This window comes from Mesorhizobium sp. M1273, from assembly GCF_040318195.1.
Classification (GTDB): Bacteria; Pseudomonadota; Alphaproteobacteria; order Rhizobiales; family Rhizobiaceae; genus Mesorhizobium.
Window position 1 is genome coordinate 171,045 of record NZ_JAMYLV010000002.1, and the last position, 179,066, is coordinate 350,110.

Annotated in this window: 193 protein-coding genes and 3 tRNA genes (1 of these 196 only partly in view); 104 read left to right on the forward strand and 92 right to left on the reverse strand. The window is 62.5% G+C overall.

Going from position 1 to position 179,066, the window contains the following annotated elements; translation table 11 throughout:
• From NKH30_RS03275 to NKH30_RS03330, 12 genes are all read right to left on the reverse strand, one after another.
• Positions 1 to 941 carry the 5' end (the start) of an acetyl/propionyl/methylcrotonyl-CoA carboxylase subunit alpha gene (locus NKH30_RS03275; RefSeq protein ID WP_352471027.1) on the reverse strand. The gene continues 1,048 nt to the left of window position 1, outside the view, so only the first 941 of its 1,989 coding nucleotides appear in the window; it begins with the start codon at positions 939 to 941; the stop codon falls past the left edge of the window.
• 111 nt (positions 942 to 1,052) lie between these two features.
• Positions 1,053 to 1,427: a hypothetical protein gene (locus NKH30_RS03280; protein WP_023677798.1), complete on the reverse strand. Its 375-nt coding sequence runs from the start codon at positions 1,425 to 1,427 to the stop codon at positions 1,053 to 1,055.
• A 43-nt stretch (positions 1,428 to 1,470) separates the two neighbouring features.
• The gene (locus tag NKH30_RS03285) at positions 1,471 to 1,851 is read right to left on the reverse strand and encodes a hypothetical protein (RefSeq protein ID WP_245274740.1); all 381 of its coding nucleotides are present in this window, start codon (positions 1,849 to 1,851) and stop codon (positions 1,471 to 1,473) included.
• A gap of 29 nt (positions 1,852 to 1,880) precedes the next feature.
• Positions 1,881 to 2,255, reverse strand: a complete 375-nt coding sequence (locus tag NKH30_RS03290; RefSeq protein WP_352994348.1) for a hypothetical protein — start codon at positions 2,253 to 2,255, stop codon at positions 1,881 to 1,883.
• A 115-nt stretch (positions 2,256 to 2,370) separates the two neighbouring features.
• The gene (locus NKH30_RS03295; RefSeq protein WP_352994202.1) at positions 2,371 to 2,901 is read right to left on the reverse strand and encodes an O-acetyl-ADP-ribose deacetylase; all 531 of its coding nucleotides are present in this window, start codon (positions 2,899 to 2,901) and stop codon (positions 2,371 to 2,373) included.
• A 1-nt stretch (position 2,902) separates the two neighbouring features.
• The gene (locus tag NKH30_RS03300) at positions 2,903 to 4,510 is read right to left on the reverse strand and encodes a carboxyl transferase domain-containing protein (RefSeq protein WP_352471029.1); all 1,608 of its coding nucleotides are present in this window, start codon (positions 4,508 to 4,510) and stop codon (positions 2,903 to 2,905) included.
• 4 nt (positions 4,511 to 4,514) lie between these two features.
• Positions 4,515 to 4,898, reverse strand: a complete 384-nt coding sequence (locus NKH30_RS03305; protein ID WP_352471030.1) for a type II toxin-antitoxin system VapC family toxin — start codon at positions 4,896 to 4,898, stop codon at positions 4,515 to 4,517.
• Positions 4,895 to 5,287, reverse strand: coding sequence for an AbrB/MazE/SpoVT family DNA-binding domain-containing protein (locus tag NKH30_RS03310; RefSeq protein WP_352471031.1), 393 nt, complete (start codon positions 5,285 to 5,287; stop codon positions 4,895 to 4,897). Before NKH30_RS03310 ends, NKH30_RS03305 begins: the two co-directional genes overlap by 4 nt.
• A gap of 82 nt (positions 5,288 to 5,369) precedes the next feature.
• Positions 5,370 to 6,533: an isovaleryl-CoA dehydrogenase gene (locus NKH30_RS03315; protein ID WP_352471032.1), complete on the reverse strand. Its 1,164-nt coding sequence runs from the start codon at positions 6,531 to 6,533 to the stop codon at positions 5,370 to 5,372.
• A gap of 47 nt (positions 6,534 to 6,580) precedes the next feature.
• The gene (locus NKH30_RS03320; RefSeq protein WP_352540763.1) at positions 6,581 to 7,243 is read right to left on the reverse strand and encodes a TetR/AcrR family transcriptional regulator; all 663 of its coding nucleotides are present in this window, start codon (positions 7,241 to 7,243) and stop codon (positions 6,581 to 6,583) included.
• A gap of 145 nt (positions 7,244 to 7,388) precedes the next feature.
• On the reverse strand, positions 7,389 to 7,667 hold the full coding sequence (locus tag NKH30_RS03325) for an acylphosphatase (protein ID WP_352471034.1): 279 nt from the start codon (positions 7,665 to 7,667) through the stop codon (positions 7,389 to 7,391).
• 90 nt (positions 7,668 to 7,757) lie between these two features.
• On the reverse strand, positions 7,758 to 8,870 hold the full coding sequence (locus tag NKH30_RS03330) for a pyridoxal phosphate-dependent aminotransferase (RefSeq protein ID WP_352471035.1): 1,113 nt from the start codon (positions 8,868 to 8,870) through the stop codon (positions 7,758 to 7,760).
• A 119-nt stretch (positions 8,871 to 8,989) separates the two neighbouring features.
• Between NKH30_RS03330 and NKH30_RS03335 the strand changes: the two genes are divergently transcribed.
• On the forward strand, positions 8,990 to 10,642 hold the full coding sequence (locus NKH30_RS03335) for a tetratricopeptide repeat-containing sulfotransferase family protein (protein ID WP_352471036.1): 1,653 nt from the start codon (positions 8,990 to 8,992) through the stop codon (positions 10,640 to 10,642).
• A 263-nt stretch (positions 10,643 to 10,905) separates the two neighbouring features.
• Here the strand turns inward: NKH30_RS03335 and NKH30_RS03340 are convergent, their stop codons facing one another.
• The 3 genes from NKH30_RS03340 to NKH30_RS03350 form a co-directional block, all read right to left on the reverse strand.
• Entirely contained in the window at positions 10,906 to 12,057 is a 1,152-nt protein-coding gene (locus NKH30_RS03340) for a porin (protein WP_352471037.1), read from the reverse strand.
• A gap of 97 nt (positions 12,058 to 12,154) precedes the next feature.
• Positions 12,155 to 12,406: a GIY-YIG nuclease family protein gene (locus NKH30_RS03345; RefSeq protein WP_352471038.1), complete on the reverse strand. Its 252-nt coding sequence runs from the start codon at positions 12,404 to 12,406 to the stop codon at positions 12,155 to 12,157.
• Positions 12,407 to 12,467: 61 nt separating this feature from the next.
• Positions 12,468 to 12,558: transfer RNA gene (locus NKH30_RS03350), tRNA-Ser, on the reverse strand.
• 449 nt (positions 12,559 to 13,007) lie between these two features.
• Between NKH30_RS03350 and NKH30_RS03355 the strand changes: the two genes are divergently transcribed.
• Together NKH30_RS03355 and NKH30_RS03360 are read left to right on the forward strand one after the other, a co-directional pair.
• Complete coding sequence (locus NKH30_RS03355) at positions 13,008 to 14,198, forward strand: porin (protein ID WP_352471039.1); 1,191 nt, start codon at positions 13,008 to 13,010, stop codon at positions 14,196 to 14,198.
• Between the two features lie 238 nt (positions 14,199 to 14,436).
• Positions 14,437 to 15,495, forward strand: a complete 1,059-nt coding sequence (locus tag NKH30_RS03360; RefSeq protein ID WP_353021512.1) for a tyrosine-type recombinase/integrase — start codon at positions 14,437 to 14,439, stop codon at positions 15,493 to 15,495.
• Between the two features lie 313 nt (positions 15,496 to 15,808).
• Here the strand turns inward: NKH30_RS03360 and NKH30_RS03365 are convergent, their stop codons facing one another.
• Together NKH30_RS03365 and NKH30_RS03370 are read right to left on the reverse strand one after the other, a co-directional pair.
• Positions 15,809 to 16,696 carry an alpha/beta fold hydrolase gene (locus NKH30_RS03365; RefSeq protein ID WP_352979788.1) on the reverse strand — a complete coding sequence of 296 codons (888 nt, stop codon included), beginning with the start codon at positions 16,694 to 16,696 and terminating at the stop codon, positions 15,809 to 15,811.
• Between the two features lie 664 nt (positions 16,697 to 17,360).
• A complete protein-coding gene (locus NKH30_RS03370) occupies positions 17,361 to 19,400 on the reverse strand; it encodes a lytic transglycosylase domain-containing protein (protein ID WP_352994350.1) in 2,040 nt (679 codons plus the stop codon).
• A 327-nt stretch (positions 19,401 to 19,727) separates the two neighbouring features.
• Here NKH30_RS03370 and dapA point away from each other — a divergent pair, with 327 nt between their 5' ends.
• The 4 genes from dapA (at position 19,728) to NKH30_RS03390 (ending at position 22,574) form a co-directional block, all read left to right on the forward strand.
• On the forward strand, positions 19,728 to 20,609 hold the full coding sequence (gene dapA / locus NKH30_RS03375) for a 4-hydroxy-tetrahydrodipicolinate synthase (protein WP_352994206.1): 882 nt from the start codon (positions 19,728 to 19,730) through the stop codon (positions 20,607 to 20,609).
• Positions 20,610 to 20,634: 25 nt separating this feature from the next.
• Positions 20,635 to 21,114, forward strand: coding sequence for an SsrA-binding protein SmpB (gene smpB / locus NKH30_RS03380; protein ID WP_023768487.1), 480 nt, complete (start codon positions 20,635 to 20,637; stop codon positions 21,112 to 21,114).
• Between the two features lie 126 nt (positions 21,115 to 21,240).
• Positions 21,241 to 21,945: a GH25 family lysozyme gene (locus tag NKH30_RS03385; RefSeq protein WP_502911451.1), complete on the forward strand. Its 705-nt coding sequence runs from the start codon at positions 21,241 to 21,243 to the stop codon at positions 21,943 to 21,945.
• 107 nt (positions 21,946 to 22,052) lie between these two features.
• Positions 22,053 to 22,574 (forward strand): hypothetical protein, encoded by a 522-nt coding sequence (locus NKH30_RS03390; protein ID WP_352615918.1) that lies wholly within the window; start codon positions 22,053 to 22,055, stop codon positions 22,572 to 22,574.
• Between the two features lie 30 nt (positions 22,575 to 22,604).
• On the opposite strand, the gene NKH30_RS03395 is transcribed toward NKH30_RS03390, so the two are convergent.
• Entirely contained in the window at positions 22,605 to 23,282 is a 678-nt protein-coding gene (locus NKH30_RS03395; RefSeq protein ID WP_352979792.1) for a uracil-DNA glycosylase, read from the reverse strand.
• Positions 23,279 to 23,860: a LabA-like NYN domain-containing protein gene (locus tag NKH30_RS03400; protein ID WP_023677774.1), complete on the reverse strand. Its 582-nt coding sequence runs from the start codon at positions 23,858 to 23,860 to the stop codon at positions 23,279 to 23,281. Before NKH30_RS03400 ends, NKH30_RS03395 begins: the two co-directional genes overlap by 4 nt.
• Positions 23,861 to 24,138: 278 nt before the next feature.
• Here NKH30_RS03400 and rpoZ point away from each other — a divergent pair, with 278 nt between their 5' ends.
• From rpoZ to NKH30_RS03495, 19 genes are all read left to right on the forward strand, one after another.
• A complete protein-coding gene (gene rpoZ / locus NKH30_RS03405; RefSeq protein WP_023677773.1) occupies positions 24,139 to 24,540 on the forward strand; it encodes a DNA-directed RNA polymerase subunit omega in 402 nt (133 codons plus the stop codon).
• 111 nt (positions 24,541 to 24,651) lie between these two features.
• On the forward strand, positions 24,652 to 26,880 hold the full coding sequence (locus tag NKH30_RS03410) for a RelA/SpoT family protein (RefSeq protein WP_352979794.1): 2,229 nt from the start codon (positions 24,652 to 24,654) through the stop codon (positions 26,878 to 26,880).
• A 93-nt stretch (positions 26,881 to 26,973) separates the two neighbouring features.
• Entirely contained in the window at positions 26,974 to 27,552 is a 579-nt protein-coding gene (pyrE, locus tag NKH30_RS03415) for an orotate phosphoribosyltransferase (RefSeq protein WP_352979796.1), read from the forward strand.
• Between the two features lie 42 nt (positions 27,553 to 27,594).
• A complete protein-coding gene (locus NKH30_RS03420; RefSeq protein ID WP_352979798.1) occupies positions 27,595 to 28,005 on the forward strand; it encodes a VOC family protein in 411 nt (136 codons plus the stop codon).
• Positions 28,006 to 28,235: 230 nt separating this feature from the next.
• Entirely contained in the window at positions 28,236 to 28,817 is a 582-nt protein-coding gene (locus NKH30_RS03425; protein ID WP_352994209.1) for a DUF2062 domain-containing protein, read from the forward strand.
• On the forward strand, positions 28,814 to 29,227 hold the full coding sequence (gene acpS, locus NKH30_RS03430; protein ID WP_352467214.1) for a holo-ACP synthase: 414 nt from the start codon (positions 28,814 to 28,816) through the stop codon (positions 29,225 to 29,227). The genes NKH30_RS03425 and acpS overlap by 4 nt, the downstream gene beginning before the upstream one ends.
• Before the next feature lie 77 nt (positions 29,228 to 29,304).
• Positions 29,305 to 30,054: a signal peptidase I gene (gene lepB / locus NKH30_RS03435; protein ID WP_352471047.1), complete on the forward strand. Its 750-nt coding sequence runs from the start codon at positions 29,305 to 29,307 to the stop codon at positions 30,052 to 30,054.
• 4 nt (positions 30,055 to 30,058) lie between these two features.
• Entirely contained in the window at positions 30,059 to 30,784 is a 726-nt protein-coding gene (gene rnc, locus NKH30_RS03440) for a ribonuclease III (RefSeq protein ID WP_352833209.1), read from the forward strand.
• Positions 30,781 to 31,707 (forward strand): GTPase Era, encoded by a 927-nt coding sequence (gene era / locus NKH30_RS03445; protein WP_352501817.1) that lies wholly within the window; start codon positions 30,781 to 30,783, stop codon positions 31,705 to 31,707. Before rnc ends, era begins: the two co-directional genes overlap by 4 nt.
• A gap of 369 nt (positions 31,708 to 32,076) precedes the next feature.
• On the forward strand, positions 32,077 to 32,781 hold the full coding sequence (locus tag NKH30_RS03450; RefSeq protein ID WP_502911452.1) for an antitoxin Xre/MbcA/ParS-like domain-containing protein: 705 nt from the start codon (positions 32,077 to 32,079) through the stop codon (positions 32,779 to 32,781).
• Between the two features lie 363 nt (positions 32,782 to 33,144).
• On the forward strand, positions 33,145 to 34,233 hold the full coding sequence (locus tag NKH30_RS03455) for a porin (RefSeq protein WP_352540773.1): 1,089 nt from the start codon (positions 33,145 to 33,147) through the stop codon (positions 34,231 to 34,233).
• A 117-nt stretch (positions 34,234 to 34,350) separates the two neighbouring features.
• On the forward strand, positions 34,351 to 35,139 hold the full coding sequence (recO, locus tag NKH30_RS03460; protein ID WP_352994213.1) for a DNA repair protein RecO: 789 nt from the start codon (positions 34,351 to 34,353) through the stop codon (positions 35,137 to 35,139).
• Positions 35,140 to 35,236: 97 nt separating this feature from the next.
• Positions 35,237 to 35,410 (forward strand): hotdog fold domain-containing protein, encoded by a 174-nt coding sequence (locus NKH30_RS03465; RefSeq protein WP_352994216.1) that lies wholly within the window; start codon positions 35,237 to 35,239, stop codon positions 35,408 to 35,410.
• Between the two features lie 84 nt (positions 35,411 to 35,494).
• On the forward strand, positions 35,495 to 38,212 hold the full coding sequence (locus NKH30_RS03470) for a DUF2339 domain-containing protein (protein WP_352994219.1): 2,718 nt from the start codon (positions 35,495 to 35,497) through the stop codon (positions 38,210 to 38,212).
• Positions 38,213 to 38,367: 155 nt separating this feature from the next.
• Positions 38,368 to 38,886 carry a sigma-70 family RNA polymerase sigma factor gene (locus tag NKH30_RS03475; protein ID WP_023719875.1) on the forward strand — a complete coding sequence of 173 codons (519 nt, stop codon included), beginning with the start codon at positions 38,368 to 38,370 and terminating at the stop codon, positions 38,884 to 38,886.
• On the forward strand, positions 38,883 to 39,674 hold the full coding sequence (locus NKH30_RS03480; RefSeq protein ID WP_352471054.1) for an anti-sigma factor family protein: 792 nt from the start codon (positions 38,883 to 38,885) through the stop codon (positions 39,672 to 39,674). Before NKH30_RS03475 ends, NKH30_RS03480 begins: the two co-directional genes overlap by 4 nt.
• Positions 39,675 to 39,883: 209 nt before the next feature.
• A complete protein-coding gene (locus NKH30_RS03485) occupies positions 39,884 to 40,990 on the forward strand; it encodes a peptidase C39 family protein (protein ID WP_352994222.1) in 1,107 nt (368 codons plus the stop codon).
• A complete protein-coding gene (locus tag NKH30_RS03490) occupies positions 40,987 to 42,450 on the forward strand; it encodes a RimK family ATP-grasp domain-containing protein (protein WP_352979810.1) in 1,464 nt (487 codons plus the stop codon). The genes NKH30_RS03485 and NKH30_RS03490 overlap by 4 nt, the downstream gene beginning before the upstream one ends.
• Before the next feature lie 22 nt (positions 42,451 to 42,472).
• Positions 42,473 to 42,745: a DUF3303 domain-containing protein gene (locus NKH30_RS03495; protein WP_352994225.1), complete on the forward strand. Its 273-nt coding sequence runs from the start codon at positions 42,473 to 42,475 to the stop codon at positions 42,743 to 42,745.
• A gap of 114 nt (positions 42,746 to 42,859) precedes the next feature.
• On the opposite strand, the gene NKH30_RS03500 is transcribed toward NKH30_RS03495, so the two are convergent.
• From NKH30_RS03500 to ygfZ, 3 genes are all read right to left on the reverse strand, one after another.
• Positions 42,860 to 44,998, reverse strand: a complete 2,139-nt coding sequence (locus NKH30_RS03500) for a putative bifunctional diguanylate cyclase/phosphodiesterase (RefSeq protein ID WP_352471057.1) — start codon at positions 44,996 to 44,998, stop codon at positions 42,860 to 42,862.
• Between the two features lie 64 nt (positions 44,999 to 45,062).
• Positions 45,063 to 45,695, reverse strand: coding sequence for a YfbR-like 5'-deoxynucleotidase (locus NKH30_RS03505; protein WP_352471058.1), 633 nt, complete (start codon positions 45,693 to 45,695; stop codon positions 45,063 to 45,065).
• Positions 45,695 to 46,555 (reverse strand): CAF17-like 4Fe-4S cluster assembly/insertion protein YgfZ, encoded by an 861-nt coding sequence (gene ygfZ / locus NKH30_RS03510; RefSeq protein WP_352471059.1) that lies wholly within the window; start codon positions 46,553 to 46,555, stop codon positions 45,695 to 45,697. Before ygfZ ends, NKH30_RS03505 begins: the two co-directional genes overlap by 1 nt.
• An 83-nt stretch (positions 46,556 to 46,638) precedes the next feature.
• Between ygfZ and NKH30_RS03515 the strand changes: the two genes are divergently transcribed.
• Complete coding sequence (locus NKH30_RS03515; RefSeq protein ID WP_352471060.1) at positions 46,639 to 47,970, forward strand: dihydroorotase; 1,332 nt, start codon at positions 46,639 to 46,641, stop codon at positions 47,968 to 47,970.
• Here the strand turns inward: NKH30_RS03515 and NKH30_RS03520 are convergent.
• From NKH30_RS03520 to NKH30_RS03535, 4 genes are all read right to left on the reverse strand, one after another.
• On the reverse strand, positions 47,967 to 48,770 hold the full coding sequence (locus tag NKH30_RS03520; RefSeq protein WP_352979813.1) for a hypothetical protein: 804 nt from the start codon (positions 48,768 to 48,770) through the stop codon (positions 47,967 to 47,969). The two genes, NKH30_RS03515 and NKH30_RS03520, sit on opposite strands and share 4 nt — an antisense overlap.
• An 80-nt stretch (positions 48,771 to 48,850) precedes the next feature.
• Positions 48,851 to 49,108, reverse strand: coding sequence for a hypothetical protein (locus tag NKH30_RS03525; RefSeq protein WP_023677749.1), 258 nt, complete (start codon positions 49,106 to 49,108; stop codon positions 48,851 to 48,853).
• 375 nt (positions 49,109 to 49,483) lie between these two features.
• Entirely contained in the window at positions 49,484 to 49,861 is a 378-nt protein-coding gene (locus NKH30_RS03530; protein ID WP_352979815.1) for a TIGR02301 family protein, read from the reverse strand.
• Positions 49,862 to 49,909: 48 nt separating this feature from the next.
• On the reverse strand, positions 49,910 to 50,335 hold the full coding sequence (locus NKH30_RS03535) for an NUDIX hydrolase (RefSeq protein ID WP_352979817.1): 426 nt from the start codon (positions 50,333 to 50,335) through the stop codon (positions 49,910 to 49,912).
• Positions 50,336 to 50,457: 122 nt separating this feature from the next.
• Between NKH30_RS03535 and NKH30_RS03540 the strand changes: the two genes are divergently transcribed.
• Positions 50,458 to 51,219 carry an SOS response-associated peptidase gene (locus tag NKH30_RS03540; protein ID WP_352979819.1) on the forward strand — a complete coding sequence of 254 codons (762 nt, stop codon included), beginning with the start codon at positions 50,458 to 50,460 and terminating at the stop codon, positions 51,217 to 51,219.
• A 56-nt stretch (positions 51,220 to 51,275) separates the two neighbouring features.
• Here the strand turns inward: NKH30_RS03540 and NKH30_RS03545 are convergent, their stop codons facing one another.
• The gene (locus tag NKH30_RS03545; protein WP_023677745.1) at positions 51,276 to 51,425 is read right to left on the reverse strand and encodes a hypothetical protein; all 150 of its coding nucleotides are present in this window, start codon (positions 51,423 to 51,425) and stop codon (positions 51,276 to 51,278) included.
• 413 nt (positions 51,426 to 51,838) lie between these two features.
• On the opposite strand from NKH30_RS03545, the gene cysS reads away from it, so the two are divergent.
• The 8 genes from cysS to rarD all read left to right on the forward strand — a co-directional run bounded on the left by cysS (position 51,839) and on the right by rarD (position 58,860).
• Positions 51,839 to 53,308 (forward strand): cysteine--tRNA ligase, encoded by a 1,470-nt coding sequence (gene cysS, locus NKH30_RS03550; protein ID WP_352471064.1) that lies wholly within the window; start codon positions 51,839 to 51,841, stop codon positions 53,306 to 53,308.
• Positions 53,305 to 53,691: a VOC family protein gene (locus NKH30_RS03555; RefSeq protein WP_352471065.1), complete on the forward strand. Its 387-nt coding sequence runs from the start codon at positions 53,305 to 53,307 to the stop codon at positions 53,689 to 53,691. The genes cysS and NKH30_RS03555 overlap by 4 nt, the downstream gene beginning before the upstream one ends.
• A 6-nt stretch (positions 53,692 to 53,697) precedes the next feature.
• The gene (locus NKH30_RS03560; RefSeq protein WP_023677742.1) at positions 53,698 to 54,189 is read left to right on the forward strand and encodes a GFA family protein; all 492 of its coding nucleotides are present in this window, start codon (positions 53,698 to 53,700) and stop codon (positions 54,187 to 54,189) included.
• A complete protein-coding gene (locus NKH30_RS03565; RefSeq protein ID WP_352448982.1) occupies positions 54,186 to 54,662 on the forward strand; it encodes a GFA family protein in 477 nt (158 codons plus the stop codon). The genes NKH30_RS03560 and NKH30_RS03565 overlap by 4 nt, the downstream gene beginning before the upstream one ends.
• The gene (pip, locus tag NKH30_RS03570) at positions 54,659 to 55,615 is read left to right on the forward strand and encodes a prolyl aminopeptidase (RefSeq protein ID WP_352818256.1); all 957 of its coding nucleotides are present in this window, start codon (positions 54,659 to 54,661) and stop codon (positions 55,613 to 55,615) included. Before NKH30_RS03565 ends, pip begins: the two co-directional genes overlap by 4 nt.
• Positions 55,612 to 57,234 carry a citramalate synthase gene (gene cimA / locus NKH30_RS03575; RefSeq protein ID WP_352979821.1) on the forward strand — a complete coding sequence of 541 codons (1,623 nt, stop codon included), beginning with the start codon at positions 55,612 to 55,614 and terminating at the stop codon, positions 57,232 to 57,234. Before pip ends, cimA begins: the two co-directional genes overlap by 4 nt.
• A gap of 3 nt (positions 57,235 to 57,237) precedes the next feature.
• Positions 57,238 to 57,777: a hypothetical protein gene (locus NKH30_RS03580; protein WP_352471069.1), complete on the forward strand. Its 540-nt coding sequence runs from the start codon at positions 57,238 to 57,240 to the stop codon at positions 57,775 to 57,777.
• Positions 57,778 to 57,927: 150 nt separating this feature from the next.
• Positions 57,928 to 58,860 carry an EamA family transporter RarD gene (gene rarD, locus NKH30_RS03585; RefSeq protein WP_352471070.1) on the forward strand — a complete coding sequence of 311 codons (933 nt, stop codon included), beginning with the start codon at positions 57,928 to 57,930 and terminating at the stop codon, positions 58,858 to 58,860.
• A 55-nt stretch (positions 58,861 to 58,915) separates the two neighbouring features.
• On the opposite strand, the gene NKH30_RS03590 is transcribed toward rarD, so the two are convergent.
• Positions 58,916 to 59,206, reverse strand: a complete 291-nt coding sequence (locus tag NKH30_RS03590) for a hypothetical protein (protein ID WP_352471071.1) — start codon at positions 59,204 to 59,206, stop codon at positions 58,916 to 58,918.
• Between the two features lie 100 nt (positions 59,207 to 59,306).
• Between NKH30_RS03590 and NKH30_RS03595 the strand changes: the two genes are divergently transcribed.
• Entirely contained in the window at positions 59,307 to 60,212 is a 906-nt protein-coding gene (locus tag NKH30_RS03595) for a LysR substrate-binding domain-containing protein (RefSeq protein WP_352471072.1), read from the forward strand.
• A gap of 129 nt (positions 60,213 to 60,341) precedes the next feature.
• Here NKH30_RS03595 and NKH30_RS03600 read toward each other — a convergent pair whose 3' ends face one another.
• Positions 60,342 to 60,953 carry an LOG family protein gene (locus NKH30_RS03600; RefSeq protein ID WP_352471073.1) on the reverse strand — a complete coding sequence of 204 codons (612 nt, stop codon included), beginning with the start codon at positions 60,951 to 60,953 and terminating at the stop codon, positions 60,342 to 60,344.
• Positions 60,954 to 61,067: 114 nt separating this feature from the next.
• On the opposite strand from NKH30_RS03600, the gene NKH30_RS03605 reads away from it, so the two are divergent.
• The 4 genes from NKH30_RS03605 (at position 61,068) to NKH30_RS03620 (ending at position 65,351) form a co-directional block, all read left to right on the forward strand.
• The gene (locus NKH30_RS03605; protein WP_352979824.1) at positions 61,068 to 62,573 is read left to right on the forward strand and encodes a LysM peptidoglycan-binding domain-containing protein; all 1,506 of its coding nucleotides are present in this window, start codon (positions 61,068 to 61,070) and stop codon (positions 62,571 to 62,573) included.
• 60 nt (positions 62,574 to 62,633) lie between these two features.
• Positions 62,634 to 63,008 carry an ArsR/SmtB family transcription factor gene (locus NKH30_RS03610; protein WP_352979826.1) on the forward strand — a complete coding sequence of 125 codons (375 nt, stop codon included), beginning with the start codon at positions 62,634 to 62,636 and terminating at the stop codon, positions 63,006 to 63,008.
• Between the two features lie 19 nt (positions 63,009 to 63,027).
• On the forward strand, positions 63,028 to 64,914 hold the full coding sequence (locus tag NKH30_RS03615) for an ABCB family ABC transporter ATP-binding protein/permease (protein WP_352994228.1): 1,887 nt from the start codon (positions 63,028 to 63,030) through the stop codon (positions 64,912 to 64,914).
• Between the two features lie 89 nt (positions 64,915 to 65,003).
• Entirely contained in the window at positions 65,004 to 65,351 is a 348-nt protein-coding gene (locus tag NKH30_RS03620; protein WP_352979830.1) for an antibiotic biosynthesis monooxygenase, read from the forward strand.
• Between the two features lie 6 nt (positions 65,352 to 65,357).
• On the opposite strand, the gene NKH30_RS03625 is transcribed toward NKH30_RS03620, so the two are convergent.
• Entirely contained in the window at positions 65,358 to 66,224 is an 867-nt protein-coding gene (locus tag NKH30_RS03625; protein ID WP_352979832.1) for an SMP-30/gluconolactonase/LRE family protein, read from the reverse strand.
• Between the two features lie 263 nt (positions 66,225 to 66,487).
• Here NKH30_RS03625 and NKH30_RS03630 point away from each other — a divergent pair, with 263 nt between their 5' ends.
• From NKH30_RS03630 to NKH30_RS03640, 3 genes are all read left to right on the forward strand, one after another.
• On the forward strand, positions 66,488 to 67,186 hold the full coding sequence (locus NKH30_RS03630) for a phosphatidylserine decarboxylase (RefSeq protein ID WP_352471078.1): 699 nt from the start codon (positions 66,488 to 66,490) through the stop codon (positions 67,184 to 67,186).
• A 3-nt stretch (positions 67,187 to 67,189) separates the two neighbouring features.
• On the forward strand, positions 67,190 to 68,005 hold the full coding sequence (locus tag NKH30_RS03635; RefSeq protein WP_023677728.1) for a CDP-alcohol phosphatidyltransferase family protein: 816 nt from the start codon (positions 67,190 to 67,192) through the stop codon (positions 68,003 to 68,005).
• Between the two features lie 224 nt (positions 68,006 to 68,229).
• On the forward strand, positions 68,230 to 68,493 hold the full coding sequence (locus tag NKH30_RS03640; RefSeq protein WP_352471079.1) for a hypothetical protein: 264 nt from the start codon (positions 68,230 to 68,232) through the stop codon (positions 68,491 to 68,493).
• Positions 68,494 to 68,614: 121 nt separating this feature from the next.
• Here NKH30_RS03640 and NKH30_RS03645 read toward each other — a convergent pair whose 3' ends face one another.
• Together NKH30_RS03645 and NKH30_RS03650 are read right to left on the reverse strand one after the other, a co-directional pair.
• Positions 68,615 to 70,837: an AMP-binding protein gene (locus tag NKH30_RS03645; protein WP_352979834.1), complete on the reverse strand. Its 2,223-nt coding sequence runs from the start codon at positions 70,835 to 70,837 to the stop codon at positions 68,615 to 68,617.
• A gap of 155 nt (positions 70,838 to 70,992) precedes the next feature.
• Positions 70,993 to 71,400, reverse strand: coding sequence for a tautomerase family protein (locus tag NKH30_RS03650; RefSeq protein WP_352540794.1), 408 nt, complete (start codon positions 71,398 to 71,400; stop codon positions 70,993 to 70,995).
• 113 nt (positions 71,401 to 71,513) lie between these two features.
• Between NKH30_RS03650 and NKH30_RS03655 the strand changes: the two genes are divergently transcribed.
• Complete coding sequence (locus NKH30_RS03655; protein WP_352501842.1) at positions 71,514 to 72,368, forward strand: LysR substrate-binding domain-containing protein; 855 nt, start codon at positions 71,514 to 71,516, stop codon at positions 72,366 to 72,368.
• A gap of 196 nt (positions 72,369 to 72,564) precedes the next feature.
• On the opposite strand, the gene NKH30_RS03660 is transcribed toward NKH30_RS03655, so the two are convergent.
• Positions 72,565 to 73,473, reverse strand: a complete 909-nt coding sequence (locus NKH30_RS03660; protein ID WP_502899634.1) for a DMT family transporter — start codon at positions 73,471 to 73,473, stop codon at positions 72,565 to 72,567.
• Between the two features lie 320 nt (positions 73,474 to 73,793).
• Between NKH30_RS03660 and NKH30_RS03665 the strand changes: the two genes are divergently transcribed.
• Positions 73,794 to 74,300, forward strand: a complete 507-nt coding sequence (locus NKH30_RS03665; protein WP_352471081.1) for an OsmC family protein — start codon at positions 73,794 to 73,796, stop codon at positions 74,298 to 74,300.
• Between the two features lie 34 nt (positions 74,301 to 74,334).
• Here the strand turns inward: NKH30_RS03665 and NKH30_RS03670 are convergent, their stop codons facing one another.
• The 14 genes from NKH30_RS03670 to rpsF form a co-directional block, all read right to left on the reverse strand.
• Positions 74,335 to 74,556 carry a hypothetical protein gene (locus NKH30_RS03670; protein ID WP_023677720.1) on the reverse strand — a complete coding sequence of 74 codons (222 nt, stop codon included), beginning with the start codon at positions 74,554 to 74,556 and terminating at the stop codon, positions 74,335 to 74,337.
• 130 nt (positions 74,557 to 74,686) lie between these two features.
• Positions 74,687 to 75,316 (reverse strand): hypothetical protein, encoded by a 630-nt coding sequence (locus tag NKH30_RS03675; RefSeq protein WP_352871477.1) that lies wholly within the window; start codon positions 75,314 to 75,316, stop codon positions 74,687 to 74,689.
• 80 nt (positions 75,317 to 75,396) lie between these two features.
• On the reverse strand, positions 75,397 to 76,143 hold the full coding sequence (locus tag NKH30_RS03680; protein ID WP_352994231.1) for an SDR family NAD(P)-dependent oxidoreductase: 747 nt from the start codon (positions 76,141 to 76,143) through the stop codon (positions 75,397 to 75,399).
• Positions 76,140 to 76,430, reverse strand: a complete 291-nt coding sequence (locus NKH30_RS03685; RefSeq protein WP_352994234.1) for a hypothetical protein — start codon at positions 76,428 to 76,430, stop codon at positions 76,140 to 76,142. The genes NKH30_RS03680 and NKH30_RS03685 overlap by 4 nt, the downstream gene beginning before the upstream one ends.
• A gap of 26 nt (positions 76,431 to 76,456) precedes the next feature.
• Complete coding sequence (gene purF, locus NKH30_RS03690) at positions 76,457 to 77,926, reverse strand: amidophosphoribosyltransferase (protein ID WP_023677717.1); 1,470 nt, start codon at positions 77,924 to 77,926, stop codon at positions 76,457 to 76,459.
• A 125-nt stretch (positions 77,927 to 78,051) separates the two neighbouring features.
• Positions 78,052 to 78,723, reverse strand: a complete 672-nt coding sequence (locus NKH30_RS03695; RefSeq protein ID WP_023677716.1) for a CvpA family protein — start codon at positions 78,721 to 78,723, stop codon at positions 78,052 to 78,054.
• A 47-nt stretch (positions 78,724 to 78,770) separates the two neighbouring features.
• The gene (gene radA / locus NKH30_RS03700; protein WP_352471084.1) at positions 78,771 to 80,189 is read right to left on the reverse strand and encodes a DNA repair protein RadA; all 1,419 of its coding nucleotides are present in this window, start codon (positions 80,187 to 80,189) and stop codon (positions 78,771 to 78,773) included.
• A 168-nt stretch (positions 80,190 to 80,357) separates the two neighbouring features.
• Positions 80,358 to 81,848, reverse strand: a complete 1,491-nt coding sequence (locus NKH30_RS03705) for a replicative DNA helicase (protein WP_352471085.1) — start codon at positions 81,846 to 81,848, stop codon at positions 80,358 to 80,360.
• Positions 81,849 to 82,054: 206 nt separating this feature from the next.
• Complete coding sequence (locus tag NKH30_RS03710) at positions 82,055 to 83,023, reverse strand: small ribosomal subunit Rsm22 family protein (protein ID WP_352979840.1); 969 nt, start codon at positions 83,021 to 83,023, stop codon at positions 82,055 to 82,057.
• A gap of 3 nt (positions 83,024 to 83,026) precedes the next feature.
• A complete protein-coding gene (locus tag NKH30_RS03715) occupies positions 83,027 to 83,350 on the reverse strand; it encodes a YnfA family protein (RefSeq protein ID WP_352979841.1) in 324 nt (107 codons plus the stop codon).
• Between the two features lie 82 nt (positions 83,351 to 83,432).
• Positions 83,433 to 84,722, reverse strand: a complete 1,290-nt coding sequence (locus tag NKH30_RS03720; protein WP_352471088.1) for a cyclopropane fatty acid synthase — start codon at positions 84,720 to 84,722, stop codon at positions 83,433 to 83,435.
• Positions 84,723 to 84,875: 153 nt separating this feature from the next.
• Positions 84,876 to 85,460: a 50S ribosomal protein L9 gene (gene rplI, locus NKH30_RS03725; protein ID WP_352542730.1), complete on the reverse strand. Its 585-nt coding sequence runs from the start codon at positions 85,458 to 85,460 to the stop codon at positions 84,876 to 84,878.
• A 272-nt stretch (positions 85,461 to 85,732) separates the two neighbouring features.
• Complete coding sequence (gene rpsR / locus NKH30_RS03730; RefSeq protein WP_006203718.1) at positions 85,733 to 85,981, reverse strand: 30S ribosomal protein S18; 249 nt, start codon at positions 85,979 to 85,981, stop codon at positions 85,733 to 85,735.
• On the reverse strand, positions 85,981 to 86,481 hold the full coding sequence (rpsF, locus tag NKH30_RS03735) for a 30S ribosomal protein S6 (protein WP_292663863.1): 501 nt from the start codon (positions 86,479 to 86,481) through the stop codon (positions 85,981 to 85,983). The genes rpsR and rpsF overlap by 1 nt, the downstream gene beginning before the upstream one ends.
• Positions 86,482 to 86,932: 451 nt before the next feature.
• On the opposite strand from rpsF, the gene NKH30_RS03740 reads away from it, so the two are divergent.
• Complete coding sequence (locus NKH30_RS03740) at positions 86,933 to 88,477, forward strand: pilus assembly protein TadG-related protein (protein ID WP_352994237.1); 1,545 nt, start codon at positions 86,933 to 86,935, stop codon at positions 88,475 to 88,477.
• A 31-nt stretch (positions 88,478 to 88,508) separates the two neighbouring features.
• On the opposite strand, the gene NKH30_RS03745 is transcribed toward NKH30_RS03740, so the two are convergent.
• Positions 88,509 to 90,434, reverse strand: a complete 1,926-nt coding sequence (locus tag NKH30_RS03745; protein ID WP_352994240.1) for an LTA synthase family protein — start codon at positions 90,432 to 90,434, stop codon at positions 88,509 to 88,511.
• A 247-nt stretch (positions 90,435 to 90,681) separates the two neighbouring features.
• Here NKH30_RS03745 and fabD point away from each other — a divergent pair, with 247 nt between their 5' ends.
• The 9 genes from fabD to gmk all read left to right on the forward strand — a co-directional run bounded on the left by fabD (position 90,682) and on the right by gmk (position 97,735).
• Positions 90,682 to 91,659 (forward strand): ACP S-malonyltransferase, encoded by a 978-nt coding sequence (fabD, locus tag NKH30_RS03750; protein ID WP_352471091.1) that lies wholly within the window; start codon positions 90,682 to 90,684, stop codon positions 91,657 to 91,659.
• A 52-nt stretch (positions 91,660 to 91,711) separates the two neighbouring features.
• Entirely contained in the window at positions 91,712 to 91,933 is a 222-nt protein-coding gene (gene relB / locus NKH30_RS03755) for a type II toxin-antitoxin system RelB family antitoxin (protein ID WP_352467166.1), read from the forward strand.
• The gene (locus NKH30_RS03760) at positions 91,917 to 92,183 is read left to right on the forward strand and encodes a type II toxin-antitoxin system RelE family toxin (protein ID WP_352471092.1); all 267 of its coding nucleotides are present in this window, start codon (positions 91,917 to 91,919) and stop codon (positions 92,181 to 92,183) included. The genes relB and NKH30_RS03760 overlap by 17 nt, the downstream gene beginning before the upstream one ends.
• A 54-nt stretch (positions 92,184 to 92,237) precedes the next feature.
• On the forward strand, positions 92,238 to 92,975 hold the full coding sequence (fabG, locus tag NKH30_RS03765) for a 3-oxoacyl-[acyl-carrier-protein] reductase (RefSeq protein ID WP_352471093.1): 738 nt from the start codon (positions 92,238 to 92,240) through the stop codon (positions 92,973 to 92,975).
• Positions 92,976 to 93,162: 187 nt separating this feature from the next.
• On the forward strand, positions 93,163 to 93,399 hold the full coding sequence (locus NKH30_RS03770) for an acyl carrier protein (protein WP_006203723.1): 237 nt from the start codon (positions 93,163 to 93,165) through the stop codon (positions 93,397 to 93,399).
• A gap of 34 nt (positions 93,400 to 93,433) precedes the next feature.
• A complete protein-coding gene (fabF, locus tag NKH30_RS03775) occupies positions 93,434 to 94,696 on the forward strand; it encodes a beta-ketoacyl-ACP synthase II (protein WP_352454402.1) in 1,263 nt (420 codons plus the stop codon).
• Positions 94,697 to 94,789: 93 nt separating this feature from the next.
• Entirely contained in the window at positions 94,790 to 96,016 is a 1,227-nt protein-coding gene (gene mltG, locus NKH30_RS03780) for an endolytic transglycosylase MltG (protein ID WP_352471094.1), read from the forward strand.
• Positions 96,017 to 96,154: 138 nt separating this feature from the next.
• Positions 96,155 to 97,045 (forward strand): YicC/YloC family endoribonuclease, encoded by an 891-nt coding sequence (locus NKH30_RS03785; protein WP_352471095.1) that lies wholly within the window; start codon positions 96,155 to 96,157, stop codon positions 97,043 to 97,045.
• Between the two features lie 33 nt (positions 97,046 to 97,078).
• Positions 97,079 to 97,735, forward strand: coding sequence for a guanylate kinase (gmk, locus tag NKH30_RS03790; RefSeq protein ID WP_023677701.1), 657 nt, complete (start codon positions 97,079 to 97,081; stop codon positions 97,733 to 97,735).
• On the opposite strand, the gene NKH30_RS03795 is transcribed toward gmk, so the two are convergent.
• From NKH30_RS03795 to lptF, 7 genes are all read right to left on the reverse strand, one after another.
• Positions 97,736 to 98,029 carry a DUF1330 domain-containing protein gene (locus NKH30_RS03795; protein ID WP_352471096.1) on the reverse strand — a complete coding sequence of 98 codons (294 nt, stop codon included), beginning with the start codon at positions 98,027 to 98,029 and terminating at the stop codon, positions 97,736 to 97,738.
• 74 nt (positions 98,030 to 98,103) lie between these two features.
• Positions 98,104 to 98,937, reverse strand: coding sequence for a 16S rRNA (adenine(1518)-N(6)/adenine(1519)-N(6))-dimethyltransferase RsmA (gene rsmA, locus NKH30_RS03800; RefSeq protein WP_352994243.1), 834 nt, complete (start codon positions 98,935 to 98,937; stop codon positions 98,104 to 98,106).
• Between the two features lie 67 nt (positions 98,938 to 99,004).
• On the reverse strand, positions 99,005 to 100,024 hold the full coding sequence (pdxA, locus tag NKH30_RS03805) for a 4-hydroxythreonine-4-phosphate dehydrogenase PdxA (protein ID WP_352972736.1): 1,020 nt from the start codon (positions 100,022 to 100,024) through the stop codon (positions 99,005 to 99,007).
• A 12-nt stretch (positions 100,025 to 100,036) separates the two neighbouring features.
• A complete protein-coding gene (locus NKH30_RS03810) occupies positions 100,037 to 100,963 on the reverse strand; it encodes a peptidylprolyl isomerase (RefSeq protein ID WP_352453231.1) in 927 nt (308 codons plus the stop codon).
• 117 nt (positions 100,964 to 101,080) lie between these two features.
• Positions 101,081 to 103,498, reverse strand: coding sequence for an LPS-assembly protein LptD (locus NKH30_RS03815; protein ID WP_352972730.1), 2,418 nt, complete (start codon positions 103,496 to 103,498; stop codon positions 101,081 to 101,083).
• Positions 103,498 to 104,583, reverse strand: coding sequence for an LPS export ABC transporter permease LptG (gene lptG / locus NKH30_RS03820; protein ID WP_023677695.1), 1,086 nt, complete (start codon positions 104,581 to 104,583; stop codon positions 103,498 to 103,500). Before lptG ends, NKH30_RS03815 begins: the two co-directional genes overlap by 1 nt.
• The gene (lptF, locus tag NKH30_RS03825) at positions 104,580 to 105,782 is read right to left on the reverse strand and encodes an LPS export ABC transporter permease LptF (RefSeq protein ID WP_352453233.1); all 1,203 of its coding nucleotides are present in this window, start codon (positions 105,780 to 105,782) and stop codon (positions 104,580 to 104,582) included. Before lptF ends, lptG begins: the two co-directional genes overlap by 4 nt.
• A 354-nt stretch (positions 105,783 to 106,136) precedes the next feature.
• Here lptF and NKH30_RS03830 point away from each other — a divergent pair, with 354 nt between their 5' ends.
• The 5 genes from NKH30_RS03830 to NKH30_RS03850 all read left to right on the forward strand — a co-directional run bounded on the left by NKH30_RS03830 (position 106,137) and on the right by NKH30_RS03850 (position 110,813).
• The gene (locus NKH30_RS03830; RefSeq protein ID WP_352972720.1) at positions 106,137 to 107,303 is read left to right on the forward strand and encodes a flavin-containing monooxygenase; all 1,167 of its coding nucleotides are present in this window, start codon (positions 106,137 to 106,139) and stop codon (positions 107,301 to 107,303) included.
• A gap of 73 nt (positions 107,304 to 107,376) precedes the next feature.
• The gene (locus tag NKH30_RS03835; RefSeq protein WP_352471101.1) at positions 107,377 to 107,760 is read left to right on the forward strand and encodes a VOC family protein; all 384 of its coding nucleotides are present in this window, start codon (positions 107,377 to 107,379) and stop codon (positions 107,758 to 107,760) included.
• A 49-nt stretch (positions 107,761 to 107,809) separates the two neighbouring features.
• Positions 107,810 to 109,306: a leucyl aminopeptidase gene (locus NKH30_RS03840; protein ID WP_352501914.1), complete on the forward strand. Its 1,497-nt coding sequence runs from the start codon at positions 107,810 to 107,812 to the stop codon at positions 109,304 to 109,306.
• A gap of 38 nt (positions 109,307 to 109,344) precedes the next feature.
• Positions 109,345 to 109,794, forward strand: coding sequence for a DNA polymerase III subunit chi (locus tag NKH30_RS03845; RefSeq protein WP_023719810.1), 450 nt, complete (start codon positions 109,345 to 109,347; stop codon positions 109,792 to 109,794).
• A gap of 119 nt (positions 109,795 to 109,913) precedes the next feature.
• Positions 109,914 to 110,813: an aminoglycoside phosphotransferase family protein gene (locus NKH30_RS03850; protein ID WP_352994247.1), complete on the forward strand. Its 900-nt coding sequence runs from the start codon at positions 109,914 to 109,916 to the stop codon at positions 110,811 to 110,813.
• 27 nt (positions 110,814 to 110,840) lie between these two features.
• Here NKH30_RS03850 and NKH30_RS03855 read toward each other — a convergent pair whose 3' ends face one another.
• On the reverse strand, positions 110,841 to 111,308 hold the full coding sequence (locus NKH30_RS03855) for a carboxymuconolactone decarboxylase family protein (protein ID WP_352685017.1): 468 nt from the start codon (positions 111,306 to 111,308) through the stop codon (positions 110,841 to 110,843).
• 85 nt (positions 111,309 to 111,393) lie between these two features.
• Here NKH30_RS03855 and NKH30_RS03860 point away from each other — a divergent pair, with 85 nt between their 5' ends.
• The 4 genes from NKH30_RS03860 (at position 111,394) to NKH30_RS03875 (ending at position 114,104) form a co-directional block, all read left to right on the forward strand.
• Positions 111,394 to 112,065, forward strand: a complete 672-nt coding sequence (locus NKH30_RS03860) for a TetR/AcrR family transcriptional regulator (protein ID WP_352994250.1) — start codon at positions 111,394 to 111,396, stop codon at positions 112,063 to 112,065.
• Between the two features lie 4 nt (positions 112,066 to 112,069).
• Positions 112,070 to 112,681 (forward strand): hypothetical protein, encoded by a 612-nt coding sequence (locus NKH30_RS03865; RefSeq protein WP_352472592.1) that lies wholly within the window; start codon positions 112,070 to 112,072, stop codon positions 112,679 to 112,681.
• Positions 112,678 to 113,526 (forward strand): 23S rRNA (adenine(2030)-N(6))-methyltransferase RlmJ, encoded by an 849-nt coding sequence (locus NKH30_RS03870; protein ID WP_352501859.1) that lies wholly within the window; start codon positions 112,678 to 112,680, stop codon positions 113,524 to 113,526. The genes NKH30_RS03865 and NKH30_RS03870 overlap by 4 nt, the downstream gene beginning before the upstream one ends.
• A 125-nt stretch (positions 113,527 to 113,651) precedes the next feature.
• A complete protein-coding gene (locus tag NKH30_RS03875) occupies positions 113,652 to 114,104 on the forward strand; it encodes a hypothetical protein (protein ID WP_023677684.1) in 453 nt (150 codons plus the stop codon).
• A 36-nt stretch (positions 114,105 to 114,140) separates the two neighbouring features.
• Here the strand turns inward: NKH30_RS03875 and NKH30_RS03880 are convergent, their stop codons facing one another.
• A complete protein-coding gene (locus NKH30_RS03880; protein ID WP_352472594.1) occupies positions 114,141 to 114,500 on the reverse strand; it encodes a VOC family protein in 360 nt (119 codons plus the stop codon).
• A gap of 117 nt (positions 114,501 to 114,617) precedes the next feature.
• On the opposite strand from NKH30_RS03880, the gene NKH30_RS03885 reads away from it, so the two are divergent.
• Complete coding sequence (locus NKH30_RS03885; protein ID WP_352994253.1) at positions 114,618 to 115,370, forward strand: sulfite exporter TauE/SafE family protein; 753 nt, start codon at positions 114,618 to 114,620, stop codon at positions 115,368 to 115,370.
• A gap of 38 nt (positions 115,371 to 115,408) precedes the next feature.
• Here NKH30_RS03885 and NKH30_RS03890 read toward each other — a convergent pair whose 3' ends face one another.
• Positions 115,409 to 116,044, reverse strand: a complete 636-nt coding sequence (locus tag NKH30_RS03890) for a TetR/AcrR family transcriptional regulator (RefSeq protein WP_502911453.1) — start codon at positions 116,042 to 116,044, stop codon at positions 115,409 to 115,411.
• Between the two features lie 62 nt (positions 116,045 to 116,106).
• On the opposite strand from NKH30_RS03890, the gene NKH30_RS03895 reads away from it, so the two are divergent.
• The 3 genes from NKH30_RS03895 to NKH30_RS03905 all read left to right on the forward strand — a co-directional run bounded on the left by NKH30_RS03895 (position 116,107) and on the right by NKH30_RS03905 (position 118,634).
• Positions 116,107 to 116,637, forward strand: coding sequence for a DinB family protein (locus NKH30_RS03895; protein WP_352994256.1), 531 nt, complete (start codon positions 116,107 to 116,109; stop codon positions 116,635 to 116,637).
• 494 nt (positions 116,638 to 117,131) lie between these two features.
• Positions 117,132 to 117,551 carry a hypothetical protein gene (locus NKH30_RS03900; protein WP_352493235.1) on the forward strand — a complete coding sequence of 140 codons (420 nt, stop codon included), beginning with the start codon at positions 117,132 to 117,134 and terminating at the stop codon, positions 117,549 to 117,551.
• Between the two features lie 486 nt (positions 117,552 to 118,037).
• On the forward strand, positions 118,038 to 118,634 hold the full coding sequence (locus NKH30_RS03905; protein WP_352472598.1) for a glutathione S-transferase family protein: 597 nt from the start codon (positions 118,038 to 118,040) through the stop codon (positions 118,632 to 118,634).
• A gap of 77 nt (positions 118,635 to 118,711) precedes the next feature.
• Here the strand turns inward: NKH30_RS03905 and NKH30_RS03910 are convergent, their stop codons facing one another.
• Complete coding sequence (locus NKH30_RS03910) at positions 118,712 to 119,362, reverse strand: outer membrane protein (RefSeq protein WP_292662341.1); 651 nt, start codon at positions 119,360 to 119,362, stop codon at positions 118,712 to 118,714.
• 419 nt (positions 119,363 to 119,781) lie between these two features.
• Here NKH30_RS03910 and NKH30_RS03915 point away from each other — a divergent pair, with 419 nt between their 5' ends.
• The 7 genes from NKH30_RS03915 (at position 119,782) to NKH30_RS03945 (ending at position 125,389) form a co-directional block, all read left to right on the forward strand.
• Positions 119,782 to 120,558 (forward strand): SDR family oxidoreductase, encoded by a 777-nt coding sequence (locus NKH30_RS03915; protein ID WP_352994259.1) that lies wholly within the window; start codon positions 119,782 to 119,784, stop codon positions 120,556 to 120,558.
• The gene (uvrC, locus tag NKH30_RS03920) at positions 120,555 to 122,633 is read left to right on the forward strand and encodes an excinuclease ABC subunit UvrC (protein WP_352472600.1); all 2,079 of its coding nucleotides are present in this window, start codon (positions 120,555 to 120,557) and stop codon (positions 122,631 to 122,633) included. The genes NKH30_RS03915 and uvrC overlap by 4 nt, the downstream gene beginning before the upstream one ends.
• A gap of 100 nt (positions 122,634 to 122,733) precedes the next feature.
• Positions 122,734 to 123,330, forward strand: a complete 597-nt coding sequence (gene pgsA / locus NKH30_RS03925) for a CDP-diacylglycerol--glycerol-3-phosphate 3-phosphatidyltransferase (protein WP_023719790.1) — start codon at positions 122,734 to 122,736, stop codon at positions 123,328 to 123,330.
• Between the two features lies 1 nt (position 123,331).
• Entirely contained in the window at positions 123,332 to 123,589 is a 258-nt protein-coding gene (gene moaD, locus NKH30_RS03930; protein ID WP_023677674.1) for a molybdopterin converting factor subunit 1, read from the forward strand.
• Positions 123,590 to 123,592: 3 nt separating this feature from the next.
• Positions 123,593 to 124,072 carry a molybdenum cofactor biosynthesis protein MoaE gene (locus tag NKH30_RS03935; RefSeq protein WP_352994263.1) on the forward strand — a complete coding sequence of 160 codons (480 nt, stop codon included), beginning with the start codon at positions 123,593 to 123,595 and terminating at the stop codon, positions 124,070 to 124,072.
• Between the two features lie 86 nt (positions 124,073 to 124,158).
• Positions 124,159 to 124,926: a YbaY family lipoprotein gene (locus NKH30_RS03940; RefSeq protein ID WP_352994265.1), complete on the forward strand. Its 768-nt coding sequence runs from the start codon at positions 124,159 to 124,161 to the stop codon at positions 124,924 to 124,926.
• 193 nt (positions 124,927 to 125,119) lie between these two features.
• Positions 125,120 to 125,389: a hypothetical protein gene (locus tag NKH30_RS03945; RefSeq protein WP_023677671.1), complete on the forward strand. Its 270-nt coding sequence runs from the start codon at positions 125,120 to 125,122 to the stop codon at positions 125,387 to 125,389.
• 75 nt (positions 125,390 to 125,464) lie between these two features.
• Here the strand turns inward: NKH30_RS03945 and NKH30_RS03950 are convergent, their stop codons facing one another.
• From NKH30_RS03950 to NKH30_RS03970, 5 genes are all read right to left on the reverse strand, one after another.
• Positions 125,465 to 126,073: a class I SAM-dependent methyltransferase gene (locus tag NKH30_RS03950; protein ID WP_352684997.1), complete on the reverse strand. Its 609-nt coding sequence runs from the start codon at positions 126,071 to 126,073 to the stop codon at positions 125,465 to 125,467.
• Positions 126,074 to 126,331: 258 nt separating this feature from the next.
• Positions 126,332 to 126,754 (reverse strand): nucleoside-diphosphate kinase, encoded by a 423-nt coding sequence (ndk, locus tag NKH30_RS03955; protein WP_023677669.1) that lies wholly within the window; start codon positions 126,752 to 126,754, stop codon positions 126,332 to 126,334.
• 240 nt (positions 126,755 to 126,994) lie between these two features.
• A complete protein-coding gene (locus tag NKH30_RS03960) occupies positions 126,995 to 127,291 on the reverse strand; it encodes a DUF1905 domain-containing protein (protein ID WP_352994268.1) in 297 nt (98 codons plus the stop codon).
• 137 nt (positions 127,292 to 127,428) lie between these two features.
• Positions 127,429 to 128,064, reverse strand: a complete 636-nt coding sequence (bluB, locus tag NKH30_RS03965) for a 5,6-dimethylbenzimidazole synthase (RefSeq protein WP_352820226.1) — start codon at positions 128,062 to 128,064, stop codon at positions 127,429 to 127,431.
• 313 nt (positions 128,065 to 128,377) lie between these two features.
• Entirely contained in the window at positions 128,378 to 129,088 is a 711-nt protein-coding gene (locus NKH30_RS03970) for a glutathione S-transferase family protein (RefSeq protein WP_352994270.1), read from the reverse strand.
• A gap of 74 nt (positions 129,089 to 129,162) precedes the next feature.
• Here NKH30_RS03970 and NKH30_RS03975 point away from each other — a divergent pair, with 74 nt between their 5' ends.
• From NKH30_RS03975 to NKH30_RS03985, 3 genes are all read left to right on the forward strand, one after another.
• Positions 129,163 to 129,675, forward strand: coding sequence for a DinB family protein (locus NKH30_RS03975; RefSeq protein ID WP_352994273.1), 513 nt, complete (start codon positions 129,163 to 129,165; stop codon positions 129,673 to 129,675).
• A 14-nt stretch (positions 129,676 to 129,689) separates the two neighbouring features.
• On the forward strand, positions 129,690 to 129,989 hold the full coding sequence (locus tag NKH30_RS03980) for a hypothetical protein (protein WP_352771129.1): 300 nt from the start codon (positions 129,690 to 129,692) through the stop codon (positions 129,987 to 129,989).
• Positions 129,990 to 130,119: 130 nt separating this feature from the next.
• Entirely contained in the window at positions 130,120 to 130,908 is a 789-nt protein-coding gene (locus NKH30_RS03985; RefSeq protein WP_352994275.1) for a GGDEF domain-containing protein, read from the forward strand.
• A gap of 12 nt (positions 130,909 to 130,920) precedes the next feature.
• Here the strand turns inward: NKH30_RS03985 and NKH30_RS03990 are convergent, their stop codons facing one another.
• From NKH30_RS03990 to NKH30_RS04000, 3 genes are all read right to left on the reverse strand, one after another.
• A complete protein-coding gene (locus NKH30_RS03990) occupies positions 130,921 to 131,223 on the reverse strand; it encodes a DUF982 domain-containing protein (protein ID WP_352472610.1) in 303 nt (100 codons plus the stop codon).
• A 164-nt stretch (positions 131,224 to 131,387) separates the two neighbouring features.
• Positions 131,388 to 133,469 carry an ATP-dependent helicase gene (locus tag NKH30_RS03995; protein ID WP_352994277.1) on the reverse strand — a complete coding sequence of 694 codons (2,082 nt, stop codon included), beginning with the start codon at positions 133,467 to 133,469 and terminating at the stop codon, positions 131,388 to 131,390.
• A 94-nt stretch (positions 133,470 to 133,563) separates the two neighbouring features.
• Entirely contained in the window at positions 133,564 to 133,737 is a 174-nt protein-coding gene (locus NKH30_RS04000; protein WP_023677660.1) for a hypothetical protein, read from the reverse strand.
• A 132-nt stretch (positions 133,738 to 133,869) separates the two neighbouring features.
• Here NKH30_RS04000 and NKH30_RS04005 point away from each other — a divergent pair, with 132 nt between their 5' ends.
• The 8 genes from NKH30_RS04005 to NKH30_RS04040 all read left to right on the forward strand — a co-directional run bounded on the left by NKH30_RS04005 (position 133,870) and on the right by NKH30_RS04040 (position 143,041).
• Positions 133,870 to 134,049, forward strand: coding sequence for a hypothetical protein (locus NKH30_RS04005; RefSeq protein WP_023677659.1), 180 nt, complete (start codon positions 133,870 to 133,872; stop codon positions 134,047 to 134,049).
• 454 nt (positions 134,050 to 134,503) lie between these two features.
• Entirely contained in the window at positions 134,504 to 136,381 is a 1,878-nt protein-coding gene (locus NKH30_RS04010) for an ABC-F family ATP-binding cassette domain-containing protein (protein WP_352994279.1), read from the forward strand.
• Positions 136,382 to 136,385: 4 nt separating this feature from the next.
• Entirely contained in the window at positions 136,386 to 136,583 is a 198-nt protein-coding gene (locus NKH30_RS04015) for a hypothetical protein (RefSeq protein WP_352541645.1), read from the forward strand.
• A 42-nt stretch (positions 136,584 to 136,625) separates the two neighbouring features.
• Positions 136,626 to 138,734: a molybdopterin-containing oxidoreductase family protein gene (locus NKH30_RS04020; protein ID WP_352994281.1), complete on the forward strand. Its 2,109-nt coding sequence runs from the start codon at positions 136,626 to 136,628 to the stop codon at positions 138,732 to 138,734.
• 56 nt (positions 138,735 to 138,790) lie between these two features.
• Positions 138,791 to 139,489 (forward strand): DUF2270 domain-containing protein, encoded by a 699-nt coding sequence (locus tag NKH30_RS04025; protein WP_352616706.1) that lies wholly within the window; start codon positions 138,791 to 138,793, stop codon positions 139,487 to 139,489.
• Positions 139,490 to 139,659: 170 nt separating this feature from the next.
• The gene (locus tag NKH30_RS04030) at positions 139,660 to 141,882 is read left to right on the forward strand and encodes a cation:proton antiporter domain-containing protein (RefSeq protein ID WP_502911454.1); all 2,223 of its coding nucleotides are present in this window, start codon (positions 139,660 to 139,662) and stop codon (positions 141,880 to 141,882) included.
• 376 nt (positions 141,883 to 142,258) lie between these two features.
• Positions 142,259 to 142,492 carry a DUF680 domain-containing protein gene (locus NKH30_RS04035; RefSeq protein ID WP_352747338.1) on the forward strand — a complete coding sequence of 78 codons (234 nt, stop codon included), beginning with the start codon at positions 142,259 to 142,261 and terminating at the stop codon, positions 142,490 to 142,492.
• 276 nt (positions 142,493 to 142,768) lie between these two features.
• Positions 142,769 to 143,041, forward strand: a complete 273-nt coding sequence (locus NKH30_RS04040; RefSeq protein ID WP_352994286.1) for a DUF680 domain-containing protein — start codon at positions 142,769 to 142,771, stop codon at positions 143,039 to 143,041.
• A gap of 110 nt (positions 143,042 to 143,151) precedes the next feature.
• Here the strand turns inward: NKH30_RS04040 and NKH30_RS04045 are convergent, their stop codons facing one another.
• From NKH30_RS04045 to NKH30_RS04085, 9 genes are all read right to left on the reverse strand, one after another.
• Positions 143,152 to 143,667 carry a SixA phosphatase family protein gene (locus tag NKH30_RS04045; protein ID WP_352994289.1) on the reverse strand — a complete coding sequence of 172 codons (516 nt, stop codon included), beginning with the start codon at positions 143,665 to 143,667 and terminating at the stop codon, positions 143,152 to 143,154.
• Positions 143,668 to 143,676: 9 nt separating this feature from the next.
• Positions 143,677 to 144,009 (reverse strand): hypothetical protein, encoded by a 333-nt coding sequence (locus NKH30_RS04050; RefSeq protein WP_352920967.1) that lies wholly within the window; start codon positions 144,007 to 144,009, stop codon positions 143,677 to 143,679.
• Positions 144,010 to 144,027: 18 nt separating this feature from the next.
• The gene (locus tag NKH30_RS04055) at positions 144,028 to 144,321 is read right to left on the reverse strand and encodes a type II toxin-antitoxin system RelE/ParE family toxin (protein ID WP_352994292.1); all 294 of its coding nucleotides are present in this window, start codon (positions 144,319 to 144,321) and stop codon (positions 144,028 to 144,030) included.
• Positions 144,314 to 144,601 (reverse strand): type II toxin-antitoxin system ParD family antitoxin, encoded by a 288-nt coding sequence (locus NKH30_RS04060; protein ID WP_352457662.1) that lies wholly within the window; start codon positions 144,599 to 144,601, stop codon positions 144,314 to 144,316. The genes NKH30_RS04055 and NKH30_RS04060 overlap by 8 nt, the downstream gene beginning before the upstream one ends.
• A 59-nt stretch (positions 144,602 to 144,660) precedes the next feature.
• Positions 144,661 to 145,365: a phosphoribosylglycinamide formyltransferase gene (gene purN, locus NKH30_RS04065; RefSeq protein ID WP_352501881.1), complete on the reverse strand. Its 705-nt coding sequence runs from the start codon at positions 145,363 to 145,365 to the stop codon at positions 144,661 to 144,663.
• Positions 145,362 to 146,426: a phosphoribosylformylglycinamidine cyclo-ligase gene (gene purM, locus NKH30_RS04070; RefSeq protein ID WP_352472623.1), complete on the reverse strand. Its 1,065-nt coding sequence runs from the start codon at positions 146,424 to 146,426 to the stop codon at positions 145,362 to 145,364. The genes purN and purM overlap by 4 nt, the downstream gene beginning before the upstream one ends.
• A gap of 111 nt (positions 146,427 to 146,537) precedes the next feature.
• Entirely contained in the window at positions 146,538 to 146,951 is a 414-nt protein-coding gene (locus tag NKH30_RS04075) for a hypothetical protein (RefSeq protein ID WP_352994295.1), read from the reverse strand.
• A gap of 87 nt (positions 146,952 to 147,038) precedes the next feature.
• Positions 147,039 to 147,803 carry an Imm52 family immunity protein gene (locus NKH30_RS04080; protein WP_352771189.1) on the reverse strand — a complete coding sequence of 255 codons (765 nt, stop codon included), beginning with the start codon at positions 147,801 to 147,803 and terminating at the stop codon, positions 147,039 to 147,041.
• 12 nt (positions 147,804 to 147,815) lie between these two features.
• Positions 147,816 to 148,460, reverse strand: coding sequence for a glutathione S-transferase family protein (locus tag NKH30_RS04085; RefSeq protein ID WP_352541636.1), 645 nt, complete (start codon positions 148,458 to 148,460; stop codon positions 147,816 to 147,818).
• Between the two features lie 201 nt (positions 148,461 to 148,661).
• On the opposite strand from NKH30_RS04085, the gene NKH30_RS04090 reads away from it, so the two are divergent.
• From NKH30_RS04090 to NKH30_RS04105, 4 genes are read left to right on the forward strand one after another with little or no spacing between them, the layout of a single operon-like run.
• Positions 148,662 to 149,219 carry a CDP-alcohol phosphatidyltransferase family protein gene (locus NKH30_RS04090; RefSeq protein WP_352469229.1) on the forward strand — a complete coding sequence of 186 codons (558 nt, stop codon included), beginning with the start codon at positions 148,662 to 148,664 and terminating at the stop codon, positions 149,217 to 149,219.
• A complete protein-coding gene (locus tag NKH30_RS04095) occupies positions 149,191 to 150,387 on the forward strand; it encodes an AI-2E family transporter (RefSeq protein WP_352994298.1) in 1,197 nt (398 codons plus the stop codon). The genes NKH30_RS04090 and NKH30_RS04095 overlap by 29 nt, the downstream gene beginning before the upstream one ends.
• A gap of 5 nt (positions 150,388 to 150,392) precedes the next feature.
• Positions 150,393 to 151,094, forward strand: coding sequence for a DnaA regulatory inactivator HdaA (hdaA, locus tag NKH30_RS04100; protein WP_352472673.1), 702 nt, complete (start codon positions 150,393 to 150,395; stop codon positions 151,092 to 151,094).
• Between the two features lie 10 nt (positions 151,095 to 151,104).
• Complete coding sequence (locus NKH30_RS04105) at positions 151,105 to 151,440, forward strand: hypothetical protein (RefSeq protein WP_352994301.1); 336 nt, start codon at positions 151,105 to 151,107, stop codon at positions 151,438 to 151,440.
• Between the two features lie 199 nt (positions 151,441 to 151,639).
• On the opposite strand, the gene NKH30_RS04110 is transcribed toward NKH30_RS04105, so the two are convergent.
• Positions 151,640 to 152,641, reverse strand: a complete 1,002-nt coding sequence (locus tag NKH30_RS04110) for a GlxA family transcriptional regulator (protein WP_352994304.1) — start codon at positions 152,639 to 152,641, stop codon at positions 151,640 to 151,642.
• Between the two features lie 130 nt (positions 152,642 to 152,771).
• On the opposite strand from NKH30_RS04110, the gene NKH30_RS04115 reads away from it, so the two are divergent.
• Positions 152,772 to 153,599 carry an alpha/beta fold hydrolase gene (locus tag NKH30_RS04115; protein ID WP_352994307.1) on the forward strand — a complete coding sequence of 276 codons (828 nt, stop codon included), beginning with the start codon at positions 152,772 to 152,774 and terminating at the stop codon, positions 153,597 to 153,599.
• 124 nt (positions 153,600 to 153,723) lie between these two features.
• Here the strand turns inward: NKH30_RS04115 and NKH30_RS04120 are convergent.
• Positions 153,724 to 153,800 (reverse strand) — tRNA-Pro (locus tag NKH30_RS04120).
• 160 nt (positions 153,801 to 153,960) lie between these two features.
• Between NKH30_RS04120 and NKH30_RS04125 the strand changes: the two genes are divergently transcribed.
• From NKH30_RS04125 to NKH30_RS04135, 3 genes are all read left to right on the forward strand, one after another.
• On the forward strand, positions 153,961 to 154,266 hold the full coding sequence (locus tag NKH30_RS04125; protein ID WP_023677641.1) for an ETC complex I subunit: 306 nt from the start codon (positions 153,961 to 153,963) through the stop codon (positions 154,264 to 154,266).
• Positions 154,267 to 154,316: 50 nt separating this feature from the next.
• A tRNA-Arg gene (locus NKH30_RS04130) sits at positions 154,317 to 154,393 on the forward strand.
• A gap of 59 nt (positions 154,394 to 154,452) precedes the next feature.
• On the forward strand, positions 154,453 to 155,673 hold the full coding sequence (locus NKH30_RS04135) for an anion transporter (protein ID WP_352994310.1): 1,221 nt from the start codon (positions 154,453 to 154,455) through the stop codon (positions 155,671 to 155,673).
• A gap of 107 nt (positions 155,674 to 155,780) precedes the next feature.
• Here NKH30_RS04135 and NKH30_RS04140 read toward each other — a convergent pair whose 3' ends face one another.
• The 4 genes from NKH30_RS04140 to NKH30_RS04155 form a co-directional block, all read right to left on the reverse strand.
• Complete coding sequence (locus NKH30_RS04140; RefSeq protein WP_352994313.1) at positions 155,781 to 156,095, reverse strand: cupredoxin domain-containing protein; 315 nt, start codon at positions 156,093 to 156,095, stop codon at positions 155,781 to 155,783.
• Between the two features lie 11 nt (positions 156,096 to 156,106).
• Positions 156,107 to 156,631, reverse strand: coding sequence for a DUF4142 domain-containing protein (locus NKH30_RS04145; RefSeq protein WP_352472633.1), 525 nt, complete (start codon positions 156,629 to 156,631; stop codon positions 156,107 to 156,109).
• 104 nt (positions 156,632 to 156,735) lie between these two features.
• On the reverse strand, positions 156,736 to 157,407 hold the full coding sequence (locus tag NKH30_RS04150; protein ID WP_352820251.1) for an RNA polymerase sigma factor: 672 nt from the start codon (positions 157,405 to 157,407) through the stop codon (positions 156,736 to 156,738).
• Positions 157,408 to 157,660: 253 nt separating this feature from the next.
• The gene (locus NKH30_RS04155; RefSeq protein WP_352994316.1) at positions 157,661 to 158,830 is read right to left on the reverse strand and encodes a cystathionine beta-lyase; all 1,170 of its coding nucleotides are present in this window, start codon (positions 158,828 to 158,830) and stop codon (positions 157,661 to 157,663) included.
• Positions 158,831 to 159,258: 428 nt separating this feature from the next.
• Between NKH30_RS04155 and NKH30_RS04160 the strand changes: the two genes are divergently transcribed.
• From NKH30_RS04160 to NKH30_RS04180, 5 genes are all read left to right on the forward strand, one after another.
• Positions 159,259 to 160,287 carry an amino acid ABC transporter substrate-binding protein gene (locus NKH30_RS04160; protein ID WP_254820740.1) on the forward strand — a complete coding sequence of 343 codons (1,029 nt, stop codon included), beginning with the start codon at positions 159,259 to 159,261 and terminating at the stop codon, positions 160,285 to 160,287.
• A gap of 63 nt (positions 160,288 to 160,350) precedes the next feature.
• Positions 160,351 to 161,538, forward strand: coding sequence for an amino acid ABC transporter permease (locus tag NKH30_RS04165; protein ID WP_352472636.1), 1,188 nt, complete (start codon positions 160,351 to 160,353; stop codon positions 161,536 to 161,538).
• 4 nt (positions 161,539 to 161,542) lie between these two features.
• Complete coding sequence (locus tag NKH30_RS04170) at positions 161,543 to 162,700, forward strand: amino acid ABC transporter permease (protein WP_352541629.1); 1,158 nt, start codon at positions 161,543 to 161,545, stop codon at positions 162,698 to 162,700.
• A 69-nt stretch (positions 162,701 to 162,769) separates the two neighbouring features.
• Complete coding sequence (locus NKH30_RS04175) at positions 162,770 to 163,519, forward strand: amino acid ABC transporter ATP-binding protein (RefSeq protein ID WP_031212005.1); 750 nt, start codon at positions 162,770 to 162,772, stop codon at positions 163,517 to 163,519.
• Positions 163,520 to 163,775: 256 nt separating this feature from the next.
• Positions 163,776 to 165,692 (forward strand): multicopper oxidase domain-containing protein, encoded by a 1,917-nt coding sequence (locus NKH30_RS04180; RefSeq protein WP_352994319.1) that lies wholly within the window; start codon positions 163,776 to 163,778, stop codon positions 165,690 to 165,692.
• A gap of 74 nt (positions 165,693 to 165,766) precedes the next feature.
• On the opposite strand, the gene NKH30_RS04185 is transcribed toward NKH30_RS04180, so the two are convergent.
• Genes NKH30_RS04185 through NKH30_RS04195 form a run of 3 tightly spaced genes read right to left on the reverse strand, consistent with a single transcriptional unit; the run spans position 165,767 to position 167,793 of the window.
• Entirely contained in the window at positions 165,767 to 166,480 is a 714-nt protein-coding gene (locus tag NKH30_RS04185) for a HoxN/HupN/NixA family nickel/cobalt transporter (protein WP_352771164.1), read from the reverse strand.
• Between the two features lie 30 nt (positions 166,481 to 166,510).
• On the reverse strand, positions 166,511 to 167,533 hold the full coding sequence (locus NKH30_RS04190) for a cation diffusion facilitator family transporter (protein WP_352541627.1): 1,023 nt from the start codon (positions 167,531 to 167,533) through the stop codon (positions 166,511 to 166,513).
• Complete coding sequence (locus NKH30_RS04195) at positions 167,530 to 167,793, reverse strand: metal-sensing transcriptional repressor (protein WP_023719742.1); 264 nt, start codon at positions 167,791 to 167,793, stop codon at positions 167,530 to 167,532. The genes NKH30_RS04190 and NKH30_RS04195 overlap by 4 nt, the downstream gene beginning before the upstream one ends.
• A 104-nt stretch (positions 167,794 to 167,897) precedes the next feature.
• On the opposite strand from NKH30_RS04195, the gene NKH30_RS04200 reads away from it, so the two are divergent.
• Positions 167,898 to 168,569: a TIGR02117 family protein gene (locus NKH30_RS04200; RefSeq protein WP_352994322.1), complete on the forward strand. Its 672-nt coding sequence runs from the start codon at positions 167,898 to 167,900 to the stop codon at positions 168,567 to 168,569.
• Positions 168,570 to 168,596: 27 nt separating this feature from the next.
• Here NKH30_RS04200 and NKH30_RS04205 read toward each other — a convergent pair whose 3' ends face one another.
• Positions 168,597 to 169,814, reverse strand: a complete 1,218-nt coding sequence (locus tag NKH30_RS04205; protein WP_352994324.1) for an FAD-dependent monooxygenase — start codon at positions 169,812 to 169,814, stop codon at positions 168,597 to 168,599.
• Positions 169,815 to 169,833: 19 nt separating this feature from the next.
• Complete coding sequence (locus NKH30_RS04210; protein ID WP_254820632.1) at positions 169,834 to 170,079, reverse strand: zinc-finger domain-containing protein; 246 nt, start codon at positions 170,077 to 170,079, stop codon at positions 169,834 to 169,836.
• Positions 170,080 to 170,228: 149 nt separating this feature from the next.
• Here NKH30_RS04210 and NKH30_RS04215 point away from each other — a divergent pair, with 149 nt between their 5' ends.
• The 3 genes from NKH30_RS04215 (at position 170,229) to NKH30_RS04225 (ending at position 174,253) form a co-directional block, all read left to right on the forward strand.
• Positions 170,229 to 172,430, forward strand: a complete 2,202-nt coding sequence (locus NKH30_RS04215; RefSeq protein ID WP_352541624.1) for an RNA degradosome polyphosphate kinase — start codon at positions 170,229 to 170,231, stop codon at positions 172,428 to 172,430.
• The gene (ppx, locus tag NKH30_RS04220) at positions 172,430 to 173,962 is read left to right on the forward strand and encodes an exopolyphosphatase (RefSeq protein WP_352994326.1); all 1,533 of its coding nucleotides are present in this window, start codon (positions 172,430 to 172,432) and stop codon (positions 173,960 to 173,962) included. The genes NKH30_RS04215 and ppx overlap by 1 nt, the downstream gene beginning before the upstream one ends.
• Positions 173,963 to 174,025: 63 nt before the next feature.
• Positions 174,026 to 174,253, forward strand: coding sequence for a hypothetical protein (locus NKH30_RS04225; RefSeq protein WP_352994328.1), 228 nt, complete (start codon positions 174,026 to 174,028; stop codon positions 174,251 to 174,253).
• Positions 174,254 to 174,674: 421 nt separating this feature from the next.
• Here NKH30_RS04225 and NKH30_RS04230 read toward each other — a convergent pair whose 3' ends face one another.
• The 5 genes from NKH30_RS04230 to betI form a co-directional block, all read right to left on the reverse strand.
• Positions 174,675 to 175,088 (reverse strand): DoxX family protein, encoded by a 414-nt coding sequence (locus NKH30_RS04230; protein WP_352588583.1) that lies wholly within the window; start codon positions 175,086 to 175,088, stop codon positions 174,675 to 174,677.
• A gap of 139 nt (positions 175,089 to 175,227) precedes the next feature.
• On the reverse strand, positions 175,228 to 175,662 hold the full coding sequence (locus tag NKH30_RS04235) for a DoxX family protein (RefSeq protein WP_352501902.1): 435 nt from the start codon (positions 175,660 to 175,662) through the stop codon (positions 175,228 to 175,230).
• A gap of 159 nt (positions 175,663 to 175,821) precedes the next feature.
• A complete protein-coding gene (gene fumC, locus NKH30_RS04240; RefSeq protein ID WP_352994330.1) occupies positions 175,822 to 177,219 on the reverse strand; it encodes a class II fumarate hydratase in 1,398 nt (465 codons plus the stop codon).
• A gap of 264 nt (positions 177,220 to 177,483) precedes the next feature.
• Positions 177,484 to 178,242 (reverse strand): SDR family NAD(P)-dependent oxidoreductase, encoded by a 759-nt coding sequence (locus tag NKH30_RS04245; protein WP_352874701.1) that lies wholly within the window; start codon positions 178,240 to 178,242, stop codon positions 177,484 to 177,486.
• Between the two features lie 112 nt (positions 178,243 to 178,354).
• Entirely contained in the window at positions 178,355 to 178,957 is a 603-nt protein-coding gene (gene betI, locus NKH30_RS04250) for a choline-binding transcriptional repressor BetI (protein ID WP_352501904.1), read from the reverse strand.
• Between the last annotated feature and the right edge of the window lie 109 nt (positions 178,958 to 179,066).

Here is a 179,066-nt window from a genome sequence, read left to right on the forward strand (position 1 = left end):
ACCAGGTCGATGCCGGTGACCATTTCGGTGACGGGGTGCTCGACCTGCAGGCGGGTGTTCATTTCCATGAACCAGAAACGGTCGGCCTTCAGACCTTGCGAGGCATCGACGATGAACTCGATGGTACCGGCGCCGGAATAGTGGATTGCCTTGGCGGCTTTCACCGCCGCCTCGGTCATCGCCTTGCGCAGTGCCGGCGTCATGCCCGGGGCAGGCGCCTCCTCGATCACCTTCTGGTGGCGGCGCTGTGCCGAGCAGTCACGTTCGTGAAGATGCACGGCGTTGCCGAAATTGTCACCAAACACCTGCACTTCGATGTGGCGAGGCTTGTCGACATATTTTTCCACCAAGACGCGGTCGTCACCGAACGCGGCTTTCGCCTCGCGCCGCGCGCCCGACAGTGCTTCCGAAAACTCATCGGGATGCTCGACGCGCCGCATGCCTTTGCCGCCGCCGCCGGCGCGCGCCTTGATCAGTACGGGGTAGCCTATCTCGCGCGCCTTGGAGGCGAGCAACACGATCTCCTGCGCTTCGCCGTGATAGCCCGGAACGACAGGCACGCCGGCGTTTTCCATCAGCCGCTTGGCCGCGTCCTTCAGTCCCATGGCACGGATCGAGGCCGCCGACGGGCCAATGAAGATCAGCCCCGCCGCGACCACCTGGTCGACGAAATCGGGGTTTTCCGAAAGAAAGCCGTAGCCCGGATGGATGGCCGCGGCACCTGTGGCCAAGGCCGCCGCGATGATCTTGTCGCCGCGCAGATAGCTTTCGTTGGCGGGAGAGGCGCCGATATGCACCGCTTCGTCGGCCATTTCGACATGCAGGGCGTGAGCGTCGGCGTCGGAATAGACGGCGATGCTGCGCACACCCATCCTGCGTGCCGAGCGGATCACCCGGCAGGCGATCTCGCCACGGTTGGCGATCAGGATCTTGGCGAACATCGGGCCTCCACAGGCAGAGCTGCCGCCAACGGCGCGAATTCTCGTCACGCGAACTGCGGCAATGCCCTGCTTTGTAGTCTGGCGGTCAAAGGGTAGGCAAGCGAGGCCTGCCTACTTTGAGGCCGCGATTTCGCAAGCTCCCCCGGTCGTGACCCTGTAACGGTCGCGGGTGACCTGGCAGGATTTCATCGCCATATCCTCGGCAGCCTTTTGCGAGGGCGCATTCAAGCGCGAGCCGCACAGGATGTACAACGAACGCACCCGGGAATACGGAGTGGTCGCATAAGCTGAATGGCCGCTGGCCGCCACATAGGCCTTATATGCCTTGGTGCATGGCCGATCCGCGGTCGCCGGAAAATACGGGTAGAAGCGGACGTCGCCCTTGCTTCCAGCCAGCGATTCCGCCGCGCCGACATTGGGGCTCGAGATTAGAAGCAACCCGGTTATCAGCGAGAAGACTGCTTGTTTGACGCTTATAGATTTCATTTTTCCCACCCATTGAATACGTCGAAGGCCGACGGGTGTCGGTCTATTTGGAGGCAGCTATGGCGCAGGCCCCTGCAGTCGTGACCTTGTACTTGCTGCGCGCGGACTGGCAGGATTTCAACGCCAGCGCCTCCGCAGCCTTCTGGGATGTTGCATTCAGATAAGCACCGCAAATAGTGAATTCGGTTGCCCAGTTGAATGGCGTCATCGCATAGGCCGAGTGACCGCCAGCCGCCACATAGTCCTTGTAATTCTTGCCGCAGCCTCCGATTGTACCCGGTGCAAAATAGACCGGAAAGCGGCTGTCGCCCTTGCTTCCCGCCAGCGATTCGGCGGCGCCGACATTCGGTGCAGAGGCCACAAGCAGTGCAAGTACCGACATGGTTGCTCGCTTGATTGATAAAGATTTCATTGCCAAACCCATTTGAACCCCAAACACTGAAATATATTCGCCTACTTGGAGGCAGCGATTTCGCAGCCGCCGCCTGTTGTAACTCTGTAACTGTTGCGGGCGGCCTGACAGGATTTCAACGCCAATTCTTCGGCAGCTTGCTGTGACGGTGCATTCAAGCGCGAGCCGCAGATGATGTACAGAAAACGCACCCGGGAATACGGAGTGGTTGCATAGGCTGAATGGCCGCCGGCCGCTACATAGGCCTTGTAGGCCCTGGTACACGGATCCTTCGGGCTCTGCGGCAAATAGGGATAGAAACGGGTCTCGCCCTTGCTTCCCGCCAGCGACTCCGCTGCATTGATGCCAGGCGTCGCTAATATAAGCAACGCCGCAAGTATATGCGCAGTTGTTCTCTGAAAAACCCGCCGCCTCATCTTCGCCCAATCCCCATTGGTATTTGCGATGATCAATAGCCGTGATTCTTTCGTCTGGCCAGATCGAGAAGCAAAAAATAGTCTGGAGATGTGGTGGGTTGTCTCCCGCGCAGGGTCACACCCTGCCGAGTGCAGCGACGACCCGCTGATACAATTCGGCCGTCGGCTCGTCGAAGCAGCAGAAAATGACGGTTTCCGGAGCGATGTTCTGGCCGATGAAGGCGCTCACGGTCCCGACAGCAATTTGCGTCGCCTGATCCTTCGGATAGCGGTAGGCCCCGGTCGAGATCGCAGGAAACGCCACCGTCCGGCAGTCCTTTGCGGCGGCGATTTCGAGCGACCGGCGATAGCAGGAGGCGAGCAGTTCGGCTTCTCCTTTGCTGCCACCTTGCCAGACCGGCCCGACCGTATGAATGACGTAGCGCGCGGGCAGCCTGTAGCCCTTGGTGATTTTTGCGTCTCCGACCTTGCAGCCATGCAAGGTCCGGCATTCTGCCACAAGCTCGGGGCCGGCCGCGCGGTGGATAGCGCCATCGACGCCGCCGCCTCCGAGAGGAGAGGTATTGGCGGCGTTGACGATGGCATCGACCGCCAGCTTCGTGATGTCGCCGGTTTGAATGCGAATCCTCTGGCCGATTTCGCTCATCTCACATCCTGAACACGCCGAATTTTGTCTCCTCGATCTCGGCGTTGAGCGCGGCCGAAAGGCTGAGCGCCAGCACCTCGCGGGTCTTGGCCGGGTCGATGATGCCGTCGTCCCAGAGCCTTGCCGACGAATAGAGCGGGTGTCCCTCGTGCTCGTACTTCATCAGGATCGGCTTCTTGAATTTCGCTTCCTCCTCAGCGCTCCATTCCCCGCCCTTGCGCTCGATGCCTTCGCGCTTGACCACGGCCAGCACCGTTGCCGCCTGCTCGCCGCCCATCACCGAAATGCGGGCATTCGGCCACATCCACAGGAAGCGTGGCGAATAGGCGCGTCCGCACATGCCGTAATTGCCGGCACCGAACGAGCCGCCGATGATCACGGTCACCTTCGGCACCTTGGCCGTTGCGACCGCCATGACCAGCTTGGCGCCGTCCTTGGCGATGCCGCCGGCCTCGTATTTTCGCCCGACCATGAAGCCGGTGATGTTCTGCAGGAAAATCAGCGGGATCTTGCGCTGGCAGCACAGCTCGATGAAGTGCGCGCCCTTCAGCGCGCTTTCCGAAAACAGCACGCCATTGTTGGCGACGATGCCGACCGGCATGCCGCTGAGATGGGCGAAACCGGTGACCAGCGTGGTGCCATAATTCTGCTTGAACTCATCGAACTCGGAGCCGTCGACGGTGCGGGCGATTACCTCGCGCACGTCGTAGGGCTGGCGCAGATCCGTCGGCACGATGCCGTAGAGTTCATGTGGATCGTGAAGCGGCGGAATCGATTTCTGTAAGGCAAGGCTTACAGTCTTGTTCCGATTCAGGTTTTTGACGATACGCCGGCATATGGCCAGCGCATGCTCGTCGTCGAGCGCATAGTGGTCGGCAACGCCGGAAAGCCTTGTGTGCACGTCGGCGCCACCGAGGTCCTCGGCGGTGACGTCCTCGCCGGTGGCCGCCTTCACCAGCGGCGGCCCGCCGAGAAAGATGGTCGCCTGGTTGCGCACCATGATTGTCTCGTCCGACATCGCAGGCACATAGGCGCCGCCGGCCGTGCACGAACCCATGACGCAGGCGATCTGCGGAATGCCGGCGGCCGACATGTTGGCCTGGTTGTAGAAGATGCGGCCGAAATGATCGCGGTCGGGAAACACCTCGTCCTGGTTGGGCAGATTGGCGCCGCCGCTGTCGACCAGATAGACGCAAGGCAGATTGTTCTGCAATGCGATCTCCTGTGCACGCAGATGCTTCTTCACCGTCAGTGGATAATAGGTACCGCCCTTCACCGTGGCGTCATTGACGACGACCATCACTTCGGTGCCTTCGACGCGGCCGATGCCGGCGATGAGGCCGGCCGAAGGGATGTCCTCGCCATACATCGACCATGCCGCGAACTGGCCGATTTCGAGGAAGGGCGAACCTGTATCGAGCAATTGGGCTAGGCGTTGCCGCGGCAGGAGCTTGCCGCGGGAGACGTGCCGCTCACGCGCCTCTTCCGAGCCACCGCGCTCGATGGCGGCGGCTTTTTCAGCAATATCGGCGACCAGCGCCCGCATGCGCTCGGCATTGGCGCGGAAAATATCGGAGGCGGGCGACATCTGCGAGGTGAGGGGGGCCATGGCGCTACCGGATCAGCTCGATCTTGCAGCCGACATCGAGGTCGCCCCAATCGCGATCAGCGGTGACGGCAATGGCATTCTCGCGAATTGCCAGCGCCAGGCAAGCCCGATCGCCCAGCGACAAGCGGCGATGCCGCGTCAATTGGCGAAGCTGCCCGGCGGCGATGCCCATCGCGTCGTCGAAAACGGCGATCGGCATGCCGAGACTGGCGAGGTCGTCCGCGGCCTGTTCCATGCTGCGTCCCTTGTCGATCAGCTTGGCGATGATTTCGGCCGCATTGACTGAACTGCATTGTGCGTCCGGCGCGAACCCCAAAGCATTGTCGGTGCCTTTCTCGTTGAGCAGGATTGCGAGCGCCGCCGAACTGTCCATGACGTAGGGCTTCATTTCGTCCGCTTTCCCGTTGTCCCTTCGGCGTGAAGCCGGTCGAGACGCTTGTCGCTTCGACGCTGCTCTTCCCGTCGCTCTTTCAGAAATTCGTCGACGACGCTTTCACCGGGCTGTTTCAACGCTGACAATTCGGCCTGGACGCGTCGCAGATTCTGCAGCCACGATCTTACCCGCAGCTCGCCGTTTTCGACATGAAGGATCATGTCCTCGCCCGGCTTCACGCCCATCTCTTCGCGCATCGCGGCAGGAATGACGAAGCGCCCGCCCTCGCCAAGCTTGACACGCTCGCGTTTCGCCGGAGCACGAAGCTGTGGTTGGCGAGCGCCGGCATCGAACCGTGCTTGCGGATCTTCGTCAAAGCCGGACTTTCCCGTTCTGCCCGCCATGGTCCGCCTCGCCTGCATTGTGGCACATTGCCCGAAGTATGCCACATCGTGCGGCTTCTGGCAAAAGCGCAAAAGAATGCCATCAGGCGCTCTCCGACATGATTTCTCGTCCGATCAGCCAGCGACGGATTTCGCTGGTGCCGGCGCCGATCTCATAAAGCTTGGCGTCGCGCAAAAGCCGGCCGGTCGGGTAGTCATTGATGTAGCCGTTGCCGCCCAAAAGCTGGATGGCGTCGAGCGCCATCAGCGTTGCCTTTTCGGCGGCGAAGAGAATACAGCCGGCAGCATCCTTGCGGGCCGTCTCACCGCGATCGCAAGAGGCGGCCACGGCATAGACGTAGGCGCGCGCCGCGTTCATCGTCGCATACATGTCGGCGAGCTTGCCTTGCACCAGCTGGAATTCGCCGATCGGCTGACCGAACTGCCTGCGTTCATGCACGTAAGGGATCGCCACGTCGAGGCAGGCCGCCATCAGCCCGACCGGCCCGCCGGCCAGCACGGCGCGTTCGTAGTCGAGGCCCGACATCAGCACCTCGACGCCGCGCCCTTCCTCGTGCAGCACATTGTCGAACGGCACTTCGACATCCTCGAACACCAGCTCGCCGGTGTTCGAGCCGCGCATGCCGAGCTTGTCGAGCTTTTGCGCCACCGAAAAACCGGCAAAGGCTTTTTCGACGATGAAGGCGGTGATGCCGCGCGAATTGAGTTCCGGATCGGTCTTGGCGTAGACGACCAGCGTCTCGGCATCCGGCCCGTTGGTGATCCACATCTTGGTGCCGTTGAGCACATAGCGGTCGTTGCGCTTTTCGGCGCGCAGGCGCAGCGACACGACATCGGAGCCGGCACCCGATTCCGACATCGCCAGTGCGCCGACCTTTTCGCCGCTGCAGAGCGATGGCAGATACTTTTCCTTCTGCGCCTGCGTCGCCCAGCGGTTGATCTGGTTGACGCAGAGGTTGGAATGGGCGCCGTAGGAGAGGCCGACCGAGGCCGAGGCGCGCGAAATCTCCTCCATCGCCACGACATGGGCAAGGTAGCCCATGCCGGTGCCGCCGAAATCGGGATCGGCGGTGATGCCGAGCAGGCCGAGCCCGCCGAGTTCGGCCCACAGATGTGCCGGGAATTCGTTCGAGCGGTCGATTTCGGCGGCGATCGGTGCGATCTTTTCCTGGGCGAAGCGCCGCACCAGGTCGCGCAGCGCCTCGATGTCTTCGTCAAGCCCGAAGTTGAGCGTATGCATGTACATGCCGTTCCTCCCGGCGCACGATCCCGAAATCGGGATCATGCGCGAAATCAAGTTGCTAGAGCGTCCTTTGCGCGCCCGAATAGAGGCGCGGCGTCGTAGCTCGTTGACGCGCCATCGCTCTTTGCTCCAACAAGGCGCATTGTCATTGCCAGATATGTAGCGGTGACTTCGGCGATCGACAGCCGCTCGCCCGGCCGGAACCAGACGATGACGCCGGTCATCATCTGGATCAGCGCCATGGCGGTGAGCCCGGTGTCTTCGATGCTGAATAACCCCGCTTCGACGCCGTCGCGCAGGATGGCGCGCAGCTCCTTCTCGTAGGCCGTGCGCATGCGCAGGATCTGCGTGAGTTTTTCATGCGACAGGCTGCGCAGCTCCATGTTCGAGACATGGGTGGAGTGGCGGCGTTCGATATGGAAAGCGATGTGGTTTTCGACATAAGCGGCAAGCCGCGCTGCCGGATCAGCGCCGACAGGGCGTGTTGCGCGCCACGCCTCGATCAAGCCTTCCATATGCTCACGCATCAGCATGAACAGAAGGTCCTGCTTGGTCGGGAAGTAGCGGTACAGCGCCGCTGCCTGGACGCCGACCTCGGCCGCCAACTGGCGCATCGACATCGCCTCGTAGCCGAGACGCGCAATCAGGCTGACTGCCGCCTCGCGGACCGCAGCTTCGGTCTTCTCTCCGTCGGAACCGGTCGTACGCGCCATGACAAGCCGCCTTTTCGCGGAAAATAAAACAAACGTTCAATTAATTCAAGAGGCGCGTCCGGGCAGGGCAATGGCTTCAGATTTGCTCTATCTGCACCCTCGAGAACTTTGTGCGATGGAAGCGAATGAGCAGGACCATGCCTTGCTAGGCAACAATCCTGAAATCGGCCGACATGTCGCGAGCCTCGATCTCCTCGACATCGACCTTCGAAACCGCTGCCTCTGGGGGCCCTTGCCGAAGCCGTTCGATCATTGTCGAGACCGCCGCATCGGTCCCTGCAATCAAGGCTGTCACCGAGCCGTCAACTTCGTTGCGCACCCACCCGGCAAGGCCAAGCGCCGACGCCTCGCGCCGCGCCCAGACCCGGTAGCTGACGCCTTGCACCTTGCCGTAAATGCGTACCTGCACAGTCCGGTCGGTCATCACGCTCTCCATCCTCTGAGTCGAGTCTGGCGCATCGCCGTGCAAATTCAACCGCGTTGCCGCCGGTCAGCCACATAGGGCGAAGGCTCTTCAGTTCCCCCGCGCTGCCGCCAGCGCGCCAGGCAGTTCCTCGGCAAAGATGTCGAGTTCGTGGTCGAGGCCGACACTGACCCGGATGCAGCGGTCGAGAACCGGCACCATCGGCTTGCGGATGAAGACGTCGCGTGACAACAGCGCCTGCAGCACTTTCAGTGCGAAAGCGCCGTCGCGGCCGCAGTCGATGGTGACGAAATTTGTGGCCGAAGCCAGCGACTTCAGCCCGTTCGCTTCGGCTATTGCGGCAATGCGTCGACGGCCGGCGGCGACCCGCGCCACCACGCTCTCCAGCCAGGCCTGATCGGCAAGCGCCTCGACACCGGCGATCTGCGCCATGCGGCTGACGCCATAGTGGTTGCGGATCTTCTCGAAGTCCCGAATCACCTGGGCCTCGGCCACCGCATAGCCGCAGCGTATGCCGGCCAGCCCATAGGCCTTGGAGAAGGTGCGCATGCGGATGACGTTCGGGCGCGCCATATCGATCGGCGGCAGCGCTGAGGCTGGCCCTAATTCGCCATAGGCTTCGTCGAGTACCAGCATCGTGGTCTCCGGCAAGGCTTCGATGAAGCGGCTGAGCTCGGCGGCTTCCCACCAACTGCCCATCGGATTGTCCGGATTGGACAGGTAGACCAGTGGCGCCTTTTCCTTGGCCACTGCCGCCAGCAGGCCGTCGAGGTTTTCCCGATCGTTCTCGTAGGGCACTGCGACCAGCCGGCCGCCGACGCCGGCAACATGAAAGTTGAAGGTCGGATAGGCGCCGCGCGAGGTCACCACCGCGTCGCCGGGCGCCACATACATGCGCGCCACCAGGCTGAGCAGCCCGTCTATGCCTTCGCCGATGACGACGTTTTCGGCGCCGACGCCGAGATGCCCGGCGGCAGCTACCTTCAAATCGTGATTGTCAGGGTCGCAATACATCCACATGTCGCCGGCAATCTCAGCCATGCGGGCAATGACGCGCGGGGAAGGGCCAAAACTGCTCTCATTGGCGCCGATGCGGGCGCGAAAGGCGCGGCCGCGATCACGCTCCTGCGCCTCCGGGCCGACAAACGGCACCGTGGAGGGAAGCGCGTCGATGAGCGGCGTAAGGGGAGGGCGCAGGCGCATGATAGGGCTCGTTCGAAAGGGGGCCTTCTTGCTAGCCTGCCGGCTTGGCCTGCGCAAGTTCCGCGGCAGGCGGGAACGTCAGGCTGGATTCTCCCGGATCATTTTGCTAGCGAGACATGATGAGCAACCGACTGCCACCCGCTTGGTCCAAGCACATAAAGTCCCGTTCGGCGCCGAACGTGCAACCGCCGAAAGTGAAACCGCCGTCGCGCGCGCAAGCTGACGACATGCTGCTGCGACAGGCGCTCGAACTTCAGCAAGCCAAGCGGCTCCCGGAGGCGGAGGAATTATGCCATCGCGTTCTCGCCCGCACGCCCAACCACCCGCTTTCGCTCTATATACTCGGCACGTTGGGGCTCGGTGTCGACGATGAGTTGGCTCTCCAATATTTTGCGCGGGCAGCAAGCCAGGCGCCTCAAAATCCTTATTTCCACCTCAGCCTGGGAGAGATCGGTCTAAAGCTCGGCGACAGCTTGCTTGCTATCAAACACCTGCAGCGCGCCTGTGAATTGAAGCCCGATCTGGTGGAAGCGCTTTGCGGACTGGCGCGTGCCTACGTCAACTTCGACAAGGCCGAGATGGCTTTGCCCCTTTACGAGAAGGCGCTAAAGATCAACAGCGATCATCCCATGGTCCGGACAGGTCTGGCTGGTGCACTCACCAGCGTCGGTCGCATGGACGAAGCCGGAGCGTATCTGAAGCAGGCAATCGAACGTCGCGTCGATGTTGGAGAGGCCTACAATAGCCTGGTCGACACGCGCAAGTTCACCGAAAAACCTGCCGAGCTCGACTTTATCCTGAGCGAACTCTCCAATCCCAAGCTTGACCCGGATGTTGCATCGCAGCTCCATCACGCCGCAGGCAAAGTGCTGAACGATCTTCAGCGTTATGAAGAGGCGATGGATCACTTCCAGAAGGCAAAAAAGGCCGCTGGCCATGGTTTCGATCTGGAGTCCTTCCGGCGCAGCATCGATTCCATGATCGAGATATTCAGCCCGTCACTGTTGGAAGCCAAGGCTGGCCACGGCAGTCCGTCCGAAGTGCCTGTGTTTGTGCTGGGCATGCCCCGGTCGGGGACGACGCTGACGGAGCAAATCTGCGCGAGCCATCCGGATGTCCATGGCGCCGGGGAGCTTTCTAAACTACGGCGAATGGCGGGCTTGATGGGTTTCGGAACGCAGTCGGATGAGGCCTTGCGCAGTTCGATCATGTCAATGACGAGGGACCAGTCTAGGGCGCTGGCCGAAGAATACCTGTCCTATCTGCGTCAACACGCGCCTGGCGCGTTACGCATCGTCGACAAGATGCCTCATAATTTCGAGGTTATCGGCTTGATCGGAATTCTCTTTCCCAACGCACGCATCATTCATTGCCGGCGCGATGCCATCGACAATTGCGTCTCCTGCTTCGTCTTGAGGTTCAACAAGGAGCATGGCTACAACGCCGATCTTAAGACTCTCGGGCTGTACTACCGTGAATATGATCGCCTGATGCGACATTGGAATAAGATTTTTCCGCGACGTATCTTCGAAAGTCGCTACGAGACGCTGGTTGTCGATCAAGAAGCACAATCCCGCCGTCTCATCGATCATCTTGGATTGACCTGGGACGATGCCTGCTTGCGCTTTTTCGAGACGAGCGGGTCGGTCAATACCCCCAGCCGCTGGCAGGTGCGGCAGCCGATCTATGCATCATCGGTCAAGCGCTGGAAAAAGTATGAGAGCGCAATTCAGCCGCTGATTGACGCCTTGGGCGATCTGGCTGAAATTTGAACAAGTAGGATGCGCCCGATCGGCCGAGGTCGATCGTGACTTGCTGTCGAGATACATTGATCCGGTAGGCCAGCTCTTCAGATCGGCCCAAGTTTTTCTTTTGCACGAACAAGCGTGCGGAGCGAGCATTGCATTCGACCAGCCCTGCGATCGGCTGCTCAGCAGCAGCCTGCATTATGCATCGAGAGTTGACAGCTGCCTCGCGCCGATATGAAAAACCCGGCGGTTGCCCGCCGGGTTCAATCTCAAACTAGCTCGGACTGCTAGAATGAGCGCTGGAAGCGGAGCATCCCGCCGACGCTGTCCTTGTCGTCGGCATTGGTCCAGTTGCGATCGTAGGCTTTGTCAAACTGGCCGTCGCGGGCCCAATCGACTTCGGCAGTGATCGTGAGACCGGGAACGATATCGTAGGCAATGTTCGCGGCGACGCCGTAGTTTTTGTCATCGTCAGCCGAGGCCTGGAGATTGAACGAGGTCTTCTCGTTGATGGTGTAGGTGCCACCACCCCAGACTGCCCAGTTGCCGCCCCACTGCTTGTAGAAGTTGCGGTCGATGTTGTCGTCAGAGCCGTAGCCGGCCATGATGAACAGTGTCAGGTTCTGTATCGGCGTAACGTCGACGCGAACCTTGCCGGCCCACTCTTCCCAGGTGCTGTCATAGGCGGCGACACCGGTGATCGAGCCCCAGCCCTGCGTGTATTTGATGCCGCCGACGACATACGGGACATAGCTGTCGATGGAATCATTGCCGCTGTTGCTGTCTTGGAAAATGCCAGGATCCGCAGCGGCACTGCCCGAACCGGTTTCCAACGAAGCCACGGCCGAGAAGCCGTTTCCGGCATCGAAGTAATACTGGACGACGTTGGTGTCGAAGCCGCCGTAGGGGACCAGCGTATCCTGGATGACGTTGCCGGCGTAGCCGATGAAGGTGTCGAAGGCCGATTCGTCCTTACCGACGCGCAAACCACCGAGCTGGACCCAGGCAAAGTTCAGCGAAACGCTCGTACCGCCATTGAAGTTGTCATCAAGATAATCGTTGTGGTTACCCCAGTTGAAGCGGGTCTCGGTGTAGGTCTTCAAGGTACCGAGCTCGGTTTCCTGACCGGTCCAGGTCTTCAGCGTGAAGCGGGCGTGCTTGTAGTAGGTATCCTGAGAGTCGCCGTCCTGCTGATCGGTAGTCTTTGCACCGTCGAATGAGCCGACGTCACCGATGCCGATGTCATAGCGAACATAGCCGCCGATACGCAGACAGGTTTCGGTGCCGGGGATGTAGAAGTAACCAGCGCCGTAGACGTCACAGATCTTGACGTATTCAGCGGGTTCCGGCTCGGCGACGACGACGGCATCGGCGGCGCGCGCACCGGAAACTGCGATCAGTGCCGCAGCGGAGCCGAGAAGAAGGCTCTTGATGTTCATTTTCTGACCTCCAGTCAGAATCGGGACGGAGGTCGGCGAAAAGCAGCTCGTTGGGTTTGTTTTTATTTATATTTCAAATAGATAGGTCCTAAGGCCGTCAATGAGGCCGTGTCGGCCAAAAACGTTTACTCGCAAAGGCCTTGCCAGAACCGGTCTTGAAATATCGCTCGAGTTGCCGTGCGTTGGCCTCGGTTTCAACCCCGACGTAGGACTTCAAAGTTACAGGCAGATAGGCCTTGGTCGAAGTCACATAGCCTGATCGGTGCGAATCAAAACGGCGTCGAAGATCGTTGGTCGATCCGACATAGACATCGCCGTTACCGAGTTGCAGAAAATAGACGTACCACATGGTCCCCCTGCGCTACTTCGTAGCTTCGGGCGACACCCTACGCCCAAAATGCGCCTTCGGGTGGCGGAGAGGATGGGATTCGAACCCACGAGAAGCTTTTGACCTCTACTCCCTTAGCAGGGGAGCGCCTTCGACCACTCGGCCACCTCTCCGTTGCGCCGGTGGATAAAGAAAAGCGCCGGCACAATCAACAAGCTGACGCTATTATCCTTGAAAAATCGACCCTTCGCCAAAGCGCCGCGCGGCGATGTGGCGATTCTACGGCAATTCCCTGGTTCGCGACTCGGGCCATGGTCACATTTCGGGCCGACCATCGCCGGAATCCGCGGTTTGCAACGGCTTGCGAAGGGCCGTTGGTTAACGGGAGCTTTCGGAGTGAGGCCAAATCGTGTCATTTGTGCAACAACGCCGGGGTATAGCGCCAACACAAACCTTTTGCCGGTACGATCGTGGTTGAACGCCGCCGTCTCATGGGTAATGTCGGGTTTGAAGGAGCGGCGCGGTGCGCATCTTTTTCGGTAGTGGGGATGGGGCAGGGAACGCTGTCCTTCAGCAAAGAATACCCAGACCCGTTTTTTAACTTTTGACTGGAGGTCAGAAAATGAACATCAAGAGCCTTCTTCTCGGCTCCGCTGCGGCACTGATCGCAGTTTCCGGTGCGCGCGCCGCCGACGCCGTCGTCGTCGCCGAGCCGGAACCCGCTGAATACGTCAAGATCTGCGACGTCTACGGCGCTGGCTACTACTACATCCCCGGCACCGAAATCTGCCTGCGCATCGGCGGCTATGTCCGCTATGACATCTCCGTGGGCCAGGCTGGCTCGTTCGACGGCGCCAGGTACCAGGACCTGTCGGATGCCTTGGATGGTGAAGACAACGTCAACGACGGCTATTACAAGCAGGCTCGCTTCACGTTGAGGACCTACACCGGCCAGGAAACCGAGATGGGCACCTTGAAGACCTACACCGAGACCCGCTTCAACTGGGGAACGGGTCACTATGACGACACCGCCTTTTCCAACTTTGGCAGCAGAGGCGTTTCGCTGAACTTCGCCTGGATCCAGCTTGGTGGTCTCCGCGTTGGTAAGGACGAAACAGCCTTCAATACGTTCACCGGCTACGCCGGCAACGTCATCCAGGATACGATCGTTCCCTACGGCGGCTTCGACACCAACGTCGTCCAGTATTACTTCGATGCCGGAAACGGCTTCTCGGCGGTGGTTTCGTTGGAAACCGGTGAAGGCTTTGTCGTTGCTGACGTTGGGCCTCCACTTGTCCTCAATCTCGGTCACGACTCGATCGACAGCTACGTCCCGTATGTCGTCGGCGGCGTGAAGTACACGCAGGGCTGGGGATCCATCAGCGGTGTTGTTGCCTATGACAGCAGCCTGGAAGAATGGGCCGGCAAGGTTCGCCTCGACGTGACGCCGATGCAGAACCTGTCGCTGTTCTTGATGGCCGGCTACGGCTCTGACGACAATCTCCCGCGCAACTTCTACAAGCAGTGGGGCGGTAACTGGGCAGTCTGGGGTGGTGGCACCTACACCATCAACGAGAAGACCTCGTTCAATCTCCAGGCGTCGTATGACGAAGCCAAGGAAGCTGGCGTCGCGGCCAATATCGCCTACGACATCGTTCCCGGCATGACGATCACGGCCGAAGTGGACTGGGCTCATAACAGCCACCACATCGATAGCGACTCGCTGCCCGGTTATGAATACAACTGGACCGGCATCCCGGGCGACAAGAAAAACGCCGTTGGCGGCTTCCTCCGCTTCCAGCGCTCGTTCTAAGGGCTGGACTTAAGGCAAGTGAAATCCAGCCCGGGCGCCTTAACGCCCGGGCTGTTTTTGTTTTCGCGACTGGTGGCAAACAGAAGGAAAAGGGGGTTCGGTAGCTGAACAGGGTTGTGGAACGATGTCGTTGGGATCCGCCGCTGGTGGATGAAATCGGCCGCAACGCTTAAAACTCTTGAAAGGGCACCGCCAAGCAGGTAGGTCTAGGCCTATCCACTCGGGGGTGTGGCGAATAATGACGAACGATGCGATTCAAGAGGGAGGAACCTCTGATCATTTTTCGATGTTTTCTTCTCAAACTGCAAAGATAAAATACAGTTACAACAAGATACGAGAAGTAAAGTCGCATAGGATCGGAGAACTTTTTTCAGCATACCGGGATATACTTTGGGATGACGGGCGGCATAAATACAATGTCAGCTCCTTCATCGGCGAAATAGACGAGATCCTCCTTGGGGAGCGTTTCAGCGCCTTTGACCAAAGCACCCTCGACAATCTTATCGGCACCTTGCGCCAGCGCGGCAACAGCAACGCAACCATCAACCGGAAGATGGCTGCCCTCAGCAAACTGCTGCGCAAGGCTCACAAGATGGGAGATATCCACAGCCTGCCCGAGTTCCGCCGCCAGAAGGAGCGGGCGGGACGGATTCGTTTCCTCGAAAGGGACGAGGAGGCCCGGCTGTTCGCTGCCATCAAGAGCCGCAGCGAGGACGCTTATCGGCTTTCCGTCTTTCTCGTCGACACCGGTTGCCGCCTCGGCGAAGCGCTGGGTTTGATCTGGAACGATATCCAGGAGCACCGCGTCAGTTTCTGGATCACCAAATCCGGCCGCAGCCGCACCATTCCGATGACCGAGCGGGTAAAAGAGGTGATCAAGCTGCCGGCCACCGAGGGCCGCCGGCCCAAAGGCCCGTTCACCAAGCTCAGCCAGGCGCAGTTTCGCGCCATCTGGAACGATGCCAAGGCCGAAGTCGGGCTTGGCGCCGACGATCAGGTCGTGCCGCATATATTGCGCCATACTTGCGCCTCGCGTCTCGTCCAGGGCGGCATCGACATCAGGCGCGTGCAGATGTGGCTCGGTCACCAGACGCTGTCGATGACCATGCGCTACGCCCATCTGGCCACCAACGACCTCGATGGCTGCGTCACTGTGCTGGAGACGCCGCGGTGCAGTGGCGCGGACAGTGGCGGCGCAAGCGCTTTGTCTGCTCCACCTCCGGCAAGGCGAGGGCCAAAAGGCGAGCCGGCCGCAAGCAAGGCCCCAAAGCCAGCAAAGAGAAGCGCCAAATCCTGACGGATCTGACGTGAGACATCAGCCCGCTCAGGGTTGCGCTGCCCCTCATTGCCCTGCGGGGCATTTCTCCCCGTATGGCGACGGGGAGAAAGGCGCTCTTGCGAAAGATTTCGCTAATCCCCAGCGTTGCAGATACCTCCCTTCTCCCCGTCGCCATACGGGGAGAAGGTGCCGGCAGGCGGATGAGGGGCAGCGCCGACATCGATAAAATTATTTCACCGCTAATTCCAACGGAACTGTCAATGGCCGCCGGAAATGCTTTGACCGACGCAAAACTTGCGCGTGAATTACTTCGCTCGGTCGAGCTTTACTTCTAACCACCCCGCTGCTCCGCCCGGTCAAGAAAACCAGCGATCCTGCTCGGCAGGATCCCGGAGTCCAAAAACGGTGCATGCCCCTGGCCGTCGGCGGTGATCGTCTCGATATCGGTATGGCGCGTCCGCATCTGCTCGAGCGTTTCAGCGGACAGCAACTTCGAATTGGCGCCGCGTATGACGAGCATCGGGATGGCCGCCAGTGCGTCGAACTGTGGCCACAGATCTGGCAGCGGCCGGCTGGGATCGAGCCCCGCCAGTGTCTCGACCAGTTTCGGATCGAAATCGGGCAGAAATCCCTCCTCGGTCTCGCGGTAGAGGGCTGATACCATCCGCTCCCAATCCGCATCGGTCAGCGCCGCAAAATCCGCGCCATGGGTGCTGCGCAGGCCGCAGACCACCTCCGCGTACGTCTTCGGCCTTGGCGCGGGGTCGAGGTAGGAGCGGATATGGGCGAGACCTTGCGAGTCGATCACCGGGCCGATGTCGTTGAGGACGATGGCCTTCAGCACGGCCGGCCGCATCGCCCCGAGCACATGGATGATCAGTCCACCGCGCGAGGTGCCGATGAAGGCAGCCTCGTCGACGCCAAGTGCAGCCAGCCCGGCGAGAATATCCCCCGCTTCGATGCCGATATTGTAATGGCCGATATCGGCATCGTAGGCGGACTGCCCGCGCCCGCGATAATCGAAGGCGACAACCCTACGCTTCGCCTGCGTCGACAGATAAAGCGCCAGCTCGTGAAAATCACGGCAATTGCGGGTCAGGCCAGGCAGACAAACGACTGGCCAACCGCCGGAATTCGCTTCGCCGTAGATGCGGGCGTGCAGGCACAGCCCGTCCGGCGCGGCGTAGAAGAAATCGGAAAAACCCTGCTCGATTGGCATGTAGACTCCGTTCCTCTCACCGCCGGATCGCATCGACTGCTACAGGCGAGGGGCAGGTAAGGTCAAAATAGGGAAGGCGCCGGCGTTGGAGGTCCCTCAACGGGAAGATTGGCTGCCATCGTCGCTTTCGCCAGGTTTCGTAGGATGCAGAAAGGCACTGTCCCCGAAGCTGCCGATCTCCCACTTGGGGGCAGGGCTATTGCAGATGGAAAGTCGAGGCTTTCGCTCTACGACGGACCCCCACCCCTAACCCCTCCCCACAAGGGGGAGGGAGACTTCCGTTGGCACTGACCTCGGCAAATTGCCTGCCTTTCGGCGCCAAAAAGGGAAGTAAGGGCATGCGGCAGCGTTCCCTCCCCCTTGTGGGGAGGGTTAGGGTGGGGGTCCATCTTCGTAAGAATCCAAATGCGATTGCCCTGCGCTTGGGGGGATGTCTGGTGATTGGCAAGGAGGGCAGGACAGAGCGGACCGCTGTCCCGCCAACTCCACGTCCGGAACCTTCATAGCCAGAAACAAAAAAACCGCCTCGGTGGGCGGGTCGTTGGAGCCAATTAGCACCATACCGAAATTAGTAGCATAGCTGCCGGCACAAAGCAAGAACAAAATACGCCGTGACCGACAAATTCGCGAAGGATCGCAGCTGACTTGGTTTGAAGCCCGGTCGTCACCCCCGGCCGTTCACCAGATCTCCGACAATATCGTACTTGCCGGAGATACGCATCTTGTAGACCTCATAATTCTCCATCACGCGCTGAACGTAACTTCTTGTTTCCGTATAGGGAATCCGCTCGATCCAGTCGACGACTGCATCGACGTCCTCGCCGCGCGGGTCGCCGTATTTCGCCACCCACTGGGCGGCGCGGGCGGGGCCGGCATTGTAGCCGGCGAAGGTCAGCACGTAGGAGCCGTCGAAACGGCCGAGCTGCTCGCCCAGAAAGGCGGCGCCCAGCGTTGCATTGTAGCCGGCATCGGTGGTCAGCCGCGCCTGCGAGAAAGTCATGCCGGCCTTCTTCGCCAATTGCTTGGCCGTGCCTGGCATCAGCTGCAGCAATCCGCGCGCGCCGGCGCTGGAGACGGCGCCGATGTTGAACTCGCTTTCCTGCCGGGCAATCGCATAGGCCAGCGCCTTGCCCGAGCCGGAGACGTTGGCGGTGTCGGGAATGACGCCGAGCGGATGCGACAGCGCGCCTACGTCGATGCCGCGGGCGCCGGCGATCTTGCCGACCTTCAGCGCCATGAAATGGTTGCCTTGTCTTTCCGCCAACACCGCAAGCAGCGCCAGTTCGCCGGGGCTGTTCAGCTGCCCGGCAAGGTCGCGGTAGAGGGTTTCGGCATAGCGGTCGTAGCCTGCCTGCTGCAGCCGCTCGATGGCGCTGACCGCCTCGCGGGTGGCAAAATTCCGGCGGTCGGCGGCACTTGGCTGGGGGTAGACGATGTTGAGGGTCTGCCGGCCGACGCGCTCGCCGGCGAGCTGGCCGTAAAAGGTCGTGCCGTAGCTGGCGGCGCGGCTGAAATAATCCTTGGCACTGCCGGGACCGCCGACCTCGGCGGCACGGCCGAGCCAGTAATAGGCGCGCGACAGCGACATCGGCCCTTGGGCGAGCTCCGCGATTTGCGCAAAATGCTTGGCGGCGGTGCTCGGGTCGTTGAGGCCGCGCAGCGCGTACCAGCCTGCATGGAATTCCGCCTCGGCAGCATTGGCGGGACTTTCGGCGGCATGCGCGGCGACTATTCTGTAGGCGGTCTTCATGTCGCCCTGGTCGACCAGCTCGCGCGACAGCACCCGGCGTTCGACCCACCAGGCGTCCGGATCGACCTGAGCGTCGCGGTCGCCCGGCGCCTTCAGCACCAGCGCGGCGGCATCGGAAAATTTCTGTTGCTTGCGCAGATATTCGGCTTCGGCAAACAGATAGCCGGCCGCCCGCTGCGCTGCCGGCACCGCCTTCAGCAGCTTGGCCGCGTTCTTGTCGCCTTTGGTGACTGCCGCCCAGGCATCGGCCAATTGCTGGGCGCCGGCGAGACCGGCGACGCGCAGCGCCGAAGCGACCCGATCGGCATAAAACATGCGCTCCATGCGGAAGCGATGGTCGGCGGCCGGGATCAGCGCGCCGAACTCGCGGATGACCGCCGCCTCGTCCCCGGCTTCGAGCTTTTCGGTGCGCCAGAATGGCGACAGCACCGAGCGCGCCGCCTTGGTATTGCCTAGCGCTACATAGGAGCGCGCAAGGATCACCACGCCCTCGAAGGTCAGCGGCTGGCTGCCGTCGAACGCCCGCACCACGACCTGTGGCGCGGGGTTCTCGCGATAGAGCGCGCGCTCGCTGTTCTTGCGCAAGGCGATCGTGCCCGGCCAGTTCGGCAGCATCTTCGCGGCATCGGCGATTTCGCCGCTCGGCACCTGGTCGCCGCCATAGAGCGCAATCGCCCAGGCAAGGATGTGCCGATCGAGCGATTTGGCCGGCAGCGCTTCGCGCACCTGGCGCGCGCGCTGAATGTCGTTTGCCGCAAGCGCATCGAGACCGCTCTTCAGCGCCGCGACGCTGGCGGATGGCGAAGGGGACTGCTGCAGTGCATCGTTCTGCCGCTCCGTCATCGGGATCGCCGACGTGACCTGCCCATCGACGCTGCCGCCGATCGCCGCGCCGGGGACAAGCACAACGATCGCGCCGAGAAGCGCGAAAAGATGAGGCCGCCTGGTCGGCATGGATTTGGTCATTTCCTATTCTTCGATGCTACCACTGGCACAGATGAACTGCAGCCTATTCGTCTGTGATGAAGGGCCCGTAAAGAAAACCTTATCGAGGTCGTTCGAATTGCAATTGCTGGCGCAATGCTTGCCGCGCAACAATGTCGAGACTATGGTGCGCCGCTTCGCTTTCGGCTAGAAGGCGCGCACGACAAACACCTACAGCGCCGCGGGTCTTCTCAGACGCGCAAAGGACGCTGTAGCAATTTAAATTTGGCGCATAACCCTTTCCGAAATCGACTGCGATTTTCGGGGTCATGCGCTAGTCCCAAGGAGTTGGACGACATGCTAAGAGGCTCGCTGACCGCGCTCGTCACACCGTTCGAAAAGAGCGGCCGTTTCGACGAGAAAGCCTTTCGCGCGTTCATCGCCTGGCAGATCGCCGAAGGCACGACGGGCGTGGTCCCGGTCGGCACCACCGGCGAGTCGCCGACGCTGTCGCATGACGAGCACCGCCAAGTCGTCAAGGTTTGCATCGAGGTCGCCAAGGGCCGGGTTCCGGTCGTCGCCGGCGCCGGCTCCAACAACACCGAAGAGGCGGTCGGCCTAGTCCAGTATGCCGAGAAGGCGGGCGCCGACGCGGCCCTTGTCGTCACGCCCTATTACAACAGACCGACACAGCGCGGCCTCTATGCGCATTTCGCCGCCGTCGCCAAGGCAACCAGCCTGCCGATCATCATCTACAACATTCCGCCGCGCTCGGTGGTCGACATGAGCCCCGAGACGATGGGCCAGTTGGTGCATGACTTCAAGAACATCGTCGGCGTCAAGGATGCCACCGGCAAGGTCGAGCGGGTTTCGGAGCAGCGCGCCACCTGCGGCAAGGATTTCATCCAGCTCTCCGGCGAAGACGCCTCGGCGCTCGGCTTCAACGCGCATGGCGGCGTCGGCTGTATTTCGGTGACGGCAAATGTCGCCCCCAGGCTTTGCGCTGAATTCCAGGAGGCAACGCTTTCCGGTGATTGCGCTAAGGCGCTCGACCTGCAGGACCGTCTGTTGCCGCTGCACAAGGCGATTTTCATGGAGCCCGGCGTTTCCGGCGCGAAATATGCGCTGTCGAAGCTGGGCAAGGTCGAGAACGTGCTGCGCTCGCCGCTAATGACGGTCGAGCCGTCGACCGCCGAGAAGATCGACGCGGCGATGAAGCACGCCGGCTTGATAAACTAAGGATGAGGCGCCACCTCTCCGCATCATGAATCAAGTCAGAAAAGCCGATCCCAACAACAAGACCGTTGCGGAAAACCGCAAGGCGCGGTTTTCCTATGAGGTGCTCGACACGATCGAGGCCGGCCTGGTGCTGACCGGTACGGAAGTGAAATCGCTGCGCCAGGGCCAGGCCAATATCCAGGACAGCTACGCCTCGGTCGAGGGCGGCGAGATCTGGCTGATCAACTCCTATTTGCCGGAGTATCTGCAGGCCAACCGCTTCAACCATGAGCCGCGCCGCCGCCGCAAACTGCTGCTCAACAAGCGCGAGATGGCCAAGCTGGCGCAAAGCGTCGACCGCGAAGGCATGACGCTGGTGCCGCTGAAGATCTACTTCAACGACCAAGGCCGTGCCAAGCTGCTGCTCGCCGTTGGCCGCGGCAAGAAGCTGCACGACAAGCGCGAGACCGAAAAGCAGCGCGACTGGTCGCGCGAGAAGGGCCGGCTGCTGAAGGAGCGAGGGTGAGGAGCGGTCCGCGAAGCGGAGGAAAAGCCAGCGATTTGGCTTTTCGAGCGACGAACGCCCGGAGCCATAGCGGCGAGCAGGGCGGACCAAAAGGGATAGGTCTCGTTTGAAAAACCGGATCGTCTTGTGGGGCGCGGCCGGTCTGCTCGTGGCGGGCCTCGTTTTGGCGGCTATACCTACTCCCAGACATTTTCTCCGGACCGCGGCAAATATCCGGTCAGGGGCATCGACGTCTCCCATCATCAGCGGCAGATCGACTGGCGGCGTGTTGCCGCCGACGATGTCGCCTTCGCCGTGATCAAGGCGACGGAAGGCGGCGATCATGTCGACGATGCCTTCGCCGCCAATTTGCGCGCGGCCCGCGCCGCCGGTCTTGCCGTCGGTGCCTATCATTTCTTCACCTTCTGCAGACCGGGTGCGGATCAGGCACGCAACTTCATCTCGGTGGTGCCGCACGATCAGCCTTTGCTGCCGCCGGTGGTAGACATCGAGTTCGGCGGCAATTGCCCGCAGCGGCCAACCCCCGAACAGCTGAACTCCGAGCTTTCCGCCTTCCTCGGCCCGGTCGAGGCGGCGTTCGGCAAGACGGCGATCCTCTATGTGACCGACGAGGCGGCACAAGCCTATGCCGGGCAGCTAGCCGGCCGCCCGCGCTGGCTGCGTTCGCTGGCGCTGCGGCCGGGCCATGACGATTGGATCTACTGGCAGTACCACAACCGGGGCCGCGTCGACGGCATCAGCGGCGACGTCGACTTGAATGTTCTCCAGGGCGGACCTGCGACGCTGGCCGCATTGTTTGCCGCAGCGCCTGAAGCGACAGCGTCGGATTGATGCTATTCCTGTCCACCAAAACACCCTCGATGGCACGAAGACAGAGCGACGATGCGTTCCCCTTGTGGCTATTCATATCGCAGGCGGCGCCGTGCTAAGTACATTTGATGCCGGAGCGACCTTCATCAACCAATGACAGCAACGCCCCGCCTGCTGCGATGGACGGCGGCGACCCCCGCCTGGCATTTGTCTATGCGGAGGCGGTGCGTGGCCTCCAGCACCAGCAGGGCGTGGTTGAAAGTCTCAATACGCGCGCCGGCAATCTGATCTTCGCAACCGCGTTCGCGAGTTCTCTCCTCGGAGGCAGGGCGCTCCTGGATGGCGTGGGACCCTGGGACTGGCTGGCGCTGATATTGCTTTTTCTTATCGGGCTGCTGGTCGCGATTATGGTGTGGCCGTATTATAACTATACGTTCCGTTTCGATCCAGAGAAGCTGCTCCAGGACTTCGTCGATCAGCACCCTCCCGCAACCCTGGACGGGATGCACCGAGCGCTTGCGCTGCGCATCAAATCCGACATGGCCAGCAATTGGCGGATCATCCAACGCCTGCGCGTCGCGCTGCAGCTTGCACTGTTTCTGTGGTTGCTGGATCTCCTGGCCTGGTTGTTCGCGATCGCCCGAATCTAGGGCTCGTGCCCTGGCGGGCGTCGTCCGACTCTATGTCTTCAGAAAAGCTTCTATCTGACTGAAGACGTTGACGAACATCGCTTCCGTCAACACGCCGGTATTGGTGTTGTAGCGCGAGCAATGATAGCTGGAAAACAGCGTGATGCCATTGGCCTGCTGCTGCCCACCATGCCGGAACGGATAGGCGGCAACGCGTTGGCCGAGCGCCCGCACGGTCGACTGGTGCGCGATCGAGCCAAGCGCCAGCACAGCGCGCAGATTTGGAAATCGCGCGATCGTCGGCACCAGGAACGTCCGGCAGGTCGCTATCTCGGCGCCAACCGGCTTGTTGTCCGGCGGCACGCAGCGCACCGCATTGGTAATCGCCGTACCGACAAGCTCCAGCCCGTCATCCGGTCGCGCTTTGAATTCGCCGCGCGCAAAGCCGTGCGCGATCAGCGTGTTGTAGAGCAGGTCGCCGGCAAAATCGCCGGTGAAGGGGCGCCCCGTCCGGTTCGCCCCGCGCAGTCCAGGCGCCAGCCCGACGATCAGCAGACGCACTGCTTCCTCGCCTTCCGGCGGCAAAAAGGTCGGCACCGGCGCGTTGAACCAGGACGGCTCGCGCCGCCGCCACTCGGCGATGAAGTCGTGCAACCGCGGGCAGAGCGGGCAATCGCGATCGGGTTCGGGGGAGACGACCAGGGGAGCGGTCAAGGCAACGACCGTCAATAGTCTTCCTCGTCGACTTCGGCCGGTTCGGGCCGGCGCACCGGCCGCTCCGACGGGTCGCGGCCGACTTCATTCTTGAGCGTCATCAAGTCGATGAAATGGTCGGCCTGGCGGCGCAGATCGTCGGAGATCATCGGCGGCTGCGAAGCCATGGTCGAGACGATCGACACCTTGCGCCCGCGCCGCTGCAGCGCCTCGACCAGCGTGCGGAAATCGCCGTCGCCCGAAAAGATGACATAATGGTCGACGACATCGGCAAGTTCGAGCGCATCGACGGTCAGCTCGATATCCATATTGCCCTTGATCTTGCGCCGGCCGGTCGAGTCGGTGAATTCCTTGGCCGGTTTGGTCACCACCTTGAAGCCGTTATAGTCAAGCCAGTCGATCAGCGGCCGTATCGAGGAGTATTCCTGATCCTCGACCAGCGCGGTGTAGTAATAAGCGCGCAGCAGATAGCCGCGTTTCTGGAAACTCGCCAGAAGTTTGCGGTAATCGATGTCAAAGCCCAGCGCGCGCGAGGTGGCGTAGAGATTGGCACCGTCGATAAAGAGAGCGATTTTTTCACGAGGATCGAACATGGAAAATGTCCTTTTTCGAAATAAGCGGTCGTCTAAATGCGTGGCGACTATCGGCCGGTCTGATAATAGACCTGTTGGCCTTCATCGTTCGAGATAACGCCAGTTTTACGGCAATCCAAGGCACCATGGCGCACCGCAAGCAATTGTGATCGGCGCTGTGTCGCCGCAGGCGGCCCGCGTCAGAGCTGCGCACCGCCATAAAAGCTTGTATTTTGGCGGCGTTCGGGTTATGGACCGCGCCTGTTTTCCATCAAATCCAGGCATGAAAGGGGCAACTCATGGCCCGCGTAACCGTTGAAGATTGCATCGACAAGGTCGACAACCGCTTCGAGCTGGTGCTCCTGGCCGGCCATCGCGCCCGTCAGATCAGCCAGGGCGCGCAGATCACCGTACCGCGCGACAACGACAAGAATCCGGTCGTTGCGCTCCGCGAAATCGCCGAAGAGACGCTGTCGCCGGACGACCTCAAGGAAGATCTCATCCATTCGCTGCAGAAGCATGTCGAGGTCGACGAGCCGGAAGCCGATGGCGAGGCGATTGCCGACCAGACCGGCAGCGCCGTTGCGGCCACCGATGCCGACGACGCCGAGGACAACGTCACCTTCGATCGCATGACCGAAGAAGACCTGTTGGCCGGCATCGAAGGCCTGGTGCCGCCGGAAAAAAGCGACGATTATTGATCTTAGCGACAACTGCCGACACTTTCGCGTCGGCAGTTTCGTGGCTATCTATGACATGCGCCGTACGCCAGTGCGGCGCATGATTCATTTCAGCATTGCGAGATCCCGCCCATGATGCGTCAGTATGAGCTTGTCGAGCGCGTCCAGCGCTACAAGCCTGACGTCAACGAGGCGTTGCTCAACAAGGCCTATGTCTACGCCATGCAGAAGCATGGCCACCAGAAACGCGCCTCCGGCGACCCGTATTTCTCGCATCCGCTCGAAGTCGCCGCCATCCTCACCGAAATGCACATGGACGAGGCGACGATCGCCGTTGCCTTGCTGCACGACACGATCGAGGACACCACGGCGACCAGGGCCGAGATCGACGAATTGTTCGGCCCGGAAATGGGCAAGCTGGTCGAGGGCCTGACCAAGCTGAAGAAGCTCGACCTCGTCTCGAAGAAGGCCGAGCAGGCGGAGAACCTGCGCAAGCTGTTGCTGGCGATCTCGGAAGACGTGCGCGTGCTTCTGGTCAAGCTCGCCGACCGCCTGCACAATATGCGCACGCTCGACCACGTGCCGGAAGCCAAGCGCCTGCGCATCGCCGAAGAGACGATGGACATCTACGCGCCGCTGGCCGGCCGCATGGGCATGCAAGGCATGCGCGAGGAGCTGGAGGAGATTGCCTTCCGCTTCATCAATCCGGAAGCCTACCGCGCCGTCACCGCACGGCTGGCCGAAATCTTCGAGCGCAACAAGGGCGTGCTGTCGGAGATCGAGAAGGCGCTCTCCACGCTGTTCGACAAATATTCGATCAAGGCCGAGGTCAAGAGCCGGCAGAAGAAGCCGTGGTCGGTATTCCGCAAGATGGAGGCCAAGGCGCTGTCGTTCGAGCAGCTGTCCGACATTTTTGGCTTCCGCGTCGTTGTCGAGACGGTCGAGGACTGCTACCGCGCGCTCGGCGCCATCCACACCACCTGGTCGATGGTGCCCGGCCGCTTCAAGGATTACATCTCGACGCCGAAGCAGAACGACTACCGCTCGATCCACACCACCATCGTCGGCCCCTCGCGCCAGCGCGTCGAATTGCAGATCCGCACCTACCAGATGAACAAGATCGCCGAATACGGCGTCGCCGCTCATTCGATCTATAAGGATACCGGCGGCAAGATGAATGGTGCCGCCCATGCGATCTCGAAGGAAACCAATGCCTATGCGTGGCTGCGGCGCACCATCGAGCAGCTTGCCGAAGGCGACAATCCCGAGGACTTCCTCGAAAACACCAAGCTGGAGCTGTTCCAGGACCAGGTATTCTGCTTTACGCCGAAGGGCATGCTGATCGCGCTGCCGCGCGGCGCCACGCCGATCGACTTTGCCTATGCCGTCCACACCGATGTCGGCGACACTTGCGTCGGCGCCAAGGTCAATGGCCGCATCATGCCGCTGATGACGGAGCTGAAGAACGGCGACGAGGTCGAGATCATCCGCTCGAAGGCGCAGGTCCCGCCGGCGGCGTGGGAATCGGTGGTCGTTACCGGCAAAGCACGCTCGGCCATCCGCCGCGCCACCAAGAACGCTATTCGCAAGCAATATTCGGGTCTCGGTATCCGCATTCTGGAGCGCGCCTTCGAACGGTCCGGGAAGACCTTCACCAAGGAAAACCTGAAGCCGGTGCTGCACCGGCTGGCGCGCAAGGACATCGAGGATGTGCTGGCCGCGGTCGGCCGTGGCGAACTAGCCTCCACCGATGTCATGAAGGCGGTGTTTCCCGACTACAAGGACGAGCGCGTCACGCTGGTCGCGCCCAAGCAGCGCGAGGAGGGCTGGTCGAAGATCCGCAACGCCGCCGGCATGCTGTTCCAGATTCCGGGCCGCGCCGCGCGCAAGGACAAGAACCAGCCGCGCGACGACGCGGTGCCGATCCGCGGCGTGCGCGGCGATCTGCCGGTGCGCTTCGCGCCGGAGGGGGCAGTGCCAGGCGATCGCATCGTCGGCATCGTGCAGCCGGGAACCGGTATCACCATCTATCCGATCCAGTCGCCGGCGCTGCAGGCCTTTGACGACCAGCCCGAGCGCTGGATCGACGTGCGCTGGGACATTGACGAGCGCACCAAGGAGCGGTTCCCGGCGCGCGTCTCGGTCACCGCCATCAACGCGCCGGGTTCGCTGGCCGATATTGCACAGGTCGTCGCATCCAACGACGCCAACATCCACACTTTGTCGATGGTGCGCACCGCGCCCGATTTCACCGAAATGCTGATCGATCTCGAAGTGTGGGACCTCAAGCACTTGAACCGGCTGCTGTCGCAGCTAAAGGACAATTCGAGCGTCAGTGACGCAAGGCGCGTGAATGGGTGAATAGTGAATAGTGAATAGTGAATAGTGAATAGTGAATAGTGAAGAGGGTGCTCTCACTACCATTCACCATTCACCATGGACATGGAGTGAACGATGAACACCGATGAAGTGCTGGGTATTTTCCGCGAGGCCGGCGCCGTGCTCGAAGGGCATTTCATCCTGACGTCGGGCCTGCGCAGCCCGGTCTTCCTGCAGAAAGCGCGTGTTTTCATGCATGCCGACAAGACCGAGCGCTTGTGCAAGGCGCTCGCCGAAAAGATCCGCACTGACGTGCCCGGCAGGATCGACTACGTCGTCGGCCCGGCGATCGGCGGGCTGATCCCGGCCTATGAGACCTCGCGCCATCTTGGTGCGCCGGCGATCTGGGTCGAGCGGGAAGGGGGTGAATTCAGGCTGCGCCGTTTCGAGATCGCCAAGGGATCGCGCGTCGTCATTGTCGAGGACATCGTCACCACCGGCCTGTCGATCCGCGAGACCATCGACTGTCTGCGCGCACTTGGCGCCGAAGTCGTTGCCGCCGCATGCATCATCGACCGCTCGGCCGGCAAGACCGATGTCGGCGTGCCGCTGATCGCGCTCGCCGAATATGAAGTTCCGGCCTATCCGGCCGACAGGCTGCCGCCCGAGCTCGCCGCCATACCGGCGATCAAGCCGGGCAGCCGCAACATCTAATGCATGTCGCCCAAAAGTGTGCGGCGGTTTTGGGACAACGACATGCATAAAAACAAGTCAAGAGGCGCTGCCGTGATTGCCGGCATCGATCATTTCGTGCTGACAGTTCGTTCGGTGGACGATACCTGCGCCTTCTATCAGCGCGTGCTTGGCTTCAAGCGCCTCGACGAGCCGGACCGACCAACGGCGCTGCTGTTTGGAACGCAGAAGATCAATGTGCATCAGGTCGGGCGTACCTTCGAGCCGAAGGCCAAGGCGCCGACGCCGGGCTCCGGAGATTTCTGCTTGATTGCTGCCCGGCCGCTCGCCGAGATATGTGCCAACCTCGCCGCCAATGGTGTGATGATAGAGGTCGGCCCGGTCGAGCGTGTCGGCGCTCGGGGCGCGATGATGTCGGTCTATTTCCGCGATCCGGACGGCAACCTCGTCGAGGTCAGCGAATATCGATCCTAAGTGACGCTCCTTAAATTCGCCGCGATCATGCCCTGTTCAGAACGGCGATACCCAAGGCTGGCGCGACCGGCCACCGAGCGGATGCCCTCGGCCTCGTTGTTCTTCGGCCAGCGCATCGCTATATCAAAGTCGTAGTTGCTTTTCGGCGACCGGAGAGCGCAGCATAGGCTGTCGCGCCTGGCTGGAAAGGCCGGCGTGAAGCCATCGACGGAACTAGGAACAGGAACAGAGTGCTTTTTCGACGGCGCAAGCCTGATGGTTTTTTCGAGCGGGTGCGTACTTATTTGTGGCCGCGCCGCTCGTTCTCGCGCTCGCTGCGGTATTTCTCCAAACGCATCCTGCGGCTTCGGGCCACGCCGCATGCCGTGGCCGCCGGTGTTGCGGCGGGCGTATTCGCGTCGTTTTTCCCGCTTGGCTTTCACTTCATCATTGCTGCCATCCTGTGCTGGCTGATCGCCGGCAATCTGGTCGCGGCAGCACTCGGCACGGTCTTCGGCAACCCCCTGACCTTTCCGCTGCTATGGGCCGCCTCCTGGGAGGTCGGCAAGCTGATCCTGCATGAACACCTGCCGGCGCATGGCCCGCCCGCGCATCTCGGCGAGATGCTGCATAGTCTTTCCTTTGCGCAATTGTGGGGACCGGTGCTGAAGCCGATGACGATCGGCGCAATACCGCTCGGCCTGGTTTTCGGCCTGCTGTTTTACGGCATCACCCGCTGGGGCATGGTCACTTTCCACGAGCAGCGCCGCAAGCGGCTGGCCGAAAGAGCGGCAAAGGCTGGAAAAACCGGGCCGGAAGTTCCTGCCGAATGATTATCGGTATTGGCAGCGACCTCATCGACATCAGACGCATCGAGAAGTCGCTGGAACGCCATGGCCAACGCTTCATCCAGCGCATCTACACCGAGATCGAACAGGCGCGGTCCGAAAACCGCGCGGCGCGTGCGGCCTCCTACGCCAAGCGTTTCGCTGCCAAGGAAGCTTGCGCCAAGGCATTGGGCACCGGTATGGCGCAGGGTGTGTTCTGGCGCGACATGGGGGTCGTCAACCTGGCCAGCGGCAAGCCGACCATGGCGCTGACCAATGGGGCGGCAGCGCGGCTGGACGAAATTCTGCCTGAAGGGCACCGCGCGGTGATCCACCTCACCATCACCGATGATTTTCCGCTCGCTCAAGCCTTTGTGATCATTGAAGCGTTGCCGGTCGAAGAAGCGCCACATTGATTGCATCTGACCACCGGCATGACGTTGCCCAGCGCGCGCCGAGACTCTATACCATCCAACGCACAATCGAGGACGACATGAGCGTGGCTGAAAAAACCCAGAAGAAATCCGGCGGACTTGGCGAAACCGTCAGCGTCATCGTCCAGGCCCTGCTGCTTGCGCTGGTCATCCGCACGCTCCTGTTCCAGCCGTTCTCGATCCCGTCCGGGTCGATGCGGCCGACTTTGCTCGAAGGCGACTATCTCTTCGTCACCAAGTGGTCCTACGGCTTCTCCCGCTATTCACTGCCGTTCGGGCCGAACATCTTTTCGGGCCGCATCTGGGGCTCAGAGCCGAAGCGCGGCGACGTGGTGGTGTTCAAGTTTCCGCCGGATCCTTCTGTCGATTATATCAAGCGCGTCGTCGGCCTGCCGGGCGACAAGATCCAGGTCAAGGATGGCCAGCTCTTCATCAATGACGTGGGCGTGCCGCGCGTCAAGGTCGGGCAGATCGACAACCGAGACATCACCGAGGAGAACGGGCCGGTCGATGTCTATCGCGAGACGCTGCCGAACGGCGTCAGCTACGACACGCTCGACCTGACGCAGGCTTCGATCGGCGACAATACCAAAGAGTTCAAGGTGCCGCCCGGTCACTATTTCATGATGGGCGACAATCGCGACAACTCGTCGGACAGCCGCTTCACCGTCGGCTTCGTGCCGGACGAGAATTTGGTCGGCCGCGCCAACCTCATTTTCTTCTCGATCGGCGGCAGCGCCAGCCCGCTCGAAATCTGGAAATGGCCGTCACTGATGCGCGCCTCGCGCCTGTTCCATTTCGTCAATTAGGGCCATGGCGGCGACGAAACGGCTGACCGCCGATGGGCTCGCCGAGGCGCTCAGGGAGCGCACCGGCCACAGTTTTGGCGACCATCAGCGCCTGCAGCGGGCGCTGACCCATGCCAGCGCTCGCGGCAGTCACGCCGGCATCGACTACGAACGTTTCGAATTCCTGGGCGACCGCGTTCTCGGCCTTGTCGTTGCCGATATGCTGCTGGCGGCATTTCCCGACGCCGCCGAGGGTGAGCTGTCGCTGAGATTGAACGCTCTGGTCAACGCTGAAGCCCTGGCGGAAATTGCCGAGGAGATCGGCCTGCCGGAACTTGTTCGCGCCGGTTCGGACGTACGCGGCCTCGACGGGCGCAAGCGCGTCAATCTGCGCGCCGATGCATTGGAATCGCTGATCGCCGTGCTCTATCTCGACGGAGGGTTGGAAGCGGCCCGTGCCTTCATCCACAGATACTGGCAGCCGCGCTCGCAAGCCATTGACGCCGCCCGTCGCGATGCGAAAACCGAACTCCAGGAATGGGCGCATCAGGCGGCAGGCGCAGTGCCGGTTTACATAATCGACAGCCGCGAGGGACCGGACCACGATCCGCTGTTCACCGTCAGTGTCAAGGTCGGCGCCTATCCGCCGGCGACCGGCAGCGGGCGCTCCAAGCGCGAGGCGGAGCAGGCTGCAGCCGCGGCACTTCTGCAGCGGGAAGGCGTCTGGCTCGATCAAGGGAGTGCCGCATGACCGCCACCGAAGCTCCGGCAACAGAAGCTCCCGCTACCCGCTCCGGCTTCGTCGCGCTGATCGGCGCGCCCAATGCGGGGAAATCGACGCTGGTCAACCAATTGGTCGGCGCCAAGGTGTCAATTGTGACGCACAAGGTGCAGACCACCCGTGCGATCGTGCGCGGCATTGCCACCCACAACAACGCGCAGATCGTCTTCGTCGACACGCCGGGCATATTCAAGCCGAAGCGCCGGCTGGACACGGCGATGGTGACGACCGCGTGGGGCGGCGCCAAGGACGCCGATATCGTGCTGCTCTTGATCGACGCCGAGCGCGGCATCCGGGGCGATGCCGACGCCATCCTCGAGCGGCTGAAGGATGTTCGGCAGCCGATGGTGTTGATCCTCAACAAAGTCGATCGGGTCAAGCACGAGACGCTGCTGGCATTGTCGGCTGCAGCCAACGAAAGGGTGCCGTTCAAGCGCACCTTCATGGTTTCGGCGCTGACCGGATCCGGCTGCAAGGACCTGCTCGACTATCTCGCCGAGACCCTGCCGGCCGGACCCTGGTACTACCCGGAAGACCAGATCTCCGACCTGCCGATGCGCCAGCTCGCCGCCGAGATCACCCGCGAAAAGCTCTATCTCAGGCTGCATCAGGAACTGCCCTATTCCTCCCATGTCGAGACGGAGAAATGGGAAGAGAAGAAGGACGGCTCGGTGCGCATCGACCAGACCATCTATGTCGAGCGCGACAGCCAGAAGAAGATCGTGCTCGGCCATAAGGGCGAGACGATCCGCGCCATCGGCCAGGCGGCACGCATGGAAATAGCTGGCGTACTCGAACAGAAGGTGCACCTCTTCCTGTTCGTCAAGGTGCGTGAGAACTGGGGTGACGACCCCGAGCGCTACCGCGAAATGGGGCTCGAATTTCCGCACTGAGCCTGTTTGGGCGATCCGCAGAGCGGCCGGTTGGCCGCCTCAGGTTTCTGAGCGGTCGCCGGGCTGCCCGATCGGTCGACTTGCATATTGAACAGCCGACCGAATCATTCCGGGAGACCATGCGCCGGCCATGTCGGGTCGACCCGTTCCTTATTGGTACCGGCGCGACGGGAAATCCTGAGCGGGTTCTGAAAAATTTGCGATATTTCATGCAAAATCGGCCAGTGGATCGAATGGAACTCCTGCCGATACTGCGACCGTGCGTGGTTCCCGTTTGTCGTCTCTCCGTCATACACCCTACCTATAGGCTGTGCGAAAGACCCGCCTCCGAGCAAACCGGAACCGGCAGGCAAACAGCCAGATCAGGACATGACCGGGACTTGGAATCGCATCGACCCCATCCGTCAGATCGAGTTTGCAAACGCCGTCGCTGTTGAGATCGAGCGCGTGCTGGCGCGGCAAGGCAACGTGACGAACAGCGATGCGGTCGTTGCAGCGGGCAGGGTCGCCGGCGCCGTTGCCGCCGCCGTCGCTTTGCTTGCGCCGACTGACATCAGTGCGATCGACACCATGCAGGAAAGATTACCCGGCATGGCGTCGCGTTTCGTGCGGATATTGGCAGCCGAAGCTGCGGAACGCCGTGCCCGGACGCATCTGTCGACGGCGCACGAAGGTCGAGGGGCAGACATCCAACGCCTGGCCGGAACGGGCGACCTCGACGCGATGCGGGTCGAGGACTGGGCCGGTCGGGTCGCCGGGTCGACGTTCCTGCAGCAAAATCTCGGCATATCGCGCTCGACCCTGCATCGCTGGCAGCGGAGCGGCACGGTCGTTGCGTTGCGCACCGGTGGCCGCAAACATGTATTTCCCCTGGCCCAGTTCATCGACGGCAGGCCGGCGCCGGGTATCAAGGAAGTGCTATCCGCGATGCCCGATCCACGGCATGCCTGGTCGTGGCTGATTGGCCCCGCGCCCGGCCTCGCCGGACGTATTCCCATTGAACTGCTCAAACGGGATCTGGTGGCGGAAGTCGTTCTTGCCGCACAGACCGCAGCGATGGCGAAGTCGACTTGATCTCGCTGCCAACGCTAAAAGTCTATTCTAAAAAAAGAACACGCACAAGGAATGTATGTCGGATTCCGATCGATTTGCCGGCTAATGGCATAAGTGTATTTTTGTACAATTGTGACAGTATCTCGTTTGTGCCGGGGGGCAAGTGTGAAGAAAATGTGAAGTGATATTTGTGCAACATGGATTTATTCTGTTATGCAAACATTGATTATTTTTGGAATCGTCATTGAGACTGGAATGCGGATGAGTATGTTCGCCGCCTGAAGAGGGGGTACGGTGCGCGCCTTTTTCGACGTGGGTGAGGCGTTCAGCCGTTCAACCCATGAATCCAAAGCCATTTTTAACTTTGACTGGAGAGGTCAGAAAATGAATATCAAGAGCCTTCTTCTCGGCTCAGCCGCGGCATTCGTCGCGGTCTCCGGTGCGCGCGCCGCCGACGCTGTTGTGGTCGCCGAGCCGGAACCCGCCGAATACGTCAAGATTTGCGACGTCTACGGCGCCGGCTACTTCTACATTCCCGGCACCGAGACCTGCCTGCGCATCGGCGGCTATGTCCGCTATGACGCCAGCTTCGGCGACGCCGGCCGCGTTTTCGATGGCGCGACGACACACGACCTTTTGGACGGTGACGAGCAGCAGACCTGGAACAAGAATGCCCGCTTCAATTTGAAGACGTGGACCGGCCAGGAAACCGAGCTCGGCACGTTGAAGACCTATACCGAGACCCGTTTCAACTTCGGCAATACCAAACGCACCGTGAGCGGTGTTGATTTCAGCGTGCAGGACAACAAGGCGGTTACCCTGAACTTCGCCTGGATCCAGCTTGGAGGTTTCCGCGTCGGTAAGGATGAAACTGTCTATGATTCGTTCATCGGCTACGCCGGCAACGTCGTCCAGGACACTATCATTCCTTACGGCACCAAGGACACCAACCTGATCAGTTACTACTTCGACGGCGGTAATGGCTTTACAGCAGTCGCCTCGGTCGAAACGGGCTCCGGCGCTGACCAGTCGATCGACAGCTACGTTCCGTTTGTCGTCGGCGGCGTGAAATACAAGGGTGACTGGGGTGCGATCACCGCGGTCGGCGCCTATAACAGCACGTCGGAAGAATGGGCCGGCAAAGCTCGCCTCGACGTCAAGCCGATTACTGACCTGACCCTGTTCGTGATGGCGGGCTACGGCAGCGACGACAACGTCGCGAAGAACTTCTACAAGCCGTGGACTGGCAACTTTGCCGTCTGGGGCGGCGGCAGCTATGCCGTCAACAAGAAGACCTCTTTGAACGCCCAGGTCTCCTATACCGACGACCAAGACTTCGCCGTTGCAGCCAACGTCGCCTACACCATCGTTCCTGGTTACACGATCACCGCCGAAGTCGATTATTACGACAATTTCGATGCCGACGATGCCGACGCGATCGGCGGCATCTTCCGCTTCCAGCGCTCGTTCTGATCAAACGACGATCTCGCAAAAAACGGCCCGTAGCGATACGCTACGGGCCGTTTTGGTTTGGCGGCGGATACGTCGCTCATCTTGATTTCGCCATCCAACCGGTGACAAGCTCTCGTCATGGAATGGCGCGACGAGGGAATCATTCTCGGCACCCGCAAGCATGGCGAAACCAGCGCCATTCTCGAGGTGATGACGCGCGCGCATGGCCGCCATCTCGGTCTCGTGCGCGGCGGCCGTTCGCGCAAACAGCAGCCTGTCTTGCAGCCCGGCAATCGCGTCGACCTGTTGTGGCGGGCGCGGCTCGACGAGCATCTCGGCACCTTCCAGGTCGAGGCTATCGAGATGAACGCCGCCCGGCTGATGGACAGCGCCGTTGCCGTCTACGGCTTGCAGACGATGGCCGCGCATTTGCGTCTTTTGCCCGAGCGTGACGCCCATGGCGGCCTTTACGAGACGCTTGCGGTGATGATCGCTCATCTCGACGATGCCGATGCCGCCGGCGAGTTGGTGGCCCGCTTCGAGCTGCTGGTACTCGACGAACTCGGTTTCGGCCTCGATCTCAGCCAGTGTGCGGCGACCGGCACCAGGCAGGACCTTGCCTATGTCTCGCCGAAATCCGGCCGCGCCGTGTCGCGGGCGGCGGGCGCGCCGTGGCGCGACAAGATGCTGGCGCTGCCTGCCTTCCTGCAGCGCGGCTCCGGGCTGCGCGCCGATCCGGCGGCGATCGAGGACGCCTTCCAGCTGACCGGCTTCTTTTTGACCCGCCATGTCTACGAACCGCGCGGCATCGAGCCTCCCGGCGCCCGCGCCGGGTTTCTCGCCGCCTTGCGCAGGCATCATTCACCCGGCCATGAATCCGGCAAGGCAAGCGCCGGGGAAACCGCCACCGGGGAAACCACCAGATGAGCGAAGTTGAACCTGATCCCGAAAACGTTTCGCCGCTCGGCCTTGGCACCATTTCGCAGGTGGGCGAGGCCATGCGACGGCCGAGTTCAAAGCGAATTTGACGCGGCCGATCACGCCAAGGACGGGCGAGGTGGTGTGCGAGGGCAAAGTAGTGCACAAGGGCCGCACGCTGACGGTTTCGGAAGCGGCGCTGAACGACGCCAACGGCAAGCTGCTGGCTTTCGGCACCGAAACATGCTCGATCTTTCCGGCCAATCTGGCGGCACGTTGAATGGACCGGCCGTTTGGCTGCCGCATTTGAATGTCACTGAACATTGAATGTCAGTGACAACTGGCCTGGTTTGGGGGAACCGCCATGTTTGAAGGCCTGATTGGCCTCGTCGCCATCATCGTGCTGTTCGTCATCATTTCACGCCAGCAGAGCCGCATCGGCCTGATCGAGCGCGAGCTTGGCGCCTTGCGCAGCCTTGTGCTTTCGGGCACGCGTGCGCTGCCGCCGCAAGCCAAGGAACCGGCTGCAAACGACAGCAAACCGGCGGATGCCGCAATCCCGCTTGCGGCAGCAGGCGACATGGCCGTATCGCCACGGACCGCAGCGGTCGTGTCAGCTACAGAGGCCGATGCCGATACAACGGCGCCGTCCGCGCCGGAGTCGGCGCAACAGGCGACAGCGGCGAAGGCAGCTCGCCAGTCCGACGTCGAAACGGCGCTCGGTACCCGCTGGGCGGTCTGGGTCGGCGGCATCGCGCTGGCGCTGGGTGGCTTGTTTCTGATCCGCTACACCATCGAGGCCGGCATTTTCGGGCCACGCGTGCGGCTTGTCATGGCGGCGGCACTCGGGCTGGTGCTGGTCGCCGGCGGCGAGTTCATCCGGCGCACCGGCTTCAGGGTGCCGGTGCAAGGTGCCGCCGGTGCCTATATCCCGGCGATCCTGACGGCGGCCGGCGCTTTCATCCTGTTCGGTACCGTCTACGCCGCGTACAGCATTTACGGCTTCATCGGCCCGACGCTCGCTTTCACGCTGCTCGGCGCCATCGGGGTGGCGACGATCGCGGCAAGCCTGGTCCACGGTCAGGCGCTGGCCGGCGTCGGCCTGCTCGGTGCCATGGTGACGCCGCTGCTGGTCGCCTCGCAGGCGCCCAATCCGTGGGCGCTGTTCGGCTATCTGGCGATCGTGCTCGCCGCCACCTGCGTCATTGCGCGCATCCGCGACTGGAGGCTTTTGACGGCCGCAGCCTTCGTCGCCACGGGCATCTGGACCATCTTCTATATGACCGACGCGCCGGGGGCGAACCTTGCCGTCATCCTCTTTATCGACGGAGTGACACTGGCCGTGCTCGCCTTCGTCTGGCTTGGCCGCCGCGACGATGCGGGCGCCGGCAGCGGCTTCGACTGGCCGTCGATCGCGCCGGGCTTCTTCGTCGGCCTTTCGGCGCTGGCCCTGTTTGTCGATCCGGCCTTCGTCGCCATCCGCGGTGCATTGCCGGGGGCCGCCCTTGTCGCAGCCCTGGTGGCGGTGGCGCTCTACCGGCCGCGGGCGCTTGCACTGCTGCACGCCGCCGGGCTGGCGACGGTACTGGTCTATCTCGGCATCATTCCGCCGACCACGATCGCTTCAGATTTTTCGGGTGGCGCTCTCGGCGTCGACGGCATGCCGGTCGTGGCGTCCGATGCCTTGATGTTCAGGGTCGGCATCGCTCTCGGCCTGGTCTTCATCGGCGCCGGCTTTTGGGCGGCGCGCCGTTTTGCGGCCTCTGGCTGGCTGCGCGCCGCCGCATGGGCGGCCTGGAGCGCTGTCGCGCCACTGGTCATCCTGCTGGCGCTCTGGTCTACCTTCGGCAATCTCGACCGAGACCTTGCTTATGCGGCGGTCGCAGCCGTTTTGGCCGGAGTCTTCGTCGCCGGCGGCGAGTGGATAGCGCGCGGCGAAGCGCCGCCGCTGACCGGCGGCGCTGCTGTCTCCTTTGCGCTCGGCGGGGCGGCGATTGCCGGCCTGCTGATGCTGCACATGGCCTTTGGTTCCGGCTGGACAACCATCCTGCTCGGAGCAGCCGCCGCCGTGCCGGCGCTGGCGACGCGCTGGCGTAGCTATCCGGTGCTTGGCTGGATTTCCGTTGGTGCGGTGATTGCAGTGCTTGGTCGCGCTGCCTTCGACCCGACCATCGTCGGTGCCGAGTTCCTGTCGAAGACGCCGGTGTTCAACTGGCTGCTGCTTGGATATGGCGTGCCGGCGCTCGCTTTCGGTTTTGCCGCCTGGCAGCTTGCCCGAACCACCAACGGCCGACCGCGCCTCGCAATGGAGGCCGGCGCCGCGCTGTTTGCCCTGCTCACCGTCGCCATGCTGGTGCGCCATGCCATGCATGGCGGCGTCATCGATACGGCTGCTGCGACGCTTGCCGAACAGGCGATCTACACGCTGATCGCCATCGGTGCCGGTGCCATCCTGGTCGCCATCGACATGCGCTCGCCAAGTTCGGTGCTGCGCTACGGCTCGATTGCAGCGGGCGTGGTCTCGGTCGCGTTCATCGTCCTCCAGCATTTTCTGGCGCTGAACCCGCTGCTGACGGATGAATCGACCGGCAGCATTCCGGTGTTCAATCTTCTGTTCCTCGCCTACCTCTTGCCGGCGGTTGCGGCCGGCGCACTGGCGCTCTATGCCCGCGACAAACGACCGAAATGGTATGCGCAGATGCTGGCGATGGTGGCGGCGGTGCTCGGCTTCGCCTATGCCACGCTGTCGGTCAGGCGCCTGTTCAAGGGCGAGTTCATCGGGCTGTGGAGCGGTCTCGGCCAGCTCGAGACCTATACTTATTCGGCACTGTGGCTGGTCATCGGCGTGGTGCTGCTCACCGCAGGTGTATGGCTGAAGTCGCAGGTGCTGCGCATAGCGTCGGCGGCGCTGATCTCGATCGCCGTACTCAAAGTCTTCATCTTCGACATGTCGGAACTGGAAGGCGTGTTGCGGGCGCTGTCCTTCATCGGCCTCGGCGCGGTGCTCATCGGCATCGGCCTGTTCTATCAGCGGCTGCTGACAAGGGCGGCGAAAGCAAAGCTCGAGACGAGCAATAGCTGACGATTTCAATTTGGCCGGGAATAAACCTGCCACTGGCAGCGTTATTCATTTGCTTGGGTGACCGGGGCGGCGGACCGCTTCGCGCTGGCCGCTTGCGCCGCGCTGCAAAGGCGCGTTCAATCATCACGGACAGGGGCCCTCCAGAACCAGCGGTCATGGACGAAAAGAAGGCAGCAATCCTTGGTGAAATACCGCGTCTGCGCCGCTATGCACGCTCCCTGTTGCGCGACCGCGATTCCGCTGACGATCTCGTCCAGGATTGTCTCGAGCGGGCACTTGTGCGGCTCGACAATTGGCAGACAGGAGAAAGCCCCAGGAGGTGGCTGTTTACGATCATGCATCATTTGTTCATCGACCAGATGCGCAAGGTGAACCGGCGCGGCGAGGCAGCGATGCTGCCGCTCGAGGCGAGCGAGGCGCAGGCAGCACCCGCCGAGCAGGTCGAGAGCATCGCCTCGCGCGAGATCGTCGACGCGCTGCAGGCGATCAGCCCTGACCGGCGCGCGGCACTTGTGATGGTCGCCATCGAAGGGTTTTCCTACGCTGAAGCCGCCAACATCCTTGGGGTTCCCGCCGGCACCTTGATGTCGCGCATCGCGCGCGGGCGCGAGGAACTGCGCGCGCTGCTTGATGATACCGCGCGCCGCCGGTCGATAAGGATCGTCGAGAAATGAGCCGACGCGATTTCTCCGAACGCGACATCCACATGGCTCTCGATGGCGAGTTGCCGGGCGATGAGCGGACGGCCTATGAGGCATGGCTCGAGGCCAATGCCGAGATGAAGGCCAGGAGCGCACGCTACGCCGCCGACCGGGCAGCGTTGCGCGCAGCCTTTAACGGCGTGCTGGACGAGCCCGTCCCGGTGCGGCTGACCAAGGTGGTGCTTGGCGAGGCGCCGGTGGTCAGAGTGTCGCCATCGCGCTCGCGTTGGTGGCTTGCGGCCGCCGCTGCCGCCATCCTGGTGATTGGCGGCGCTGGCGGCTACCTTGCCGGCATCGGCCGCCTCGGCCTGGAAAACACGGCCGAAGACCAGCTTGCCGAAGAGGCGATCGCCGCCCATGTCATCTATGCCGCCGAAAAGCGGCATGCGGTGGAAGTGCCGGCAAGCGACAAGGATCATTTGCAGAGCTGGTTGTCGAACCAGGTGGGTTTGAAGCTCGTCGCACCGGATCTGGCGGCGCAAGGTTTCCAACTGGTCGGTGGCCGGCTGCTGCCTGCCGGCCAGGGCAAGGCCGCGATGCTGCTTTACGAGGACGACAAGGGCGAGCGCATTTCGCTCTTCGTCATCGCCGAATCGGCAGCCAAGGCCAAGGGCACTTATGGGGAAGAAGATGGTCCTGAGGCCGTCTACTGGCTGGACAAGGGTTATGGCTGCGCCGTCGTCGGATCGCTGCCGCGCGAGCAGCTGGCCGCAGTGGCCAAGAGCGCCTATGGCCAGCTTCTGGCGGGCTTGAAAAGCTGAGCAGGATCTCGTTTTTCCGGAGCCGCGCCGATGCCGAAACACGAAGGTCGTTTCAAAGCCTTTGCGCGACCTGCCTGCCTTGAAAACTGTCACAATTCGGCCCTAATCGAGGTGCGATAGCGCTTGCTGAATGCTGGCACTTCGGCTGGTGTGACCGATGTTTAGACTAGGGCAGTTTCCACAACCCAATCGAGGTTTTCTGAGCCCGCATGCCTGCCGAGATTCGCAAGGCCCGCGCGTCCGACGTCGATGACCTCGCCGCCATCGAAAAAGCTGTTTTCTCGAGCGACCGCATTTCTCGCCGCTCTTTTCGCCAACTGATCGAACGCGACACCGCCGAACTGCTGGTTGGCGAGAACGATGGCCACGTCGCCGGCTATGCGGTCGTGCTGTTTCGCAAGGGCAGCGGCGACGCGCGGCTTTATTCGATCGCCGTCGGTCCATTTTTCGGCGGCCGCGGCGTTGGCCGCCTGCTGCTGGAACAGGCTGAAGCCGCCGCTTTCGAGCATGGCCGCATGATGCTTCGTTTGGAAGTCCGCGAGGACAACCCGCGCGCCATCCAGATCTACGAGCAGAGCGGCTACCGCAAGATCGGTCGTGAACCGGGCTACTACGAGGATGGCGCCACTGCGCTGCGCTATGAAAAGACCTTGCGCGGCGACATTCCGGTCGCCACCGAAGTGCCGTTTTATCAGCAGACTTGCGAATTCACCTGCGGACCATGCTGCCTGATGATGGCGATGGCTAACTTCGACCCCGGATTCGTGCCGGATCCGGTTATGGAAATCAGGCTGTGGCGTGAGGCGACGACCGTTTTCATGATGTCGGGGCCGGGCGGCTGCGAACCGTTCGGGCTGGCCGTCGCCGGCTATGAGAGCGGGCTTGCTGCTGAGATCTATGTCTCCTTCTACGGCGCGCTGTTCCTGCAGTCGGTGCGCAGCGAGGACAAGCGCCGGGTGATGGAGCTGGCGCAGGTCGACTTTCGCCGCCGCGCGGAACTTTACGGCATCCCGGTGAATTACCGTTCATTCGGGCTTGACGACATTCGCACCGCGATCGCAGAGGGAAAACTGGTACTGGTCCTGATCAGCGGCTTCCTGATGTTCGGCAAGAAGGTTCCGCACTGGGTCTTGGCCATCGGTGACGACGGCGATCATATCCTGATCCACGACCCTTGGGTCGAGGACGAGCGGCAGGAGACGATCCTCGATGCTGCCAACATTCCCGTGCCTTACGGCATCTTCATGAACATGGCGCAATTCGGCCGCGACGGATTGCGCGCCGCCATCACTCTCGGAAAGCGCGACAGCCAATGACCTGGGTCATCCTTACCGGCCGGCAGAACGATCTCGACCAAGTGGCGACGCCGCACAAGATCATCACCAATCGCGACTACCTTGCCCATCCGGCACTCTTTCGCGGTCAGCGGCCGAAGGTAATCAACCTGTCGAACAATTACGGCTATCAGAGCCGCGGCTACTACGCCTCGCTGCTCGCGGGTTCGCGTGGCCATAAGGTCATCCCGACGGTCGAAACGATGATCGACCTGTCAGAACGCAAGCTCTATGAGCACGCGTTGCCGGAACTCGAACTCGCACTCAACAAGTGCCGCAAGGATCTGGGCGGCGCTTTCCCGCAGAAGGTCTGCATCTTCTTCGGCATCGGACCGTCCAGGATCTGGGACCGCTTCGCAAAACTTCTGTTCGACTGGTTCCGTGCCCCGGCACTCGAGGTCCACATCAGGGACAGCGCCGAATGGGCCTCGATCCGCAAGATCGGCTTCCATCCCCTGGCCAGGATGACCGAGGACGAGGAAACGCACTTTCTCCAGTGCCTGGAGACCTACACCAACCGCGAGTGGCGCGACACCAAGGGCCGCACGCCGGCGCGCTACACTTTCGCCACGCTGGTCGATCCGCATGAGGAACTGCCGCCGTCGGAGATTTCGTCGCTGCGCCACTGGGCCAAGATCGCTGAAAAGATGGGCGTCGAAATCGAGCCGATCACCAAGCGGGATCTGGCCAAGCTCGCCAACTACGATGCGCTGTTCATCCGCGAGACCACCTCGATCTCCAATCATACCTACCGCTTTGCCCGCCGCGCCCAGCAGGAAGGCATGCCGGTCATCGACGATCCGCTGTCGATGATCCGCTGCACCAACAAGGTCTATCTCAACGAGCTGATGACCTACAACAAGGTACCGGTGCCGCCGACGGTGATGATAGCCGGCCCTTCGGACCTGGAAGTTGCGGCACAGACGCTGGGCTTCCCGCTGGTACTGAAGATCCCGGACTCCTCGTTTTCGCGCGGCGTCAAGAAATGCGGCACCTTTGAAGAGTTGAAGACGCTCGCAACCGAATGGCTGGAGGATTCCGACCTCCTGATCGCGCAAAAATTCATTCCGACGGAATATGACTGGCGCGTCGGTGTCCTCGGCGGCCAGCCCTTGTTCGCCGTCCATTATCTGATGGCCAAGAAACATTGGCAGATCGTCAATCATAAGGCCAACGGCAAGCCCGACCAGGGCGGCATCAAGACGTTCACCCTGAAGGAAGCACCGGCCCATGTCGTCGAGACGGCGGTGAGCGCGGCGCGCTGCATTGGCGACGGCCTCTACGGCGTCGACCTCAAGGAAACCAGGGACGGCGTCTTCGTCATCGAGGTCAACGACAACCCCAACCTCGACCACGGCTGGGAAGACTCCGGCGAAAAAGACGAGGTCTGGGTGCGGCTGACGCAGTGGTTCCTGGAGCGGCTGGACCGGCCGGGGCGATAATATCCGAACTGAGGGGAAAAAGATGCTGTTCTTCGTAACCGAGGATTTTCGCGGCTGCGACCGCAAGGAGATCTACCGCCGTTTCCGCGACCAGGGCCGCCTGAAGCCGGACGCGCTTCTCGTGCACCACAGCTGGATCGCAGCGGATATGAGCCGCTGCTTCCTGCTGGTGGAGGCCGATGACGTCACGCTCCTGCAGCGGTGGGTCATCGAATGGGCGGATCTGGTCGAATTCGAGATCGTTCCCGTGGCGACGAACAAGGCTATGGTGGAGGCATTGAGCGGACATCTCTGACCCGTTGGGAACCTCCTGGTTCGCCACACCTGAATGCCGCCTTCTCCTATCAAGGAACGGATCGAGCGTCATCTCAAGGAGCCGGTTGCCCGCGCTTCCGCGAGACTGTCGCACTTAGCCGGACTGCCGGATCGTCGCGCTCGACTTCAGCAGCCGATTAATGTCCGACGCCTTTGACGGCACCCCGATCAAATAGCCTTGGGCCTCAACACAACCCTCCTTTTGCAGGAATTCAAGCTGCGCTTCGGTCTCGACACCTTCGGCGGTGACGGTGATGCCCAGCTGTGCGCCAAGCCCGATGATGGTGCGCACGATCGCCGCGGTATCGCGACTGTCGATGTCACGGGTGAAAGAGCGATCGATCTTGATCTTGTCGACGGGAAAGCGCCTGAGGTAGCCCAGCGACGAATAGCCGGTGCCGAAATCATCCAGCGCGATGCGGACGCCCAGATCGCGTAGCTGCCTGAGTGTCTTGAGCACCAGATCGCTCTCGTCCATCAGCACCGTTTCGGTGATTTCCAGTTCAAGCCGGTTGGCCGGCACGCCCGAGAACGCCAGGGCCGAGATAACGCTGCGGGCAAAGGTACCGCTTTTGATCTGTACGGCGGAGACATTGACGGCGATGCGCCAAGCCGCCCAGCCTGCCGCGGTCGTGCAGGCTTTTCGCAGCGCCCATTCTCCAAGCGGCACGATCAGCCCGGTCTCCTCGGCGGCCGGAATGAAGTCGTCCGGCCGTACCAGGCCGCGCACCGGCGAACGCCAGCGCATCAAGGCTTCGGCACCGACGATTTCGCCGGAGGCGATGTTCATGATCGGCTGGAAATCCAGCTCGAATTCCCGGCGCGACAGCGCTGCCCTGAGATCGATTTCGAGCGCCCGGCGTGCCCGCACCATCGCGTCCATGGCTGGTTCGAAGAAGCGGTACAGGTTGCGCCCTTCGCTCTTTGCCCGATAGAGCGCCATATCGGCATTTTTCAGCAAAGTGTCGGCGTCCTTGCCGTCATTCGGAAACAGCGCAATGCCGAGACTGATGCCGACACGCATGTCGTGTCTTTTGTCGCGAAACGGCTTTCCGATGATCTCGACGATGCGTTTGGCCAGCTTTTCCGCGTCGCCCGGGCTTTTGAGATTGAACTGGATGATGACGAATTCGTCGCCGCCGAAGCGGGCGACAACGTCCGTTTCATTGCGCAGGCACCGTTGCAGCCGTTCGGCCACGCATTTCAGCAGCCAGTCGCCGGCGGGGTGGCCCCAGCTATCGTTGACCGCCTTGAAGTGATCGAGGTCGAGCGAGAATATCGCCAGCGATCCGTCTCTCGTCTCACTCAGGGCTTGGTCGAGCCGTTCGCGAAGCATCGAGCGATTGGGCAGGTTGGTCAGTGTGTCGTGGTGCGCAAGATGGGTCATGCGCTCTTCCACGCGCCTGCGCTCGGTGACGTCGTCGAACGTCGCGACCCAGCCGCCGCCGCTCATTGGCCGGCGCGCAACCAGCAGCGTCCTGCCGTCAGCGAGATGGCGATGCGTTACGTGTGTTTTCCCCGCCCGCAGGCAGGCTTCGATTTGCGAGATTTCGCTGTCGGGGTCGAGCTTTGTATAAATGCCCAGTTCCAGCAGCCGCTTGAACGCATCACGGTGGCTCATACCAAGCGGGAAGTCGGCCGGCCTGACATGATAAAGTTCCAGGAAACGTTCGTTGCGCACGATCAGCTTGCCATCCGCATCGTACATCAAAAGGCCTTGCGACATGTTGGCAAGTGCCGCGTCGAAACGGCGGTGCTGCTCCTTCAACTCCTGCTCGGCGCGCCGTTGCTCGGTGATGTCCTCGTAGATCGATACCCAACCGCCTGACGCCAGCGGCCGGTGCGAAATGTTGACGATACGCCCGTCTGCAAGCGTTTCCTCATAGGTGGAAGGTTTTGCCTGGTCGATATAGGGCTTGCGGATAGCATAGAGTTGCTCAGCGCTTTGCGAGGCGATGCCGATATCCACGCTGTGCTGGAGGATGTCGAAAAACCGGATGCCGGGCCGCACCACTTCGGCGTCGAGGCGAAAGATACTGATGTAGTTCCCGTTGCAGATGATCATCCGTTCATCGGCATCGAACATGCACAGGCCATGCGACATGTTCTCGACCGCTGCCGAAAAACGCTCGTTCTGTTCGCGCAGTTCGTCTTCAATAGGTTGCGGCTGAGCAACGCCTTTGGCCCTCTGTCGGCGGACGGACGAACCAGCCTTGATACCGGCAACGGGCATGAGGCAAGCCTATGGACCATGGTTAACCATGGCACTGTTGTCCCTGCCGGTTAATTTACCGTTTTCAGCCGGCTGGAACGGCAGTCTGGCGTCGCGACTTTTCGATCGCCGCAAAGCGTTTGAGAAAGGCATTCTGCGCCCAAGTCACCGAGCGCGGCGTGACGTCGAAGCGCTCGGCATTGAAGCTGCGCGGCCGGCCGAAGAACTCCGTCGCCTCTGCCGTCGAAAAACCCGCAAGCAGCGTTGCTTCGAAATAAGCGGCGATCTGATCCGCTCGCTTGATCTCCTTGCGCAGTCCCGCGTCGAGTTCGGCCGGCAGTGAAAAGCGCAGATGGATGGCGCGCTGCAGCCTGATCTCGCAATCCCTGTAGCTGCCGCCCATCACGGATTTGAACGGCGAGATCATGTCGCCGATGACATATTCCGGCGCGTCGTGCAGCAGCGCCGCCAACCGCGCGTCGGCGTCGGCATCCGGCATCAGCTCGCCGACAAGCGTTTCGACCAGCAGCGAATGCTGGGCGACAGAAAAGGCGTGCTCGCCTCTGGTCTGGCCGTTCCAGCGTGCGACGCGGGCAAGGCCATGGGCAATATCGGAGATCTCGATGTCGAGCGGCGAGGGATCGAGCAGATCGAGCCGTCGGCCGGACAGCATGCGCTGCCAGGCGCGCGGCGGCGCCCCGGCGCGATCGGCAGCCATCAGGCGTCCTCCGCGCCAATGGCTTCCCGGGGAAAGCTGAATTTCGCCCAGGACGGGATAGCGAGCGACACGGCGACGTCCTCCGCCAGGATCGGCAGGCCGGCGTCGAGCGCTGCCTTGACCCGGTCGATGCGGGCAATGGCAAGGCCTGTCCTGGCCGCGGTCGAGCCAAGCGTGCCGACCGGTCGCCCCTCCACAGTCAACTCTGCGCGCGAAGTGGGCAGGGTGCGTTCGGCCGAGACAATCAACACCCGACGCCTAGCAGTGCCGCGATGCTGCATGCGCGAGACGACCTCCTGGCCGACGTAGCAGCCTTTCTTGAAGCCGACACCGCCGATCTCGTCGAGCAACACGTCATGCGGAAAAGCGTCGCCGAGCTGGTAGTCCGCACCGCTTTCGGCAATGCCATGGGCGATGCGAAAGGCTTGCCATGCGGCAAGGTCGCCGCCATCTGCGGTGTCATCGTAGAAGCGCTTGACGGCAGTATCGACAAACCGCGCATCAGCAAACGGTGCTGATTCAAATTGCGAAGTGGTTGAATCGCTTCCCCATGCGACGGCCACAACCGGCTGATCCAGCTTGGCAATTTCGACTTTGGCGCGCAATTTGTAGAGCGTCAGCCGGCGCATGAAATCATCGGCGGTCTCGGTACGGCATTCAAGTCGGAAAGCATTTTCGCCGGCGCGCGAGATCAGGAAGTCGAAAAGGATCTTGCCTTGCGGCGTTAGCAGCGCGCCGGGCTTTGCTTCGCTGCTGCCGAGCACGTCGAGGTCGGTGGTCAGGATGTTCTGTAAAAAGTGCTCGGCATCCGGCCCGGACACGGAAACGAGTGCGCGATCTCTGAGCGGGGCAAAGGGCATGGTGGGAAAACGAGCCTGATCTTGCAAAACTATCGGCCATTACGTAAGCCGCTGGCACTTCCCCCGCAAGAGACCGGATCCGTATGGCCCCCATCTACGATCTCATCCTGACAGGCGGCACCGTGGTCAATCACGACGGCCAGGGTTTTCGCGACGTCGGTATCAATGGTGGGCGCATCGCTGCCATCGGCGACCTCCGCCAGGCGTCGGCCGGTGAGACGATCGACTGCCGTGGGCTGCACATCCTGCCGGGCGTCGTCGACAGCCAGGTGCATTTCCGCGAGCCGGGCCTGGAGCACAAGGAAGATCTGGAGACGGGCTCGCGGGCAGCGGTGCTCGGCGGCGTCACCGCCGTCTTCGAGATGCCAAACACCAATCCGCTGACCACCAGTGAGACAACCCTTGCCGACAAGGTGCGGCGTGCCACCGGCCGCATGCATTGCGACTTTGCCTTCTGGGTTGGCGGGACCCGCGACAATGCAAAAGACGCTGGCGATCTCGAGCGGCTGCCTGGTGCGGCCGGCATAAAAGTTTTCATGGGCTCGTCCACCGGCGACCTGCTGGTCGAGGACGACGAAGGCGTTGCCTCGATCCTGAGGAACACACGCCGCCGCGCCGCCTTTCACTCCGAGGACGAGTTCCGGCTGCGCGAGCGGCTTGGCGAGCGCATCGCGGGCGATCCGTCCTCACATCCGGTGTGGCGCGACGAGATCGCTGCGTTGCGCTGCACGGAGCGCCTTGTGCGAATCGCGCGCCAGGTCCGCGCCCGGATCCATGTGCTGCACATCTCGACCGCCGAGGAGATAGGCTTCCTCGAACAGCACAAGGATGTCGCGACCTGCGAGGCGACGCCGCATCATCTGACGCTGAGCGCCGATGATTATGCGCAGTTGGGCACCCTGATCCAGATGAACCCGCCGGTGCGCGCCACGCGCCATCGCGACGGGGTCTGGTACGGCGTTGCGCAAGGCATCGTTGATGTGCTCGGCTCCGACCATGCGCCGCACACGCTGGCCGAGAAGGCAAAGCCTTATCCGGCGTCGCCGTCCGGCATGACCGGGGTGCAGACGTTGGTGCCGATCATGTTGGATCATGTCAACGCCGGCCGGCTGACGTTGCAGCGCTTTGTCGACCTGACCAGCCACGGCCCGCAGCGTATTTTCGGCATCGCCAGGAAAGGCCGTATTGCCGCCGGCTACGATGCCGATCTGACCATCGTCGATCTGAAGCGCCGCGACACCATCGCCAACGCCCAGCAAGGCTCCAAGGCCGGCTGGACGCCTTATGACGGTAGGCAGGTGACCGGCTGGCCCGTCGGCACCATCGTGCGCGGCCGGCGCGTGATGTGGGAAGGCGAGATCGTCACGCCAAGCCAGGGCAGGGCGGTGGAATTTTCCGAGGCGCTGGCGCGCTAGTCGCCGGCGACGAAGAACGTCCATTGTCCGGTCGGCGTGATGCCGACGCGGTAGAAAATGTAGGCACCGAACTGCTTCATGTCGTCATAGTCGCTGGCGGTGACGATCTTGAACAGCTCGACCCGTTGTCTGGCGTCGAGCTTGTCCAGTGGCAGGGCGAAGAAATAGGGCCAGACATAGAGATCCTGCGGCGTGCCGGCATCGACATGGACAAAACCGGCACTGAGCACTTCTTCCAGGATGGCGAGAATCTCCTGGCCTTCCGTATCGCCCGAAAGGCCCTTCAGGAAGGCGATCGGGTCGCCCTCGATGTCACCCAGCGACAACTGGGTCATCATGTCGCCCTTGCCGATCAGCGGTCGAAGTTTTTCGATGTCGCCGCTTTTGCAGGCCTCGACTATCAGATCGTGCATGCGCCTGACCGGTTCCGGCAACTTGGCCAGGTCGTAGACGACTTCGGGCACGGGCGCGTCCGGATCGACATGCGGATTGGCCATGCCGCCATCGTTGGCCGGCCCTTTCGGTTCGGTTTGTTCCGGCTCGTCGGATGGCGTCGGCTGGCTGGCCGGTGGTGGCGTCGTGCCGAGCGGGCCGGGCATCGGCACGGTACTTCCGGGCGGCGACATGTCAGCGTCGGGCGGCGGCGTGACCGGTGAGGGAAGGTCTTCGCGCTTGATCTCGCTGAGGGCTTGAGAGGGACTGCTCGCAAGAAACAGTGCAGAAGGAATCATGGCGCAGGAAGTGGTGAACCAAATGCTGAGGACCAGGCCGCGCGGCTTGCCTGATATCGAAAAATTCACCGCCTGCTACTCCCTGGTTCCAGCCCATCCATGTGCCCGGACACGATGTCCGGCGGCGCGCCGTCGTCAAAGAACGGGGGTCAGTGACGCAGTCTTTCGGGCTCGAAGGCCCCGGCAATCACCTTTTCACGCATACGATCGAGCAGGGCAAGCGCCGAGGTCTCGCCATTGGTGCGCAGCATTTCGCCGAATGCCGTTTCGAGGGCTGCCTCGGCGATGATTTCCGGCTCGATCCCGGCCGACAATCCTTCTGCCCAGGCTTCGCTGTGGCTTTCCACGGCGGTCAGGCGCTTTTCTTCCCTGACCAGCGCGTCGATGTCGTTGACGCCATGTTCCATTGCGATGTCCACCCTTTCAAGCGGTGATCCGTTGGACAGGGATCAAGCTTGAGTTGTCCCTTTTACACGCAGGCGCAGTAAGTATTTGTAAATGCGACATTTTTTTGGTCGTCGTCTACAAATTCCGTCGCGTCCAGCAAACCTGCGTCCGATCCGTTTCAAACTTAGCCGATTAGGCAGGCCAAGGGGACGGAAACCTTCAGTTTGAGTTAATTTCACATCTGCGCGCTAACGTTTCGTTAACATAGTTGCAAAAGTGCAACATCAGGTTTGCATCAAGACCTCACTCGAGGCAAGCGGAGAAGCGTCGAGCGCGTCCGCCGCAACGGCGCCGACCCTTGATGCGGCGGCTTTTCCGCAAAGCGGCTGCCGCCGTCAGTTTCCGTAGCGCGAGGCGATGTCGCGAGACAGCGTCTCGCCTTCCTTCATGTAGCGGCTGATGGCTTCCGTCGCCGAGGCGGTGCATTGCGTATAAGTACCGCCGAACGACCGGTAGCCGCGGTTGAAGCTGGCGATGAAGCGGGCGCGCCGCTCCGGGTTCGGATTTTCCGATGCGATCAGTTTTTCCATCTCGGCTCGCCACCGATCGCCCTTCTCGCCACACAGATTACGCAGGAAATGCAGCGAGCCGAGCACTTCCGCCAGCCGCATCAGCCCGGGCTCGAACGGTGCTTCGGCGGTAATCGCCGGGCGCGCACCGACAACCACACTGACGGCGAGGCATGCGGCGAGAAACGAAGACGTGCGGCTCATGGGTCCTTGTGCTGAAACAATTTGTCGCCTGCAAGGCGATTCTTTGGCTCAGATCTCGCCGTCTTTGTCGGGACCGAGTAGATCGTCGGCAATTTCAAACACTGCATCGGCGAGCGGCATCGCTGTCATTTCGGCCAGCGTATAGAAAGCCGCGGTCTCGGCATCGTCGCTGGCCACCGCCTCGCCGCCAGCATACTCGGCCCCAAACACCGTCAGCCAGTAGTCGACCGGATGCCCGTCGCCGCTGCCGTCGATGTGGATTTCCCGCAGCGGCCGGTAGCTGCGCGCCTGCAATCCGGTCTCTTCCAGCAATTCGCGCCGTGCTGCCTGTTCCAGCGTCTCGCCGGCTTCGACCTTGCCGCCGGGAAAGGCAAGGAGGCCTTGCGAGGGCGGCCTGGCCCGCTTGACCAGCAGCACCGTGTTCTCGCGCACGACGCAGACCGAGACTGCCGGAATGATCTTGCGTGCTTCCATGGCTTCGGATCGCTCGATTGGCATAGCCCGTTGTGGACCGGCCGTCGGCGAACAGCTTTAGCGGTTGCGAAAGGCGGGTTCCATGGCCACTTTCACATGCCACCAATTCGAGAGCTGAATTCATGTGCGGACGCTTTGCTTTGACGGCCACTCCGGACCAGACCGCCGCCTTTCTCAGCCTAGCGGAACTTGAGGAGTTTCCGGCCCGCTACAACATCGCGCCGATGCAGCCGGTGCTGATGGCGTTCGCCGGATTGCCACAGGCGCCGGGCTCGAACCTGCCCGACCGCCGCTCGATGCTGGTGCGCTGGGGCCTGATCCCGGCCTGGGTCAAGGATACGCGTAACTTCCCGCTGCTGTTCAACGCGCGTTCTGAGGGGGCTTCGGAAAAGGCGTCGTTTCGCGCTGCCATGCGCCATCGGCGCGCCCTGGTACCGGCTTCGGGATTCTACGAATGGCACCAAACCGGTGGCAGAAGAGGGCAGCCCTATTGGGTGCGGCCAAGGGGTGGCGGGCTTGTCGCCTTCGCCGGGCTGATTGAGACCTATGCCGAGCCGGGCGGCTCGGAAATGGACACCGGCGCCATTCTGACCGCCCACGCCAATGCCGGCACTGCCCATATCCACGACCGCATGCCGGTGGTGATCCATCCCGAAGATTTCGCGCGCTGGCTGGATTGCCGCACGCTCGAGCCGCGCGACGTGGCCGATCTGCTGAGACCCGCCCAGCTCGATTTCTTCGAAGCGATCCCGATTTCCGACCTCGTCAACAAGGTCGCCAATACCGGGCCGGAGATTCAGGAGAAGGGCGTCGTCGAGCTTGAGCCCGACAAGGTCAAGCGCCGGAAGTCCGGCGCGAACGACAGTCAGATGAGTTTATTTTAGCAAAAGCTACTATTACTGGTTCGCCGTGAGCGCCTCAATCTTTCCCGACGGCATTCTCAGGCAGCGCGCGGCGAAACGATTTTTTGCGCCGGCTTCTTCTTCTTCGCGGTGTGCAGAAGAGCTGCGACGATTGCTGCCGGGCCGATCGCCCGGTAATGGCTGGCGAGCGCCGGTTGCTTGGCGCGGTTGGATTCTTGCTTAGGCATTGTTCTCTTCCCTGGTAACGTCTTCTTGTCTGCGTTTGCTGGCCGAATCCGACCAAATCGTGACGCTTGCTGATCTAGCCGGCGAATGTTTCATCACAGTGCCGACCTGTTTAATAAAATGTTTCAGTGGCTCAATTCCTGTGAGCCAACGATATTTTTGGCGAAGGTAGCGACTTGACGGCAACACCGGGCAAGGCGATAAAGCCGGCCATGAGAACGTCTTTCGCCATTTGTGGCATTTGCATTATTGGCTAGCCTCGCGCTGGTCCTGGACGTTTTCGCCTCATCTCCTCCCAGATTGGACAAACGCCCCGGCCAGCAGGCTGGAGCCGATTTGCGCCTCGGCGTAACCGACTCCATCCAGAGCACGATCCCAAAAGGTCATGCCAAAGTAACGCACCGGGAACGCACGTATGTCTGACGCATCGAAGAGCCTGCGCCTCTACAACACGCTAACGCGGAGCAAGGAGGATTTCTTCCCGATCGATCCGCGCAACGTGCGCATGTATGTCTGCGGCCCGACGGTCTATGACTTCGCCCATATCGGCAATGCGCGGCCGGTGATCGTCTTCGACGTGCTGTTCCGCTTGCTGCGCCATCTCTACGGGCAAGCGCACGTCACTTACGTCCGCAACATTACGGACGTCGACGACAAGATCAACGCTCGCGCGCTGCGCGATTTCGGCGGCGAAATTGCATCGGGCAAGCTGTCGCTGAACGAAGCGATCAGGCGGGTCACCGAAAAGACCGCCGGTCAGTTCCACAAGGACGTCGCGGCGCTCGGTTGCCTGGAACCGACGGTCGAGCCGCGCGCCACCGAGTTCGTCGAGCCCAGGCCCGACGGCAAGGTCGACATGATCTTCTTGATTCAACGCTTGATCGAACGCGGCCATGCCTATGTCGCGGCTGGAGAAGTCTTGTTCGACACCGCTTCCATGCCGGATTATGGGCAGTTGTCGAAGCGCAATCTCGATGAGCAGCAGGCCGGCGCCCGCGTCGCCGTCGATGAGCACAAGAAGAACCCGCAGGATTTCGTGCTGTGGAAATTGTCTTCGCCCGAGGAGCCGGGCTGGGACAGCCCGTGGGGCAGGGGTCGGCCGGGCTGGCACATCGAGTGCTCGGCGATGTCGGCCGCCTATCTCGGCGAGGTGTTCGATATCCATGGCGGTGGTCTCGACCTGATCTTTCCGCACCACGAGAACGAGATCGCGCAATCGCGTTGCGCCCACGGCACCGAAACGATGGCCAAGGTTTGGATGCACAACGGTTTCCTGCAGGTCGAGGGCCAGAAGATGTCCAAGAGCCTGGGCAATTTCTATTCGATCACCGAATTGCTGGAGACGGATACCTTTGGCGGCCGCAAATGGCCGGGCGAGGTGCTCAGGCTGGCGATGCTGATGACGCACTATCGCGAGCCGATCGACTTCTCCGTGCGCAAGCTGGAAGAGGCGGAGAATACGCTGCGCAAATGGAAGCGGGCGGCCGATCTGGCGCCGCCGACGGCAAAGCCGGTGCCGGCGGATGTGATCGAAGCGCTGTCGGATGACCTTGCCACCTACGCCGCATTCCAGTTGCTGACGCAGTTGGCTGGTGATGCTGTTGATTTCAACGCAGGTAGCGGCAACGCAGCCGCCGAAGACAACGATGCTGCCGCTTCACTGAAGGCATCGCTTCTGTTCCTCGGCTTCGACATCGCAACAGCCAAGGTGGATGAAGACGCCATTGCCAAGGCGATCGCCAAACGCCTCGCGCTGATCGCCGCAAAGAACTGGGCCGAGGCCGACCGCATCCGCGACGAGTTGCTGACGCAAGGCATCCAGTTGAAGGACGGCAAGGACCCCGTCACCGGCGAACGCATCACCACCTGGGAGGTAAAAAGATGATCGATCATCTCGGCATCACCGTTTCGGATTTCGACGCGTCGAAGGCTTTTTACGACAAGGCGATGGCGCCGCTCGGCGCCGCGCTGCTCTACATGGTGCCGCAGGAATATACCGGCGGCGCCAAGGTCGGCGGCTACGGCCGCGACCGGCCGGTGTTTTGGCTGCATGCCGGCAAGGACAAGCCGAAGGATCATCAGCATGTCGCGTTCACGGCTCGCAGCCGCGCCGAGGTCGATGCCTTTCACGCCGCGGCGATTGCCGCCGGCGGCAAGGACAATGGCCGGCCGGGCCTGCGCCCGCACTACCATCCGAACTATTATGGCGCTTTTGTTTTCGATCCCGACGGCAACAATGTCGAGGCGGTTTGCCATGCCCCGGAGTAGTGCGCGATGAGCCTCGACAACAGACCAGTCTATACAGGCGGCTGCCAGTGCGGCGCGGTGCGCTTCCGCGTCGAAGGAGCTCTCGGCGATGCTTCCGTATGCCATTGCCGCATGTGCCAGAAGGCGAGCGGCAATTTCTACCTGCCGCTGGTCTCGGTGCGCGGCGCAAGGCTGGACTGGACGCGCGGTGAGCCCAAACGCTTCCGCTCGTCCAACGCGGCTTTGCGCGGTTTCTGTGCCGAATGCGGCACGCCGCTGACCTTCGAAGCGCCCGACGGGGTGGCCCTCGCCATCGCCACATTCGACCACCCCGAGGAGATTGCGCCGACCATCCAATGGGGTGTCGAAGCCAAGCTCCCGTACGTGGATCACGTCCACGAATTGCCAGGTGAGGAAACGATGGCCGACGTCTCGTCGGCCTCCTATCTCGCCGATCTCGTCTCCTACCAACATCCCGACCACGACACCGAACAATGGCCGCCGGAGGAAAAATCATGACCGAAACCGTTCGTACCGGCGGCTGCCAGTGCGGCGCCGTGCGCTTTCGCATCCACGGGGCGCTCGGCCGCCCGTCCATTTGTCATTGCCGCATGTGCCAGAAACAGTTCGGGTCGTTTTTCGGCGCGCTGGTGACAGTGCCGAGCGACGGCGTCGAATGGGTGCGCGAGGAGCCGAGTTACTTTCAGTCGTCGGTCAACATCGATCGCGGCTTCTGCGCCCGCTGCGGCACACCGCTGACCTACCGCCAGCCCGGCGCGCTGGAGATCGCCATCGGCGCCTTCGACGACCGTTCCGATCTGGCGCCGCAGATCCAGGTTAACTACGCCGCCAGGCTGCCTTGGGTCGAGACGATCTTCGACGCGCCGATCCATGACGACCCGGATTTCTACGCGCGACAGGAATCCATCATCTCCTTCCAGCATCCCGATCACGAGACGGCCAACTGGCCGCAGCAGGGCCTGAAATTATGAGCAGCGAATTCCGTACCCTCTATCCCGAGATCGAGGCTTTAGAGTCCGGCATGCTCGACGTTGGCGATGGCCATCAGGTCTATTGGGAGCGCTCCGGCACCAGAGGGGCCAAGCCGGCTGTCTTCCTGCATGGCGGGCCGGGCGGCACCATTTCGCCAAAGCACCGGCGGCTGTTCGATCCGAAGCTGTACGATGTCATCCTGTTCGACCAGCGCGGCTGCGGAAAATCGACGCCTAATGCCTCGCTTGAAGCCAACACCACCTGGCACCTGGTCGCCGACATCGAGCGCCTGCGAAAAATGTGCGGCTTCGACAAATGGCTGGTGTTCGGCGGTTCGTGGGGTTCGACGCTGGCGCTGGCCTTTGCCGAGACCCACCCCGAGCGGGTCAGCGAACTGGTCGTGCGCGGCATCTACACGCTGACCCGCGCCGAACTCGAATGGTACTACCAGTTCGGCGTGTCGGAGATGTTCCCCGACAAGTGGGAGCGGTTTCTGGCGCCGATCCCGGAGGCCGAGCGCGGCGACATGATGGCCGCCTACCGCAAACGGCTGGTCGGCAGCGATCCTGTGGCGCAGGTCGAGGCCGCCCGCGCCTGGAGCCTGTGGGAGGGCGAGACGATCACGCTGCTGCCGGAACCGGAAACCAGCGGTCCCTTCGGCCAGGATGATTATGCCTTGGCTTTCGCCCGCATCGAGAACCACTATTTCGTCCATGCCGGCTGGCTGGAAGAGGGACAGCTGCTGCGCGATGCATGGAAGCTTAAGGATATCCCGGGTACCATCGTTCACGGCCGCTACGACATGCCGTGCCCGGCGTGCTACGCCTGGGCGCTGCACAAGGCGTGGCCGAAAGCGGATTTCCATCTGATCGAAGGCGCCGGCCACGCCTATTCGGAGCCGGGCATCCTCGACAGGCTGATCCGCGCAACGGACATGTTTGCCGGGAAATGACCATGGCTCGCGAGCGCCTTTATCTGTTCGACACCACGCTGCGCGATGGTCAGCAGACGCCGGGTATCGACTTCTCCGTCGAGGACAAGATCGCCATCGCCAAGCTGCTCGACGAGTTCGGCATCGACTACGTCGAGGGTGGCTACCCCGGCGCCAATCCAACCGACACCGCCTTCTTTGCCGAGCGTCGCACGGCCGATGCCAAGTTCGTTGCCTTTGGCATGACCAAACGGGCAGGAGTGTCGATCTCGAACGATCCTGGGCTTGCCGCGCTGGTCCAGTCGAAGTCGGACGCCATCTGTTTCGTCGCCAAGAGTTGGGACTACCATGTCCGCGTCGCGCTCGGCTGCACCAATGAGGAGAACCTCGAGGCGATCAAGGCCTCGGTCGAGGCGGCGCTCACTACTGGCAAGGAGGCGATGGTCGACTGCGAGCATTTCTTCGACGGCTTCAAGGCCAACCCCGATTATGCGCTGGCCTGCGCCAGGACGGCCTACGATGCCGGCGCGCGCTGGGTGGTGCTGTGCGACACCAATGGCGGCACGCAGCCCTCCGAGGTGCGCGCCATCGTCGAAAAGGTGATCGCCGCTGGCATACCGGGCGACCATCTCGGCATCCACGCCCATGATGACACCGGCCAGGCGGTGGCGAATTCGCTTGCCGCCGTGGAGGCCGGCGTCCGCCAGATCCAGGGCACGCTGAATGGCATCGGCGAGCGCTGCGGCAACGCCAACCTGATTTCGATCGTGCCGACATTGGCGTTGAAGCCGGCCTTTTCCCACCGTTTTGCTACAGGCATTTCGGCAGAGGCGTTGACCGGTATATCGCGCCTGTCCCGCGCCTTCGACGAGTTGCTGAACCGTGCGCCCGAAGCGCAGGCGCCCTATGTCGGCGCCTCCGCTTTTGCTACCAAGGCCGGCATCCATGCCTCGGCGCTGGCAAAGGAGCCGGCGACCTACGAGCATGTGCCGCCAGAGACCGTCGGCAACCGCCGCCGCGTCATGGTTTCGGACCAGGGCGGCAAGGCCAATTTCCTGGCTGAGCTGAAACGGCGTGGCATCGACATGCCCCGGGACGACCATCGCCTCGACGCGCTGATCGCCGTGGTCAAGGAGCGCGAGGCCGAGGGCTATGCCTACGAAGGTGCCGACGCCAGCTTTGAGCTTTTGGCGCGCAAGATGCTGCACGGCCTGCCGGAATTCTTCCGCGTCACTTCTTTCCGCTGCATGGTCGAGCGCCGGTTCGACGCCAACGGCCAGCTGAAGACGGTCTCGGAGGCGATCGTGAAAGTGCTGGTCGAGGGCGAGGAGAAGATGTCGGTGGCCGAAGGCCACGGCCCGGTCAACGCGCTCGACATTGCGCTGCGCAAGGATCTCGGCAAATTCCAGAGCGAGATCGCCGATCTCGAACTGGCCGACTTCAAGGTGCGTATCCTCAACGGCGGCACCGAGGCGATCACCCGCGTGCTGATTGAATCGCATGACGGCACCGGTGCGCGCTGGTGGACGGTCGGCGTCTCCGAAAACATCATCGACGCTTCCTTCCAGGCGCTGATGGATTCGATCGTCTATAAGCTGATGAAGAACCGCGACATGGCGGGCTTGGCGGCGGCGGAGTAAGAAATGGGCTTTTCGATAAGCTGGCTGGGCTTTCGCGGTTACGGGATAAAGGAAGCTGCGGCGTTGTTCGGGCGCGAGATTGGCGATCCATCGGAGATTTTCGAAGCGCCTGTGAACGCCTATGCCAGCGAAAAGAACTGGGCGATCATCATCCTCGATCCCTGCAGCTTTCCGAACCCGCCTCAGCAATATCTGGCCGCGATTTCGCAAGAGCGGGAAATCGTGATCGCGCACATAGACGAGCATGTAATGTTCGCGCGCGCCGAGCTCTGGCGCGACGGAAGGAACATCTGGAAAGTCTGGCACAGCGGCGACAAGACCGTGCGGGACTTGCATGTCACGGGTGATCTCCCCGCGTCTTTCGAAGCGCTGAAGCAACAGTGTTTTTCAAAGCAGGATGAAGAAGATAGCAAAGGTACAGAGGTCGATCTTGTTTTTGACCTTCCCCTCGATCTTGCGGCGGAACTGACGGGCTTTAGGCACGATGAAGGTTCGCCCGACAACGTCTTTTTCGAACTCAAGGAGAAGCCTGCTCCGCCTTGAGACCGTGTCGTGCCGGGCCTGCAATCACTCTCGCAGACAGCGGCAATTGTTCGACGTTTAGCGGTCGTGTTGAACCATCAGCAAGACTCCATTGATCCATCAGCAATTTGCGATGGTTTTGGGCAAGCCGCTGGCGCATAGCCTTGGGCCATGGCTACCCAAGCACTTCAAATCGATGCCGATACCAAAGCTCGTCGCGGCTTCCTGCTGGCGCTCGGCGCCTACTTGCTTTGGGGGCTGCTGCCCTTCTACATGAAGGCTGTCGCGCATCTGCCGCTGGCCGAAGTTATCGCCCACCGCATCGTCTGGTCGGTGCCGATCGCGGCCGCTGTCCTGGTCTGGGCCGGTCGTACTGCCGATTTCAAAGCGGCAGTTCGTTCGCCGCGCATCATTTCGATGGCGGTGCTGACGGCGGCGCTGATCTCGGTCAACTGGGGCATCTATGTCTGGGCGATCGCGGTCGACCGCACCATCGAGACCGCGCTCGGCTACTACATCAACCCGCTGGTCAGCGTCGTTGTCGGCGCGCTGCTCCTCGGCGAGCGGCTCGACCGCCTGCAGATCGCGGCGGTGGTGCTGGCGGCAATCGCGGTCGCGGTGCTGACCATCGACGCCGGCAAACTGCCCTGGGTGTCGCTGGTGCTGGCCTTTTCCTTTGCCGCCTATGGCTTCTTCCGCAAGACGCTGCCAATCGGCCCGAGCCAGGGCTTCCTGCTTGAAGTGCTGCTGCTGTCGGTGCCGGCACTCGGCTACATCATCTTCCTGATCGCCACAGGACAGGATCATTTCGTCTCCAGCTCGCTGAACGACACCGCCTTGCTGATCGGCTGCGGTCCGGTCACCGCCGTGCCTCTGCTGTTGTTTGCGTTCGGCGCCAGGCTGCTGCGCCTCTCCACCATCGGCATCATGCAATATATCGCGCCGACGATCGTCTTTTTGATCGCGGTGCTGATTTTCGGCGAACCCTTCGGCAGTGTTCAGGCCATAGCCTTCGGGCTGATCTGGGCGGCGCTGGCGATGTACTCCTGGTCGATGTTTTCTTCGGCGCGCAAGACCGTTTCCGCATCAGCTCGCGCCGCGTAACGAAGAAAGGCGGCTGGCCGGTCTTAATGCCGGCAGCCGCGTCTTTCACGAGCGCTCAGCGCTTCGGCCCGAAGCCGGGATATGGCTGCAGCGGCACGACGGCGGCAATATCCATCATGCCGGCCTTGACCAGCGGCAAAGTTGCAAGATGGTGGCGCACGTCGGCATCGCTGCCGGCTTCGAACATCATGCCGCTGCCGGGAATGTCGCCCCGATTCCACACCTGACGCACGGCGCCTTCGGCATAGACCGTGCGGCGCTGCTCGGCCTCGCCAGGCAGCAGCGGCGCGAAATCGGCGTCGGTGAACTTTTCGGTGTTGCGCGCTAGAAGGGCAAAGAACTGCATCGGAATCTCCTGATGTTGGCCGTTGGAATGGCGGAAATATTCGCTTCTGCTGGCCAGACAGTCCAAGACTGATTAGGCTAAATTTGAGACCTCACGGGACTTGAGCATCGAAGCAACAATGTTCGACCTGCGCCAGCTTCGCTATTTCATCACGGTGGCCGAAACCGGCAACGTCGGGCGTGCCGCCGAATTGCTGCACATCTCGCAGTCGCCGCTCAGCCGTCAGATCATTCAGCTGGAGGAGCAGCTGGGCGTCGCACTGTTCGAGAGGGCGAGGCAGCGTGTTCATCTCAATGCCGAGGGCCGCGCTTTTCTTGCCGAGGCGCGTGCGCTGCTGGCCCATGCAAGACGGCTGGAGGAGCTCGGCCGCAATCTCGCCAGCGGTACGGTCGGCCGTCTCGCCATCGGTTATGTGGAAGGTGCGGTCCATGCCGGGCTTGTCGCTCGGATGCTGCGCCAGTTTCGCCGCGACCGGCCCGAATTTCATCTTCAACTGAAGGATCAGCGTTCCGCCGCCCAGATCGAAGCGCTGCGCGAACGATCGCTCGATCTGGGCCTCGTCTACACGCCTCCTCCTGCCGACGATCCCGACATCGCCGCCATGCTCATTATGCGCGAGCCGCTGGTTCTGGCGATGCCGGAAGGCGATCCATTGGCAGAAATCGCGGAGATACTGCCGCAGCAACTGGACGGACGCACCTGGATCACGGTGGTGCGCCAGCCTGACGACACCAACCGCAGCCAATTTCTCGCCGCCTGCGCGAAGGCGGGCTTCCTGCCCGACATTGCCTATGAGACGACCGATCCGTTGACGTCGTTGGGCCTGGTCAGCGCCGGGCTTGGGCTGGCGACGGTGCAGGCCAGCCTGCGGAGTGCCGCGCCGCCTCAGACCGTGTTTCGCGATCTGCCGTGGTTTGAACGCACCGTCTCGATCCATCTCGCCTGGCGGCGTCAGGACAAGCGTGCGGTCATCGGAGACTTGAGGAAGGCAGTAGGCAAGGAGTGAATAGTGAATAGTGAATGGACAGGCGCCGGTTTGGAAAGTCTTCTACTTCACCATTCACCATTCACCATTCACCATTCACCATTCACCATTCACCATTCACCATTCACCATTCACCATTCACCATTCACTCTACATCTTATCAATCACCGACTGCACACCCTCCGTCGGTGCATCGACGGAGGATCCCGCCACCATGATAGCGGCGACGATTGCTTCCGGATCCTCGACCACCAGCGGCTTGACCCGTTGCGCCGTGTGGATGAAGCCCTCCGTTGCCATGTGGTCGAGCAACGCCAGCATCGGATCCCAGAACCCTCCGACGTTGCCGAAGACGATCGGCTTGCGGTGATGGCCGAGCTGCGCCCAAGTCATGATCTCGACGATCTCCTCGACCGTGCCGATGCCGCCGGGCAACGCCACAAAGGCGTCGGATTTCTCAAACATCCTGTGCTTGCGCTCGTGCATGTTGTCGGTGATGACGAGCTCGTCGAGCCGGTTAAGCGCGGTTTCGGTCGCCTCCCGGTTGATCAGAAAGCGTGGAATTATGCCGGTTACCTTGCCACCGGCCTTTAATGCCCCTTCAGCGACGGCACCCATGATCCCTTTAGTGCCGCCGCCATAAATCAGACGCAGGCCGGACTTGCCGATCGAGCGGCCAAGCAGGTGTCCGGCCTTGATATAGGTCTCATCTCGGCCCGGGGACGAGCCGCAATAGACGCAGACAGATCGAATCGTGTTCATGTTATGATTGGTGATAGGGACTATAGGCATGGTCAAGCCCCGGGGCGGGCTTTTTCTTGTCGGCTTTGGCAAAACAGGCTAGACCGAAATTAGGTGGCTAAGGGGCAGGGAAACATGGCAATTAATCCATTGAAGGCGTTTTTGTTCGCGGCTGGCGGCTCTGTCGCAGCAGCGGGAACCGCCTATGTATCGGGCGCACTCGACCCGTATCTCAATTCTACCCGGCCTGCGGAGGTCGCGGCGCTGACGCCGCCGGCTTCGAAACCGGCCGCTCCGGCGACCGAGGACCGGCTGCCGCCTGCGTCTGCCGCGTCCACCGATGCGGCAGCGCCCGCCGCGCCGGCCACAGCAGGTGCAATCGTGCCGACCTTCGACATCGTGCGCGTCGAAAGCAACGGCTCGATCGTCGTCGCCGGCAATGCGGCGCCCAACGCCAAGGTCGAGATTCTCAACGGTTCGGCTGTGCTCGGCTCGACGGTCGCCGGTCCCGACGGCGCCTTTGCCATTATTCTCGACGATCCGCTGAAGCCCGGCGACTACACGATCACACTGCGCTCGACGGCTGGCAATGTCGTGACCGCCTCGGCGCAGACCGCCGTCGTTTCGATCCCCCAGAATTCCACCGGCCAGGTGCTGGCAATGGTCGAGGAGCCGGGCAAGCCGTCCGAACTGCTCACTGTTCCGGCCCCTCAGGCGAAATCTGACGCCTCGCCGCCTGTCGGCGAACAGGCGGCCGTTCAGCCACCCGCCACGGGCATCGAATTGCCGGCTGCCGCAGCGCCGGCGCCAGCCGCCCCGGCGGCTGACGTTCCAGCAGCGTCTGCTCCTGCCGCGCCGGCCGCTGTTGAAGCCGCGCCGGCTCCGGCAGCGCCCGCCACACCGGCAGCGCCCGCTACTTCCGCGGCGGAGCGGAAGATCGTCGTCGAAGCTGTCGAAATCGACGGCAACAAGATTTTCGTTGCCGGCGTCGCCGATCCCGGCCGCAAGGTGCGTGCGTATGCCAACGATATCCTGCTCGGTGACGCGAAGACCTCGCCCGACCGCCACTTCCTGGTCGAAGCGACACGCGACATCCCGGTCGGCACCTACACCATCCACGTCGATGCGCTCGATGCCGACGGCGTGACGGTGGTTGCCCGTGCGGCTGTGCCGTTCGAGCGCGAGCCTGGTGAGGCGGTTGCGGCCGTGGCGCCGGCCGAGCAGAAGCCTGCCGGGATAAAACCAGCCGAGCCGAATGCTCCGGCGACCGAAGGCGCACCGGCAACGGCCACCGAAACGCCCGCAACTGTCCCCACTCCTGCAACCGAGGCCCCGGCCGAAACGGCTGTCGCAACGCCTCCGGGCGAAACGCCCGAGGCCGTGGCGCCAAAGCTCGAACATGCCGATGGCGCAGTCATCATCCGCCGCCATGACACGCTGTGGCGGATTTCGCGGCGGGTCTATGGCCAGGGCATGCGCTACTCGACCATCTATCTCGCCAACCAGGACCAGATCAGCAATCCGAACCGAATCTGGCCGGGGCAGGTGTTCAAGGTGCCGGAGAAATCGAAGGAAGGCGAGCCCGCCGATCTCAAGGCAATGGGCGACCAGATGACGACGGCGCCAGTCAAGGCCGAATAGCCGTTCTGCCCATCAGGATAGCTTGCGGCAGGGCCAGTCATCGTTTATCGCCGATGGACGATGACCGAATCCCCCCTCGTAACGGACCGAAGCCGCGCGGCAGATGAACGCCCGCCGGCCAACTGCACGCCGGCCAACTGCATGCCGGATAGCCGCGCTGTCGCTGTCCGGCTCGCGGCCCTTTCGCATCCAGCGCGGATCGAAATTCTCAAACACCTTTCCGCAACCCGTTCCTGCTGCTGTCGCGAGGTCGTCGAGCATCTCGACCTGGCGCAGTCCACCGTTTCCCAGCATTTGAAGATCCTGGTCGAGGCCGGGCTGATCCGCTTCGAGCCTGACCGCCAGCGCTCCCGCTATGAGCTCGACCGCGCCGCGCTCGCCGATGTTTCGGCATCGCTGGCCGCGCTGGTCGATTCCTGCTGCTCCGGCCGCTAAAATCATAAGGTAAACAAGAATGGCCGAGAAAACCGTTTCCGCAGATTCCGGCTCGACCTTCAGAACGTTGCGCAATCTCTGGCCCTATATGTGGCCGGCCGACCGCGCCGACCTGAGGGCCCGAGTGGTATGGGCCACCGTACTGCTGGTTGTCGCCAAGCTGACCCTGGTGGCCGGACCCTATTTCTTCAAATGGGCGACCGACGCACTGGCCGGCGATAGCAAATCGCCGCCGCCGCTGCCGGCCCTGCTGCTGGCGCCGGTCATGCTGGTCGTCGCCTACAATGCGGTGCGGCTGGTGCAGCTCGGCTTCAACCAGTTACGCGATGCCCTGTTTGCACGGGTCGGCCAGCATGCGGTGCGCCGGCTCGCCTTCCGCACCTTCGTGCACATGCACGAACTGTCGCTGCGCTTCCACCTCGAACGGCGCACCGGCGGACTGTCGCGCGTCATTGAGCGCGGCACCAAGGGCATCGAGACGATCGTCCGCTTCACCATGCTGGCGACGGCGCCGACAATCGTCGAATTCGCGCTCACCGCCGGCATCTTCGCCGTCACCTATGGCTGGCTATACGTCTTGGTGATCGCGGTCACGGTCTGGCTCTATGTCTGGTTCACCGTCAGGGCGAGCGATTGGCGTATTTCGATCCGCCGTGAGATGAACGACAGCGACAATGAAGCCAGCACGAAGGCGATCGACTCGCTGCTCAACTACGAAACAGTCAAATATTTCAATAACGAAACCATGGAGGCCGAGCGGTTCGACCGGTCCACGGCGCGCTACGAGTTGGCGGCGACCAGGACCTGGACCTCGCTTGGCTGGCTGAACTTCGGCCAAGGTGTGATCTTCGGTATCGGCATGACCGTCGTCATGGTGATGTCGGCGCTCGAGGTGAAGGCGGGCACACAGAGCGTCGGCGATTTCGTCTTCGTCAACGCCATGCTCATGCAGCTTTCGGTGCCGCTGAATTTCATCGGCATGATCTACCGCGAAATTCGCCAGGGCCTGACCGACATCGAAAACATGTTCGATCTGCTCGACGTCAAGCGTGAGATCGTCGATCGGCCGGGCGCCAATCCGCTGGTCGTCGATGCCGGCAGGGTCGAGTTCCGCGACGTACATTTTTCCTACGACCCGAACCGCAAGATCCTGAAGGGCATCAGCTTCGAGGTGCCAGCTGGCAAGACGGTGGCCATCGTCGGCCCCTCCGGAGCCGGCAAGTCGACCATTTCGCGGCTCTTGTTTCGCTTCTACGACATCCAGCGCGGCCAGATTCTGATCGACGGCCAGGACATTCGCGACGTGACGCAGGAGAGCTTGCGCGCTGCCATCGGCATGGTGCCGCAGGACACGGTGCTGTTTAACGACACCATCGCCTACAATATCCGCTACGGGCGCGTCGGCGCCAGCGAGGAGGATGTGCGCAAGGCGGCAGAACTGGCCCAGATCGGACCGTTCATCGAGCGGCTGCCCGACGGCTATCGCTCAATGGTCGGCGAGCGCGGATTAAAACTGTCCGGTGGCGAGAAGCAGCGGGTGGCGATTGCCCGCACCATTTTGAAGGCACCGCCGATCCTGATGCTCGACGAGGCGACCTCGGCGCTGGACAGCCACACCGAGCAGGAGATCCAGGCGGCACTCGACCTGGTCAGCCAGGGCCGCACCACCCTCGTCATCGCCCATCGGCTGTCCACAGTGATTTCGGCCGATGAGATCATCGTCCTGCAGGATGGCCAGATCGCCGAGCGCGGCACCCATGTCGCCTTGATAGCCAAGCGCGGCCTTTATGCATCGATGTGGGACCGCCAGCGCGAGGCAAGCGAGGCCGAGGAGCGGCTGCGCATTGCCCGCGAAAGCGACGAGTTCGGCGTCGTCGTCCGCCGCCGCACCTCGGAGGTGAGCTGAAAATTCGTGCTTGACCTCAACTTAAGTTGAGATCGTAGGCCGTTTTGGATCGCAGCAAAATGCGTCGTTCAAAAACGGAGACAATCGATATGAATGGGATAAATCAGGCAGGTACTGGCGGCAGCGTATTCCGGGTGGACAAGTTTGTCGTTCCGGCCAACGCCCGCGAGGAGATTCTTGCCAAGGTCCGGATGACGCATGAATTGCTGCGCCAGCAGCAAGGGTTCGTCCAGGATTTCCTGCTCGAGCAATTCTCGGGGCCGGGCGAGTTCAACCTCGTGACCATTGTCGAATGGGAAGGGCAGGCCGCCGTCGACAAGGTCGTGCCGATCATCAAGGCTGCGCATGAGCGCAGCGGCTTCAATCCTCAGGAGACCATTGCGCGACTTGGCGTCAAGGCCGATATCGCCAACTATCAGCGGATTCCCGGGGTGTAAGCTCTTCTACGGCCAGCCCGCGCCCGGCGCGGCAGCCTCGATGCTGAGCACCTGGCCGGTACGGGCATCGCTAATCATATGTTCGAAGCCGCGCCATTCGGCGGCGACGATGAACAGCGTTTTTCCCTCGCTGCCGCCGAGCATGCAGGCAAAACAGCCGCGATCGACGTCGACGCTTTCGAGCATCGCGCCGCCCTCGCGCACCCGCACGCAATGCCGGTTCGGAACGTCGGCGTACCACGCCGCACCTTCGGCATCGAGGCAGATGCCGTCGGGAAAACCGTTGCCGAGATTGGCCCAGATCCTGCGTTTGGAAAGGCCACCATCGGCAGCGATGTCGAAGGCGGTCAGCCGGTTGGCGTGGGACTCGGCAACGATAAGCGTCTTGTTGTCGGGCGTCACCGCCATGCCATTGGCGAAGGCGAGGTTCTCAGCCACCTGCTGAACCGAGCCGTCAGGCGCGACCAGCACGATGGCGCCGGGGCCGAAATGCTGGCCGGGACCCGGAGCAGGCCCACCACCATTGACATAGATGTTGCCGCGTCCATCGATGACGATCTCGTTCCACGGGCTCTTTGATAGTTGTCTCAGATCGGCATGGGTGACCAATGTCCCGTCTGCCTCCTGCCTGAGGATCAGCCCTTCGCGCCCGGACACGACAAGCAGGCGCCCGTCCGGCAGCCAGTCAATGGAATAGGGCAGGGTGGCCGGCACGGTGAGCGCGATCTCGCTGTTGCCTAGGGCGTCAACTGCGATGATCTGGCCTGTGCCCCAGTTGCAGAACCACAGCCGGCCATCGTGCCAGCGCGGTGACTCGCCGAAGGCCAAGCCGTTCATCACCACTTGCACTTGCCTAAGTCCTGATTTCTGCATGGGCCGAGAACCTCCAGATTTGCGCAAAATCGTCATGGCCGAAAGGCCATGAGAGGCGCTGTCTTGCCAAGGACGGGCGGGAGTGCTGCGTTCCGACAATCGCAATGAACATTTCCGGTTGATCACTTCGGCAGTCCGGATGCTGCTAACGGCATCCTGAAACGGCGGTGACCGCCACCCCCGAGCGCTCTCATTGTCGCGTTGCGACCGCGGGGTGTTTCCGCTATTGAGGCCGGACTTGGAACCAAGGTTGCCCTCATCCCATGAGCCTCGTTGACACGATCAAGAATGCGTTCGTTCCGATCCACCGCGAGGGTTATCCCTTTATCGCTGCGTTCGGCACGGCGACGCTCTTTCTTGGCTATTTCTCCTCGACCCTGTTCTGGATCGGTCTCATCCTGACGGCCTGGTGCGCCTATTTCTTCCGCGATCCCGAGCGCGTCACGCCGATCGACGACCGGCTGGTTGTCAGCCCGGCCGACGGCATCGTCTCGGCGGTTGGCCCGGCCGTGCCGCCGCGCGAGCTTGGCCTCGGCGGCGGCGAAATGACCCGCATCTCGGTATTCATGAACGTCTTTTCCTGCCACGTTAACCGCTCGCCGGTGCGTGGCCGCATTTCCAGGATCGAGCATCGACCAGGAAAATTCCTCAACGCCGAGCTCGACAAGGCAAGCACCGAGAACGAGCGCAACGGGCTGGTCATCGAAAGCCCCAATGGAACGGTCGCCGCGGTGCAGATTGCCGGCCTGGTGGCGCGGCGCATCGTCTGCTGGGCCGAGCCCGGCGGCGCCATCGGCACCGGCCAGCGCTTCGGGCTGATCCGCTTTGGCTCGCGCGTCGATGTATTCCTGCCCTCGACCGCGACGCCGCGTGTCGCCGTCGGCCAGACCGCGGTTGGCGGTGAGACGGTGCTGGCGGAATTCGGCGGCGTTGCCGCAACGCCGCTCGTGCGGGTCTCCTGACCGGTGGCGCCGCCGTTCAAGAAATTCGAGGCGCATGGCGGCGGTGGCCCGCGCATTCGCGAAATCCCGATGCGCATGGTGCTGCCCAATCTGGTCACGGTGCTTGCCATCTGCGCCGGCCTGTCCGGTATTCGCTTCGGCTTCGAGGGCCGCTTCGAGCCAGCGGTGGTGATGGTGCTGCTCGCCGCCTTCCTCGATGGTATCGACGGCCGTCTAGCGCGAATGCTGAAGGCGACTTCCAAATTCGGCGCCCAGATGGATTCGCTGGCCGATATCGTCAATTTCGGCGTGGCACCGGCGCTGGTGCTCTATGCCTTTCTGCTCGACAGGGCAGGTTCGCCGGGCTGGATCGCCGCGCTGCTGTTCACCATCGCCTGTGGGATGAGGCTTGCCCGTTTCAACGTGCTCGACGAAGAGCTCGACCGTCCGCAGTGGCAAACCGAATATTTCGTCGGCGTGCCGGCGCCGGCGGGTGCGGTGCTTGTAATGCTGCCGCTCTATCTGTTCTTCCTCAGGCTTGGGCTTGAACCCAGCCGCCTGGCAGCCTTCATTGCCACCGGCTTTACAATATTGGTGGCGTTCCTGCTGGTCAGCAGACTGCCCGTCTATTCCGGCAAGAGCGTCAGGATACCGGGCGACAGGGTGCTGCCGATCATCCTCGCAGTCGTCCTCTACGTCCTGCTTTTGATGACCTATCCCTGGTATACGCTGACGGCCTCGGTTGCCGGCTATCTGGTCTTCTTGCCGTTCAGCGTGCGGGCCTATTCGAGACGCGCCAAGCGCGAAGGCGAGAAGGTGCCGTCCTCGGATATTGGCTGACGGATTTGGTGCCAGTTCGCGTTGCGCCTGGCAGTGCATGATTCCAAAAAGGCTCGCAGAGCACGCGGCGCTGTGGAACGCACCTCAAAAACCCCGTTTTCGGAACTTGCTGGGCGGCTAGACCGTTTGTGTTGGTAGGTCCGCCTGAGCGGCTGCTCGTGATACGTCGTCAACGTAGCGCAAGCTGCCGCATCGGGCGCAGAACCATCGGAAAACGAGGAGAAATGGCTGTCATCCTCATCGGCGCGTTACTGACTGTCGCCGGCCTCGTGTATATGGCGATTGCGGCCATCATGCGCGGGCGGCTTAGTGAGCCGGCCGCTGTCTCCACCGCGCCGGACAGTCCGACGCCCAATCTCGCAACACCAGGTCCGACTCTGGAGCCGCGACGACGCGGGCTCCGTTTTCTCGGCCTGTCGCAGAACTGGCCGGGCCTGCTGATGATGGCCGTCGGCGTCATTCTGCTGTTGTCGGTGGTAGTCCTCTAATGCATTCGCGCAAAAGTGTGCAGCGGTTTTGCGATAACGACATGCATAAAAACAAGAATCTAAAGCGCGTCGCACAAGGCCGGTCGAACGCGACGCGCTTTAGAATTTTCGACAGCAAGCCTCAGGCGGCTGCGCTCAGTCCCAGCCTCTCGAGCGCCAGCTTTCTAGTCGAGACATAGTCGGTCTTGCCGGAGCCCAGTACCGGGATCTCCTCGACCTTGACGATGTCGTTCGGCACCATCAGTTCGGCCGCCCCGGCTTTTTTGCCGAATTCGCGCAATTCGTCGGGATCGGCATTGTCGGCCGTGGTGACCAGAACGAGGCGCTCGCCGCGCCGCTTGTCCGGCACTGCCACCACGGCGTGATGCTCTTCCGGCCACAGCGACTGCACCAGCATCTCGACCGCGCCAAGCGATACCATCTCGCCGGCTATCTTGGCGAAGCGCTTGGCGCGGCCGCGAATGGTGATGAAGCCTTCGCGATCGACCGAAACGATATCGCCGGTATCGTGCCAGCCTTCGAGCGGCTGCAACTCGCCCGGCCGGTCGCTGGTCATGTAGCCCATCATCAGGTTCGGCCCGTCGAGCCACAGCCGGCCGGCGTCGCTGATGCCTTCGACCGGTTCGAGTTTCATGCGCATGGCCGGCAGCAGCCGCCCGACCGTTCCGTCGCGGCCGTGGATGGCGGTGTTGACGGCAACCACTGGTGCGGCCTCGGTCAAGCCAAAACCTTCGATGATCTCGGCCTGGAAGCGCTCGCGGTAAACCCGGCGCGTCTCCGGCTTCACCGCCTCGGCACCGGCCACGACGAAGCGCAGGCTGGAAAAATCGCCGTCCTTGGCGGTGCGGGCATAGTTGGCGAGGAACGTGTCGGTGCCGAACATCACCGTCGGCCGGACCTTGCGCGCCACCTCCGGAATAAGTTTGTAGTGGAGCGGTGACGGGTAGAGGAACAGCTTTACTCCGGTGACCAGCGGCAGGATGGTGCCGCCGGTCAGCCCGAACGAGTGGAACACCGGCAGCACGTTGAGCAGGATATCGGCCGGCGAGATGGTGATGCGAGCTTCCGCCTGCATCGCATTGGCAAGAAGGTTCCGGTGCGACAGCACCACGGCCTTGGGCGTGCCTTCCGAGCCGGAGGTGAACAGGATCACCGCCGGCTTGGCTGCGTCCTGGCGCTGCAACGGCCAGCGCCACAGCAAGGCGGCTGCGGCCTTGTCCAGCACGGTCACGCTTGCGCGGACATCCTCCAGCCACAGCAGTTTCGCCCCGCCCTTTTCCACCGCCTCGACGATGTCGGCGAGGTTGGCCTTTTCGACAAAGGCGCGTGAGGAGACCACGGTTCGGATCATCGCCGTGCGGACGGCGGCGGTGACGCTGGCCGGGCCGGCGGTATAGTTGATCATTGCTGCCACCCGCGCAGCCGACAAAAGTCCGACGAACGACAGCACGACGCCATTGGCGTTGGGCAGGAGCAGCCCAACCGCTTCGCCCGGCGCTGTTATTGCCTCGAACCGTCGGCCCAAAACCCTGGCGCCGATGAACACTTTCCGGTAGCTCAGGGCACCGCTAATGACGTCCTCGATTATTGGGTGCGAAGCGCCAACACGGTCGGCCGCATCGCGCATGGCGAGGAACAGCCCTCGGTCGAGATCACTGCCGAAAAGCCTGGCCTCGGCGAAGCGATCAAACAGCGCATTGGTGTTGGAGGCCTGATCTGGGTTCCGCGCCACCAGCTCGGCGATGGTCATCGGCTCCAGCGCGCTGATCGACAGCTGCGGAAACCAATGGCGCGGCGCCTTGTCCGCCGGCGTCAGCGAGGCCGGCAGGCTGCGTGCGCCGGCAACGAAGACCGGCACGATACGGGCGTCGGCCTGCATGGCGATACGGGTGATGGCGCGAAACAACCGAAACGACTTGACGTCTGGCTCGACCGCATCCGGCAGGTAAACGGCGAGCCGGCCCTTGCCCTTCAGCACCCGCACCAATCTGCGGCTGACGAAGACATGCTCGGCGTTGAAGGCGATGGTGCGGCCGAGCTCGCGCCACGGCTCCAGCCACGGCGATCTGGCCGAAGCCTGGTCGAGGATGTGCAGCGTATCCTCCGGCAGCAGCGACAGCATCAGCGCCGGCTCGATGCGTGACTGATGCCAGATGACATAGATGACCGGGGCCACCGACCTGCGCGCAATCTTGATGCGGTCGTCGCTGATCCGGTAGGCGAGCTTGAACGGCACGTAGAGCAGCGCCTGGCTCAAACGCAGGCCGAGGCGGAACTTCTCCACCACGCCGATCAGCAGCCAGGCCGCGACAAGACCCGCAAGCAGCGCCAGTGTCAGGATCATCGCCGCATCTCCCAACGATCTCACGTCGCGGCTCTTCACCGGCCGCTTCGGGTGAGAACCTAGCCGAAGTTGGATCAACGTCAATGCGGCTCCATTTTTCCCTCTCTCCTATGTTTGATTCGCCTATGTTGATTCGGCTCGGCTGCTTATCGCAGCTACGCCGCTTTCATCCTTCCGCTGATGAAGCGGAATTCCTGCGTCTTGCCGCCAAAGCCATAGGCGGCCGCAGGCACTTCATGCACGAGGGCGTAGCTTTCCTCATGCACCTTACCCAGCAGCCGGCCGAATGCCGCGAAAATTGCCTGCAGATACGCCTCCAGTTCGAGCTTGGTGTTGGTACCGTCGACAACCTTGATGTCGAGCCAGGCCGTGTTGGTGCCATGCTCGGCCAGCGACTTGCCGCCGGCGAACCAGTGCTCGGGGTCGTGATAGGAAATGGCAACAGCTGTGATCGTCGCGTCCTTGCGCAGATGCGTGGCTGTCAGTTCGGTCACTTCCCTGGCAATGGCGGCGGACAAAGCGGCATCGGGCTTGCCGGTAACGCTGACATTGATGATCGGCATGTTTCTTCTCCTCGGTTTCAAGCGGCGCCTCTTCGCCGTCGAGAAAATCATGCCATCGTCCTTTGATCAAAAAATAGAATTGTTTTTGATAAACACTTTGATAGCATCGAATTATGCAGTTGTTCGATCCCGACCTCCTCAAGACTTTCCTCGCTTTCGTCGATGGCGGTTCCCTGGCGCGGGCCGCGTCGATCGTCGGTCGCTCGCCGTCCGCAGTGACCGCGCAGATGCAGCGGCTGGAGGATGTTGTCGGCGAACCGCTGCTGGTGCCGCAGGGGCGAGGGCGCGGCCTGACGCCGGCAGGCGAGGATCTGATCGTTCACGCGCGTCGCATCCTTGCCGCGCACCGCGAGGCGTGGCTGGCCCTCAAAGGCGCGCACGCCGACGGGCGCGTCGCCATCGGCACCACGCAGGATTTCGCCGACAGCGGCTTGCCGCAGCTTCTCAGGGCTTTTGCTGTCAGCCATCCGCGCGTCAGGATCGAACTGCGCGTCGGCCGTTCCGCCGAACTGGCGCAGGCTTTGCAGGCCGGCACCCTTGATCTGGCCATTGCCATGCGGCAGGTGCCGACACGGGACGAAGTCGGTGTGCTCAAGGAACCAATGATCTGGCTTTGCTCACAGAACGGGCTGGCCACCCGCCACGACGAACTGCCCCTGGCGCTGCTCGATCCCCATTGCGGGTTTCGCGAAGCGGCGACCAGTGCACTCGATGCGGCCGGCCGTCGCTACCGCATTGCTGCCGGCAGTGCCAGCCTTGCCGGCCTGCGTACGGCGGTGCACGCCGGCATCGCCTTGACGTTGAGGACGGCGCGCTTCGCTCATTCCGGCATCGTCGAGGCGCCGAGCGATCTTGATCTGCCGCCGGTGCCGGTCGCCGAATTCGCCGTCCGCTTGCGTGAGGATGCCGACCGGCCGGCGCAGGATCTGGCAGCGTTGTTCAGCGGCAACCTGGCCTTGGCCAATTGAGCCAGCAAAGAAAAAGCCGACCTTGCGGTCGGCTTCTGAGTAGGACGGGCCGAGGGGTTTGGGGGGACTTGGGGTGGCCCGTCGCAGCCATAATGCCTGAGCCCTATGATGGTTCCATGACTTTTCAAATTAATTTTCAGGACCGGATTTCTCGTGATCGGACCACCAACTCGCGCTCGGACGCGGCGAGGATTGGTCATGCATCCGCTGCGCGCTGCCTGGCCATCAGCCAGTCGCGGCCGGCGTGAGCGAACACCGCGCAAAGCACGATGGCGCCACCGACCATGCTGGCTGCCGGCGGGATCTCCGCCAGGAACAGGAAGGCAAACAGGATCGCGAATGGCACTTCAGCTGAACCCAGCAATCCGGACTCGGCCGCCGGAATAAGCCGGGTGCCCTCCGTCCACAGGATCGAAGCCAGCGCGAACGAGGCGCCGAAGGTGGCCAGAAGCACAGCGTCCCTGGCCGAGACAGCCAGCGGATCGGCGACGAACCAGCCGAGCACGAACAAAAGGAATGCCGACACCGCACCCGCCCACACCACCGGCGTGTCGCGGAAGGCGCGCACCATGATCATGTAGAGCGCGCTGCCGATCGTCATCAGCAGCGCCAGCCCGTCGCCGAACAAATGGCCGGTGCCGAAGCCGGACCAGACCATGATTGCCACACCGCATAATGACACAGCGGCGGCGGCAAGCGTCTGCAGCCGGAACGGCTCGCGGACCAACAGGAGGGCCAGCAGCGCGGTGACGAACGGGGCCGTGGCATAGATGATCGCGACATTGGCGACAAAGGTGAACTTGAACGCCGAGATAAAGGCGATGCTTGCGAGCGCGCCCTCGATCGCCAGCAGCCAGCCTCGCCAGCCGAGCCGCAAGCTGTCGCGACCGCCGGAGCGCTGGCGGCGCCATAGGACATAGAGGCTGATCAGGATCGAGCCGACGAAGCCGCGCCAGCAGGTAATGGTCAGGGGGTCGGCATGGATCGATTTGGTCAGCACGCCGGTGAGGCCGAAGACGGCCGCCGATGCCGAGACCAGTATGATGCCGAGGGTACGCTCGCGGGCGCTTTCCACTGTGCATGGCATGTCCAGCGATCCCGTCATCTCACCAGCCTACGCTGCCCTTCCTGACACCATAGTGTCAGCTTGAGGCGTCCTGCATCGAAAACAGCAGGTAGGCAGCCCCGGTGAACAGGATTCCGGCAAGAGCCCGTTCGCGGGTTTTCACGATGGCGATATCGGCCATATGTCCGGCGGCCTTACGAATGTGTTGCGAGAGACGGTGTGATGGCGTTGGATGCTCCCCGTATTGTCAGGCTATACCGGCGAAACCCTGCCAAGCGCTACGCCAGCGGGGACTTGCGTTTGGGCAGGCGGCATCGCCGTTAGGCAGCGAAGCCAGGCAACTATGGGAGAGAAACGAAATGGACGCGATCGCATTGAAGGCCATGCAGGCGCCGCTGAAGGTGGCCTATCGCGACGACGCCTCGCGCGCGCTGATTACTCTCCGCGCCAAAGGCTCGATCGACGACCAATCGATCGCCTGCAAGGTCGAGACAGGCAGGGCGATCGCCATTGCCGGGCTGCATCCGGCGACCGGCGGCACCGGGCTCGAACTCTGCTCCGGCGACATGCTGCTGGAGGCACTGGTGGCTTGCGCCGGCGTCACGCTGAAGGCGGTAGCGACGGCGCTGGAATTCAAGCTTGGGGCCGCCACGGTGGAAGCCGAAGGCGACCTGGACTTTCGCGGCACGCTTGGCGTGGCAAAGGATGCGCCGGTTGGCTTCCGCGCCATCCGGCTGACATTTGGCCTCGACACCGACGAGCCGCAGGAGCGCATCGATGCGCTGCTCAAGCTGACCGAGCGCTACTGCGTCGTGTTGCAGACCATCAGCCAGAAGCCGGAGCTGACGGTAAGCGCGCGACGCTGACGATCTCCCCCTCAAGTGGGGAGATCACGCTGTCCTACTGCGCCGACGGCTCCTCGGCGTCGCCCTCGTCGGCGAAGGGCGAGGCGCTCGGCACGCACTGCACCGACCAGCCGGCCGGCGTCGGTTGCTTCTGGTATTCGGTTATGGCGAAGGCGCACTGTTCGCGGGTGTCGAATGTGCTGGGCAGCACGACCATGCCGCCTTGCGGGCCGGCGATCACCAGATACCAGACTAACGCTACGCTCGGTGTCGCCATGAGTATTTCCTCGCTCTGCTTGTTTTGGGAGTCGCACGATCCTAGCAACTCCGGCCCAGCGGCGAAAGCTGGGCCAAAGCGCGGCGTTAAGCCACGGTATCACAGCCACGTGATGTCGGGTCGTTTTGGTTCAGTTCACCGCAAAACAATAGAACAGGCCGTCGCCGCCGGTGCCCTTCAGCGCTTCCTGGCTGCAGCCACCGCGTGACGCATGCGAGGAATTCCACGATTTGGCGGCTGCCGAATCATCGAGGCCGGTACGATCGTGATGACCCATCATCGCCACACCTTCTGCTCCGCTCAGCGTCCAGTCGCCGCAGGTCTGGTCGGCTATTTTCGTGCCATCCGGCTTGGAGCCGGTCAACACGTCGTGCCGGTTGGGCGCGTCGCCGCGGCCGTTGACCATTTGGCCCTTTTCGTCGAGTGCCGTCTGTTTGGTGATGGCGTTGGCATCGCTATGCAGGGAAGCGACATCATCGGCGATCTTGACGCCCTTGGCGTTGAACCACGGGCCTTTGCCGATACGGTCGCGTGCATCGGTATCGCTGGTCGAGAGATAGGCGCGCCATGTCTTGCCGGTAACGCCCGCGGCTTCGGCCAGTGAACTACAATGGGCGTCGGCGCCGGCGAGACCGCCGAGATCGGCGCCTTTGCCAGAGCCGACGCTGGTGACGAAAAAGCTCATCGTTGCCTCCTGCGACGACGCGGCGCCGATCACTGCAAGCAGCGCGGTGGCAGTCAAGAGAAGCAGTCTCCGCATATGGTCCTCCGTTTCTCGAATTGTGGCACCCGAACAACGTTGGTGCCGGCGCAATTCTTCCGGCAAAATGCGATGTGTGGCTACTCCGGCTGCCGGTAGGCGACAAAGCGATTGTGCTTGGCCTGGAAGATCAGCCCGGTCTCCTTGAGCGTGGGGCTGGCCAGCGGCACGATTCGCTTGGCGATCTCCGAAGGGTGCGGCAGTGTTTCAGGATCCTCGCCGGGTACCGCCTGCGCCCGCATCGCGGTGCGCGTTGCCCCGGGATCGGCGGCATTGACCCTGAGCGGGAGGTTTTCGGTCTCATGCGCCCATGAACGCGTCATGGCCTCGACCGCCGCCTTCGACGCCGCATAAGGCGCCCAGAAGGCGCGTGCGGAGTGGGCAAGGCTGGAGCTCAGCACGATAGCACGGCCGGCATCGGAAAGCCTGAGCAGCGGGTCGACCGAGCGGATCAGCCGCCATGTTGCGGTGACGTTGATGGTCATCACCTTCTCGAAGGTCTTGGCCTCGACATGGCCGATCGGGGCGATGACGCCGAGCACGGCGGCGTTGGCGACCAGTATGTCGAGCTTGCCCCAGCGCTCGTGGATGGCGCCGCCCAGCCGGTCGATCCCCGCCATGTCGGCAAGATCGAGCGGTACCAGCGTCGCCTGTCCGCCACCTGTCTTGATCTGGTCGTCGAGTTCTTCCAACCCGCCGACGGTGCGGGCAACCGCAATCACATGCGCACCGGCGGCGGCAAGCCCCCTGGCGATGAAATAGCCGATGCCGCGCGAGGCGCCGGTGACGACCGCAACGCGGCCGGAAAGGTCAAGGGGAGGGGTCATGAGCTATTCTTGGGTTGCTGGTCTAAGAACGACAGCTGAATGAAGGAAATCAATTGCTTGGCGGAATTCTCATCAAGAGGGACAAAAACCGTTGCATCACCACCGATAGCTTTGACGACGACATACTTGTCTTGGGTTTCTCTCGCCTCTCTAACTTGACAGAAAAGAAATCCATTGCCGAGAGGCGTATCGATATCGACCTCAGATCTAATCTGATCTTTGAGCAAGGATTTTGCAAATGAGAGTGAATCCTTGAGGCCTTGCCATAAGCCTCGTCGAGCGCTCATGTCTTACCTCCGTCCGGATCGGAATTCTACGACCCGCCGGCCGCTAACAGCGACAGCGTGCGCACATTGTCGGAGCCTTCGAAGTCGGCAAGCCGGGTCGGATACTGGCCGGTGAAGCAGGCGTCGCAGAATTGCGGCTGCTCGTTGTCGCGGCCTGCCTCGCCGACGGCGCGGTAGAGCCCGTCGATCGACAGGAAGCCGAGCGAATCGACGCGGATGAACTCGGCCATCTCCTCCACCGACATGCGCGACGCCAGCAGCTTCGACTTTTCCGGTGTGTCGACGCCGTAAAAGCAGGAGGCGCGCGTCGGCGGCGAAGCGATGCGCATATGCACTTCCTTGGCGCCGGCATCGCGCACCATCTGGACGATCTTCTGGCTGGTGGTGCCGCGCACGATCGAATCGTCCACCAACACCACGCGCTTGCCTTCGATCATGCGGCGGTTGGCGTTGTGCTTGAGCTTGACACCCATGTGGCGGATCGAATCGCCGGGCTGGATGAAGGTGCGGCCAACATAGTGATTGCGGATAATGCCGAGCTCGAACGGAATGCCCGCGGCCTGCGAAAAGCCGATCGCCGCCGGCGTGCCCGAATCCGGCACCGGCACGACGATGTCGGCCTCGACCGGACTTTCCTGCGCCAGCTCGGCGCCGATGCGCTTGCGCACTTCATAGACGTTGCGGCCTTCGACCGACGAATCCGGCCGCGCGAAATAGACATATTCGAAGATGCAGAAGCGGGTCTTCTGTGGCTCGAACGGGAACAGGCTTTCGATGCCCTTGCTGGTGACGACGACCATTTCGCCGGGCTTCAGGTCGCGTACGAAACGCGCACCGATAATATCGAGCGCGCAGGTCTCGGAGGCGAGAATCCAGGCGCCGTCGAGATCGCCGAGCACCAGCGGGCGGATGCCGAGCGGGTCGCGGCACCCGATCATCTTCTTGGACGTCATCGCCACCAGCGAGAAGGCGCCTTCGACTTGGCGCACCGCATCGATGAAGCGCGAATTCAGGTCGCGCTCCTTGCTGGTGGCAACCAGGTGCAGGAGCGTTTCGGTGTCGGAGGTGGAAGAGAAGATGGCGCCTTGCTTCTGCAGGGCGCGCTGAACGGTCATGGCGTTGGTGAGATTGCCGTTATGGGCGACGGCAAAGCCGCCATCGGCAAGTTCGGCGAAGAAAGGCTGGATATTGCGCAGACCGGCGCCGCCGGTGGTGGCATAGCGTGTGTGGCCGATGGCACGGTTGCCTTGCAGGCTGTCGATGACACGCTGCTTAGTAAAGGTGTCGCCGATCAGGCCGACATGGCGTTCGACATGGAATTGGGTGCCGTCATAGGAAACGATGCCGGCCGCTTCCTGGCCTCGATGCTGCAACGCATGCAGACCGAGCGTTACGATGGCTGCGGCGTCCTGCCGGCCGAAAATGCCGAACACGCCGCATTCGTCGTGGAAATGGTCGTCGGCTTCGGCGGAAAGCACGTCGTCTGCGTCTGCCACTGAGGCTGCCATTGGGGCTCAAGCTCCGCTAAAGTCGCCATATAAGGTCATAGCGCATCGAAAGCAACGCACGTCGTGCGGCGTTCACATGATCGACAGTCTTGAGCCTCGCAAGTCCGTCGAAATCAGTTTGCCGGCGCCGGGTTTGCAGGTGCCGGCGTCGCGGGCGCATTGTCGGCCGGCGGCGCATCGCTGTCGTCGGGTGCCGGAGCAGTGGCGTCGTCGCCGGCGGCAGGGGCTTCCGCTGCAGGCGCGTCGGGGGCCAGAGGCGTCTCGGTGGCCGGCTGATTCGGATTGAGCTTGTTGAGGATGGCGTTTTCCGGATCCTCGGGCAGCAGGCTTTCGAGCTTGGCGCCGATCGATTCGAGCAATGGCTTTGACTTGGCGTTGGCAATCCAGCCTGGAGCCTTGGCGCCGGCCAGCCAATTGAAGAAAAGCAGCGCGACAGCGACGACCAGGATGCCGCGCGCCGCGCCATAGAGGAAGCCAAGTGTACGATCGAGCGCGCCGATCCTGGAATCGATGATCCAGTCGGCGAGCTTCATGGTGATGACCGATACGACGATCAGCGCGACAATGAAGACGATACCGGCGGCCGCCGCCATGGCGGCCTTTTCGTTGTCGACATAGGGCTGAATGTAAGGCAGCACCGGCTTGTAGAAGAAGAAGGCGGCGGCCGCGGCGGCTGCCCAGGAGATGATCGACAGGATCTCGCGCGAAAAGCCGCGAACCATAGCGAGCATCGCCGAGACCAGGGTGAAGCCGACGAGAATTCCGTCAAGCAGCGTAATCGGCATGTTTTTCGCCCCACTCCGATCTCTTTTTCACGGCCCGACGAGCCGCATCACTCTTGCTCGTCGGCGCGGCTGCGCCGAGAGCCGGCTATTCGCGCCACGAGATCGGCAAGCTCGGTGGGCTGGAAAGCGCTGGCTCCGATCCCCCCGACCGCATTACCACCAACAAGTTCCTCGCTGCCCAAGGGCAGAACCGCGCGTCCGAAACCCAGCTTTTCGGCTTCCTTGAGGCGCTGCTGCGCATGCGCAACCGGCCTCACCGCACCCGACAGGCTGATTTCGCCGAAATAGACGCAATCGGCGGGAAGGGCAAGACCGGTGAGCGAGGAAACCAGTGCCGCCGCCACTGCCAGGTCGGCCGCCGGCTCCGAAATGCGGTAGCCGCCGGCAACGTTGAGATAGACGTCGTGCGTGCCGAAGCGGACGCCGCAATGGGCTTCCAGAACCGCCAGGATCATCGACAGCCGGGCACCGTCCCAGCCGACGACGGCGCGGCGCGGTGTGCCCAGCGTCGATGGCGCCACCAGCGCCTGGATCTCGACCAGCACCGGCCGTGTGCCTTCCATGCCGGCGAAAACCGCGGCACCCGGCGACTTCGCATGGCGCTCACCGAGGAAAAGCTCGGACGGGTTGGCGACTTCCCGCAAGCCCTTGTCCGACATTTCGAAGACACCGATCTCATCGGTCGGCCCGAAGCGATTCTTGACCGTGCGCAGGATGCGGTAGTGGTGGCCGCCTTCGCCCTCGAAATAGAGCACCGCGTCGACCATGTGCTCGACGACGCGCGGTCCGGCGATCTGGCCCTCCTTGGTGACGTGGCCGACCAGAACGATCGCCGCCCCTGTGGATTTTGCGTAGCGGATCATCGCCTGGGCGGCGGCACGCACCTGGGTCACCGTGCCGGGCGCCGAATCGGCCATATCGGTCCACAGCGTCTGGATCGAATCGAGAATGACCAGATCCGGCCGCTTACCATCGGCGATGGTGGCGAGGATGTCCTCGACATTGGTTTCGGCGGCGAGCTCGACCGGGGTGTCGGCGACGCCGAGCCGCTGGGCGCGCAGCCTGATCTGCGCGACCGCCTCTTCGCCCGAGACATAGACGATGCGGTGGCCCTTTGCCGCCAGCGCGGCCGCGGCTTGGGTGAGCAGCGTCGACTTGCCGATGCCGGGATCGCCGCCGACCAGCAGCGCCGAGCCGCGCACGAAGCCGCCGCCGGTGGCGCGGTCGAGTTCGCCGATGCCGGAGACGATGCGCGGCGCGTCCTCGATGTCGCCGGAGAGGCTGGTCAGCACCACCGCGCGGCCCTTGCGGGCGTTGCGCGTATTGGCCGGGCCGGAACCTATGCCGCCTGACGTGCCTTCCTCAACCAGCGTGTTCCACTCGCCGCAGGCATCGCATTTGCCAGCCCAGCGCTGATGCACCGAACCGCAATTCTGGCAGATGAACTGAATGCGGGATTTGGCCATCAGGCGCGGCCTGCGGCAATTGAAAGACAGGTCGGCGGGACAGCGCCCCCCTCTGTCCTGCCGGACATCTCCAATCTCCCCCCTCGTGGGGGAGATGTCTGGCAGGACAGAGGGGGGCGTGAAGGAACGCCGTACTCCCGCATTCTTGTTGCGACATCTGCCAAACGCTTACTCAAACCTCTCCGCAATATGATGCTCTTCCGCAAGGTCCGAGAAGCGGGTGAATTCGCCCTGGAAGGCGAGGCTGACCGATCCCGTTGGGCCGTGGCGCTGTTTGGCGACGATGACCTCGGCCTTACCGCGCATCTCGTTCATCTCGTGTTCCCACTTAATGTATTCGTCGGTGCCCGGCTTCGGCTCACGGTTCTTCAGATAATATTCCTCGCGGTAGACGAACAGCACCACGTCGGCGTCCTGCTCGATGGAACCCGATTCGCGCAGATCCGAAAGCTGCGGGCGCTTGTCGTCGCGGCTCTCGACCTGGCGCGACAGCTGCGACAGCGCGATGATCGGCACCGCCAGCTCCTTGGCTAGTGCCTTGAGGCCGGTGGTGATCTCGGTGATTTCCTGGACGCGGTTTTGCGAGGATTTCGCGCTCGATCCCTGCATCAGCTGGATATAGTCGATAACGATGACGTCGAGGCCGCGCTGGCGCTTCAGGCGACGCGCGCGGGCCGACAGCTGAGCGATGGAAATGCCGCCGGTCTGGTCGATGAACAGCGGGATTTTCTGCATTGTCTGCGAGCAGGCGACCAGCTTTTCGAAATCCATCTCGCTGATCTCGCCGCGCCGGATTTTCGACGACGGGATTTCCGTCTGTTCGGAAATAATGCGGGTGGCCAGCTGTTCGGATGACATTTCGAGCGAAAAGAAGCCGACGACGCCGCCATTGGCCGCCTTGAACGAGCCGTCCGCCTGCTGCGCCGGGACATAGGCTTCGGCGATGTTGAAGGCGATATTGGTGGCGAGCGACGTCTTGCCCATGCCGGGGCGGCCGGCAATGATGATCAGGTCGGACGACTGAAGGCCGCCCATGCGGCGGTCGAGATCGCGCAAGCCGGTAGCAACGCCCGACAAATGCCCGTCGCGCATATAAGCCGCATTGGCCATGTCGACGGCGGTCTTGACGGCATCGGTGAAGCTCTCGAAGCCGCCATCGTAGCGGCCGGTTTCGGCCAATTCGAACAGGCGCCGCTCGGCATCCTCGATCTGGTCGGAGGGCGACATGTCGACCGGCGCGTCATAGGCGATGTTGACCATGTCCTCGCCGACAGTGATTAGCGCGCGCCGCGTCGCCAGATCGTAGATGGCGCGGCCATAGTCGGTGGCGTTGACGACGGTGACGGCCTCGACCGCCAACCGCACGACATATTGCGCCACCGTCATGTCGCCGACCTTCTCGTCGGCCGGCAGGAAGGTCTTCAGCGTGATCGGCGTCGCGATCTTGCCCATGCGGATGAGCTCGGCCGCGACCTCGAAGATCTTTCTATGCAGCGGCTCGTAGAAATGGCCGGGCTTCAGGAAGTCGGAGACGCGGTAGAAGGCATCGTTGTTGACCAGTATGGCGCCGAGCAGCGCCTGCTCGGCCTCGATATTGTTCGGCGCCTCGCGATAGAGCGGTGTTTCCGCCACGCCGAATTTTCGTGCTGCCTCTGCCATGATGTCCCCGGTCCTGATCCCCGTCTCTCGATATCAGAACGAGACAAGTCGGTGATGACTTATCTGCATCAGTCCCTAACCAACCAACTTTGATGCCCGCGATTCACAGCCAGGATCTTTCGGTGGAAAGAATCTCGATTGACTCGAATCAAGATGGCGAGCCTAGCCGTTCTCGGGCGAGAACAAAACAGGAAAATAGCTGCCGGTCATTCCGGCAAGGCATCACCCCAATCCAGTCGCCGCGCGGCCTTGAACGTCTCGCCGTCGCGCTTGGTGAACAGTCGCTCGGCAGCACCCCCATCCTGTTCGCAAAGCTTCAGCAAGACCTTGCCGGACCCCGACTTCGGCGGTGCGATCACTCGCGCTCGAGGCGGAGCGGCCGGATGGCGGGAGGCCGCGACAAAGATGAATTTCTCGTCCTCCCACGGCACCTCGGCATCCTTGGCCAGACGGTGTAGGCGCGAGCGGGCGACGCGGCGGGCGAAATGGCACCAGTCGGGGGCAACGAGCGGGCAGGGCGCCTCATGCGGGCAGGGCGCAAGCACGTGCGCGCCCGCCTCGATCAACTGCCGCCGCACGGCAAGAATACGCTGCCAGCCGGCCGGCGTGCCCGGCTCGACCACCAGCAGCGTGTCTGCGGTCAGCTGCCAGAGCCGGTCGACGAGTTTTGCCAGCGATGCCGGCGCGATCTCATCCAGCACATAGGCTGAAGTCACCAGCTCGGCCGGCTCCAGATCGACCAGGTCGATGGTGATGTCGCCGGTCCGCCAGGCGGTCCTGGCCGTGATCGCATCCGCGGCAAGTGCTTCGCCGACCCTTCGTACCGCGGCGCCGGCCTCGAGTAGCACCGCCTGTTCGAGATCCGGCCAGAGATTGATTGTGGCCCAAAGCACCGTGCCAGGGCCGGCGCCGACATCGAGCAAGGTCTTCGGAGCATAGGCGGGCCGAGACTCGCCCACCGCATCGAGGCTGGCGCGAACGGCCGCATAGGTCGCCGGTAGCCGCGTTGCCAGATAGGCCTTCACCGCCATGTCTTCGGCCATGTGCAGGCGACCGTCGCGCAACTCTGCGCGGTAGCGGTCCGACAGCGTCTTTGCCGCTTGCTTAAGCATCGGCAAAGGCACCTGTTCGAGAAGGCGGTCGACGCCTTGTCTAAGCGGGACGGGCAGTTCCATCGCTTAGGCAGTCCGAGGTGCGAGCAGAATGACCGAGGCGCCAACGATGCAGATCGCGGCACCGGCAAGATCCCAGCGGTCGGGGTGCACGCCTTCCGCCAGCCACAGCCAGGCCAGCGAGGGGGCAATGTAGATGCCGCCATAGGCGGCGTAGGCCCGGCCCGCCGCGCTGGTGTCGACCAGCGCCAGCAGCCACGCGAATAGCACGAGCGAGACGAGACCGGGCGCCAACCACAGCGGCGACTTGTCCAGCCGCCACCACACCCAGAACGAAAAGCAGCCGGCGATCTCGGCAAGTGCGGCGGCGACGTAGAGGAGGTAGGTCATGAAAAAAGGTCCCGCGTTTGACGGGACCCTTTTCAGCGTGCCGGCCGGCAATGGCAAGTGGCGATGGCGTGATGCCGGCAGTCTACTCCGGATCCGCCACCTTGCGGCGGCGAGTGGGCTTGGCAACTGGAGCCTTTTCGCGACGTCCAAGATCGCGCATCTCCAGCGCCTTCTCGCAACTGGCCATGTAGTCGCGCGTCATCGGCAGCGTGTCGTTCTTCTTGGCAATCTGGATCTGGAAGATCACCAGATCCTGCCAGCGGAAGGCAGCTTCCGAGGCGGCAAGATAGAACTCCCACATGCGGCAGAAGCGCTCGTCATAAATCGCCCTGGCCTTGTCGCGGTTGGCCGCGAAGCGCTCGCCCCAATGCTTCAGCGTCTCGGCATAATGCAGCCGCAGAACCTCGATGTCGGTGACGACGAGCCCCGATTTTTCGATGGCCGGCATCACTTCGGATAGCGACGGGATGTAGCCGCCCGGGAAGATGTACTTGCGGATGAAGGCGCTGGTTGCCCACGGCACGCCGGAGCGGCCGATCGTGTGCAGCAGCATGACGCCGTCCGGCTTCAGCAGCGTCGCCGACTTGTCGAAGAAGGTGCGGAAATGATTGACCCCGACATGCTCGAACATGCCGACGGAGACGATGCGGTCGAAACGTTCATTGAGTTCGCGATAGTCCTTGATGTCGAAATGCACCCGGTTTTGCAGGCCTTGCGCATGGGCGCGGTCGGTGGCGACGCCGTGCTGCTCGGTCGACAGCGTCACGCCCTGTACGTCGACGTCGAACGCCTTGGCTAGATAGAGCCCAAGCCCACCCCAGCCGGAGCCGATATCAAGAACCGTCTGGCCGGCCTTCAGCCTGAGCTTGGCGGCGATATGGCGCTTCTTGGCCGCTTGTGCCTCGTCGAGCGTCATGTCCGGCTGCTCGAAATAGGCGCAGGAATATTGCATGTCCTCATCGAGGAAGAGGCGGTAGAGGTCGCCCGACAGATCGTAATGGCGCTGCACGTTGCGGCGCGCCCGCGACGCCGTGTTGATCTGCTGCAGGCGCCGGAAGGCGTGGCGCAGACCTTCGATGGCCTTCGACCAGGTGGCATCGATACCGCCGCTGCCCATGTTCTGGAAGGCAATCCGCATCACCCCCAGCACGCCGCCCTCGAGAATGTCGAGTTCACCGTCCATGTAGGCTTCCGGCACCGCCAGCATCGGATCGAAGGTTATTGCGCGCTCGGCATGCCTTGTCTTGATGTGCATGTGCACCGGCTCGCCGCTGCCGTCACCGAAAGTCACCATCGAGCCTTGCGGCCCTGTCACCTTGAGATTGCCTGTGCGGACCAGGCGGTCGAGAACGCGTTTCAGCAGAATATTCATGACCAATTGTCCCCTCTCGGCCAGACATGCTGTCCTATTCTGCATCAAGATATAGGGGTTCGAAAAGTTCCATTTGGCATAAAAATGCCCGGGTACGAGGCCCGGGCATTGGTCCAGAATAGTGATTAGCCGGCGAATGCCGACGAATGACGATCAGCCGTTGTCTTCGCCGCCTTCGAACTCCGCATTCGGATCGAAGAAGTTTTCCGGCCGCGCATTATCGTTGATGTCCTCGCCGTAGATGGCTTCGGCGGTGGTCAGCGTTTCGCCCTTGGCCTGGCGCTCGGCTTCGTCGGCCGTGCGGGCAATGTTGAGCGTGATGGTAACCTCGACTTCCGGGTGCAGCGCGATCGCCACATTGGTGACGCCGATGGTCTTGATTGGCTGGTTGAGCAGGATCTGGTTGCGGTTGACCGAAAAACCTTCCGCCGTCACCAGCTCGGCGATGTCGCGCGTCGAGACCGAACCATAAAGCTGACCGGTTTCGCCGGCCGAGCGCACGGCGATGAAGCTCTTGCCGTCGAGCTTTTCTGCAATCTGCGCGGCTTCGGACTTGCGCTCCAGGTTGCGGGCTTCGAGCTGGGCCCGCTGTCCCTCGAACTTCTTCTTGTTAGTTTCGTTGGCGCGCAGCGCCTTGCCTTGCGGCAGCAGGAAATTGCGGGCAAACCCGTCCTTGACCTTGACGGTATCGCCCATCTGGCCGAGGCGGGAAACGCGTTCGAGAAGAATGACTTCCATGGTTTTGTTCCTTCGCTTGGGCGCTGTCCTCAGGATCGGCGCCGAGTTGTCTGGAACAGGTCAGGAAGCTGGGGCGTCGCCGCCTGTGTCGCTGTCCTGCCTGTCGCGGCAGTTAGGATCTCTTGTCGAAATCCAACCCGGGATTTGGTGTTCGATCCGGCTACGCCCGTCGTGGCCGGTGAAAAGCGGGCGGCGAACCGCCCGCTGGCTAGACCATGATCCCGAAAAGTGGAAACCGGTTTTCGGATAAGATCATGGTCAACTAATCAGTGTTAGCGGACCACGTAGGGCAGCAGGCCGAGGAAGCGGGCGCGCTTGATCGCCTTGGCGAGCTCGCGCTGCTTCTTCTGGCTTACGGCGGTGATACGCGATGGAACGATCTTGCCGCGCTCGGAGATGTAGCGCTGCAGAAGCCGCACGTCCTTGTAGTCGATCTTCGGCGCATTGGCGCCGGAGAACGGGCAGGTCTTGCGGCGACGGTGGAAGGGGCGCCGGGTTGGGATCTGGTTGATGTCGACCATTATTCTGCGGCTCCTTCAAAGCCTTCGCGCGGACGGCGCGGGCCACGATCGGCACCGCCATCGCCGAAGCTGCGCGGCGGACGATCACCACGGTCACCGCGATCGCGGTCGCCGAATGAGCGCGGGCCACGATCGCCACGGTCGCGATCGCCGAAGCCGCCGCGTTCCGAGCGCTCTTCGCGCTTCTGCATCATTGCCGACGGACCTTCCTCATGCGCATCGACCTTGATGGTCAGGAAACGCAGCACGTCCTCGGACAGGCCCATCTGGCGCTCCATCTCGTTGAGCGCGGCCGGCGGGCAGGTGATGTCCATGAGTGTATAATATGCCTTCCGGTTCTTGTTGACCCGGTAGGTGAGGGACTTCAGTCCCCAGTTCTCGACCCGGCCGACGGACCCGCCATTCGCGGTGATGACGCCCTTGTACTGTTCGACAAGCGCATCGACCTGCTGCTGCGAGAGGTCCTGCCGGGCAAGAAACACATGTTCGTATAGAGCCATAGTGTTTATGCCTTTCTTCGTTTCTCTCCCGGTTCCCGGCGGCAAAAGCCTCTGCAACTTCTCTGACCCGCAATCCTTGCGAAGCGGGGAAGAAAGGAGCATGACGAGACGGTCGAGAGCGGAGACACGGGAGGCGGAAGCGCTTCTGGCTTCACGCGAAGGATTCGAAAAACCTCCGGCCCTCCGTTCAGCCCCCAGCAAGGACCGGCAGATTGCGGGCGTCTATACAGGAATTTGACCGCAAAGCAAGGCCAAACCACGGAGCAAACGGCCCTAACGTCCCAGAGCGCCACGGGCCTCGACGGCAAGGCTTACGGATTCCTGAAACCGGACCTTAACCACCATGCGAAGTTCCAGCACCGGCGGGCGTGGCGGCAACCCCTCGTTCATCATGCGGATGCAAAAGCAAACAGTCTGCGCGAGTTCGGCAGCAGGCGGTTTGGGGACAAAAATGCTTTTCGACAAATTCTGCCGTTCGAAGAGCGGCAACTTTGCCCTGATGCTGGCGTTCGGGCTGCCTGCGGTTCTGACCGCCGTCGCCTTTGCCGTGGACGTGTCCACCTTGATGAGGGCCAAGGTCAGCTTGCAGAATGCGCTCGATGCCGCGAACCTTGCATCTTCGCATCTCGGCGACATCGAGGCTTCGCGCAAGGACGTCTTCGACCGCTACTTCCAGACCAATGTCGCCGGCCACAGCGAGTTGAGGAACGCCGAAGCGACGCTTACCGTGGAAAGGGGCCTCAATTACATCCAGACCAAAGCTGTCGCCACGGCGGACGTCAATTTGAACTTCGCCTTCCTGTTCGGCAACGACAGGCGCATCACCGTCGATGCCGGCGCCGTCGAATCGACCAATCAGCTCGAAGTCGTGCTGGTGCTCGACAATACCGGGTCGATGGCCAGCAACGATCGCATCGGCGCATTGCGGACGGCGGCAACGGCCCTGATCGATATGCTCGAAGCGGCGAAGTCGCCGACGCGCAGCGTACGTGTCGCGGTGGTGCCGTTCGTCACCGCGGTCAACGTCAAGGGCGAGGACTACGATCCGGCCTGGATCGACATGGCCGGCAAATCGCCGAACAACGGCGCCAATTTCCCCTCGGTCGGCGGCAAGCGCGTCAACCATATGGATCTGTTCAAGCAATTGGGCGTCGAATGGAGAGGCTGTGTCGAAGCGCGGCCAGGAACCAACAATGTTTCCGACATTTCGCCCGACCAAAACAAACCGGACACCCTGTTCGTACCTTATTTCGCGCCGGACGATCCAGGTAACGCTAGAAATCCAAACAGCTCCTACGGCAATTCAGCGACCGGCTACAACAATTCCTATCTCGACGATACCGTCGTCACCCTGCTTCCCGGCCTCACCAGCGACATGGCGAAGTACAGTGTTTCGACGATGAAGCTCATCAACGACAAGAGAGGCCCACTGACTATCGGCCCAAACCGGGCCTGTCCGACGCCGATAGTGCCGCTGACCGATGATTTCGACAAATTGCGGAAGGCCGTCGGTGAGATGATCGAATGGAACGGCTCGGGGACCAATGTTTCGGAAGGCTTGTCATGGGGGATGCGGGTGCTCTCGCCGGCACCGCCTTACAGCGACGGCGCGCCGTTCAGGGCGTCAGGCACGACCAAAACGGTGCTGCTGCTCACCGACGGCGAGAATGTTGTCTATGGCGCGAAGGATACGCCACAGAAGTCGGACTATGGCTCCTACGGATTCCTGGCTTCGGGTCGGTTTGGATCCAGCGACCAGACCGCGGCTGCGCGCAATGTCGACGATTGGACAACCAATGTATGCAACACATTGAAGAAGCAGGACGTGCAGATCTTCACAGTGCTGCTGCAGGCCGACACCGCAGCCAACCGCAAGCTCTACGAGGCCTGCGCATCGTCGCCGTCGGATTATTACCCGACCAACGACGTCAGTCAGCTCGAAGGCGTCTTCCTGAAAATCGGAAGCTCGATTTCGCAGCTGCACTTGACGAACTGAACGACGTCGGCCGCTCTCCCGCCGCCGCTGCTCAACTCGTGTGTGCAGCCACTTTGCCTGTGGTTTCGGGGAAGAAATCGGGCGCCGCATGGCGCTTGCCGAACATCATGTCGTATTGCAGCAGACGGAAGTCGCGGATTGCCGGATCGATCTCTTTCTGACGCGACCAATCGGGGGTGGCGTCGCCCCCCGGTGCCAAAAGCAAATTGCGGTCGATAACGCGGTAGCGCTCTCGCAACTGTCCGAGGAAGCCGGTGTAATAGGGATGGCTGATGCCGGCTGTCTTCAGGATATGGTAGGGCAGGAAGGACGGGCTGACGGCGCCCAGATCCTCGGTCGGGCCGCTGCGATTCGACCAGACGATCAGCGGCGTCTGGTGGTGCAGCAGCATCTGGTCGGCCGCCTCCTTGCGCGGCGCAACATTGTCCTTCAGGAAGCCGGTCTCGACGTAGACCGGCCCAAGCGGCGGCAGATGGTCGCCGAAGAACGCGATGACGGTCGGCCGCTCGCGTTTCTTCGCCCATTCGATCAGCCGCTCGAGGCCGCGGTCCGCGTCGGAAGAGCCTTCGGCATAGCTCAACAGCGATTCACGCGCCCATTGGCTGATCGGCGCCTGCACCTTGTGGGTCGGATTGTTATAGCGATACGGCTCATACGGCCCGTGGTTCTGCAGGCTGACGGCGAAAAGGAACACCGGCTCGGCGCTGGTATCGGCTTCGTGGATGATCTCGTCGGTCATCGCAGCGTCCGACGCGAGCGGTCCGCGCTTCTGCATGGGCGGCAACGTCTCCTCGGACTTGAAGTCGTTGAAGCCGAAATCGGCATAGACGGCCCCCCGGTTCCAGAACCAATTGGTGCCGGGATGGATGGCGCGCGCCCGGTAGCCCTGACTTTTCAGGAAGGTCGCCAGCGAGGGAGTCGGTGTCCGCACATATTGCTGGTAGGGAATGCTGCCCGCCGGCAGGAAGGCGTTGGAAAAGCCGGTCAGGGCCTCGAACTCGATGTTGGCCGTCATGCCGCCGAACTCGGGCGAGAACATGTAACCCGTGCGCAGTGCCCGCACATTGGGGATAGGGTCGGGTGTGATGGTGACGCCAGGCAGCTTGGTCGGATCCCAGAAGGATTCGCTCATGACGACGATGATGTCGGGCTTCTCGGCAGGTACCGAGGCGGTCACCTGCGGTTTGCCGATCGCTTCGATCGCCTTGTCGGAATAGCCGGGCGGCGCCGAGACATGCGCCATCGGAACGTTAAGCGCGAAGGCGAGCGCAAAACCGTTTGAGGCATAGTTTTCCTTCTGGTCCCACATGATCGGGATGATCTGCAGCCGGTCGCGCGTCCACGAGAAAGTGGCATAGTCCATGATGGAAACGAAGAAGGCGATCAGCGGTACTGTCAGCGTCAGCCGGGCAAGGCGGCCCTTGTGGCTGAGCGCCGGAACGCGGCGGCGCCATAGCCGCCAGCCATAGACGAGCAGCGACAGCCCGCCGACGATGCCGATCGCCAGGGCAATGGCGGTTCCCGGGCGATCGCGTACCAGAAGCGGCATCAGTGCCACGATCTGCCGGGAATAAAGGAAATCGGTCGGATAGAGCGGATCGCCGAGATACAGCGACTTCTGGTGGCCGACGAACGCCAGCGACAATGTCAGCGGCGCGACGATCATCAGGCTCTGATGACTGCGGCCGAGCACGGCGTCGAGGCCGATGAGGATCAGCGCAAAAATGATGATCGTGGTCCAGCCGGGTTTGAAAGGCTGCAGAAAGAAATCAATGGTGCCGGCAAAGTTGCCGCGCACGATCAGTTCGATGGCAAACACAAGGATGGCCGCAGCCAGCAAGCTGATAAGGCCATAGCGGATGACAGGCCATTTGCGCGCCGGCAGATAGCCGGTCGACGGATCGCCTTCAAGAAACTGGGGCGCCGCCTCGGCTGCGCTCTGCTTGGTCTTTGCCACTTCAATAGTTCCCCGGCCCGCAACAAAAGCGTCACTCGATTGTCATCGAACTGTCACGCAAAGCCTAGCGCCTGTGGCGGAAATAAGAAGAGCCAGCAAACAAATCGTGAGCGGTTTTCATCATGAGTGATCGCCAAAAAGCCTGCCGAAACAGGCACTCGGCCGATATTACGCGATCAAGGTTGGACTTGACTTGGCCGCACGCCTTGCGTCACAGGCAACGTGAACCAGCAGCTGGGAGCCGCCGATGGCCATCGCATTCACCTTTCCGGGGCAGGGCAGCCAGGCTGTCGGCATGGGCAAGGACCTCGCCGATACCTTTGTGGAATCGCGGCGGATCTTCGAGGAAGTTGACGACGCGCTCGGCGAAAACCTATCGAAGCTGATCTGGGAAGGCCCGGAAGAGACGCTGACGCTGACCGCCAACGCCCAGCCGGCGCTGATGGCGGTGTCGCTTGCCGCAATCCGGGCGCTGGAGGCGCGCGGCTTCTCCCTGAACGGCAAGGTCACCTATGTCGCCGGCCACTCGCTCGGCGAATATTCGGCACTTGCGGCCGCAGGTTTCGTTTCGGTCGCCGACGCCGCCCGGCTGTTGCGCATCCGCGGCAATGCCATGCAGGCGGCTGTGCCGGCCGGCGAGGGCGCCATGGCGGCGATCATCGGGCTGGAACAGGCCGACGTCGAAGCCGCTTGCGCAGAGGCCGCCCAGGGCGCCGCCAAAGATCCCGCACAAGCCTTGGTTTGCCAGATCGCCAATGACAATGGCGGCGGCCAGCTGGTGATCTCCGGCGCCAGGCCAGCGGTCGAACTGGCGGCGAGGCTATGCACGGAGAAGGGCGCCAAGCGGGCGCTGATGCTGCAGGTCTCGGCGCCCTTCCATTCGGCATTGATGAAGCCTGCGGCCGAGATCATGCGGGAGGCGCTGGCCGCCGTGACGAAGAGTGCGCCGGTCGTGCCGCTGGTCTCCAATGTTACGGTGACCCCGACGAGCGATCCCGACGAGATCGCCCGCCGACTCGTCGAACAGGTGATCGGGCGCGTGCGCTGGCGCGAAACGGTGGAGTGGTTCGGCAGCAACGGCGTTGTGACGCTTTACGAAGTGGGCGCCGGCAAGGTGCTGTCGGGGCTGGCCCGCCGCATCAACCGCGACATTGCCACCAGCAGCATCGGATCGGCGGCGGAGGTCGAGACGGCACTTGCCGCCTTGGGTGACCACGTAGCTTGAATTCATCAGTGCTTGCCGCTACATGAATACATGTATCGCAACAAGGTGCGGCATGCCCACATCGATCCGCCTTTCTCCTGAAGTCGAGCAGCGCCTGGATTTTCTCGCGGCCAAGACTGGTCGCAGCAAGGCCTACTATCTGCGCGAGCTCATTGAACGTGGTCTGGAGGACTTGGAGGATTACTACCTGGCTGCCGAAGTCGTTGAGCGGATCAGGCGTGGTGAAGAAGACGTCATGAGAGCCGAGGACTTCTGGCGTGGCCTGGACGCTTGAATACGCCCACTCGGCGCGAAAATTTGTCGAAAAACTGGATCCGCAGACACGTCACCGTATCCGTGATTTTATTGAAAACCGCATTGCCGTTCTCGACAACCCGCGTGAACTCGGCAAACCGCTGAAGGGCCCGCTCGCAACCTTTTGGAGATATCGCGTCGGGGATTATCGCATCATTTGCGATGTGCAGGATAACCGGCTCGTCATTCTGGTGGTAACCATAGGCCACCGCGGCAACGTTTACAGATAGCCGAACTCACCGGCCCGTATGATTGGCCAGTACGATTTGGGAAGAGGATAAAGCATGTTCGAATTGACCGGCCGCAAGGCGCTCGTCACCGGCGCATCGGGAGGTATAGGCGAGGCGATCGCCCGCGTGCTGCACGGCCAGGGCGCCATCGTCGGCCTGCATGGCACACGTATCGAGAAATTGGAGGCGCTGGCCGCCGAACTGGGCGACCGGGTCAAGCTTTTCCCGGCCAATCTTTCCAACCGCGACGACGTCAAGGCGCTCGGCCAGAAGGCGGAAGCTGACCTCGAAGGCGTCGACATCCTCGTCAACAATGCCGGCATCACCAAGGACGGGTTGTTCGTGCGCATGGCTGACGCCGACTGGGATAGCGTGCTCGAGGTCAACCTGACCGCCGTGTTCCGGCTGACCCGCGAGCTTACCCATCCGATGATGCGGCGCCGCCATGGCCGCATCATCAACATCACTTCAGTGGTTGGCGTCATGGGTAATCCCGGCCAGACCAACTATTGCGCCTCCAAAGCCGGTATGATCGGCTTTTCCAAATCGCTGGCGCAGGAGATCGCCACCCGCAATATCACCGTCAACTGCGTCGCCCCGGGCTTCATCGAATCCGCGATGACCGCCAAGCTCAACGACAAGCAGAAAGAGGCGATCATGGCGGCGATCCCGACCCGGCGCATGGGCACGGGCGCCGAAGTCGCCTCAGCCGTCGCCTACCTCGCTTCCAACGAGGCAGCCTACGTCACCGGCCAGACCATTCATGTGAATGGCGGCATGGCAATGATCTAACACTTGGGAAAACGCTTCATTCCGTCTTGGATGCACGGGATTTTTCGTGTAATGCCGCCCGCAACCCGGCGGTTCGGGCAAAAACCGGTCCTGTTCCGCTGCGTTTCCGGCAGGACCATCTTTCAGCTTGATTAGCGGCATTCTGCCCGCTAACGAAGACAGACAACCAAAAGACGAGGATGCCCAAATGAGTGACACCGCAGAGCGCGTCAAGAAGATCGTCATCGAGCACCTTGGCGTCGATGCCGACAAGGTGACGGAGCAGGCGAGCTTCATCGATGATCTGGGCGCGGACAGCCTCGACACGGTCGAACTTGTCATGGCGTTCGAAGAAGAGTTCGGTGTCGAAATCCCGGACGACGCCGCCGAGACCATCCTGACTGTTGGCGATGCGGTGAAATACATCGACAAGGCCTCCGCCTGACGCTATTTGCAGTCATCACCGGGGAGGACCTGCGATGAGGCGTGTCGTCGTCACGGGCCTTGGGCTGCTTTCGCCGTTCGGCATGGGCTTCGAGCACAGCTGGAAGGAGCTTCTGACCGGCCGCAGCGCAGCCAAGCGCATCACCGAATTCGAGGTGGAAGATCTTGCCTGCAAGGTCGCCCACGTCATTCCGCGCGGTGACGGCTCCAATGCCACTTTCAATCCTGAAGCCGTTCTCGAGCCGAAGGAACTGCGCAAGATCGGCGACTTCATTCTGTACGGGATCGCGGCCGCCGACGAGGCACTCAAGGATTCCGGCTGGCAGCCGAAGACGCATGAGGAACAGTGCGCCACCGGCGTGCTGATCGGTTCGGGCATCGGCGGCATCGAAGGCATCGCCGAGAATGCGATGATCCTCAAGGAACGCGGTCCGCGCCGCATCAGCCCATTCTTCATCCCTGGCCAGATCATCAACCTCGTCTCCGGTCAGGTCTCGATCCGGCATGGGCTGAAAGGCCCCAACCATGCCGTCGTCACCGCTTGCTCGACCGGTGCGCACGCCATCGGCGATGCCGCCCGGCTGATCATCTGGGGCGATGCCGACGTTATGGTCGCAGGCGGCGCCGAAGCGCCGGTGACGAGACTGTCGGTCGCGGGGTTCGCCGCTTGCCGCGCGCTCTCCACCGAGCGCAACGATGCGCCACAAACGGCCTCACGCCCCTATGATCGCGATCGCGACGGCTTCGTCATGGGCGAGGGCGCCGGTGTTGTCGTGCTCGAGGAGCTCGAACACGCCAAGGCCCGCGGCGCCAAGATCTATGCCGAGGTCACCGGCTATGGTCTGACCGGCGACGCCTATCACATCACCGCGCCTGCCGAGGACGGCGACGGCGCTTTCCGTTGCATGACCGCGGCGCTGAACCGGGCGAAGCTGACGCCGGCCGATGTCGACTACATCAACGCGCACGGCACCTCGACCATGGCCGATACGATCGAACTCGGCGCCGTCGAGCGGCTGGTCGGCAACGCCGCCTCGAAGATATCGATGTCGTCGACCAAATCGTCGATTGGCCACCTGCTGGGCGCGGCTGGTGCTGCCGAGGCGATCTTTTCGATCCTCGCCATTCGCGACAACATCGCGCCGCCGACCATCAATCTTGACAATCCGGAGCGCGAAACGGCGATCGACCTGGTGCCGCACAAGCCGCGGGCCCGGCAGATAGACGTGGCGCTGTCCAACTCCTTCGGCTTCGGTGGCACCAACGCCTCGCTCGTCTTCCAGCGCTACAATGGCTGACCGCTCTGCCGGTTTCCGTCTGCCGTCAATTTTGCCATATTCGCCCCTACTCTGCCCGAGGGGATTCGTCGCAAGATCAAATGGTAGGGCGCTATGAACACAAATCCGGCCGATAACGGGGAATTCGGGCAACGGCCAGCAACGCCCACGCCCGGCCCGATCGTGCCGAAGACGGCCAGCGAGGCGTTGCGGCCCGAGGCCGGCACGCCGCCGCCGAAGCGCTCGCGTGCCTCGCGCAGCCAGTTCGTCGTGTTCATGAACTTCGTCATCTCTTCGGTGATGCTGATGGTGCTGGCGGCAGGCGTTGCGCTGTATTTCGGCAAGCAGGAGTTCAACGAGCCCGGCCCGTCGGCCAATGGCGACACTTTCCTGGTCAAGCCGAATAGCGGCGTCCAGGAAATCGCCGACCAGCTTGAGCGGCGAGGTCTGATCAGCGACGCCCGCATTTTCCGCCTTGGCGTGCGCGCCTTCGGCAATGATTCCGCCCTGAAGGCCGGCGAATACGAGATCAAGCCGCAGGCGTCGATGCACGATATCATGGAACTGCTGAAGAGCGGCAAGTCGGTGATGTATTCGCTGACTATCCCCGAGGGGCTGACGGTCGAGCAGGCGCTGCAACGGATCGCTGAGCAGGACGCGCTGACCGGCGATATGCCGTCGACCACTCCACCTGAGGGCAGCCTCGCCACCGACACGCTGCGTTTCACCCGCGGCGCAACACGCCAGCAGATGGTCGACAAGCTTCTGGCCGACCAGAAGAAGCTGGTCGACGAGGTCTGGCAACGCCGAGCGCCGGATCTGCCGATCGCCAACGTTGAGGATTTTGTCACCCTGGCCTCTATCGTCGAGAAGGAGACCGGCAAGGGCGATGAACGCTCGCGCGTAGCCGCCGTCTTCCTCAACCGGCTGGCCAAGGGTATGCGGCTGCAGTCGGACCCGACCATCATCTACGGCCTGTTCGGCGGCAAGGGCAAACCCATCGACCGCCCGATCTATCAGTCGGACATCCAGAAGCCGACGCCCTACAACACCTATCTGATCAACGGGTTACCGCCGACGCCGATCGCCAATCCCGGCCGTGCGGCGCTGGAGGCTGTCGCCAATCCGTCGAAGACCAGCGATCTCTACTTCGTCGCCGACGGCAGCGGCGGGCACGTCTTTGCCTCGACGCTCGATGAGCATAACGAGAATGTCGCTCGCTACCGGGCACTGCTGAAAAAGCAGGCGCAGGACGCCGCCAAGGCCGGAGCAACCAATACCGGAGCCGACACGCCGGCGGGAGCCATCGTTGACGATGCAGGCCCCACCGCCGCCCAGTAGGGCCGGACGCCATCAGTTTGGCCCTGTGCATATCCGGGTGGATGTGCAAGGGCTGCCATGGCATTGAAATTCACATGGTCCTGTCCGGAGAAAATCGCTCCGGCTTGAGGGGCATTCGGCAAAGGGACGCACGGCTACATGAACTTGCAGAGCATGACCGGTTTTGCGCGCAGTGTCGCCGAACACGACGGCACTTCGATTGCCTGGGAAGCCAAGTCCGTCAACGGCAAAAGCGTCGAGGTCAGGCTGCGGCTGCCGCAAGGTTTCGACCGGTTGGAGCCGGCCGTCCGGCAGACGGTGCAGAAGCGTTTTGCGCGCGGCAATTTCCAGATGACGCTGACCATTGGCCGCGCCGCCGGCGCGCAAGCGCAACCCGTGGTCAACGAGGCTTTCCTGAAGGATCTGGCGGGCTTGGCCAAGCGGCTGCAGGAGCAGTTCGGAGTAGCCCCTGCGGCGGCCGACGGCCTGCTTGCGCTGCGCGGCGTCCTCGACATTCCCGAAACCATCGAAACCGAAGAGGCGCGCAGTGCGCTCGATACCGCAATACTGTCGGCGCTGGAAGCAGCACTGAACGGGCTGCACCAGGCGCGCCAGGGCGAAGGTGCGGCACTTCGTTCCCTGCTGTCCGGCCATATCGATGCCATCGAGGCGCTGACGCTGCGGGCCGAGGCCGATCCATCACGCGAACCGGCCACGATCCGCGAAAGGCTCGCCGAGCAGATCCGCCTGTTGATGGACGCGTCTGCCAACCTGGACGCCAGCCGGCTGCATATGGAAGCGGCGTTCCTGGCCACCAAGGCCGACATACGCGAGGAGATCGACCGGCTGAAGACACATGTGGCGTCAGGCCGGGCGCTGCTCGGCGGCGGCGGCGCCATCGGCCGCAAGCTCGATTTCCTGGCACAGGAATTCAACCGCGAATCGAATACGCTGTGTTCCAAGTCGAATGCTGCCGCGGTCACCGCCATCGGGCTGGAACTGAAGGCGGTCGTCGACCAGTTTCGCGAACAGGTCCAGAATCTGGAATGATCCCGATGCCAAGCCACATGACTGCCAAGCCCCATGACCGCTAGGGATGTGGGTTCCCGCATTCGGCGCCGCGGGCTGATGCTGGTCTTGTCGTCGCCGTCAGGCGCCGGCAAGTCGACGATTGCGCGCAATCTGCTGGAGAGCGATTCCAGCCTGGAATTGTCGGTCTCGGTCACCACGCGGCCACGCCGCGGCAGCGAGATCGAGGGGGTCCATTACCACTTCCGTACCATGCGCGAGTTCGAGCGGCTGCGCGATTCCGATGCGCTGCTCGAATGGGCGGAGGTGCACGGCAATTGCTACGCGACGCCGCGCGAGCCGGCTGAACAGGCGCTGGCCGAAGGCCGCGACATGCTGTTCGACATCGACTGGCAAGGCGCTCAGCAGCTCAAGGAGAAGATGCGCGCCGACATCGTCTCGATATTCATCCTGCCGCCATCGATGAAGGAATTGAAGGCGCGGCTGAAGCGTCGCGCCGAGGACCAGGAAGCGGTGATCGAGACGCGGCTCAAGAACGCCCGCAACGAGATCGAGCACTGGAAGGAATATGATTTCGTCATCGTCAACGACGATCTCGACCGCGCTTTCGCCGAGGTGCGCGGCATCGTCACCGCCGAACGGCTCAGACGCGATCGCCGGCCCGGCCTGTTCGATTTCGTCTCGGGGCTGCTCGACGAGAAGACGGATTGATCAACGCGCTATCCCCTCGACCAGGATCAGATTGCGGCTGAGCGCGGCGTCGCGCAGCTCCAATGCAGCGGCGTATTCGGCCGAGCGATACCAGCGCCGCGCCGTGTCCATGTCGGGGAATTCGACGATGATCAGCGGCCCGGGAGACCAGTCGCCTTCCAACATTTCCACCTTGCCACCGCGTACCAGATAGCGCCCGCCGTGCTGGGCGATGGGGGCAGCCGCGCGGATGCGATAAGCTTCGATCGCCTCTGCGTCGCGGATCGTGACGTCGGAAATGACATAGGCGGCCATTGCTTGTCTCCGGGCAGGTTTGTCCGGCTATCTATGCCGTGAGAGCGGAAATTCCACGCAGACGCGTCCCGGCATCACACCGCGTTGGTCAGGCGAACGAACTCCTCGACGCTCAGCGTCTCGGCGCGCCTGGTCGGATCGATGCCGGCACGGGCAAGCAGCGCCTCGCCGCCGAGGCTTTTCACGCTCTGCCGCAGCATTTTCCGGCGCTGGCCAAACGCCGCTTCGGTGACGCGGCTGAGCCGTTTCACCTCTGCCGGCAAGGGGCTGGCGCGCGGCACCAGATGCACCACCGAGGACGTCACCTTGGGTGGCGGCGTGAACGCCTGCGGCGGCACGTCGAAGGCAATCCTCGCCTCCGTCCGCCAGCCTGCCAGCACGCCGAGCCGACCATAGGCATCGCTTCCGGGGCTGGCTGCAATGCGTTCGGCGACCTCGCGCTGGAACATCAGTGTCATCGATGTGTAGAAGGGCGGCCACTCGGTGACGGTCAGCCAGCGGATCAGCAATTCGGTGCCGATATTGTAGGGCAGGTTGGCGACGATTTTCGTCGGCCCGCCGCTTTCCCCTTTAGCAAGCGCTGCAAAATCGGTTTTCAGCGCATCGCCGGCTACGATCTCTAGCCGGCCCGGATAGTGGTTCGAGATCTCGGCCAGGGCCGCCAGGCAGCGCTCGTCGCGCTCGATGGCGACGACCCGCCGGGCGCCGTTGAGGAGCAGGGCCCGGGTCAGCCCGCCCGGACCGGGACCGACCTCGATAACCGTAACGTCGCTCAGGTCGCCGGCGGTTCGCGCAATCTTGCTTGTCAGGTTAAGGTCGAGCAGAAAATTCTGGCCCAGCGCCTTTTTCGCCTGCAGCCCATGGCGCTCGATCACCTCGCGCAGTGGCGGCAGGCCGTCTATGCTCATCGGGCTGGGCTCATCAGGCGGGTTCATCGGGTTAAGGCCATCGAATATGGCTGATTGGGCTCAGGGCCTACGGCCTTTTCCCGGTATCGGCAAGAACGCGAGCGAGTTTCAGCGCTGCAATCAGACTGCCGGCACGGGCGATGCCCTTGCCGGCGATGTCGAAGGCGGTGCCGTGGTCGGGCGAGGTGCGGACGAAGGGCAGGCCGAGCGTGACGTTGACCGCCTCGTCAAACGCCAGCGCCTTGGCCGGGATCAGCGCCTGGTCGTGATACATACAGAGCGCCACGTCGTAGCCGGCGCGGGCGCGAGCATGAAACAGCGTGTCGGCCGGCAACGGCCCGAAGGCGTCGATCCCTTCCTGCCTCAGCCGGTCGACCGCCGGGCGCACGATCCGCTCGTCTTCGGTGCCCATGGTGCCGCCTTCGCCGGCATGCGGGTTGAGGCCGGCAATGGCGAGCCGCGGCTTGGCAATTCCGAAGCGGTTCGCAAGGTCGGCGGCGGTGATGCGGCCGGTGGCGACGATAAGGTCCGTGGTCAGCGCTTTCGGCACCTCGGCCAGCGCGATGTGGATGGTGACCGGCACGGTGCGCAGGTCCGGTCCGGCAAGCAGCATCACCGGTATCACTTCGGTGCCGGTGTGAAGCGATGCCAGATGCGCCAGATATTCGGTGTGGCCGGGAAAGCGAAAGCCGGCGTCGTAGAGCGGCTTCTTGGCAATGGGGCAGGTGACGACTGCGGCGGCGCGGCCGGCCAGGCAGTCGGCAACTGCGCGGTCGATCGCCTCGATGATGCCGGCGGCGTTGGCTGGATCCGGGCGGCCGGGACTGTCGACGAAACGGGCAGCAAGCGCCACCACCGGCAGCGCGCGCGAAAACACCCCCGGCGCTAACGCCGGCGTCGTCTCGGCAATCGCGATATCGGTGCCGAGCCTGTGCGCTCGCACGGCAATCAGTGCCGGATCGGCAAGGAGATAAAATGACGGAACGCCAGCGCTTTCGCGGGCCTGCCAAGCAGCGATGGCGATGTCCGGCCCCACGCCGGACGGATCGCCGACGCTCAACGCCAGCGGAAGCTCTGCGTCAGCCACGGCGCTTCGACTTCAGCGCTCGATTATGCGGGCTTTCTTCCGCAACTCCTCGACATATTTCTTCGAGAGTTCGTCGGCGTTCTTGTCGCTCGAACCTTCACTCTGGAACACCATCTGCGCGGCTTTGTCGTCTGACACTTCGCGCGACGAGCAGATGCCGATGAATTCGACACCGCGGTCGGTTTCGCGCGTCGTGGTGGCGCCGCCGACCTTTGTAGCCTTTATCTGCTCGGCCCAGTCCGCCGGCAATTGCGGCGCCAGCACCCGGCCGAGATCACGAACGGTGACATCGATCAGGCCCTTGGCGAATTCGCGCGTGGTGTTGCAGCCGTTGAAGCGGGCGCGCATAGCGTCGGCTTCGCGTTTGCGCTTGGCCAGCGTCGCGCTGCGCTCGGCCGCCGGCACCACGAAGATGACCTGCTGCAGCATGTACTCTGTGGCGCTCGGTTTGCTGCCGCCTTTTTCGAGCATGCGCTTGACGAGGTCCTGCTCGCTCATGGCGCCGCCGCCGTCGCTAGAACGGTGACGCGCGGTCAGCGCCTGGTTCCAGGCCATCTGCGCCCGGATAAAGTCCTTGAAATGCTCCTTGGTGACGCCGGATTGCGCCATCGCGCCGTCAAGCTGCTTGAGCGGCATCTTGTTGCTGGTGGCGAAACGCTGATAAGCGGCATCGACCTGCTCGTCGCTGATGCGGATGCCGAGCCGCCGGGCTTCGGCCAGGCGCAGCGTCTGGTCGATCATTTCCTGGCCGGCATCGCCCTTTCTGTGCTGCAGGCGCAGGAAAGCGGCCCGATGCTGGATGTCGCCGGTGGTGATCGGTATATTGTTGACGACGTATTTGATCTCGGTGGCGAAAACTGGCCGCGTCACCGCGGTGGTCGAGAACGCCACCAGCAGCGCGAACCCTGCCGAAAAGAGGTATTTCCTCATCGAAAGCATCCCAATTCCATCCCGATTCAGCCGAACCTATCCCAGTTCAGGCCGTCAAAATTCGTGCCTGCTCTATGCGGCGAAACAATGTCGTCCGCCAGCCGCCCCGTTGCCGACCGCTGCCCGTTATTGGATGGTGTCGATGGAGCGTTGCGACGAGCCGAAATCGCCGAGCGTGCGGAACGACAGGTTGAAGCCGACGTTCTGCGATACTTCCTTGGTGTTCAGGTCACGTCTTTCCGAAAACGTCATCAAATAGGTAAAGCACGAATCACTATAGGCAAAGCCGACCCCGTCCTTGACCAGAACGCTCTGCTCCAGATCATATGTGCCGGTGCCAAAGACGCGCCAATTCTCGGCAAGATGTGTCGAGGCGCCGAGCGTAACCTCATGGCGATCGGTTGAGAAGCCATAGAGTGGCTGCGCCTGGATGAAGGCGTATTTGGCGCTCAGCGATACCGGCAGGCCTGAAAAGGCGGCCTTTACCTCAGCGCGGCGGATCTCGAAGCTTTGCTCGTCGAAACGGCCGCTGACCGAGCCGGAAAACCCGCTGGGGCTGTTGAAGCCGACAAGGCCGACATAGTCGGAGGTTGCAGTTTCAAGGCCTGAATAGGCGCCGACATTGACCAGGTCCGGCGTGCCGAACGAGTTCTGGCCGCCCAGCTGGTAGGATTGGCCGAACACCGCATTGGTGCCCCAGCCATTGTCATATGCGCCGGAATAGCGCAGCCCGACATTGGCGCGTGTGCCGCCTTCCATGCGGTCATAGCCCGAGAATTTGTCGCGCTCGAACAGCGTCGTGGCGTCGAAGACGAAGCTCTGGGCGTCCTCGTTGGGGACCGCCAGCCCGCCGACATATTGCTCGTTCGGACGCATGAATACCTGCGCCATCGGTTCGAAGACATGGCTGGAACTGGTCATCGAAAACAGCACCGGCCAGCGCATCTCAAGGCCGGCGGTCGCCATGTAGCGGGCAAGCGATGAACGCATATCGTCCTCGACGCCGAGATTGGTCGCCATCTGGTTGACGGCGTCGAGCGAGGCCGAGGAGGCGTTAACGTAGCCGGCGTCGCCGCGCAGCGCCAGGAGCGGTGTCAGCAGCAGCCCGCCATCGGTGGTGAAGGTGCGCTTCCATTCGGCTTCCGCGGTAAGGCGCCCGGATTGACCGTCGATGCCGCGGACGTTGTTGACGGACGAAGGGATGCCCGAATTTGCAAGAGCCGTATCGAGCCTGTCGCGGTCAATGACCCGCGCGTTGACGTCGAACGACAGCTGCCCGCCGGCCACCGGCATGTCGGGGATATAGGCGTAGTCGAGCGAGGGCAGCACCCAGGGCTGCTTGGCGGCGCGTGCAGTCGGATCGCTGGCGAGCGTGTCTTCCTGAACCTCAAAGTGCATGGCGCGCACGTCGAAGTAATTGCGATCGTTGAGCCCCGTCAGATACACGTCGGAGCGGTGCACGCTATCGTTGAAGCCATCGATGTCGTAGGTGCGCGAGAAATTCTTATCGCTCTGCAGCAGGATGTCCCAGCCGAAGTCCCAGCGCGGGTTGATGGCGAACTGGCCCTGGGTGCCCATCATGCCGCGGAACCTGTTCGGGTCGCCTTCGGTACCCGAATTCACGTTGTGGCCATTGTCGTCGATGAAGGCGTCGGGATTCTCCTGCCGGATGCCCGCAATCTTCAGGCTGTACTGACCGTTGTTGAAGCGCTGCCTCCACTCGGCCTCACCGAGGAAACCTTGCTTGGTATAGCCGCTGCCAGTGACAGTGAGATCGTAGGTCGGCGAGAGCGCGAAATAATAGGGGACTTTAACACCGACGCCGAGATCGCTCTTGTAGGCGACGCCGGGGATCAGGAAGCCGCTCTTGCGCTTGACCGTTGGGTCGGCGATCTCGAAAGCCGGCAGATAGGCCAGCGGAAAGCCGAAGAACTCGAAATTCGAGTTCTCGAAGCGAACCGTCTTCTTCTCGCCGTTCCAGATGATCTTCCTGGCCTTGATACGCCAGGTCGGCGCTTTGTCGGGCTTGTCCTCGCACGGCTCGCAGGCGGTGTAGACGCCATTGTGGAACGTCGTCAGCACGCCGCCCATGCGCTCCGCGCTTTCGGCGGCGAAATACGCCTTGTCTATGGTCTCGACCCGCAGCGCGTTGACGAAGCCGTCGGCGAAATCGTCAGTGATGTCGGCATGTTGCGAATAGATTTTGGTGCCGTCGCTATTGACGAGTTCGACATTGCCGCTGGCGACGAGGCGTTTGGTGTTGCGGTTGTATTCGACCCGCTGGGCGACGAGACGGTTGCCGCCGTAGTCGATCTGGACGCCGCCGACAGCCGTCACGGTCTGCTTGTCGTTGTCGTAGACCAGCGTATCGGCTGCCAGCAGCATCTGCGTGCCGCTCGGAACCTTCGTTGCCAGCTCACTGACGTCCTGGGCAAAAGCCGAAGCAACCGGGGCGGCGCTGGCAAGCAGGCATGCCAAGGCGCTCGCCGCAGAGAGGCGTGCCAAACCGGCGTGCCTATGGCTGCGCAAAACCGCCTCCCTCACTAGCCGTCTTCCTTGTATAGCAGGAATGTCACCCCGAAGAACATAGCCACGACAACCGGGACCCAAGCCGCTACGGCCGTGGGTACGAATCCCGCTACGCCGAATGCCTTGACCAGCACCGAAACGACATAAAGCAGAAAGCCGGCCACGATGCCACCCAGAATCATCGTTGCCGACTGCCCCATCCTCGCAAATCGCATTGATACCGTTGCCGCAATCAGCGTCATCGCGACAAGCAGGAAGGGCAGCGCAATCAGGGAATTGAACTGCATGGCGAAGGCGTTTGCCTTGAGGCCGAAGGAGCGGGCCACTTCGATCTTGCCGGGCAGATCGTAGAAGGGAATGGTCTCAGGGCGCGCCAACCGCTCTTGCACGAATTCCGGCTTGAGATTGGTCGGCAGCCGGTCGCTGGGTAACGACTGGATGGTACCGTCCCGGAACACCTTGACGTCCTGCAATTCCCAGTAGCCGTCCCGCAAAAAGGCGCGCGCCGCATCCTTGCGCTCGATGATGTCGCCTTGCGGGCTGAAGCTGAAGAAGACCGCGTCGGCCATCTCCAGGCCTTGATTGAGAATGGCGCGCGCGCCGATGATGGTGTCGCCGGCGTTGGTTTTCTGCCTGATCCAGGGCGCAGCATCGGCCGAGACGCTGTTCGACTTGCCCGAACGGAGCTGGGTCTCGATCTCCTCGGACCAGGAATAGGCGTGCGCGGCTACCGGATTGATGACGCCGACCGACAAGGCCCCAAACAGCAGCGCCCCGATGCAGCACGGCAGCAGGAATTGCCATGCGGAAACCCCGGCGGAACGGGCAATGACCAATTCGTATTTGCGGTTGAGCGACACCAACGTCGCCATCGCCGAGAACAGGCCGACGAACGGCACCGTCTGCAGCATGATCATCGGCATCCTGAGCCCCGAAATGGCGAACGCAGTTGCGTAGGTGAAGCCCGGCACGCCGGTCGTGCGGCCGGAAAGCTCGGTGAAATCGATCAGGAACACCAGCGCCAAGAGGCCGATGAAGAACCAGATGGTGATCGTCACATAGCGAAAGAAGAAGTACCGACCCAGAGTCCAGCCCATCAGCCGGCTCCCTGTCCGGATGCGCCACGCCCGGCAAAACGGAGCTTGATGGCGCTCCAGCCCTCACTGAAGCGGCCGGCAAGATTGGTTATCCAATCGGCCCAGGCAACCGGCAGTTCCATGGTCCGGTTGGAAACAATGAACCAGATGGCGATCGCCGATGCCACGATCGGGACGCCGTAGACCATATAGGCATATTGCGGCACCTTGTCGGCCTTGCCGGCGGCAAAGAACCCGAGCCAGCGCACGAACAGCGCGATCGCGATTGCCGTGATCAGCGGGTGCACACGCGCCTCGCGATGCGAGCGTGCATCTCCGGCGACGGCGAGCGCGATCAGCGCGAAGACGAGCGAATAGGACCACTCGGAAAAACGCTGGTTGAGCTCGGCCAGGTACCTGTTCGGCTTTTGTTGGTACATCTTGTCGTTCGGACTGGGATTGAGCAGATACTGGGTCGTCCGGTCCTTCGGCAAAAGCAGGATGTCAGATGATGCCGACATGAAAGCGGACAAGTCGAAGGCGTAGGAGGTGAACCGGATCACCGAGAGGTCGCCGGTCATGGTTTTGCGATGGATGACGCCGTCATTCATCATCAGCACCTTCTCGTCGCCGCGTTCGATGATGCTGCCGGTCTTGGCGTAGTAGATGAGATTGACGCCTTCTTCGCGCGAATCGGCGACGAAGATGCCGCCGAGACGGTTGTCGGGAAGCCGTTCGCCAACCTGCAGGAACAGGCCGTCATCGATCTTGCGGAAGGTGCCTTCCTGGATGATCAACGACAACAGATCGGCACGCGATGACGCAATCAACTCGCGGTTCTTCTGGCGTGCGTAAGGGTCGACGCCATTGTCGACGGCGAAGGAAAAAACGCTGGCTGCAAGTGCCAGAAGCATGATCGGCCTGACGATGGTCCAGCGTGAAGCGCCGGCGGCATTGATGACGGCCAGCTCCGAATCAGAATTCATCACGCTGAGGATCTGGGCGACCGCGACCACCAGGGCGAACGGCACGACGATCGGAACGATCGTCGGGATGATCAGCGCTGCGACTTCGAAGAAGGTGAGGGCCGACTGACCGCTATCGGTGACGAGGTCGATGCGGGCGAGCACCTGAGTCGTCCAGACGATCGCCAGCGTCCAGACGAGCGCCAGCGCGAATACCGCGAAAGCACGGCGCATGATGTAACGTTCAACGACCTTCATGAAGGCTTTTCTCGGCGATTTCGAACGGCATCATGCCTTGGAACAAGGTAGTCGTCCGGCGCCGGCTGCACAACTGGCTCAGTTTGGCGGTTCGATCTGGGTTCTGTCCCGGATCGCAAAATCCGCTGGGCCGGAGTGTCGGCGGCAATGGATAAGAAAGGGCGAACATTGTTGGTTAACAACAGGTTGCGGCGGGAAGCGGGGCCGTGCCGCGACGAATCGTGGATGGTTCGATATCGCATATGGGAGCGATTTCGGCCAAAGTCTTGTCAAATGCGGCAAAACGACCAAATGTCGCGCCGGTCGCGACCGCCGCGGCGTGATAAGACGGGTCAGGATCTGTTGAGTCCCAGCATGGAAGCGGAAAAATTGCGCGGTCAAACCGGTCGGGAAACCGTCTTTGACGGCGCGATCGTGGTCGGCGCCGGCGCGGCCGGCCTTGCCGCCGCCCACGCCTTGATGAAGGCCGGCGTACCGACGCTCGTCCTGGAAAAGGAGAGCCGGCTTGCTGAACCCTGGCATCGGCGGCACCAGCGGCTGCACCTCAATACGCATCGCGATCTCTCGACGCTGCCCGGCATCGGCTATCCCGCAGGCACCCCGGCTTTTCCGCATAAATCGGCCGTCATTCGCCATCTGAACGATTTCAGCCAGGCGCATGGTCTGCCGGTCGCATTCGGCGTTGTCGTTGAAGAGATCACGTTCGATGGCGATCACTGGACCGTGCGGACGAACGCCGGACGTCGTCTGGCGCGTCATGTCGTCGTCGCCACCGGGCGCGACCGGCAGCCGTTTATTCCCGCGTGGAAAGGCATGAAGGATTTTGCAGGCCGGATTATCCATTCGGCCGATTTTGGCGAGGCGAAGGACTACGTCGGCAAAAGGGTGCTGGTCGTCGGAGCCGGCAATTCGGGGTTCGACGCACTCAACCATCTTGCGAATGCAGATGCCCAAAGCATCTGGCTGTCGGCCCGCAACGGCCCGTCGCTGCTGCCGAAACGCATCGGCAAGGTCGCCGTCCACAGGCTTTCACCGTTGATGGCGAGCTTGCCGGTGCGGCTGGCCGATGCGGTGATGGCGACAACCCAGCGCCTGGTTTTCGGCGACCTGACGAAATTTGGGCTTCCGCCGGCTCCTATAGGCGGTGCGAGCCGTCTGAGCGCCGACTACACCGCGATCGCAGCCGATGACGGCGCCGTCCGCGCCATAAAGGCAGGCACGATCGTGGTGGTGCCACCATTGCGGGAATTTACCCAAGACGGCATCGTATTGAATGACGGCAGGTCGATCACGCCCGATATCGTCATTGCGGCGACCGGCTATCGCACCGGTCTGGAGCAGATGTTCGGCAAGCTCGGCGTTCTCGACGGCAAGGGCGTTCCGCTTTTCAACGGCGGCGATGCCGATCCGAAATTGCCCGGTCTGTGGTTTACCGGCATGCGGCCGAGCATTCGCGGTTGTTTCGCTAACGCCCGCATTCAGGCCAGGGCGATAGCGGCGCGGATTGTCAAGCAGCGATGATGAGCCGGACTATGCCGACTGTTCCGCCCGCAATAGACACGCCTTGTTGAAAGGTGCTCGAACCGAAAGGTCAATGGTCATGACGCCAGTCAGCATTCGCTACATGGTCGATGATGTCGCCGCCTCGATCGACTTCTACTGTGGACATCTGGGCTTCGCTGTTGAACAGGACGCGCGACCGGCTTTTGCTTCCGTGACACGCGGCGCTTTACGGCTCCTTCTAAGCGGCCCCGGCAGTTCGGGTGCACGGGCGATGCCGGATGGCCGGCAGCCGGTGCCGGGAGGTTGGAATCGCATCCTGTTGGTGGTGCCGGACCTGAAAGAAGAGGTTGCGCGCCTCAAGAGTGCTGGACTTGTCTTTCGCAACGATATCATAACGGGCGTCGGCGGTTCCCAGACGCTGCTCGAAGATCCATCGGGCAATGTTATCGAGCTGTTTCAACCCGCCGCTCACTGACGAACGTTTCTCGCAATAATCCAACTCACTTCCCCGAAAGCAGGACATGATGAATTCGAGACCCTCGATCGCCTTTGCCAAATTCGCCGCGCCCAAAAAAGGCAGCGTTTTCGTTCTGGTGACCGACGAGGGCGGCCTCAGCGATGCCGCCAGGGCTTGCGATCCGGCAAAGACCCTCGAGCGGGCTTTTCCGGTCGCCGACTTCACCGGCAAATTCGCCAGCCTGGTCGAAGTGCTGGCACCGGAAGGGACATCGATCGAGCGGCTGGTGGCGGTCGGTGCCGGCAAGGGCTCCAATCTCGATGATTACGCCTGGCTGAAGCTCGGCGGCACGATTGCCGCATCCTTTCGCAAGGCAACCGAAGTGGCCGTCGTGCTCGATCTTCCCGGTGCGGTCGTCAGCGGCAGGCAAGCCGTTCAGCTTGCAGCGGGCATCCTGCTGCGCAGCTATTCCTTCGACAAATACAAGACCAAAAAGAACAATGGTGACGACAGGCGCGAGCCAAAAAAGCCGGTCAAGGTGACTATTCACACCGCCGATCCGGCAGCTGCAAAGAAGGCCTTCGCCGATGAAGCGGCGGTGATCGACGGCGTCTTGCTGGCGCGCGATTTGGTCAATGAACCGGCCAATGTTTTGGGACCGGTGGAATTCGCCGCCCGCATCGCCGAACTGGAGGCGCTCGGCGTCACGGTCGAGATCCTGGCCGAGAAGGAGATGAAGAAGCTCGGCATGGGTTCGCTGCTGGGCGTAGCGCAGGGTTCGCCGCGTGGCGCCCGCATCGCGGTCATGCGGTGGGACGGCGGCAAGGCCAAGGAAAGCCCGGTCGCCTTCGTCGGCAAGGGCGTCACCTTCGACACCGGCGGCAATTCGATCAAGCCGGCGTCCGGCATGGAGGACATGAAGGGCGACATGGGCGGCGCTGCTGCCGTCACCGGCCTGATGCACGCGCTGGCCGCGCGCAAGGCGAAGGTCAATGTCGTCGGCATTGTCGGGCTGGTTGAAAATGCCGTCGACGGCCACGCTCAGCGACCGGGCGACATTGTCACCTCGATGTCGGGTCAGACTATCGAAGTGCTCAATACCGACGCCGAGGGCCGCCTGGTACTGGCCGATGCGCTCTGGTACTGCAACGACCGCTTCCAGCCGAAATTCATGATCAATCTGGCGACGCTGACCGGCGCCATCATGGTCGCGCTCGGCCAGCATTATGCCGGCCTGTTCTCCAACAATGACGAGTTGGCGGACCGGCTGACGGCGGCCGGACAGGCGACGCAGGAGCGGGTGTGGCGCATGCCGCTCGGTGCCGAATACGACAAGCTGATCGATTCCAAGAATGCTGACATGAAGAACATCGGCGGTCGCCATGGCGGCGCCATTATCGCCGCGCAGTTCCTGCAGCGCTTCGTCAAGGACACGCCCTGGGCGCATCTCGACATCGCCGGCACGGCGATGGGCGCGCCTTCCAACGAGATCAACCAGTCATGGGCTTCCGGCTTCGGCGTCAGGCTGCTCGACCGGCTGGTGCGCGATCATTACGAGCAATGAGCGGCTGGGGCGGGACTCCGACAATGTAGACTGAACGCATGGCCGAGATTCTGTTTTATCACCTGACCGAATCGACGCTGGAGGATGCGTTGCCCGGCCTCCTGGAGCGCAGTATCGATCGCGGCTGGCGTGCCGTGGTGCAGACCGGCACCGAGGAACGGCGCGACGCGCTGGACCAGCATCTGTGGACTTTCCGGGACGATTCGTTCCTGGCCCACGCAACGGATCGCGAAGCCCATCCCGCCGAGCAGCCGGTGCTTCTGACCGTCGGCCCTGACAATCCGAACCAGGCGCAGATACGCTTCCTGGTCGATGGGGCGGTGCCGCCGGAGCTTGGCGGCTACCAGCGCGCCGTGTTCCTGTTCGACGGCCACGATGCAGCCCAGCTAGAGGCGGCACGCACGCACTGGAAGACAATGAAGGAGGCCGGCCACACCGTGACCTACTGGCAGCAAACGCCCGACCGGCGCTGGGAGCGCAAGGCTTAGAGAATTTGCAGCCAAGTGGAATCACCGGCGCCGCAAGAGTGCGACGACAAAAAGATGGACCGCCAGCTATTCAGAAGACCGGAGCAAGCCCGATGCCGCCCGATGAACGAACGCCAGGCATGCCGATAGATGCCGCACTTGTTCGCCGGCTGATTGCCGCGCAGTTCCCCAAATGGGCGGACCTGCCGGTAGAGACGGTCGAGCCTGGCGGCTGGGACAACCGCACGTTCCGGCTGGGCGACAGCATGTCGGTGCGGCTGCCGAGCGCTGCCGCCTATGTCGCCCAGGTCGAGAAGGAGCATCGCTGGCTGCCCCGCATGGCGCCTCACCTGCCTCTGCCGATACCCGTGCCGCTGGCCAAAGGCGCGCCCGGGGAAGGCTATCCATGGCCTTGGTCCGTCTATCGCTGGCTTGGCGGCAGACCGGCGGCTGGTGGACTGATTGCCGATCTTACCGAGTTCGCCCGTTCGCTGGCCGGCTTTCTGGTTGCGCTCTACCGGATCGACGCTGCCGATGGGCCACCGGCAGGGCAGCATAATTTCCACCGCGGTGGCCGGCTTTCGGTCTACGACGCCGAGACCCGAGCCGCGCTCTCGGCGCTCGGCGGCCGCATCGACAAGGCCGCCGCCGAGGCCGTGTGGGCGACGGCCCTTGCCTCGCGATGGCAACGGCCGCCGGTCTGGGTCCATGGCGACGTCGCCTCGGGCAATCTGCTCGTCGAAGATGGCAAGCTCTACGCGGTCGTCGATTTCGGTAGTTCGGCTATCGGCGATCCTGCCTGTGACCTGGTGATCGCGTGGACGGAATTTTACGGCGAGAGCCGTCAGGCGTTCCGCGACGCCATTGCCCTTGACGAGCACAGCTGGGCGCGCGCACGGGGCTGGGCGTTGTGGAAGGCGCTGATCGTCGCTTCGGGACATGACGGCAACCAGCGCGAGGCGGAAAAATCGTGGCGGGTCATCGATGAGGTGCTGGCGGATCACACAAACAGTCGAAGCGGGAAGGCTAATTCAGTCTGAACGCGTCCCGCTCTAATAACGAAAGCATCACTGCCCGCCCATCTCCTTCCTGAACGTATCGAAATCGACCTGCATGCCGTTGAAGATGGTGCTCCAATGGCGGGTCAGCGCTGAAACGGCGACCGCCTCCTGGATCTCCTCGTCGGTGGCGCCGGCGCGCTTGGCGTCCTGCGTGTCCGACCAGATACAGTAGTTGCACGGGATTTGCGCCGCCACCGCCAGCGAGATCAGCGACTTGACCTTCGGCGGCAGCGCCGTCTTGTCGCTGAGCTGGATGGCCTTGACCTCGGCCCATGCACCGGGCAGACCGACTTTCGGGAACTGCATTACGAAACTCGGTACGCCGCCCATGGTCGACTGGATGTCCTTGACGGTCGCGTCATACTCATCGGCATAAGAAGGAGCTGCAGCCAGGGTCAACACACAGGTGGCGGCGAGCAGGCAGGCGCGGCGAATGGAAGAATGCGTTGATGAAAGAGTACGATAGGCAGACATGACATTCTCCTCTGGCGTTTGTTGGCCTTACGGTGTAAGGTAACGTCGAAAATGAACTTTACATCGTAAGTTGTCAAGCGGCACCATGGACACATCGATCAAAAAAAAGCGACCGCGCGGCCGGCTGTCTCGCGAGATGATCGAGAATGCCGCTTTGAAGGTGATCGAGAGCGAGGGCCTCGCCGGGTTTTCGATGCGCAAGCTGGCGGCAGAACTCGGCTGCGAAGCCATGAGCATCTATCACCACTTTCCTTCGGTGGCGTATCTCTTCGAAGCCTTGGTGGATCGGCTGATCGGCTCCCTCGAAATGCCCGACGCGGACCTCCCTTGGCGACAAAGGTTACGCATTGCCGTGCAGGATTTCCGCCGCGTCGCGCGTGAGCACCCGGCCTTTGCCACGTTCCTTGTAACCTACCGGATGAATTCGCCGACCTGTCTCACTTGGCTGAACGGCATCCTTGGCCTGTTCGAGGCCGGCGGCTTCGGACCGCAACTGGGTGCGCGGCTGTTCCGCACCACCGGCTATTATCTGATGGGTGCCATCCTCGACGAGACTGCCGGCTATGCAAAGGGGCCTTCGGCCGTGACCATCGTCAGCGACGAGCAACTGGCGCAGGATTTTCCAAAAGTAGCTGCGGCCGGGCGTTATTTCGGCACCGCCGAATTCGACCGGACGTTTGATCTCGGCCTTGACATGCTCCTGGACGAAATGGAGCGCGCCCGCGACGGCACCATCGCGCCGAATACCGGGACTTGACCTCATGCGCTCCCTGTTCGCCCTGATACTGCTCATCGGTACCGGCATCGGCGTCGTCTATCCCTGGGCGATGACCAATTTCTCCGGCCGTGAGATCGGCACCTGGCGGGTTTACGACCAGGGCCGGTTCAAGCCGGTGACCGTGCCCCTGAGCGCACGCGACGGGCCGCTACGCCTGCTGGTCGACCTTACGGCAAGAGCCGAGCGCATCGTCTCGCAGCAGCGCACTGTGTTGACCCTCACTGCCGCCACCGGCGGCAGGACGGTGCTCGCCTCGACGCTGCAGTTCAATCACTCCGACAATCCGCGCCAGGTCAGCCCGCAACTGCCGGACAGGATCTTTCGCGACGAGGCTGGCCTGATCCCGACCGTTACCCCTGGTTCCTACATCTTCACCGTCGGTCCGGGCGACGCCGAAGGCATTCCGATGCGGGCCGTCGATCTCGTCCTGCGCTCGGGGGCCGGCGAGGTCGACCGCCGGGCGCGCCCGGTTGGTTTTTCCCTGATGGCGGCGGGCCTGGTCGGGCTGGTGCTGGCATTCCGTTTCGGCGGCCGTCGGCCGGAAAATCCGAACTCGCAGCCGCCACCGCCGCGCTGGGGCAGGGGCTCCAATTGAACTATCGTCATGCCTACCATGCCGGGAACTTCGCCGACGTCGTCAAGCATGTCGTGCTCAGCCGGCTGATTGAATATCTGAAACAGAAGGACAAGGCGTTTCGGGTCATCGACACCCATGCCGGGATCGGCCGTTACGATCTGTCCTCGACCGAAGCGCAAAAGACCGGCGAATGGCAAGGCGGCATCGGCCGGCTCGTCGATGCGGCCCTCGATGCGCCGGCGGCAGCACTGCTGGCGCCGTATCTTGAAGCCGTCCGCTCGCTCAATCCGGACGGCGGCATGAAAAAATACCCGGGTTCGCCGCTGATCGCCCGGCACCTGATGCGCAAGCAGGACCGGCTGTCGGCGGTCGAACTGCACCCTAAGGATGCCGCCAGGCTGAAGGCGCTGTTCGACGGCGACTTCCAGACCCGGGTGATCGAGCTCGACGGCTGGCTGGCCCTCGGCGCGCATCTGCCGCCAAAGGAAAAGCGCGGCCTCGTGCTCATCGATCCGCCTTTCGAGGAAGAGGGCGAGTTCGGTCGCTTGGTCGACGGGCTGCAAAGAGCCCATCGGCGCTGGCCAGGAGGGATTTACGCGCTGTGGTATCCGCTCAAGGACCGCAGGGCGGTCGCCGCCTTCCGCAAGGCGCTGAAGCAGACGGGCATTTCGAAGCTGCTCGACATCGGTTTTGAGATCAGGCCGGACGCCGTCGAGCCGAGCCTCGACGGCTGCGGCATGGTGGTGGTCAATCCGCCCTTCACGCTGGAAGGCGAGTTACGGACGCTGCTGCCGGCGCTGCACCGGCTGCTTGCACTTGAGCAGCCGTCGCATTGGACGCTGGATTGGCTGGCGGGAGAGTAGTTTGAGGGCGCGGCCCTGCCGTTCCGTCAGCGCAACCATCGTCACCACAACCACGGTCGCTACAACCGCTTGACCGCGCGTCAGCGAATCCGCACAGTGCGCGTAGTCGACCTTGAGAGGCTGCCATGACTCGCTTCGCCCAATCCGCCCTTGCCGCACTGCTCGCCTTTTGCACGCCGCTGGCTGCGCCTCTTGGCGTCACCCAGGCAGTCCAGGCGGCCGACCTTGCAATCTATACCGACGAGGATAGCGGCGTCTGCGGCGAGGCCTGGGTGCTGAACAAGATCACCGACCGCTTCTCCTATCAGGTGCATCACGTGCCGCATCTGCCGGATGTGCAGATCGTCGACTTCCAGCGCATCCACCAGCATCGCTATCTGCCGGCCGACGACACCTGGCCGATCGGCCGCCGTTATTGCGGCGCCACCGTCAGCCTCTCCGACGGCGGCGCTCGCACCATCTGGTACCTGATCGAAGAAGGCCAGGGCTTTGCCTCGATCGGCGACAATGTCGAATTCTGCGTCTCGGGCTTCGACCGCTGGATGGTCTACAACGGCCGCTGCCGCGTCCTGCGCTGACCAGCGCTTTCCGATCCCGACGGATTGTTGCGTCACTTAGGTGGTCGAGAAAAGGAACACCTGACGGCCATCAGGATCACGGACGATCACACGTCGGCCCATAGCCGTCGCCTTGACGTCCGCAATGATTCCAAAGCCGTTGGCCTTGGCGGCAGAAGCAGCTTCATCTGCGTTGGCGACTTCGAAGCCGATCATCGTTCCCGCTCCTTCCGGCGTCGTTGCTTCTGCCGGGTAGAGTTCGATCGCAAGCCCTTCACCTTGGAACGCGAAATGTATCGGACCGGAGCCATGCTGCTCTTGCCTGAAGACAATTCCAAAATTCGCGTAGAAAGCCGCGGCTGATCTGGGATCAGCCGAAAACCATGTGACAAATGCCAAGCTCGGCAAGGAGGACATTCATACCTCTCTGGTGTTGAGGGTCCAAGGTCGGACGAGGTTGCGAAAATCGGAGACTTCCATGCATGTCAACGCCAACCGACCACATCGATCATTTTGCGGGGGAAACAGCACCACATGGATTCGCTTGTTTATACTGTTACTCTCGGCGCGGTCGTTGCAGGCTTCGTCCAGGGGCTTTCCGGGTTCGCTTTCAGCCTGGTTGCCATGTCCATTTGGGTTTGGACCGTGGAGCCCCAGCTTGCTGCCGCCATGGCGGTCTTTGGGGCGCTCACCGGCCAGATCATCGCCGCCGTCACCGTCCGCCGGGGCTTCGACCTCAAGCTTCTGCTGCCATTCCTGATCGGGGGGATCATCGGGATTCCGGTCGGTGTCGCCATCCTGCCTTTGCTGGATGTGCAGTTGTTCAAGTTGGTCTTCGGAGCGCTGCTGGTCGTTTGGTGTCCCTTGATGCTCTTTGCGCCTCGCCTCCCTCCCATCACGGTCGGGGGTCCTGTTGCAGACGGTGCAATAGGTCTGGTCGGCGGCATCATGGGTGGACTTGGCGGCTTCACCGGCCCGGTTCCAACGCTGTGGTGCGTGCTGCGCCAATGGGAAAAGGACAGGCAGCGTATTGTCATCCAGAATTTCAACCTTGTGACCCTCTCCATGACGATGGCTGCCTATCTTGCGGCCGGAAAGATCAAGCTCGAAATGCTGCCGATGTTTGCCCTCGTCGCGCCGGCGATGTTGATACCGACACTCCTTGGCGCGAGACTCTACATCGGCGTTAGCGAGGCGACTTTTCGAACGATCGTCCTCACACTCTTGGCCGCATCAGGTGGGGCATTGTTGGTATCGTCCTTGCCGCGCCTCATAAGCCGGGTTTGAACGACACACAGAAATCGCGACTTCCGCCGTGCCATGCGTTATCGACCGATGCGGCCTGCTCCCGATAGGTAGGCGCAGATCAGTTCGACGAGTTGCTTTTGCAGCTCCGGCACGGCGAGCATGTTCCGGCGTGCCGCGTTATGGATCACACCTTCGATCGCTGACGACAGCACGCGCGCAACTGCCTCCGTGTCGGCGCCTTTCCTTGGTTTGCGATAAGTGGCGACAGCAGTCGCATAGTGATTGAGGTATTGTGCCTGGAACGAAGCATGGGCGGCCCTGGAGCCGCGATCGCCCGGCGCCTCGTCGAGCAGCACCTGATGTAGTGTCGGGTGAATGCTGTGCGCGGCGATCATGCCGCGCACCAGCTCCTGCGCGAATTTCCTGAGCGGCTTTTGGTCTTCCGCCGAATCGCGAATGACCGACAGCACATGATCGAAGTGACGGCGCCGGACGGCAGCGAGCAGGGAAAGCTTGTCGGGAAAATACTGGTAGAGCGTGCCGATGCTTACACCTGCTGTCTCGGCAATCTTGTTGGTGGTGAAGCCGGCCCACCCCAGCCCGCTCAGAACATGAGCCGCCGCCTCTATGATCGCCTCGACGGTTGCCCTGGAACGCGCCTGGCGCGGCTGTTTGCGCATGCGCGGATGCGGTTTTGCAATGCGAGTAGACACGTTCGCCCATTCTCCTGAAAATATAAACAACATACTCGCATTTCCGGAAAAGGACACCGACCATGAATGCGCTCGCTCTGCTTCGCAGCCTGTTTGCCTATCAGGTCTGGGCCAATGAGGAACTGCTGGAAAAGCTCGCGAATCTCGACCCGCATGTTCACGGCAAGGAACGGCAGGCCGTGATACGGCTCGTCGATCACAGCCATGTGGTGTCGCGGATATTCTCGGCGCACCTGGTTGACGCAAGCCATGGCTACTCCGCCGACACCACCGAGGACACGCCGGCGTTCGACGAACTTCGCGCCGCAGTCGCAGCGACCGATCGCTGGTATCTCGATTATCTCGAAACCGTCTCGTCGCGGCAGCTGTCCGAGCCCGTCGCATTCGTGTTCACCGACGGGGATAAGGCATTGATGTCGCGACAGGAAATGCTGACCCACGTCGTACTGCACGGCGGCTATCATCGCGGTGAAGCGGGGCGCATCCTGGCGCAGATTTCGGTCATGCCGCCATGGGATACCTTCGCCGTCCATCTCCACAGGGCCGAGCCTTCGCGCCGGCTGCAGATAAGCCGTGAGCCGCTCGGCGCCTGAACGGCCAAGCGCTTTCGATCACGCGGTCGCCTCGACCGGATCTATCGAACGATATCCTGTCCTTCAGAAATGCGAGCTGTCTGCTTACTTTCATCGCGTCGTGCAAGATAGTGCAGCGGCGTGCTCGTCGCGTTGCTTCCTACTTACCTGTAGTTTATCGTTTCGAACAAGACGAGGCGGGCGACCGCCTTCGCTCTTGACAATGTTCGCGCTGAGCGTCGGACGTTGAAGCGCAAAGCTGGTCGAAAAGGTCCTGAGCTTGACGAGAAGACCGGTCGAGATAGAACGACCAGAATTTCTGTCGCAGAACTTCGCTGCGGGACACAAAGATTCGCAGCCGGTTTTTGCGCGGGTAAAATGGTCGCGCGCTCGCCGTAACCGAAACTTAAGCTGCAAAAATCATTCTAATGCTTCGCTGGCTAGCAAGCCGCGAGTCAGATATGCAATGCGCGCCGGGTCAATAACGGCCGTCGGCACAACGGAAGGGGCATGATATGGCTAAGCAGTCATCCAAAGCGCCGGCATCCAAGGCACCGGCAAAGTCACCGGCAAAGAAAGCACCGGCAAAAGCAGCCGCGGCAAAGGCCGCAACTGCTGTGAAGAAAGCAGCACCCGCGGCCAAAGCGAAGGCCGCTGCGCCTAAGGCAAAAGCAGCGCCGGCCAAAAAGCCGGCCGCCAAGGCCGCGGCAAAACCGGCCGTGAAGAAAGCAGCACCTGCCAAGGCAAAAGCAGCACCGGCCAAGGCCAAGGCTGCACCGGCCAAGAAGCCGGCTGCAAAGGCCGTGGCGAAGCCCGCTGCGAAGAAGGCAGCACCGGCAAAGGCCGCCGCTGCGAAATCTTCCGCAGCAGTGAAGAAAGCAGCGCCCGCGGCCAAGCCGAAGGCAGCGCCCGCAAAGGCGAAGGCCAAGAAGTAGTCGCCGTTCTCCGATCGCCGGGGACAGTACTCAAGACAGCCATGGCGGGATGCCTAATAGGCGCCTCGCTTGCTGGCTGACGGTCGGGCAGGACGAGAAAGAGGCGGGAGGAAGACATCTTTTCGCAGCTCCCAGGACTTCGCCGTGCGGCGAAGTCCGGTGGGATTTTCGTGGCTGCCAAAACCAAACCTTCGGTGCAAGGCCTAGTTGGTAGTTGCTCGGATCTGGATTGTCCGACGCGCTCGCGTCTGCCGACGCACCTCCGATTCATCGCATCCGAACGCGAGACAATGGTTGTACGCTGGCGGCGCGGTTTTCCGCCTCTGGCCGTTGATGAACCCTGCATGATCGGTCAACGGTGCCCATGCACGAGCCCCTGTCGGAATCGATTTTCGATGAGGGTCATGCACGAAGTCACAATGCTACCGCTTCCTTTGCGCGTCCAATGGGGCATATGGAGCTGTAGCCGGCAAACAGGAATCGACAATGCCCAGACTGCTCTACGCGTCTACTTCTCCCTACAGTTCCAAGGTGCGCATGGCAGCACTTCATGCCGGCATCGCGGTCGATCTCGTGCCGATAAAGACCGAGGAAAGACCGGCCGCGCTGATCGGCGCCAATCCGCTCGGCAAGATCCCGGTGCTGGTGCTCGACGACGGCCGCTCGGTCCATGACAGTCGCGCCATCACCCAGCATCTCAACCGGATGTCGAAGAACGCATTGTTTCCGCGCAATCCCGACAAGCGCCTCGAGGCGGAGGTGCTGGAGGCATTGGCCGACGGCATCTGCGACTGCGCGCTGTCGATGGTCTACGAGCGGCGCACACGGCCGGAAGAGATGGTCTACCAGCCTTGGCTCGAGCGCCAGTGGACGAAGATTTCGGACGCGCTCGATCTGCTCAACGCAAACCCGCCGAAGCTGCCGAAGAAAATCACCCTCGGCCAGATCGCATTGCGCGCCTGCCTCGGCTATCTCTCGCTGCGCTTCGCTGGAAAATGGGAAAAGGGCCGCGGCCGGCTGACGCGCTGGGCGGCACGCTTCGACGAGAAATTCCCGGAGCTGAAGCCCGCCATCCCGGCTTGAGGGCGGGCGGCCTCAACCGGTGCCACAAAAAAAGCCGGGCGCGAGGCCCGGCTTTTTCGTGTCGTGGCTTGGACGACTTAGAACTTCATACCGACGCCGAAAGTGACGCGATTGTCGGTCGACTTGACCTTGCCGATACCGTCGAAGTCCTTCCTGCCGAAGTCCGTGTAACGATACTCGACACGGCCGAACACATTGTCGGTGATCTTGATGTCGGTACCGACGCCGGCTGTCCAGCCAAACTGCGTGTTGGTATCGCTTACGCCGGCAGCTTCAATCTTCTGGTTCTTCAGCGCGCCACCGGCGGTGCCGTAGAGCAGGATGTCCGGGGTGACAGCGTAGCCGAGGCGGGCACGCAGCGAGCCCTCGAAGCCACCCTTGGCCTCGATGCCGGCATCGTCGCCCTTGACGCCGTTGTAGCCGATATCGGCTTCGGCACCGTAGACGAAGTTCTCCTGCTGCCAGTTATAGCCGCCGAAGACGCCGCCGACAAAACCCTTGGTGTCGACGTCGACGCCAATGTCTTTGGCTTTGGCGTGGCCAGCGAAGCCGTAGCCGACGCTCACACCGGCATAGGGACCGGCCCAGGATGCGACCGGAAGTTCTGCGATCGGGGCAGGTGCCGGCGGCTCTTCCTGAACCACGTCCGCGGCATAGGCGGTTCCGCCGAGGGCGAACAGCCCAAACGCCACCGCGAGCGGTCGCGCAAATTTAAGATTGGCTTGCATTGTTCTTTACTCCTTAAGCCACAGGACACAGGCTTGTTGTTTATGAGCGCCCTCAACCCGTCCGGGGGATGAAACGGATCCGGCGTTCAACGGTTCCAAATGTCGTGTCGAAATGCGGCTGAAGCGAACCTGAACTTGGGTCATTCCCTGGCACGAATGAGGCAGAACCTTGACGTTGCATCTTCGCAACAGCGAATGTCAGCAGGTTCGCCGTGCTGCACTGCACACGGCTTGGTGTAAGGGCTCCAGAGCCCTATATTGCGGGCGGGCTGGCCCGAATTCCGGTCGAGCCAAAACGCCCACCGGGCACTTTGCCACAATCCTGCCCCAGGTGGAAATGGGATTTAACGCTTGGCGGGCCATAATTTGCCGGCGCGATCCCGGCAGGCCGGAATCGGCATCGGATTAAGGATTGACAGATGAGCAAGGTCGCCGCGACGGCACTGGTGACGGGCGGTGCGAAACGGATCGGCAGGGCGATCGTCGAAGATCTTGCCGCGCATGGTTTTGCCGTCGCCATTCACTGCAATCGCTCGCTGCCCGAGGCGGAGGCACTGGCGGCCGAGATCAACAGTGGTCATTTTGGTCGACATGGCCGGGCCGCAGTGATTGCTGCCGACCTGACCGAGATGGACGCCGTCAGCAACCTGGTCGGTCGCGCGGCGGCGGCGCTCGGGCCGGTGTCGCTGCTGGTCAACAACGCCTCGCTGTTCGAGCACGACAGCGTTGAGGATTTCGACTGGCCGGCCTGGGATCGCCATTTCGCCATGCACGTCAAGGCGCCGGCGCTGTTGGCACAGACTTTCGCCCGGGCCTTGCCGCAGAACAGTGAGGGGCTGATCGTCAACATGATCGATCAGCGCGTCTGGCGGCCGACGCCGCGTTATTTCTCCTATGCGCTGTCGAAGTCGACGTTGTGGGCGGCGACCGAGATGATGGCGCAGGCGCTGGGTCCCCGCATCCGTGTCAACGCCATTGGTCCTGGCCCGACCTTGAAGAACACGCGCCAGCACGACAGCGATTTCGATGCTCAGATTGCCGGGCTGATCCTGAAACGCGGCCCGGAATTGCCGGAATTCGGTGCCACTATCCGTTATCTCTGGGCGGCACGCTCGGTCACCGGCCAGATGATCGCGCTTGACGGCGGCCAGCATCTTGCATGGCAGACGCCCGATGTGACAGGCATGACGGAATGAGCCCCATGGACCAGAAACAAAAAACGCGCGGTGGCGCCGACGACCTGCCGCCCGAAATCGACCTCGAGGACGAGGCGGCCGAGGAGGTCGTCGAGCCTGCAGCCAGCGGTCCGGACGTTACCTTCACCGCCATCGACTGGACCCCGCATGCCGGCGACGCCGACGGTATGGTCGGCGCCGAGGTGATCCAGACGCTGGTAAAGCGGCTGCCCAATGCGCCCGGCGTCTACCGCATGATGAATGCCGCCGGCGACGTGCTCTATGTCGGCAAGGCACGCAGCCTGAAGAAGCGGGTCACCAGCTACGCGCAAGGCCGGTTCCACACCAGCCGTATCGGCCGCATGGTGCGCGAGACATCGACGATGGAGTTCGTCGTCACCCGCACCGAGATCGAAGCGCTGCTGCTTGAAGCCAACCTCATCAAGCGCTTGCGGCCACGCTTCAACGTGCTGATGCGCGACGACAAGTCGTTCCCCTATATCCTGTTGACCGGCGACCATGTCTCGCCCGGTATTTACAAGCACCGCGGCGCGCGCTCGCGCAAGGGCGACTATTTCGGCCCCTTCGCCTCGGCCGGCGCAGTTGGCCGTACCATCAACTCGCTGCAGCGCGCCTTCCTGCTCAGGAGCTGCACCGACTCCTTCTACGAGAACCGCACCCGGCCTTGCCTTTTGTTCCAGATCAAGCGCTGCGCCGGCCCGTGCACCGGCGAAATCTCGCACGGCGACTATGCAAGGCTTGTCGCCGAGGCGAAGGATTTTCTCTCCGGCCGCAGCCAGAAGGTGAAGACGGAGATCTCCGCCGCCATGCAGCAGGCTTCGGAGAACCTCGATTTCGAACGCGCCGCCATCTACCGCGATCGGCTGGCGGCGCTGTCGCATGTGCAGAGCCATCAAGGCATCAATCCGCAGACCGTCGACGAGGCCGATGTCTTCGCCATCCATCAGGAGGGCGGCCAGGTCTGCATCCAGGTGTTCTTCTTCCGCACCGGCCAGAACTGGGGCAACCGCGCCTATTTTCCCAAGGCCGATCCGGCGCTCGAAGCCGGCGAGGTGCTGGGATCGTTCCTGGCGCAGTTCTACGACGACAAGCCGACGCCGCGCACCATCCTGTTGTCGCATGGCGTCGAGGATCAGGAATTGCTGGCGGAGGCCCTCTCCACCCGCACCGGCCGCAAGGTGTCGATCTCCGTGCCGCAGCGCGGCGAGAAGAAGGACCTGACCGACAACGCGCTGCAGAACGCGCGCGAGGCGCTCGGCCGGCGGCTCGCCGAAACCTCGACCCAGGCGCGGCTGCTCACTGGCTTTGCCGAGACCTTCGGCCTGGAAAAGCCGCCGGTGCGCATCGAGGTCTATGACAACTCGCACATCATGGGCACCAACGCCGTCGGCGCCATGGTCGTCGCCGGGCCGGAAGGTTTTGTGAAGAACCAGTATCGAAAGTTCAACATCCGCTCGACCGAGATCACGCCGGGCGACGATTTCGGCATGATGCGCGAGGTGATGCAGCGGCGCTTCTCGCGGCTGTTGAAGGAACATGGTGACGCCCCGCAAACCGAGGGCGCGGACGAGGCGAGCCCTACCGAACCGGGCGACGATATCGAGGACGCGGGCGCCTTCCCCGCCTGGCCCGACGTCATCCTCATCGACGGCGGCCAGGGCCAGATGACGGCGGTGCGCAAGATTCTCGCCGATCTCGGCATCGAGGACCGCGTCGTGGCCATCGGCATCGCCAAAGGTCAGGACCGCGATGCCGGCCGCGAACGCTTCTTCGTCAAGGGCAAGGCCCCATTCTCGCTGCCCGTTCGCGATCCGGTGCTCTATTTCGTCCAGCGGCTGCGCGACGAGGTCCATCGCTTCGCCATCGGTTCGCACCGCGCCCGCCGCAAGAAGGAGATGGTCAAGAGCCCGCTCGACGAGATCAGCGGCATCGGCCCCGGCCGCAAGCGCGCGCTGCTGATGCATTTCGGTACGGCCAAGGCGGTCAGCCGTGCCGCCGTCGAGGACCTGGTCAAGGTCGACGGCATTTCGGAGCAGGTGGCGAAATTGGTCTACAATCATTTTCACGAGAGCTAAGACCTATTGCCGATATTTCGGCTGGCTAATCGATTCTGGCCTGTTGACCCCCCACATTCGCTTCTGATTTGACTAAGCAGGCAGAAAGAGTTCCCAAAACATGTCCCAGCGCGCGTTCAACCTGCCCAACATGCTCACCTACGCCCGCATCCTGGCGGTGCCGCTGGTGGTGCTGTGCTTCTTCCTGGAAGGCCATCTGAAATCGAGCGACTTCGCGCGCTGGTCGGCGCTCATCATTTTCCTGCTCGCCTCGATCACCGATTACTTCGACGGCTATCTGGCGCGCGCCTGGCAGCAGACCTCCAACATCGGCAAGATGCTCGACCCGATCGCCGACAAGCTGCTGGTCGCCACTTGCCTGCTGCTGCTTGCCGCCGACACCGACCGCCATGCCGGCATCGCCGGCTGGTCGCTATGGGCGGCGATCATCATCCTGTGCCGCGAGATCCTGGTCTCGGGCCTGCGCGAATATCTGGCGGCCTTGAAGGTCTCGGTGCCGGTGACGCAGCTCGCCAAATGGAAGACCACCATCCAGATGATCGCCATCGCCTTCCTGCTTGCAGGTCCCGCCGGCGACAAGATCTTCCCGCTGACCACCCAGACCGGGCTGGTGCTGCTGTGGATCGCAGCCCTGGTGACGCTCTACACCGGCTACGACTATTTCCGCGCGGGCCTCAAGCACATCATGGATGAATAGAATGTCGACGAAGCTCATCTATTTCGCCTGGGTGCGCGAGCGGATCGGCAGACCGGAGGAAGAGGTCGAACTGCCGGCCGGCATCGAAACGGTCGCCGACCTGTTGCGCTGGCTGAAATCGCGCGGCGAGGAGTACGAGAACGCGCTGCAATATCCTGACGTGATCCGCGTCGCCATCAACCAGGAACATGTCGAGCACCGCGAGAAGATTGCCGGCGCGCGCGAGATCGCGCTGTTCCCGCCGATGACCGGTGGCTGAACCATGTCCGCGGTGGTGCCCGTCGTGCGCATCCAGGCTGAGGATTTCGACGTCGCCGCCGAGATCGCCAGGCTGACCAAGGGTCGCAGCGACATCGGCGCTGTGGTGACCTTCTCCGGCGTTTGCCGCGACGAGCAAGGCAGGCTCTCCGCGCTCGAGCTCGAACATTATCCCGGCATGGCCGAAGCCGAGATTTCCCGCATCGCCGGCGAGGCAATCGAGCGCTGGCCGCTGCAGGGGCTCACCGTCATCCATCGCCACGGCAAGATCGCGCCGGGCGAAAACATCGTGCTGGTGGTGTCCGCTTCCGCCCACCGGCAGGCGGCGTTCGAGGCCGCGAATTTCCTGATGGACTATTTGAAATCACGGGCGCCGTTCTGGAAAAAGGAACACCATAGCGACGGTTCCGAGGGCGGCTGGGTCGACGCCAAGGAGGCCGACGACAAGGCGGTGGGGCGCTGGAAGCAGCCGCCGTCCAAATAAAATCCCTGGACAGCCATGCCCATACCCCGACAGCCATTCATTGACCGTAATCCTGCGAAACCCTTTGCCGGAAGGGGAGCAGGATCATGCTGGACAGGATCGCCGAGTTCTTCATCTTCGGACTGGTGCCGCTGGCCGTCGGCATCCTGGCCGTCCCGGATCGTTCCGCGGCTGCCGAAAAGACCCTCAAGGGCGAGGTGATGTATCGCGAGCGCATCGCGCTGCCGCCCAATGCCGTGCTTTCCGTGCAGCTTGCCGACGTGTCGCTGGCCGACGCGCCGGCCGCAATCATCGGTGAGCGCAAGGTGGTGCCGGCCGGCCAGGTGCCGATCAAGTTCGAGATCAGCTTCGATCCGCAGGTGATCCGGCCTGATATGACCTACGCGCTGCAGGCGCGCATCACTGTCGACGACCGGCTGCTGTTCGTCACAGATGCGCGCCACCAGGTCGACCCGCTCAGCGACGCGCCACAGACCATCATGCTGAAAATGGCGGCGCCAAGCGATGCGCCGGCGGCAGCCTCGGTGTTCGGCCAAAGCTGGCTGGTCGAATATATCGACGGTGTCGGCGTGATTGCCGAGCCGCGGGCGACATTCCGCATCAGCGAAGCCGGCAAGGCCGGCGGCAAAGGCCCTTGCAACGTCTATTTCGCCACCGCCAGGGTAGACGGCTCGACGATCGCCATCAGCGACATCGGCTCGACCTTCAAGGCCTGTGCGCCTCAGGTTATGGCCGAGGAAAAGGCGCTGTTCGAGGCGCTGGCCAAAGCGACATCCTACCACGTCGACGCCGGCAAGCTTGTCATCATTGACAGCGGCGGCCGCGACATTCTGCGCTTCAACGCCGCGGGCTAGCGCATCACCCAAGCCGATTACTCTCTGCGGCAGCTGCATGCCGATCACGTTGTGTTTCAGCGGGAATAGGCCGGGCAGGGGGCGCGTTAGTTCTTCATAAATGGCGGGTAAGGCAAAAGGGACGTTTGTCCCTTCGTTGAAGCCGCCAGAATGGCTGCGGCTCGTTCTGGCCTTAACTCAAAGGAGTCCAGACATGAAAACGCACACGCTTATCCTTGCCGCCACCGGTGCATCGCTCCTTGCCTTTACCGGCCTTGCCAAGGCGGACGACCATCTCGTCAATGCTCTTGACCACGGTCTCAAAGCGGACAGCCAACCGTTCCAGACCAACAAGGCCGGCCATAGCGGCGATCTCGCACCGGGGCAGGGCAGCCCGTTTTCAGGTGAAGAGACCAAGACCCCGTCCACCGACACGGAAGCGGCGAACGAACATGCGAACGTGAAGGAACGCGAGGCGAAATAGACTGGCAGAACCCGCCGCTAGGGGGCGGCGGGCGACATGTATCGGGCGACGATGCCGCATTTCATGCGATATTTCTCAATTCGTCGCGAGTTTGAATACCGCGCCATAGTGATAGGGCGGCACATCAACCAGCTCGGCGAGCTTGAACCCGCTCGCTTCCACCGACGCGGTGGTCTGTTCGGGTGACAGCCTGAGCTCGGTCTTTGGCCCGCGCGGCTCGCCCAGGACCGTGGTCTGCTCGCGCGGATACTGGTGCCAGTTGACGATGGCAAAACGACCGGCAGGGCCAAGCGTCGCGCGCACGGCGCGGGCAAGCCGCGGCCGATCCGGAACGCCGTGGAAAGCGTTGGCGATAAAGACGAAGTCGACGGTTTGAGGCACCAGCCTGGCAAGTTCATAGGCGTCGCCCGCCAAAAACTCGCAATTGCTCGCGCCTCCTTCGGCCAGCCGCAGCCTGGCGACTTCGAGCAGATCGGCATCAATGTCGATAGCGATCACATGACGGGCGACCCTGGCGATTGGCAGCGTGAACCAGCCGTCGCCGCAGCAGAGATCGACCACGTCCGTGCCGGGCTTCATGCCGACCGCCGCCAGGACACTGGCAGGCTCGGGCCACAGCGCTTCCCACCAGCCGCCGGTTGGCATTTCGGTGCCTTGGAAGAAACCGGGAATGGTGCTGGTCATGGCCTGGTCGGCTCCATTGTCGGGACCGCGTTTGATCCGCCCCTCCGAGCTTAACGCACCCGTGACCCGTCGAGGAGCCTGAAGCTGAAAATGTCGGCTACTGCATGTCGCGCAAAACTGTGCAGCGGTTTTGCGATAACGACATGCATCAAGACAAGAAACCTAAAGCGCGTCGCAGGAGGCCGGTCGAACGCGACGCGCTTTAGCAAAAAAGGCCGGCGTTGCGCCGGCCTCTTTGATGGGGTTCGGGATGCCGGCTCAGCCGACGATCTCGGTGTCCGAGAACCAGTATTTGATCTCCTGGGCGGCGGTTTCGGGCGCATCGGAACCATGCACGGAATTCTCGCCGATCGACAGCGCGTGCAGCTTGCGGATGGTGCCTTCGGCGGCGCTTGCCGGATTGGTGGCGCCCATCACTTCGCGGTTCTTGGCAATGGCGTTCTCGCCTTCCAGTACTTGCACGACTGTCGGGCCCGACGACATGGATTCGACCAGCTCGCCGAAGAACGGACGCTCCTTGTGGACGGCATAGAAACCTTCCGCCTCGCGGCGGCTCATCCACACCCGGCGCGAAGCGACGACGCGCAGGCCGGCATCTTCCAGTATCTTGGTGATAGCGCCGGTGAGGTTGCGACGGGTCGCGTCCGGCTTGATCATGGAAAAAGTGCGTTCGAGCGCCATGGGATCGTCCTTGTGATGGAGAGTGGAATTGAGGGTGGCGGGCTCTATACAAGCCGCCCGCCGGCTTGCCAAGGGGAGGCCGGTGCAGCGCGCATTTCTGCGCTGGGGCGGCGGACTTTCAAGTCGAACCATGCCGCCGCTCATCTTTTTGTTGAGCATCGGATTTTCCGACAACCGGTACCCACTTTGGATCCGACCGACTGGGCTATAGCGCGTCGTCGTCAGCCTGACCCAACGTCGTCATAACTGCATCTCGATCGTCAGGTTGGCCGTGTCGCCAGCCCCGAGGCCTTCGCGAACCCGCACCGCGGTCTTGATCGGCAAGAGCAGGCTGCCGGATTTCTTGTCGGGAAACAGCGATGTCCGCCATCTGGTCTGGCCGACGACGGCTTCCACGCCAAGCGAGCCCCAGGGCCTTGCCATCCCCACCATCGCCGTCTTGATCCGGGCCCCACACTCCGGCGGCAGCGTCACGAAATGCCAGCCGCCCTTGCCCGGATAGACCCAGATCTCGGCCTGCATGTCGTAGCGAAACATTCTATGCCCTTCCTCAGGTCAAGCCCGTCACGACTGGCCTTGCCACGGTCTCTTGTTGGCGATGCTGACGATCGGCGAAACCATCCGTGACGTCCACAGCCCTGCAGGGAGGAGTCATTCTTCCCCGCGCCATTCCACTACCGCCTTGTCACGATAGACGGCCGCCGCGTTTCCCAGCCTTCCCGTTCCAGTTCCGGCACGCTGTGGTTCTCGCTGGGGTAGCCGATGCAGAAGTAACCGATCAGCGTCCACTCCGGCGCCACATCCAGGATCGTCGCCATCTCGGCCGGATCGAGGATCGAGACCCAGCCCATGCCTATTCCTTCGGCGCGCGCCGCCAGCCACATCGTATGGACCGCCATGACAGCCGAATAGTCTATGGTGGCTGGCATGGTCTGGCGGCCGAGCCCATGCCCTTGCTCGGTTGCGCGGTCGGCGAAAACCGCAAGCTGGCAGGGCGCCTCATTCAGGCCGGCAAGCTTTAGGCGCGAATACAGGGCGGCGCGTTCACCGCAAAAGCTTTGGAGTGCCTCCGCGTTGCAGCGCTCGAAGCAGGCCCTGACGGCGGCGCGGCATGCTTCGCTCTCGGCGACGACGAAGCGCCAGGGCTGGCTCAGCCCGACGGACGGCGCGGCGCTGGCAAGCTCCAGTAGCCGCTCCAGCGCTCCATCGGGGAGCGGCGTCGGCTTAAATCGCCTGACGTCGCGCCGCCACAGGAAAAGGTTAGCGAGCGCAGCGCGAAAATCGGCCGGGAACTCTGGGTTTGCGGTCATGGCGCGCTGCCTTTGTTGTGATTGCCCGGTTCGCCGGATGTTCGTCTTGTTTGCTTCGATCCAGGCGCTGATGAGGCGCTTCGAGCGACACTTCGTCTACCCGCATTGTCGCATTTCGCCGGCTGGCAACTTTCAGCTAAGGCCGGACGACATCGCCGCGATCTACGCCGTTGGACCTCGATCGGCAAAACAAAACCCGCCTCGGCAGGCCGGGCGGGCGTCGGTGCGAATCATCACTATATCGAGATTAGTAGCATAGCTGCCGGCACAAAGCAAGAACAAAATGTGCCGCCGCCGATGAAAACTGCCGATTTCAACTCTCAAGGCGGGAGATCGCGGCCGCCGCGACGTTGCGGCCGAGGCCGCCATGGAGATCGAGGCATCGTTCGAACCATTGCGCCACGACGTCGCCGTCGTCGAGCAGCCGGTAGGGCGTGGCGATGCGCGCCCATTGCAACGCGCCGAAGACGATGTAATCGGCAAACAGCGCCGACCGGCCGCCGATGAAGGGCTGATAGCCAAGCATCGAGCGCAGCGGCTCCAGCGAGGCGCGGAAGTCGGCGAGCCCGGCGTCGCGGGTGGCGTAAATCGCCTCCAGGGGCTTGCCGAAGCGCTGCTCGCGGTTCTGCCGGAAATAGGCGGCGTTCGCCTCGTCCTGCATGGCGTGCAGGTCCAGTATCGCCGCGGTGGTGACGTAGGGATGGATGGTCAGCTGCGACCAGCGTTCGATGAAGCGCGCCGTCGCCTTGCCGCCGTCGCCGGAAAACAATGTCGGCCGCTCGGGATAGGCCTCCTCGAGATAGAGCGCGATGGCGAAGGAATCGGCGACCACCGTCTCGCCGTCTCGGATCACCGGAACGAGCTTCGAGACGCCGCCTTCCACCTTCGGCACTTCGAGGAAACGGGTCGGCACGCTGGCGATGTCGAGCCCTTTGTGGACCAGCGCCATCGCCGCCTTCCAGCAATGTGGGCTGAATGGGCGGGCGGCATCGCGTCCGACAAGGTCATAGAGCAGAATGGTCATTGGCGGCAGCGTCCTTGCAGTCTAACTATGCCCGAAACGGACCCGCGCAGGGGGGTCTCGCAGGTCGAGAGAAAATGAAACAGCATTTCAGGATGTTTGCGGCCTACAATCAATGGGCCAACGGCCGCATCTACGATGCCGCCGCCGATCTCGACGAGGAAGAGTTCGACCGCAATATCGGCGTCTTCTTCGGTTCGATGATGGGAACGCTCAATCACCTCCTGGCAGCCGACCGTATCTGGATGAAACGCTTCACCGGCGACGGCGACGCGCCGGCAAGGCTCGACACGGTCCTGCACCGCGCCTTGCCAGGCTTGCGGCTGGCGCGCGAGGCCGAGGACAAACGGATCATCGACTGGGTCGACGGCCTGAGCGACAAGGCGCTGTCGGGCCGCTTCTCCTACATGACCGTCTCGGATATGCGCACCGTCTCGCAGCGGCTGGCGCCGGCGCTCGACCACTTCTTCAACCACCAGACCCACCATCGCGGCCAGGCGCATGCGATCCTGACCATTCTGGGCAAGCCAAGCCTCGGACTGGACCTGACGATGTTCCAGCGCAGCGAGGAGGGCAGGGCCTTCGCCTGAACCTGGGGCGGCTGGTGAAGCGGACGGAGGATAGAGGACGATCTGCCGAGATTGCAAAACGCGCCGAAACATTTTATGGAGCGGATGGTCGTGAGGGCGGCCGCTTCAGCAGCATTCAGCAGCAACAGCGAGAATTGGCACGCATGCCCAATGAACCCTTGCGCCTTGTGGCGTTCTTCGCCGTGGTCTTGGCGCTTCTCAACTCCGGTTATTATTTCCACCAGGGCGACATTGTCGCGACCATCTATTTCATGATCGGCGCCATTCTTGTGACCGCGGTAACGCGGATGAGCATCAGACGGCAGCTGATTTAGGACCGATCTTCTTATCTGGCCGCCATCTCGACGGCTGGTTCGCTTCGACTGCGATCGAATTGAAAGCAAAGTCTTAGGACTTCGTTTGCGCTGTTGCTTCAAGGTAGCCTGCTGAAGCAGGAGCAAAAGCATGCAGATCGATTTGTCCCCAACGAGCTGGGGCAGGGTCGTGGCCGTTACCGTCGCGGGCACGGCGGTCTGCATTGCAGCCGCATTCCTCGTCGATTCCTTCAATTTCCCGTATTTGTCGCCGGAAGCGCTGTGGCGGGCGCAGCTCACAGACCTGCTGCTGCCGCTTGTCCTGGCCAGCTCGTTCTTCTTCTTCCTCATGTGGAAAATGCGCCAGCTGGCGATCGCGCAGAAGGTACTGGCCGTCGTCGCGGCGACCGACAGCCTGACGGCGGTATTCAACCGGGGTGCGTTTTCCATGCTCGTCGAGGCCTATCTCGAACAGGCCCGCAGCCATTCCGTCGTTAATGCCGGAGCCTTGCTGATCGTCGATGCCGACCATTTCAAATCCGTCAACGACCGCCTCGGCCACGACTGCGGAGACCAGGCGCTCAAGCTGATCGCCAGGACAATCCAGGGCCAGCTGCGCGGCGCCGACATCGTCGGCCGGATCGGCGGCGAGGAATTTGCGGTTTTCCTTCCCGGCGCAGATCCTTCGCAGTCGTGGCTGGTGGCGGAGACAATTCGCCGACGCGTCCGTGAGGCGGAGTTCTCGCCTGGCGGCCGGCCCTGTCCTCTCTCGGTCAGCATCGGCGGCGTCGCCTTCAGCGGGCCGACCACCTACGCCGAGATGTTCATGGTGGCGGACAAGCACCTTTACAGGGCCAAATCGAACGGCCGTGATCAGGTCAGTTTCGAAACCGCGGCAGCGGGCGACCCGCCGGGCGGCGGCCCGATGACGGTCCATTGATGGTCGTTTCTGTCAGGCGGCGTAGCCGCCGAGGCCCCGGGCGACCGGCTTGACCGAGACCGCCGGCTGGGCGGCCGGCCAGAGGATGCCTGCCGTTACGGCAAAGGTGATCAGGGCGTCGCGTGCCGCTTCGGGCGAGATATCGCCGGCACGTGCCGCCTCGCAGGCCTTCACCGCGGCGCCATAGCTCAGCCGGCGGCGCGAAGGCGGGAACTCGGTCAGGAATTCGTGCATCTCGGAGAACGAAGCGATCGTACGCTTGTAGCCGGCGCCAACGGTTAGGGCGACCGGGGTGGAAAACGTCCTGTCGTGCATTCTGGCCTCTCGAATGGGCGGAGGTCACGGCGGACGCCGTTCTCCGGTCTGGGGGTCGGGCAGAAACGCGGATCACGGCGCGAGGTTCCATGTCGCCGGGATTGTTTTTTCGCCGGCTCCGGGAGCGGTCGCCGGGCGAGCAGCGCCGACGTCGAGGCGGGTGCCTATTTCCACATGCCGCGCATGCGGGCGCCGAGGTCGACACGTACCTGCGGCTGGCGGCGCGGATCGTCCGGGGCCTGGACGCTGGCCCAAGCCAGCTGTTCGAAGGCGCCTAGGATCGAGCGCGGGATGAAGCGCGTGCGCGAGGCATAGACATGGCGGTCGCCGCGCGCCGCCTGGCCGTGGACGAAAAAGCGATGCGGCATGACCAGGTGCAGGCTGTCCTTGGCCCGCGTCATCGCCACGTAGAGCAGCCGCCGCTCCTCGTCGACGTCCTCCTTGCTGCCGACGCCGAGATCGATCGGGATGCAGCCGTCGACGGTGTTGAGCACGAAGACGTTCTTCCACTCCTGGCCCTTGGCCGAATGGATCGTCGACAGGATCAGATAATCCTCGTCGCGGTGCGGCGGGCCGGCCTCGTCGCTGGTCGCGTCCGGCGGATCGAGTGTCAGCTCGGTGAGGAAGCGCTCGCGCGACGCATAGCCGGAAGCGATCTGCTCGAGCTGCAGGAGATCGGCCCGGCGCGTCGTTGCATCCTCGTGGATGCGTTCCAGATGCGGCTCGTACCAGAGCCTGACCTGTTCGATGTCGGCCGGCCATTTTTGCGCGCCGGCGCGCAGGCCGCTATAGAGCGCGACAAAGCCCGGCCAGTCGTCGGCGGCACGCTGCGGCGGCCGATAGCGGGCAAGCCCCATCGTCTCGTCAAGCGAATTTGCCATGGTCTCGACGATCGCATTGGCGGCCGAAGGGCCAATGCCCGGCAGAAGTTGCAGCACGCGAAAGCCGGCGACGCGGTCGCGCGGGTTTTCGGCAAAGCGCAGTACAGCCAGCAAGTCCTTGACGTGAGCTGCATCGAGAAATTTCAGCCCGCCGAACTTGACGAAGGGGATGTTGCGGCGCGTCAGCTCGATCTCCAGCGGGCCGCTATGGTGCGAGGCGCGAAACAGCACCGCCTGTGCTTTGAGAACGGTGCCGGCCTCGCGTTCGGTGAGTATCGCCTGGCAGACATAGCTCGCCTGCTCGGTCTCGTCGCGCACGCTGACCAGCTTCGGCTTTTCCGCAGATTTGCGCTCGGTCCAGAGATTTTTGGTGAAACGTTCCGACGCTTCGCCGATTACCGCATTGGCGGCCGCCAGGATGGTCTCGGTCGAGCGGTAATTGCGCTCCAGCATGACGACTTCCGCCGGCTGCGCGAACTGCTTGGGAAAATCCAGGATATTGCGCACTTCCGCGGCGCGGAACGAATAGATCGACTGCGCGTCGTCGCCGACCACCGTCAGCCCAGATCCGTCGGGCTTGAGCGCCGTCAGGATCGATGCCTGCAGCCGGTTGGTGTCCTGGTATTCATCGACCAGCACATGGTCGAAACGCGCACCCAGATGTGCGGCGATTTCCGGCTCGCCGGCCATCTGCGCCCAGTAGAGCAGCAGGTCGTCGTAATCGAGCACATTCTGCGCCTGCTTGGCCTCGACATATCGTGCGAATAATTGCTTCAGCTGTTCGGCCCAGCCGGCGCACCACGGGAACACCGAACCCAGCACCTCGCCGAGCGCCGCCTGTGCGTTGACGGCGCGCGAATAGATCGCCAGGCAGGTGCCCTTGGTCGGGAAGCGGGCTTCGGTCTTCGAAAACCCAAGCTCGTGGCGGGCGAGGTTCATCAGGTCGGCGGAATCCTCGCGATCGTGGATGGTGAAGGCCGGATCGAGACCGATCTCCAGCGCATAATCGCGCAGCAGCCTGGCGCCGATGCCGTGGAACGTGCCGGCCCAGCTCAGCGCATCGGTGATCACCGAGGCATCGCGTCCCAGCACCTCGCCGGCGATGCGCTCGACCCGCTTGGCCATTTCCGCCGCGGCACGGCGCGAAAATGTCATCAAAAGGATGCGGCGCGGGTCGGCACCCCTGACGATCAGATGCGCGACCCGGTGCGCCAGCGTGTTGGTCTTGCCGGAGCCGGCGCCGGCAATCACCAGCAACGGCCCGGCGATCTTGCCGTCGCCATGTTCGACGGCAAGCCTCTGCTCGGCGTTGAGCTTCGCCAGATAGGCCGGCTGGAAGGACGAATCACGGGCGGCGAGGTTCATCGCCCATCAAGCATCGTTTCTGCTTTGTTCGCAACGGTTTGCGGAGCCGGAATAGGCCCCGTGAGCGAAGAAGCCTTGCGGGCAGGCCTGTCGACTAACGCTCGGGCTCGACGCCCATCCTTGCCGATTGCCGCCGTAGCGCCTCGCGATCGTCCTGTGGCGGTGGCAACAGCAGCGGATCGAAATCGTCGGGCACCTCATCGATCACTTTCTTGGCGACGCGATAGGCGACATAGACGATTGCCCCGGCGATGAGCAGACGGATCATGCCTTCCTCCATTGATTGTGCAGCAACCGGAGACGCGGCATTTTGTTCCCGGGCCCCTTGGCGAATGCGGGAACGACACCGGCCGCGCAACCAAATCGCCGACGCCTCGTTGTCGGGCGAGAGGAGACTGCGATGAAAAAGCGCTCAATCCTGCTGCTTATGGCAGCTCTGACTGTTGCGGGTTGCGACAACAATATCCAGCCGACCAAGGCCCCTGGCGACACGGTCGATCAGAACCCGCAGGTCGACAAGAATCCGGTGCCGAAATCGACGACCGGCGGCGATCAGCCCGGCACGCCGCCGAAACAATGACCGCCTCAAATGGCGTCGGCGCCGGTCAAGGAAGGTGGCCGGCGCCGCTTGGGAGGAAGCTGATGGCGCCGGCCAGGCGGAGATCAGGCCCGCCGCACATCCAAGGATAGCCGAGTCTTTCCGCAGCGTCATGGTCGATAGCGTACAGACGGCACACCCCTGTGGACAAACCTGCCGGCCACAGCAGCGTTTGTTCATCACATAGTTCATTCTTCCCATGGAACAAACCAAGCTGCTGCGTGTTTGGATGTCGATCGGACGCTCCCAAGGCCGCCGTTCACGAAAGAGCCCGCTCTCCTTGTCCCCCCTCAGGATAGCGGGTTGTTTTTGCGTTTTGCGGGAAGTCGCGGCGCGCGGGGTCGACATCACCAGCTTTGTCGGTTTTCGCGGCTTATGCGGCGAACCGGGGCTCAAGCCCTTGCGAAGCATGGTTGTCCCGTGCAAAAGCCCGGCCATGCTGATCATCAACGACCTTTCGCTCCGCATGGCCGGACGCCTGCTTCTCGACCATGCCTCACTGACCTTGCCGGCCGGTAGCAAGGCTGGCCTTGTCGGCCGCAACGGCACCGGCAAGACGACCCTGTTCAAGGCGATCACCGGCGACCTCGCCTCCGAGACCGGCTCGATCAGCCTGCCCAAGAACACGCGCATCGGCCAGGTGGCGCAGGAAGCGCCGGGCACCGAGGAGCCGCTGATCGAGATCGTGCTCAAGGCCGACCTCGAACGGAGTGCGCTGCTCGAAGAGGAAAAGACGGCGGCCGACCCGCACCGCATCGCCGACATCCACATGCGGCTGGCCGATATCGATGCGCACTCGGCCGAGTCACGCGCGGCCACCATTCTCGCCGGCCTCGGCTTCGACGATGCCGCGCAGCGGCGCCCGGCCTCGTCCTTCTCCGGTGGCTGGCGCATGCGCGTCGCGCTGGCCGCCGTGTTGTTTGCCGAGCCCGATCTGCTGCTGCTCGACGAGCCGACCAATTATCTCGACCTCGAAGGCACGCTGTGGCTGGAAAACTACGTGTCGAAATATCCGCATACCGTGCTGCTGATTTCGCACGATCGCGACCTGCTCAACCGCGCCGTTAATTCGATCGTCCATCTCGACCAGAAGAAGCTGACCTTCTGGCGCGGCGGCTACGACCAGTTCGAGCGCCAATACACCGAGCAGCGCGAATTGCAGGAGAAGGGCCGCGTCAAGCAGGAAGCCGCGCGCAAGCACATGGAATCCTTCGTCGAGCGCTTCCGCGCCAAGGCATCGAAGGCGAGGCAGGCGCAGTCCCGCATCAAGGCGCTGGAGAAGATGAAGCCGATCGCCGCGATCGTGAACGACACGGTGCGGCCGTTCTCCTTTCCGGAGCCGGTGAAGGCGGTGGCCTCGCCGATCATTGCGCTGAACAACGTCAATGTCGGCTACACCGAGGGTGCGCCGATCCTGAAGAAGATGACGCTGCGCATCGATGCCGACGACCGCATCGCGCTGCTCGGCGCCAACGGCAACGGCAAGTCGACCTTCGCCAAGCTTTTGGCCGGCCGGCTGAAGCCGGAGACCGGCAGCATGACCGTGGCGCCCGGGCTGAAAGTGGCAATCTTCGCCCAGCACCAGCTCGACGACCTCAGGCCCGATGAAAACGCCTATGAACACGTCCGCCGGCTGATGCCGGACGCGCCGGAATCCAAGGTGCGCGGCCGCGTCGCCCAGTTCGGCCTGACCACCGAAAAGATGAATACCGCGGCCAAGGATCTGTCCGGCGGCGAGAAGGCGCGGCTCCTGATGGGCCTGTCGGCCTTCGAGGGGCCGAACCTTTTCATCCTCGACGAGCCGACCAACCATCTTGATATCGACAGCCGTGAATCGCTGATCCATGCGCTGAACGATTTTCCCGGCGCGGTCATCCTGATCTCGCACGACCGCCATCTGCTCGAAGCGACCGCCGATCGGCTTTGGCTGGTCAAGGACGGCGCGGTTAATCCGTATGACGGCGATCTCGAGGATTACAAGACACTGGTCACCGGCGTCTCCGGCGACCGCCGCGGCAAGCGCGAGGCGGAAAAGGCGTCGAAGGCCGACCGCCGCCGCGACGCAGCCGCGCGCCGCGCCGCCTTCGAGCCGCTGGCTAAGGACATCCGCGCCACCGAAGCGCTGATGGACCGCCTCCGCAAGCGCATCGACCTGATCGAGGACGAACTCGCCAACCCGGCCGTCTACGAAAAGGACCCGTCGACCGCGACAAGGCTGGCCAAGGAGCGCTCACAACTTGCGCAACAGCTGGCCGGCCATGAGGAAAAATGGCTGTCGATGTCGGCGGAGTACGAGGAAGGCACGGCGGAGTAGGACGATGTCGACAAAACTTTGGATCGAAGCTGCCAAGGTTTTGGTTGTCAATTCCGAAGCTGTCGTAAAATGCCCTGAGTGTGGAGACGGCAATCTGCTGGTCATCGACGCCGGAGCCGGATCATCGCATGTCGAGCGCCACATACATTGCCCGAAATGCGGCGCCTACAACGCCTTGCTCAAGCGCATTGATGGCGGGTAACTGGCCCTACACGCCGCCGCCATAAACGGCTAGTTTGCACCCATGAATCAGTATGCCAAGCTCAAAATCGGCCATTCGGCCTGCCCGCATGATTGCCCCTCGACCTGCGCGCTCGAGGTCGAGCTGCTCGACGACAAGCGCATCGGCCGTGTCCATGGCGCCAAGGCCAACAGCTATACGGCCGGCGTCATCTGCGCCAAGGTCGCCCGTTACGCCGATCGCGTCCATCATCCCGACCGCCTGATGAAGCCGCTGGTCCGTGCCGGCGGCAAGGGCGCGGGCGCCTGGAAGGAATCCAGCTGGGAGGCGGCGCTCGACCTCGTCGCCGAAAGGTTCATAGCCGCCGAGGCAAAATATGGCTCGGAGACGGTCTGGCCCTATTACTATGCCGGCACGATGGGTCTGGCGCAGCGCGACGGCATCGAGCGGCTCAGGCACGCCAAAAAATATTCCGGCTTCTTCGGTTCGATCTGCACCAATCTGGCCTGGACCGGCTGGATGATGGGCGCCGGCGCGCTGCGCGGCCCCGACCCGCGCGAAATGGCAAAGTCCGACTGCGTGGTGATCTGGGGCACCAACGCCGTGGTCACGCAGGTCAACGTCATGACCCACGCCATCAAGGCGCGCAAGGAACGCGGCGCCAAGATCGTCGTCATCGACGTCTACGAAAATGCAACGATGAAGCAGGCCGATCTCGGCCTGGTGCTGAAGCCCGGCACTGACGGCGCGCTGGCCTGCGCGGTGATGCACGTGCTGTTCCGTGACGGCATGGCCGACAGCGCCTATCTGGAAAAATACACCGACGATCCGCACGGTCTGGAAGCGCATCTCAGCACAAAGACGCCGCAATGGGCCGCTGATATCAGCGGGCTTTCTGTCGACGAAATCGAGGCCTTCGCCCGTCTCGTCGGCACGACGAAGAAGACCTACTTCCGCCTCGGCTACGGTTTTTCGCGGCAGCGCAACGGTTCGGTCAACATGCATGCCGCGGCCTCGATCGCCGCGGTTACCGGCTGCTGGCAATATGAGGGCGGCGGCGCCTTCCATTCCAATTCGGGCATCTTCAAGCTCAACCAGGAACTGCTCGAAGGCACACGGATGCGCGACCCCGCGATCCGTCATCTCGATCATTCGCGGATCGGCCCGGTGCTGACCGGGGCTGAGGATGCGCTCTATGGCGGCCCGCCGGTGACGGCGCTGCTGATCCAGAACACCAATCCGGTCAATGTCGCGCCGGAGCAGCGGCTGGTGAAGCAAGGCTTTCTGCGCGACGATCTGTTTTCCTGCGTGCACGAGCAGTTCATGACCGACACCGCCAAGCTCGCCGATGTCGTCCTGCCGGCGACGATGTTTCTCGAGCATGACGACGTCTACAAGGGCGGCGGCAACCAGCACATCACCCTCGGGCCGAAGCTGATCGATCCGCCGGAAGGTCCGCGCACCAACCATTTCGTCATCGAGGAGCTCGGCAAAAGGCTTGGTATCGCCGATCGCCCTGGCTTCGGCATGACCGAGCAGCAGCATATCGACATCATCCTGGGCAAGCGCGGGCTGGGCAGCTTTTCGAGCCTGAAAGAGCAGAAATGGGTCGATTTGCAGCCGGATTTCGAGGCCGCACATTTCCTGGACGGCTTCGGCCATGCCGACAAGAAATTCCATTTCCGCGCCGACTGGACGGGCCAGGCCGCACCCAACCGGCCGCCGAAAAGCATGGGCCTGTTCGGACCCGTGGCGAACCTGCCGGAATTCCCCGACCACGTCGACCTGATCGAGGTGGCTGATGAGAAGCATCCGTTCCGGCTGACCACCTCGCCGGCGCGCAATTTCCTCAATTCGACCTTTGCCGAAACGCCGGTGTCGAAGGCGAAGGAGGGAAGGCCGGAGTTGCTCCTGCATCCCGATGATGCGGCGGCACTCGGCGTCGCCGACGGCGGCCGTGTCGAGGTCGGCAACCAGCGCGGCGAGGTGGTGCTGCACGCAAAGCTGTTCGACGGCATCAAGCGCGGCGTCGTCGTCGCCGAAGGCATCTGGCCGAACAGCGCCCATGAGCGCGGCGAGGGCATCAACGTGCTGACCGGCGCCGATGCACCGGCGCCCTACGGCGGCGCCGCCTTCCACGACAACAAGGTCTGGCTGCGCCCGGCGCATTGAGCGTCGGAACGATATCTCCATCCGGCCGTTTTCGCGTGGCGGGTGGAGGCATTGTCATGGCAGAAGTGTTGCCGGCGCCGGATCCTATCGGAAGGACACTGTCGTCCGGCGAACTCGTAACCACAATGTCCCACTTTCATCGCGCCGAGATTGCGCGCATGGCTGGGTGGCGCGACCGCCTGGACCGGACGAGCAACTGGGCGATAACCGTTGTCGCAGCCATGCTGTCCGTTTCGCTTTCGACAGCCAGCGCTCACCATGGCGTGCTGCTGTTTGCCATGCTGCTTGTTCTGCTGCTGCTGTGGATAGAAGCCCGCCGATATCGCTTCTTCGACTTCTATCGGGCTCGCGTGCGCCAGTTCGAACGGCACTATTTCGCGCAGATATTCTCGCCGCAGCCGGACTTCGCGTCCGATTGGCTGTTGATCGTCGGCGAGAGCCTGCGCGCGCCGAAATTCCTGATTTCGCAACGCGTGGCTTTGGCGCGCCGCCTGCGTCGCAATTACATCTACATGCTGCTGATTCTGCTGCTGGCCTGGATCCTCAAACTGTCGACCCCCAGTCTTCTGACCGAAGGCGTCCGCATCGGCTTCGTCGGGTCGATGCGTGAGGCCGTCACCAGTGCTGCCCTGGGTCCCGTTCCTGGTGGCGCCATCGTCGTGCTGGTCGCCGTCCTCTATGCAGGCCTGCTGGTGACAGCCTTTCTGACAGAGAGCGACGACGGCGAACTCTCCTTCGGTGACGTCCACGTCTAGCAACGCAACGCCCTGTCGCGCGTTGTTGGACACGTGCATTGGGCGATGGGGGTTTCATGGCTTGGCAGGCTCCGACACGTTCCAGCCTGGCGCTGCTGGTTTGCGCTTTCGTCCCCGCGGGGGCGGCCTGGGCAGCGGAGACGCTCGTTGCCGGTACCCGGGCCTCCGGCATGGGTGGTTCGGGCGAAGGCGCTTTCGTCGCCGAGATCGTGCTTCTGCTGCTTGTTGGGCGCGGCCTGGGCGAAGTTCTGCAGCGTTATGGCCAGCCGGCAATCATGGGCCAACTGATCGGCGGCATCCTGCTCGGTCCTTCGCTGTTCGGCTGGCTGTGGCCGTCGGCCCAGCACCTGATCTTTTCCAGTGATCCTGCGCAAAAGGGCATGATCGACGCCGTCTCGCAGCTCGGCATCCTGATGCTGCTTTTGCTGACCGGCATGGAGACGGACCTGCGGCTGGTGCGCCGGGTTGGCGCGGCCTGTTTTTCCATTTCGGCTACCGGCGTCGTGGTGCCCTTCATCTTCGGTTTTGCGCTGGCGCAGTTCCTGCCGGACGCATTGCTGGCTGACCCCACGCAGCGCACCGTCGCCGGGCTGTTCCTGGGCACGGCGCTGTCGATCTCGTCGGTCAAGGTCGTCGCCATGGTGGTGCGCGAGATGAACTTCATGCGCCGCAACCTCGGACAGGTGATTATTTCCTCGGCGATCATCGAGGACACGATCGGCTGGCTGGTCATCGCCGTAACCTTCGGCATCGCCACCAATGGCAAGCTACAGTTCGCGCCGCTGGTGACCACCATCGCCGCGGTGGCACTGTTCATGGTGTTCTCCTTCACCATTGGCCGCCGTCTTGTCTTCACCTTGATCCGCTGGACCAACGATCAATTCCGCAGCGAGTTTGCGGTGATCACCATGATCCTCATCATCATGGGAGCGATGGCGCTGATCACTAATCTGATAGGCGTCCATACCGTGCTGGGGGCGTTCGTCGCCGGCATCCTGGTCGGGGAATCGCCCATCCTCTCCAGCCATATCGAAGGTCAGCTGCGCGGCGTCATCACCGCGCTGTTCATGCCGATCTTCTTCGGCATGGCGGGGCTTTCCGCCGATCTCACAGTGCTCGCCGATCCAACCCTTGCCATGCTGACGGGCGCTCTCGTGATCATCGCCAGCATCGGCAAGTTTGGCGGCGCGTTCATCGGCGCCAAGCTCGCCGCCATGTCGCTCAAGGAAGCAATCGCCGTCGGCAGTGCCATGAACGCACGCGGCTCGACCGAAGTGATCGTCGCCAGCATCGGCCTGTCGATGAACATCCTGTCGCACAATCTCTTCACCATGATCGTCACCATGGCCGTGATCACCACCTTGGCCATGCCGCCGATGCTGCGCTGGGCGCTCGGCCGGCTGCCGGTTGGGCACGACGAGCAGCAGCGTGTCGAGCGCGAGGCGTTGGACGAATACGGCTTCATTTCCAGGCTGGAGAGGCTGCTGGTGCTGGTCGACGACAGCAGGATCGGCAAGTTCACCGCATATCTCGCCGGACTGGTCGGCGGAGGCAGCGGCATGCCCACCACCTTGCTTCGCCTGCCCACCACCTTGCTTCAGCCGAAAGACGGCCGAGTTGACAGGCCGACCGACAGCAAGGGACAGGAGCGCGCCCTCCAGGAAATCAAAAAGGGTGCAAAAAAGAGCGCTCAGGCGGTGAAACGGATCGAAGATACGCTTGTCGACAAAGTCCATCTGACGGCCCGCACCGAATTGGATGCCACGGGTGAGACGATTGCCGAAGAGGCCCGCAAGGGATACGGCCTGTTGCTGGTCGGCCTGGACAATGTGCTGACCGCCGATGGCGCCTTCGCGCCGGCCCTCAACGACATTGCCGCAGGATTTGACGGCCCGCTTTGCCTGGTCCTGAACGGCGGCAATGCTGGCGAAAAGATGCCGACGCTGAAGGCCGGCACCAGCATTCTCGTCCCCGTCAACGGTACCCAGGTGGCGCGTCGCGCCGCCGACTTGGCGCTGGCGCTGGCCCGTCCAAACCGGGCGCGGATCAAGGTTCTCTACGTCTCGCAAAAGGCAGCCAAGGGCCGCAGGTCGACATCGGTGTCGCATAGCCGCGAAGAGGCCGTGCTGAAAGACATCGCTGATCTGGCGGGCCGCTACGGCCTGCATATCGACACAGCGTTCCATACCCGCGTCACACCCGACAAGGCGATCACCCGGGAGGCGGCCAAAGGAGCGGCGATCGTCGTGATGGGCGTCACCCAACGTCCGGGTGAGGACCTGTTCTTCGGTGAAACCGCCGGCGCTGTTTTAGCCGCCTGCAACTGCCCGGTCGTGCTTCTGGCCAGCGCGCGGCCCAAGCACGACGCCGCTGGCGCTGAGCTGGCAGCGTGAATTTCACCGCGCATTGATCGGTCGGCAGGAATGTCGATCGAGCCTCTGAAAGCGCTGATCAGCCAAGCGTAAAAGAACTCGAACCGAACGGCTCGGTTCCGTTAGCAGAGAGTACAGGAAAGGGTGAACGCCGGCTCAAAGAATGTTCGCGCGGCAAATCACCACTGGCCGCATAACTAATTGAAAAGAAAGAAGAAAATTGTGGCGCAGGAGTTGCATGTCGAATTTCAAGCGGCCAATTTGGCGCACCCGTACAAAATTTTCGTGATTGGAAACGACAGGCTTGCCGACCCATCTCGGGGTGGTCCGAGCGACGCGAATTCCTCCCGAGGCACGCCACTTGACGGACAGACCAAAGAACTACCGGAGTACCGAAATGACCAAGCTCGCTCTTACCGCCGCCGCCATCCTCGTTGCCACCGGCACTGCTTTTGCCGGCAGCGACCATTATGGCTCGGACAACGTCAACCAGCCGGCCGCTGCTGCTGCCAACGTCGACAACACCTTCACCGGTTCGATCCGCAAGCCAGTTACTTCCGAGCATACCGGTGCCAAGATAACCTCCGAGTCGGTGGCGCCTGAATCCGGCCAAGGCATCTGGGGCCGCTGATTATTACGGCCCGCAACACAAAGAGCGGCGGGCTTGGCCCGCTACTCTTGCTTTCGCGTATCAACGAGCGTGTGCGCCGAATAGCATCCTGCGCCAATCGAATACTTTGATTTGCAGGTTTCATCTGTAGCCACAATCTCGGTTGCTGAAATCGTCCAGCAACGTGCACATCGGAAAAAGCCGGGTGCGTATTCGTCGGCGCGGACAGCGCTCTCATCTCGAATGCGTCGAAAGCAACGACAACTCACGAATGACCAGTACACTGGAGTACCTGAAATGACCAAGATTGCTCTTACCGTCGCCACCATCGTCCTCGTCGCCACGGGCAGCGCCTTTGCAGGCAGTGATCACTATGGCTCGGACGGCGTCAACCAGCCGGCCGCGCCTGTTGGCAACGCGCCTGTCGGCAGCATCGACAACGGGTTTACTGGTTCCATCCGCAAGCCGCTGACGGCCGAGCACAACGCCGTCGACACCGAGGCGACGACCCGGTTCGGCGCGGATCAACCCGTAGTGCCCCAATCTGGCCGGGGCAACTGGGGCCGATAGTTCCTCAAACCCAGGAGCACGAAGAGCGGCGGGCTTGGCCCGCCGCTTTTGTTTGCGCGAAGCCGGGTTTGGTCGAAAGGTCGGCGATCCCCCGGCCTGTCAGGCAGTCGCTAGCGAAGATCCTTCGGCCAAATGCAGTGCGTCAGTCGGGCGCTGCCGAAGGTGAGACCGGTCCAATCGCCGTCGACGTCGAACCGAGCCAGGCCCGCGGTGGGGTATTTTTCCGCCAGCTTCTTCAGCGCCGCTTGGTCCGATCCAGCCCCGGCAACCCCGCGCGCGAACTCCTCCAGCCCGGGATTGTGACCAAGCACCAGCAGCGTTCCAGTCCCCGCCTTTACTTGCCGCACCTTGGCGAGGATGTCCGCCGCCGCTGCCTCGTAGAGCGCCTGGGAAAATTTGGCCTGCACCTTAGCCGGCAATTCCGCCGAGACCAGCCGCCACGTGTCGCGGGTGCGCAGCGCCGGCGACACCAGCGCCAGCTCCGGCACCCAGCCGCGCCGGGCCAGTTCGCGCCCGACCAGTGGTGCTGCCTTCAGCCCGCGCGCGGACAGCGGCCGGTCGAAGTCGATGAGGTCGGGATCGTCCCAACTCGACTTCGCGTGACGCAGGAGCAGCAGTTGCTTCATGGATTCAACTCAAGTCCAAGGGATGTCGGGCTGAAAGTCTTTCCCATAGCCGCCGCCATGTTTTGTGCCCATGGCGGTATCAAAACTCGCCCAAAGCGCACCAAAGATGAACAGGCCTACATGCCGTTCATCTTTATCCCATCTGACCAAAATGTCTGCTTCAGTGATGGCCCAATCGCCCGATCGAACGTGAATTGCATCGATGACAGAATCGGCCCGCCCGTCCTCGGTTCGACAAAGATAGAAATATGCCGTGGCACTTTTCGGATCGTCCGCCGCGTCGTACTCGAAGACGCCGGCCAGATCACGCTTTGTCCGGATCGCGCTGTCGAAAACGTCCATTTGCTTGTCCGCAATCTATCAAAACAGTGCCGAAGCGTCGCGGGCGCCGTGTACGGCGCGGACGATCTCGACGCGCTGTTCGGCCAGGCGATAAAGCACGAGATAGTTGCCGATCGTCAACGCCCGCACCTCGGCAGCGATGTCGGGCCTCTTGGGACCGGATTCCGGGAATGTGCCCAATTGCACGATGCGCACGGCAATAGCATCCAAAAAGCGGTCCGCGGCAAGCGGGTTGTCCCTTGCAATGCCAAACCAAATATCGATCAGGTCGTCTTCTGCCGCCGGGCTGCGGACAATGCGGATGTCAGCCATTCCGCCGGTTTTTGCTGGTGTTGCCCAACCGGCTGCGGGCTTTCTGTTTTATGTCCTCGATGTCGAACGGCGCAAACGGACCGCTCTCCAGCCCTTCCGTCCAGGCTTTCCGCAACCGCTCCGCTTCGGCCTCGCGCAAGGGCTGGCGAAGCCGCCATTCTCGCAGTGCCTCGCGGATCACTTCACTTGCCGAACCGTACTGCCCGCTGGCCACCGCGCCTTTGACCATGTCCAGCAGTTCCGGGGAAAGCGCTACGCTGACTTTTTCGACTGTCGCCATCAAGCCGTCTCCTCACGAAAACGGTAGCAAAATTTGCTACCAAATTCAAGAACTGACTCTTACGGCGTTATCCGCGCCAGGTGCTCGAGATCGGTCTCTTCGCGCAGCGGGTCGGGCGCGATCACCACCGACGTGGCGTTGTCGGCATCGTCGGCGAAGCGCGAAAACACCGTGCGGCCGCCTTCCATTCGCGCCTTGCCTTCGGCGACCAGCCCCAGCGCCAGCGGATAGAGCTGGTGCTCGGCCTTGAGCACGCGCGCGGCCAGCGTGTCCTCATTGTCGCCGACCATCACCGGCACGGCGGCCTGGGCGATGATCGGCCCGTCATCCATGTCGAGCGTGACGAAATGCACCGTGCAGCCATGGATGCGCATGCCTGCGCGGAGGGCCCGCGCATGCGTATCCAGCCCCTTGAAGGCAGGCAGCAGGGCAGGGTGGATATTGATCATGCGGCCCTGCCACTTCTCCACGAAGCGCGCGCCGAGGATGCGCATGTAGCCGGCCAGCGCGACGATCTCGGCGCCGAACGACAAGAGGGCCGCATCGATCGCCTCGTCATGCGCTTGCTTGCTGGCATGGTCGGAGCGCGAAATCACTCTGGTGGCGATGCCGCGCGCCGCGGCGATGCCAAGGCCGGCGGCATTGGCGCGGTCGGAGATGACGCCGACGATCTCGGCCGGATAGGCCGGGTTGCTCGCCGCCGCAACCAGCGCCGTCATGTTGGAGCCGCGCCCCGAGATCAGTACGACCGTCCGTTTCCTCATAGGCCAATCGAGCCCCGATAGATGACGCCGGCATCGCGGCGCGGCACGATCTGGCCGATCGGCGTCACCGTCTCGCCGGCCTCCTGCAGAACGGCAGCGACCTGCGCCGCCTGGCCGGAGGCGACGACCAGGATCATGCCGATGCCGCAATTGAAGGTCCGCATCATCTCTTCCGGCGCGACGCCGCCGGTCTTGGCCAGCCATGAGAACACCGGCGGCACCTCGATGGCGCCGAGATCGAGCTCGGCCGAAAAATCCTTGGGCAGAACGCGCGGGATGTTTTCGGGAAAGCCGCCGCCGGTGATATGGGCCAGCGCCTTGATGCCGTGGGTGTTGCGGATCGCCTTGAGGATCGACTTGACGTAGATGCGGGTAGGTTCGAGCAGCGCCTCGGCCAGCGTCGCCTCGTCATTGAACGGCGCCGGATCGCCCCAGCCAAGGCCGCTTACGGCGACGATGCGACGGACCAGCGAAAAGCCGTTCGAATGCAGGCCCGACGAGGCAAGGCCGAGCAGCACGTCGCCCTCGACGATGTCGTCGGTCGGCAGCAACTGGCCGCGTTCGGCGGCACCGACGGCAAAGCCGGCAAGGTCATAATCCTTGTCGTGATACATGCCGGGCATCTCCGCCGTCTCGCCGCCGATCAGCGCGCAACCGGCCTGCCGGCAGCCGGCGGCAATGCCGCCGACAATCGAGGCACCCTGGTCGGGATCGAGCTTGCCGGTGGCGAAATAGTCGAGGAAGAACAGCGGCTCGGCGCCTTGCACGACGATGTCGTTGACGCACATGGCGACGAGGTCGATGCCGATCGTATCGTGCTTGCCGGCATCGATGGCGATCTTCAGCTTGGTGCCGACGCCGTCGTTGGCGGCCACCAGCACGGGATCGGTGAAGCCGGCGGCCTTGAGGTCGAACAAACCGCCGAAGCCGCCGATCTCGCCATCGGCGCCCGGCCGGCGGGTGGCGCGCACCAGCGGCTTGATCTTCTCGACCATGAGATTGCCGGCGTCGATGTCGACGCCCGCTTCGGCATAGGTGAGCCCGTTCTTGCGCTTGCTCATTTCCGGCGCCTGCTCATCTGTTGCGCTTGCCTGTCGCTGTTTTCACTCGCGTGCGGGCTCTTCGCATGAACGGTTTTGCCCCGCAAGGCAAGCGCGCGATTAATGGTGTTTTCAGTTGGATGCCGCGGGAACCGGGCGCGATACACTCCAACAATAAAAAGAAATCCCTGCCAGAATTGCGGCGAGGCCTCCGACGGTGGCAAGAGACCTGATCTCACCGTCGAAGGGCAGGGTCCCATACGAGAAGCCGGCGGCGATCAACGCCGCCGCGGCAGCCCACAGACCTGGATTTGCAACGACTGATCTTGAGAAAACGAACGCGACGACAGCGGCGGTCAGCCAGAGGGGCCAAGAGACGACCACGCCCACGGCCAGCTCAAGAGCGAAGGCCCACAGGAGATCTTGCGTCGCCACCTTGCGGTGCGGGGCTCCCAAAAATGCGAAGACCAAAAGACTTTCTGTCAGTCCGGCCAGATAACAAAGCGTTACTCGCCAAGCGATTGTGATTCTCTGCGCCATCGTCATTCAGCAGTGGGGAAATAGGCTGTCGCTTCACGGGCTCTTCGCATGGGCAACAGCGTCTTGCAAGGACGGCAGCGGAATACCGGGCACTTACGTCTCTTCCAGGAAAGGCACCGCCGTTTCGTCCGTCCAGAGGCGACCGCCCTTGGGGAGGGTCTGCTGCTGTCCCATAAATCGTTCATCGTGCCCGCGTCCTCCCGGTGACTGGAAGAAGGCATATTGAACATGTCTTGGGTTCCAACGCGCCCCGGCTGGATGTCCCTCATGAACGTGCCGCCAGATCGAACCCCAACTGGGTTCCCAGATATCAATGAACTTGAGAAATAGGCCGAGCAAAACCTTTGTATTCACCGGTTCGGCTCCAGCTATGTAGCTAAACTCCAGCGAAGCATTGTTCTGGCTGTCTTCCGACAGATATTTGGACCAGGAACTGCAATGGACTGATGTGGACGCCTCTATATTTGCCTGGCGCTGGTTCCACAGCGACACATTGTATCCCAGTTCAGGAACGGGCTGTCTCGGAGGCATGTCCGTCTTGTTCCGGCCCTTTAACAGCCAGCGATGGAGAACCTCGCACGACGAGGTGTTGACCGGCTTGGAGGCGATTGCTTTTTTGAGCGATCTGCCGCGCGGGGCCCACCTCGCGAACCTGTCGTCGGCTTCGTCCAAGGCCCGGAAATGCGCCTGCAGCTGCGGGACCAGCTCTTCGGCGTCCTTTCTCCTCGCCCCCAGTAGACATAGATGTTGATCGACATGGCGTCCCCTCGAATACGGGAGACGTACCAGCTTTCTTGACTGGCGTCGCCAAAGGAGAGCGCGCGCGCTTCGGGCTCGCTTCCATTTGGTTAGTTCAATGCTGGCTAATCTTCACGCCCCCTCTGCGTTGATCGCAAATTGCGCGGCGAAAGCCCGGATATAGGCCGGCCGTGCTTCCCCGCGCGCTACATAGGCAGCCAAGTTTTGATATTCGTCCAAAATGCCTGACATTCTTAGTCGCAGCAGCACCGACACCATCAACAAATCGCCCGCGCTGAACGCATCATCGAGCCAGTCGGCGACACCCAAGTGAGCCGAGAGTTTGTCCAGCCGAGCGCGAACACGGTCCTTTACCAACGGCAAGCGCTCCTCGCTCCAAGGCTTGTCACGTTCGAATATTCTTGCCGTCGTTAATTCGAGGATCGGTGGTTCGACGGTGTTAAGTGCGGCAAACATCCACGTGATCGCACGCGCGCGGGCATTGCGATCCTTCGGCAGCAATCCCGCATGCTGCTCAGCAAGATGAAAGACGATCGAGCCGGTCTCGAACAGCGAGAGAGAACCTTCCTCATAGGTGGGGATCTGGCCGAAGGGATGGATCGCCAGATGTTCAGGCGCCTTCATCTCTGCGAAGGAAACAAGACGAACCTCATACGGCTGCCCCACTTCTTCGAGCGCCCAGCGAACGCGCGTATCACGCGCCAGTCCCTTGCCGCCATCGGGCGATCGTTCAAATGCTGTGATAGTGATTGTCATCGCGTCCGTTTCCTTGCCTGGGCAAATTTCCTTGGCTTCCTATCGTGAGACGAATGAGCCTCCCCGAAATCGACATCTGTCTTGACCTATTTCATTGCTGGCGCCCTCGTGGGGAGATTGGCAGCTTCTGTGTCGCTTCTCACTTGCCGTAACCCTCCATCTCCATCATGTATCGGCAAACAAGAGCGACGGGATATGCGTTTGACCATCCCCAACATGATCACGATCATGCGCTTCGTGCTGGTGCCGGCGGTGGTGCTGGCCATGCTGCAGGACCGCTGGGACTGGGCCTTTGCGGGCTTCCTCATTGCCGGCATTTCCGACGGCGTCGACGGCTTCATCGCCCGCCATTTCAATCAGTTTTCCAGGCTCGGCGCCTATCTCGATCCGATGGCCGACAAGCTGCTGCTGGTCTCGGTTTTCGTGGTCCTGGGCTTCAGCGGCGAACTGCCGCTGTGGCTGGTCGTTACCATGGTGTCGCGCGACGCACTGATCGTCTGCGCCGTGCTTTTATCCACCGTCATGGCGCATCCGGTCGAGATGAAGCCGCTCCTGGTGTCGAAGGCCAACACCGCGATCCAGATCGTGCTGGCGGCAGTGGTGTTGGGCGAACTCGCCTTCGATATCCGTCTCGATCCGCTGAGGCCGGCCCTCATATTGCTGTCCGGGGTCTTGACCGTGGCTTCGGCCGCGGCCTATCTCGTGGCTTGGCTGAGGCATATGAGCGGCTATGGCGAAGGCTCCACACCCGGCACCTGACGAACGGTCCATCGACGCTGAAGCTGAGGCTGCGGCAGCGGAAGCTGCGGCATCGGCGTCGTTTCGCCGCCAGATCCGCTTCTGGCTGGTCAGCGCCATCATCCTCGCCGTCTTCCTCTATGTCTTCAGCGGCATCCTTCTGCCGTTCGTCGCCGGCATGGTGCTCGCCTATTTCCTCGACCCTGTCGCCGACCGGCTGGAGCGGCTTGGCCTGTCCAGGCTGATGGCGACGGTGGTCATCCTCATCGCCTTTATCGTCGTCCTGGTACTGGCCTTCGTCATCCTGGTTCCGGTGCTCGCCTCGCAGATGGCTGATTTCGCCAGCAAGCTGCCGGACTATCTGACCCGGCTGCAGAGCCTGATCACCAGCTTCGACCCGAAATGGCTGGAAGAGAAATTCGGCGTCGACGCCAATGGCCTGCGTGAAGGCTTGAACTCGCTGCTGACCTCCGGCTTCGGCCTCCTGACCACCGTCTTCACCTCGATCTGGAGCTCCGGCGTGGCGCTGGTCTCGGTCGTCAGTCTTTTCGTGGTGACGCCGGTCGTCGCCTTCTACATGCTGCTCGACTGGGATCGCATGGTGGCAATCGTCGACAGCTGGGTGCCGCGCGATTACGTCAAGACCGTCAGGACGATCGCCAGGGACATCAACACCGCGACCGCCGGCTTCGTGCGCGGCCAGGGCACGCTGTGCCTGGTGCTCGGCGCCATGTATGCCACCGGCCTGACGCTGACGGGCCTGAATTTCGGCATCCTCATCGGTCTGTTCGCCGGGCTGATCTCCTTCATCCCCTATGTCGGCTCGCTGACCGGCCTGGTGCTGGCCGTCGGCGTCGCCTTCGTCCAGTTCTGGCCAGACTGGACCATGGTCGCAGCGGTGGCCGGGGTGTTCTTCGTCGGCCAGTTCATCGAGGGCAACATCCTGCAGCCCAGGCTGGTCGGCAAAAGCGTTGGTCTGCATCCGGTATGGCTGATGTTTGCGCTGTTTGCCTTCGGCGCGCTGTTCGGCTTCGTCGGCCTGCTGATCGCCGTGCCGGCTTCCGCCGCCGTTGCCGTTCTGGTGCGTTTCGCCATCGCCCGCTATCTCGAATCGCCGCTCTACAAGGGCCATGCCGACGAGCCGGTGCCGCCGCTGCAGGTGCGGCGCCGCGGGGGCGCGCGCGGTTGAGCCAGATGCCGGACAAGATCGATCCGCCGCGTCAATTGCCGCTCGATCTAGGCCACGGCACAGGCTATTCGCGCGACGAGCTCGTCGTCTCCAGCACCAACAGCCAGGCGGCGGCGCTTGTTGACCGCTGGCCGGACTGGCCGTCGCCGGTCGTCGTGCTGGCCGGGCCGGCCGGCTCGGGAAAAACCCATCTGGCCTCGATCTGGCGGACCCGCGCCGACGCGGTGAAAGTGGAGGCCGGCCGCATCGGCGACTGCATCGAAAATCTCGGCGCGCATCCGGCCCTGATCGACGATGTCGATGCCGGCCCGATCGATGAGCACGGCCTCTTCCACCTGATCAACGCGGTGCGCGGCGCCGGCTCGAGCTTGCTGTTGACGGCGCGGCGCTTCCCGTCCGCCTGGGGCGTCAGGCTGCCCGATCTGGCGTCGCGGCTGAAGGCGGCGGCGACCGTCGAGATCCACGAACCCGACGATCTTCTGCTGGCCGGCGTCATCACAAAGCTGTTCGCCGACCGCCAGGTCGAGGTCGAGCCGCATGTCGTGCAATATCTGGTGCGCCGCATCGAGCGCTCGCTGGCCACTGCCATGCGGGTGGTCGAACGGCTCGACCGCACCGCGCTCGAGCGCAAGACGCCGATCACCCGCGCGCTCGCCGCCGAGACCGTCAGCGCCATGGACGAAGGGCAGGGCGAGTTCGAGATTTAGAGGATACAAAATGACGTCTGAGTTCAGTGCATACGACATCATTGATCCGTTACTGATGTCGTGGGCAAATCGGCACGGAATACGGGTCGCCACTAAATATCGCGACGACGATGTCCGTTCTATCTGGGTTTACGACAAGAATGGCAATCGTCGTGCTCAGTTGTGGCTCGATTTGCCTGACGTCAACGGCAACGTAACCATTGTGGCGTCGGTGCTGGATCCTAAAAGCGCTACAAAATGGGGTGCCAGAGAGGAACGCCACGCGTCTCCCGAAATGCTGCAGGCCGCCCTTGAAGAACTACGGCCAATGGTTTTTGGCTGGGCCGGGGAAGGTGCATACACCTAGTTCTTACCTCGGCCGGTGTCTCATTTCGGGAAACAAACCTGGCATCTGTCTTGCACCTGACAGCTTGCCGGCTAATCCCGGTCCTGATTGCGTATCAAATCAGGTAGTAGGCTCGCCGGGAGATGGGTGGTTGGGGTTCTCTTCCCGGCGAGCTTGCCTTTGGCAGCATCGAATCGATAGCGCCATTGCGCGGCTGGCCTCAGCTCTCTCCGCCTGCAACCGCCGCTCGTTCCACGCCAAAGCGCCGGCGGTAATCGCCAGGCACCAGGCCGGTTATCCTAGCGAATACTTTGCGGAAGGAGCCGGGATCGTCATAGCCGACCTCCCAGGCGATCTGGTCGATCGACCGCATCGTGGTTTCCAGCAGCTCGCGCGCCTTGCCGACGCGCAGGTGCTGACAATATTCGGTCGGCTTGAGGCCGGTGGCGCTGCGGAACCTGCGCAGGAAAGTCCGCTCCTCCAATCCGGCATGCCCGGCCATGGCGCCGAGCGTCACGTCGCGGGCGCCGTTTGCCTGCAGCCAGTGCTGCACCTTGAGAATCGCTTCGTCGCCGTGGGTCAGCCGCGGCGCGAACGGGCTGTAAAAACGTTGCTCGCGGCCCGGCGGATCGACCAGCATGAAACGCGCCGTGTCCATCATCACGGCTGACCCGAGCACCCGGTCCACCAGCTTCAGGCCGAGGTCGGTCCAGGCCATGTAGCCGCCTGCGGTGATGACGTCGCCATCGTCAATGACCAGCCTGTCGGCGTCGAGCAGGATGTCTGGAAAGCGTAGCGCCAGCGCGTCGCGATAAGCCCAGTGCGTCGTCGCCGCACGGCCGGACAACAGGCCGGTCTCGGCAAGCACGAAAGCGCCGGCACAGACCGAACCGAGCGTCGCGCCTGCCGCATGACGGTCCCTGAGCCAGCCGGCATAGGGCGCGGCTGCTTCCCGAGCGATCGGATCTCCCAAGGTCGGCGGGAGGATAACCATGGCTGGTTCATTGTCGGCGCCGGGGTCGCTGTCGAAGGTGCGGACTACGGTGTGGCCCGCGTCGTCCAATTGCCAATGACTGACGCGAAGCCTCGCCGCCTCGGGCGACCGCTCGACAGCCAGCCGGTTTGCCAGCATGAAAAGATCAGTCAGGCCGAGCACGGCCGCTTCCTGCACGCCGGGATACAGGACAAGGCCGATTTCGATCAGATCACGCGCAGCCGTCATTTGTCAGTTTTGCCACGTTGAACGTCCGTTTTGCCAATGCTCACCCTGGCCGCACTGTTATAATTTGTCCAGCTGAAGGGGCTAAAAGCTTCCCTGTTACCCCCCGATTTTTCCATCAAGGAGTAAGACGATGAGCACATTCACCACTCATGACGGCACCGAGATTTTCTACAAGGATTGGGGCAAGGGCCAGCCGATCGTGTTCCATCACGGCTGGCCGCTGAGCGGCGACGATTGGGACAACCAGATGCTGTTCTTCCTCGAAAAGGGCTACCGCGTCATCGCCCATGACCGCCGCGGCCACGGCCGCTCGTCGCAGACCGCGACCGGCAACGAGATGGACACCTACGCCGCCGATGTTGCGGCGCTGGCGGCGCATCTCGATCTCAGGGATGCGATCCACATCGGCCACTCGACCGGTGGCGGCGAGGTAGCGCGTTACGTCGCGCTTTATGGCGGCGGCGGCCGTGTTGCCAAGGCGGTGCTGATCGGCGCCGTGCCGCCGATTATGGTCAAGACCGACAGCAACCCCGGCGGCTTGCCGATCGAGGTCTTCGACGGCTTTCGCGCCGCTCTGGCCGCTAACCGCGCCCAGTTCTACAGGGATGTGCCGGCCGGCCCGTTTTACGGTTTCAACCGCGACGGCGCCAAGGTCTCGCCAGGCGCTATCGACAATTGGTGGCGCCAAGGCATGATGGGTGGGGCCAAGGCCCATTACGACTGCATCAAGGCCTTTTCCGAGACCGACTTCACCGACGACCTCAAGCAGATCGACGTGCCCGTCCTGATCATGCACGGCGACGACGACCAGATCGTGCCTATCGCCGACTCCGCGCTGCTTGCGGCCAAGCTGGTGAAGCACGGCACGCTCAAGGTCTACAAGGGCCTGCCGCACGGCATGTGCACCACCCATCCGGAGATCATCAATCCGGATCTGCTGGCCTTCATCCAGGGCTGACGGCTTGCATATCGGACGGGCAGCGCGGGCTCGTGCTGTCCGTCCGTCGCTTAAGCATGACCGGCGACGGCAGACACGCTCGAGCGTGATCCGCTTGCGCTGCCGACGAGATTTGCTTGATGAATGGTCGGAGTGGAGAGATTCGAACTCCCGACCCTCTGGTCCCAAACCAGATGCGCTACCAGGCTGCGCTACACTCCGAACGGTCTGTTGCCTAGTGATTTCAGCCCGCCAAAGCAAGCGTAAAAAGCCATCGGCCTTGCTGCCGGCGGCATTGCGCAGTAATGACGGGCTAGTGCATGGCCAGAGAACAGTAATGTGGTCTCGGGGTCGTGTGCTTGCAACCAGCAATGAGGTGGTCATGTCAGCCCGCATTTTCAGCCCAGCCAAAACCGCGATGCAGTCCGGCAAGGCCAAGACCGGCTATTGGGTGCTGGAATTCGATCCGGAGCAGCGCAAGAAGATCGATCCGCTGATGGGCTACACCACGTCCGGCGACATGCGAAGCCAGATCAGGCTGACCTTCGACACAAGAGAAGAGGCGGTCGCCTATGCCGAGAAGGAAGGGCTGGCTTTCCGCGTCGAGGAGCCGAAGGAAATCAAGCGCCGCCAGATTTCCTATGCGGAGAATTTCCGCTATGACCGCAGGACGCCCTGGACGCATTGATCCCATACCGGCCCTCCCGGCACAATTCGCCGGTCATGCGGCCGGCCAGCGGTCCCGTAGCTCAGCTGGATAGAGCACCGGCCTTCTAAGCCGATGGTCACAGGTTCGAATCCTGTCGGGATCGCCAATATTTTCAGTGTCCATTCCGGACAGGTTTACTCGCCAGTCGCACAGGATTTCCAACACATGACAGCGATGGGCGCGGTGGCATTGCTGATCCTTGTCCTGACCTATGCCGGCGTCGCAATCGGCAGGATACCCGGGCTGCGCCTCGACCGGGCAGGCATCGCGCTGCTCGGCGGTGCGGCGATGATCGCCATCGGCGCGCTCGACATGGAGGACGCCTACCGCGCCATCAGCTTCGACACCATCACGCTTCTGCTCGGCATGATGATCGTCGTGGCGCATCTGAAAGTGTCGGGCGCCTTTCGCGCGCTCGGCGGGTTCGCCATCGAGCATGCGCATGCGCCGTTCATGCTGCTGGTGATGGTGACGCTGTTGACCGGCGTCCTGTCGGCGTTCCTGGTCAACGACGCCATCTGCCTGGTCATGGCGCCGATCGTCGTCCATGTCACCCGCGTCATCAACCGCAACCCGGTTCCCTATCTGATCGCCACCGCCACGGCCTCGAATTGCGGCAGCGTCGCGACCATCACCGGCAATCCGCAGAACATGGTCATCGGCGCGCTGTCGGGGATTTCCTATCCGGCCTTCTCGGCGGCGCTGGCGCCGGTCGCGGCGTTCGGCCTCGTCGCCGTCATCGTCATCATCCGCATCGTCTACCGCGCCGAATTTTCGCGCAAGGCCGAGCTCAGCCCCGAGGTCTATCGCGGCCGCATGCTGCCGGGGCAGGTGGTGAAGGCGGTGGTCGTCTGTGTCGGTTTGGCGATCGCCTTCTTCGCCGGCGTTCCAGTCGCCAAGGCAGCGCTGATCGGCGGCGCCATTCTTCTTTTGACCCGCGCCATCAAACCTGAGCGCATCTATCGCGAGATCGATGGGCCGCTGCTGTTCATGTTCGCCGGGCTGTTCATCGTCGTCGCCGGGGCGGAGAAGACGCTGCTGACGCCCGACATCGTCGCCTCGGCAAAGGACCTCGGACTGAATGATGTCTGGCGGCTGTCCGGCTTCACCGCGGTGCTGTCCAACATCATGAGCAATGTCCCGGCCGTGCTGGCGCTGAAGCCGTTCGTGCCCGGACTGGAAAACCCCGAGCGGGCCTGGCTGGTCGTCGCCATGAGCTCGACGCTGGCCGGCAATTTCACGCTGCTCGGCTCGGTCGCCAATCTGATCGTTGCCGAGCACGCGCGAATCTCCGGCAAACCGCTGGGCTTCATCGCCTTCTTCAAGGTCGGCCTACCGTTGACGCTGGTCACGCTGCTTGTAGGGACGGCATGGCTGGCAGCCTAAAAGCGCGTCGCACTAGACCGGCCTCGTGCGGCGCGCTTCAGGCTCTTTTTTATGCATGTCGTTATCGCAAAACCGCTGCACACTTTTGCGCGACATGCATCAGCCAGTCAGGGCGATGTCACCGTCAGATGGCCTTTCATGTTGGGATGGAAGCGGCAGAAATAATCGACCGATTCCGCCTTCTTCAGCGTCAGGCTCGCCGCCTTCTTCGGCGGGATCATCACTTCCCAGGCGCCGTTGACGGTTGCCGTGTGGGCGAACACGTCCTTGTTTACCCACCTGATCGTGTCGCCGACCTTCGCCTCGATCTTTGCCGGCGAAAACACAAGCTTCTCGATCGTCACCTCGATGGTGTCGGCCTTGGCCGGCTGGGCACCCATGGCCAATGCCAGCGCAACCCACAGATGCCGCCCCGACGCCATTGGCTCGATCCTCACTTCAGCATGCCGGCGACGTGTTCGGCGTGCTGTTCGTGGCCCTGGAATATTTTCAGACCGGTTTCCAGCAGGCTCTTCAGCTCGGCATTGCTGGCCGACGGGATCAGCAGAGTTTCGAGCGCGCTATTGACCTGCTTGTGGTAGGCCACCTCGTTGGCGACATAGGCCTTGTCGAACGCCGCGCCCTTGAGCTTGGCAAGCTTGGCTCGTTCCTCGGCCGCCGCCTTGGTCAGCGCCTTGCTGGTCGGATTGTCCTCAGGCGTGACCTTGAGCTTCTTGACCAGGTCGAGAGCCTGTTTGTTGACCGCCTCGTGATCTCGCACCATGTCCTTGGCGAAATCCACGACCTCCTTGTTCTTCGATTTCTTCAGCGCCTGCTTGGCCGCCTCGACGTCAAGCACGCCTGCTGTGTAGGCGATATGTGCGATCTGCGGATCGGTCGGTTTGTCGGCAGCTTGCGACAAGGGCGCTGCGCTAAGCAGGAAAAATGCGGCCAGTGCCGTGGTCGATCGAATAAACATGATGCTCTCCTTCGCCCCGACGCGGAACTGCATCGGGCTTCGTTTTCAGTGATGCTCATTGGATGCAGGTCGCCGCCAAACGTTCCCGCGAAAATCGGCGCGACCTATCCGGAAAGACCAAGCCGCTGCATCACGGCATTGGTCAGCCGTTCGCAGCGCCGGCCCGCGAAGGGAAAGGCGTCGAGCAGCACCGGGCCGATCTGGTCGTCCAGCGCCTTGCGCACCAGCGCGCGGGCGCGGTGCAGCCGGGTCTTGATGGTTTCTGGTCGCACGCCAAGCAGTTCGGCGGTTTCTTCGATGCTCAATCCCTCGATGACGCGCGCCACGAACACCATCCGGTAGACATCGGGAAGACTGTCGGTTGCCCGTTCGACAAGCTCAAGGATCTGCCGTTGCGCCATCGTCCGCTCCGGATCGTCGCTCGGGTTGAGGGGAAACCGGATGATTTCGGCTTGCGGGTTTTCAGGCATCGCTACCATTCGCCGCCTTTTGCGCAAGCGGCCGAGCGCTTCGTTGATGACGATACGCGATAGCCACGTGGCGAGCGAGGCATCGCCGCGAAAGGCCTCGAGATGGGCAAAGGCGCTGACATAGGCCTCCTGGACGATGTCCTCGGCCTCGCTGTCGTTACGCACGACGCCTCGGGCGATGCGGTAGAGCCTTTGGTTGTGCGTCTTGATGATGGTGCGGAATGCATCGCTATCACGTGCCAGCGCGCGGCCGACAAGCTGCATGTCGCCGGAAGCGGCGGGCGTTGCCGTCAACGCAGCAGGCATGGCCGATCTCCTGATAGGCTTCTCATCGGACATTGGATGAATCGGCCGACAAAAGGTTCCCGACCGATCCGCCGGCCGGCCTCGATCCGTTTCAAGCGCCGGCAGAGGCTATTCTAACGCCTCCACCACACCGGCGTCTCTATTTTGTAGACGCCGTGTCATCGGCTGATCGGTCGCCATGACATCACTCAGGATCGCAATTTTTCCAAGCTGTTACGCCGATTTCCTGACTCAGCCTGGAAAGGTGCTTGGCTCAGGCCTGTGCGGCCGCCGCCAGCCCGCGCGCCAGGTCGGCCTTCAAATCCTCGACATCCTCGAGCCCGATCTGCAAGCGCACCAGCGGCCCGTCATACGGGCCCTTGGCGATTGTGCGGTCGCCAAGGAATACCGGCACGGCAAGGCTCTCATAGCCGCCCCAGGAATAGCCGAGGCCGAAAAACTTCAACGCGTCGAGGAAGGCGTGCTGCTGCTTCTGTCCGCCGCCCGCGAGAACGATCGAGAAGATGCCGCTCGATCCGCAAAAATCGCGCTTCCACATGGCGTGGTCGGGATGACTGGGCAGCCCGGGATGCAGCACCTGCGCTACGCCCGGCTGACCCTCGAGCCAGCCGGCGAGGGCAAGCGCGCTCCTTTGATGATGCTCCAGCCGCACACCCATCGTGCGCAGGCCGCGCAGCACCTGGTAGACGTCGTCAGGCCCGGCGCAGCAGCCCATCGTGTTGAACGTCTCGAAAAGCTGCTTCCAGCAGTCCGCATTGGCCGACACGGTGCCGAGCAGCACGTCGGAATGGCCGGCCGGGTATTTCGTCGCCGCGTGGATCGAGATGTCGACGCCATGGTCGAGCGGGCGAAAGTAGAGCGGCGTCGCCCAGGTGTTGTCCATCATGACGATGGCGCCGGCGGCATGCGCTGCCTTGGCGATGGCCGGTATGTCCTGCACCTCGAAGGTGTTGGAGGCCGGCGATTCGGTGAACACCACCTTGGTGTTGGGCTTGATCAGCGCCGCGATGCCGGCGCCGATGCGCGGTTCGTAATACTCGATCTCGATGCCCAGCCGCTTCAGCATCGTGTCGGCGAAATTGCGGGTCGGATGATAGACGGAATCGACGATCAGCAGATGATCGCCGGCCGACAGGAAGGCGAGCAGCGGCAGCACCACGGCCGCCAGGCCGGACGGCACCGCGACCGTGCCGGCGGAGCCTTCCAGCGCATCGATGGCGCTGGTCAGCGCATCGGTGGTCGGGGTGCCGCGCGTGCCGTAGGTGTATTTCTGGCAGCGCGCCGCCATTGTCGCCGCATTGGGATAGAGCACGGTCGAGGCATGCACCACCGGCGGATTGACGAAGCCGAAATAGTCATGCGGGTTGTTGCCGGAATGGGCGAGCCGTGTGTTGACGCCCATCTCGCTGTCGTCTTTTGCCATTGCTTTTCGTCCCATGGGTTGGTCGTTAGCCATAGTGCGGCGGCATTGGCCGCGCAACCGCACCGCACTCGCCAGGCCAAGGTCTTGAATATGCCAATTCAGCAACGAGCCGTGGACCTGCGGGAAGGCTGCCAAGTGCGCTTGGCAACTCACGGTCGGACTTTGCCGGCTTTATTGGCGCGCTGGCCGATTTGCGAGCGCGTTTGTCTGCAATTTCAGGCATTTCAGGCAGTTGGTTTTCAAAGTCTTTCGGATTTGGTCATTTCCCTTGACCTCACAGGAATAATCGCCTTCGATGTTGTTCGTGAATGGGAGGCAGCGCGTCGGTTACGATGCGGGATTCCGGTAATGGGCCGGGATACATAGCTGCGTTCACACGGGAAAAAGTCAGGGTTCGCCTGGAAAAAACAGAAAAGGGTCTGTGGGTCATGAAACACATTGCAATCGGCGTTTTGGGCGCCGCCGCGTTTGGATTCGCGGCTTCGGCGGCTTCGGCGGCCACGCTCGACGATGTCAAAGCGAAGGGCTTCATCCAATGCGGCGTCTCGACCGGTCTGGCCGGCTTCTCGGCGCCGGACGACAAGGGTGAGTGGCAAGGCATCGACGCGGACTTCTGTCGCGCTGTGGCAGCCGCCGTGTTCGGCGATGGCACCAAGGTGAAGTTTACGCCGCTCAGCGCCAAGGAGCGGTTTACCGCTCTGCAGTCGGGCGAGATCGACATCCTGTCGCGCAATACCACCTGGACCATCAATCGCGACACCGCACTCGGCCTGAACTTCATCGGCACGACTTATTACGACGGCCAGGGCTTCATGATCAACGCCAAGAAGCTACCGGGCGTGAACTCGGCGCTGCAGCTTTCGGGCGCGGCGGTCTGCGTGCAGAGCGGCACCACGACCGAGCTCAACCTTGCCGACTATTTCAAGTCGAACAAGATGGAGTACAATCCTGTCGTCTTCGAAAAGCTGGAAGAGGTTAACGCCGCCTATGACGCCGGCCGCTGCGACGTATACACCACCGACCAGTCGGGCCTCTATGGCATCCGCCTGACGCTCGGTGCGCCGGCCGACCACGTCGTGTTGCCCGAGATCATCTCCAAGGAACCGCTTGGGCCGGCCGTACGCCAGGGCGACGACCAATGGTACCACATCGTCAAGTGGACCTATTTCGCGTTGCTCGACGCCGAGGAACTCGGCATCACCAAGGCCAATGTCGACGAGATGAAGAACTCGGACAGTCCAGAGATCAAGCGCGTGCTCGGCCAGGAAGCCGACACCAAGATCGGCACCGATCTCGGCGTCTCTAACGACTGGGTCGTCAACATCGTCAAGGCCGTCGGCAATTACGGCGAGATGTTCGAGCGTAATGTCGGCTCGGGCAGCCCGCTGAAGATCGCGCGCGGCATCAACGCGCTGTGGACCAAGGGTGGCCTGCAGTACGCTCCGCCGATCCGCTGATCGAAAATGGATCCGGAAGGCAGATCGTCTGCCTTCCGGTCTCTCTTTCCAGGGGACTGTCGAATGGCATCGCAGGAAGTTCTTCGCGAGGAGCCAAGCCGCGGTTCCTTCATCAATGATCCTCGTGTCCGCGGAATATTCTTTCAAGCGCTGGTCCTCGTCCTGCTGGTAGCGGGGGTCTGGTGGGTTACCCACAACGTCATCGTCAATCTGACGCGCTTGCACATCGCTTCCGGCTTTGGCTTCCTCAGGGGCCGCGCCGGCTTCGACATCAGCGAAAGCGCGATCGCATATTCGTCGGATTCGACCTATTTCCGAGCCATCCTGGTTGGCTTCATCAACACCGTGATCGTTGCCGTCGTCGGCATCATCACCGCCACCATTATCGGTTTCATCGTCGGCATCGGCCGGCTTTCGCGCAACTGGCTGATCAGGAAGATCTGCACGGTCTATGTCGAGGTCTTCCGCAACATCCCGCCGCTGCTGGTCATCTTCTTCTGGTATTCCGGCGTGCTCGCCGTGCTGCCGCCGCCGCGCGAGAGCATTAATTTGCCGTTCGGCTCCTTTCTCAACCAGCGCGGCTTCTATTTTCCGCGCGCTGTCTGGGGCGAGGGCTCCTGGCTGATCCTGGTCGCCCTGCTCCTCGCCCTTGCCATGGCCTGGTTCGTCGCCCGCAAGGCGCGGCAGCGGCAGATGGCGACGGGCCAGCCGTTCCCGGTGCTCTGGACATCCATAGCGTTGATCGTCGGCCTGCCGCTGCTGGCCTACGCGCTGAGCGGCTTTCCTCTGACCTTCGAATTCCCGAAACAATCGACTTTCAACCTGGTCGGTGGCTTTCAGGTCAGACCAGAGTTCCTGTCACTCTATCTGGCGTTGTCCTGCTATACGGCCGCCTTCATCGCCGAGATCGTGCGCGCCGGCATCAGGGGCGTCAGCACGGGCCAGACCGAGGCGGCCGCGGCACTCGGGCTGCGCTCGGGATCGATCCTCAGGCTTGTCGTCGTGCCGCAGGCGATGCGCATCGTTATTCCGCCGCTGACCAGCCAGTATCTGAACTTGACCAAGAACTCTTCACTCGCCATCGCCATCGGCTATCCGGACCTGACGGCGACTGCCGGCACTGTCTTGAACCAGACCGGGCAGGCGGTTGAAGGCGTGGTGATCATGATGGCTGTCTATCTCGCGCTCAGCCTCATCACGTCGGCGATCATGAACGTCGTCAATGCCAGGATGGCGCTGGTGGAGAGGTAAGGCCATGCAGGAACACGACATGTCCTGGGTGCGGACGGAGATGGCGCTGGCCCAACCGGCGCCGTCGAGCGAGCGTGGCCTCACCGCCTGGATCCGCAAGAACCTGATTGCCACCACGGGCGACACCATTCTCACCATCGTTGGCATCGCGCTGGTCGCTGTGATCCTGCCCCAAATCATCAATTGGGCCTTCATCAACGCCCAGTGGACCGGACCGGACCGCTCGGTCTGCGCCACCGTGGCGCAAGGCGGCATCCAGCCGGATGGCTGGACCGGTGCTTGCTGGGCATTCGTCAACGCCAAGTTCGGCCAGTTCATGTTCGGCACCTATCCTATCGAGGAGCGTTGGCGGCCGATCGTGGTGGCCATCCTGTTCGTGGCACTGCTGGTGCCGTTGCTCATTCCGCGCGTACCGCGCAAGGGGCTGAATGCCATTCTTCTCTTTTTTGTACTGCCGGTCGTCGCCTTCGTTCTGCTGGTCGGCGGCATGTTCGGCCTGCCGCATGTCGAGACGTCGCGTTGGGGTGGACTGCTGGTGACGCTCAGCCTGTCGTTCGTCGGCATTGCCGTGTCGCTGCCGATCGGCATCGTGCTGGCGCTCGGCCGGCGCTCGAACATGCCGATCGTCAAGCTGCTGTGCGTGATCTTCATCGAGACGGTACGCGGCATCCCGCTGATTACGGTGCTGTTCTTTGCCAGCGTGATGCTGCCGCTGTTCCTGCCGGCCGGCGTCAGCTTCGACAAGTTCCTGCGCGCGCTGATCGGCGTGTCGCTGTTTGCCGCCGCCTACATGGCCGAAGTGGTGCGCGGCGGCCTGCAGGCGATCCCCAAAGGCCAGTATGAGGGCGCCGATTCGCTCGGTCTCAGCTACTGGCAGAAGATGGGCCTGGTCGTCATGCCGCAGGCGCTGAAGCTGGTCATTCCCGGCATCGTCAACACCTTCATCGGCATGTTCAAGGACACCAGCCTGGTCATCGTCATCTCGATGTTCGACCTCCTCGGCATCGTCAAGCAGAACTTCTCCGACGCAAATTGGGCGACGCCGCAGACGGCCAGATCCGGCCTGGTGTTCGCTGCCTTCATCTTCTGGCTGTTCTGCTTCGGCATGTCGCGCTATTCAATGTACACGGAACGCCGTCTCGACACCGGCCACAAACGCTAAAAAGGGGACCTTGTCATGGCCATAGAAAACGCCGTCAGCGCGGAAGAGATCAAGGTCAATGCCGCCAAGATGCACATTTCCACCACCGATGTCGCCATCGACATCATCGCCATGCACAAATGGTACGGCGAATTCCATGTGCTGAAGGACATCAATCTAAAGGTGATGCGCGGCGAGCGCATCGTCATCTGCGGCCCGTCGGGCTCCGGCAAATCGACGATGATCCGCTGCATCAACCGGCTGGAGGAACACCAGAAGGGCAAGATCATAGTCGACGGCAAGGAACTGACCAACGATCTGAAGAAGATCGACGAGGTGCGCCGCGAGGTCGGCATGGTGTTCCAGCACTTCAACCTGTTCCCGCATCTGACCATTCTGGAGAATTGCACGCTGGCACCGATCTGGGTTCGCAAGATGCCGCGGAAACAGGCCGAGGAAATCGCCATGCATTTCCTCAAGCGCGTCAAGATCCCGGAACAGGCCAACAAATATCCCGGCCAGCTTTCCGGCGGCCAGCAACAGCGCGTGGCGATCGCCCGCTCGCTGTGCATGAATCCGCGCATCATGCTGTTCGACGAGCCGACCTCGGCTCTCGATCCGGAAATGATCAAGGAAGTGCTGGAGACGATGGTCGGGCTGGCCGAGGAGGGCATGACCATGCTCTGCGTCACCCACGAAATGGGCTTTGCGCGCAAAGTCGCCAACCGGGTGATCTTCATGGACCAAGGCCAGATCGTCGAGCAGAACACGCCGGCCGAGTTCTTCGACCACCCGCGCCATGAGCGCACGAAGCTGTTCCTGTCGCAGATCCTGCACTGATCCTGTACGCCGGTTCGGGACAAGACCGGCGGATCACAACTCTGTGTCTTGCTGGCTTCGCGCGTATTCGACGAGCGCTGACCGTGCGCTGTGCGATAAAATAGCAAGCGTGCTTCAGGCCGTTCGAGTGGTCACATTGCAACCTGGTAACTAAGGCCGGCACGGATCATAAGCGTGCCGGCTGCGTTCATTGCCATTGGGAGTTGTATAACGAGCCGCGTGGGCGCGTGCGGCGGCAGGTCACGGGTTCATCCTGATGCTCATCCAACCGATCGATTATTTCCTCGTCGTCTGGTTCGCGCTGGCGCTGGCTTCGACGCTTTACGTCGGCTTCGACCAATATCGCAACAATCCCGAGCCGGTGGTGATGAAATGGGGCTTCATCCTGGTCACCCTCTATATGGGTCCGCTCGGTTTGCTGCTCTACGTGCTCGCCGACAAGGAGCCCCGGCCGGGCGAGCATGAACTCTTCACCCGGCCGCTCTGGAAGCAGGGCGTCGGCTCCACCATCCACTGCGTCGCCGGCGATGCCACCGGCATCATTCTTGCCGCCGCCGTCACGGCGGCGCTCGGCCTGCCGATGTGGATCGACCTGATCGTCGAATATCTCGCCGGCTTTGCCTTCGGCCTGTTCATCTTCCAGTCGCTGTTCATGAAATCGATGATGGGCGGCACCTATTGGGAGAACGTCCGCAAGAGCTTCCTGCCCGAGTTCATCTCCATGAACTTCATGATGGCCGGCATGGCGCCGGTCATGAGCTTCCTGATGATGGGCCGCGACATGCGCGCGATGGAACCGACGGAGCTGCTGTTCTGGGGCGTGATGTCGATCGGCGTCATCGCCGGTTTTGCGCTTGCCTATCCGGCCAATGTCTGGCTGGTCGCCCGGGGGCTGAAGCATGGGCTGATGACGCAGCGTGCGCAGGCAGCCGGCATCGATGTCCGGGAGCAGCCTGCCACGAGGCAACATGCGCAGATACAAATGCAGCAGGCCGACGCCAGCGGCCATCACGGGCAGCACCACGACATGGTTTCCCACAAAGGCAAAGGCGGCGGCCATCACATGGAGACGGATGCCACGACGCCGCAGGTCGCTGCCCTGGGTGCCGTCTCCCTGCTGTCGCTCGCCATCGGCATGGTCGCGCCGGCGAACTGGCTGAACCTGACGCTGTCGGCACGCGACGTCGGCGGGGTGATCATGCCGCAAGGCATGATCATGGATCGCGACACGCCGGCCGATACGATGCGTGACATGGCCGCTACCGATCCACGCCTCGTGGCCGCCTCTTATGGCCTGACGGCAAAGGGCGACCAGGAACTGCCGTTTCGGATGGAGAACGGCATCAAGGTGTTCGAGCTCAGGCCTTCGGTGGTCCGCTGGCAGATCCTGCCGGCCGTTGCGGTCGACGCCTATGCCTATAACGGCCAGATTCCCGGTCCGCGAATTCACATTCGCCAGGGCGATCGGGTCAGGATCAACGTCACCAACGGCCTACCTGAGGAAACGACGGTGCATTGGCATGGCTTGATCCTGCCGAACCAGATGGATGGGCCGGCCGAGATCACGCAGCCGCCGATCGAGCCCGGGCAATCCTATTCATACGAATTCACCGCAACCCAGCACGGAACCTATTTCTACCACCCCCATGCCAAGCCGGACCGGACCCAGGCGCTCGGCCTCTACGGTGCGCTGATCATCGATCCCGCCAATCCCGCCGACGAGGTCGCGGCCGACCATGATTACGTCATCCAGCTTCAGGAATGGCTGGTGCGGGAAGGGCTGACCTACCCGTCGATGCCGATGGACGGCGGCATGCCGAATTTCTTCACCATCAAGGGAAAGGCCTATCCCTCGACCGAGACGATCCCGATGAAGGTCGGCGAGACGCTCAAGGTGCGGTTCATCGGCACCAACAACGGCTTCATCCATCCGATGCATATCCATGGCGGACCGTTCGAGGTCGTTGCCCGCGACGGCGAGACGGTCCCCGCTTCGGGTCGTTTCCTTGCCGATACGATCAACGTCGGGCCGGGTCAGCGCTACGACGTGATCTGGAAGGCGCAGCGTCCGGGCAAATGGCTGATCCATTGCCACATCCCGCATCACACCACGAACAACAATGTCGAGGAGAAGGGCGGCGGCGGGCTGATGGTCGTGATCGATGTGACATGACCGGCGTCGCCTTGGCGCGTTCCATCCGCTGCACCGGCCCGGACGCCATGCAGTGGCTGGGGCCAAATTTTCTCTCAAGCTGAGGTGATCTGCCAGACAGCGACGCCGGCAAGGGCGAGACCGGCGGCGCCCTCGATGGCCCGGGAGATGGTTTCGAACAGGCGTGGCTGGCGCGCGAAAAACTGTACAAGCCGTTCCCGAAACAGGATCGACAACACGGCGACACAGGACAGCGTCAGCGCCACGCCGACCATCATGGTGACGGCAAACAGGGCGCCCGCCGCCGGAACCCCCCTGGAGATTGCGAAAGTCATCGCGAAAAGCGTCAGCGGGCATGGGATCAGGCCTGCCGTGACGCCGACAGCCTCGCCCTCGTGCCTGTGATGATGGCTGTGGCTCAACGCGCGCCAGATCATCCAGACGCCAATGAGGCCGAGCAGCCCGCGACTGATATGCTCCAGAAGCGGAGCGCGGCCGACGCTGCCCAATGCTATTGAGACCAGTGGCAGCGAGAGAGCCGCAATCAGAACGGCAATCGTCACATGCGTGAACGATAGCGTGATAGATACGAGCAGACCACGCGAGACCTTCGCATCCGAACCGGCAAGATAAGTCGCCAGGACGGCCTTGCTGTGCCCCGGCGTCAGCGCATGGGCAGCCCCGAACACGACGCCCATCGGCAGGAAGGCCATGAACGCCAGCCAATTGCCTCCGGCCGCAAGCAGTTGGATCTGTTCGCCGAGCGTCAGATAGATCGTGCGCTGAAATTCGACGAGCGTCTGGAACATCGGACGAGACTAGCAGAAAATCGGCGAGCGTCAGTGCATGTGGCCGTGGTCATGCGTGTGCTCATGCGGATGGTCGTTCTCTCCACGTTCCGTTGAAAACCGCACATTCGCCTCAGCCAGGGCGGGCATATGCTGGGATAGTTCGTCCTTCAGCGCTGCGGCGATCTTGTTGGCCGCCGACAGCGGCAGGGTTTCGTCCGCGGCAATTGCGATGTCGGCGTGCAATCTATGACCGATCCAGCGCGCCTTGGCATCGACAATGCGCGCGCCCGGAACATGCTCGGCGGCATGTCGGATTTCGTCTATCACACCGGGTTCGATTCCATCCAGCATGCGGGTCAGCACCGAGCGGGCCGATTGCCAGACGATACCGAAGATCGCAATCGTGATCAGCAGGCCGACGATCGGATCGGCCAAGGAAAAGCCAAACCAGACGCCGATGGCTCCGATGACCACGGCAAGGCTGGTAAGTCCATCTGTGCGGGCGTGGTAGCCGTCGGCAATCAGTGCCGCGCTGTTGATTTCGCGGCCGACGCGGATACGGAACACGGCAACCGCCTCGTTGCCGAGGAAGCCGACAATGCCCGCCGCAGTCAGCCAGCCCAGGTGTGTCACCGCTTGTGGATTGATCAGCCTGTCGATGGCTTGGTAGGCAGCGACTACAGCGCTGAACAGGATGATGAGCACGATGATGATGCCGGCCAGATCCTCGACCCGGCCCAAGCCATACGTGAAGATCCGCGACGGCTTGCGCCGCGCCAGAACGAACGCAATCCAGAGCGGGATCGCCGTGGTCGCGTCGCCGATGTTATGGATCGTGTCGGCCAGCAATGCCACGCTCCCCGACAACGCAACCACGACCATCTGCAATGCCGCGGTGATGGCCAGGATCACGAACGACCATTTGATTGCCCAGATGCCCCGGTCGGTGGTGGCAATTGTCGCGTCGATGACGCCATGGCTGTGACCGTGCGGACCGTGATCGCCGTGATGATGTGCGGCGTGCGAGCCGAACCCGAGCCAGTCCAGAATGCGGGCTACGATGGCATTCATAGATATTTCGCCAGCTGCTTGAGTTCCGCCAGCGAGTTGCCGCCGGTTTCGACGCTGTCGGTCAGGCAATGCTCGATGTGATCGTTGATCAGCTCGCGCTTGGCGCTGCTGATGGCCCTTTCGACGGCATGAAGCTGCTGCGCCAAGTCAACGCAAGGGCGATGCGCCTCGATCATCGCCAGCACCGCCGCAAGGTGGCCTTGCGCGCGCTTCAGGCGCTTTATGATGGAAGGATGCGAGGCGTGGAGGTGATCTGACATGCCTCAGCGTATCCTCCCGGGGAGGATACGCGTCAAGCTCTAAGTCAGCTGTGCAACTTTCGGAGGGGCTTCACCTTGAGCATTGCTTGTTCTATGCCTTTCCCATGAAGAAGCTTGCCCGTTTTCTTGGCCTGCTGGTCGTTGCAGCAGTCCTTGCGGTGGCATTGGGCACACTGCTGCCGCGCCCGCTCTGGCCGGCGGCAGTTGCCGATCCGATCGGCTCAAGCCACCGCATCCTGGTGCTGAAAAATCCGATCCACACCGACATCGCCATCCCGGTCGACGACGATGTGCGCCGGCGCTTCCATTTCCTGGTCGATGCCGGCATTCCAGCAGACGTGGCGGAGGTCCGCTACATCGTCTTCGGCTGGGGCGGCCGCGCCTTCTATCTCGAGACGCCGACCTGGTCGGAACTGAAGGCAGTGCCGGTGATGAAGGCGCTGACCGTCGATGCCTCGGTGATGCATGTCGACATTTCAGGCGAAATCGCCGAGCCGCATCCCGACGTCGCCGGCTTCGACATCGGCGAGGAGCGGTTTACGGCGCTGCTCGATTACATTGCGGGAAGCTTGCGGCAGGGACCGAGCGGGGCCATGCCGATCGAGAATGCGGCGTATTCCCGTTTCGATCGTTTCTTCGAAGGCAATGGCCGTTTCAACGCGCTGGTCGGCTGCAACACCTGGGCGGCGGCGGCACTGCGCACCGCCGGGCTGCGCACCGGCTGGTGGAACCCGCTGCCGGCATCGCTCGGCCTGTCGATGCGGCTTTACAATTGACCGGGCGACTTAGGACCGCCGAACGTCCTACGCCCGCCAGCCGTAGAGCCAGTCGAGATCGGCGGCGAGTTTTTCGGGCGAGCGCATCGCCAGGAACAGGTTGCGGGCCATCGCCACCGGCCCGGCCGCATGCCAGGCGAGGCGATTGACGGCGCCGCGGCGGGCGACCTGGGCGACGCGCGGCCGCCGCGCCTGTTCCCAGGCGGCAAGCGCCCCCTCAAGATCGGCTGTGGAGGCCGCAACGAAGCCGGCAAGCGTCGCCGCGTCCTCGATCGCCATCGCCGCGCCCTGTGCGGCAAACGGCGTCATCGCGTGCGCCGCATCGCCGATCAGCGCGATGCCTTGCGGCGTCGTCCACCGCCGTTGCTCGACAATGTGGATCGGCCATGCCGTCCACGGCGCCGCCTCGTTCGCCAGGCGAACCAGCGCCGGCGCGGTACCGCGCATGGCGCTGGCGAGGCTGGCGGGGTCGGCATACCCCGACCAGCCTTCGGCGATGCGCTCGCCCTTGGTGAAGGCCGCGAGGTTGAAGACAGTGCCACGGCTGACCGGATAGGCGACCATATGGAAGCCTGGATGGAGGAATGCGGTAACGCAATCGGGCGCACCGATCGCCCTGAAGGCTTGTCCGGCAAGGCTGTCCGCGGCCACCGTGGCGCGCCAGGCAAGCTCGCCCGAGAATCGGCTTCTGCCGAATTCGGCCGCCTTGCGGGCCAGTTTTTCTCGCACCGACGACCAGACGCCATCGGCTCCGACCAGCAACGATGCTTCGGTTTCGATGGTCGTGCCGGCAATCTCGACTGTTGCGGTGATGCCATTCGGTCCGGTTGCGACGCCGCCGACGCGGGCACCGGTGACAAGCTCGACCTCGGGCCGCTCGGCTATCCGCTGCATCAGCGCTGACTGCAGATCCGCGCGGTGGGCAACGAGATAGGGCGCTCCCCAGCGCGTTTCGGCCGCCTGGCCAAGCGGTACGCGCGCCAGCTTGCGCAGCGTGGCGGCATCCTTGAGCACGACTGCCTCCGGCCGCACCGCCGTCGCCAGCAGCCGATCGAGTACGCCGAGCTGCCGTAGGATGCGCGTCGCGTTGGGCGAAAGCTGGATACCGGCGCCGGCAGCCTCGAGGTGCTTCGCCTGTTCGAACAGTTTTACCCGATAGCCGCGCTCGGCGAAGGCCAGTGCCGCGGTCAGCCCGGCGACGCCCGCCCCGGCGATGACCACCTGCCGGGACTGCGTTTCCTGCATCAGGCTTGTCGCGGAAGAATCAGGCGGCCTGGTCGATATAGAGGCAGCCCGGCGGCTGCGTTTCCAATGCCTTCAGTTTCGGCGAATAGCGATAGAGCGTCGAGCAATAGGGGCAGACCTTTTCATTGTCGTCGCCCATGTCGAGAAATACATGCGGATGGTCGAAAGGCGGATTGGCGCCGGTGCACATGAATTCCTTGACGCCGATGTCGATTGCCGGATAGCCCGCATCGTTCTGGAAATGGGGAATGGAACCGCCTGCCATCGTCGTCTCCTGATCTTGTCGATTGCATCTGGATCATAACCCGTCTCTTTGCAAGATCGATGAAATGAAACTGTCGCAAAAGCCTGTCAGAGGATAAGTTAAGCCGGTTAAGGCTATGGTCGTCGAACGGTGTGGGAAGAGCGGAAACCATGAACGAACTGAAGCCGGTGCAGAACGAATTCATCACCGTCGAGGCGGCGAGCCCCGAAGGCGGCAATCCCGATCGCTTCGTCAATCGCGAGTTTTCCTGGCTGCAATTCAACCGGCGCGTGCTCGAGGAATCGCTGAACGCCAATCACCCGCTGCTCGAGCGCGTTCGCTTCCTGTCGATATCGGCCGCCAACCTCGACGAGTTCTTCATGGTCCGCGTCGCTGGTCTTGCCGGCCAGGTGCGCGAAGGCATCGTGCTGAAGAGCCCGGATGGGCGCACTCCCGAGCAGCAGCTCGAACAATTGCTGCGCGAGGTCGAGCGCCTGCAGGAGGACCAGCAGAACAGCCTTTCGGCGCTGATGCTGCTGCTCGACAAACAAGGCATCGAAAGCATCACCCGCGATGGCCTGACCAAGGACGAGAAGACCTGGCTCGAGGACCATTTCCAGGAGCAGGTATTTCCGGTCCTGACGCCGCTGTCGATCGACCCGGCGCATCCGTTTCCGTTCATTCCCAATCTCGGTTTCTCGATGGCGCTGCAATTGCGCCATCGCAAGAACGGCGAGGAAATGAGCGCGCTTCTGCGCCTGCCGGTGGCACTGAGGCGCTTCATCCGTTTGCCGGATCGCAAGCATCATGTCCGCTTCATTCCACTCGAAGAGGCGGTCAGTCTCTATATCGGCAAGCTGTTCCCCGGCTATGAGGTCAAGGGCTCCGGCACGTTCCGCATCATCCGCGACAGCGATATCGAGGTCGAGGAAGAATCAGAGGATCTGGTGCGGCTGTTCGAGACGGCGCTGAAGCGGCGGCGCCGCGGCTCGGTTATCCGGATCGAGTTCGACCGGCTGATGCCGGCCGAATTGCGCGATTTCGTCGCCGGCGAGCTCGGCGTCTCGGCAAGCCGCATCAGCGTGCTCACCGGTCCGCTGGCGCTCAGCCAGATCTCGGAGATCGTCGCCGTCGCCCGCGACGATCTGAAATTCACCCCCTACAATCCCCGCTTTCCCGAGCGCATCCGCGAGCATGGCGGCGATTGTTTTGCGGCGATCCGCGAGAAGGACATCATCGTCCACCATCCTTACGAATCTTTCGACGTGGTGGTGCAGTTCCTGCGCCAGGCAATGGCCGACCCGGAAGTGGTGGCGATCAAGCAGACGCTCTACCGCACCTCCAACGACAGCCCGATCGTACGCGCTCTGGTCGACGCCGCCGAGGCCGGCAAGTCGGTGACGGCGCTGGTCGAGCTCAAGGCGCGCTTCGACGAGGAGGCCAACATCCGCTGGGCGCGCGACCTCGAGCGCGCCGGCGTCCAGGTCGTCTTCGGTTTCCTCGAGCTCAAGACCCATGCGAAAATGTCGCTGGTGGTGCGGCGCGAGGATGGCAGGCTGCGCAATTACGTGCATCTGGGCACCGGCAACTACCACCCGGTCACGGCACGCATCTACACCGACCTGTCCTTCTTCACCACCGATCCGACGATCGCGCGCGATGTCGCCCAGCTGTTCAACTTCATCACCGGCTATGCCGAGCCGGCCGAGCAGATGCGGCTGGCCATCTCGCCGTTTACGCTGCGCGACCGCATCCTCCAGCACATTTCGGATGAGATCAGCCACGCGCTGGAGGGCAGGCCGGCCCGCATCTGGATGAAGATGAACGCCTTGGTCGACCCGATCGTCATCGATGCGCTCTACGATGCCAGCCGCGCCGGCGTCGAGATCGATCTCGTCGTGCGCGGCATCTGCTGCCTGAGACCGCAGGTGCCCGGCCTATCGGAGAACATTAGGGTGAAGTCGATCGTCGGCCGTTTCCTCGAGCACAGCCGCATCTATTGCTTCGGCAACGGCCACGGCCTGCCCTCGGACGGGGCGATCGTCTATATCTCCTCGGCCGATCTGATGCCGCGCAATCTCGACCGCCGCGTCGAGACCATGGTGCCGATCACCAATCCAACTGTGCATGAACAGGTGCTCGGCCAGATCATGCTCGGCAACATCATGGACAACCAGCAAAGTTTCGACGTATTGGCTGACGGAACCTCCCGGCGCGTCGTGCTGGAGGAGGGCGAGGAACCGTTCAACGCGCAGGAATATTTCATGACCAATCCGAGCCTGTCCGGACGGGGCGATGCGTTGAAGTCGCATGCGCCCAAGCGCATCGCGCAGTTCAAGCGCCGCAAGAAACAGAACGCAGCGACGGGCTGATGATTTCAGCGTCCCAGGGCCGGCTTCAGGACCGCCGACCGCTGTCCATCATCGATATCGGATCGAACTCGATCCGTCTTGTCATCTATGAGGGGCTGGCGCGTTCGCCGACCTTGCTGTTCAACGAAAAGATGCTGGCCGGCCTCGGCCGCGGCATCGTTTCGACCGGAAAGCTCGATCCCGAGGCGGTGACGCGCTCGATGGAAGAGTTCCGCCGTTTCCGCGCACTCTCCGACCAGGCCGGCGCCGAGCGCATGTATGTGCTGGCGACCGCCGCCGCTCGCGAGGCCGTCAACGGCCCCGACTTCATCCACCGTGCCGAGGATGTGCTCAAGACCGAGATCCAGGTGCTGAGCGGCCGCGAGGAAGCCCATTATTCGGCGCTCGGCGTCATTTCCGGTTTCCATCCGGCCAACGGCATTGCCGGCGACCTTGGCGGCGGCAGCCTCGAGCTGATCGATATTGACGGTGAGACGATCGGTGACGGCATCACGCTGCCGTTGGGCGGCTTGCGCCTGCAGGACATGGCGAAGAACTCGCTGACCCAGGCGGCAAGGATCACGCGCGAGCAACTGGCGCGGGCGAAATTGCTGAAGGGCGGGCAGGGCAGGGCGTTCTACACGGTCGGCGGCACCTGGCGAAACCTCGCCCGGCTGCACATGGAAATGACCAACTACCCGCTCGGCGTCATGCACCATTACGAGATCGGCATCGAAAGCGCCGCGAACTTCCTCCGGCAGGTCGCCAAAGCCGAGATCGACAAGATCAAAGGCATCGAGGGCATCTCCAAGAACCGCCGCTCGCTGCTGCCCTATGGCGCCATCGTGCTGCAGGAGATCATGGCGGCGATGCAGCCGTCGAAGATCATCGTCTCGGCGCTGGGCGTGCGCGAGGGCTTTCTCTACTCGCTGCTCGACGAGGCCGAGCAGAAGGCCGATCCGCTGATCTCGGCGGCGGAAGAGCTTGCCCGCCTGCGCTCGCGCTCGGTCGACCACGCGCATGAGCTTGTCGAGTGGACCGGCAAGGCCTTCTCTGCCTTCGGCATCGACGAAACCAGGGACGAGGCGCGCTACCGCCACGCCGCCTGCCTGCTCGCCGATATCGGCTGGCGTGCCCATCCCGAATATCGCGGCAAGCAATCGCTCAACATCATCGCCCACGCCTCGTTCATCGGCGTCGACCATCCCGGCCGCGCCTTCCTAGCGCTTGTCAGCCTGTTTCGCCACGAAGGCGTGTTCAATGAAGCCGCTCCGGAAATCCGCGGACTGGCGACACCGCGCTATCTCGAGCGCGCCCGTGTGCTGGCCGCCCTGCTGCGTGTCGTCTATTTGCTGAGCGCGGCAATGCCCGGCGTCATGCCGCGACTGAAATGGGAACACCGCGGCAATGGCGTGCTGGCGCTGGTGCTGCCGGCAGCGCTGGCCGATCTTTACGGCGAGCGCCCCGCCGGCCGGCTGGCACAACTGGCAAGGGTCACCAATCGCCGGCTGGTGCTGGCGGTCGAGGGCGGGCCCAGTATTTCAGTGAAGTAGTTTCAGGCACGACGCCAATTGCATGTGGCAATTCGCTGCGAGCTCCACGCTTGGGAGAAGATCGTGAAATCCAGTCAAATCCTGCTGCTGCTGCTGCTTTCCATCCTGCCATTGTTGATTTTCGACGCGGCCAGAGCTCAGACGGTTTCCAAGGTTTCCGTTGCTGCAAAAGGCGCGTTTGAGTTTGACAAGAGTTATCCAAAAGCCGCAGGCGGAAAAACACTGTTCAATTTGCTCACAGGTTTTCTAAAACCTAAAAGCGGGGCAAAAGATAAACTATTTTGTATTTAGAATAAGCGACGAAATGATCAAATCTCAAAGATCGATTTCGATGAACACGTTTTATGCGGACGTTAATCTCTGTCCTGGCGCTGTCGATCGAACCGTGTCCGTTCATCAGCCCCTCGGCAACTTTCTTGAGCCTGTCGCGGGCCGAATCGACCTGTTGCCATACGTTAAGAGGGCAAGCCTGATCCAACTGCGCAACTACCTGTATGTCGCGATTGACAGCAATCTTCGGAGCTACTCCCCCCAAGGGCGCAGATCAATATGGATATGAATGGTTGCCGATCGCGGTACAAAGCAGACAGGTTTGCCTGACCATCAGCGTCGCCGAATGGGGCATGGGGGCTTCCTCTCTCAGCCCATAAACATAACCAGGCTTGCGGAGTTCGTCTTTCTCGACAGCAAATGAGCCGAGCCGGGCGGCAGCTTAGCCAGTCCCTGCAGCCATCCGGCCGTCGGCCGACCATGCACCCGCGCCAGCCATCGCCAGCGCCAGAAAACCGCCTGATATCGCGATGTCCTTCATCAGCATCTGCGAATGCATGAAGGTCAGCGTCGGATCGCCGCCGCCCTGGCCATAGTGGCCGATGAACGCTGTCGCGACGCAAAAGGCGGCGAGCAGCAGCGCCACGATCGGCGTCTTGAAGCCGACGAGGATGAGCAGCCCGGCGATCAGTTCGAACAGCCCGGTGCCCCAGGCAGCCAGCGTCGGCAGCGGCAGGCCAAGGCCGGCGAAATAGCCGGTCGTGCCGGCAATGTCGGTCAGCGCGTGGAAGCCGGACGGCACGAACAGTGCGGCGAACAGCAGTCGGGAAAGCAAAAGCAGCGCATTGCGGGGCATGGTAACCTCCGTTGTCGGCCGGGTGGCCAAGAGCCCGATCCTAGCAGAATTCCGGTCAGCGGACCGACAGGCACAAACGACAACGAAAAAGGGGCGCGGAAAATTCCGCGCCCCTTTGTTCAGGAAATGCTGGACTGCTTCAGCCGCGCTTGGCGTCGATCGAATACGCGCCTGGGCCCGAGGAGGCGAGCACGAGGAAGCCGCCGGCAATGCCGAGGTTCTTCATGAAATTGATCATCTGCATCTGATCGGCCCAGCCGGTGTGGGCGACCAGCGCGGTGGCGACGGTGAAGATCGCCATTACCCAGCCGACGATCCGGGTCTGGAAGCCGACCAGGATGGCCAGGCCGCCAAGCAGTTCGATAAGGCCGACGACAATGGCGGTCACCATCGGCAGCGGCAGGCCAAGGCTGCCGAAATAGCCGGCGGTGCCGGCAATCGCCGTCAGCTTGCCGAAACCCGAAAGCAGGAAGATGACCGAAAGCAGGATGCGGCCGAGCAGGATCGTGCCGGAGGCGCCGGCGGCGGTGCCGGAACCGGCAAACGAAGTATTGGCGGACGTGTTGGTGGACATGCGTAACTCTCCAGAAGGATTTGGCCAAACGGCTTGGGATACCCGTCTAGTTAGCGCAGGCCGACTGTTCACCAAAGATGCCAGATTGGTTACGGATTGTTCACCAAGGTAACGTTTTCGCGATCAACATGGGTGTTGAGATCCAGGCATATCAACGCCCTAGCCTGGATGCGTCATGTCCTCCGGCCGCACCAGCCGCTCATAATCGGCTTCGCTGACCAGCCCGGTGGCCAGCGCTTCCTGGCGCAGCGTGGTGCCGTTCTTGTGCGCCGCCTTGGCGATCTTGGCGGCGTTGTCGTAGCCGATCGTCGGCGCAAGCGCCGTCACCAGCATCAGCGAACGGTCGAGTGCTGCCTTGATGTTGTCTTCGCGGGCCTCGATGCCGACGACGCAATTGTCGGTGAACGACACGGAAGCGTCGGCCAGCAGCTGTACCGATTGCAGGAAACAATAGGCCATCAGCGGATTGTATACGTTGAGCTCGAAATGGCCCTGACTGCCGGCGAAGCTGATCGCCGCATTGTTGCCGAACACCTGCACGCAAACCTGCGTCATCGCCTCGCATTGGGTCGGATTGACCTTGCCCGGCATGATCGAGGAGCCCGGTTCGTTTTCCGGCAGCGACAATTCGCCGAGGCCCGAACGCGGGCCGGAGCCGAGCAGGCGGATGTCGTTGGCGATCTTGAACAGCGCCGCCGCGCAGGCATTGATGGCGCCGTGCGAGAAGACCATGGAATCATGGGCGGCCAGCGCCTCGAACTTGTTCGGCGCGGTGACGAAATCGATGCCGGTGATCGCGGCGATGCGCACCGCCACCTTTTCGGCAAAACCGACCGGCGCGTTGAGGCCGGTGCCGACCGCGGTGCCGCCCTGTGCCAATTCCTGCAGGCCGGGCAGGGTCATCTCGATGCGCTTGATCGACGAGGCGACCTGCGCCGCATACCCGGAGAATTCCTGGCCGAGCGTCAGCGGCGTCGCGTCCTGCGTGTGGGTGCGGCCGATCTTGACGATGTGGGCGAAAGTCCTGGTCTTGGCGTCGAGTGCCGTATGCAAATGTCTTAGCGCCGGTAGCAGGTCGTGAGTGATGCGCTCGGCGCAGGCGATGTGCATGGCCGTCGGATAGGTGTCGTTCGACGACTGGCTCATGTTGACGTGGTCGTTGGGATGCACCGGCTTCTTCGATCCCATGACGCCGCCCAAAAGCTCGATCGCCCGGTTGGAAATCACCTCATTGGCGTTCATGTTGGACTGGGTGCCTGAGCCGGTCTGCCAGACGACCAGCGGGAAATGCTCGTTCAGCTTGCCGTCGATGACCTCCTGCGAGGCCTCGATAATGGCCTTGCCGATCGCCGGATCGAGCCGCTTCAGCTCCATATTGGCCTCCGCTGCCGCCCGCTTGACGATGCCCAGCGCCCGCACGATCGACGCCGGCTGTTTCTCCCAGCCGATCTTGAAATTGGCAAGCGAACGCTGCGCCTGCGCGCCCCAATAGCGGTCGGCGGCGACCTCGATGGGACCGAACGTGTCGGTTTCGGTTCTGGTCTCTGGCGCGCTCACGAAGTCTCTCCGGTTTGCAATTTGCAAACGGCGTATCGCGTTGCACAAATGCCTTCAAGCGGAGATTGCGGGTGACGGGAATGCAAATCGGTTGAAGGTGCTGGCAATCTCCCCACTTGAGGGGGAGATGTCGCCGAAGGCGACAGAGGGGGGCGGTAGGTCTTGACGCAACTCCCATAGCGGACGGAACAGGCTGGTGTTCCACGCGAGACGACCCCCTCTGGCCTGCCGGCCATCTCCCCCTCGAGGGGGGAGATCGCAACCTTACCCCGCCGTGTATCCTCCATCCACGGCGAAGATTCCGCCGCTGGTCCATGCCGCTTCGTCGCTGGCGAGATAGACCGCGATGCCGGCAAGGTCGCTGGTCCGGCCGATGCGGCCGAGCGGATAGCTGCGCTCGACATAGGCCTTGAGCTCGGCTTGCGCGGCCTCAGGCAGGTTTTCGATCGACCTGCGCCGCATCGCTGTGTCGACCGTGCCGGGCGCGATCGCGTTGACCCTTATGCCGCGCGGCCCGAGCTCGAAGGCGAGCGACTTGGTCAGCGAATTGAGCGCGCCCTTCGACAGCGAATAGAGGCTGGACGGCCGCTTCGGGATCATCTTGTGAGCGAAATAGGACGAGATGTTGATCACCGAAGCCGCACCCGGCGCGAGATGCGGCAACAGCCGTTGGGTGAGAAAGAATACCGCCGTGACGTTGAGCGCGAATGACTGCTGGAACTGGTCCTCGCTGACGGTCTCGAACGGCACAAGGAACGCTACGCCGGCATTGTTGACGAGGATATCGACAGGTGGGCCGCGCCTGGCATGCTCGACCACGGCATCGATGCCGGGGCTGGTCGACAGGTCGGCCGACAGCGTGTCGACATTATCCCCGAGCTGCTTGCGGGCGGCGTCGAGTTTTTTGCCGTCGCGGCCGACGATCAGCACGTCCGCGCCTTCGCGCAAGAAAGCCTCGGCGATTGCCAGCCCGATCCCGTCCGAGCCGCCGGTGACCAGCGCCCGTTTGCCGCCTAGTCTCATCCAACACTCCCGCGCATTACCGTCTTGTCTGATAAGGAGAACAGCGCCGTTGCCAATTGTGGTCAAGCCGCCGGCCTATCCTACAATATGAACTTTCGGCTGATGCGCCTGTCTATTCGGCAGCGGCTGCACCGCGCCGAACAGCCAGCCGCGTAGCGACGAAATCCTTGACCTGATGAATGGCCTGTTCACGCGTGACGCTGCCTGGCTGCAGGCCAAGCCGCAACCACAGCCCGTCGATCAGGGCGGTGACGCCGAAAGCGATCTCGTCAGCATCGCGTGCCGGCGCCAGACCGCGCAGGCCAGATAGCAGGTTGGAGCGCATGCGCGCATGGATCACCTTCTGGATGCGGGCAAGCTTTTCGTCGCGCGGCACCTCCGCGCAAAGCGAAAGCCAAGCGTGGCAGAGGGACGGCTGGAAGAGATGCGGCTCGAAATTGCCTTCGATGATGGCCTCTATCCGTTGCATTGGCGTGCGCGCCTGTCTCAGCCGCTCGACCACCGCATGCCGCAGCACCAGGTTCGATTCGCGCATGGCATGCTCGAACAGCTCCCGCTTGCTGTTGAAATAGTGCAGCACGATGCCCTTCGACGCACCGGCCTGTGCCGCCACTTTTTCTATGGTCGCGCCAGCTATGCCTTCGCGCTGAAGCACGGCAAAGGCGGCTTGCCGCAGCTCCTTGCGGCGTATGTCGCTGAGACGCTTGAGTTTCACGGGCCAGGATCCATATGTGGACGGCGCCCTGCCTGCAACGGTTGTTTTGCGTCGTTTTCGATCGCTTGCGTCCATATGTCCGGCCTTTGAGCACGGTCCTTGCGGCCGC

Coding starts and splice junctions, on each gene's coding strand:
- NKH30_RS03280 (WP_023677798.1), bottom strand. CDS start 1,427: ATGAAATCTATAAGCGTCAAACAAGCAGTCTTCTCGCTGATAACCGGG.
- NKH30_RS03285 (WP_245274740.1), bottom strand. CDS start 1,851: ATGGGTTTGGCAATGAAATCTTTATCAATCAAGCGAGCAACCATGTCG.
- NKH30_RS03290 (WP_352994348.1), bottom strand. CDS start 2,255: ATGAGGCGGCGGGTTTTTCAGAGAACAACTGCGCATATACTTGCGGCG.
- NKH30_RS03295 (WP_352994202.1), bottom strand. CDS start 2,901: ATGAGCGAAATCGGCCAGAGGATTCGCATTCAAACCGGCGACATCACG.
- NKH30_RS03300 (WP_352471029.1), bottom strand. CDS start 4,510: ATGGCCCCCCTCACCTCGCAGATGTCGCCCGCCTCCGATATTTTCCGC.
- NKH30_RS03305 (WP_352471030.1), bottom strand. CDS start 4,898: ATGAAGCCCTACGTCATGGACAGTTCGGCGGCGCTCGCAATCCTGCTC.
- NKH30_RS03310 (WP_352471031.1), bottom strand. CDS start 5,287: ATGGCGGGCAGAACGGGAAAGTCCGGCTTTGACGAAGATCCGCAAGCA.
- NKH30_RS03315 (WP_352471032.1), bottom strand. CDS start 6,533: ATGTACATGCATACGCTCAACTTCGGGCTTGACGAAGACATCGAGGCG.
- NKH30_RS03320 (WP_352540763.1), bottom strand. CDS start 7,243: ATGGCGCGTACGACCGGTTCCGACGGAGAGAAGACCGAAGCTGCGGTC.
- NKH30_RS03325 (WP_352471034.1), bottom strand. CDS start 7,667: ATGACCGACCGGACTGTGCAGGTACGCATTTACGGCAAGGTGCAAGGC.
- NKH30_RS03330 (WP_352471035.1), bottom strand. CDS start 8,870: ATGCGCCTGCGCCCTCCCCTTACGCCGCTCATCGACGCGCTTCCCTCC.
- NKH30_RS03335 (WP_352471036.1), top strand. CDS start 8,990: ATGAGCAACCGACTGCCACCCGCTTGGTCCAAGCACATAAAGTCCCGT.
- NKH30_RS03340 (WP_352471037.1), bottom strand. CDS start 12,057: ATGAACATCAAGAGCCTTCTTCTCGGCTCCGCTGCGGCACTGATCGCA.
- NKH30_RS03345 (WP_352471038.1), bottom strand. CDS start 12,406: ATGTGGTACGTCTATTTTCTGCAACTCGGTAACGGCGATGTCTATGTC.
- NKH30_RS03355 (WP_352471039.1), top strand. CDS start 13,008: ATGAACATCAAGAGCCTTCTTCTCGGCTCCGCTGCGGCACTGATCGCA.
- NKH30_RS03360 (WP_353021512.1), top strand. CDS start 14,437: ATGACGAACGATGCGATTCAAGAGGGAGGAACCTCTGATCATTTTTCG.
- NKH30_RS03365 (WP_352979788.1), bottom strand. CDS start 16,696: ATGCCAATCGAGCAGGGTTTTTCCGATTTCTTCTACGCCGCGCCGGAC.
- NKH30_RS03370 (WP_352994350.1), bottom strand. CDS start 19,400: ATGCCGACCAGGCGGCCTCATCTTTTCGCGCTTCTCGGCGCGATCGTT.
- dapA (WP_352994206.1), top strand. CDS start 19,728: ATGCTAAGAGGCTCGCTGACCGCGCTCGTCACACCGTTCGAAAAGAGC.
- smpB (WP_023768487.1), top strand. CDS start 20,635: ATGAATCAAGTCAGAAAAGCCGATCCCAACAACAAGACCGTTGCGGAA.
- NKH30_RS03390 (WP_352615918.1), top strand. CDS start 22,053: ATGCCGGAGCGACCTTCATCAACCAATGACAGCAACGCCCCGCCTGCT.
- NKH30_RS03400 (WP_023677774.1), bottom strand. CDS start 23,860: ATGTTCGATCCTCGTGAAAAAATCGCTCTCTTTATCGACGGTGCCAAT.
- rpoZ (WP_023677773.1), top strand. CDS start 24,139: ATGGCCCGCGTAACCGTTGAAGATTGCATCGACAAGGTCGACAACCGC.
- NKH30_RS03410 (WP_352979794.1), top strand. CDS start 24,652: ATGATGCGTCAGTATGAGCTTGTCGAGCGCGTCCAGCGCTACAAGCCT.
- pyrE (WP_352979796.1), top strand. CDS start 26,974: ATGAACACCGATGAAGTGCTGGGTATTTTCCGCGAGGCCGGCGCCGTG.
- NKH30_RS03420 (WP_352979798.1), top strand. CDS start 27,595: ATGCATAAAAACAAGTCAAGAGGCGCTGCCGTGATTGCCGGCATCGAT.
- acpS (WP_352467214.1), top strand. CDS start 28,814: ATGATTATCGGTATTGGCAGCGACCTCATCGACATCAGACGCATCGAG.
- lepB (WP_352471047.1), top strand. CDS start 29,305: ATGAGCGTGGCTGAAAAAACCCAGAAGAAATCCGGCGGACTTGGCGAA.
- rnc (WP_352833209.1), top strand. CDS start 30,059: ATGGCGGCGACGAAACGGCTGACCGCCGATGGGCTCGCCGAGGCGCTC.
- era (WP_352501817.1), top strand. CDS start 30,781: ATGACCGCCACCGAAGCTCCGGCAACAGAAGCTCCCGCTACCCGCTCC.
- NKH30_RS03450 (WP_502911452.1), top strand. CDS start 32,077: ATGACCGGGACTTGGAATCGCATCGACCCCATCCGTCAGATCGAGTTT.
- NKH30_RS03455 (WP_352540773.1), top strand. CDS start 33,145: ATGAATATCAAGAGCCTTCTTCTCGGCTCAGCCGCGGCATTCGTCGCG.
- recO (WP_352994213.1), top strand. CDS start 34,351: ATGGAATGGCGCGACGAGGGAATCATTCTCGGCACCCGCAAGCATGGC.
- NKH30_RS03470 (WP_352994219.1), top strand. CDS start 35,495: ATGTTTGAAGGCCTGATTGGCCTCGTCGCCATCATCGTGCTGTTCGTC.
- NKH30_RS03475 (WP_023719875.1), top strand. CDS start 38,368: ATGGACGAAAAGAAGGCAGCAATCCTTGGTGAAATACCGCGTCTGCGC.
- NKH30_RS03480 (WP_352471054.1), top strand. CDS start 38,883: ATGAGCCGACGCGATTTCTCCGAACGCGACATCCACATGGCTCTCGAT.
- NKH30_RS03485 (WP_352994222.1), top strand. CDS start 39,884: ATGCCTGCCGAGATTCGCAAGGCCCGCGCGTCCGACGTCGATGACCTC.
- NKH30_RS03490 (WP_352979810.1), top strand. CDS start 40,987: ATGACCTGGGTCATCCTTACCGGCCGGCAGAACGATCTCGACCAAGTG.
- NKH30_RS03495 (WP_352994225.1), top strand. CDS start 42,473: ATGCTGTTCTTCGTAACCGAGGATTTTCGCGGCTGCGACCGCAAGGAG.
- NKH30_RS03500 (WP_352471057.1), bottom strand. CDS start 44,998: ATGCCCGTTGCCGGTATCAAGGCTGGTTCGTCCGTCCGCCGACAGAGG.
- NKH30_RS03505 (WP_352471058.1), bottom strand. CDS start 45,695: ATGGCTGCCGATCGCGCCGGGGCGCCGCCGCGCGCCTGGCAGCGCATG.
- ygfZ (WP_352471059.1), bottom strand. CDS start 46,555: ATGCCCTTTGCCCCGCTCAGAGATCGCGCACTCGTTTCCGTGTCCGGG.
- NKH30_RS03515 (WP_352471060.1), top strand. CDS start 46,639: ATGGCCCCCATCTACGATCTCATCCTGACAGGCGGCACCGTGGTCAAT.
- NKH30_RS03525 (WP_023677749.1), bottom strand. CDS start 49,108: ATGGAACATGGCGTCAACGACATCGACGCGCTGGTCAGGGAAGAAAAG.
- NKH30_RS03530 (WP_352979815.1), bottom strand. CDS start 49,861: ATGAGCCGCACGTCTTCGTTTCTCGCCGCATGCCTCGCCGTCAGTGTG.
- NKH30_RS03535 (WP_352979817.1), bottom strand. CDS start 50,335: ATGGAAGCACGCAAGATCATTCCGGCAGTCTCGGTCTGCGTCGTGCGC.
- NKH30_RS03540 (WP_352979819.1), top strand. CDS start 50,458: ATGTGCGGACGCTTTGCTTTGACGGCCACTCCGGACCAGACCGCCGCC.
- NKH30_RS03545 (WP_023677745.1), bottom strand. CDS start 51,425: ATGCCTAAGCAAGAATCCAACCGCGCCAAGCAACCGGCGCTCGCCAGC.
- cysS (WP_352471064.1), top strand. CDS start 51,839: ATGTCTGACGCATCGAAGAGCCTGCGCCTCTACAACACGCTAACGCGG.
- NKH30_RS03555 (WP_352471065.1), top strand. CDS start 53,305: ATGATCGATCATCTCGGCATCACCGTTTCGGATTTCGACGCGTCGAAG.
- NKH30_RS03560 (WP_023677742.1), top strand. CDS start 53,698: ATGAGCCTCGACAACAGACCAGTCTATACAGGCGGCTGCCAGTGCGGC.
- NKH30_RS03565 (WP_352448982.1), top strand. CDS start 54,186: ATGACCGAAACCGTTCGTACCGGCGGCTGCCAGTGCGGCGCCGTGCGC.
- pip (WP_352818256.1), top strand. CDS start 54,659: ATGAGCAGCGAATTCCGTACCCTCTATCCCGAGATCGAGGCTTTAGAG.
- cimA (WP_352979821.1), top strand. CDS start 55,612: ATGACCATGGCTCGCGAGCGCCTTTATCTGTTCGACACCACGCTGCGC.
- NKH30_RS03580 (WP_352471069.1), top strand. CDS start 57,238: ATGGGCTTTTCGATAAGCTGGCTGGGCTTTCGCGGTTACGGGATAAAG.
- rarD (WP_352471070.1), top strand. CDS start 57,928: ATGGCTACCCAAGCACTTCAAATCGATGCCGATACCAAAGCTCGTCGC.
- NKH30_RS03590 (WP_352471071.1), bottom strand. CDS start 59,206: ATGCAGTTCTTTGCCCTTCTAGCGCGCAACACCGAAAAGTTCACCGAC.
- NKH30_RS03600 (WP_352471073.1), bottom strand. CDS start 60,953: ATGAACACGATTCGATCTGTCTGCGTCTATTGCGGCTCGTCCCCGGGC.
- NKH30_RS03605 (WP_352979824.1), top strand. CDS start 61,068: ATGGCAATTAATCCATTGAAGGCGTTTTTGTTCGCGGCTGGCGGCTCT.
- NKH30_RS03610 (WP_352979826.1), top strand. CDS start 62,634: ATGACCGAATCCCCCCTCGTAACGGACCGAAGCCGCGCGGCAGATGAA.
- NKH30_RS03615 (WP_352994228.1), top strand. CDS start 63,028: ATGGCCGAGAAAACCGTTTCCGCAGATTCCGGCTCGACCTTCAGAACG.
- NKH30_RS03620 (WP_352979830.1), top strand. CDS start 65,004: ATGAATGGGATAAATCAGGCAGGTACTGGCGGCAGCGTATTCCGGGTG.
- NKH30_RS03625 (WP_352979832.1), bottom strand. CDS start 66,224: ATGCAGAAATCAGGACTTAGGCAAGTGCAAGTGGTGATGAACGGCTTG.
- NKH30_RS03630 (WP_352471078.1), top strand. CDS start 66,488: ATGAGCCTCGTTGACACGATCAAGAATGCGTTCGTTCCGATCCACCGC.
- NKH30_RS03640 (WP_352471079.1), top strand. CDS start 68,230: ATGGCTGTCATCCTCATCGGCGCGTTACTGACTGTCGCCGGCCTCGTG.
- NKH30_RS03645 (WP_352979834.1), bottom strand. CDS start 70,837: ATGATCCTGACACTGGCGCTGCTTGCGGGTCTTGTCGCGGCCTGGCTG.
- NKH30_RS03650 (WP_352540794.1), bottom strand. CDS start 71,400: ATGCCGATCATCAATGTCAGCGTTACCGGCAAGCCCGATGCCGCTTTG.
- NKH30_RS03655 (WP_352501842.1), top strand. CDS start 71,514: ATGCAGTTGTTCGATCCCGACCTCCTCAAGACTTTCCTCGCTTTCGTC.
- NKH30_RS03660 (WP_502899634.1), bottom strand. CDS start 73,473: ATGACGGGATCGCTGGACATGCCATGCACAGTGGAAAGCGCCCGCGAG.
- NKH30_RS03665 (WP_352471081.1), top strand. CDS start 73,794: ATGGACGCGATCGCATTGAAGGCCATGCAGGCGCCGCTGAAGGTGGCC.
- NKH30_RS03670 (WP_023677720.1), bottom strand. CDS start 74,556: ATGGCGACACCGAGCGTAGCGTTAGTCTGGTATCTGGTGATCGCCGGC.
- NKH30_RS03675 (WP_352871477.1), bottom strand. CDS start 75,316: ATGCGGAGACTGCTTCTCTTGACTGCCACCGCGCTGCTTGCAGTGATC.
- NKH30_RS03680 (WP_352994231.1), bottom strand. CDS start 76,143: ATGACCCCTCCCCTTGACCTTTCCGGCCGCGTTGCGGTCGTCACCGGC.
- NKH30_RS03685 (WP_352994234.1), bottom strand. CDS start 76,430: ATGAGCGCTCGACGAGGCTTATGGCAAGGCCTCAAGGATTCACTCTCA.
- NKH30_RS03695 (WP_023677716.1), bottom strand. CDS start 78,723: ATGCCGATTACGCTGCTTGACGGAATTCTCGTCGGCTTCACCCTGGTC.
- radA (WP_352471084.1), bottom strand. CDS start 80,189: ATGGCCAAATCCCGCATTCAGTTCATCTGCCAGAATTGCGGTTCGGTG.
- NKH30_RS03705 (WP_352471085.1), bottom strand. CDS start 81,848: ATGGCAGAGGCAGCACGAAAATTCGGCGTGGCGGAAACACCGCTCTAT.
- NKH30_RS03710 (WP_352979840.1), bottom strand. CDS start 83,023: ATGGAACTGCCCGTCCCGCTTAGACAAGGCGTCGACCGCCTTCTCGAA.
- NKH30_RS03715 (WP_352979841.1), bottom strand. CDS start 83,350: ATGACCTACCTCCTCTACGTCGCCGCCGCACTTGCCGAGATCGCCGGC.
- NKH30_RS03720 (WP_352471088.1), bottom strand. CDS start 84,722: ATGAATATTCTGCTGAAACGCGTTCTCGACCGCCTGGTCCGCACAGGC.
- rplI (WP_352542730.1), bottom strand. CDS start 85,460: ATGGAAGTCATTCTTCTCGAACGCGTTTCCCGCCTCGGCCAGATGGGC.
- rpsR (WP_006203718.1), bottom strand. CDS start 85,981: ATGGTCGACATCAACCAGATCCCAACCCGGCGCCCCTTCCACCGTCGC.
- rpsF (WP_292663863.1), bottom strand. CDS start 86,481: ATGGCTCTATACGAACATGTGTTTCTTGCCCGGCAGGACCTCTCGCAG.
- NKH30_RS03740 (WP_352994237.1), top strand. CDS start 86,933: ATGCTTTTCGACAAATTCTGCCGTTCGAAGAGCGGCAACTTTGCCCTG.
- fabD (WP_352471091.1), top strand. CDS start 90,682: ATGGCCATCGCATTCACCTTTCCGGGGCAGGGCAGCCAGGCTGTCGGC.
- relB (WP_352467166.1), top strand. CDS start 91,712: ATGCCCACATCGATCCGCCTTTCTCCTGAAGTCGAGCAGCGCCTGGAT.
- fabG (WP_352471093.1), top strand. CDS start 92,238: ATGTTCGAATTGACCGGCCGCAAGGCGCTCGTCACCGGCGCATCGGGA.
- NKH30_RS03770 (WP_006203723.1), top strand. CDS start 93,163: ATGAGTGACACCGCAGAGCGCGTCAAGAAGATCGTCATCGAGCACCTT.
- fabF (WP_352454402.1), top strand. CDS start 93,434: ATGAGGCGTGTCGTCGTCACGGGCCTTGGGCTGCTTTCGCCGTTCGGC.
- mltG (WP_352471094.1), top strand. CDS start 94,790: ATGAACACAAATCCGGCCGATAACGGGGAATTCGGGCAACGGCCAGCA.
- NKH30_RS03785 (WP_352471095.1), top strand. CDS start 96,155: ATGAACTTGCAGAGCATGACCGGTTTTGCGCGCAGTGTCGCCGAACAC.
- gmk (WP_023677701.1), top strand. CDS start 97,079: ATGACCGCTAGGGATGTGGGTTCCCGCATTCGGCGCCGCGGGCTGATG.
- NKH30_RS03795 (WP_352471096.1), bottom strand. CDS start 98,029: ATGGCCGCCTATGTCATTTCCGACGTCACGATCCGCGACGCAGAGGCG.
- rsmA (WP_352994243.1), bottom strand. CDS start 98,937: ATGAGCATAGACGGCCTGCCGCCACTGCGCGAGGTGATCGAGCGCCAT.
- NKH30_RS03810 (WP_352453231.1), bottom strand. CDS start 100,963: ATGCTTTCGATGAGGAAATACCTCTTTTCGGCAGGGTTCGCGCTGCTG.
- lptF (WP_352453233.1), bottom strand. CDS start 105,782: ATGAAGGTCGTTGAACGTTACATCATGCGCCGTGCTTTCGCGGTATTC.
- NKH30_RS03830 (WP_352972720.1), top strand. CDS start 106,137: ATGGAAGCGGAAAAATTGCGCGGTCAAACCGGTCGGGAAACCGTCTTT.
- NKH30_RS03835 (WP_352471101.1), top strand. CDS start 107,377: ATGGTCATGACGCCAGTCAGCATTCGCTACATGGTCGATGATGTCGCC.
- NKH30_RS03840 (WP_352501914.1), top strand. CDS start 107,810: ATGAATTCGAGACCCTCGATCGCCTTTGCCAAATTCGCCGCGCCCAAA.
- NKH30_RS03845 (WP_023719810.1), top strand. CDS start 109,345: ATGGCCGAGATTCTGTTTTATCACCTGACCGAATCGACGCTGGAGGAT.
- NKH30_RS03850 (WP_352994247.1), top strand. CDS start 109,914: ATGCCGATAGATGCCGCACTTGTTCGCCGGCTGATTGCCGCGCAGTTC.
- NKH30_RS03855 (WP_352685017.1), bottom strand. CDS start 111,308: ATGTCTGCCTATCGTACTCTTTCATCAACGCATTCTTCCATTCGCCGC.
- NKH30_RS03860 (WP_352994250.1), top strand. CDS start 111,394: ATGGACACATCGATCAAAAAAAAGCGACCGCGCGGCCGGCTGTCTCGC.
- NKH30_RS03865 (WP_352472592.1), top strand. CDS start 112,070: ATGCGCTCCCTGTTCGCCCTGATACTGCTCATCGGTACCGGCATCGGC.
- NKH30_RS03875 (WP_023677684.1), top strand. CDS start 113,652: ATGACTCGCTTCGCCCAATCCGCCCTTGCCGCACTGCTCGCCTTTTGC.
- NKH30_RS03880 (WP_352472594.1), bottom strand. CDS start 114,500: ATGTCCTCCTTGCCGAGCTTGGCATTTGTCACATGGTTTTCGGCTGAT.
- NKH30_RS03885 (WP_352994253.1), top strand. CDS start 114,618: ATGGATTCGCTTGTTTATACTGTTACTCTCGGCGCGGTCGTTGCAGGC.
- NKH30_RS03895 (WP_352994256.1), top strand. CDS start 116,107: ATGAATGCGCTCGCTCTGCTTCGCAGCCTGTTTGCCTATCAGGTCTGG.
- NKH30_RS03900 (WP_352493235.1), top strand. CDS start 117,132: ATGGCTAAGCAGTCATCCAAAGCGCCGGCATCCAAGGCACCGGCAAAG.
- NKH30_RS03905 (WP_352472598.1), top strand. CDS start 118,038: ATGCCCAGACTGCTCTACGCGTCTACTTCTCCCTACAGTTCCAAGGTG.
- NKH30_RS03910 (WP_292662341.1), bottom strand. CDS start 119,362: ATGCAAGCCAATCTTAAATTTGCGCGACCGCTCGCGGTGGCGTTTGGG.
- NKH30_RS03915 (WP_352994259.1), top strand. CDS start 119,782: ATGAGCAAGGTCGCCGCGACGGCACTGGTGACGGGCGGTGCGAAACGG.
- uvrC (WP_352472600.1), top strand. CDS start 120,555: ATGAGCCCCATGGACCAGAAACAAAAAACGCGCGGTGGCGCCGACGAC.
- pgsA (WP_023719790.1), top strand. CDS start 122,734: ATGTCCCAGCGCGCGTTCAACCTGCCCAACATGCTCACCTACGCCCGC.
- moaD (WP_023677674.1), top strand. CDS start 123,332: ATGTCGACGAAGCTCATCTATTTCGCCTGGGTGCGCGAGCGGATCGGC.
- NKH30_RS03935 (WP_352994263.1), top strand. CDS start 123,593: ATGTCCGCGGTGGTGCCCGTCGTGCGCATCCAGGCTGAGGATTTCGAC.
- NKH30_RS03940 (WP_352994265.1), top strand. CDS start 124,159: ATGCTGGACAGGATCGCCGAGTTCTTCATCTTCGGACTGGTGCCGCTG.
- NKH30_RS03945 (WP_023677671.1), top strand. CDS start 125,120: ATGAAAACGCACACGCTTATCCTTGCCGCCACCGGTGCATCGCTCCTT.
- NKH30_RS03950 (WP_352684997.1), bottom strand. CDS start 126,073: ATGACCAGCACCATTCCCGGTTTCTTCCAAGGCACCGAAATGCCAACC.
- ndk (WP_023677669.1), bottom strand. CDS start 126,754: ATGGCGCTCGAACGCACTTTTTCCATGATCAAGCCGGACGCGACCCGT.
- NKH30_RS03960 (WP_352994268.1), bottom strand. CDS start 127,291: ATGTTTCGCTACGACATGCAGGCCGAGATCTGGGTCTATCCGGGCAAG.
- bluB (WP_352820226.1), bottom strand. CDS start 128,064: ATGACCGCAAACCCAGAGTTCCCGGCCGATTTTCGCGCTGCGCTCGCT.
- NKH30_RS03970 (WP_352994270.1), bottom strand. CDS start 129,088: ATGACCATTCTGCTCTATGACCTTGTCGGACGCGATGCCGCCCGCCCA.
- NKH30_RS03975 (WP_352994273.1), top strand. CDS start 129,163: ATGAAACAGCATTTCAGGATGTTTGCGGCCTACAATCAATGGGCCAAC.
- NKH30_RS03985 (WP_352994275.1), top strand. CDS start 130,120: ATGCAGATCGATTTGTCCCCAACGAGCTGGGGCAGGGTCGTGGCCGTT.
- NKH30_RS03990 (WP_352472610.1), bottom strand. CDS start 131,223: ATGCACGACAGGACGTTTTCCACCCCGGTCGCCCTAACCGTTGGCGCC.
- NKH30_RS03995 (WP_352994277.1), bottom strand. CDS start 133,469: ATGAACCTCGCCGCCCGTGATTCGTCCTTCCAGCCGGCCTATCTGGCG.
- NKH30_RS04000 (WP_023677660.1), bottom strand. CDS start 133,737: ATGATCCGTCTGCTCATCGCCGGGGCAATCGTCTATGTCGCCTATCGC.
- NKH30_RS04005 (WP_023677659.1), top strand. CDS start 133,870: ATGAAAAAGCGCTCAATCCTGCTGCTTATGGCAGCTCTGACTGTTGCG.
- NKH30_RS04010 (WP_352994279.1), top strand. CDS start 134,504: ATGCTGATCATCAACGACCTTTCGCTCCGCATGGCCGGACGCCTGCTT.
- NKH30_RS04015 (WP_352541645.1), top strand. CDS start 136,386: ATGTCGACAAAACTTTGGATCGAAGCTGCCAAGGTTTTGGTTGTCAAT.
- NKH30_RS04020 (WP_352994281.1), top strand. CDS start 136,626: ATGAATCAGTATGCCAAGCTCAAAATCGGCCATTCGGCCTGCCCGCAT.
- NKH30_RS04025 (WP_352616706.1), top strand. CDS start 138,791: ATGGCAGAAGTGTTGCCGGCGCCGGATCCTATCGGAAGGACACTGTCG.
- NKH30_RS04030 (WP_502911454.1), top strand. CDS start 139,660: ATGGGTGGTTCGGGCGAAGGCGCTTTCGTCGCCGAGATCGTGCTTCTG.
- NKH30_RS04035 (WP_352747338.1), top strand. CDS start 142,259: ATGACCAAGCTCGCTCTTACCGCCGCCGCCATCCTCGTTGCCACCGGC.
- NKH30_RS04040 (WP_352994286.1), top strand. CDS start 142,769: ATGACCAAGATTGCTCTTACCGTCGCCACCATCGTCCTCGTCGCCACG.
- NKH30_RS04045 (WP_352994289.1), bottom strand. CDS start 143,667: ATGAAGCAACTGCTGCTCCTGCGTCACGCGAAGTCGAGTTGGGACGAT.
- NKH30_RS04050 (WP_352920967.1), bottom strand. CDS start 144,009: ATGGACGTTTTCGACAGCGCGATCCGGACAAAGCGTGATCTGGCCGGC.
- NKH30_RS04055 (WP_352994292.1), bottom strand. CDS start 144,321: ATGGCTGACATCCGCATTGTCCGCAGCCCGGCGGCAGAAGACGACCTG.
- NKH30_RS04060 (WP_352457662.1), bottom strand. CDS start 144,601: ATGGCGACAGTCGAAAAAGTCAGCGTAGCGCTTTCCCCGGAACTGCTG.
- purN (WP_352501881.1), bottom strand. CDS start 145,365: ATGAGGAAACGGACGGTCGTACTGATCTCGGGGCGCGGCTCCAACATG.
- purM (WP_352472623.1), bottom strand. CDS start 146,426: ATGAGCAAGCGCAAGAACGGGCTCACCTATGCCGAAGCGGGCGTCGAC.
- NKH30_RS04075 (WP_352994295.1), bottom strand. CDS start 146,951: ATGACGATGGCGCAGAGAATCACAATCGCTTGGCGAGTAACGCTTTGT.
- NKH30_RS04085 (WP_352541636.1), bottom strand. CDS start 148,460: ATGACAATCACTATCACAGCATTTGAACGATCGCCCGATGGCGGCAAG.
- NKH30_RS04095 (WP_352994298.1), top strand. CDS start 149,191: ATGGCGAAGGCTCCACACCCGGCACCTGACGAACGGTCCATCGACGCT.
- hdaA (WP_352472673.1), top strand. CDS start 150,393: ATGCCGGACAAGATCGATCCGCCGCGTCAATTGCCGCTCGATCTAGGC.
- NKH30_RS04105 (WP_352994301.1), top strand. CDS start 151,105: ATGACGTCTGAGTTCAGTGCATACGACATCATTGATCCGTTACTGATG.
- NKH30_RS04110 (WP_352994304.1), bottom strand. CDS start 152,641: ATGACGGCTGCGCGTGATCTGATCGAAATCGGCCTTGTCCTGTATCCC.
- NKH30_RS04115 (WP_352994307.1), top strand. CDS start 152,772: ATGAGCACATTCACCACTCATGACGGCACCGAGATTTTCTACAAGGAT.
- NKH30_RS04125 (WP_023677641.1), top strand. CDS start 153,961: ATGTCAGCCCGCATTTTCAGCCCAGCCAAAACCGCGATGCAGTCCGGC.
- NKH30_RS04135 (WP_352994310.1), top strand. CDS start 154,453: ATGACAGCGATGGGCGCGGTGGCATTGCTGATCCTTGTCCTGACCTAT.
- NKH30_RS04140 (WP_352994313.1), bottom strand. CDS start 156,095: ATGGCGTCGGGGCGGCATCTGTGGGTTGCGCTGGCATTGGCCATGGGT.
- NKH30_RS04145 (WP_352472633.1), bottom strand. CDS start 156,631: ATGTTTATTCGATCGACCACGGCACTGGCCGCATTTTTCCTGCTTAGC.
- NKH30_RS04150 (WP_352820251.1), bottom strand. CDS start 157,407: ATGCCTGCTGCGTTGACGGCAACGCCCGCCGCTTCCGGCGACATGCAG.
- NKH30_RS04155 (WP_352994316.1), bottom strand. CDS start 158,830: ATGGCAAAAGACGACAGCGAGATGGGCGTCAACACACGGCTCGCCCAT.
- NKH30_RS04160 (WP_254820740.1), top strand. CDS start 159,259: ATGAAACACATTGCAATCGGCGTTTTGGGCGCCGCCGCGTTTGGATTC.
- NKH30_RS04165 (WP_352472636.1), top strand. CDS start 160,351: ATGGCATCGCAGGAAGTTCTTCGCGAGGAGCCAAGCCGCGGTTCCTTC.
- NKH30_RS04170 (WP_352541629.1), top strand. CDS start 161,543: ATGCAGGAACACGACATGTCCTGGGTGCGGACGGAGATGGCGCTGGCC.
- NKH30_RS04175 (WP_031212005.1), top strand. CDS start 162,770: ATGCACATTTCCACCACCGATGTCGCCATCGACATCATCGCCATGCAC.
- NKH30_RS04180 (WP_352994319.1), top strand. CDS start 163,776: ATGCTCATCCAACCGATCGATTATTTCCTCGTCGTCTGGTTCGCGCTG.
- NKH30_RS04185 (WP_352771164.1), bottom strand. CDS start 166,480: ATGTTCCAGACGCTCGTCGAATTTCAGCGCACGATCTATCTGACGCTC.
- NKH30_RS04190 (WP_352541627.1), bottom strand. CDS start 167,533: ATGAATGCCATCGTAGCCCGCATTCTGGACTGGCTCGGGTTCGGCTCG.
- NKH30_RS04195 (WP_023719742.1), bottom strand. CDS start 167,793: ATGTCAGATCACCTCCACGCCTCGCATCCTTCCATCATAAAGCGCCTG.
- NKH30_RS04200 (WP_352994322.1), top strand. CDS start 167,898: ATGAAGAAGCTTGCCCGTTTTCTTGGCCTGCTGGTCGTTGCAGCAGTC.
- NKH30_RS04205 (WP_352994324.1), bottom strand. CDS start 169,814: ATGCAGGAAACGCAGTCCCGGCAGGTGGTCATCGCCGGGGCGGGCGTC.
- NKH30_RS04210 (WP_254820632.1), bottom strand. CDS start 170,079: ATGGCAGGCGGTTCCATTCCCCATTTCCAGAACGATGCGGGCTATCCG.
- NKH30_RS04215 (WP_352541624.1), top strand. CDS start 170,229: ATGAACGAACTGAAGCCGGTGCAGAACGAATTCATCACCGTCGAGGCG.
- ppx (WP_352994326.1), top strand. CDS start 172,430: ATGATTTCAGCGTCCCAGGGCCGGCTTCAGGACCGCCGACCGCTGTCC.
- NKH30_RS04230 (WP_352588583.1), bottom strand. CDS start 175,088: ATGCCCCGCAATGCGCTGCTTTTGCTTTCCCGACTGCTGTTCGCCGCA.
- NKH30_RS04235 (WP_352501902.1), bottom strand. CDS start 175,662: ATGTCCACCAACACGTCCGCCAATACTTCGTTTGCCGGTTCCGGCACC.
- NKH30_RS04245 (WP_352874701.1), bottom strand. CDS start 178,242: ATGAGACTAGGCGGCAAACGGGCGCTGGTCACCGGCGGCTCGGACGGG.